The organism is Novosphingobium sp. 9, assembly GCF_025340265.1.
Taxonomy (GTDB): domain Bacteria; phylum Pseudomonadota; class Alphaproteobacteria; order Sphingomonadales; family Sphingomonadaceae; genus Novosphingobium.
In genome coordinates this window covers 171,611-396,919 of sequence record NZ_CP022707.1, presented here as the reverse complement: position 1 = coordinate 396,919, position 225,309 = coordinate 171,611, and the positions used below count along the sequence as shown (strand labels likewise).

The window sequence follows — 225,309 nt, the reverse complement described above, 5'->3', positions numbered from 1 at the left end:
GGGCAGAGGTCATCTACCTATCCAAGCGTGAAGCCTGACAAAGATAAGCTCGCGGCATTCTCTGCCGAAATCGACAGTTTTGTCGCAGAACTTCAGCGCCCGATTGTGCTGGAACCCGCGTCCGGTGACTGGGTGCCAGCGCGCGAAGCCAAGGCAATAGTCCAAAAAATTTGCGGGGTCGGCAGTGACGACGCCATAAGAGCAATTTGCCGCAGGGCTGTGATTATCATTCCTGTGCAGGCACTGACATGGGCGCGGTCCGAAGACCCGCACGATTATATCAATCGGTTTGACTATTTTCGTGATCGGGAGACTGACTTAAGTCACTTCCATAGGACTATCTTTCGCACCGCCTTCAGTGAGATTTCCGGTTTTTTTGAAGTCTTGGAGACAGCCAGCCAAGGAGGCGATTGTTCCGGGATCGAACACGCAAACTGGCAGACAGGCGATTTCAAGCTGACGGTCGAGCACGATTTTTCGGACGTAACGCTTACAATTGTGGGCCTACAATTTGACAAGGTTGCATTGGTGCAATCTTTCGCGGGAGTGGTGCAGACGCCTGCCCCGGAACCGCTCGAACGGGCAAGTGCAAGGAAGGGGCGTCCGCCTAGTCCTGCTTGGCCGGACTGGATTGCGGAATTGGTAGCATACATTCACGAGCATGGTTTTCCGGCGGGTGAAGGCTCGCAAGGCCAAGAGGCGCTGATAACGGCCATCGCTGATCGACTTGCTGAAAGGGGGCTGGAAAGCCCGTCGCGCGCCACTGTGCAGGCTGCTGCGCGTTCGGTTCTGGACCGCTTGCGATCCCTAGAAGGGTGATTTCCGGCATTTCTGGCACTAACCGGCAGCTTATCTTGAGCGAATGCCGATGATTGTCACCGCCCATTAACGGGCTGGAGACATCGAATGGAACGCCTTGTTTATTCTGTAAACGAAACCGCCCGACTGTTGAGTATGGGGCGAACTTCCATTTACGCCATGATCGCAGACGGGCGGCTGGAATCCTTCAAGCTGGGCCGCCGAACATTGATAAGGGGCGAATCAATTCGCCGTCTGGTGGACGGGCAGGCCTGATCGCCATGCCGTCGCAACGGTCTACTCCGCGCCGGGTCAAGCTTCACCGTATTTACAGCACGGAGGAGCTGGCGGTCTGTTGCGGTGTCCATAAGAACACCGTGCGGCACTGGCAGACCAAGGGGCTGGAGCCTGTCAGCAAGGGCCGCCCTACCTTGTTCGACGGGGCAACGGTTCGCGCCTTCCTCGCCAAGCGCAACGCCAGCCGTAAGCAGCCCTGTCCGCCGGGCACGCTCTATTGCTTCAAGTGCCGTCAGCCGCGCGCGCCTGCCATGGGCATGGTCGAAGCCACCCGCCAGAATGCCACCACGGGCAACCTGAGCGCCATTTGCGAAGTCTGCGGCACAATGATGCACCGCCGCACCCGCTTGGCCGCAATCGCCGCGATCATGCCCAATCTGGCCGTCCAAATCAGGGAGGCAGGTTCACGCATATGTGAGCGCACCGCCCCTTCCCTGAATTGTGACGATCGAAAGGACTGACAGACCATGGCAAAACACAATGCCGCAAACGCCCGGATCAAGCGGGAATACTTCACCTATCTGAAGGAAGCACAGCGCCGGGACGAAGCATCGATCGATGCCGTAGCGAAGGCGCTGGCGCGCTTCGAGGAGGCGAACGGGCACAAGGACTTCAAGACCTTCTACCGCGCGCAGGCCATGGCCTTCAAGCACAAGCTGGACAAGCAACCGGCAGTGCGCACCGGAAAACCACTCAGTCGGGCGACGGTCAATTCCACCCTGTCAGCCCTGCGCGCGTTCTTTGTCTGGCTGGCGGGCCAGCCCGGTTACAAGTCCCGCCTGTCCTACGCCGATGCCGACTATTTCAATTTGGCTGAAAAGGACGTGCGGATAGCCAAGGCGGCACGGCACAAGGCGTTCCCGTCGCTGGATCAAGTCCACTACGTCATCGCCACCATGCCCACCGGCACCGCGATAGAACTGCGCAACCGGGCGCTGGTGGCCTTCGCCCTGCTGACCGGCGCGCGGGACGGGGCGCTGGCGTCGTTCCGGCTCAAGCATATCGATCTGGTGTAAGGCCGCGTCGATCAGGACGCCCGCGACGTGAAGACCAAGGCCAGCAAGACCTTTGCGACGTGGTTTTTCCCAGTCGGCGGCGATGCGCACCAGATAGTGCAGGACTGGTGCGAGTATCTGCGCGCCACCCTGCTTTGGGGCGATGGCGACCCGCTGTTCCCGCCCACGCAAATCGGGCTTGGCAAAAATGGCGGCTTCGCGACCGTTGGCCTGCACCGAGGCGAATGCTGGCAAGGAGCCGGACCTATCCGTGACATTTTCCGCAAGGCATTCGAGGCGGCTGGCCTGCCCTATTTCAACCCGCATTCGCTGCGCGATACGCTGGTGCAGCTTGGCGAACAGGTCTGCACCACGCCGGAGCAATTCAAGGCATGGTCGCAAAATCTGGGGCACGAGCGCGTGATGACGACGCTGACCAGCTACGGGACCGTTGCTCCGCATCGGCAAGCGGAGTTGATTCGGGGCATGAGCGCGGCAAGCAAGCTGGCGGCAACGATCGATCCAGCGTTGGTGGCCCAAGTGGTCGCAGTGATGCAGAACTTGCCGGGCAACGGGCCGGGCGGCTCCTGACCCATCCGTTCAGAACAGGGCGGTTAGATGACCAGCCCAATCTGCAAGCGTTGATCCCGCTTCAGTTAGTACGTTCCAGAACGCTTGCGGGTCTTTCGTAATTTCTTCGCCGATATGCTTGCCCGCGCCGCCGATAATCCCGATCACAAGTGCGCCAGCCCCGGCTTTGATCCAGCCGAAAATCTTGTTGGCCAGCCGCTTGAATGCGCCTTCGGCCTTTTCGATCACTTCCGCATTGGCCGTGTTGGCCCGGTCTGGCTTCGCCAGTTCAACCCGGACTTGGGCAACGCTGGCTTCCGCCGCTGCTAGGTCTTCATCATCGGGTTCAAGGCGGAATTCGTCGGGCGGGCCGTTGTGCCCCAATTGGGGCGCACGGTTGCGCCAATAGGCAATGTGCTGTTCGATCCGGTCCAGTTGCCCGCCAAGGGCTTCAAGCCTTGCCTCTAGCGGCTGGCGGTAATCGTCATCGTCGGGTTCGTCGTCCGGCTGGATTCGCAAGTCCGATGGTGCCCAATCAAAGAGGCCGTCAGACTGAATTTCGTCAGCGGCGCGCGCTATCAATTCTTCCGGCGCATCCGGGAACGCATCCCAAAGTTCTTCATCGGCGTGATAGGGGCCACCCCATATATACTGATAGCCGCCTTCTGCGCTTTCGTATGGCGTATGTTGTGCCGGGTCTTCAAAGTTCATGTGAAACCATTCAACCATGGCTTCAACTGCCCCGTCTTCATCGGACCAATCGATTTCCGGCGGCTGAAATGTGGGCTTCAACCCAAGACCGGAACTCATGTTGAACAGCTAACCTTTGCTTTTCCCAGACACTGCCATGTTTGCACAAGGTTTGCCTTCAATGCAATCCGTGGCGCGCTGGCGCGGCGGCTGCTAGGGATGGTGAATTGAAGGGGAATAATGCGTGCCGGAACTGAATTTTAAGGGCAAGGAATTTGTCTATAATCACCATTTGACGGTGCCCTTTCGCCCGCTGGAGATGCAAGCGGACAAGTCCATTGGGGAGTTGGATGCGAAATTGCCCGCCGTGATTAGGGGTGGCGATCAGATTGCGGGAGCGGTGCAGGCATGACTTCACTTCGGCCAAATCTCGTAAAACGCATTGACCGCCTGCCCAAGCCCAAGAACCTGGCGGCGGCCATGCAACCGCTGTTTGAGGCGATCAGCAACGCGATTCATTCCGTGCAAGGCCGGTTTCAAGAAACCGTCAGCACAAACGGCAAAATTTACATCACCGTCAGCACAAATCGGAACAAGGACAATGTTTGGGCCACGGTTGAAGACAACGGCCTTGGATTGGATGAAACCAATTGGGAGGCCTTCACCGAAACGGATACGGGGAACAAGATTTCGATTGGCGGCAAAGGGGTTGGGAGGCTCCTTTGGCTGGATTGCTTTCAGAAGGTTAGCGTTGTCAGCACATACAAGTCGGACAGCGGCATGGAGCGGCGCTCCTTCGATTTCGTGTTGAAGCAGGACGATCAGATTCAGAACGAAAAGGTCGAAGCCGTCGCAGACAGTGAAGCGCCCTCATTCTTCGTTCGGTTCGATGGTTTGCGGGACAACGGATACCTTTCCAATTTTCCCGGCAGAGACAGCTTCGTTTTCCAGCACTTAACGTCGCACTTCCTGCCAACCTTCATCGGCAAAAAGTGCCCGCAAATCTCGGTCTATGTCGGGGATGAGACCCGGAATTATCCAGCCGAAATCGATAACATCGTTCATCGGAAGCAGGCCGATATTCGGCTTGAAACTGAAGATTACGGCCTGCTGCACCTGACATTGATGGAATGCGACAAGGTAGCCAGCGCCGATCTGAAGGGGCACCATTTTGTCCACTTCATCGCCCATGACCGAACAGTTCAATCTCAAAGCATCGACGGCAAACTTGGCCTGAAATACTTCGGCGATGATGGGGACAGGGTGTTCCACGCCATTCTGACAGGCGAGTTCTTGGACAAGAACGTGAATCAGGAACGCACCGCCTTCATGTTTGAGGATGTGGTCCTGGACCGCATCATCAACGATGTCTGCACCGCGCATATCGAAGAGTTCCTGAAGGCACCGCTGGAAAAGTTGGGCGGCGAACAGCGCGAGAAAATCGAACAAATCACCGAAAGCTATCCTTCAGTGGCGTTCGGCAACACCGATGAACTTCAGTCCAAGATTCCGTCCGGCGAATTGAAAGAGGATGCGATATACGGCCACTTGGCGCGGGAGCGGTTCCGGCGGGACCAACGGCAAGCGGAAAAGATTAGGTCGGTCCTAAGCCGGTTAAGGGGTGGAGAGGCGGACGCGGCGACATTCGCCGCCACCATTGTTGAAGCCGGGAAAGCGATTGAAGATGCTGAACAACGCAGCCTTGCCGAATACATTGTGCGCCGAAAAGTCGTTCTCGATTTCATCGAAATTCTGCTTGAAAAGGTCCGCGACGACACGCGGGATAGCTCCTATCAGCGGGAAGATATCCTCCATTCGTTCATCTGCCCATTGCGGGTAAGCACGATTGCCGATGGCTCCAAGAAGGTGGAATCGGCGGCGTCCCACGATCTATGGATCATAGACGAGCGGCTTACGTTCGCACAGTATTTCAGCTCCGATGTGGAATTTTCGGCGTTGTCGCAAGCAGTCGAAAGCGACGACCGACCCGACGTTCTGATATTCGATTACGTTCATGGTCTGCGCCAGACAGAGGAGCCATCCAAAGTCCTTTTGGTGGAGTTCAAGCGCCCTGGCCGCACAAACTACGCAGACAATGAAAATCCTCAAACGCAGGTCGAACGCTATGTCCGGCAATTGCAGGCAGGGGGATTGAATGATGTGAAGGGGCGGCCAATCAAGTTGGACAGCCATACCGTTTTCCATTGCTTTGTGGTCGCTGATATCGTCGGGAAGCTCGACGATTGGACCTACACTTGGCAGCGCACGGCGGATGGCCGGGGCGGCTCTACCAACCGCGAAACGGTTTCCAAGGTTCGATAGAGCTGATTGGATGGGATGCGCTGCTGGGCGATGCGCGGGCGCGAAATCAGGCATTTTTTGATCGTGCCGGGATTTCGGGCAAGAGCTATTTTACTCCTGAGTAAACCCCATGCGAGCGAGCAAAGCCTGGCGGCGGTGACAATTTTGACCCTGTCCAAACTCAAACTTCTAACTCCAACCAGTTCAAAATCATGGGGGGCGCATGAGATATGCGGTTCGCAAGCGCGTAGGGCTTCGAAACTACGTGGGTAGGACCCGCGTTTTTGATTTCACCGGTTGAAGCGGAGCAAGTCGTTTCCGGGTCAAGGGCAAGTAGGTAGACACTGCCTGACTGTGCAGCGTTTCCGGGCCTTTGCCAGCGTAGCGACTTAGAATTGATTGGCTAAAATTGTGTCAGTCAATTCTGACGGTGAAGCTGCCAAAGCCACAATCGAGGCGTATCTATCTATTAAATCGCCAATCTTTTCCGAATCTCCGAGCGATTTGTCGCGTACGGTGTGGGGGTCTAATCGGCAATTCTCCGGCCGGTAAACGCACCCGGATCGGATTGCCGGTTCTGCTCCGCAGGGGGCCTTGGGATTGGTGAGCCTGGCGGCCCTCCAGCCGCCCGGAAATGCGCCTAGCCAGCACATTTGGGGGTATGATTGGGGGTATCCCGTTAAATTCGCCGACCTTGAATGGCGTAAATCTGATCTTTTTAGGCAGATTTGCGGTTCCCGCTACCTTTACAGCATGGCTGCGTAGAGAAATTCATCGTCGCGATGACTGCCGACCATGAAGAAGATGTCGGCGATCTTTTCGCAGCCGTAGCGTTCGTAGAAACGGTGCGCGCCGGTATTTTCGCTGTAGACGGAAATCTGCATCTCGCGAGCCTCGCGTGAGCGGGCAAGGTCGAGAGCCCATTCCATGAGCCGCCCGCCAATGCCCCTGCCGACCGCCGCGGGATCGGTATAGAGCTGCTTGAGTTCCACCACACGGGACGGATCGACACGGGCATGTTCGGGCCATCCGCAGGCCAGTTTTACCTTGCAGTAGCCCATGAGCACGCCATCCTCGATGGCCAGGCTGGTCCTGATTGCCGGATCGACGATTTCCCCTGCAACCTTCGCCTCGTCATACATCTCGGCGAGAAAATTCGACAGGTTTTCAGGGCTGTAGAGGTGCCCGAACTTGGCCACGAAGCTGCGGCGGCCAAGGTCTGCCAGCGCGGTGGTATCTTCAGGGGTCGCGTCGCGATAGTCCATCACAGAATCCGGGTCATACAGAGAGAAAAGTCATCGGGAAGATAGTTCCCGAACGGCGGGCATTCGGCAAAACCATGCTTGCGGTAGAGCGCATGGGCGGCATGGAACGGGGCAGGGCGGCCGGTCTCCAGGCTTACCCGCTTGCAGCCGCGCGCGCGGGCTTCTTGCAATAGATGCAGGAGGATTGCTTCTCCCACCCCCTGCCGAAGGAAGCGCGGATCGACGCGCATGGATTTCAGCTCGGCGTGGTGCGGCGCGATCATGCGGATCGCCCCGCAGCCTGCCAGATCCTCGGCGGTCCAGGCTGAGAAGAAGTCCACATCCGCAGCCCGCAGCATTTCGGCGGGCATGGCGTGGATGCTTTCCGGTGGCGACCAGCGGTGCATCTGGTCGAGGTGGAATTGCAGGAGGGAGAGGATTTGCGCGCTGGTCAGATCGTCACGCTCGATACGCAGGGAAGGTAAGGTCATGAAATATCCGAATACTTGTCCGCCTTGCGTTGCCCCATACGCATCCCCGTTTCCAGACGTGCGCGAAGCTGAAGGTAATAATCCTCGAGAAACGCGCGTTCGTCGCCCCAGCCGTCCTGACGCTGAATCTTGCGGGCGATGGTCTGATAGACCGAATCGAGCGCCTTGTCCCCGGATTCGCGCAGAACACGTTCCAGCGTCTGCAATTCGAATTCGCCATAGACCGCCAGTTCGGCCCTTGTGAAATCGTAGCGGCGGCGTTCCGGCGCGGGCGTCTCCCCTGCTTCTGATGGCGCTGTCACGGCGGCCCCGAGCACTGGTTGCAGCCGGTGTCGTGGGCGTTCGAGCACCCAGGTTCCGGCTACCACGTCTCCTGCGCGCAGGGCATCGCGATTGAAGAAGGGGAACAGCATGAAGATCGCGAACCAGCCGGTTGCCGCCAGCCACGCGGCGCCGCTTTCCACGCCTGCAGACGCGACCAGCAGCACCGGCAGGAACAGTTCGATATCGCGCAGGAGATTGCGCGCGATGACCATCTCGGCGCTCAGCCGCCCACCGTCGCGCGCGGCGATGCGGATACCGGCGATGCGCTTGCCTGGCGTCGCCCCTCGAGCGCCCAGCTCGAAGAACAGGAAATAGGCGTTTCGCAACAGGAACATGAAGACTATCCAGACGATGAAGATCAGCATCATCGCTTTGCCCAGAAGCGAGCCGTCCTTCATCCGGTCCGCTGCGACGCCTGCCCCGCCCAGCAAGGACATCAAGGCAAAACTGACGCCCGCCATGATCAGGCCGATGAACAGCAGGTCGATGACAAGAGCCCCCATCCGTGCGCCACGGGTCGCCACTTTCACCGGCAGGGAAATGCCCTCCGGCGTCACCAGCACACGGTCACGCGTCTTCGGAGGTGCCGGCTGACGCGGCTTGCGTTTCAGGCGAAAGGGCGGGCGCAACGCCATCAGGAGTGCCTCCCGTAACCGCGCCGGAACAGGTAGAAATAGCTCGTCCACAGCGCCAGCATGAAGCCGCCGATCGCATAGCGCCCCGCCGTCTCATCCACCATCTGCCGAGCGAAACCTTCGAGCAGGGCCGCGCAGACCAGCATCAACACGACGCCCGCCATCACCACGGCGGCACGTCTTCCCGCTTCGGCGGCGGCCTGCAAAACGGGGCGCTCTCCGGGAACGCCATGGCCCGCCCGACGTGCAGCCCGGCGGCGCCTGCCAGCAGGATCGCGAAGATCTCGGTGGTCCCGTGGACCGCGATCCAGCCCATGAAATCGACCGTCAGACCGGCGCCGTGATAGAGCCACAGCAGGGCGCCCAGCAGCGCCATGTTCTGCACCAGCAGCAGCAGCGTCGGCACGCCAAAGGCAAAACCGAAGGCAAAGGCAAGAATCGACACTTGCGCATTGTTGCTGAACAGCTGTGCGGCGAACACGCTCAAGCCGTTTTCCTTCGACTGCCCGAACAGCGAGCCGTGCAGCGCCTCACGCGTGGCGCCGGGCACACGGACCTCTCCGTCACCACCGGGCATCAGCGCATAAAACCAGGACGGATCATGCGCGACGAGCAGCCAGCCGACCGCAACACCTGCCACCATCACCGCCAGCGCGATCAGGGTATCCTTCCAGATCGAGCGCACAGCCGCGCTCCAGCCGCCGCCGAGAAAGCCGGTCAGCCACTCCCATAGCGAGGTGCGCGGGCCGTAGACGACATACCAGGCGCGCTGCACCAGCGATTCGAGGTACGCCAGCGTGGCCGCATCAAGCGAGGTCTCGCGCGCGATCGAAAGGCTGGAGGCAACCGCGCGGTAGAGACCGGGAAGCGCCAGCAGGTCTTCATCGGGCAGCTTCTTCCAGCGCCCTTTTTCGACCCGCACGACGATCTTTTCCAGCCGCGCCCAGTCTCCCTCGCGTTCCAGCCGGAAACGGTCGGAGCGCAAGGCAGCGCGTTCGACCGCAGCGTCACGGACGAGGATATCTGTCATCCGATCACTCCCGAACGCTTGATGGCAAGATAGGCGTCGATCAGCCGCGTGTCGACCCGATCCCACGATGCCTCGATCACGTCGACGCCGATCTGCCGCAGGCGCCGGGTCACGGCCATGCGCTGGCGCAGCAGCGTGTCCGCCGAGACGGCCATCGCCAGCGTATCGAGATCTTCCGGCTCGGCCGCCGCCATCGTCTCCAGTTCCTCGTCCACCAGAGACACGAACAGCACGACATGGTGGTTGACCAGCCGTCCGACGCTTTCGATCATCAGTTCGGCGCCGGTGGGATCGGAGAAATCGGAGAACACCACGACCAGCGACCGGCGCTGAAGCCGCCCGGCGAGCGTGGCCAGCGCCAGCGTGAAGTTCGGCTCCTCGCTGCGATATTCCAGCCCGGCAGCGGCGCGTTGCAGGCGGTGGAATTCAGCAGAGGATGTGACGAAGGGGCTCGACACCTCTGGGCGCGAGGCAAAGCCGAACAGCGCCACCCGATCTCCGCCGCGCAGCGCGACGTAGGATGTCGCCAGCGCCGCCGAAATCGCCCGGTCGAGCCGGGGCATGCCATGGACCGGCTCGCACATCGCCTGCCCGCAATCGAAGGCGAAGACGATCTGGTTGTTGCGCTCGGTCTCGTATTCCTTGGCATAGAGATGGACGTGACGGGCCGAGGCCTTCCAATCGATCCGGCGCCGGTCCATGCCGGGCTCGTACTCGGCCAGTGCCTCGAACTGCGCGCCTTCGCCCCGGATGCGGCGGGCGATCACGCCATACTGGGCATCGCGCAGATAAGTCTGGAACGCGGGCGAGCGGATCGCAGCGACATTCGGCCAGACGCGCACCGCACGGGCGATCGCACCGCGCGTCTGGCGCGATGCGAGCCCCAGCGGCCCGGTCCAGCGCAGCCACAGGCCATCGATGCTGCCAGTGCCACGACGAAGCGCGGCGAAACGGGCTTCGCCGTGCCAAACGCCGCCTTCCTGTCGCAGGGGAAAGGTCATCCGCCCGCCCTCGGCCAGACGCGGGTCGCAGCCGAGCGCCGCCTCCATGCGCGAGATGCGAGGACCTGACAACTCTGCATCGACAGCGATCACGGCGGGCAGGCCGACCTCGACATCGTCGGGCACGGTCACCCGCAGATCGGTCAGGCGCCCTGCGACCAGCGCGTCGGCAAGGATCGCGCCCAGCACGAACAGTCCCAGCACCGGCGCAGCCAGCCATGCCCCGGCGCCAGCGCGCCGACCAGCACCGCCAGCGGCGCGGCGACGGCCAGCAACGTGACCGCGCGGGTGGTCGGCACGACCATTGCCGCAGAAGGCGGTGGCATCGCCGCAGAAGGGGGAGGCGTGGCAGGCACGGAAGCTTGGTTTCCCTGCCTCAGCGCGGCGCGGCGGTCTGTTCGACCAGCCGGGCGACGATCTCCTCGACCTGACGCCCCTCGATCTCGGCCGCCGGGCTCAGCGTCAGGCGGTGGCGCAGCACGGCCCCCGCCAGCGCCTTCACATCGTCGGGCACCACATAGTCACGCCCGTCGAGCGCAGCGCGGGCGCGGGCAGCAGCCGCCAGCAGTACCGCCGAACGCGGGCTGGCGCCCACCACCAGATCCGCGCTCTCACGGGTCGCACGCACCAGCCGCACCACGTAATCGGTCACGCTGTCGGCCAGCGTCACGGACGAAACCGCGCACGTGGCGGCATCGAGCAGCGCCGGAGTGACGACGCTCCGGATACCGAGTTCGGCAGGCGTGGGCGCCCCGCGATTCTCGCTGTAGCGTGCGACAATCCGCGCTTCTTCCTCCAGCGAGGGATAGGGCACGGCCAGCTTGAACAGGAAGCGGTCGAGCTGGGCCTCGGGCAGCGGATAGACGCCCTGGCTCTCGATCGGGTTCTGCGTGGCGACGACGAGGAAATGCTCGGGCAGCGCGTGGCGTTCGCCGTCCAGCGTCACGCGGCGTTCCTGCATGGCTTCGAGCAGCGCGGCCTGTGTCTTGGGCGGCGTGCGGTTGATCTCGTCGGCCAGCAGCAGGTCGCAGAAGATCGGCCCGCGCGTCAGCGTGAACTGGCTGGTCTGGAAGTTGAACAGGTTGGAGCCGAGAATGTCGCCCGGCATCAGGTCCGGGGTAAACTGGATGCGCCCGAAATCGAGGCCCAGCGTGGCTGCGAAGCACTGCGACAGGAAGGTCTTGGCCGTGCCCGGCGGCCCTTCGAGCAGGACGTGCCCGCGTGCCATCAGCGCGATCAGCAGGTGCTCGACGACATCCGCCTGCCCGATCACGCCCTTGGCGATTTCGGAGCGGATCGCATCGGCAAGGCGTGCCACGTCCGGCAGCGAAAAAGCATCGGGCAGCGGGAAGTGTCGGTCTTGGTCATCGCAGGATCGTCCTTTCGAGCGCGTGGATCGCGCGCGCGGCGCTGAGGATGGCATGATCGCCGCGCGCGCCTTCAAGGCGGGCTACGGCATCGGAAAAGGGCGTATCGGAGGCCTGCCCGCCGTCCGCAGCGCCTTTCGCGACCAGCGCGGCATCGATCATCGCATCGGTCGTGGCCGGATCGGCGAGGCGCAGGCCAAGGTCGTTGGCAAGGCGGCGGCGCATCCGCTCGGCATAAGGCCTGCCCAGCAGGTGCAGGCGGCGCGAGCGGCGGATCATCCCTGCCGTATTCACCACCAGCGCCCGCTTGCCGAATGCGAGCGGGCGCGCGGCGGTCAGCGGCGGGCCGAAGCGCAACAGCGCGCGCCATCCGATCAGCCCGGCCGCCATCAGCAGGCAGAGCGTGGCGGCGAGGAACGGCGGCTCGAACGCCAGCGTCAGCAGGTTCTGCGTGCGCCCATAGCCGTTGAGCGTCATGTCGAACGTGATCGTGCCGCCCGGCGCTACCCCGCTGGCCCGCACCAGAGCTTCGGCCAGTTGGGCGTTCTGGACATGCGCGAAACCGTAATTATCGAGCAGGTCCGGCTCGAACACGAGCACGACGGGTTGCAGGCCCTTCGCCTCGCCCGAATGCAGCACGCGGTCGAGGGCCATCGCTTCGAGGCCGGGCCACGAACCGCCATCGTCCATGAAGCCCGCCAGCGTGTACCGATCACCGGCTCCGGCGACCAGCCGGACGAGGCCCGTACCGGCGCCCGATTCCACCACGCGAGGGGCGGCAAGCGGCGCGGAAAGGTTCTTCGCGCTCCAGCGAGCGCCAGGCCTTGCCGGGTTCAGTTCGACGCCGATCTGGTCGAGGAAGCCATCCCACTGCGGCAGGCCGACACCGCCAAGGCGAACCCAGCCGCGCTTGATGCGCCAGCCGCCCTGCATCTTGCGCGCCTCCATCGCCTGCCATTTGGGCGCGATGATCAGCGTGGGGCCAATATGACGGCGCTGTGCGACGATCTTGTCGATGTCCTTGCCCTTGGCATCGGCGGGCGGGGTCAGCACCAGCAGGCCGGGCTTGGCGAGGTCGCCCTTGTTCTGGCTGCGCACCACGGTGTAGCCGCGCGCTTCCAGATATTGCGCCATCGCCGCATAGCCGTTGAGCCCGCGTCCTCCGACGTGCGCCTGCCCATCGTTGGTCGAGCCCGAGCCAAGCCCCGTCCCGACCAGCCAGAGCAGCAGCACGAACAGCGCGGTGCCGAGCCCCAGCAGCAGAAATACCGCGCGGCGCGAGAAGGGATCGGCGCCTACCGGAACCGGCGCGGCGTGCAGCGCAGCGCTTCTCATGATGCCTCCATCATGACGGCAGGCCTACACGCGCAAAATCGGCATAGGCGGCACGGGCCGCCTGCCAGTCATCATCGTTCAGATTGCGCAGGGCATAGCGGCTGCGCTCGACGCGGCGCGCGATTTCGCCGAAAGCGCGGCGACCGCCCTCGGGCAGCATCGGCAATGCGGCGATCTCGCGCGCGGTATTGGCAGGGGCGATCCATTGCGGGCGACTGCGCGCGATCTGCTGGACGCTGCGGCGCAGGAGAAGATGCACGGCCTCGGCAAAGCGCCCTTCGGCGGCGAGTTTCTCGGCATCGGAGAGCAGCGCCTCGGCTTCGGCCTGATCGGGTGTCCAGACATCGGCCTCAGGCGCGCCCCCCTTGCGGCGGCGCTCGAAGATGCCCCTGGCGATCTGCCACAGGATGAAGGCGGCAAGCAGCGCGGCAAGCCCGATCAGCAGCCACTTGAACGCAGGCCAGGACATGCCGAGAAGTCGGGCAAGGGGGGCGAATATCGCCTCGATCAGCCGACCGATCGGCGCGAACAGGCTCTCCAGCTGCCGCATCAGCCATTCCAGCCATGCGGGCGTGTTGTGCTGCGTCTTCGCGATCGGGGGGAGCGGAGTGAATTGCAGGTCGGTGTTGTCGCGCACGGATTGCCATGCGCGGGCGGCATCGCCTGCCGCCTGTTGTCCCGAAATCTGGCCCCCGCTTGTCGTCACACAAGGGTGATCGCACGGCCCGCGACAGGGCGCAAGCCGCTGCGATCATGACAATTCCGTCACCCTCCCCGCCGGCGGATCATCGCCAGGAAAAGGGCCAGCGATCAGCCCCGGACGCGTGCCTGCGGGTACGTGCCCAGAATGCGCAAATCCTTGCAGTGGAACGCCAGTTCCTCCAGCGCCAGATCGACGGCAGCCTCGCCCGGCGCGCCGACGATATCGGCATAGAACCGCGTCGCCGAGAAGCTGGCGCCCTTCTGGTAGCTTTCCAGCTTGGTCATGTTGATGCCGTTGGTCGCCATGCCGCCCAGCGCCTTGTAAAGCGCGGCGGGTACGTTGCGCACCTCGAAGACCAGCGTGGTCATCGCCGGAACACCCACCAGTTCGGCGGCATCGAGCGGCTTGTTCGCCAGGGCGACGAAGCGCGTGGTGTTGTCCGCCGCGTCCTCGATCCCCTCGTCGAGGATCTTGAGGCCATAGAGTTCGGCAGCGATGCGCGGCGAGATCGCGCAGGCCTTGGGATCGCCCATCTCCTTGACGTAGGCAGCGGCGCCTGCGGTATCGGCATAGGCCATCGGCACGATCCCGCGATTGCGCAGATAGTGCCGCGTCTGGCCCAGCGCCTGCGGGTGGCTATAGGCGGCCGAGAACGGCCCGTCCGACAGCGCCATCAGCGCATAGGAGATCGGGAGGAAGTATTCGCCAGTGATGTAGAGCCCGCTTTCGGGCAGCAGGAAGTGGATATCGGCCACGCGCCCGTGCTGCGAATTCTCGATCGGGATCAGCGCGCGCGCGGCGCGGCCTTCCTTCACCGCATCCAGCGCATCCTCGAAGCTGAAGCATGGCAGCGGCAGGCACTGCGGATCGTATTCGAGCGCAGCGCGATGGCCGTTGCAGCCGGGCGCGCCCTGCAGCGCCATGGCGCGGGCGGGATCGGTAGCGGCGGCGGCTTCCATGTCGGCGACAAGCGCCAGAGCGGGCTGAGGATAGGAATGCATGACGACTGCGCGCTTAATGCCCCGCCGTTCCCGGCGCAATCTCTCTTGCACGCCCGACCGCCCCCCCGTACACCCTTGCCAACGGAGAGGAATAACTGAACAGGCGGGGTTCTGATGGACGACCGTTTCAACACCATTGCGGGATGGACGCTGCTCGCCGGAATCGTCGGGCTGGGCCTCAACGCCGTGAGCGATCGCTATTTCCATGCCGACAAGCCCGAACGGCCCAAAGTAATGGGCTATGCGATCGCGGGCGTCGTCGAGGAAGGCGAAGGCGCGGCGGAAGTGCCGCTGGCAACGCTGCTCGCCGCTGCCGATCCCGCCAAGGGGCAGTCGACCTTTGCCAAATGCGCCTCGTGCCACACGATCACGCCCGGCGGCGGCAACAGCATCGGCCCCAACCTGCACGGCGTGGTGGGCGAGGCGATCGGTCAGGGCGTGGGCGGCTTTGCCTTCTCCGATGCGATCAAGAAGGTCGGCGGCACCTGGACGTTCGACAAGCTCAACGACTGGCTGAAAAGCCCCAAGGCCTTCGCGCCCGGCACCAAGATGACCTTCGCAGGGCTTTCCAGCGCCGAGGACCGCGCGAACGTGATAGTCTACCTCAATTCACAAGGCTCCAACCTGCCACTCCCCCCGCCACCCAAGGAAGGCGCGAAAGCGGATGCGGGAGCGACTGGCGCGAGTAGCGATGCGCCTTCGGACGGGGCCAGCGATGCGGCGGACGCAAAACCGGAGGCAAGCAGGCCGTGATGGGGCGGCGTTTCAGGGAATTGGCTTGCCTGTTACCACTTCGCTATCCGCCTGCGTGCCGACCAGCTTTGGCCAGACGAGGCGCAGTGCGCGATAAATCAGGATGGCCCCGGACGAAACGGCGGTCGTAGTTGCCACCACATCCAGCATTTCCCAGCCGACCAACAAGTACCAACTGGCACAAACGATCGGTGGTCCGGCAATAGTGAAGACCAGGACATGCGCGTCCAGCCATCGCCCTGCCCGCCAGATAACCAACAGCAGTAGGCCCAGCCATGGCAGGGACAGCATCGCGCCGATCAAAAAGGCAGCGCCCGCTGCGAGCAGGTCTATGCCACGCGAACCGATCATCCCGACAGCCAGCAATCCGAGACCATGCGCAAGCAATGACTGCTTCAGCAGCCTGTATCGGGACGGGGGGTATTGCGCCATCGCCCAATACTGAGGCTTTCCGGTTTTTCTGACAACTCGAATAGCGTGGAGTCCGACAAAAGGCCGGATTCCCACAAACAGCCCTTAGATCCCTACGACAAAACGCTCCAGCAAAGCCCGCCCTTGTGGCCAGTCGCCCAGCGCGCTGTCGGCATTGATGTGGCCGAGCGTACCCGCATCGACGAACTCGGCACCCCAGCGCGATGCCCGCTCGCGGGCATGGTCGAGCGAGGCGTAAGGATCGTCACGGCTGGCGAGCAGCATCGCCGGGAATCCCAGCGACAGATCGGGCGCATCCTTGAACTCGGCGGCCTCTACCGGGAAGCGCGGGGCTGACGTATCCGGCGGGGCAACCAGAAACGCACCCGCCACCGGTGCATGCGGGCGCTGGCTCCAGTGCGCGACGAGCGGACAGGCAAGGCTGTGCGCAATCAGCAGACAGGGGTGGTCAAACCCGGCAACCGCCTCGTTAAGCGCGGCAATCCACTCCTCCAGCTTCGGCGCGTCCCAACTGGGCGGCGCAAAGCGACGGATCGCCGGGTCGAGCGCCTGCCAGTGCGATTGCCAGTGGGCCGGACCGGACCCGCCATAGCCGGGCAACACCAGCAGCGGCAGGTCGGGAAAGTCCGGCAGAAGGCTCACGCTGCGCGGCCCTTGAAGCCCTTGGCGATCACGTACCATTCCGAGGAATCCTTGCGGCTCGCAGGCGGCTTGGCATGCTTCACGCTGGCGAAGTTGCGCTTCAGGATCGTGAGCAGTTCAGTATCGGTGCCACCGGCAAAGACCTTGGCAACGAACGTGCCGCCGGGCGCCAGATACTGGATCGCGAAATCCGCCGCCGTCTCGACCAGCCCCATCGTGCGCAAGTGGTCGGTCTGCTTGTGGCCCACCGTGTTCGCCGCCATGTCCGACAGCACAAGGTCGGGCGGACCATCCAGCGCGCCTTCTAGAGCCGCCGGGGCCTCGTCCGCCATGAAGTCCATCTCGAAGATGGTGACGCCCTCGATCGGGTCGGTCGGCAGCAAATCGATGCCCACGACTTTCGCCTTGGGGCTCTTCATGCGAACCACCTGACTCCAGCCCCCCGGCGCGATGCCGAGGTCGACCACGCGTTCGCAGCCTTTCAGCAGGCCGAACTTCTCGTCCAGTTCGACCAGCTTGTAGGCCGCGCGGCTGCGATAGCCATCGGCCTTGGCCTGCTTGACGTAAGGGTCGTTCAACTGGCGGGTGAGCCAGCGGGCCGAACTGGTGGTGCGCTTCTTGGCCGTGCGCAACCGCTCCTTGGGATCGCGGCCGGACCGGGTCATGACTTGCTCATCGGGGCCGATGCCTCCTGTGAAATGTTCGGGGCGCCTGCCGAAAGGGAAGCGCCGTAATCGGTGCCGGGACCATGCGCGGCCATCAGGCTGCGCAGGATGCCCTCGCGAATGCCGCGATCGGCCACGCCCAGCCTTGCGGCAGGCCAGAGGTCGAGGATGGTATCGAGAATCGCGCAGCCCGCCACCACCAGATCGGCGCGCTCGCGGCCGATGCAGTTCAACTCGCGCCGTTCCTCGATGGGCATGGTCGACAGGCGCGAGCAGATCGCCCGCATCGATTCGGCCGGAACCACCAGCCCATCGACCATGCGGCGATCGTACTGCGCCAGTTCCAGATGCAGGCTGGCGAGCGTCGTCACCGTGCCGCTGGTGCCGAGCAGGCGCAGCGGCCCGCCTTCGGCAGCGCCCTCCCGTGCCGGTGCAATGCGGCGATTGAAGCCCGAGAAACTCTCGGCCACGATTTCGCGCATGCGGGTATAGCGACGCAGGCGGTCTTCGGGGGTCTGCCCCTCGCCCTCGCAGCTTTCGGTCAGCGAAACGACGCCCCAGGGGACCGACTGCCAATCGAGGATGCGCGGCACGGTGTCGGTGCTCTCGATCAGCACCAGTTCGGTCGAACCGCCACCGATATCGAAGATCATCGCGGGCCCCATGCCCTCTTCCAGCAGGACATGGCAGCCCAGCACGGCAAGGCGTGCTTCCTCGCGCGCGCTGATGATGTCGAGCTGGATGCCGGTCTCGGCGCGCACGCGTTCGATGAAGGCGCGCCCGTTGCTCGCACGGCGACACGCCTCGGTCGCCACCGAGCGGGCGAGATAGACGTTGCGGCGCATCAGCTTGTCGGCACAGACCTTGAGGGCGGCCAGCGTGCGGTCCATTGCCGCTTCAGACAGTTCCCCGCTCTGCGCCAGCCCCTCGCCCAGTCTGACGACCCGGCTGAAAGCGTCGATCACCGTGAAGTTCTCGCCCGAAGGACGCGCGATCAGCAGGCGGCAGTTGTTGGTGCCAAGATCGATGGCGGCATAGGCCTGCCGACCGCCGCCGCCCGGTACGCGAGCGGGAGAGGATGCGGCAAGCGCCGAAGCGTCCTGTCTGCCGGTTTCCGACTTGTTGGCGTCCGACCTTCCGGTATCCGGCCTGCCACCGCGACGTGACGGAGAAGATCGGCCTTCGCCCACTCGCCCGCGCTTTGTACGCCCACCGGATTCACGGGCGTCCTCCCGGCCTGCGTCACGCGGAGGCCGTTTGCGATTTCCTGCCTTGTCTTCGCGCGGCTCGGCGTTGGTCTTGCGGGAGCGGCCTGCACGCGCGGTGTCTCCTTGCGGAGTTTCGCGGGCTTCCTGCGCTGAAATACCTTGCGGTTCCGCGTTGGAAGCTGGCTTGCCTGGGCCTGCGGTGCGCGTTGCGCCCCTGCGGCCTCTACCCTTGCGCGTCCGGCGACGCTTGGAACTGCGCCCGGACACATCGACTTTCGCTGCCGGCGGATCGTGCTCCGCCATCGTATCAATCTCGTCTGTAATCGTGACCGCCTCTTGGGCGGATAATGTGGGACGATGCTAGACGGCTGCGGGACATCGCGCAAGTTCATCGCCAGAATATGAAAAAGACGACTTGACCCGAATCACGAGCCCGCCTAGAGGGCGGCTCCTCCGATGCCCCGTCGTCTAATGGTAAGACTACGGATTCTGATTCCGTCTATCGAGGTTCGAATCCTCGCGGGGCATCCAATCTCTCCCACATCGCTGATAAAAAGCTACGGGGCCTAGCCTGAAGGCTGTTCGTCCGGCGTGGACATGCGCGCGGTTCCGCGCCAGCTGATCGCGCCGCGTCACGTTTGGTCCGGGGTATGCTGCGGGGGCGCAGCCTTATGGGATTATCTGGTCCCTGCGCTTGGTTCAGAACCACTTCAGCTTGCGCAGGATCGCCAGTTCCAGTCCGAGCAGCGCCACGCACAGCCCGCAGATCACCCAGAACCCGTGATCGCCTTCATGCGCCAGCGGAATGTCGCTGACGTTGATGCCGAGCAGGCCGGTCAGGAAACTCAGCGGCAGGAAGATGCCCGCCATGATCGCCAGCAGATACTGCGTCTTCTGCGAGTTGGCGGCGGCGCGGGCGCGGATGTCGTCTTGCAGGACGACCGCGCTTTCCTTGCTGATGTCCAGATCGTCGAGATAGCGGCGCAGGCGGGCGATGGTCTCGGCGATCTCGCGCCGGTCATGCTGCTCGAACCATGCAGGCGCGCCGTTGGCGATGGCCTGAAGCGCCTCGTGTTGGGGCGACATGTGGCGCTTGAGCGCAAGGCAGTTGCGCCGGATGCTGGCGATCTTGTCGAGCAGCCCGTCGGTGTCCTGATCGACCGGGGTATCTTCCATCTCATCGATCACCTCGTTCATGTCGATGATCGAGTGGCTCATGCGGTCCACCAGGTGTTCGGTCAACTGGGTGACGAGCGCGCCCGCATCGACTGCCCCACGCCCGGCATCGAGATCGTTGCAGGCCATGCGCGGGGTCTGGAGCGGCAGGCGGCGCAGCGTGACTACGCGCTTGCCGTCGCTCCACAGCTGCATCGAGAGCATGTCCTCGGGCTCGGCGCCGGAGTTGAAGTTGATGCCCCGCAGCGTCGCCACCAGCGCATCGCCTTCGCGAAAGGCGCGCGGGCGCGTCGAATCGCTGGTGAGCAGTTCGGCGGTCGGCTCCGAGACGCCCAGCGTGTGCTCCAGCCAGTGGGCGACGCCGGGATGCGTGCGCAGCAGGTGAATCCACAAGGTCTCGCCCTCCACGCCGGGGCGCCAGTGCTGGACCTCTTCCCAGTTCAGCGGGCGTCCGCCGCCTTCGCCATCGAGCACGCGCCCGAACAGCAGGGGCAGGGCGCCATGGTCGTCGTCAGCAAGAGTCATGTCGAACATGCGCCCGCCATGCCGCAAATTGCGCGCCTCCTCAATCAATCGTGCTTCAAACCGTCACGCCAAGGGCCTATAGGGGGCGCATGTCATCCGTACGTCCCTGGCGCGATATCGAGCGCCGCAAGAGCCGCCAGATCATGGTCGGCAGCGTTCCCGTCGGCGGCGACGCCCCGATCACGGTCCAGACCATGACCAACACGCCCACCACCGATGCGGTGGCGACGATCGACCAGATCCGTCGCTGCGAGGATGCGGGCGCGGACCTGATCCGTGTCTCGTGCCCAGACGTGGAGAGCACCACCGCCTTTCGCCAGATCGCCAAGGCGGCACGGGTCCCGCTGATCGCGGACATCCATTTCCACTACAAGCGTGCGCTCGAAGCGGCGGACGCGGGCGCGGCGTGCCTGCGCATCAATCCCGGCAACATCGGCTCGGCCGAGCGCGTGGCCGAAGTGGTGCGCGCCGCCAAAGCCAACGGCTGTGCGATCCGCATCGGCGTGAACGCGGGCAGCCTTGAGCGCGACCTGCTCGAAAAATACGGCGAGCCCTGCCCCGAGGCGCTGGTCGAATCCGCGCTCGATCATATCAAGCTGTTGCAGGACCACGATTTCCACGAGTTCAAGGTGGCGGTGAAGGCCTCCGACGTGTTCCTGGCGGTCGCCGCCTATCAGGGGCTGGCGGACGCGGTGGACTGCCCGCTGCATCTGGGCATCACCGAGGCGGGCGGGCTGATCGGCGGCACCGTGAAGTCCTCGATCGGCATGGGCATGCTGCTGTGGTCGGGAATCGGCGATACCTTGCGCGTCTCGCTTTCGGCAGAGCCGGAAGAGGAAGTGCGCGTCGGCTTCGAGATGCTCAAGACGCTGGGCCTGCGCACGCGCGGCGTTCGCGTTGTCTCGTGCCCCAGCTGCGCGCGACAGGGTTTCGACGTGATCCGAACGGTGGAAGCGCTCGAATCGCGCCTCCAGCACATCAAGACGCCGATTTCGCTCTCGGTGCTCGGCTGCGTGGTCAACGGCCCCGGCGAGGCGCGCGAGACCGATATCGGGCTGACCGGCGGCGGCAACGGCAAGCACATGGTGTACCTGTCGGGCGTGACCGACCACACCGTGAACGACGAAGCCATGCTGGAGCATATCGTCTCGCTGGTGGAGACCAAGGCCGCCGAGATGGAAGCCGCCGAAGAGGCAGCCGCGCTGGCGAGCGCGCAGGCGGCGGAGTAGGGGGCTGTCGCAGCCACGTCGCTGTTTTACGGCATCGGAGAAGGGCTGTGGGCTTCAGGATTTCGTGGATCGCGGCACAGGGAATGGTCAAGGTCGATTTCCTGAAGCTGTTCGATCTGGAAGATACCGGCGAAGCGGACGAGGCTAACAGGCGCCGTTTTCCTGCGCCGTACTGCCCACGGGATGGACAGTGCTTTGGTCGAACGATTTCGAGTTCGCTGGACCTGCGCGCCTTGCCGAATTTTCACGGGACAGGCCTCTGCTCGGCTGTCGTGTGCATGAAGGCATCATGGTCACGACAGCGATGTACTTCGATCGGGGTGAGATGCGCTGGGCGCTTACTCATATCGCAGAGGAGGGGCTCGACCACCTTTTGGTCGAGGGAGAGCCGCCGCAGGATTACGTGGCGCTGCGCGATGCGGCTCTGGTGGCGCAGGCGGACGACGATCAGGTAGATTACATGTCTGACGTTCCATCCCAGGTCGCCCAGCAGATTTGCGGCTTCAAGCATGACAAGTGGCGTTTCGAATGGGGCGAACCCGAATTTACCGTGGCGTCAAAGTGCGGGCGGTTTCCTCGATTCCTCCCCCCTTTGCGTTGGCGTGGCAGGTGAGGAAGGGCTTCCTTCCCCGGTTTACCGCCGCTTAAACCCTCGCGCGTAGCTTTGCGGGCATGCGCATTGCCCCCATCCTCGTACTGGTCGCCAGTCTTGGCGTGATCGTCTGGCTGGCGCCCGGCCTCAAGGGCGGCGCGAGCGCGCCTGAGGCCCTGTCGAGCGCTTCCCCAACATCAGACCTCGCGACTACGCAGCCACCCGCTCAGGCAGCCGCCGGGTGGGGCGGCGATGGCACCACGCTCACCCGTGCGCCCGATGGGCATTTCTACGCCGATGCGACGCTCAACGGGCAGCCGGTGCATATGCTGGTCGATACCGGCGCCAGCGTGGTGGCGCTGACCGGGGACGATGCGCGCGGGCTTGGATTGTCGTGGAGCGACAGTGACGTGCGCGCGATCGGGAAGGGCGCCAGCGGCACCGTCTATGGGGTGCCGGTCACGCTCGACCGGGTGGAGCTGGGCACCGCGTCCGCGCGGGGGATCGGAGCGGTGATCGTGCCCGAAGGTCTGCCGGTCTCGCTGCTCGGCCAGTCGGCGCTGGAGAAGCTGGGCAACGTGCATATCGATGGCGACCGGATGGAACTGGGCGGCAGCTGACCGGCATCCCGAAGCCTTCCAGATACGAAAAAGCCCCGCCGGATCGCTCCGGCGGGGCTTTTTGTTGGCTTCCCGTCAGGGGAGACGATGCAGCTTACTCGGCTGCGTCGTCGTCGCCTTTCAGCAGGTAGTCACCGGCATCGGCGTCGGTGCCGTGGGTGGGGCCTTCGACCGACGCAAGCGGGTCGTTGCCGAGAGCGGCTTCGGGGCCCTGCGCCAGTTCAGCGGCATGTTCTTCTTCCGCTGTGTTGGCGGCGATGAGCGCCTCCTGCATGCGGCGGGTAGCCGCGCGCAGCGCCGCGTCGCGGCTGGAGGCGGCCACGCGGACGCGGTTCATGCCCGCGCCGGTACCGGCGGGGATGAGGCGACCGACGATGACGTTCTCCTTGAGACCGATCAGCGAGTCCTTCTTGCCTTCCACGGCCGCCTGCGTGAGCACGCGGGTGGTCTCCTGGAACGAGGCTGCCGAGATGAACGAACGGGTCTGCAGCGAGGCCTTGGTGATGCCCAGCAGCACCGGCTTGCCTTCCGCGGGAACCTTGCCCTCGGGAAGCTTGCTGTTGATCTCGTTCATTTCCTCGTAGTCGACCTGCTCGCCCGGCAGCAGCGTGGTGTCGCCACCCGCCGTGATCTCGACCTTCTGCAGCATCTGACGAACGATCGTCTCAATGTGCTTGTCGTTGATCTTCACGCCCTGCAAGCGGTAGACTTCCTGGATTTCCGCGACGAGGTATTCCGCCAGGGCCTCGACGCCGAGAACCTCCAGAATGTCGTGCGGATCGGGCGAACCCGAGATCAGGTTGTCGCCCTTCTTGACGAAGTCGCCTTCCTGAACGTCGATCACGCGGCTCTTGGGGATCAGGTACTCGATCGGATCACCCTCTTCCGGAATGATCGCGATCTTGCGCTTGGCCTTGTAGTCGCGGACGAACTCGATGCGGCCCGAAACCTTGGCGATGATCGAGTTGTCCTTCGGCTTGCGGGCCTCGAACAGCTCGGCAACGCGCGGCAGACCACCGGTGATGTCGCGGGTCTTGGCAGCTTCGCGCGAAGCACGCGCGATGATGTCGCCCGCTTCGATCGTCTGGCCGTCCTCGACCGAGAGCGTGGTGCCCGGTGCCAGCATGTAGCGCGCCGATTCACCCGAGGCGTCGTCGAGAAGGGTGATGCGCGGACGCAGGTCCTCCTTCTTCTTCGAACGGTTCGAACGGTCCTCGGTGACGACACGGCTGGACATGCCGGTGGCATCGTCGACATGCTCGGTCAGCGTGCGCTGGTCGATCAGGTCCTGATACTTCACGACACCGGCGGTTTCGGTGATGATCGGCAGGGTGAACGGGTCCCACTCTGCCAGGCGTTCGCCTTCCTTCACCTTCGCGCCGCTGGTGTGGAGCAGCACCGTACCGTAAGGCACGCGGCTGATCGCACGTTCGCGACCTTCGGTGTCGAAGACCACGACTTCGCCGTTGCGGGCGAGCGACAGGCGACGACCGCGCTTGTCGACGATCGTCGGGATGTCGCGATACTCGACCGTACCGTCGCACAGCGATTCGAGGTGCGAGGTTTCGTTGAGCTGCGCCGCACCACCGATATGGAAGGTACGCATGGTCAGCTGGGTGCCCGGCTCACCGATCGACTGCGCGGCGATGACGCCGACAGCTTCACCGATGTTCACCGGCGTACCGCGGGCAAGGTCACGGCCGTAGCACTTGCCGCAGACGCCCTGGGTCGCTTCGCAGACCAGCGGCGAGCGGATGCGGGCGGCCTGAGCGCCGGTCGCCTCGATCGCGGCCACGGCGGCCTCGTCGAGGAGCTGGCCCTTGGCGGCAACGACGCTGCCGTCCTTGGCCAGCATGTCCTCGGCCAGGGTACGGCCCAGGATACGCTCGCCCAGCGAGGCGATCACCGAACCGCCCTGCACGATCGAGCGCATTTCCAGCGCGCGTTCGGTGCCGCAGTCCTCGATCACGACGACGCAGTCCTGCGATACGTCGACCAGACGGCGGGTCAGGTAACCCGAGTTCGCCGTCTTGAGCGCGGTATCGGCCAGACCCTTACGGGCGCCGTGGGTCGAGTTGAAGTATTCAAGAACGGTCAGACCTTCCTTGAAGTTCGAGATAATCGGCGTCTCGATGATCTCGCCCGAAGGCTTGGCCATCAGGCCGCGCATACCGCCCAGCTGCTTCATCTGCGCCGGAGAACCACGCGCACCCGAGTGGCTCATCATGTAGATCGAGTTGATCTGCGCCATGCGGCCCGTTTCCGGGTCGATCGGCTGCGCCTTCAGCTCTTCCATCATGGCGTTCGCCACCTGGTCGCCGCAGCGGCTCCAGGCATCGATCACCTTGTTGTACTTTTCCTGCTGGGTGATCAGACCGTCCTGGTACTGCTGCTCGTAGTCAGCCACCAGTTCCTTGGTCTCGCCGACCAGCGCTTCCTTGCTGTCCGGAATGATCATGTCGTCCTTGCCGAACGAGATGCCCGCACGGAACGCGTGGCGGAAGCCCAGCGACATGATGGCGTCCGCGAACAGCACCGTGTCCTTCTGGCCGGTGTGACGATAGACCTGGTCGATAACCTCGCCGATGTCCTTCTTCGTCAGCAGCTTGTTGACGACGTCGAACGGCACGGTGTGCGACTTGGGCAGGCATTCGCCCAGCAGCATGCGACCCGGCGTGGTCTCGAAGCGCTTCATGTACTGCTCGCCGTTCTCGTCGGTCTGCGGCACGCGGGCCTCGATCTTCGAGTGCAGCGTCACGGCGCCGACGTGCAGCGCCTGATGGACTTCGGCCATGTCGGCGAACTTCATGCCATCGCCCGGATCGCCGGTGCGGTCCATGGTCAGGTAGTAGAGACCCAGAACCATGTCCTGCGACGGCACGATGATCGGCTTGCCGTTGGCGGGCGAGAGGATGTTGTTGGTCGACATCATCAGCACGCGCGCTTCCAGCTGGGCTTCCAGCGAGAGCGGGACGTGGACGGCCATCTGGTCACCGTCGAAGTCGGCGTTGAAGGCCGAGCAGACGAGCGGGTGCAGCTGGATCGCCTTGCCTTCGATGAGGACCGGCTCGAACGCCTGGATGCCCAGACGGTGGAGCGTGGGCGCGCGGTTCAGCATGACCGGGTGCTCGCGGATCACCTCGTCGAGGATGTCCCAGACTTCCTTGCGCTCCTTCTCGACCCACTTCTTGGCCTGCTTCAGGGTCATCGAGAGACCCTTGGCGTCCAGACGGGCGTAGATGAACGGCTTGAACAGCTCGAGCGCCATCTTCTTGGGAAGACCGCACTGGTGCAGCTTGAGCTCAGGGCCGGTCACGATGACCGAACGGCCCGAATAGTCGACGCGCTTGCCCAGAAGGTTCTGGCGGAAGCGGCCCTGCTTGCCCTTGAGCATGTCGGACAGCGACTTGAGCGGACGCTTGTTGGCACCGGTGATCACGCGGCCACGGCGGCCGTTGTCGAACAGCGCGTCGACCGCTTCCTGCAGCATGCGCTTTTCGTTGCGTACGATGATGTCGGGCGCGCGCAGCTCCATCAGGCGCTTGAGGCGGTTGTTGCGGTTGATGACGCGGCGGTACAGGTCGTTGAGGTCCGAGGTCGCGAAGCGGCCACCGTCCAGCGGCACCAGCGGGCGCAGCTCTGGCGGGATGACCGGCACGACTTCGAGGATCATCCACTCCGGACGGTTGCCCGAATCGATGAACGATTCGACGACCTTCAGGCGCTTGATGATCTTCTTCGGCTTCAGTTCCGACTTGGTGGTCTCAAGCTCCTGCAAGAGGTCAGCGCGCTCCTGCTCGAGGTCGAGGTTCATCAGCATGTGCTTGACGGCCTCGGCGCCGATCCCGGCCGAGAACGCGTCTTCACCGTACTCGTCCTGCGCGTCGAGAAGCTCGTCCTCGGTCAGCAGCTGGTACTTTTCGAGCGGGGTCAGGCCCGGCTCGGTGACGATGTACGATTCAAAGTACAGCACGCGCTCGAGCAGCTTGAGCTGCATGTCGAGCAGCAGGCCGATGCGCGAAGGCAGCGACTTGAGGAACCAGATGTGCGCGACAGGCGCAGCCAGTTCGATGTGGCCCATGCGCTCGCGGCGCACCTTGGTCACGGTCACTTCGACGCCGCACTTCTCGCAGACGACGCCCTTGTACTTCATGCGCTTGTACTTGCCGCACAGGCACTCGTAGTCCTTCACGGGACCGAAGATGCGCGCGCAGAACAGGCCATCACGCTCGGGCTTGAACGTGCGGTAGTTGATGGTTTCCGGCTTCTTGATCTCGCCGAAGGACCAGGAGCGGATACGCTCGGGGCTCGCCAGACCGATCTGGATCTGGTCGAAGGTTTCCGGCTTCGCCATCTGGTTGGTGAACTTGGTCAGGTCGTTCATAGTTCAGTCCCTCTGGGGGTGAATTCTTTCATGCGGCGTGAAGGAGCGCTGTCTTCGGGAGACAGCGCCCCGAATTTCACTCCGCCGCCAGGGCGACGCCGTCGTCGTCCTCGTTGTCGTCGTGGCTGGTGAGCTCGACGTTGAGGCCCAGCGAGCGCATTTCCTTGACGAGAACGTTGAAGCTCTCGGGAATGCCGGCCTCGAAGGTGTCGTCGCCCTTGACGATCGCTTCGTAGACCTTGGTGCGGCCGACCACGTCGTCCGACTTCACCGTCAGCATTTCCTGCAGGGTATACGCCGCGCCGTAGGCCTGGAGTGCCCAGACCTCCATCTCACCGAAGCGCTGGCCACCGAACTGCGCCTTACCGCCCAGCGGCTGCTGGGTGACGAGCGAGTAGGGCCCGATCGAACGCGCGTGGATCTTGTCGTCGACAAGGTGGTGCAGCTTCAGGACGTACTTCATGCCCACCGTGACCTTGCGGTCGAAGCAGTCACCGGTGCGTCCGTCGTACAGGTTCACCTGACCCGATTCGTCCAGACCCGCCAGCTTGAGCATGTCGGAGACGTCCTTCTCGATCGCGCCGTCGAACACCGGCGAGCCCATCGGCACGCCCTTGCGGACGGACTCGGCGAACTCGACGATCTGCTGGTCATCGCGCGAGGCGATGTCGGCAGCGTAGTTCTCGCCGTAGATCTCGGTCAGCATCTCGCGCACCGCTTCCGGCGGCTGGCCGGCAACGGGGTTCGGGTTGGCTGCACGCCAGGCGTCCAGCGCGTCACCGATGCGCTTGCCCAGGCCGCGGGCAGCCCAGCCAAGGTGCGTCTCGAAGATCTGACCCACGTTCATGCGCGAAGGCACACCCAGCGGGTTCATCACGAAGTCGACAGGCGTACCGTCCTCGAGGAAGGGCATGTCTTCCAGCGGCAGGATGCGGCTGATGATACCCTTGTTGCCGTGACGGCCGGCCATCTTGTCGCCCGGCTGCAGCTTGCGCTTCACCGCGACGAAGACCTTGACCATCTTGAGCACGCCCGGAGCCAGCTCGTCGCCGCGCTCCAGCTTCTCCTTGCGATCCTCGAACTTCTCCTGGATCGCCTTGACGGTCGCGTCGTACTGGGTCTTCACCGCTTCGAGCTGCGACTGCATGTGGTCGTCGGCAACGCCGAACTTCCACCACTCGTGACGCTCGGCTTCGGCGAGCACCTCGTCGGTGATCTCCACGCCCTTCTTGACGCCCTTGGGAGCTGCCGTGGCGGTCTGGCCGAGCAGCATGTCGCGCAGACGGTTGTAGGTGGCGCGGTTGAGGATCGCACGCTCGTCCTCACGGTCCTTGGCGAGGCGTTCGATTTCCTCGTTCTGGATCGCGCGGGTACGGTCGTCGACCTCGATACCGTGACGGTTGAACACGCGAACATCGACGATCGTGCCCGAAACGCCCGGCGGCAGACGCAGCGAGGTATCGCGCACGTCCGAGGCCTTTTCACCGAAGATGGCGCGCAGGAGCTTTTCTTCCGGCGTCATCGGGCTTTCGCCCTTCGGGGTGATCTTGCCGACCAGGATGTCGCCCGGATGCACTTCGGCACCGACGTAGACGATGCCCGCCTCGTCGAGGTTGCGCAGGGCTTCCTCGCCAACGTTCGGGATGTCGCGGGTGATGTCCTCGGGCCCCAGCTTGGTGTCGCGGGCCATGACCTCGAACTCGTCGATGTGGATCGACGTGAACACGTCGTCCTTCACGATGCGCTCGGAGATCAGGATGGAGTCTTCGTAGTTGTAGCCGTTCCAGGGCATGAACGCGACGAGCACGTTACGGCCCAGCGCCAGTTCGCCGAACTCGGTCGACGGACCATCGGCGATGATGGTGCCGGCCTGAACCATTTCGCCCACCTTCACCAGCGGACGCTGGTTGATGCAGGTCGACTGGTTCGAGCGCTCGAACTTCTGCAGACGGTAGATGTCGACGCCCGACTTGCCGGCCTCGATGTCACCGCTGACGCGGATGACGATACGGGTGGCGTCGACCTGATCGACCACGCCTGCACGGCTGGCAGCAATCGCAGCGCCCGAATCGCGCGCCACGGTCTCTTCCATGCCGGTACCGACATAAGGCGCATCGGCCTTGACGAGCGGCACGGCCTGACGCTGCATGTTCGAGCCCATGAGGGCGCGGTTGGCGTCGTCGTTTTCCAGGAACGGAATGAGCGAGGCGGCGACCGAAACGAGCTGCTTGGGCGAAACGTCCATCAGCGTGACCTGATCGCGCGGGCTCATCACGAATTCGCCGTTCTGGCGAGCCGAGACGAGTTCCTCGACGAACGAGCCGTCGGCGCTGAGTTCGGCCGAAGCCTGCGCGACGGTGTGCTTCTGCTCTTCCATCGCCGACAGGTAAACGACGTCGCCGCTGACCTTGCCGTCGAGAACCTTGCGGTACGGCGTCTCGATGAAGCCGTACTTGTTGACGCGCGCGAAGGTCGAGAGCGAGTTGATCAGACCGATGTTCGGGCCTTCCGGCGTCTCAATCGGGCAGATACGACCGTAGTGGGTCGGGTGAACGTCGCGGACTTCGAAGCCGGCGCGCTCACGGGTGAGACCACCCGGCCCGAGCGCCGACACGCGGCGCTTGTGGGTGACTTCCGACAGCGGGTTGGTCTGGTCCATGAACTGCGAGAGCTGCGAGGAACCGAAGAACTCGCGCACGGCGGCCACGGCGGGCTTGGCGTTGATGAGGTCGTTCGGCATGACCGTCGACACGTCCACCGACGACATGCGCTCCTTCACGGCGCGCTCCATGCGCAGCAGGCCGACGCGGTACTGGTTTTCCAGCAGCTCGCCCACCGAACGCACGCGGCGGTTGCCGAGGTTGTCGATGTCGTCGATCTCGCCCTTGCCGTCCTTCAGGCCGACAAGCTCCTTCACCACGGCGAGGATGTCCTCGACGCGCAGCGTGGTCACGGTGTCCTCGGCATCGAGGCCGAGGCGCATGTTCATCTTGACGCGGCCCACGGCCGAGAGGTCGTAGCGGTCGGCGTCGAAGAACAGGCCGCCGAACAGCGCCTCTGCGGTTTCCTTCGTCGGCGGCTCGCCCGGACGCATGACCTTGTAGATCGCTTCCAGACCCATGTCGCGATTCTCGGCCTTGTCGGCCTTCATCGTGTTGCGGATCCAGGGACCGGTGTTGACGTCGTCGATGTCGAGCAGGGCGATCTGGTCGATGCCTGCCTGATCCAGCGCTTCGAGGTTCTCGGGCGACACTTCGTCACCGGCCTCGATGTAGATGCGGCCGGTCGACTCGTTGATGAGATCGACAGCCGAGTAGCGGCCGAAGATTTCCTCGGTCGGGATCAGCAGCTCTTCGAGGCCGTCCTTCTGCGCCTTGTTGGCAGCGCGCGGGGAGATCTTGGTACCGGCGGCGAACACGACTTCGCCCGACTTGGCATCGACGATGTCGAAGGTCGGCTTCGCACCGCGCCAGGCTTCGGGCGAGTAGGGCAGGCGCCAGCCGCCTTCACCGCGCTTCCAGGTGACGGTCTGGTAGAAGTGATCGAGGATCGCTTCGGAATCGAGGCCCAGCGAATAGAGCAGCGAGGTGACCGGCAGCTTGCGCTTGCGGTCGATACGCACGTTCACGATGTCCTTGGCGTCGAACTCGAAGTCCAGCCACGAACCACGGTACGGGATCACGCGGGCCGCGAAGAGGTACTTGCCCGAGGCGTGGGTCTTGCCGCGATCGTGGTCGAACAGGACGCCCGGCGAACGGTGCATCTGCGAGACGATCACGCGCTCGGTGCCGTTGATGAAGAAGGTGCCGTTCTCCGTCATCAGGGGCATGTCGCCCATGTAGACGTCCTGCTCCTTGATATCGAGGACCGAGCGGGTTTCCGTCTCGGCATCGACTTCGAACACGATCAGGCGCAGCGTGACCTTCATCGGGGCTGCATAGGTGATGCCGCGCTGGCGGCACTCGGTCACGTCGAACTTGGGCTCTTCCAGCTCGTAGTGGACGAAGTCCAGCTCGCTGGTGCCGGCGAAGTCACGGATCGGGAAGACCGAGCGCAGCGTCTTTTCGAGACCCGAGACGTAGCCCGTCTCAGGGTTCGAGCGCAGGAACTGCTCGTAGCTTTCGCGCTGAACCTCGATGAGGTTGGGCATCTGCACGACTTCGTGGATGTCCCCGAAGATCTTGCGGATGCGCTTCTTGGCGGAACGCACCGCAGTATCGATAGGCTTGGTGGCCATGAGAAGGTCTTGCCTCTTCGCTTTTGAGACGCGCGACAGGCTGATTCGCCGGGCACGCGCCATCGTGAATTTCGTCTTGCGAGGACGTCGCCCCACCCGAAGAATGGAACGTCACCGAAACGCCTAAAGGCCGCACGGCACGGCGGTTTTCACGGGTTTCCCCATGCCGCGGCCTGCAGCCTTTCGCGTCAGATGAATGCCGTAAGATCGCTTCCTTTCGGAGCAGGCCCCCGCGCATGGGCCTGCCTTGCTCGAAGCGTCGGGCTCCCGCGATATAGGAAAAGGTGCGGGGTCTGTCAAAGGGGTGGCGTACGGATTTCTGCGGTGCGGGACTCGTTTCGGTGGAGCGAAATTATCGAATTTCGATATTATCGATTGACGATATGGCGACTCGATATTATTGAAATTCGATATGAGCCATATCGGAGAACGGAACATGCGTGTTCGTATCCCTGCTTCTGACATCACCACGCTGCCCCTCTGGGCTGCGATGCTGCTGCTGACCGCCGCGTTCGGCGGGACGTTCGTCTCGGCCCACGCTTTCGGGTGCGCGTCGGTCGCGTCGCCCGGCATCGCGGTCCCGCTTTATTGAGTTCTTGCCAAGGAATTTGACGATGAGAGCTATTCCCCGTGACCCGCTGCTCGCCATTGCGCGGGGGCTGCTGTGGTTTCTGATGGGCGTGTTCGCGCTGGCGGGCGCGGCCTGTCTGGTTGCGGTGCTGCCGGTCCTGATCTTTCGCAGTGACATCGCGGCCGGTCTTGCCGTCGATGCGCCGGACGTATCGTCGGGGCACCTGATGATTGCCCTTGTCGGTCTGCTGCTTGTCACCGCGCTGATGATGGGCCTGCTGCTGCGGATGCTCTACCATCTCAAGCGGATCGTCGACACGGTGGGCGAGGGTGATCCCTTCGTGCCCGAGAATGCAACGCGGCTGACCGGCATGGCCTGGCTTTCGCTCGACGTGCAGATTCTCGGCATTCCGCTAGCGGGGCTGGGGCAGTGGCTTGCGCATATGGCTAAGGCCAGCGGGGCGATGCATCTCGATTTCAGCGACGGCAATGTGTCGGGTAACGGCCTGCTGCTGATGCTGGTCCTGTTCATCCTCGCGCGGGTGTTCCGCAAGGGCGCGGAAATGCGTGCCGAACTGGCGGAGACGGTGTGATGGCGAACGCAGCCTGGAGGCTTCTCACAACCGACCGCCCGTCGAAGGAAAATGCGCGCCGCATCTTCGAGGACCCGCTGCTGGCGACGGCGACGATCGTGCTGGTCGTGGCATTGGTCGGGGTCACGATATCGCAGGTGGTCGCGGTCTTCGGACTGATCTCCACCCTGATCGCCAGCCGACCCTTCGGGCACGGGCTGCTCGACCCGGTGTGGGCGCCCGTCGGTTCGCTGCTGCTAGCGATCGGCGCGCTGTCGGTGACGGGCAAGGCCATTGGCAAGGTTCTGGCGATCATTGCCACCGTAGCGGAAAAGTGTCCGTTTGCGCCCGCTAATGCAGGCCGTATCGAAGGTCTGGCCATGTGCGTGATCGAACTGGCGGCGATCCAGTTCTTCGCAGGTCTGGTCGGCTTGCCGATCGGCGGGACGGTGGCGGGTTTTGCCGTGTCGGTGGACTTCGGCGGCGGCAACACGCTGGCCTTCGCGCTGGTGCTGTTCGTCCTCGCCCGCGTCTTTCGCCATGGTCATGCGCTGGAGCAGGACGTAGAGGGCACCGTCTGATGCCCCCCTCACCGACCCTTCCGATACCGCTCCCTCCGATGCTGCCGCGACCGACGCGACCCGCATCGTCGTTCGCCTCGACGACTTGCTCTACGAGCGGCGCATGACGCTGACCCAGCTGGCCGAGCGGATCGGGATCACGCTGGCGAACCTGTCGATCCTCAAGACCGGCAAGGCCAAGGCGATCCGCTTCTCGACGCTGGAGGCGATCTGCCGCGAACTGGAATGCCAGCCGGGCGATCTGCTGGGCTATGCGCCGGAAGGCGGGGAGAGCGAGGGTAGGCCCGGCTGACGTCAGTGTCAGTTTAAGTTGACTCTGCCCCCGCTTTGCGCGAAAGGCGCCGCCGAACCGCATGGGTTTCGACTCATGGTTCATCCGTCCGAGACAGTTGGTGCTCCCGTTTGGGGGCTTAATTTCCAGCCTAGGCGGGGAACAGGATAAATTCCGGCCCTTCGCTCTTTACTGGAGTGTGGTGCCCGCCTCGTGATCCGCGTCCTCAGGGACAGGCACAGGCACTCCTTCCCCTTCGAAACGGACTCGCCCGGCTGGCCTTGCGTCTGCCGGACAATACGTAGCCGGCTGTCGGGGGCTCGCCCCTTGCAGCCATTGTGAAGGAGTAAGGCATGGATCGTTCGCAGAAAGCCGATTCGGTCGCCCAGCTCAACGCGGCGTTCAACGAAGTTGGTGTGGCAGTTGTCACGCGCAACCTCGGCATGTCGGTGGCGCAGTCCACCGATCTGCGCAACCGGATCCGCGCAGCTGGTGCAACCTATAAGGTCGCGAAGAACAGTCTTGCCAAGATCGCCATCGACGGCACCGACTATGTCGGTCTCGGCGACTTCCTGACCGGCCCGACGGCCATCGCCACTTCGGTGGACCCCGTCGCAGCCGCCAAGGCAGTGGTCGACTTCGCCAAGACGACCGACAAGATCGAGATCGTCGGCGGATCGATGGGGTCGCAGGTTCTGAACGCGGACGGCGTCAAGGCTCTCGCCTCGATGCCCTCGCTCGACGAACTGCGCGCCAAGCTCATCGGCCTCGTCCAGGCTCCCGCGACGAAGATCGCCCAGCTCTCGACCGCTCCGGCGGCCAAGCTGGCCCGCGTCTTCGGCGCCTACGCCGACAAGGCTGCCTGAGTTTCGCCTCGGCAATTCGAATCGAAGAAACGATTTATCCCGGCTGCGGCATGAGGCCCTGCCGGGACCACAGATCAGGAGTGTATTATCATGGCTGACATCGCCAAGCTTGTTGAAGAACTGTCGCAGCTGACCGTCCTCGAGGCCGCTGACCTCGCCAAGGCCCTTGAAGAAGCATGGGGCGTTTCGGCTGCCGCTGCTGTTGCCGTTGCCGCTCCGGCTGCCGGTGGCGACGCTGGCGCCGCTGCTGAAGAGAAGACCGAGTTCGACGTGATCCTCACCGGCGACGGTGGCAAGAAGATCAACGTCATCAAGGAAGTCCGCGCCATCACCGGTCTGGGCCTGGCTGAAGCCAAGGCTCTCGTCGAAGGCGCTCCGAAGGCCCTCAAGGAAGGCGCTTCGAAGGCTGAAGCCGAAGAGATCAAGAAGAAGATCGAAGAAGCCGGCGGCACTGTCGAGCTCAAGTAATCTTCTTTCCGGGATTTCCCGGACAGGATTTCAGGGAAAGGGCGGTGCCGCAAGGCGCCGCCCTTTTTCTTTGGGCTGCCCCGAGCCGGGATGCGATGGGCTGTTCGGCGCTGTCATCCGGGGTTCAGGTTGCGACAGGCAGCTTCCCTGCCATTGCACAGAATCTTGAAGGAGTGACATCCCCATGCGTCTGCCTGCCATGCGCCTGCCTGAGCGCAAATATCTGATCGGTGCCGCCGTATTGGCGCTACTCGCGGCTGGAGCTGCCGAGGCGGCGACCGCCAAGCTCCACACGATGAACGTCAAGGCGCCGGACGGGTCGGTGGTCGAAATTCACTATGCCGGAGACGTGGCGCCCCAGGTGCAGTTCGTCCCGGCCATGCAGATGGACCCGGCCGCTTACGAGCAGGCGGCGATGGACGATCCCTTCGTGCAAATGGATCGCGTTTCAGCGATGATGGACGCCCAGATGCACATGATGATGCAGCGCGCGGCGGTGATGCAGCAGCAGGCCGCGCAGATGCAGCAACACATGGTGGCAGCCTCGGCGAACGGGCAGGCCAGTGTTGGGAGCGGTGCTCCGGGCTTCACCGTTGTCGGTGACATGCCCAGGGGCAGCCACTTCAGCTATGTGTCGAGCACGACCGATGCCAATGGCTGCACGCGCACGGTCTCCTACAGTTCTGAAGGACAACAGCAGGGGCAGGGCGGCAAGCCGCAACTGACCAAGGTCTCGTCCGATTCCTGCGAGGCGGCAGGTTCGGGCGCCGCGGCAAAGGCTGTTCCCGTGAAGGCCGAAGCGCCTGTCCAGCAGGATGGACCGACGCCCGGCCAGAAGGTCTGAGGGCTACAGGTCTGAACCCGTCCCGCAAGGGTCGCGCATGGAAGGGCGGTCTGCGTGTCAGGCCGCCCTTTCGTCTATTTACTTCAGCGTCTTGAGATACGCGATCACGGCCTTGCGACGCGCCGGATCGGAGACGGAGATCACCATCTTGGTGCCCGGAACCATCTGCATCGGTCCTTGCAGCCAGGTATCGAGCGATTTCTCGTCCCAGACGATGCCCGAGTTCGCCAAGGCCGGGCTGAAGCTGTAGCCCGGCACCGCGCCCGCCTTGCTGCCGTAGATCCCGGCAAGCGACGGCCCGACGCTGTTCACGCCCGCCTGCACCGAATGGCAGGACTGGCACACGGCGAACCCTGCCGGCGCACCGGCTGCGGCGACGGGCGCAGGAGCCGTATCCTGTGCCGCATCGTCCTCGGAATCCTGCGAAGAGGAGGCGTTTCCGCCGCCGCAGCCTGCCAGCAGGGCAAGGGCGGCCAGCGGGGCCAGCGCAGGGCGCAAGAGCTTGAGAGTCATGGCAAAGTGTCCCGTTGACGGGCACTGGGCATGCCCCGGCGGGGGACTAGCGCAGCGAGGGGGCGATGAAAAGGCGGCATAAGGCCCTATCGCAAGGCTCTGTCGCGCCCTATCGCGACCTTTATGACTACGCTTGCAAGGACATCGACCTTCCGCGCCGAACTGGTGGCGACGGCCCGGCTGGCAGCGCCGCTGGCGATCGCGAACCTGTTGCAGATGGCGGTCTATGCCAGCGACGTGATGTTCATCTCGCGCCTCGGCGCCAAGCAACTGGCGGCGTCCAGTCTGGCCGTCGCGATCATTGCCCTGTTGATGATGGGGCTCAACGGTCTGACCGGCGCTGTTGCCCCGCTGATTGCCGCCGAACTGGGCCGCCGCCGCCATGCGGTGCGCGAGGTTCGCCGGTCGACCCGCATGGCGATGTGGCTGGCGGTTGGGCTGGGCGTGGTCTGCATGGGGGTATGCCTGATGGGCGGCTCGATCATGCGCGCGACCGGGCAGGACCCGCAGGTGGTCGCGCTGTCCTCGCGCTTTCTGGCGGTGCTGTCGATCTCGGTGATCCCGATGGCGATCGGCAATGTTCTGCGCACGTTTGTGTCGGCGCTGGGGCGACCGGTCTTCGCCACGGTCATCACCGGGCTGGAGATCCTGACCAACGTCATCGGCAACTATGCGCTCGTGTTCGGCCATTTCGGCCTGCCTGCACTGGGGCTGGACGGGGCTGCGGCCTCCAGCATCTCCACGGCCATTGTCACCGTGTTCGCCTATGCGCTGGCGATCCGCATGGACCGGCGCCTGCACCGCTACCGTATCTTCGGGCGCTGGTGGCGGCCCGAGTGGGTGCGCGCCCGCCAGATGCTCGCACTCGGCCTTCCGATCGCCGCGACGCTGATGGCCGAGGGCGGGTTGTTCAGCGCCGCTGCCTTCCTGATGGGCCGCATCGGCGAGATGCAACTCGCGGCCCACGCCATCGCGCTGCAGATCGCCTCGTTTGCCTTCATGGTGCCGTTTGGGGTCGGGCAGGCGGCGACGATTCGCGTCGGCTACAGCTATGGCGCGGGCGACCGCGCGGGTGTGGCGCGTGCGGGCTGGGCCTCGATCGCGATCGGTATGGCCTTCATGGTCGTCTCCGCCTCGCTGATGCTGCTGGCGCCGGGCGCCATCGTGTCGCTCTATCTCGATCCGCATCAGGCGAAGAATGCCGCGCTGGTGGGCTTTGCGCTCGAATTCCTGTTCGTCGCCGCGATCTTCCAGCTGACGGACGGGTTGCAGGCGGTGGTCGCGGGTGTGCTGCGCGGCATTCAGGATACGCGTGTGCCGTTCCTGATCGCCTTGCTGGGGTACTGGGTGGCGGGGTTCGGCACGTCGGCAGCGCTGGCATTCTGGACGCCGCTGGGCGGGTTGGGTGTGTGGATCGGCCTGGCGGTCGGCCTGACGGTGGCCGCGATCCTGCTGCTGGCGCGCTGGATGCGCCGCGATGCGATCATGGCGCGCCATCCGGACATGGCGGAGCCACCGATGCCGGTGCCCGCGCCGGAGTTCAGTCCTGTGTGACTTTCGGCCGCCTGAGCGTGGCCTGACGATCTCAGCCTGACCCCGACCCGTCGCAGCTGACACCACCCGGTCATTTTTTTCTGGCACCTCCCGCTTGACGACCCTTGGACCCGAGACCATATCCGGCGCCGTTGGCACTCTCGATGGGTGAGTGCCAAGTACAGTTTTACCTGTTTTCAGGATCAAGAGGGAGACACCCCAATGACTTTCCGTCCGCTGCACGACCGTGTTCTCGTGCGCCGCGTCGAGGCCGAGGAAAAGACGGCCGGTGGCATCATCATCCCCGACAGCGCCAAGGAAAAGCCGGCTGAGGGCGAAATCGTCGCTGCCGGCAACGGCGCCGTCGTCGACGGCAAGATCGTCGCGCTCGACGTCAAGGTTGGCGATCGCGTGCTGTTCGGCAAGTGGTCGGGCACCGAAGTCAAGGTTGGCGGCGAAGACCTGCTGATCATGAAGGAATCGGACATCCTGGGCGTGATCGGCTGAGCCGAACCACCAAGTCTGCTTTCAACTCTTCTGATTTCATAAAAGGAATTCAACATGGCTGCCAAGGACGTCAAGTTCGGCCGCGATGCGCGCGAGCGCATTCTCTCGGGCGTCGACACGCTCGCCAACGCCGTCAAGGTGACGCTCGGCCCCAAGGGCCGCAACGTCGTGATCGACAAGAGCTTCGGTGCGCCCCGCATCACCAAGGACGGTGTGTCGGTCGCCAAGGAAATCGAACTCAAGGACAAGTTCGAGAACATGGGCGCGCAGATGCTGCGCGAAGTGGCCTCGAAGGCCAACGACAAGGCCGGTGACGGCACCACCACCGCGACCGTTCTTGCTCAGGCGATCGTTCGCGAGGGCATGAAGTCGGTTGCTGCCGGCATGAACCCGATGGACCTCAAGCGCGGCATCGACCTCGCTGTCGGCAAGGTCGTCGAGAACCTCGCCGCGCGTTCGACCCCGGTTGCGGGTTCGTCGGAAATCGCCCAGGTCGGCATCATCTCGGCCAACGACGACAAGGAAGTCGGCCAGAAGATCGCCGAGGCGATGGAGAAGGTCGGCAAGGAAGGCGTGATCACCGTCGAGGAGGCCAAGGGTCTCGAATTCGAACTCGACGTCGTCGAGGGCATGCAGTTCGACCGTGGCTACCTCTCGCCCTACTTCGTCACCAACCCCGAGAAGATGACGGTCGAGCTTGAGAACCCGTACATCCTCATCCACGAGAAGAAGCTGTCGTCGCTCCAGGCGCTGCTGCCGATCCTCGAAGCCGTGGTGCAGTCGGGCCGTCCGCTCCTCATCATCGCCGAGGACATCGAGGGTGAGGCTCTGGCCACGCTCGTCGTCAACAAGCTGCGTGGCGGCCTGAAGATCGCAGCCGTCAAGGCTCCGGGCTTCGGCGATCGTCGCAAGGCGATGCTGGGCGATATCGCCACGCTGACCGCCGGCGAGATGATCTCGGAAGACCTCGGCATCAAGCTGGAGAGCGTCACGCTCGGCATGCTGGGCCAGGCCAAGAAGGTCACCATCGACAAGGACAACACCACGATCGTCGACGGTTCGGGTTCGGCCGACGACATCAAGGGCCGCGTCGAGCAGATCCGTGCGCAGATCGAAGTCACCACTTCGGACTACGACCGCGAGAAGCTGCAGGAGCGTCTGGCAAAGCTGGCTGGCGGCGTGGCCGTCATCAAGGTCGGCGGCGCTTCGGAAGTCGAAGTGAAGGAGCGCAAGGACCGCGTCGACGACGCTCTCCACGCGACCCGCGCAGCTGTTGAGGAAGGCATCGTTTCGGGCGGCGGCACGGCTCTGCTGTACGCCACCAAGGCTCTCGAAGGCCTGACCGGCGCGAACGACGACCAGACCCGCGGTATCGACATCGTCCGCAAGGCGATTGCCGCACCGATCAAGCAGATCGCCGAGAACGCAGGCATCGACGGCGCCGTTGTCGCCGGCAAGCTGCTCGACCAGTCGGACGAGACGCTGGGCTTCAACGCCGCGACCGAGACCTACGAGAACCTCAAGGCCGCCGGCGTCATCGACCCGACCAAGGTCGTTCGCAGCGCGCTGCAGAACGCCGCATCGGTTGCAGGCCTGCTGATCACCACCGAAGCGGCGATCAGCGAGAAGCCCGACGACAAGCCCGCCCCGGCCATGCCCGACATGGGCGGCATGGGCGGCATGGGCGGCTTCTGATCGGATAAAACCGACCAGAGCCGGTACCACCGGACAAAATGATGAGGCCGGGATGCAACCGCATCCCGGTCTTTTCGTTTATCAGGCTGTTGCGACGCATTCTCGGGCAAGTGGGGAAGGCGCCGCGCGACTGTCGGGGACGGAACGACAGGAGCCTGAAAAGGATATGAAGCACGAAGTCATTCGCGTGCCGAACGGCGCAAGTGAGCCTGTGATCCCGTCGGTTGGGGCGCAGGACGTTTCACCCTCTACGCCCTTGCATGTATCGACGCCGGTATCGACGTCTGGGCAGGTGCAGGAAGAGCGGTTTGAGCGGATTAAGGAAACCCGAGCGGTTAAACTGGGCAAGCGTATCCGCAAGCCACTTAACCGGTTTCTGGCCCGCTTCTCGACCATCGCCACCACCCCGATCATCGATCCGGCGCCAGTGCCTGGCATCGAACTGCTTCGTGCCAACTGGCAGGCGATCGCAGCCGAGGCCCGCGCCGTACTGGCCGAACGCGACGCCGTTCCCGCCTTTGCCAAGATCAGTCCCGACCATCGTCGCATCGCGCCCAGCGCGAAGTGGAAGAGCTTCTTCTTCAAGGGCTATGGCTACGATTCCCCGATGAACAGGGCGAAGTGCCCGCAGACGGCGGCACTGGTCGATCGCATTCCTAACGTCGTCGTCGCGTTCTATTCGGTGTTCGAGCCGGGAACCGATGTTCCTTCGCACCATGGCGTCACCAAGGCGATGCTCAATGTCCACCTTGGCCTCTCGGTGCCAGGCGGCAGCGAGGTCTGCGGGATCAAGGTTGATGGCGAGGATCATGGCTGGCGCGAAGGCGAACTTTTCGTATTCGACGAAACTTACGAGCATGAGGCCTGGAACCATACAGACAGGGCGCGGGTGATCCTGTTCCTGCAGGTGATGCGGCCGATGCGCTGGCCGGGACGCCTGTTGGGAAAGCTGTTCCTCGCAGGCGTGAAACGCACCAGTTATGTGCAGGACGTGCGCAAGGCGATCGGCGCATGATTCGCACAGAATAGCTGCCGATTCCGTCGTTCCGGCGACAGAAAGCATCGTCTTTCGGCAATGGCCGCAAGCCAAATGCAGTTCGTCGCGCGTCAGTGGCGGTCTGTCGATGAACTGTTAAGCATCCTGAAACTGGTTTTCACCCAGAATGGGATCGCAATGACATTGGCGGGCAAGACTTGGGTGCGCAGCGGACGGGCTGCAATGACGGCCGTACAGGCCCTGGATGTTGACGTTCTGCAGGAGCGTGGGCAGGGTCTGCTGAAACAGGCCTGGATCAAGCGCCGCACGCTGGGCGTCGCGGCGGCGGCGCTTGCCGCGCTGGTCCCCGTCGGCAGCGGCGTGCAGGCAGGCGAACTGGGTCAGGTCCAGGACGCTTTCGACACCATGTTCGGGACCGAGTTCCGCTCGACCCCGACCTATGACACCGCGTTCGAGAAGCAACTCGCCTCGGTCGCCAATTCGGCACAAGGCCGCATCGGCGTGGCGGCGATGGATCTCGTCACCGGGCAGACTGTCAGCGTGCTGGGCGACCAGCGCTTCCCGATGGCCAGCACCAGCAAGGTGGCGATTGCTGCAACCTTCCTGCAGGGCGTGGACGAGGGCAAGTGGAGCCTGGACACCATCTACCCGATGATGATGCCGGTGCGTTCGGCCCCGTTCTCCAGCGCGGTCGCCCCGGCGCGTCCCGGCCCGCGCATGACCGCGCGCGCGCTGCTCGAAGCCAGTCTCATCCACTCGAATAACATGGCGACCGACGGCATCCTCAAGGTCGTGGGCGGCCCCGCTGCGGTCAATGCCTTCATGCACCGCGCCGGTATCGAGGATTTCCGACTTGATCGCGATATCCTGACCCTGGTGCGGGACGATGGCGCGATCGACCCGGCCTCGGTGATCGACAAGCGTGACAGCGCCACCCCGCTCGCCATGGTCCGCTTCCTGAGCGGCCTCTACGAAGGCCGCTGGCTGAGCGATAACAGCCGCAAGACGCTGTTCTCGATCATGGATCGCTGCGTCACCGGTCGTCGTCGTATCACGGCGGGCCTGCCCGCTGGGGTCGATCTGGCGCACAAGACAGGGACGCTGCACAACGTGTCGAGCGACATCGGCGTGATCTCCTCGCCGGAAGGGCATCCGATTGCGGTGGCGATCTATGTGACCGGGCACGGCTCGCACCTCGGACGCGACAACCGCATCGCCGAGATCGCCCGTACGATCTATCAAGGCTACCAGAATCAGGCCCGCAACGGCTATCAGACTGCCTCGCGCTGATCTGATATTTGCTACCAAGCCAACGAAAAAGGGGCGCGCCGGACTGACCGGCGCGCCCCTTTTTCGTTTCCTGCAGGGACGATCAGTTGCTGCCGTCGGCCTTGCTGGTGTCGTCCTTGTGCATGTCGGCGTTGAGCGCCGCTTCGGCGTCCTTGGCAGCCTGCGCGGCGTCCGAGGCAGTGTCGCTGGTGGCATCGGCAGCGTCGGACGCGGCATCCTTGGTCGCATCGACGGTCTGGTCTGCGGCCTGCGAAACCTTCTGGCCCGCGTCGCTGATGGCATCGCCTGCGGCTGAGGCGTTGTCCGAAATGTCGTCAGCAGCCGAAGAGGCGGCTTCCGAGGCCGTGTCCTGCGTCTTTTGCGAGCAGGCGGCCAGCGAGAGCGCGCCCAGGGCGAGCGTGGCGGCAATGACAGTCTTGCGCATCTTCCAGTTATCCCTCTTTCATACCGATAGGATGGCTCTTCGGGGGCGTTATGCGAACCCATGAAGCCGTATTCCGGCCCCTCAGGTACGCTTCCCCACCCCGAGGTTCAAGCATCGGCGATAAACGCCCGTCGCATCGCAACGTTCCCTGACGGGGGACAGTGGGGAAGGGAGCGGCATTGGATGGCTGACGGCGCCCGCATGCGCTGCTAGGGCTGTGCCCATGGATTCCAAGCAGCACCTCTACCTCGTCGATGGCTCGGCCTATATCTTCCGCGCCTATCACCGTCTGCCGCCGCTGACGAACCCGGAGGGCGCGCCGGTGGGCGCGGTCTACGGCTATACGACGATGCTGTGGAAGCTGGCCGAGGACCTGAACAAGGCCGACGGGCCGACGCATCTGGCGGTCATCCTCGATGCCAGCAGCAAGTCGTTCCGCAACGATATCTACGCCGATTACAAGGCCAACCGCCCCCCGCCGCCGGAGGATCTGGTGCCCCAGTTCCCGCTGATCCGCGAGGCGACGCGCGCCTTCTCGCTGCCCTGCATCGAGGAGATCGGCTATGAGGCGGACGATCTGATCGCCTCATATGCCCGCGCCGCCACCGCGCAGGGCTGGGATGTGACGATCGTTTCTTCCGACAAGGATCTGATGCAGCTTGTGGGGCAGTGCGGGACCGGTGGCGGCTGTGTCGACATGCTCGATACGATGAAGAACCAGCGCATCGACATTCCCGAGGTGGTCGAAAAGTTCGGCGTGCCGCCCGAGAAGGTCGGGGACGTGCTCGCGCTGATGGGCGATGCGGTGGACAACGTGCCGGGCGTCTACGGCGTCGGCCCCAAGACCGCGACCAAGCTGATTCAGGACTACGGCGATCTCGAAGCCGCGCTCGCCGCCGCGCCGTCGATGAAGAAGTCCAAGTTGCAGGAACGCCTGATCGAGCAGGCCGATCAGGCGCGGCTGTCCAAGGTGCTGGTGACGCTGAAGGAAGACTGCGCGCTGCCGCTGGCGCTCGACGCGCTGAAGCTCGATGCGATCCCGCCCGATCCGCTGGCCGCGTTCCTGAGCTTCCACGGCTTCACCAGTCTGTTGAAGCGTCTCGGCACCGGGGCGGGCAGCCCGGAACGCGCGACGCAGCTGCACCCGGCCAAGCCGGTAACGGCAGGCGCGGCGCCTGAGAAGGCCGGGCTCGTCCGCCAGTCGCTGCCCGCATGGCCTGCGGTGGACTATGCCGCCTACGAATGCGTCCAGACCGTTGAGGCGCTGGAGCGCTGGGTGGCCGATGCTTTCGCGGCGCGTCTGGTGGCGGTCGATACCGAAACCTCGGCGCTCGATGCGCTGCGTGCCGACCTTGCGGGCGTAAGCCTTGCCATCGGCCCGAACAAGGCCTGCTACATGCCGCTGGGCCATGGCGGCTCCGACATGTTTGCCGAGAAGCCCGCACAGGTGCCGCTGGCCGACGCGCTGCGTATCCTCAAGCCGCTGCTCGAAAGCGATGCGGTGCTGAAAGTCGGCCAGAACATCAAGTATGACCTCAACGTGCTGGCGCGCCACGATATTCACGTCTCGCCCATCGACGATACGATGATCGAGAGCTTCTGCCTCGATGCCGGGCGCCAGATCGAAGGGATCGGCGGCGGCCACGGCATGGACGAGCTGGCCGAGCGGCATCTCTCGCACAAGACCATGGCCTTCAAGGACGTGTGCGGCACCGGCAAGAAGGCGATCCCGTTCAGCGAAGTCCCGCTCGACCGCGCCACGCCCTATGCGGCGGAGGATGCCGACGTTACCTGGCGCCTCCACCAGATGCTGCGCCCGCGTCTCTCGTTCGAGGGCGGCACGCGCATCTACGAGCGGGTCGACCGTCCGCTGATCCCGGTCGTCGCGCAGATGGAGCGCCACGGCATCAAGGTCGATCGCGACCGTCTTGCCGGCCTCTCCAGCCAGTTCGCCGAGGCGATCGGCACGCTGGAGAAGGACATTTTTGCCGACGTCGGGCAGGAGTTTACCATCGGCAGTCCCAAGCAGCTGGGCGATATCCTGTTCGACAAGCTGGGCTACAAGGGTGGCAAGAAGGGCAAGAGCGGCCAGTACTCCACCGACCAGTCGGTGCTCGAAGGCCTCGCCGCGCAAGGTGCGTCGGTCGCGACCAAGGTGCTGGAGTGGCGCCAGCTCTCCAAGCTGCGCTCGACTTATACCGAGGCCTTGCAGGCGGCGATCAACCCGGCGACGGGGCGCGTCCACACCAGCTACAGCCTTGTCGGGGCGCAGACCGGGCGGCTTTCGTCCACCGATCCCAACCTCCAGAACATCCCGGTTCGCACCGAGATCGGTCGCCAGATCCGCGACTGCTTCGTGCCCGAGGCGGGCAACGTCCTGCTCTCCGCCGACTATTCGCAGATCGAACTGCGCCTTGCTGCGCACATGGCCGAGGTGCCGAGCCTGAAGGAAGCCTTCGCGAACGGCGAGGACATTCACGCGCGCACGGCGATGGAGATGTTCGGCACCGTCGACCGCGACACGCGCGGGCGCGCCAAGACGATCAACTTCGCGATCCTCTACGGCATCTCTCGCTGGGGCCTTGCGGGCCGTCTGGGCGTCGAGGCGGACGAGGCGCAGGCGATGATCGACCGCTATTTCGAGCGCTTCCCCGGCATCCAGCGCTATATCCACGAGACGCTGGAGCAGGTGCGCGAGCGCGGCTATTCCGAAACGCTGTTCGGTCGCAAGACGTGGTTCCCGCGGATCACCTCGAAGAACGGCACCGAGCGGCAGGGCAGCGAGCGCGCCGCGATCAACGCGCCGATCCAGGGCACCAGCGCCGATATCATCAAGCGCGCCATGGCCCGCATGAACCCCGCGCTGGCAGCAGCGGGACTGGGGCATGTTCGGATGCTGCTGCAGGTCCACGACGAACTGGTGTTCGAACTGCCCGAGGGCGATGTGGAGGCGGCCTCTCCGGTCATCCGGCAGGTCATGGCCGAAGCCGCGCAACCTGCGGTGACGCTGGACGTGCCCTTGGGCGTCGAGATCGGGCATGGTTCCAGCTGGGGCGCAGCACACTAGGGTCTAAAGGCCTCCGCCCAAGTTCGCCCCTGCTGCGGACCGGGCCTGAAGCGCGGCAGGCTGTCCGGTCCGGATCGGAGCAAGCCTTGCAACTGTTGCGCTGCAACATAGTTTGCAAGGCATGACCCGCCTTATCGAACGCCAGATCCACGGCGTCCCCGACTGGGCCGCACAGGTTCTGGTCGCGCTGATCGCCGCCGCGCTCGGAGCGCTGCTCGCCATGGTGCTCCATGCGGTACTGTTCCGCATCCTGACGCGCATCTCCAAGGCCAGCCGCAGCGAGACGGACGACATTCTCGTCCACCGCCTTGCCCGGCCCACGCGTTGGGCTTTCGTGGCGATGGGCATGGTGCTGGCCGCGCGCCAGACCCCGGCGCTCAGCGACTTCTGGGATCATGTCTCGGGCTTCGTGATGCCGCTGCTGATCGGCTGGATCGCGCTTGCGATCCTCCATTCTTTCGTCGAGGCGATGTCGCTGCGGGCCGACATCACCGTGGAGGACAACCGCAATGCGCGGCGGCGGCGCACGCGCCTCGCCATCCTCAGCCGCATCGCAAGCTTCCTGATCATCTTCCTCACCGTTTCGCTGATGTTGTTTTCGATCCCCGGCGTGATGAAGATCGGTGCGACGCTGATGGCCTCGGCAGGGCTTGCCGCACTGGCGGTGGGCGCGGCGGCGCAGCCTGCGCTCAAGGCGCTGATCGCGGGCTTCCAGATGGCGCTGACGGAGCCGATCTCGATCGACGATGTGGTCGTGCTCGATGGCGAATGGGGCCGGATCGAGGATATCCGCACGACCTACGTGGTGGTGCGCGTGTGGGATGACCGGCGGCTGGTGGTGCCGACCACGCGGTTCCTTGAGGACACTTTCGCGAACTGGACCAAGTCCACCTCGCAACTTCTGGGCTTCGTGATGATTTACCTTGATCCGGCGACGGATATCGCCCCGATCCGCGAGGAGTATACCCGCGTCATCACCGGGCATCGCCTGTGGGACAAGCGCGCGCAGATCCTGCAGGTGACCGATCACAGCGCGCAGGCAATGGAAGTGCGCCTGCTGCTGTCGGCCAAGGATGGCGGCACGCTGTTCGACCTGCGCTGCGAAATCCGCGAGCACATGCTGGACTGGATCGCGCGCAACCAGCCGCAGGCTCTCGTGCGCCAGCGCCAGTTGCCGGTGGGGGCGCTGGAACTTGCTGCCGCGTCGGAGACAGTGCGGGTACTGGGCGACCTCGCTGGACCTTCGCCGAAGCCCGACGCGGCGAGCTGAGCGCGCATCCCGCACGATGGGGCTTGCAGGCGGGCCGCGCTTGCGTCACCCCGTCAGCCATGATCCCATCGTTCTTGTCGGCGCGCCGCGCCGTGGCCTCTGTTCTGGCGCTTGGTTCTGCTCTGGTGAGCCTTTCGGCCTGCGCCGCGCCGGTAAAAGAGGCTGTCGTAGCCCCGGTCTGCACCTACCGCGTGGTCAAGACCTTCCCGCACGACCCGACCGCCTTCACCGAAGGGCTGTTCTATCAGGACGGTGCGCTGTTCGAGAGCACCGGGCAGCCGGGCGATTCGTGGATCACCAAGCGCAGCCTCGACAGCTCGACGCCGACCCAGCAGACCCGCATCGATCCCACCTATTTCGGCGAGGGCATCGTTGCCTGGGGCGACCAGATCATCAGCCTGACGTGGCGCGATGGCGTGGGCTATCGCTGGGACAAGCGCACATTCCAGCCGCTCGGCTTCTTCCATTATGCGGGCGAGGGCTGGGGCATGACCATCCACGACGGCGTGGTCTACCAGAGCGACGGTTCGGCCAGTCTGCGCCTGCGTGATCCCAAGACGATGGAGCAGACCGGTTCTCTGCAAGTTACCGATCAGGGCCGCCCGATCCGCAATCTCAACGAGCTGGAATGGATCGACGGCGAAATCTGGGCAAACGTGTGGATGACCGACCGCATCGCCCGGATCGACCCTGCGACCGGCCATGTGAAGGAGTGGATGGACATGTCCGGCCTGCGCGCCAAGGCGGGCACCGACGATCCCGACGCCGTGCTCAACGGCATCGCCTACGACGCGGCGGGCAAGCGGATTTTCGTGACCGGCAAGTACTGGAGCACGCTGTTCCAGATCGAGCCGGAGTGCCGGTGAAGGGGCGCTAAATTATTCACCGATTGCGACTGCTGATCTTCCGTCGTAGATAGATGCTGTGACACGTAATGACGTAAATTTGAGCGGGATTTGGAAGGGAATATTTCATTACCCTCGTCAATTGCCGCCATGCCAGTTTGATGCTGAGTTGCTTGAAAATTTTGGAATGATTTCGGGCGAAACAACCGAAATCTGTGCTGTAGGGTCTCAAAAAGGTTGTATATTGTATGCGCTAATAGAGGGGCAGCGGCATGGTCGGGAGATCAATTTCATCAAAAGATATGATGATTTCAATCGTTCGAAGAGCCCTGTTCAATACTTTGGAGCGATCGACGAGCACGGGACGGAAATCTCTGGTACATGGGCCATAGCTGGCTCATGGTCAGGATCGTTCTTGATGATCCGCAGCCGACCACAGGAGGTCCAGATTTCAAGGGTGATTGCAGAGGTCTTGCGTTAGCGGACCTCCTGCTCTTTGCGATAGGGTATCCCAGGGACAGGCGTTTCCACACCCATCCCCGGCAGCGTGGTCAGTGCTTGCTCTCGCGGGTGGAGGAGACCATTCCTGGGGAGAGGAAGCCGATGGGGTTCACGTCCATCGCGCGCTTCTTCAACTCGCCCTTCATCGCCTCGTATTCGGCCTCCATTTCCTCGGTGACGGTGGCGCGGCTGTCAGCCAGTGCGTCGTCGAAGTCGGCCATGGTGACGGCTTCCACGGCTGCGCCGCGCTTGCGGATCGCGGTGAGGCCGGCGCGGCGCACCACGTCTTCCAGATCGGCGCCGGTGAAGCGCGCGGTGCGGTCGGCGATCTCGCCCAGCAGCACGTCCTCGGCCAGCGGCATCTTTGCCGTGTGGATGCCCAGGATATGCTCGCGCCCGGCCCGGTCGGGGGTGCCGACATAGACCAGTTCGTCGAAGCGACCGGGGCGCAGCAGCGCGGGGTCGACCAGCGCTGGACGGTTGGTGGCGCCGATCAGCACGACCGACTGGAGTTCCTCCATCCCGTCCATTTCGGCGAGGATCGTGTTGACCACGCGCCCCGTCACCTGCGGCTCGCCGCCGCCACCGCCCATCCCACGCGCGGGGACAAGGCTGTCGATCTCGTCGATGAAGATCACGCAAGGTGCGACCTGCCGGGCGCGGGCGAACAGGCGAGCAATCTGCTGTTCGCTCTCGCCGTACCACTTGGAGAGCAGGTCGGACGACTTGATCGAGATGAAGTTCGCCTCGGCCTCCTTGGCGACGGCCTTGGCCAGCAGCGTCTTGCCGGTGCCGGGCGGGCCGTAGAGCAGGAAGCCCTTGGCCGAGCGGATGCCCAGCTTGCGGAAGGCCTCCGGGTTCTTCAGCGGCAGCTCGACGCCTTCCTTCAGCTTCATCTGCGCCTCGCCAAGGCCGCCGATATCGGACCAGCCGATGTTCGGCACCTGCACCATGACCTCGCGCATGGCCGAGGGCTGGACGCGCTTGAGCGCCGCGATGAAATCGTCGCGCTCGACCGACAGCGATTCGAGGACTTCGGGAGGGATCGTGCGCGCTTCCAGATCGAGCCGGGGCATGATCCGGCGCACCGCCTCGATCGCTGCCTCGCGGGTGAGCGCGGCAAGGTCGGCACCGACGAAGCCGTGGGTGGTGCGCGCCAGTTCCTTCAGGTCCACGCCGTCGCCCAGCGGCATGCCGCGGGTGTGGATGCCCAGGATCTCGCGGCGACCGGCCTCGTCCGGTACGCCGATCACGATCTCGCGGTCGAACCGACCGGGGCGGCGCAGCGCCTCGTCGATGGCATCGGGGCGATTGGTCGCGGCGATCACGACGACGTGGGCGCGGCTGTTGAGCCCGTCCATCAGCGTGAGCAGCTGCGCGACAAGGCGCTTCTCCGCCTCACCATGCACCTGATCGCGCTTGGGGGCGATCGAATCGATCTCGTCGATGAAGACGATCGCGGGCGCGGCCTTGGTCGCTTCCTCGAACACCTCGCGAAGGTGCTTTTCGCTCTCGCCATAGCCCGATCCCATGATCTCGGGGCCGTTGATCGAGAAGAAGCTGGCCTCGCTCTCGTTCGCGACGGCCTGCGCAAGGCGCGTCTTGCCGGTTCCCGGCGGGCCGTGGAGCAGCACGCCCTTGGGTGGGGCGACGCCGAGGCGGGTAAACAGTTCGGGATAGCGCAGCGGCAGTTCCACCATCTCGCGCAACTGGCGGATGGTATCGCCCATGCCCCCGACATCGTCATAATTGACGTCGCCGCGACCGTCGTGCGCTTCTTCGAAGGTCTCGCGCAGTTCGACTTCGGTATCCTCGTCGATATGGACGATGCCGCGCGGCGTGGTCGAGACGACATTGAGACGAATCTGCGTCAGCGCATAGGCGGGCGCGTTGAACATCCGGCGCAACTCCGGCGGAATGTCGGCGACCTGCTGCTGCCCGGCGGTGGCGACCAGATCGCCCTGCACCAGCGGGCGCTGGAAGAAGTTGCGCTTGAGCGCGGCGGACGGCCCTTGCAGGCGCATGTCCTTCTGCGCAGGGGCAAAGACAACGCGCTGCGCCGGGCGCGATTCAGCCTTGCGCACGCTCACCTGATCGCCCGAACCGACTTCAGCATTGCCGCGCTGGAGGCCGTCGAGGCGGATGACGCTGAGACCTTCGTCCTCCTCGTAGGCGAGCACCGCGCGAGCGACAGTTACGGCCTTGCCGGTGATTTCCAGCACATCGCCTTCCAGCGCGCCCAGCGCCGAAAGCGAGGCGCGCGAAAGGCGGGCGATACCCTGACCGCTCTCTTCCTGGCGAGCCGCCGCCACCTGCAGCTTGACCACCCGGTCGTCCACCGGCGCCTGAACCTCTGCCATCTGCTTCCTTTCCATGCCGGGTGCTGACGTTTGCTCCTGAGAGCATGCGCAGACCCATCCGTTGCGGTCGAACTAGGTATCGGCCGGGGCGATTTCAAACCGGGGAAAGAAGGAACGTGCGCATCGCGTTTCAGGTTGCGCGCAAAGGGCCACCGCCGTGCGTGTCGCGAAGACGAAAAAAAGGCCCGGTCGTTTCCGACCAGGCCATGGAAGTTTTGGGAGAGGATGCCTGAAAGGCCCGTCCTGTATGACCCTGAGGCGGCATTTCTGCAAGAGCGAATTGCATGAAAGTTGATTGCAAAACATGCAATTAACCTTGCGGTACATGGAATTGCGATGCAAAAAGGCAATTAAATCCATATAAATCAATATATTGAATGTAATAACGGTTGAGCTGAATAGTATACGGACTGCACGTTGAAATCGACGAGCCGATGCAAACGTTATCATCGGCAACGCGATTTGAAACGCTCAGACGCCCTGTGCAGGTGCAAAAATGCAGCCTTCAGTGGGCCAGAAGCAGGGCCGGTGCCTGCGAATCGGACAGGAAGTGCGCCGTCACGCCACCGAACAGCAACTCGCGCATCCAGCTTTTGCCGTAGGCGCCCATGACCAGAAGATCGGCGCCTGCCTGCGTGACGGCGATGCCCAGTGTCTCCTCGATCGAGCCGCGACGGACATGTTCCTCCAGTTCGGCATGGATGCCGTTGCGCGACAGGTACGAAAGCGCATCGGTCGCGGGATAGCCGCCTGCCTTTTCGGCCACGGTGATGACCGTGACGGTCTCGGCGCTCGCCAGCAGCGGCAGGGCGGCCTTGAGCGCGGCCGTCGCCTGCTCGCCGCCGTCCCAGGCCACGCAGGCTTTCGCAAGGGGCAGGGCGGGGACGCGATTTTCGGGCAGCACCAGAACCGGGGTTCGGCTGGCAAGCGCGAGATCGCCCGCCAGTGCGCCACCTTCCTTGCGCGAAACGATGGTCAGGTCCGCCAGCAGGGCAGCTTGGGCGAGCGCGCTGACCGGGTCGGCTTCGGCGCGCAGGATGTCGAAGGGCACATCGTCACGCGCCAGCCGGGCCTCGATGCGATCGGCAGCCTCGTCATCCTCCAGCCGCGCCTTGGCGAGGGCGTCCGACATTACGTGGCTGCCGCCGAGCGGGTCCATCGCGATATAGCGCGTGACCGGGGTGTCGAGCAGCACCGTGAGGTGGCCATCGCGAATCCGCGCAAGGTCGAGTGCGAACTCGAGTCGGGCACCGGTGCTGGGCGAACGGTCGGCGTTGACAAGAATGGCACGCATGTCGGGATTCCTCTTCCTGGGTTCTCCTGAACGCTTTTTACCACGCGCCGGTTCGCGGGACATGATCGAAGTCAAAAGGCCGGATCAAAGAATATGCCGAAGAGTGGTGAGCGCGTCGAAACCGGCTTGTCCTCGCTGCATTGCAGCACCAGATTACCCCTCAAGCGAAAGACATAAGGGAAGGATTCGGTTCGGCATGAAGAAGCTCTATCCCAGCGCGGAGGCCGCGCTCGACGGGGTTCTGCGCGATGGCCTGCTGATCGCCTCGGGCGGCTTTGGGCTCAGCGGTTTGCCCGAACGTCTGCTGGACGCGGTGCGTGCCTCGGGCGTGAAGGATCTCACGTTTGCGAGCAACAACGCCGGTATCGACAACGAAGGCATCGGCAAGCTGCTGCGCACCCATCAGGTGAAGAAGATGATCTCGTCCTACGTGGGTGAGAACAAGGAGTTCGAGCGCCAGTTCCTCTCGGGTGAACTGGAAGTCGAGTTCTGTCCGCAGGGCACGCTGGCCGAGCGTATGCGCGCGGGCGGTGCCGGGATTCCGGGCTTCTACACCAAGACCGGCGTCGGCACGCAAGTGGCCGAGGGCAAGGAAGTGAAGAACTTCGGCGGTCAGGACTATATTCTGGAGCAGGGCATCTTCGCCGATCTCGCGCTGGTGAAGGCGTGGAAGGCGGATGAGAGCGGCAATACGATTTTCCGGAAGACAGCGCGCAATTTCAATGTGCCTGCCGCGATGTGCGGCAAGGTCTGCGTGGTCGAAGTGGAGGAGATCGTGCCCGTCGGCAGCCTCGATCCCGATCACATCCACCTGCCAGGCGTGTTCGTCCAGCGCCTCGTCATGGGCGCGCCTTACGACAAGAAGATCGAATTCACGACGACTCGCGAAAGGGAGGCCGCCTGATGTCCGAAGCAACCACAACCAAGGGCTGGAGCCGCGACCAGATGGCCGCCCGCGCGGCGCAGGAACTGGAGGACGGGTTCTACGTGAACCTCGGCATCGGTATCCCGACGCTGGTGGCGAACCACGTTCCCGATGGCGTCGAAGTGACGTTGCAGAGCGAGAACGGCATGCTCGGCATCGGTCCGTTCCCCTATCCGGACGAAGTCGATGCGGACCTGATCAATGCCGGCAAGCAGACCGTCAGCGAACTTCCGCAGTCGGCCTATTTCGACAGCGCCACCAGCTTCGCGATGATCCGCGGCGGCCACATCGACCTTGCCGTGCTGGGCGCGATGGAAGTGGACGAGCAGGGCGATATCGCCAACTGGATGATCCCCGGCAAGATGATCAAGGGCATGGGCGGTGCGATGGATCTCGTCGCGGGCGTCAAGAAGATTATCGTGGTGATGGAGCACACCTCCAAATCCGGCGATCCCAAGTTCATCCCCGCATGCACCCTCCCGCTGACCGGCAAGAACGTGGTGGACATGATCGTCACCGACCTGTGCGTGTTCCAGCGCCCCGATCACGACAGCCCGTTCAAGCTGGTCGAACTGGCCCCCGGCGTCACTGCCGAGGAAGTCGCCGCCAAGACCACCGCGAAATACGTCAGCTGAGGAGTAGTACCATGACCGACCTGTCCACGATCCCGCTGACCCGCATCGATGGCGCTGCCGACACGCTGGCCCGGCACGCCAGCAAAGTGCTGCTGATCGTCAACGTAGCGTCCAAGTGCGGGCTGACTCCGCAGTACGAAGGGCTCGAAGTGCTCTACAAGGCCCACAAGGACGAGGGGTTCGAGATCCTCGGCTTCCCCGCCAACGACTTCGGTGCGCAGGAGCCGGGCTCGAACGAGGAGATCGTCGAATTCTGCCAGCTGAATTTCGGCGTCTCGTTCCCGCTTTTCGCCAAGGCCGACGTTACCGGGGCGGACAAGCAGCCGCTCTATGCCGCGCTGACCGAAGCCTATCCGACCAAGACCGGGCCGGTCGAGGAATTCCGCGAGAAGCTGCGCGGCTACGGCATGACGCCGACCGAAGACCCCGAAGTGCTGTGGAACTTCGAGAAGTTCCTGATCGGGCGCGATGGCAGCGTGGTGGCCCGCTTCGCGCCGGGCGTGGCGCCGGACGATGCCGGGTTGATCGCTGCTGTCGAGGCAGAGCTGGCGAAGTGAAGGGTTGAAGAGGGAAGGTTGAACAGCAGGGGGTTATGACCCCCTGCACCCCCGGAACGTCTCCCGGCGCTGGTGTTTCGGGTTGGGCAGGGCGTCTCGCGTATCCGAGGCGCAGCGTTGATTTTCGCTCAGAGCGTTCTTCAGGCGCAAGGCCGAAGCCGGAAGACGTAACGGGTCTGGGGCCTATGGCCCCAGTGTCACCCTTGCTCCCCCCTCAAACTTCCCCCGTCGCAACAGGCCGCGAAGGATCGGCGATCCACTCGCTCCATGACCCCGGATAGAGTCTGGCACCGGGTAGCCCCGCGATCTCCATGGCGAGGGCATTGTGACAGGCGGTTACGCCCGAACCGCATTGGAGGATGGCGTGCGCCTCTCCCAAAAGGGCTGTAAACTCCGAGCGCAACGCATTGGCAGGGCGAAAACGGCCCGACGCATCCAGATTGTCGCGAAAGAAGCGGTTCTTCGCACCGGGAATATGTCCGGCAACCGGGTCGATCGGGTTGGGATCGCCCCGGAAGCGTGAGGGATCGCGGGCATCGAGCACTTGTGCGGCGCGGCTTTCGATATTGGCGAGCACTTCGTCTGCCTCCATGGTTCCGCCGACCAGCGGCGCGCGGGGCGCGAAATCGCCGACGATCGTCGGCCCGGCCTCGCCTGCCTCCAGCGCGCCGCCCGCCTCGACCCACGCGGGCAGTCCGCCGTCGAGCACGGCGACCGCCTCATGCCCCAACCAGCGCAGCAACCACCAGGCGCGCGCCGCCCAGGCTCCGCCGCTGGCATCGTAGGCTATGACCTGCTGGCCTTGCGAGAGGCCGAGCACGCGCAGGCGTTGCGCAAGGGCTTCGGCATCGGGCAGCGGATGGCGGCCATTGGTGCCGGATGGTGCCGCAGCAAGATCGTCGTCGAGATGGACGTAGCGCGCGCCGGGGATGTGGCCCGCCAGATAGGCCTCGCGGCCCTTGCCCGGCTGGGTCAGTTCGAAGCTGCAGTCGAGCAGCAGGGGCGGGGTAGCGGAGGCGAGCAAGCCCTTGAGATCGTCGGCGGAAAGGATCGTCGTGAAGGCCATGGGCGCTGCTCCGGTAGTGTCATTGTGGAGGTAGGCGGATCGCGCAGACATGAAAAGGCCGGGCGCTTCCTGTGCGGAAGGCCCGGCCTTTTCACTTGGCGATGATCGCCTGAATTATGCCAGCGCAGCCTTCAGGTCGTCGGCCAGATCGGTGCGCTCCCAGGGGAACAGGTCGCCCTCGGGCTGGCGGCCGAAGTGGCCATAGGCTGCCGTCGTGCCGTAGATCGGCTTGTTGAGGCCGAGGCCCGTGCGGATGCCGCGCGGGGTCAGCTTGCCGAGGCGGTCTGCGGCGACCTTGGTCAGCGCGGCTTCCAGAGCTTCTTCCGTCACGGTGCCGGTGCCGTGCAGGTCGACATAGAGCGAGAGCGGCTGCGACACGCCGATCGCGTAGGACACCTGGATGGTGCAGCGCGTGGCGAGGCCCGCAGCGACCACGTTCTTGGCGAGGTAGCGGGTGACGTAGGCAGCCGAACGGTCGACCTTCGTGGGGTCCTTGCCCGAGAACGCGCCGCCACCGTGGGGCGATGCGCCGCCGTAGGTGTCGACGATGATCTTGCGGCCGGTCAGGCCTGCGTCGCCATCGGGGCCGCCGATCTCGAAGCTGCCGGTGGGGTTGATGTGGTAGACGGTCTCGCCCGAGAGCAGTTCTGCGGGGAGAACCTCTGCCACGACCGACTTCACGTAGGCGTGCAGTTCGGCTTCCTTCTCGCCCTCGTCATAGCCCGGCGCGTGCTGGGTCGAGACGACGATGGCGGTGGCGGCGGCAGGCTTGCCGTCCTTGTAGCGCAGCGTGACCTGGCTCTTGGCGTCTGGCTCCAGGAACGGTGCCGCGCCCGAGTGGCGGTCGGTCGCCATCTTGTGCAGGATCTTGTGGCTGTAATCGAGCGTCGCGGGCATCAGGTCGGCGGTCTCGTCGCAGGCGAAACCGAACATGATGCCCTGATCGCCCGCGCCTTCGTCCTTGTTGCTCGACGAATCGACGCCCTGCGCGATGTGGGCCGACTGGCCGTGCAGGTTGTTCTCGAAGCGGAAGGTCTGCCAGTGGAAGCCGCTCTGCTCGTAGCCGATCTTCTTGACGACGCCGCGCACGGTCGCCTCGATCTCTTCCAGCGCACCATCTGCCCAGGTGCCGTTCTCGTAGACGCCCTTGCAGCGGATTTCACCCGCGAGCACGACCAGCTGCGTGGTGGTCAGCGTCTCGCAGGCGACGCGTGCCTCGGGGTCCTTCGAGAGGAACAGATCGACGATGGCGTCGGAAATCTGGTCCGCAACCTTGTCGGGATGGCCTTCGGAAACGCTCTCGGAAGTGAAGACGAAGTCTTTGCGCATGGAGTGACACCAACCAATATAAAGCTATCTTTATGTCGGCTCTACGCCCTCCGGCGACGCGGTGCAACCACGCAGGCGGCCAAAATTGCGAGCATTGCGGCGAGCGCCAGCGGCAGCGCGTTTCCAAAGCGGGCAAAAAGCGTCGGCGCATGGGCGCGCGGGATGAACCCGTCGAGGCGCTTTGCCGTGCGCCACGGTGCGAAGTTTCGCACCACGCCGTCGGCATCGACCACGGCGCTGATCCCGGTGGTGGTGGAGCGCAGGACGGGCAGGCCTTCCTCGATCGCCCGCAGGCGCGCCTGAGCCAGATGCTGCGGCGGCCCCCAGTAGCCGAACCAGCCGTCGTTGGAGGGGTTGAAGATGTAGTCGGGTCGGTCGCGCGGATCGACGACGTGGCCGGAGAAGACGATCTCGTAGCAGATCTGGATACCGGCCTTCCCGTAATCGCCGAAGTCGAACGTGCGGGGACCGGGGCCGGGCAGGAAGTCGATATCGCCCTCGACAAGGCGGGAAAGGCCCAGCGGTTCGAGAATGCTGCGCATCGGCAGGTATTCGCCATAAGGCACCAGATGCGCCTTGGAGTACCCGGCCAGGATATCGCCATCGCCATCAAGCGCGGTCACGGAATTGCGTGCGGCGACCGGCATGTCGTTCTTGGCGACCAGATCGACCGCGCCGGTCAGCAGCAGCGATTGTGGGCCGATCACTCGCCCGATGCGCCAGCGGGCGACGGCGGGATCGTCGGCATACGTGAAGCCGACGTAGAAATAGGGGGGATAGCCGTCGCGCAGATAGTCTGACACGCCCGATTCGGGCCAGAGCACCAGCCGCTTGCTATCGACACCACTGTTATTGACCCCATTGGGCATCGTTAGCTTCGCAAGCTTGACGAAGCTGGCCTCGAACTGCTGCGGATCGTCGAGCACTTCCTGTCGCAGATCCGGCTGGACCAGCGTGTAGCGGACCTTGCCGGGGGCGGCCGGTGCCCATGCGGCAGGCAGCACCATCAGCGCGGTGAGGGCGGCAAGGCCGATCAGCGGCGGCGCGAGGCGTGCCGCGCGGGCAGTGCCGGTATGGGCGGCGGCGAGGCGCATGAACAGGGCGGGCAGTCCGGCGAGCAGCACCAGCACGCCCGAAAGGCCGTAAGTCCCCACCCAGCGGGTCAGGATCGCGAGGCCGGGCGTCGAGAAGGGCCCTAGCAGCGCGACGCCGAGCGGATTCCAGGGAAAGCCGGTGAACAGCCAGCTACGGACCCATTCGGTGAAGATCCACGCGGCGGCAAAGGCGAGCGTGAGCGCCAGCGCCCGGCGCGGCGGGGTGAGCGGCGCGGCGCGACGGCTCAGGACGCGCAGGAAAGCCCATGCGATCAATGTGGCGAAGGCAGGGAACAGTGCGAGGTAGAGGGCCAGCAGGAAAACCGCGATGCCGCCCAGCCAGGTGGGCATCGCCGCCTGATAGGTGAAGGCCGTCGCGATCCAGTTGTTGCCGAGCGTGAAATGGCCGAGCCCGAACAGCCAGCCGATGAGGAAAGCGCGGCGGCCCCGCTCCGCGCGCGCGATCAGCTCGATCAGCAGCGCGATGGCAAGCAGCGTCAGCGGCCAGAGTTGCAGCGGCTGGAACCCGCAGGCGGCGAGCGCGCCCAACACCACCGCAGACACGCGCGGACGGTCAAGGCAGGCCGTCAGGACGCGGCGGAAAAATGTCGAAAGGGCGGGGCGGGGCGCGGGCATGGTCGCCGCTATGTAAGCCACCGGGACCGTGACGCAAGCGCGCGTGGGCGAGCGTCACGGTCTGGAAGGGTTCGGGCCGGAAGGATCTGGCCCGGAATGTCAGCTGGAGCCGATCAATCGACCGTTTCGAGCGGGTTGCCGGCCTCGTCGGTCGGGGTCGCCTTGCGGGTCCGGCGACGGCGGGGCTTTTCCTCGACATCCGCCTCGGCGACCGGGGCGGCAGGGGCTTCACCGGCGGCATCGGCCTTGGGCGTGCGCGGACGGCGCGTCTTGGGCTTCGGCTTGGCGCCTTCCTCGGCATCGCTGGTCGCGATCGAGGGGGGCAGGGTTGCCGGATCGAAGCTGGGTGCGGCCTCTTCTTGTGCCGAAGCAGAGGTTTCGTCATCACCACGTTCGGCGCGACGCGGCGCGCGCTGTGGCTTGCCGGTGCGGGTCTGCGCCCCGCGCGGCTGGCGATTGTCGCGCACGAAGGGGTTTTCCGCAGGCTCGTAGATCGAGCGCGAACCATCGGCGCCTTCGGCGGCCTCTGCGTTTTCCGGCTGGCTGTCACGCGGCTGGCGATCCTGGCGCTCGGTCCGATCCTGACGCTGTTCGTAGCGCGGCTCGTGACGCTGTTCGTTACGGGGCGCATCGTTGCGCGGTTCATGGCGCGATACCGACGTGACCGGGTGCGGATAGTAGTCGTCCGCCGCGTCCTCGACCTCGTCGTTCTGGACGCGCTCGTCGCGACGCGGCTGGCGCATTTCTTCCTGGCGCTGCTTCTGGTCGGCGATGACGCGGAAGTAGTGATCGGCGAACTGGAGGTAGTATTCCTCCGTCACGCGATCGCCATTGAGCATCGCGTCGTGTGCCAGCTTGCGGTACTTCTCCAGAAGCTGCGGCGCATTGCCACGAGCCCGGCTGTCGATACGGTTGGTCTGCTGGCCGCCTTGCTGGCGATTGTTACCGTTGTTGTTACCGCGGCCGCGCCGACGGTTGTTACCACGATTGTTATTCAAGGGTAGTTTTCCTCAAAACCCGGGAATTCGCCGCATTCTTGCGCGAAAGCCGTATGTCGCGTCATCACGAATCGCCTTGTGCGGTCGTGATCCTGACATCTGCCTCATCGAGGTGGCCGTGACCTGCGACTCCGCGCAAATGCTGGGAACGAACCGGCATGGGAAGTTTCATCCATGGCCCGGCTCATGAAATGTGTAGGCATTCCCAAGCCGGATTCCAAGCAAAAACTTATCTTTTTACCCTGAAAACGCGACTACGCGCGGGCGCCCGGCAAGGTCGTGATAAAGCGCGGGAACAAGGCCGGCCGCCATGCCGATCGCGCTCACCGCATCGGCCTGCGTGTGCCCGATCTCGACCAGTGCAAGCCCGCCGGGCGTAAGAAGATCAACGAGTTGCGGCACCAGAACGCGATAGTCGTCGAGCCCGTCCGCCCCGGCGAACAGCGCGCTGGCGGGTTCGTAATCGCGCACCGAGGCATCGAGCACGGCCTCGCTTTCGACATAGGGCGGATTGGCAAGGATCAGGTCGAAGCGGCCAAGCGCGTCGCGCCAGCCCGGCGTCAACCAGCTGATCTCGCGCATTTCGGTGCGGGTCGCGAGGCCGAGCGCCCCAGCATTGGCCTGCGCGACGGCCAGTGCAGTGGGCGAGGCGTCGATGCCGATGCCCGTCGCTTCGGGCAGGTTCGCCAATACGGCCAGCAGCAGCGCGCCCGAGCCGGTGCCGCAGTCGAGCACGCGGCGCGCTTCGGGGCGGGCGGCAAGCGCCGTTTCGACGAGAACCTCGCTGTCACCGCGCGGGATCAGCACCGCCGGGGAGACCTGGAAGGGCAGGCCGAAGAACTCCTGCGTGCCGGTGATATAGGCGACCGGCTCATGCGCGGCGCGGCACGCGATCAGCGCCGCGAAGGCCTCGGGAGCGGGATCGAAGCTTCGGCGCAGCAGCAGGTCGGAGCGCGAGCAGTCCAGTGCATGGGCCATCAGCACTTCGGCATCGAGCCGGGCGGTGTCGCTGGTTTCGCTCAGGCGCAGCGTGGCGGACCGCATGGCCTGTGCGACGGTTTCTGCTGTTTGGGGGCTCACTGGTCCATCGCCGCGAGACGCTTGGCCTCGTCTTCGGCTATCAGCGCATCGACCAGTTCGCCAAGGCCGGTGCCTTCGAGAACTTCGGGCAGGCGGTGGAGCGTCAAGTTGATGCGGTGATCGGTCACACGCCCTTGCGGAAAATTGTAGGTGCGGATGCGCTCCGAGCGATCACCCGAGCCGACCATCGCGCGGCGCGCCTCGGCTTCGGCACCCTGAGCCTCGTCGCGCATCTTCTCGTAGATACGCGCACGCAGCACCTGCATGGCCTTGGCCTTGTTCTTGTGCTGGCTGCGCTCGTCCTGACAGGTGACGACAATGCCGGTGGGCAGGTGGGTGATGCGCACCGCCGAATCGGTGGTGTTGACGTGCTGGCCACCGGCCCCGCTGGCCCGGTAGATGTCGATCTTGAGGTCCTTGTCCTCGATCTGGACATCGACCTCGCTTGGTTCGGGCAGCACCGCCACGGTCGCGGCGGACGTATGGATGCGCCCGCCGCTTTCTGTCACGGGTACGCGCTGTACGCGGTGGACGCCGCTCTCGAACTTGAGGCGCGCGAACACGCCGGAGCCCGTCACGTTGGCGACCACTTCCTTGAAGCCGCCGACATCGCTGGCATTGGCCGAGACCATCTCCACCCGCCAGCCCTGTTCGGCAGCGTAGCGCTCGTACATGCGATAGAGATCGGCGGCGAACAGTGCGGCCTCGTCGCCGCCGGTTCCGGCGCGGATTTCGAGCATCGCCGGGCGCACGTCTGCTGCATCGCGCGGCAGCATGGCAAGCGCCAGTTGGCGTTCGACCTCGGGCAGTTCGCCCTTCAGGCGCAGTACTTCCTCTTCGGCGAGCGCGCGCATTTCCGGGTCCGGGTCGGCCAGCGACTGGAGATCGGCCAGTTCGCCGCGCATTGCGCGGATATCGGCGGCAAGATGCGCGACGCGCTCCAGCTCGGCATAGTCGCGACTGGCCGCGACGAACGCCTCGCCTTCGAGCGTGCCCGAGGCAAGGCGGGCTTCCAGTTCGGCAAAGCGAGCGCCGATCTGGCCCAGCCGCTCGTCGGAAATGCTCACGGCTGGTCCATTCACGGCTGAATCGACTGGAGCACCTGCTCGACCGCGAGCGAGGCCGTGGTCGTCTCGGTGGTGCGCAGGTTCGCCACGGGCGCGCCTTCGGTCATGCCGAACGAGACGAGCACGCGCGCGCCGAGCTTCACCGCCTTGTCGTAGCGCTTGCGGGCGCTGCCGCTGGCGACGATCTCGACGTCGAGCCCCTGATAGCGCAGGCCCGACATGACCTTGAGCGCGTAGGACAGCGCCGCATCGTCCTCGACCGCCAGCGCGACGGTAAGCTGTGCCGTCGGCACGGCGCCTGCATCGGCGACCAGCATCGAAAGCCGCTCGATTCCCGCCGCCCAGCCGACCGCCGGGGTGACGGGGCCGCCAAGGCTTTCCATCAGCCCGTCATAGCGACCGCCGCCGAGCACGGTGCCCTGCGCGCCAAGGCGCGAGGTGACGAATTCGAACGCGGTGTGGCGGTAGTAGTCCAGCCCGCGCACCAGCGTCGGCGCGCGTTCGTAGGCGACGCCTGCGGCATCGAGTCCGGCGGTGACGGTGCCGAAGAAGTCCTGCGCCTCGCCCGAAAGGAAGGTGTCGATCTTGGGTGCATCGGCGACGAAGGCCTTGTCGCGCGCGTCCTTGGAATCGAGGATACGCAACGGGTTGCGTTCCAGCCGGTCCTGCGAATCTTCGGAAAGGTCCGCCTTGTGGGCACGGAAGTACTCGACCAGCGCCGCGCGCCAGGCCTCACGGCTGGCGACATCGCCCAGCGTATTCAGCTGCAGCGTCACGCCGTCCGAAATGCCCAGTTCCTTGAGCAGGTGATCGGCCATCACCAGCAGTTCGACATCGGCGAGCGGCTCTGCGGCGCCCAGCACTTCGGCGTCGATCTGGTGGAACTGGCGATAGCGGCCCTTCTGCGGGCGCTCGTAGCGGAACAGCGGGCCATGGGTGGCGACCTTGAGCGGGGCGTACTGCTTCCAGCCGTCGGTCAGCCAGGCGCGGGCGATCCCGGCGGTGAATTCCGGGCGCAGGGTCAGCGATTCGCCGCCGCGATCCTCGAACGAATACATCTCCTTGGAGACGACATCGGTGGTCTCGCCGATCGAGCGCGAGAACACTTCGGTCTTCTCGAAGACCGGCATCTCCACGCGGCGGAAGCGGTAGAGCTTGCGGACGCGCTCGAAGGTCTCGACGACATGCGCGAAGCTGTCCGCATCGGCGCCGAAGATGTCCTGGGTTCCGCGAATGGCCTGGGGCGTGGTGTTCATGGTTCGCGCGCTTAGCGGGAATGTGGGTTGAGGGAAAGTGGCGGCCGCAAGTGACAATGGTGAGCTTCCGCAGCTTTTCCAAGTGTCGCAGATGGCTGTGGGCCTGCCGCGGAAGGCTTGCGTGGCCCTGCGCATCAAAGCGAAATTGGAGGGTTGCTCCTGTTTCGATGCTCGGCAATAACCTGCGCCCATGCTGAAACATATTGCGCTTGCAACCTCGCTCTCGGTCCTTGCCCTTTCCACCGCTGCGGTGGCGCAGGACGATCCCACCCGTTCGAAGCCGATGGCCCCCGCGCTGCCTGCGCCGGTTCCCGTCGCCAAGGACGTGCCCTATGCCGGTACGATCGGCCTGAACATCGATGCGACCGACCTCGATCGCGGCCTCTATCATGTGACGGAGACGATCCCGGTCGCCGCAGGCACCGGCGAGATCGTGCTGCTGGAGCCGAGCTGGTTGCCGGGCCATCACTCGCCCTCGAACCCGGTCGCGCTGTTCTCCGACATTCACTTCCAGGTCGATGGCAAGGATGTGCCGTGGGTGCGCGATACCGTTTCGGTGAATGCCTTCCACATCAAGCTGCCTGCCGGTGCCACTGCCGTCACCGCCAAGTTCGTCCACACCTCGCCGCTGACCAGCCGTGAGGGCCGCATCACCATGACGCAGGAAATGCTCAACCTGCAGTGGGACAAGATGAGCATGTACCCGGCGGGCTATTACACCCGCGGGATCACCTTCAAGCCGACTGTCAAGTTCCCCACCGGCTGGACCGTCTACACCGCGCTCGACGGTTTCGCGCGTACCGGCGACACCGTGACCTGGAGCCCGATCGACTACGAGCGTCTGGTTGATTCGCCGATCTTCGCGGGCAAGTACGCCAAGAGCTTCGATTTGGGGCACGGCGTGAAGATGAACGCCGTCGCCGACGAGGCGAAGGATCTCGAAATCTCGCCCGAGAACATGCAGAAGTATCGCAACCTGTCGAACGAGGCGGTCAGCCTGTTCGGCGCGCGCCACTTCGATCACTACGACTTCCTGCTCGGCCTGACCGACGAGATGGGCGGCATCGGGCTGGAGCATCACCGCTCCAGCGAGAACCAGATGGAGCCCAAGGCGTGGGTCGACTGGGACAAGATGGACTGGGATCACAACGTGATCGCGCACGAGTTCACCCATAGCTGGGACGGCAAGTTCCGCCGCGGTTTCGACCTGTGGACGCCGGACTACCAGCAGCCGATGCAGGACAGCCTGCTGTGGGTCTACGAAGGCCAGACTCAGTTCTGGGGCTATATCCTGGCGGCGCGTTCGGGCGTGCAGAGCAAGCAGACCGTGCTCGACATGTGGGCCTCGGCCGCTGCCCTCTATTCCGAGGGTGAGCCGGGTCGCGAATGGCGTTCGGTCGTCGATACTACCAACGATCCGATCATCGCCCAGCGCGCGCCGCATCCGTATCGCTCGCTGGAGCGCTCGGAAGACTACTACGTTGAAGGCGCGCTCACCTGGCTGGAGGCGGACCAGATCATCCGCGCCGGCACCAAGGGCAAGAAGGGCCTCGACGACTTCGCCAAGGCCTTCTTCGGTGTGCGCGATGGCGACTGGGGCGAGCTGACCTACAACTTCGACGACGTGGTCAAGACCCTGAACGGCGTTTACGCCTATGACTGGGCGACGTTCCTGCACAACCACATCTACGAGCCGAACCAGCCCGCGCCGATCAAGGGCATCGAGATGGCCGGGTACAAGCTGGTGTGGAAGGACAAGCCCAATTCCTACCAGAAGGGCGCGAACGACTATCGCCACTCGACCGACCTGACCTATTCGCTGGGCATGGCCGTGGGCAAGGACGGCACCATCAGTTCGGCGCTGTGGAACGGTCCGGCGTTCAAGGCGGGCCTCGTCAACGGCGTGCAGATCATCGCGGTGAACGGCAAGGCCTATAGCGGTGACGTGCTGGAAGACGCGGTGACGGCGGCCAAGAGCGGCTCCACGCCGATCCAGCTGCTGATCAAGCGCGAGGATGCCTATACCACGGTGCCGGTCGCCTATTACGGCGGTCTGCGCTATCCCTGGCTGGAAAGCACCACGCCGGGCAAGGAAAACGGTTTCGACCGTCTGCTGGCCGCGCGAACGAAATAATAACCACTTGTGTTGCACTGCGGTCCGAAGCCGGATCGTGGACGGCATGAGACGTTTCGGGGTGGGACGGTCTTCGTTCCGCCCCCGAATACTATGTTGCGATGCAGGTGCAGCGCGGCTAAGCCCGGCCAGTTCAAATTCTTTCACGCTTTTACGTAAATCAACTTACGTGATGCGGCGCATCAAATGAGGTTTCACATGCGTATCGACATGATCCCCGTCGGCAAGAACCCGCCGGAGAGCCTGAACGTCATCATCGAGGTTCCCGCCGGTGGCGAACCCGTCAAGTACGAGTTCGACAAGGCTTCGGGCGCGCTGTTCGTCGACCGCATCCTGCACACGCCGATGCGTTACCCCGCGAACTACGGTTTCGTGCCGCACACGCTCTCGCCCGATGGCGACCCGCTTGACGCGCTGGTCGTGGCCCGCTCGCCCTTCGTTCCGGGCAGCGTCGTGCGCGTGCGCCCGATTGCGGTGCTGAACCTGGAAGACGAGCACGGCGGCGACGAGAAGCTGGTCTGCGTGCCCGACACGTCGACGTTTCCGTACTACAGCGACGTCCAGGAAAAGCACGATCTGCCCGAGATCGTCTTCGCCCAGATCGAGCACTTCTTCACCCACTACAAGGATCTGGAGAAGGAAAAGTGGGTCCGCGTCGGCACCTGGGGCGATGCCGCAGAAGCCCGCAAGATCGTCGTCGAAGCGATCGAGCGCTACGAAGCGGACGCCAAGACGGAAGCCTGATCGCTTCTGCCAGCGCTGAAATACAAAAGGCCCGGTGGAGCGATCCGCCGGGCCTTTTGCTTTGGGGGAAGGGAGGAGTATCGCTCCTTAGCGGACGTTGGGTGCTGCTTTAAACAGGCGGGCCAACTGTGACATAGCATCCCAACATGCCGGTTTTGGAATGCCCGGCACTCTCCAGGTTGGATTAGCGCTCCATTCTGCGCGATAAGCTTGCAGTGACGCGAGGACAGTTTGCTTCGCGTGATCGGAGGCAGCGGGATTATCGTCAAATCCCGGCTCCCAAAGGCAACACGGGCAGATGCCCAAAGGTATGCCGCCAGCTTCATCGTAAGCGTCTGTAACAACGTATTCTGGAAAGCCACAGGCGGGACACAGCAATGTGCCCTGATCGTCGCGGATATTGAACTGTCGAGCGTCGACCATTCGCCGCTTCTAAGGAAAGATAAGTCCGTCCACCACCCCTCTTCGTCATTCCCGCGAAGGCGGGAATCCAGCAGCAACTTTGCGATGTAGGGCTTTTGGGACCGCCGTCTTCATCCTCACATCGACGCGAAACCGTTCACTTTATTCCGGCATCATCTCGGATATGATTCTGCGAGAACGGGGCGAGAGATGGAACCGCTGTCGCCCACTCAGGCTGATCGACGTTTGAAATCCCGCGTGGCGCGGACTGGATTCCCGCCTTCGCGGGAATGACGAATAGGGGGCGAGGGGCGGGGACTAGGGCGACAGCGGGGCTGGGCAGCCTTCTGGCCGTAATGCCCCTCCTCCCGCTCGCGCAGGGGGCGGCATCCCTCGTCCCTCACCCCGCGCTGATGCCCATGCACAGGTACTTGATCTCCATATAGTCCTCCAGTCCGTGGCGGGAGCCTTCGCGGCCGAGGCCCGATTGCTTGACGCCGCCAAACGGGGCGACTTCGGTGGAGATGAGGCCGGTATTGATGCCGACCATGCCTGCCTCCAGCGCCTCGGCCACGCGCCACACGCGGCTGAGGTCGCGCGCGTAGAAATAGCTGGCGAGGCCGAACTCGGTATCGTTCGCCAGCCGGACGCCCTCGGCCTCCTCGGTGAAGCGGATCAGGCCTGCCAGCGGCCCGAAAGTCTCCTCGCGCGCGAGCTTCATCTGCGGGGTTACGTCGCTGACCACCGTGGGCGTGAAGTAGGTGCCGCCGAGCGGGCTGCGTTCGCCGCCCGCCAGCACCTTCGCGCCGCCGGATGTCGCATCGGCAAGGTGCTCCTCCACCTTCTCGACCGCTTTGGCATCGATCAGCGGGCCGATCTCGCTGCCCTGTTCCAGCGCATAGCCGACCTTGAGCGCCTTCACCCGCGCCGCCAGTTTCTGCGCGAACTCGTCGTAGACGCCGTCCTGCACGTAGAACCTGTTGGTACACACGCAGGTCTGCCCGGCATTGCGGAACTTCGAGATCATCGCACCTTCGACGGCGGCATCCACGTCGGCATCGTCGAACACCAGGAACGGCGCATTGCCGCCCAGTTCCATCGAGCATTTCTTGATCGTCTGGGCGGACTGAGCCAGCAGCTCGCGGCCGATCTCGGTCGATCCGGTGAAGGTGATCTTGGCGACCTTGGGATTGCCGGTCAGTTCCCCGCCGATGGCGCCTGCGCTGCCGGTCACGACATTGACGACGCCCGCCGGAATTCCGGCCTCCTCGCACAAGGCCGCGATGGCCAGCGCGGAGAAGGGCGTTGCCGAGGCGGGCTTGATGACGATGGTGCAGCCTGCCGCCAGCGCCGGACCGAGCTTGCGGGCGATCATCGCATTAGGGAAATTCCACGGCGTGATCGCGCCGACCACGCCCACGCCCTGTCGCAGGGTGACGATGCGGCGGTCTGCGGCATGGCCGGGGATCACCTCGCCATAGGCGCGCTTGCCCTCTTCGGCGAACCATTCGATGAAACTGGCGCCATAGGCGATCTCACCCTTGCCTTCGGCCAGCGGCTTGCCCTGTTCGCGGCTGAGCAACTCGCCCAGATCGTCCTGCGCGGCGATCATCAGGTCGAACAGGCGGCGCATCAGCTTCGCGCGCTCACCTGCGGTCTTCGCGCGCCAGCCGGGGAGCGCGGCCTGCGCGGCATCTATTGCGCGGCGGGTTTCCCCGGCGCCCATCTTCGGGACGGTGCCGATCACTGCGCCGCTGCCCGGATCGGTGACGTCGAGCGTGGCGCCGCCATCCGCGTCGCACCACACACCATTGATGTAGGCTTGCTGGCGCAAGTAGCGGGTATAGGCCATCTCGGTCATCCTTCTCGTTTCTTTTCGCGGCTGTCAGGCCCTATCCGGGGCCGGTCTGCACAGGGGCAAGTTCCTGGCTGACCGGCACGCGGAGAACCGCAGTCTTTGGCGGAACTTCAGCGAGGTAACGCGCGGGCCTTGGCAAGTGCCCTGCAAAGTGCTTACTTTGTCGGATAACAAGCCATCACGGCAAAGACATGAATGGGAAGAGGGTCTTGCTGAAAGTTACCCTTCACGCGGAGGGGGCAGCGTGAGCGCGCCGGTCCTTCCCACGCGCCACGATCCCGCCTCGCCCGAGGCGCTGGCCCGCGCGGCGCATAACCGCGCGCTGGCGCAGGACTTGCGCGAGCGGGTCGCCAAGGTCGCGCTCGGCGGCGGCGAGGGCGCGCGCCAGCGCCATGTCGCGCGCGGCAAGCTGCTGCCGCGCCAGCGGGTGGAGCGCCTGCTTGATGCCGGGGCGCCGTTTCTGGAGATCGCGCAACTCGCTGCAGGCGGCCTCTATGACGACGAGGTGCCCGGCGCCGGGGTGATCGGCGGGATCGGACGCGTTTCGGGCCGAACCTGCATGATCCTTGCCAACGATGCGACGGTGAAGGGGGGCACCTATTTCCCGATGACGGTGAAGAAGCACCTGCGCGCGCAGGCGATCGCGCAGGAGAACCGTCTGCCGTGCCTCTACCTCGTCGATTCGGGCGGGGCGAACCTGCCGCATCAGGCCGAGGTGTTTCCCGACCGCGACCACTTCGGGCGGATATTCTTCAACCAGGCGCAGATGAGTGCGCAGGGCATTCCCCAGATCGCCTGCGTGATGGGCAGTTGCACGGCGGGCGGGGCTTATGTGCCGGCGATGAGCGACGAGACGGTGATCGTGCGCGAGCAAGGCACGATCTTCCTCGCAGGGCCTCCCCTGGTGAAAGCCGCGACCGGCGAGGAGATCAGCGCCGAGGATCTGGGCGGCGGCGATCTGCACGCCCGCAAGTCCGGCGTCGCCGATCACCTTGCCGAGAACGACGCCCATGCGATCAGCATCTTGCGCGATATCGTCAGCCATCTGCCGCCCGATCCTGCGCCTGCGGTGGAGAGCATCCCGGCGCACGATCCGCTCTATCCGGCACACGATCTCTATGGCCTGATTCCCGAGGACGTGCGTGCGCCCTACGATGTGCGCGAGGTGATCGCCCGGCTGGTCGATGGCTCGGAATTCCACGAGTTCAAGGCCCTGTACGGCGCGACGCTGGTCTGCGGCTTTGCGCATATCCATGGGCGCCCGGTGGCGATTCTGGCGAACAACGGCGTGCTGTTCTCCGAAAGCGCTACCAAGGGCGCGCATTTCATCGAGCTGGCCTGCCAGCGCCGGGTGCCGCTGCTGTTCCTCCAGAACGTCTCGGGCTTCATGGTCGGCGGGAAGTACGAGGCGGAAGGGATCGCCCGGCATGGCGCCAAGCTGGTGACAGCGGTGGCGACCGCGAGCGTGCCCAAGATCACGCTGGTGATCGGCGGCAGCTTCGGCGCGGGCAATTACGGCATGTGCGGGCGGGCCTACGATCCGCGCTTCCTGTTCACCTGGCCCAATGCCCGCATCTCGGTGATGGGCGGCGAGCAGGCGGCCTCGGTCCTCGCCACCGTCCACCGCGATGCCGAGAACTGGACGCCTGCCGAGGCCGAGGCTTTCAAGGCGCCGATCCGCACCAAGTACGAAACCGAGGGAAGCCCGTATTACGCGACGGCGCGGCTTTGGGATGACGGCGTGATCGATCCGGTGCAGAGCCGCGATGTGCTCGGCCTCGCGCTTGCCACCTGCCTGCGCGCGCCCGTGCCCGAACACCCCCGCTTCGGCCTGTTCAGGATGTGACTTCGATGACTGCTGCTCCTCACGATACCCTCTTCGTCCTCGATACCGACTGGGCCGACCCGGAGCATGGTGGTGATCGTCGTTTCTACTGCAAGGATTGCGTGACGGTGGAGGGCCTGCTGGCGCTGTTCCCCGAGCGGGCGGGGAATATCGAGGTGGTGCGCGTCGGCTGGCCGCGTCCGCGCACGGCGGTGGTCGAGCGCTTGGGCGAGGCGAACCAGAACCTGCCCGCGCTGGCCTTTGCCGAGGGCGGCTTTGCCAATGACATCGAGGCGGTGTTGAAGGCGCTGCATACCCGGCACCATTTTCCGGAACGCCATCCATGATCGCAAGTATGTTACCGGCACTGCTGATCGCCAATCGCGGCGAGATCGCCTGCCGGGTGATCCGCACCGCGCGCCGCCTCGGCATCCGCACGGTGGCGGTTTATTCCGACGCCGATGCGCAGAGCCTGCATGTACGCGAGGCGGATATGGCAGTTCGCATCGGCCCGGCCCCGGCGCGCGAATCGTACCTGAACGTCGCGGCGATTCTGGCAGCGGCGAAGGAGAGCGGGGCCACGGCGATCCACCCCGGCTACGGGTTCCTCTCCGAGAATGCCGATTTCGCCCGCGCGGTCACGGCGACAGGGCTGGTCTGGGTCGGCGCGCCGCCCCACGCGATCGAGGCGATGGGCCTCAAGGACGCCGCCAAGCGCTGCATGGCCGAGGCCGGGGTGCCGGTGACGCCGGGCTATGCCGGAGAGGACCAGAGCGAGGCACGACTGGCTGAAGCGGCGGCCCAAGTCGGCTACCCAGTGCTGATCAAGGCGGTGGCGGGCGGCGGCGGCAAGGGCATGCGCCGCGTCGATACGGCGGCGGACTTTGCCCAAGCGCTGGTCTCGTGCCGCCGCGAGGCGAGTGCCGCCTTCGGCAACGACAAGGTGCTGATCGAGAAATACGTCGCCAACCCGCGCCATATCGAGGTGCAGGTCTTCGGCGATACGCACGGCAACGTCGTCCACCTGTTCGAGCGCGACTGCTCGCTCCAGCGTCGCCATCAGAAAGTGATCGAGGAAGCCCCGGCTCCTGGCATGGATGCGGCCACGCGTGAGGCGCTCTGCGCGGCAGCGGTGCGCGCGGCCAGGGCGGTCGACTATGTCGGCGCGGGCACGATCGAGTTCATCGCCGATGGCTCCGAAGGCCTGCGCGCCGACCGCATCTGGTTCATGGAGATGAACACCCGGCTTCAGGTCGAGCACCCGGTGACAGAGGCGATCACCGGCGTCGATCTGGTCGAATGGCAATTGCGCGTCGCGGCGGGAGAAGCGCTTCCCAAGACGCAGGACCAGCTCTCTATCGACGGCTGGGCAATGGAAGCGCGGCTCTATGCCGAAGACCCGGCGCGCGGCTTCCTGCCCGTCACCGGGCGGCTGGAGCGCTTTGCCCTGCCGCGCGCAATTCGCCCTAGCCGCTATCTCGACCCGCAGACCGGCGCGCCGGTCGAACTCGATTTCCCCGGCACGGTGCGGATCGAGACCGGAGTGGAGCAGGGCGATGCGATCTCGCCGCACTACGATCCGATGATCGCCAAGCTGGTCTGCCATGCGCCAGATCGACGCGCGGCGGCGCTGGGGCTTTCCAAGGTCTGCTGGGACAGCGTGATCTGGCCGCTGCGGACCAATGCAACGCTGCTGGGATCGCTGCTCGTTCTGCCCGAGTTCATGGCGGGCGATGTCGATACCGGCTTTATCGCTCGCCACATCGACTATGCCGCTGCCGACGTGACGCCGCCGCAGTGGTTGCTCGATACGGTGGCGCAGCGGTTGGTGGGGGGCGGGGCAGGTCATATCGCCCCCGGTTTCCGGCTGAACGCGCACGCGGTCTCGACCGTGCGTTTCAGCGCGGGGGCTGAGGTGTTCGAAGGGGATAGGCAGGCACGGGTGAGCTACGATCAGGCGCACTATCCCCAGCTGGCACGGGACGGGGATTACCTGTGGGCCACGCTTCAGGGCACGACCTGGCGCTTCGGGCCGGAGCGTCACGATGCCAGCGGCGGCGCCTCGACGGGGTCGGGTGCGGTGCTGGCGCCGATGCCGGGCAAGGTCGTTGCCGTCGCGGTCGAAGCGGGGCAGAGCGTCGTGGCGGGGCAGGCCCTGCTGACGCTGGAGGCGATGAAGATGGAACATGTCCTGACGGCCCCGTTCGACGGAACGGTCGAGGAACTGACGGTCACGGTGGGTGCGCAGGTGCAGGTCGAGGCACTGCTGGCGCGGGTGGTCGCAGCATGAGCGCGCTTGTCATGCGGGAAGCGCGCGAGGCGGATCTTCCAGGCATTGTCCAGATGCTCTCCGAAGACCAGATGGCCAGCCATCGCGAGGCGCCGGAACTGCCGCTCGACCCGGCCTATCTTGAAGCCTTCCGCGTGCTCGATGCCGCGCCGGATCAGATGCTGGCGGTGGCCGAGATTGATGGGCGGCTGGTCGGCACGATGCAGATCAGCTTCCTTCCCGGCCTTGCCATGCGCGGCGCCTGGCGGGGCCAGATCGAGGCGGTGCGAATCGATTCGAGCGTGCGCGGGCAGGGGCTCGGTTCGCGCATGATCGAATGGGCGGTGGAGCGCTGCCGCGAGCGCGGGTGCCTGCTGGTGCAACTGACCTCGAACCTTGCGCGCACCGATGCCCACCGCTTCTACGAGAAGCTGGGCTGGAAGAAGAGCCATGCCGGTTTCAAACTGATGCTGGCCTGATCGGGGAAAGGAGCGAGGCGATGGCAGGCCGGTATTTCGACGAATGGCAGGTGGGCGACCGCGTTGTCCATGCGCCCTCGCGCACTGTCACCGAGACGGACAACCTGCTGATCTCCTCGCTCACCCACAATCTCCAGCCGCTCCACCTTGATGCCGAGGCGGCGGGGGGCAGCGAGTTCGGGCGCATCCTCGTCAATTCGTGCTTCACCTTCAGTCTGGCTGTGGGTTTGTCGGTGGCCGACACGACGCTGGGGACGCTGGTGGCGAATCTGGGTTTCGACGAAGTGCGCACGCCCGCGCCGGTGTTCGTTGGCGATACGCTCACTTGCTCCAGCGAGGTGGTGAGCCTGCGCCCCTCGAAATCGCGGCCCGGACAGGGAATCGTCGTATTCCGGCACGAGATGACGAACCAGAACGGTGTCTGTGTCCTTCTCTGCCTGCGCTCTGTCCTCCTCAAGGTGCGCGGTTGAGCGATGAAATTATCGTAATGAACGATTTGTTGACGATGATTCCCTAAGGGTCGGCCCAGGATCAGGGACGGGGCCAGCCCAAATGCATGTCGATGCCAAAACCATGATGTTGCTGACGGACGCGATTGCGTTCGTTGCGGCCGTGTTCCTGATGCTCGAATGGCGCGTCCTGCGTGAACGCTTTCTCCTTGATTTCGCTCTGGGTTTTTCCTGCATCGCGGTCGGCTGCACGATCGCGCCGATGCGTGAAGGTGTCTCGTTCCTGGTCGGCATCTGGTTCGCCAACACCATGGTCCCGCTGGCACACTATTTCTTCCTGCGCGGCGCGGCTTCGTTCGTTTCGCGACCGATCTCGCGCCTGTGGCTGACAATGCTGTGGCTCTGCGCGGCCGGACTTCTGCTCGTTCCGGCGGCGGATTATCGCGATCAGGTCTATTCGCTCGTCAATGCCGGGCTGGTGGCGATCTTCTGCCTGACTGCGGCCCGCCTGCTCCTGACTCCGGCTGCGAATCGCGAGCGCCGCATGCTGGGCGCTACTTTGGCGGCGCACGGCGGTTTTTACGCGATCAAGGCCGTGTGCGCCTTCGTGCCGGGCGCTTTTGTCGATCTGGCGCGCTATCAGGGCGTTATGGTGACGCTTTCGCTGTTCGAAGGGGTGTTCGTCGCGGTCGCGCTGGCGATGTCGATTGCCGGAGTGCTGCGCCAGCGCCGCGAATCGCAGGCGATGGAACTGGCGGAGATCGATTCGCTGACCGGCCTGTTCAATCGCCGCGGCTTTCGCCTTCGGGCGGGTCTGGCCTTGCGCCGGGAAGATGGTTGCGGTGCGCTTCTGATCCTCGATGTCGACCATTTCAAATCGATCAACGACCGTTTCGGACACCTCGCCGGCGACCAGCATCTCGCTCGCCTTGGCGGCTTCCTGCGCCGACGCGCCCCGTCCGGCGCCATTGTCGCAAGACTTGGCGGCGATGAGTTTGCGATGCTCGTGCCGGGTATGGACGAGATCGAGGCGGCGCGTTTCGCCCGCGAGCTGTGCGAAGGCTTTGTCGCCCACGCCGAATCCGGCAACAGCGGTACGCTGAGCATCGGTTGTGCGGCGTATGATGACGGCGATGCGGAGATCGACCGCTTGCTGCGTGAGGCCGATATCAGCCTCTATCAGGCCAAGCGTAACGGTCGTAATCAATCATGGTCGAACGGCGAGAACGATCTGCCGTCCGAAACCGTGGTGTCTTTCGCGGCTATCGCCTGAGACGGCGCCGGACACGCGTTTCGTCGACCGGAATCGCACCTGCGTCGATCCAGACTGGGTATTTTCGGCGCTGTGCGGGAAGCGGCTGTACCACTTGGAAAATGGTGGGCGATGACGGGCTCGAACCGCCGACCCTCTCGGTGTAAACGAGATGCTCTACCAACTGAGCTAATCGCCCGGCGTATGCCGTACCGCGCATTTAGGCGATTTTCCGATGCCGTCAACATCTCGTTTCGCGGAACAGAGCGGAACCAAGCGGAACGGAACGGCACCTAGAGTCCCGACATAGTCCCGACCAAATTTCAGGCACTCCTCAAACCGACTGTAGCGCACAGAAGCGCACAGCAGTCCTACACCTCACATCATCAACCATGCTGAGCATCCTACGCGGACGCATCCGCGCATTAGCGTCGTTTGATTTTGATGCCCCGCATATGCTCCGCAACCGGGTTACATTAGTGTTTATGTCTATTTATCAGATACCTAATAAGGTTACATTTAAGTGACCTCGTAGTTACCAGATAACCGTCATTGGTGGTGGTGATGACCTTAGAAATTGTCGTATGAAATCAGTATATTGTGATTTCAGGGTTACATTTGTAACCTCAGGTCACCTTGCTTTTAGGCCGCAGGAATGGCTGATTTCCGCGCGTTTCCTGATCAGGTCACCGATGTAACCCACTTGCGGAAAATGGGGGTGGACCAAGCCTGCGCAGGAACCCCGCCCAAATGCACAATTTTCGACGAAGAAGGGGAAGCGAAGCGTGGGGGAGAGCGCGGCGCGAGGGGTGGCCGGGCCTAGGCCACCGGGCCGCGTTGCGTTGCGTCGGGGCGCAATGATGTTGCGCGCTCGCTGCGGCGCTGGGAGGCGGGCTGCGGCGCGAGGGCACGAAAAAGGGGCCGAGGATCGCTCCCCGGCCCCTGACAGGCTCCAGCGCGGCTGCGCGCGGCTAGTTCGTGATGATCACTTCGCCGACCGCCTTCGACTTGGCGCCCCCGCCGACACTGTAGCTCAGCCGCTCACTGCGGAAGTCGAACCCTGCGAAGATCCGGCGCACCTCGGGGTGATCGTTGAGCGACAGGATGAACCGCCCCCGTATCCCTCGCAGCTGCTGGGCCATCGTTTCGAATTGGCTGCGATCGAACAGATCCCGGCCATAGTCCCCTTCGCTGCCGAAGTAGGGCGGATCGAGATAGAACAGCGTCCCCTCCCGGTCATACCGCGCAATGAAGTCCGACCAGGGCAAGCGCTCGATCACCACACCCGCGAGCCGCTCATGCACCGCCTCGATCATCGGCGCGAGCTTGGTCACGTCGAACCGCGCCGGGCCATCGGCCACCACGCCGAAGGTCTTCCCCCGCACCTTGCCACCGAAGGCAAGCCGTTGGAGATAGAGGAACCGCGCCGCCCGATGCATATCGGTGAGTGAGCAGGGCTCCTGCGCCAGCAGCTTTTCGAAGCCTGCCCGGCTCGTGATCTGCCACCGCAACATGTCCAGAAACGCCACGTAGTGGTGCTGGACGACGCGGAAGAACGTCGCCACGTCCTCTGACCAGTCGTTGATGATTTCGGCCTTCGGCTTGCGGTCGCGCCGCAGAAACACCCCGCCCATGCCGACGAAAGGCTCGGCATAAGTGCGGTGCTCGATCGAGTTGATCAGCGTGACCAAGCGCTTGGCGAGCTGGCGCTTGCCGCCGATGTAGGGCGCCAGCGGGCGCACGGGATCCACCGCCAAAAGCGGCGAACGGAGCATAGACTCCATGGCATTTGTTCCTTATTTGTTCCCACGCCGAGTCGGCAGGCGGGATGGTCTCCGAGGCGGGACCGATCGGGATCATGGCGAGGAGCGTCGTCGGACTTGGGGCGTTGCCGCGCCCCGGTCCCCCGCCTTTCGGCGGAAGGGATGTCTCAGCGAGTGCCTGAAGGCAGCTTTACGAAAGCGTCACCTACCTGCCGGATGATCGCGCCGTCGGCGCACACGTAATCCGCAAAGGCCAGCACCGCCTGACCGAACCATGCGTTCATCCGCAGCATGCGACGCGCGATGGGTACGATCTCGCTCTCGTAATAGCCGTCACGAGCCTCGGCCACGCTGCCGAAGCCCGCATTGTTGAGCGGCACGATCCCGATCAGCTGGGGCGGCGTGCGGTGCGCGGCCAGCATATCGTCGCGGCTGATCGTCTTCACCGCGTTAAATTCGTCCTTCGCAGTCACGTCCGCGATCGGCATGATCTGGATGCCGTCCTTCTTGCCGCCGGGGATGTGGACGAACATGTTCTTGAAGTTGCCGACGCCGCGCGCCTGGCCGAGCCGCTCGGCAATGGCGTCGGACGTCTCCATGTCGGCCAGCGCCTCGCTCAGATAGAACACGAAGCCCGCATGCGCGCCGTTGAGGTAGTAGCGGCGGCGGAACAGCGTGGCGTTTTCGTTGAGGAGCCCGGACTGGAGCGCAGACAGCCACTCCGGCATGCCATAGATCTCCTGCGCCACGTCCGGCTGCTGCAGCTGGAACACGCGCCCGGCATCGAACTGGTGAATGTCACCGCCGACGCCGTTGACGAACCAGAACACGCCGGGATCGACGCCAGCGCGCAGGTGCAGCGCCGGGGCGTGGTCCACAAGCGCAAGCCGCCCCGCCATATTCGGAATCCACTCCAGATAGCCGTTACCCATCTGCACGAAATCCAGCGCGAATCGCTCGAAGGCGTCGGCAGACAGCCAGCGCGAAGGCGTCTGCTGAGCAACCAGCAGGTTGACCTTCAGAGCAACAGCGCTGCGGTGAAACGGGCTCATGTTGAAGGTCTGCGCCAGTTTGCCCATTGGCATCGGCGGCTCGTACCACCTGCCGTTGTGCCAGATCTCGAAATAGGCGCTCAGCTCGCGCCGGTCGATCACGCTTTCGGGATCGCCGAACGCAAACATGCTCGCCTTGCCAACGGGCTGGCTCCCTGTCGTCACTTCAGGAACAGCCGGGCCGCTGACCGAAACGCTGAGGGCCTGATCGGCGGGGACGATGTCTGTGTCGCTCATGGGGGATCCAGTCAGTTGGAAAAGACCACGCGCCCGCCGCCGCCTTCACTGGTCGTGCCTGCGTCGAGGGGTTCGTTGGAAAGTGCGTGAAGCAGCGCCCAGGCGATATCGGCGTGGCCGATTTCCCCGTTGCGCCGGGCGATATAGGTGACGCCCTTCTTGCTGCCGGTCAGCGCCGGGCGAATCGCCATCAGCGCCTGCATCAGATCGGTCCAGCCCGCGTCGAATTCGATGCGTCCGGCGCGGAACAGGCTCTGCCCCTTGACCACCAGCGCCGTCTTGCTGGCAACCGAGTATTCAATGCGCCGCACGGTGGGGAACCAGTTCTTGACCAGCTCCCATACCGCCAGACCATGCCCGGTGGTGTCGATGGCGATATCGGTAACGCGATAGCGCGCTGCCACTTCCCTGATCGCCTGCGCCTGCCCGGCGAAGTCCAGCCCGTTGAGCCGATGCTTTTCCAGAATGCGGAACTTGCCTCGGCCTGATTGCTCGGGCGGGGCCACCACGATCAGCGCGGCATCGTCACGGCCTTGCTTGTTGGGATCGTACCCGATCCACACCGGCCGGTCGCCGAAGGGCCGCGCGCCGGGAATGTCCACCAAAGCCGGGCGGAAATCTCGCCACTTCAGGAAGCTGTCGACGCGCGCCGAGGCGATCCGCGAATAAGGGAAGCTGCTCTCGGAATCATCAACGAACTCGCAATCGTAGAGGTTGCGGAACTCCTCATCGCTCGATTCGGCGGCCAGCTCCTCGCGGTTGACCAGCTTGCCCATGCCACCGGCAATCGCATCGTCCAGCGTGACGATCTGTTGCCAGCTGCCATCGGGCATGTGGGCACCGGCCCGAAGGGTCCGCTTCGAGATATCGAACGGCACCTGCAGGCCGCGCGGGCGGGACCGGTTCCAGTCCTCGCCTGCCCAGAACTCGTAAGCCTCGTGGGTCTTGGTCGATGGCGTCGAGAAATAGGTGCGCTTGTAGATGGTGTGCGTGGCCATCGCCGCCGCCACCTTGCGCAGCTGGGCGAAGCCGTGGACCCAGAAGAACTCGTCGAAATAGAAGTCGCCGCTTTCGCCCTGCGCGGTATTGGAATTGGTGGATAGTGGATAGAGCCCCACCGGATCGAGCGCGATGCCGGGCGAGGCTTCGCTGTCGCGCTCCTCCTCGCCGGTGTCATGCAGACCACTGAAATCCAGCATGATGGGGTTGCCCTGCAACTCCACCCCGGTGACGCGCCGCACCCAGCCCACGATCTCGCGCCGGAACTTATTCGCCTGACGCTGGCTGGCTGACAGGAAAATCTGGTTGCGCGGCTGCTCGCCTTCCAGCACGCCTTCGGCGATTTTGGCCAGCGCCTCGCGAGCGAAGTACCAGGTCGCGCCGATCTGGCGGCTCTTCAGGATCTTGCGGGTGCGCTCGTTGCGATGCTCCCACCATGTGGCCTGGTGCGCGAAATTCTTGTCGTGGAAGTCGTCGAGCAGCGCCTGCCACTGTTCCAGCGTCAGGAAATTCTTGCGCTTCTCCGCCCGCTTCGCCTTGGCCTGGTCGTCGTTGCGCTTGCCGATCTTCGGGTTCAGGTCGGCTTCGCGACCCGTCTCGTTGTACTTGTTGATGCGCGCCGCTCGCTCCAGCTGGCGCATCAGGAAGTCCACCTGCTTCATGTGCCCTTCGGTGAAGGGCTCGCGGTCCAGCAGGTTGGCGATTTTCACCTCGACGCGATCGACGATCACGCGGACTGGCGGGGCATCGTCCCAGTTGTCGCGCCGCGCCCAGCTGGCGACGGTGTTGTATTTCTCGCCGATCTCGGTCGCAATCTCCGCCAGTTGCCAGCCCCGCCAGTACAGGCTTCGCGCCTCCCTGCGCTGGGCGCGCGCGACCTGTCGGCTGATCGCCGCCGGACTGGCGCTGTCGTCTTGGAAAGGGGCGGTTTGCGGCATGGCAAGTGCCATGCACCCGGTTTGAAGGCCGCTGGCGATGGCTTGCCGGGGTAGAGCCGCCCGTTACCGCGCCCGCGCGTTGAACAATTGTCCGGGCTCGGGCCTGAAGGGGCGGTGAGACGAGGGGGCGCCGCAACCGGCCCCGTCAACGATCAGCGGAGCCAAGCCCCATGAAGACCAAGTCCTTCCTTCTCGCCACCTCCGGCAGCACGGTCGATGGCCGCACCATCGACGACAAGATGCTGACCGAGATGGCCAACAGCTACGATCCCAAGACCTACGGCGCTCGCCTGAATATCGAGCATATTCGCGGCAGCACCGGACAGGCGCCGTTCCGCGCTTTCGGCGACGTCGAAAGTGTAGAAACGCGCGAGGTGGACGTCAATTTCAACGGCAAGACCGAAAAGCGCCTCGGCCTGTTCGGCACGTTCGATGTGAACGACGATGCCAAGGCGCTCAACCAGGCGGGCCAGAAGGTCTATCCCTCGATCGAGATCGAACCGAACTTCGCAGGCAAGGGCTATGCCTACCTCATGGGCGTGGCGCTGACCGACAGCCCGGCCTCGATCGCGACCGACCGCCTCGAATTCAACCGCCACCTGCCGGGCACCATCGCCCTGTCGCGCGACGAAGCCGCCCTGCTCGAATTCGCGGACGACACCGCAGAAACCGAGGGCGGCAAGGCGCTGCTGTCGTCCATGCGCACCATGTTCGATAATTTCTCGGCCAAGTTCGCCAAGACCAATTCCGCGCCGGAAACGAAGCAGGAAATCAAGGTCGACGCGCCGGTTGGGTTCGACTTTGCCAAGCTGGAGCACCTGCTCGAAGAGATGGCCAAGGGCTTCGCCGCCGCGATCGACACCATGCGGCAGGAATTCCACACCGAGGTCGATGCCTTGGGTGTGAAGTTCGCGAAGCTGGAGCGCGAGCAGGAGGACACCCCTGATCGCAACTTCACCCGTCGCCCCCAGAGCAACGGCAACGCTGGCAACTACGCCGGTATCTTCTGATCCATCCCGCCAGCCCGCCCCGCTTCCCTCATCAGGACTGACCGAAAATGCGCTATACCCTCTCCGATCGCGGCCGCCGCTCGCTGGATGGCCTATTCGCCGCCATCACCCAGCTCAACGGCGCAGCCCGTGGCATCGAAAACCAGTTTGCTCTCGATCCCACCGCCGAACAGCGGCTTGAGGATCTCCAGCGCGAGCAGGTTGCTTTCCTTGACCGTATCAACGTGTTCGGCGTGCGCGATCTCATCGGTCAGGTCATTGGCCTGGGCACCGAAGACATGATCGCTTCGCGAACTGGTGACGACGATCTGCCGCGCAAGACGCGCTACGTCGGCAAGATGGCCGACCGCAAGTTCCAGCTCGAAGACACCGAGTTCAACACCAAGCTGCCCTGGCAGATCATCGATAACTGGTCGAAGTTCCCGGATTTCGCCCAGCGCTACGCCAAGCACGTGGCAATTTCGGTGGCGCTTAGCCGTATCTCGGTGGGTTGGAATGGTACGAGCGTGGCAACGACCACGGATCCGACTGCCAACCCCAATGGCGAAGACGTCAACATCGGTTGGCTCCAGAAGCTGCGCATCGAAGCTCCCGAGCACGTCATGGGGCGTGAGCTTGCCACCGATGGAACCGCGACGGGTGCGCCTAAGCCGATCTACATCGGCCCGAATTCGGACTTGGACAGCGGCGATTACAAGAACATCGACGCGTTGGCCTACGATATGATTTCGCAGCTGCCCAGCTGGGCGCGCAGCTCGACCGAACTCGTCGTTATCGTCAGCCAGGATCTGGTGGACGAAAAGTACTTCCCGATGGTCAACCGTCCGCTGTCCGACACGATCGATGGGGGCCGTTCGACCAGCGATGTTGCGACCTATGATATCATCCAGTCGGCCAAGCAGATCGGTGGACGCCCGGCCGTGATCGTGCCGAAGTTCCCCGAAAAGACGATGCTCATCACGCCACTCAAGAACCTGTCCATCTATTACCAGGACGGTTCGCGGCGCCGCTACATCAAGGATGAGCCGGAGAACAAGGCCAGCCTGGTCGACTACAACTCGGTGAACGAGGGCTACGTCTTCGAGGATACCGATTTTGCGATCATGGCCGAGACCATCACTTTCGGCGTCCGCGATGCGGGCACGACCGAGGGCACCACGGAAACCGGCGACGGAACCGGCGGCGCCTGATCCCATACCCGAGGGCGTTGACGGGACCGCTGCCGTGGCCGGTGGCGTCCCAGAGCCAGTGCACCGGCGGGGTGGCCACGCGCCCCGCCGGACCAACTCACACAAGGATGCCCCGCATGGTAAGCCCCTTTCGACGCCACAAGGAAATGGTCAAAGGCCTCAAGAGCGCAGGCCCCAACCATGTGGCGCACCGCCGTCGCCCCACCGCTCCCGCCCAGCAGCTAGATACGCCCGTCGGGCAGGAATACGCCGCCCTGCGCGCCGTCCTGCACGACAACCTGCGAACGCTGGCGGACATCGCCTCGATCGAGGCCCGCAACCCGAAGAAGGCCGAGATGGCCGGCACCTTCGCCCCGTGGATCGAGGGCGTGCTCGCCGCCGGTGAAAACGGCAAGGCCGCGCAGGACGAGATCCTCGTCACCAACATGATCTGGGCGCTGGACTATCGCGATTTCGATTACGCGCTGCGCCTTGCCGCGCATGTCCTGCGCCACAACCTGATCCTGCCCGAACGCTACAAGCGCACGCCTGCATGTTTCCTTGCCGAGCAGGTCGCCGAATTGGCACTCGCCCAGCAGGAAGCCGTGGATCTGCGCTATCTGGTCGGCGTGCTCGGCATGGTCGCCGGATCGGATATGCCCGATCCCGTTATGGCCAAGCTGCACAAGGCCATCGGTCGCGGCTTCATGCGCAAGGCAGCGGACTTCGATCCGAGCGCGGACAACGCCCCGGCAGGCGGAAAGGCCGCCTACGCCGAGCAGGCGCTCATGCACTACCGCCGCGCCTTCGAACTCGACACCAACGTCGGGGTCAAGAAGGACATCGACGCGGCATCCCGCATGCTCAAGGGCCAGATCGACGCCGCACCCACTGACGAATCCGCCCAGACCTGACTAGCTCCGCCACGGCGCTCGGGGGGCGGACGGCTCGGACCGAAGGCCGCATGCGGTCACTCGGCACGCACCGTCCCCACCCCCCGTAAACCGCAAACCCCGTGAGGCACCATGACCGGCCTGATCTCCATGTCGATGCCCGCCACCTCTGCCGAGGATCCCGAAGCGCAGGTCGTGGCCGATGGCTGGTTCCCGCCGGTAAAGCTGTCGGCTGTGCGCGATGCGCTACGACTGGGCGATGGCGTGGTGACCACGCCTCGCCTGACCGCTGCAATCGAGGGGGCATGGTGCACGCCCTGCGAGAACTGGCCACGTGGCGCACCGCGCGCGTACTGGCGGGTGCAACCCAGCTTTCAGACGTCACCGATCAGCAGCTCAACCTGCGAAACTACGCCGAGCTGCTGTGGGAGCGCGCCGTGCGCTTCTTCGCTGGGGCCGACCTGTTCGCGCAATACGCGGACCTTTCCGCCACCGAGGCCGGTCTCGACCGCGCCGCCGAGAAAGCCCCCACCGCCGACGATCATCGCCGCATGGCGCTGGCGGCAATAGCCGACCTGCGCAGCGTCGCCGGTGCCCCTGTCGCCCGCAACCGAGTGGAACTGATATGACCTCCTGTCCCGCAACCTTCTTCGATTTCAACACCGGCTATTTTCGCCTCAATGAAGTGCTGTCGTTCGAGCGCGAAGAGATATTCGGAGATCCGCACCTTGTGGTCACATTGCGCACAGGAAAACGCTTCGAACACCGTGACTACAACGGGAGCGCGAGAGCGATTGAAAACCGGCTCTTGGCCGCGCTGAAAGCAATGGAGGGATGACCACGGCAACCGCCATGGACGGCGAGACCGTGGACGAGATCTGCTGGCGCGAGCTGGGCCGCACTGCTGGCGTGACCGAGCAGGTGCTCGCACTGAACACCGGGCTTGCCGCGCTGGGAACCCGCCTGCCTGCCGGAACGCAGGTCACGCTGCCCGAAGTCTCCGCCGCTGCGCCCGCGATGCGCGAAACCGTCCAGCTCTGGAGCTGATCCTTGCGCAAGATCGACACCCTCCGCACCGCGATCCTCGCCGCCCTGCCGGAACTGAACCGCGACCCCGATCGCATAAAGGTCTGGATCGAACGCGGCACCGGCAAATCCACCCAGACGGACGGGCGTTCACTGGTTTTCGCGTTCCAGCTCAACGTGCTGATCCTGAAAATGACCACGGACATTTCTGTGCTCGCCTTGGCAGTCTTCAACTGGCTGCGCAGCAACCAACCAGAGCTGATGGTGCCGGGCGTCGATGGCTTTACCTTCGATGCTGACTTCCTCGACAATGGCACTGCCGAGGTGTTGATCCAGCTAACGATCGACCAGGGCGTGACGGTTACGCCGAAAACTAACGGCGGCTATGATCTGGTCTGGGCGGACGAACCCGATCCGCTGTTCGCCGATCTCTTCGGCGACAGCACCGATAACACCCCGCCGTCCGGTACGATTGACGGAGACGTGCTGCCACCCTGGGAATCCTGATGGCTGACGATTTCGACGCATTCGGCGCATGGTTCGGGCGCATCCTGCAGGGCCTCGACCCCGCCCACCGCCGCCGCGCCGCGCTCAAGCTGGGGCAGGCCCTGCGCCGCTCCAACCTCAAGCGCGTGGCCGACAACGTGCAGCCGGACGGCTCTCCCATGGAGCCGCGCAAGCCCCGGCTCGATCGGCGTGGGCGCCTCGCCCGCCGCCACACCGGCAAGATGTTCAAGGGCCTGCGCCGGTTGAAAAACTGGAAGATCGATGCCGACGAAACCGGTGTCGAGATCCGCCCCGCCAACGGAAGCGTCGATCGCGTCGCAGCGGTCAGCCAGTACGGCGAGATGGCGCTGGTCGGGAGGCTGCGCAACGGATCGCCCATCCGATACCGCTACCCCGTGCGCGAGATCCTCGGCTTCTCGACCGAGGACGAACGGCTCGCGATGGAAATCGCCGAAGCAATGATCAACCCGGACGCGTGAACCGCGCCCATTGAGGTAGCGCTCGCCTCTACCCCGACGCCGCCTTCGCGCGCGCGATAGCATCGACCATGCCATGGGGCATGGTTACTTCCACCGCCTCATCCGCTGCCGTCGATCTTTCGACCCTGCCTGCGCCGGTGCTGGTCGCGCAGCCGGACTTCGCCACGCGGTTCGCGGGCAAGCTGGCGACGTTCCTGGCACAGGACGAAACCTTCACCGCGCTGCTCGAAAGCGATCCGGCCTACGCGCTGCTGGAGGCTGACAGCTACGACGAGGTCGTGCTTGCGCAGGCCTGCAACGACGCTGCAAAGGGCATGCTGCTGGCCTTTGCCACCGGCCCGAACCTCGATCATCTCGGCGCGCTGATGGACGTGCCGCGCCTGACGATTACGGCGGCCACCGATACTGCCGATGCCGTGATGGAAGGCGATACCGCTTACAAGCGCCGCATCCAGCTGGCCCCGCATTCCTTCTCTGTCGCCGGGCCGGAACTGGCCTACGTGTTCCACGCGCTGTCTGCGCATGCCGATGTGCTCGATGCGACGGCGGTTTCGCCCAGCCCCGGCGAAGTCGTTGTGACGGTGATGTCCCGCAGCGGCAACGGAGTTCCCTCTGCCGACGTGATCGCCGCCGTCGATGCCAAGCTGCAAGGCGCGGTGCGACCACTGACCGACTTCGTGACTGTGCAGGCCGCCGAGCCGGTGGACTATACCATTGAGGCCCAGCTGTACGTTTTCGCCGGTCCAGATCAGTCGCTGATCCTCGAAACCGCGCAGGCGGCACTGACTGCCCATGTCGCCGACGTGCGCAAGCTAGATCGCGATATTGCGCGGTCGGCAGAGGTCGCCGCGCTGCACGTCGGTAACGTCCAGCGCGTGGTGCTGCTGGACAATACCGACATCCCGATTTCTGCGGGCCAGTTCGGCAATGCCACCTCGATCAGCGTCACCATCGCGGGGACCGAACTGTGAGCCTGCTGCCGCCCAACTCCACGAAGGTCGAGCGTGCGCTAGAAACCGCGATGCTGTCCGGTATCGACCTCTCGGACGTCGGTACATCGTGGAACCCCGCGACCTGCGCTGCGGCGGATTTGCCGTTTCTCGCCTGGGCCGTGGCCATCAGCCATTGGGACACGGACTGGACTGAGGCGCAGAAGCGCGAGGCGATTGCGCAGGCGATCCTGTTTCACCGGATCAAGGGCACCCGTGCCGCCGTCCAGCAGGTGCTTGACCGGTTCAATCCGCTGCTGACGATCCTCGAATGGCATGAGCAGTCGCCCAAGGGCACGCCGCATACCTTTCAGGTGCGGGCCGACATGCTGGAGATCCCGGCCGAGTTTTTGAGCGCGTCCACCGCTGAGGCGATCGTGCGCGATGTGGCCGCCGCCAAGCCGCTGCGCGCGCATTTCGACTTTGTGCAGACGCTGGAAGCGCAGGCGACGCTCTACCTCTCATCCGGCGGCCTCGCGGGAGCCATGTTCCGCGCCGACCTTGCCGCCACCCACGACACGAGCCGCGACTGGAGCCTCGTGCTCCAGACCGAGGACGGGGAACCGATCCTTACCGAAGACGGTACCGATTATCTGGAGACTGCCTGATATGGCCGCCCTTGTCCTCCAACTGACGGATGCTGGCACCGCCGCCGTGCAGGCCGCATCCGGCACCGACCAGACCGTAATCAGCGATCTGGGCCTGACCGCCACCGCATTCGACTTCGCCCCGACGCTGACCGCGCTGCCGGGCGAGTTCAAGCGTCTGCCGATCACCTCGGGCGTGGCGGCAGCGGCCAATATCTCGCACCTGACGGTTTACGACACCAGTTCGGACGCGTGGACGGCCACGGGCATCGGCCTGTTCCTGGACGACGGCACGCTGTTTGGCGTGTTTTCTTCGGCCGATGTCGTGCTCTCCAAGGCGGCGGTCGCTTTTGGTCTGCTGATGTTCGACGTGATCTTCGCCGCCGATCTCGCCAGCAATATCGCCTACGGCAACGCGACTTTCCTTTATCCCCCGGCGACCGTGACCACACGCGGCGTGGCCATGCTGGCAACGCAGGACGATGTCGATGCAGCTGAGGACGATCTCACGATCGTGACGCCGCTCAAGCTGGGCACGCGTCTGGCTGCCCTGTTCGAACCGGTCACCGCTGCAATCTCCGCACTGGTGGCACGCAAGGTGACGGGCACAGGCCTCATCTCTGGCGGCGGCGACCTTTCCGCCGACCGTGAACTGACCGTCAACGAGGCCAGCGCGGAAGACATCACCGAGGGCTCAAGCGCAGACACCGTCGTCACCCCGCGCCGCCTCGGCCCGATTACCATGCTGCTCGCGCAGAACGGCTTCATCCGGTTCTTCGGCTTTCAGATGGTCTGGGGGCGGGTCACGGCTGTGCAGAACGGCTCCACGGCTGTCGTCTTCGTGCAGCCGTTCCCAACCGCCTGCTTTGCCGCGGTCGCCAGCGGTGGCGGCGCAGGCGACACCGATGCCAAGGACAACCGCCCCAACGTCGTTGCCACCACCATCACGAAGACCGGCTTCTCGCTGTGGAACGCCGACGACAACGACGATTCAACCTGTTTCATTGCGGTGGGGTGCTGAGCCATGGCCAAGATCATGACCTTGTCGGTGCTGGATGCAGCATCGGTGGACGGCACCGAGACCGTGCCTGTCGTCAAGAATGGCGAGACCTATCGTTCGCCCACCGGCCCCCTTCTGGCGCCGCATATCGCCAAGGCCGCAAGCTACGCCGCGCTGGCGCAGTCCATTGCCACGTCGGTGCGCCGCGCGCTGGTGATCGACTATGGCGATACCGGCATTGTCGAGGCCCCGCGCTATCGCAGCACGGCGGGCCGGGCGTTCCGCAATGCGCAGGGCTACTGGGAGTTCTCGACGCTCGATGATCAGGAGATCGTCCACTACGATACCTCGGGTAATATCGTGGGCGTCGATTTCAGCCCGGCCGCCAGCTATGTCGGCGCGCCCTTCAACACCGGCACCGCGCCGGGCACCGCCGATCCGCTTTACCTCAGCAAGACGACGGCCACGACGGTCAGCTATTCAGGCGCACATACCTATCCCTCGATCTACGGCGCGACCGGGCTCGGGATGGCGATCAACTTCGGCACCTATGCCTATTCGAACCCCTGTTCGTTTCCCAACATCACCCAGGCCTTCGTTGCCGGTGATCTGATCCGCGTCGAGGCCATCGTCGCGGTCCAGTCCTTCACGACCGCACAGACCCTCTATTTCATCCCCTCTGCCGTCTCGGGCACGATCCCGACGCTGACGGTTGCGCTCTCGCTCAATGCAGACGGCACGGTTGCCTCGGCAACCTCATCTGCCCGGCGCTGGGGCTATAGCGTGTTCGGCACCTATGGCGGGGTGACGTTCTATCTCGTGTGGTCGGAAGGCAAGGCGACCGCTGCTGGCACCGTTCGCCCCGGCTTCCAGGCCGCTGCCTATGCCTCCGGCATGAGCGCAACCCGAACCTTGCTGGTCGAAGACGTGCGCCTGATCAAGAACGGCCCGACACTGCCGAACATGGCGCCCGTGTGCGGCACCAAGACCTTCGGCGACAGCTACTATCAGACCAACGGTAGCGGCAAGTCGATCAACATGAAGTTCGATCGCATGCGCCGGGGCCGCACTGCCGTATGGGACGGCACGATCCGGCCCGCTTCGGCAACTTATCGCAGCGGCCCGCGCGCCGATCCCTACCTGCATGCCGAAAGCCGCATCGAGCTGGAGCTGTCACGCGAGCAGACCAGCTATACGTTCCTGCGCCCCAACTACTACCAGATGCTCGATCTGACGCCCAATTCGTGGAGCGAGGCATACCTGGTCTATGTCAGCGACGAATTCTTCGACGCCGACATCGTCGCCCCATCGACCGCGACGTATCCGACCTATGAAATTCGCGGCGCTTTCTCCGCGCCCAAGCGCTGGGGCCAGATCCGGTCCGTCAACACCAACGTCACCCGCAATCCGGGTACGATGACGCTGCGGCATATCCACCTGTTCCCACGCGCAAGCACGCAAGGCGAGCAGATCGGCCAGACCTTCACGACTGCCCAGAACATCGGTTCGGTTGGGCAGTGCTCGATGACGGAAATGGCTATCTCAGGCCATACCCAGCACCACTCGCGTGGCTATCTCAAGACGTTCTTTGGCGAGACCTACAAGAGCGAGGATTGCCGCTGGCTGGGCGTCGCGAGCCACGTAGGGCAGAACTATTACATCCGCGACGTATGCTATAACCGCATGAGCCGGGGCTTCGGCCATCTGGGCAGCAGCACGACCACGCCTATCGTCCTCGACATCAAGGGCATACGCGGGGAAAAGCTGTGGTCGGATTTCATCTACTTCGGTCGCGGCATCTATAGCGGCACGATCGATACCGCGATCCGTCAGGGCAGCACCGTCTCGCTCTACGACGTCTACCATGCGCGCGACCAGATCTGTGTCGACATCGGCAACGGCATCCAGACGTTGGACGAGGCGGGCCTTGCCGTCACTGATCTGCCGACCGATCGTCAGGTCTACCTCTACAGCTACCGCCCGAACGCCGGAGAGGCGATCGTCACTGATGCTGACGATCTGTTCCTGTGGAAGACGCAGAGCCGAATCACCAAGCTCTACCCGCCCAGCACCGAAGGCGGAGCCTATCCCGGTTACATGGCGAACATGGGGGATCCCGTATTCCCCAATGGCGCCTATACCTATGCCGGGGAGCCCGGTCCCAAGTTCACCTCGTTCGCAGCGGCTGAGGCGGCGGGCCTGCCGGTTGATATGACGGCCTACGTCTATTGCGACGACACCGGATCGCACGCCGATCCCTATACCGGCGAACAGGTACTCAATCGCGGCGTCTACAAGATGCTGCGCGGCTATGGCCTGTGCCGCCTTGCCGACACCTGGCCACACAATTCGGGCAAGACCTACACGACGCTGGCCGATCTGCAGGCGGTAACGGACATGCTCGCCTATGCCCGCGCGATCGTGACCGAGGCGGGGGATGCCTATGGCGTCTACGAGTATTCAACGACGCTGGGCTGGGTGAAGCTGGCCATCAACGTGACGCTGCCGGTCTATGCCTCAACGCCGGGCGTTCCCAGTGCTGCAAACCCGCACATCTTCTGCACCATCGACAACATCAAGAAGACCGGGGCGAGCACCTTCACGTTCCTCACCAGTTCGTCGCCTGCAGAGACGGGCGCCTCGACGCACCCCGATTACATGCAGCTGAACCTGCAATACGCAACGCTCGATGGTCTGCTGATCCAGAACAACGTGCTGTGGGACGTTGGCCAGTTCTTTTTCCTGCAGGGCGGCGCCAGCAGCCCGGTCAAGAACATCACCATCCGCAACAATATCGGCGCTACCGATATGTACAACGCCTTCTACATCCGGCCCGAGACATGGTTGCCGGGCTATGAGCAGGTGATCGAGAACAACCTGGTCCTGAACTTCAAGCCGCGCGGCTTCGATGCCAACGGATCGACCTCCTATCCCTGGCTCGACAGCACCAACGTACCGGCAGGTCAGCTGCAGACCGACAACAACTGGTTTGCCGCACCCACGGGCGTGAACACGGACACCAACGCCGCTTCGCTGACCAACCCTCGCGGCACATCAACACGCCAACACCGCTCAAATGGGGCATGGGTTTTGCCGACAGCGTATCGAGCGCGGCAGTGCCCAGCACGGTCGATATTCTGCCAGCATCGCAGCTGGACGAGGGCTATCCGCGCCGGGACATTGCCTTCCTCGACCAGCGCTTCACCGACGACTTTCAGGCGACCAGTAGCCTCGACATCAGGACGACGCAGGAGGGCTTGCGCGATTCGATGATCATGTCGGCCGAGGTGGACGAGATGCTCGAATGGTTCGCCGAGATGTTCCAGCGCGAGCCCGATTACACCTTCGTGGTGCCTGCCAGCACGGCGGCCGGGACCGTGATCGCGACCGGCATCCCCGGCGCATGCTGGCACGCGAAGTACGGCGGCGCCGAACTGGGCCAGTTCACGCTTGTTGGCGGGCAACTGGCCGTCGGCGCCGGTGTCACGCTTACCGGCTCCAACTTCAAGAAAATGTTCATCGCTGACACCGGCCTGATCATCAACATCGACGTCCAGTAAGGAGCGCCTACCCGTGGAAGCATCCCAGACCATCGCCAATTACCAGGCGCTCACCATCCGCCGCGACGCTGCTGTCGGCATGTCCGTCATGGACGAGGCCGGGGCGCCATCATCTATCAGTCCGCTGACGTGTTCGCGGTCTCCAGCGGGGCGCTGGCGGTCTCCGCCGATCTCGCCGAGACCGCCTCACCGGTCCGCGTGATCCTCGACACCGGCATGGTTGTCGACGTGACGATCGAGGACGTGGTGGCGGAGGCAGCCGACGATCCTGACACCGGGGAGGACGCGTCGTGATGCACCTGATCGACCAACTCCCCGAGGACATCAAACAGGCCTTCGACGCGGTTTCCGCCGTCGCTTTGCTGGGAGCCCTTATCAATATGCTGCCTGCCATCTCCACGCTGCTCACGATCGTGTGGATGGCTATCCGCGTCTATGAGACCAAGACCGTGCAGGGCTGGCTTCGCGGCGAAAAGGAGGAAGGCCAGTGAAAGCCATTCGCTCCTTCCTCGCCGGAATCGAGGCGCGCTTGGTTGCGGACTGGCGAGACCAGTGGCGCTACTGGTCGGTGCGCCTGCCCAGCCTTGGCCTGCTGCTGGGACCGGGCGTGCAGGGCATCAGTGAAGCGTGGACCTCCATGCCGCCCGATCTGCGCCACATGATCCCCTACGCCCAGCAAATCGCCTGGGCGCTGTTCGCAGGTGGGGTGGCCGCCAAATTCTTTCCCCAGGCCAAAACCGCTGCCCTGATCCAGCAGAAGCGGGAGGAGCGTGACCGTGGCTGATGCACTGGAAACCCAACCCACATGGACGCCTGGCAAGAAGCTGACCGGCGCTGCGCTCACTGCTTTCACGGCAGCGACCGTCGCGCTAGTCGCCCCGGTGCTCACCGAGCCGAACGAGGGTTACAGCGGCAAGGTCTACAAGGATCCGGCCGGTTACCTGACGCAGTGCTACGGCGAGCGGCAGATCGATCCGAGCGTGATCTATTCCAAGAGCGCTTGTGCCACCAAGCTGCGCGCGCGGATGGCAAAAGACTATGGGCCCCTTATCGTGAAGTGCGTGCCTGAGTTCGCCGATCCGGCGCACCAGCTTGCCTATGGCGCGTCGATCGACGCCAGCTACAATGCAGGCCCCGCAGCCTTCTGCCGCTCGCCCATGGCGAAAGCCTTTAATGCTGGCCGGTGGGCCGCTGGCTGCAAAGCGTTCCCCGGTTGGTATGTCACGTCGCGCGGCGTCCGGTATCCCGGCCTCGTGCGCCGCCGAGGCGAAGAGCAGACGTTCTGCCTTACCGGGAAGCAGCGCTGATGGGTCTAATCGTGCCCACATGGGCCTACGCCGCCGGTGGCCTGGCGCTGACCGTTGTCGGCTTTGGCGCAGGCTGGACCGCACAGGGCTGGCACCGGGACAGCGGCGACCTGAAGGAAGTGAAGGGTACCGCCAAGGATCTGCAAAAGCAGGCCGACCGCATCGATGCCGCCGCCACCACCTATGAGCAGAGTCGGCAGGATGCTGGCGTGAGAAGTGAGACGCGAACCAATGAAATCCGCACCATTTACAAGGATCGCCCGGTCAGCGTCGATTGCGCTGCTCCTGACGCTGTGCGCAGCGTGCTCGACGATGCGGTCGCCGACGCCAACGCCCGAGCTTCAGGCCAACCTGCGCCAGCCTTGCCCACCAGTACAGACACCGCCAAGCCCGCTCCTTGATCCCGATCGCGGGGTTTGGGAGCAGAGCCTCATCGCACAGTACGGTGACTGCGCCGAACGGCATCGGATGACGGTGGAGGCTTGGCCGAGGGCGGATACTGCTGGGAAGAAGTGACCGGGCGGGATTTCCAGGGCAGGTTGGCCTGCCCGGTCACGTACTGGCCAACGAACGGGTGGTCAGCATGCCAGCTTTGGGAGAAAGCGCTGACAGGGATAAGGTTGCCGCAATGAAATGATCAGATGGCAAATCCTCCAAATGGGATTGTCCCGAATGGACCACCCCGCACCCTGCATCCGCGCCAGTCGTCCCACTTGTGATCGCCGATATGCCCTGCGGCCCGAAAACACATAAGATGGTGCTCGGGCCCCGGATGACGGCACATACTGTTGTTGATGATGAACCCCTCACGGGGGAATGCGACGATATTCTTACTCATAACGCGATCCAGTCCAGCTCTGCCTCGTCCACAGCCTCGAACATATCGCCATCGGCCATGTTCGCGCGCAGGTGGGCGCGGACCTTCTCCGGGTCGCCATCCAGCGGAAAGCGCGGATCGGCCTTCGCGGCCTTGATCAACTCGGCGCGTAATCCCGTCTCGTCCTGCCTTACCAGCCAGCGACCGAATGGCCCGCGCTCCTCTTGCGATTGCGTCCGTCCCGTGCCGTTAACCTGCAATCGCGCATCCGGCGGCGCTGGCGTAAACGCGCGATAGTCCGTGGGCTTCGTGCAATCGTGCCATAGCCCTTTGCCCGCCGCGATCCTGCCGACTTCCCGGCGCAGATCGTCCAGCGCCCGGTCCCTGTTCTCCATGGGTTTACCTCCTTACCGCACCCGCGCAACGGCGCGTTTCCATATTCGCTCTTCTGGCCAGGGCAGCTCGAATGCGCCCTGCTGAAACTCGATCGCTTCGACTTTGACGGGGCGCACCTTCCGCTTGGTGAGCGAAGCGCACCTGCGACACCAGAACCGCTGCGCCGCCCGATTGAGTCGGTCGTCCCAGTGGCGCCGCTCGAAATGCCACCACAGGCCATGCGCTTCGAAGCAGCCCCAGTGTCCGCAGCGGCATTGAACCAGAATGCACTGCTGCAAGGTGGCAGCCTCGAATATCCGGGTGGGCAGCATCACGCCGGACTGCGACCATTTCACCGCGCATGCCCCGCTTACTCAGGCTCAGGCAGTGCCAGCTCGGTCTGCGGATCGTCGGCGGGCAGCTCTACCCCGCAGAACCGCAGATCGAGCACCGGCTCGTCTGGGCGCTCATGCGCCGCATCCACCTTCTCGCCGAGGCGATGAAGCAGGGCAGGCATGAAGTCGCGAAGGGCGGTCTGATCGTCTGCGCTCGCCCCGTCGCGGTCGGCCAGTTGCAGGTATTGTCGCCCGAGGGACAGCATTTCGTGGTCTGATAAGGGGTTGGCCATTTCAGGGTCTCGCATGCGAATCGTCATGCCGATCCTCATAGCATGTTCCACATTTGTTCTCATATCCCCGGTGCGACGAGCCTCGTTGACTCCTCCCGCTGCGGGCGCATGATCCGGCCATGTGTAACCTCTATCGCATGGAGCAGAGCGTGGCGGAAGCGGCCGATCTGTTCGGCGTACAAGCCGACAGCGGCGCGAACGTCGCATCCGAGATCTACCCCGGCTATCCCGGCCTCGTCGCCACCTGCGAGGGCGTACGGGCGATGACATGGGGCTTCCCGCTGGTACTCAAGAGCAAGAAGACCGGCCAGCCTCTCAAGCCGAAACCGGTGAACAACGCTCGCGAGGACAAGCTATCAACTGCCTTCTGGCGCACCAGCTTTGCCGAGCGCCGCTGCCTGATCCCGGCGAGTGCCTGGGCGGAAGCCGAGGGAGCCAAGGGGCACATGACGCGCACCTGGTACTCGCTGCCGGATCAAGAGCTGTTCGCCGTAGGCGGCCTCTGGCGCCCGACGCATGAATGGGGCGAGGCCTATTCGATGGTCATGGTCGATGGCTGCGAACAGATGGCCGACGTGCATGACCGGATGCCGACGATCATAGCGAAGGCCGACTGGCAGCAGTGGATGGAGGGCAAGCCCGAGGAGGCGTTCGCGCTGTGCCGGACGTGGGAAGGGCGGCTCGACGTGGATCGCACGGATCAGCCTTGGGTGAAAAGGACGTGACGCGTGAGTCAAGAATTCGCCCTAGTCGGCCGTTCGAGGGCCAATCTCCCGCGCAGAACAGCGGTCAGTCCGGTTTCCCTTACCGGGCAGGTTCGTCAGCAGCCGGGAGGGGTAAGCTACTTTGGGATTTGATCACTAGTTGGTTCATCTTGTTGATGATAACGCCGTCGCGTCAATGTTGTCGCCAGCGATCACGCAAGCTAATGAGAGCCAATGGAGAAATCGGTTTGACTTTAGGAACGCTGGTTTGTGGTGCTTCAGCGGTTGCTGGCGCAGCGTCCACAACATTGGATCACTTGGGCGCGTCAATTGACAGGTTCTCGGGCAAAGCCTTGACTTACCTCAATAACGACTTCGATGAGGAGGCGCAGAGCTTTGGGGCGTTCTGCGCGCGGGTGACCCTAGAAAATGCGTGTGCAGCACTCGTCGGCAGGCTTGATTCCTTCCGAATGCTTTACCTGGCCGAATTCCAAGCCCAGGGCGCCTACGAATACGGAAAGCCGACCAAATCGGGTTTCAAGTGGACGGGGGACGTCTTTTCGGAAGATAAACCGCTCAACACGCTTTGGAACAGCGATCATGATTCCGCCAAAGTCAGCAGGGCGCTATTTTCACCGCATGTTGACGCAGTACACTGGCAGCCGGCCTTCAACGAGGCGCTCGATTATGTAGCCAATGAGAGCTTGTCCGGGTTCGAAGAATTGACGAGCACTGATGCGGGATCATTTATTTCTATTACTAAAGGTCAGTGCGCACCACTTTACTCGAAACTATCGAAGGGCGTCCACTGGGACTTCTTCGTTGCATCGGTAATGATGGACGAGGGTACATTGAAGGATGCCATTCGCGACTGCCTGACTGTCGTCAGCAATCTTGCGTTCGTTTCCCATTTTATCCCTACTTGTTACAGATCGCTAGATCGTGCCCAAGCGGCATCCGAGTATTTGGCTTTTCGGGAAACGTTTCAATGAACACGAATATTGCAGAAGACGTTGATGCGGGCCTCATCCTCGCTGCGGAGGAATGTCCGCCTGAAAAGTTCGAGATCTACCATTCTTTCTCCAGCCACGACAAGGTCATCATCCGCAAATTGATGGCGCATGGACCCGTTTTGATCCGGGGCGGGCGGGGAAGCGGAAAGTCTGCTCTTTTGATAGAAGCCCACCGGAGGATGCGACAGGCTGGAACGACCTTCTCAATCTACATGAGCCTTCGTTATCTGCCCCTGCTCCAGTCGGACGGGGCGGAGTACGTCGGCCATTTTTGTGGCTTGTTGTCAAAGGCGATCTCTCAGGAATTGAGCGAAACCGGTCGGCAAGTGGATTTCGAATATTCTGAAGATGTGGTCACTCTTCAGAAATCCCTGTTGACCCTAGCTCGACAACTCGATCAGCGGATTGTGATCCTGTTCGACGATGCGGCACACATCGGCCGAGAAAAGCCGCTTGAGGCCTTCTTCGACCTGTTTAGAACGCTGTCGAGCAGCCTCATCTCATGCAAGGCCTCGATATATCCCGGCGTTACAAAATTCGGTGTGCGCTTTGACGTGTTCAACGATTCGACTGTCGTCGAGATTAGTCGGTCTGACGTATCCAAGGATGACAGCTACTTCCTCGATGTGATCCTTGCCAGATACCCGAGACTCGCCGAACGATCTACTTTTTCCGATCGTCTGACTCCCGAGGTTTTCTCAAAGATATTGGGTCGCGCAGTTGTAGGGAACATGCGGGGTTTCATACTAGCCTGTAACCGCTTTGATAGCGTCGATAAGATCAGCATCCCGGATCTTAACAGCTGCCTACTCGCCATGGCTCAGGATTATTATTGGCCGCTGATGGAGGAAGTGGCGCCGAAGCTCGGCGTTTATGAACCGTTGATCGACCCTGCCACATCCGTCTTCGAAAAGATTATTGAGCACCTCACTCGGCCTTTGCAGCACGCTACTAAGCTGATCGCTCAAGACCGTGTCACGATCCACAAGGGCATCGTCAGCGAGTTTGCGAAGGTGTTCGAAATTCTGGAATATCTTGGCTTTCTGGCAAAGCGTGAGGCCTCGCGCGCGATGAAGTCGGGAGGCAGGGGGGCAGTGTATGCTGTCAACCTTTGCAGCATCCTTGAAAAAATCCCCACGAGTCGTTTGACGATAGAGATGATCGACGATTGGATCGCGGGCAGGTCCGAACTATCGGAGATTCATCTTTCTGGTGGAATGTTTTCGACGATCGAACTTCCGGAACTGTCGGCGGATCATGCCTTGGGTATCCTCGACAAAAACATCGAGATACTCGGCAAGAGCAGGGCTTATCCATATGGACTTACCGTCGACAAAATCTCGAGGCTGAAGCAGGCAGGAATCGCGACAATCCAGGATTTGTGGCACACGGATGATACCACGCTGCAGGAGATCGAGGGGGTCGGTCCTGCCGCAATAAAGCGTATGCGGGATGTCATGCAGCAGGCGATTTGGATGTGAATGCTAGTGGGTGAGTGGGCTGACAATCGCTCTTCTTGCGGCGATAATAATGCTACTCGACCAAAATGATGCCTATCTGCAGTGTTGATAAGGCTCCCCCGTCGCCCACTTGCCGGTTCCCGTCCGCTTCTGTTAACTACTGGACGTTCGCCCAATGTACAGTAGGCGACTGACGTTGGCCCGCAGCCGAAGCCGGGTGAATGTCAGCTACCTCTACGGCTCGTCTCCGAACCGGACATTCCGAAATCGGCCACCTATTGCCACCAGCGCGCCAGCCCCCGCCCGACCAGATAGGCCCCGGCATCGCGCCCGTTGACGCTCACCGTAGCGAGCGTGCGACCGTATTTGTCGTGCCCCGATCGCTGCACTCGCACCGGCCCGCGCGCTAGAAATACCTTGAGCGCATCACGGCTGCGGATACCGGCGGCATAGTCGCACCAGTGCGTGCGCTTCTTCCATCCCCGGCAGCTGGGCGAACCGCGCAACTCAGGCGCGTCGATGTTGGAGATACGAATGCGCTCGGCGCCGCAGCGGATGGTGTCGCCGTCATGGATTTTAAGGGCGGGACATGTCGTGAGCGCCGCAGCAGCGGCAAGGATCATTAAAGGCATGAGGCGCCCCTAGCGCCGAAAGAAACCGAGCGTCGATCCTAATTGTGGGCAATGCCTCAGGATGCTGGGGGATCGCTCAAAGCAGATCCACGGGTTATGCCCGGCGTCAGGTGATACTTGAGGCTGATCCCGTCCGCCACCACATCACCGCTCACCGCAACGTCACCCTCGATCGTCACGGCCCCTTTGATCGTCACGCCCCCCGGCGCCTCGATCGAGGCCGTCCCTCCGCCAGGCAGCACCGCAGTAAGCGCATGGCTCTCGGGATCGTACCCGATCTTTGCGCCGTCCTCGTACTCGACCAGCTCGGCGAGCGTGTCACCGGCAGGCGGGAAAGCATCGGTCGGCACGCCGCATAGCGCCACTGCCGCCGCGATCTGACCATCCGGGACGAGCAGGATCACCGCCTCGCCTTCGCTGGGGGGCGACCACTTCCGCGTCTTGCCGGATCGCCCGGTGAACCACCGGATCGGCGGCGTGGTCGCGCCCCCGTCCTCGTCATTGGGATCGCCATAGCGCACCACGCATCGTGCCGCTTTCAGATCGACCGAGACGATCGCGCCCTCGCGGATCAGTTCGGAAACGTCGGCGGGGATGTCTTCCTGATAGTGCATCTGGGGCATGTCGGGCGGTCCTCATGGCAGCTCTGCGGCCCGGCCTATCGTGTCCAGCAGCCCACCGCGCGGCGCGGCAGCGGTAGCGCCCGCCTCTACCCGCGCACCCGCTGGCGCCAGCGCGCGAGCGCGGCTTTGGTGGGGGCATGAAAGGGATCGACGCCACTTCCGGGAAAGCCATCGACGGCACCGCGCACCTCGCGCAGTCGATCGGCAAGATCCTGACCACGCCGCTGGGCTCTCGCGTCATGCTGCGCGATTTCGGCTCGATGCTTCCGCGCCTGATCGACCGGCCCGGCAACGCGGCGAACGTCATGCTCCTGCGCGCCGCTACGGCCCTCGCGCTCAAGACGTGGGAGCCTCGGATTGCGATCTCCAAGGTCACGCTTTCGGGCAACTTTGCGGACGGCACCTTCAAGATCGGCATCTCGGGCAAGCGGACAGACACCGCGACGAATGCCGAAACCACCCTCTCCATTCCCATCTCGAACTGAGGAAGCCCGATGACCCACGGCCTCACGCTCACGCAATCGTCCACCAGCGCCGTCATCGCGGCTGTCGCCAGCCTGTCGGTGATCGGCCTGATCGCGACGTCGTCCGTTACCGCGCCCGAATCGTCCGCCTCCCTGGACGCGGCCTTTCCGCTCAATACGGCGGTACTGGTGACCGACGTCAACGCCGCTGCTGGGCTGGCGGGCAGCGGTGGCACGCTGAAGAATGCGCTCCTCGCCATCGCCGACGTGGTCACCCCGGTTATCGTCGTGGTGCGCGTGGCGGAGGGCGAGGATGCCGACGCGACCAACGCCAATGTCATCGGCGCCACGGACGGCAACACCTACACCGGCCTGCAGGCGCTGCTCACTGCCGAAGCCTCGCTGGGCCAGCGCCCGCGCATCCTCGGTGCGCCCGGCCTCGACACGCAAGAGGTTGCCAACGCCCTGGCCATCGCGGCCAAGAAGCTGCGCGGGCGTGTGTTCGCCAAGGCCATCGGCGACGACATCGCCGCCGCCGTCACCTACCGGGGCGAATTCGGCGCGAAGGAGCTGTCGCTGATCTGGCCGGACTTCAACACCTGGTCCGGCGATGCCGTCGCCCGCGCCATGGGCCTGCGCGCCCAGATCAACGCCTCCACCGGCTATCACAAGACGATTTCGAACGTGGTGGTCGATGGCGTCACGTCCATCACCAAGGACGTCCATTACGATCTGCTCGATCCGACGACCGATGCGGGCGTGCTCAACGATGCCGACATCATCACGCTGATCCGTGACAACGGCTATCGCTTCTGGGGCAACCGCACCTGCGCGGGCGAGGACGATGCGGCGTACAGCTTCGAAAGCGCGGTGATGACCAATTACGCGCTGCAGGACATCATCACCGAGACCATCAAGGCCGACATCGACAAGCCGATGACCGTGCCCATGGTCAAGAACTACCTCGAGAAGGTGAGCACGGCCTTCGCGGCGGAAGTCACCGCCGGGCGCGTCGTCGGCGCCGAGGCGACCCTTCCGGCGGACAGCAACACCTCCACCGAACTTGCCGCCGGTCGCCCGCACTTCAAGATGCGCTTCACGCCCTGCGCACCGATGGAAAACCCGAACGTCGATCTGGAAATCACCGACGATTACTACTCGGATTTCGCTGACCAGATCGCCTGATCGCTCCCCCACATTTTCCGCCCGGCGCCGATACGGCCTGACCGGCAGCAAGAAGGATCCCGGCCATGGGTATGCCGTCCAAACACATCAACAGCACCGCCTATGTCGATGGAGGAAGCTATCTTGGCATTGTGGCCGAGTTCGAAGAGCCGAAGCTCGCTATCGCCACGGACGACTGGCGCGGCGGAGGCATGCTCGGCCCGGTCAAGCTGGACATGGGCCTTGAGGCCATGGATGCCACCCTCACGATGGGCGGTCACACCGCTGCGCTGATCCGCAAGTTCGGCACTACGGCGGTCGATGGCGTCTCACTGCGCCTGGTCAGTGCCTACCGTGCCGACGATGGCAGCGCGGCCACCTCGGTCAACATCTTCATCAACGGTCGCTTTTCCGAAATTGACCTGGGCAAATCGAAGGCAGGCGATGCGACCGAGCACAAGTACACCGTGCCGCTCTCGTACTACCGTCGCGAGGTGAACGGCGTCGTCGATATCCGCATCGACATGGTCAACGGCGTGTTCGAGGTCGATGGCGTGGACCGCTACGCCGAGATCATGGCCATCCTCACCAGCTGATCGAACCAGATCCGCCGGGCGGTCCTGTTGCGGGGCGCCGTCTGGCGGTGGGCCGGGGAGGACCGTGAGCCTTTCGCCCCTCCTCGGCCCCGATTGCCCCGCACTATCTGAAGGACGCCCCGCACATGGCCGAAGACAACGACACTGCCGGCAAGAGCCGCTTCACCACCGTCCCGCTCGAATACCCCGTCATTCGCGGCGAAACGAAGCTCGAGACGCTGGATATCCGCAAGCCCAAGGCGGGCGAGCTACGCGGCGGCCTGACGATGCAGGACATCCTCACCACCGATGCCACCGCGATGCTCAAGCTGATCCCGCGCGTTACGAACCCCCCGCTCACGCCGGACGAGGCCGCCGATCTTGAGCCGGAGGATTTCGCGCAGATCTGCGGAACGATCCGTGGTTTTTTTCTCACGAAGGCGGAGAGAACGATGATGGACGAGATGGTGGCGGAACATCAGCCGAAGACCTGATGGCTGACATCGCTGCCATCTTCCACTGGACGGCGGCGGATATGGACCATTTCTCGATCGACGAACTCTTCGACTGGCGTGAGCGCGCCGTCACGATCTGGAACCGCATGCAGGGCAACAAGGACGCCTGAACCGTGAGCAACAAGCTCTCCCTCGTGGTCAACTTCCTCGGCGTCGACAAGATGTCGGGCGCGCTGCGCAACATCATCGGCCTGGGCAACAAGGGCTCAGTCTCGATCAAGGGGCTGACGGGAGAGAGCCGAAAGCTCGAAAAGGAGCTGGCCAAGGTCCGGCGCGAGCTGTCGTCCAGCGCGGGCAACGTCACGGAGTTGATGGACCGGGAGCGCGATCTGGAGCGCCAGATCGAAGGCACAAACCGCCAGCTCGCCCGCCAGCGCGGCCTTGCCGCGATCAACGCCGATACCATGGCGATGATGCGCCGCGCGACGGAACTGAAGTCCAGGGGCACTGACAACATCGTCGCCGGTGCCACCATGGCCGCGCCGCTGATCCTCGCCACCAAATCCGCCGCGGACTTTTCCAGCGGCATGGTCGATATCCAGCAGAAGGCCGCGCTGTCGAACCGCGAGACCGATCGCATGGCGGACACCATCATCCGCGCGGCGGCTGCGGCCAAGCAGCTGCCGGAAGCCATGCGCGGCGGGGTGGACGTGCTGGCGGGGCTTGGCCTGGATCCGCGCACTGCCACGCTGATGATCGGCTCCATCGGCAGGCTGGGCACCGCCTTCAAGGTCGACATCTCGGACGGCGCCAACGCCGCCTATGCCAACCTCAACAACCTCAAGGTTGCCGTCGGCGATACCTCACGCGCGCTGGATATCATGGCTGCGGCGGACAACGCGGGCGGTTTCGCGGTCAAGGACATGGCGCAGTACTTCCCCGGCCTCACTGCCCAGATGCAGGCGCTGGGGCAGAAGGGGCTTCCTGCTGTGGCGGATCTGTCCGCCGCGCTGGAAATCGCGCGCCGCAGCTCGGGCGATGCGGACGAGGCCGCGAACAACGTCAAGAACCTGCTGGCCAAGATCAACGCGCAGGCCACCACGCAGGCCTTCAAGAAGAACTTCGGCGTGGATCTGCCCGCCGCGCTGAAACGGGCCTACGCGCAGGGCAAGACGCCGCTTCAGGCGATTGCCGAACTGACACAGAAGGCCACCGGCGGCGATCTCAGCAAGATCGGTCTGGCCTTCGATGACATGCAGGCGCAGTCGGCCGTGCGCGGCCTGATCCTAGGCATGCAGGATTACGTCAAGATGCGCGACGAAATCGGGCGCAGCTCCGGCACGATCGACAAGGCCTTCGATCAGCGCGTGGCGCGCGATGCCACCGTACAATGGACCGCCTTCATGGGCTCCGCCTCGCAGCTGGCGATCGTGCTGGGCACCACGCTCCTGCCGGTCATTACGCAGGTGCTGGGGCAGATGACGATGATGGCCTCAGGCGTTGCCAGTTGGGCGCGAGCGCACCCCCAGCTGGCCAGCGCGATCACGCAGGGCGTTGCCGCGCTGATCACCTTCCGAATAGGCCTCGGGGCCGCGCAATATGCGCTGGGCTCCCTGCTCGGGCCCTTCGCCAAGATTCTTCCCTACTTCCGCAAGGTTGAAGGGGTCTCGGCGTTCGGACGCCATCTGGCGCTGTTCGGGTCCATCGCCTCGCGCACGGCCGGATTCGCAGTCCGCAGCTTCGGCATGATCCGCATGGCGATGATGTTCCTGGCACACGGCGTACTGCGTGCCGGAGCGCTGATGCTGGCAAATCCCATCGTCGCAATCATCACTGCGATTGTCGTTGCGGTCGGCGTGGCGGGCTATCTGATCTACACCCATTGGGACAAGATCAAGGCCGCCTTCGGCACCGGCGTGGCGTGGGTGAAAGACAAGCTGCAGGCGCTACCGGCGTGGCTGAAATCCATCAGCAGGATGATGATGGATGGCCTGCTTCTCGCCATCAACCCGCTCGCGCTGGGCGCCAAACTGATCCAGATGGCCAAGTACGGCATCACGCAGTTCAAGAATTACCTCGGCATCAAGTCCCCCTCGCGCGTCTTCATGGCGCTGGGCGGCCATGTCGCGGGCGGTCTGGAACGCGGCATCGATCAGAACCGTCACGGCCCAGCGCGCGCCGTGCGCCGCATGGCGGCAGGTGCTGCAGCGGCAGGCGCCATGTCGCTCACTCCCATGGCCGCCGCTGCACGTCCGGCAATCGCTGGCTCCGCGGCGCACAGTGCGCCGATTCACATCCACGTCCACGCTGCGCCCGGCATGGACGTAAAGCAGCTCGCGGAGGAAGTCGGCCGGGTGATCGAGCGCAAGCAGGCCCAGCAGGGCCGCAGCCAGTTCAAGGACCGCTGATGGCGGACGCAACCACCTCGCTCACCGGCGCCAGCCCCGCCCAGCTGCTCACGCTGGGCCTGTTCGTCTTCGGCATGGACACCATCGCCTATTCGGACTTTCAGCGCCGCATGTCCTGGCGGCATGAGCGCAGCGACCGTTTCAAGGCCCGCGCCAGCAGCCAGTTCACCGGGCCGGGCGAGGACGCGGTCAGCATCGCCGGGCTGATCGTGCCCGAGGTCGCGGGCAACTACGGCGCGATCACCACCCTGATCGAAATGGCGGACACTGGCGGCAACTGGCCCCTGCTGGACGGCTTCGGCACCGTGCTGGGCCATTTCGAGATCGACCGGATCGACCAGACCCATCGCACCGTGCTGGCAGGCGGCATCCCGCGCGCGATCGACTTCGTGCTCGAACTTACGCGGATCGACTGATGGCAGAGGCAAACATCGCCGGAATCCTTCTGACGCTGGATGGCGTCGATCTGGCGGACAAGATCAATCCCCGATTCAAGGAACTGACCCTCACCGAAAAGCGCGGCGGCGAGGCCGATCAGCTCAGCCTCACGCTCAACAATGCCGATGGCGCCATGGCCCTGCCCGAACCCGGCAAGATCATCGGCCTATCGCTGGGCTGGATCGCGGGCACCGATGTGCCGCTCGGCCTGGTCGACAAGGGCCGCTTCACCGTGGACGAGGTGGAAGATACCGGCCTGCCGGACGAGATCTCGATCACCGCCCGTTCGGTCGATATGAACGGCACCTATCGCAAGCGCCGCACCCATGCCTGGAAGGACACCACGCTTGGCGCCGTCGTCGGCGAGATTGCAAGCCGCAACGCCATCACCGCACAGGTCCATCCCGATCTGGCAATCAAACCCATCACCGCGATCGAGCAGGCGGGCAAGAGCGACATGGCCTTCGTCCGCGATCTGGGGAGCCGCTACGATGCGGTGGCGACGTGGAAAGACCGCAAGATCATCCTGATGCCGGTGGGCAGCACCACGACAGCGTCCGGCACCACGATTCCGATGCTCACCATCACCCGCCGCGAAGGCTGGGAGCACCGCTTCACGCAGGCCCAGCGCGACCAGTACGACGGCGCCGAGGCCCAATACCATGATCCGGCAGCGGGCAGACGCCGCACCGTCTCCACCGGCGGAACCAACCGCAAGCGTCTCAAGCGGGTCTATGCCAGCGAGGCCGATGCCCATCAGGCCGCCACCGCCGAGGCCGCACGCGGCCAGCGCGGCGCCTACCAGTTCGAATACGACCTCGCGATCGGGGATCCCGCGATTGTGCCCAACCGACGCGTCACGCTGTCAGGCTGGAACACGAAGATCGACGGGCTGTCGTGGTTGGTGGACGGCGTGGATACCAGCATGGGCGCAGGCGGCCTGAAGCAGCGGTTGACGCTGGAAAGCGCCTAAACTCTACCCGGCATCAAGCGCTTTCCTGCAAAAGGCGCCCCCAGCATGACCAGCGCAATAATCGTCGATCACATCATCGTTCGTGGGCGTCCACCAGTTGATGTCGTGCGCATTCGACAGGATCGTGTCGGTGTCGCTGCCGAACTGAACGATTTGCTGCAATTCCTGACGGTCGAAGGTCAGCAAGATAATCTTGTCAGCAACCCCATTGGTAGCGGGGGCAATCCCCTTGGCGCGAACCCAGAAATTCAGGGTATCGAAGTCCCCTGACACAGGCGGCTTTCCGGCATTGAGCTGCTCGCCCACTTGCTTCACAGCCTCGCCCGCCGCCGCGATCAACCTTCCGTCGCGCTGCGTGGCATCGAGCATCACTTCCATGTTCACGACGTGATCCATGCCCTGCACGAATTTACCATCGGGCTTGATACTGATCTTCGGTGGCTCGCCCGAACCGCAAGCACTCAACATGCAGATGCTCATGATGAGCGGCACTACCCAAATTCGCGAATTCATCATTCCCCCTCAGTCGTCCGGCCAGATATCATCTGGATAGAAATCGTCGTGCTGCTCGTGCCGCCGCGCACTGTGGGCCTCCTCGATCGCGACCACTGGCGTCTCCCCGTCGAACGCAACGCGGATCCACGCGCCGAACTGTGCCTTGCCCTGAAACAGGCACTGCACCTCCCGCCCTGATCTGATGATGGCGCCCAGCCTCGGCGCGCGCTCGGCGGTGATGTAGCCAATCTGGGTCCGCCGCACGGAGAAGACCGCAATCGCATGAGGGTCGCGCGGGTTCGCAGGCTCCGGCCGCAACTCCACGGGCTCTCCCGGTACGCAAAGCAGGATCTCATATCGCCGGTCCGTCCCGTCCGGGTTCTCGTACTGGGCGCCCACGACGGCGAGGGACATGGCGGGCAGCTTGTCCGAAAGAATCATCAAACGCTTTTCACCACCGCAACGACCCTGCCCACGATGTAAAGTTCGCCATCGCCTGCGATTTCATCGCGCACCAAATGGTTGTCGGAACTGATCTTCATGGTGCCGTCCGGCAGAGCACGGAGTCGTTTGATCATTCCCAGGCCAGCAAACGACATAGCCCAGATCTTGTCGCCCATCTCCGGCACGGTCTGGGATCGGTCGATGATTACCACGTCCTGATCGTGGATCGTCGGCATCATAGAATCGCCCATGCCCCGCGTGCTGCAGAGCATATTAGGAGGCGAGTTGGTGAACTGACGAAGCCACTTTCGTGAGAATTTCACCTTCTCGACCTGAATGACTGCACCATCCAGAAACGTACCGCCCATTCCATAGGCCAGATCGATGCTGTCGATCTCCACGTCGTCCAGATTTGGCAACGGACCAGTGTCCTCGCCATCGGTGTCCAGCTCAGGATTTTCAACGTCGCCCTTCAGGTAGGAAGGGGTTGTTCTCAGCGTCGCGGCGATCAGGTCCAGAACACGCGTAGTCTTTGTTTCTCCACTTAAAAGCCGCGAAATGGACGGCTGTGAGACCCCAACGGCGGCAGCCAGTTGTGATCGATTGATCCCTACTCGCCGCATCGCGGCTTCGAGACGTGCTGGCACGATTTCCCACATCGTGCGCACATTATACGTCCGCGTATATGCATTCATTCAACTTTTCCGTTGCTAAATATACGTTCCCGTCTATACGGAACCGTATGACGACCATTAGCCGCTATGAAGCCCTGCGCGAAGTCCGGGCCTGCTTCGAAACGGAGCAGGCCATGGCCGACGCATTCAGCGTGACGCAGCCCACCGTCTGGCGGTGGCTGAACCAGTCGAAGCAGCTTCCGGCGGAAAAGGTTTTGCTTGCTGAGAAGCTGACTGGCGTATCCCGTCATGATCTTCGCCCCGATATCTATCCTGTAGATCTGCCCCCGGCGCCCGAGCGCTGGACCGGCGTCGATCAGTGCACCAGTGCACGCTTCGTAGGGACCGACCACCGCGCCGGATACGGCAATCGGCAGAACGGTTTGGACCGCGCTCCTCGCCGTCAGGGGGCTTCGCGATGACGAAGGAACGCCGCCCGCTCACCCCCTATCGCGCGCTGTCGCGTATTGCCGACCTGCTTGGGTGGGACGGTTGCGCCGAGGTGATCGGCAAGTCCGAATGGTCGGTGCGCAAATTCTCCGATCCCGATACCGGACGCGAAATCAGCTTTATCGACGCTGTCCGGCTCGACGATGCCTATGGCCGGGCCGGGGGCGAGGATCGCCCGTTTCACGAATGTTTCGGTGCGAGACTCGGCCTGCTGACCGCCGCCAACCACGATGCCGCTGCCCAGCTGCTCGAAACCTCGGGCAAGGCCGCGAAGGAATCGGGCGAGGCGATTGCCGCCGCCCTGATGGTCGCGGCGGACATGCGCGACGCAGGTGCGGTGACGCGCGCGATTATCGAAACCGAGGAGGGCATTCAGGCGCTGTTCGCGCAGCTCGCCCGCCTCAAGCTGATGGGGGGACAGGTATGAGCGGGGAAGGCCACATTCGCGGAAGACCGCTGATTTTCGCGCCGATGGCATTCCGCCTGCGCTCGGGCGGTTCGCAGTCCGGCCGCGATGCCGCCTTCGTGCTCTGCCCGAAGTGCGAGGCCCCGGCCTTCATCCGCCGCAGCGAGCGCATCACCCCCAAGGTGAAGCACCTGCACGCGCACTGCACCAACACCGGCTGCGGCCACACCTACATGGTCGAGGTGTCGTTCGTGCATTCGTTCAATCCGGGGCTGATCGACCGGCCCGATCTCGATCTGCCGGTCTGCCCGGTCGATCAGGTGCCGCACGTCCTGCCGCCCTCGCGCGGGGCCGAACCGGATGACGATCAGATGAGCATGTTCGTCACCTGACGCGCCGGCCACCCGGCCCGCCACTCACCACACGCTGATTTTTACGAACGGCCGCTTTGGCCGAGGGGGAAGTTTTGTCCAACGTACACGTGAGCAAGGGATGCCAAGGCTGCGGCCTGCCCTGGAAGACGCTCTTCGATGCTTTCACCAACGGGATCGGATGGCGCCGCCTCTGCGGTTTCTGCCTGCACGAAGCGGACCGGGCGGAGGACGCCGGGCAGTGAACCTCGAAGCCGAAGTCATCAAGGCGCTCACCGCACAGTTCCAGTTCCGCAAGACCAAGGGCAGCTGGATGCAGGAGGGCAAGTGCCCCAGCTGCGGCCAGCGCGAAGCCTACTGCTCTGCGAAGGAGCCCAAGATCGTCCGGTGCGGGCGGCAGGAAAAGTGCGGGTGGGAAGACAGCGTCCGCGCCCTCCTGCCCGATCTGTTCGAGGACTGGTCGAAGCGCTTCCCGGCCTCCGAGGAAAACCCCGCCGCTGCCGCCGACGCCTACCTCTCGCATGAACGCGGCCTCGATCTGCGCCTCCTGCGCGGCACCTATACGCAGGAACTCTATCGCGACAGCAAGACCGGCCACACCAGCGCCACCGTGCGCTTCCCGGTGGGCGATACCTATTGGGAACGCATCATCGACAAGCCGGGCCGGTTCAAGGCCAAGGCGCACTTCGCGTTCGGCGGCAAGCCCGGCGGCCATTGCTGGATCCCGCCCAGGATCACGCTGGAACAGCTCGCCACCGCCGAAGACATCTGGATCACCGAAGGCATCTTCAATGCGGTCGCGCTTAATCAGGGCGCCAAGCTGCTCGCCGTCTCGGCCATGTCCTGCAACTACTGGCCCGAGCACTTCCTGGCGGATCTCAGTGCAGAGCTGCTGCGCCTCAAGCGCACCCTTCGCCCACGCCTGGTCTTTGCCTTCGATCCCGGCGGCGCTGGGGTCAAATGGGCGCGCAAGTTCGTTCGCCGCGCACAGGCCGAAGGCTGGGCCGCTACCGCCGCGCAGGTCAGCCCCGATGGCGAGGGCACATCCAAGGACTGGAACGACCTCCTCCTCGATCACGTCGAATATCGCGGTGAGGGTGATACCGGGCCGCTTTCCGGTCCCGCGATCGAGGGATACCTCTGGAACGGCGCGGTCACGATCGCAGCGACGCCCCACGAAAAGGCCAAGCTGATCTACGACCGCAAGAAGCTGTCCAGCTTCGATTTCCGCCACGGCAACCGCCTGTGGTGGTGCAAGGTCACCTACAACGACGATGAAGAGCGCACGCTCATGGTGGACGAGATCTCCACCTGTGCCTTCCGCATGCTCTACCGCGAGCGTGACGACATCCTCGACGAAACCAACTACTTCCTTCAGGTCGATTTTCCCGACGCGCCCACCCAGAAAGCCCGCTTCTCCAACAACGCCTGCGCGAACAGCGCGGAGTTCAAGAAGCGCCTGCTCGCCTTCGCGGGCCAGTGGTCGGGCACGCAGGAACAGCTGGACCGGCTGATCCGTCACCAAATCCGGCACCTCAAAGTTGTCACCCCGGTGCTCGCCACCGGCTATTCCGAACCGCACCGCGCGTGGATCCTTGGCGATATCGCCGTGCGCGAAGGCCGCCTGATCCCCCTGAATGGCGAGCGCTACTTCGATTTCGGCAAGCAGGCGGTGAAGCTCTATTCCGAAGAGCGGCTGCTCGACATCACCTACGATGCCGACAAGCTCGATTTCGAGTGGCTGGGCGATTTCTGGACCGCCTTCGGCCCCAAGGGCTTCGTCGCGCTCGCCTTCTTCACGATGTCGCTCTTCGCCGTGCAGATCCGCGCACGCGATGGCTCGCTGGGCTTCCTCGAAGTCACCGGCATGCCCGGCTCGGGCAAGACCACCATGATGATCTTCCTGTGGAAGCTGCTCGGCCGCTTCAATCACGAAGGCTACGATCCGAACGCGGGGTCGCTCGCCTTCCTCGGACGCGTGATGATGAAGGTCGCCAACCTTCCGGTGGGCCTGATCGAGGGCAAGCGCGACGATGACAAGCCATCGGGCCGCCGCTCGTATGACTACAACGACCTGCTCACCATCTACAACGGCCGCAACCCACGCGGCACCGCGCGCAAGACCAACGGCTTCGAAACCTCGGAACCGCCGTTCCTCGGCTCGATCTACCTCATGCAGAATGAGCGGATCGATGCGCAGCCTGCCGTGCTCGAACGCCTCATGTCGATGGACGTCGACAAGTCGCGGTTCTCCGAACACGCCCGCGAGGCGGCGACCCGGCTCAAGCGCTGGCCGATGGAGCGGCTCTCCGGCACCATCGTCCACGCCACCCGGCTTGAGGGGAAGTACCTCCCCGCCTTCTTCGAGCACTTCGAACGCCACCAGCGCACCATGGGTGATCGCGTCGAAGGGCTGGTCAACGATCGCTGCATCCTCAACCACAGCCAGCTGGCCGCAGCCGTCGAATGCCTGCCCGGCCTGTTCCCGGACATACGGCCTGAATGGATCGCGGAAACGCTGCAGCTGGTCGATGCCATGGCGATCAACCGCCAGCAGTCCTGCGGCGGCGATCACCCTCTGGTTGCCAAGTTCTGGGACCAGGTCGAATACCTGATCGACCGCGAGCCGGGCACCGCCCACGCCGAAGGCAAGTCGCTCAACCAGCATCGCAAGCCCGATCAGAAGATCGCGATCCGCCTAGTGGAATTCGAGGCGCGCGCACGTCAGGCCGGGATCGTGCCGCCTGATGGCGATGCCCTGCGCAAGGTTCTGCGCAATTCGCACTCGCGCAAGTTCCTGAAGTACGAAAGCGTGAATTCGCCCTCGGGCAAGCACGTGAAGTGCTGGATCTTCCAGCAGCCTCTCGATGCTGGGCGGGTGATCTGATGGCCCGCGCGTCCGCATCCCCGGCGCCGCTGCGCCACGATCCCTATTACCCCACCGTGATCTGGCAGAGCCGCGATTACCGGCCTGACGGGACGCAGGATCTGCCGCCCCTTCGCCACGAATACGAAGCGATCCTGCAGCAGTGCCGCACCGCCGTCGCCCGGCGTGAAAAGGCCTATCCCCAGCTCGTGCGCGAAAAGCGCCTCGATCCCGAAACCGCCGGGCGCGATCTGGACGCCTGGCGCGTGCTCGCCACCGAATGGCAGTGGATCGTGACGGGCGAGGGGGAGGCTCCGCACCACGCCTCGCTGCCAGCCCGCATTGATGCCGTCGCTCTCGCCCTAGATCGCGTCGGCGCCGAGATCCAGCGCGCACCAACCGACAGCCTGCTTCTCCAGCGCGCGATCCTCGAAGGGCTCGCCTGGCACCTGGGCGACGGCCGCGCGGGTCCCGCCATCCACCACACCGCCCGCATCAACCATGCCTTGCGCGCCCGGCGGGCCGCACAGGCGCAACGGAGTGCTGCCTGATGTCCCGTGTTCATCCCAGCCACTGCCCCTGCCGTGCCTGCCGCCCGGTCGGCCCCGCGCTCCAGCGCACCTCGCGCCTGCGGGTCGCCGCCGCGCTGATCCTGCTCGCCGCCGCCGTGATCGCGGCCCGCGCCTTCCTCTTCACCTGGTCCAGCATCTGACCTTCGGGAGATCGTCCCCATGCGTATCCATGCCAGAAAGACCCACCCTGCGAATCACGCGCCGCGCCAGATTCCGCATGTCTTCGAATGCGCCCGCTGCGATGCGATCGAGCTGCGCCAGTCCCCGCGCCTGCCCGAGGGCTGGGATGTCGAATACATCGACGATGAAGCCATCGCCCACTGCCCCGATTGCACGCTCGATCTGATGGCGGGAGCCGTCCAGTGAGCGCGCCGATCACCCCCGAAGAGCGCGAGGACATGCGCTTCCGTCTCGAAAACGAGGCGCTCGGCAGGATGGGCGACCGCTGGGAACGGATACTCGTCCGTCTCTACCTCGGCCTCGCTGCCAGCGGTGGCGGCGTCGTGCTCATGGCCTACGCCGCGCGGGAGCTGCTGCGATGATCGCTATCCGCAAGGCACAGGCCGCCGCGCGCGAAGCCGTCATCGCCGCCCGCTTCCATGGTGAGCCGCTGCCTGCCAACCCCTATTGCCCCGGCTCCGCCTCGCACCGCTGGTGGACTATCGGGATCGAGCGCGCCCAGACTGCCGCCGACAATCTCCTGCGGATCGGACGCTGACCGTGCCGCCGCTGGTTATCACCCCCCGCGCGATCGAGCGCTTCATGGAGCGCGTCGGCGGCACGCAGGCACAGGCCGAGGCGGCGCTGGCCAGCCCGGCGGTGCAGATCGCCGCCCGATTCGGCGCACGCTGCGCGCGCACGGCAAAGGCGCGGATCCTCCTGCGCTTCTGCGATGGCCTCGCCGTCGTCATCACCGTGGTTCCGCTGGATTACACACCCGCCCAGCTGATCCCCTTCTCGCACGGCGGCGTGCCGTGGCTCCGCCGCAATTTCACGAACACCGGCCAATGACCGCCCCGAAACTGTCCCCCCATCAGCTGCTCATGCTGCGCACGTCGCATTTCGATCCCAAGGACGGATGCGGCTTCGGCGTCGGTCTGCGGAGCGCCGCCACTTGGCGCACGGCCCGCAGTCTAGAAAAGCGCGGGCTGGGCTGGATTCAAGGCGGCCACCCCAACGGCTCGGAAATCGAAGGCCTGTTCTTCGCCAACCGCAACGGCACCGAAATCACATTCCCGGCCGAGCTGGAAGCTTTCCGCCGCCGCACAAAGAGGTTCGAACCATGAACATTCCGCCCCGCAAGCGCTTCGATCACACCTGCACCGTCATCATCCGCTGGTCGGAAGAAGACCAGGTCTGGCTGGCCGAATGCCCGGAACTCTGGCCCTGCATAACGCACGGATCCACGATCATCGAGGCGGTCAAGATGCTCGACGAGATGATCGACGGGCTTGAAGACCTGTGAACGCGCCTATCTGGATAGGCTACGATCCGGGCGCGCCGGAAGGCGACATGACTATGGTCCGCATCGGCCCGCACACGCTCTATTGCGCCGACGCCTACCGGCTGCGCCCGCAGCTTGGCTTCTTCGATGCCGAGGTGATGGACCCGCCCTACGTCATCAGGACGGCGGGCGGCGGATCGTTTCGCAAGCACCGGCCTTATCTCGACCAGATCCAGCAGGAGGGCCTCGATCGCGGTTTCGATCACAAGATCATCAATCCGCTGCTATGCGGCAGCGTCGTCGTGTTCTGCCACAACGACCAGTTGCCAGGCGTCTCGGCTTATCTCAACGGCCTGTTTCACCGATTCGCACTATGCGTCTGGCGCAAACTCACGCCCATGCCCGTCGCCAACAAGCACTACGTGCCCGAATTGGAGCTGTATTTCCACGCATGGAACCGGGGCTATCACCCTGAGGGCAGCCTCGCTGACCTCAAGCGCGTGGTGGAATGCCGGTCCCGTGCCCTGAAGGACTACGCGCATCCCGCGGTCAAGCCCGACGAAGTGATGAACAAGATCCTTCGGAACGTCTCCGGGCGCACCGTCATCGATCCTTTCATGGGCACCGGCAGCACCGGCGTTGCTGCGATCCGCGCGGGCAAGATCTTCACCGGCATCGAGCACAACCCGAAGCACTTCCAAACCGCCATCGCCCGCATCTCCGCCGCCTGGGAACAGGCGAACCGGTGACACAGCAGCTACTATTGACTGAAGCGGAAGCCGCAGATCGGCTGCGCCTCTCGATCCGGACCTTGCGAAAGGCCCGGAACGAGGGGCGTTTGCACTACGTGTTGATCGGGCGAGCGATCCGCTACACGATTGCGGACCTCGAATCGTACATCGAAACTCTCCGCCAGGTGCAGCCACCATTTTCACCGAACGATCCCACCCGCAACGTCACCAGCACCGGCAAGCGCCGGTCGGGCGAAGTGATTTCGTTTACGGAGCGCAATCGCGCCCGGTGATCACGTGAGCGTCTACAAGCCCAAGGGCAAACCGCACTTCCATTATGACTTCCAGTTTAGGGGCCGTCGCTATCACGGCTCCACAGGCTGTGACACCAAGCGCGCTGCCGAAGCATTCGAGCGGCGCGAACGGCGTTTGGCCGCGCTACCGGATGAACGCCGCCCGCCGATCACTGTGGATCAGGCCGCAGGCCTCTACCAGGACCACGCCGAGCTGCTGCCCAGCTGGCCCACCATGAAGTACATGCTGGCCGAGCTGGTCCATGGCCTTAACCCGAATCGCCTGCTTTCCGAGATTTCTCAGCGCGATTTGCAGATCTACTTCGCACGCCGTCGCGATTCGCGATCGAGCGCATCGGTGAACCGCGAGATTGAAAACGCCCGCGCCGTCTGGCGCCGGGCCATGCGCACGAAGTACGATATTGGTGAGATGCCCGATTGGGCGCAGCTGATGTTGAAGGTGCCGCGCAAGCCGCCGCGTGAGCTGGAGATTACCGAGGAGAAGAAGCTCTTCCTCGCCATGCGTAATGACGTGGCCGATGCCGTCGATTTCCTGCTCAAGTCGGGATGGCGCCGCAGCGAGGTCTTGGGCCTGCGCTGGGAAGACGTCAGCATTCCCCGCAAGGTCGCCGTCACCCGCATCAAGGGCGGCGATATCGTGACCCGTCCTCTCACAACTGCCCTGGTCGAGATCATTGTACGCCAGCCTCCTTGCGATGATGAGGAAGGGCAGCCCTTCGTGTTTACCTATGTCTGCCAGAAGAGCAGGGGAGCACGCCGCAAGGGCAAGCGCTATCCGCTGACGCCCACGGCCCTGCGAAAGCCGTTCGACCAGGCGCGGACGGATGCCGGAGTAAGCAATTTCCGCATCCATGATCTGCGCCACACGCGCGGCACGCGAATCGTGCGCGCGACGGGATCTCTGGCGGCCGCGAAGGAAGCTCTCAAGCACCGCCGCATCGAAACGACGCTCCGCTACGCGCACGTCCTGGACGAAGACGTCCGCAACGCCCTCGAAGCGAGCGAGTCCCGACATAGTCCCGACCAGGATAAAAAGGGGAGGCGGAAAGCCTAGCTTTCCTGCGGCACACAGGCAGATTGACAACTGCCGTGTAAACGAGATGCTCTACCAACTGAGCTAATCGCCCGGAGCCTGTGAAGGCGAACCGTGAGGACGCGCTATTGGTGGAATTCTTCGCTGTCGTCAATGCCTCCCGGCGCATCATTCTTCATTGCGGTTCCACACAGGTTCGGTGCGCAAGCCGAGTTATCAAGGCTGAGGGAATCGGCTACAAGCGCTCGGGACGATGAAAAGCCTGTTTCCTTTCCGCTCCCGACGATCTCCGGCCGAGGCTCCGGCCCAGAGCGAGGCTCAGCCGCCACTGCCGCCCGGTGGTGTACCTCCTGTTGCGACCGCAGCGATGCAGCCGAACGGCGGCGTCGGGGCGACGCCTGCGCCGCGCCCTTCGCGCTGGCGCCGGGTATGGCGCTGGACGCCGCGGATTCTGGCAGGGCTGCTGGCGGTGTTCATCGTGCTGGTCGGCTGGCTGGCGATCACCGCGCCGCTGTCGAAATCGCTGCAACCGATCACCCCGCCGCGCATCACCCTGCTGGCGGCAGACGGCACGCCGATCGCGCGCAACGGCGCCGATGTGGCCGCGCCGGTCGAGATCGCCAAGCTGCCCAAGATCGTGCCCGAGGCTTTCGTGGCGATCGAGGACCGGCGCTTCTATTCGCACTGGGGATCGATCCGCGCGGCATCGCGCGCGCTTCGTTCAACAACCTGATCGGCCGCTCGACGCAGGGCGGCAGCACGATCACCCAGCAGCTAGCCAAGTTCACGTTCCTCTCGCCGCGCCGCAGTCTGGTGCGCAAGGGGCAGGAAGTGCTGATCGCATTTTGGCTGGAGGCCTGGCTGACCAAGGACCAGATCCTCGAACGCTACATGTCGAATGCCTACTTCGGCGACAACACCTATGGCTTGCGCGCGGCGGCGATGCACTATTTCCACCGCCGTCCGGAGAACCTGACGCTGGGACAGGCGGCGATGCTGGCAGGCTTGATGAAGGCGCCGTCGTCACTCGCACCGTCGAGCCACTACGATCTGGCCGAAAAGCGCATGCGGCTGGTGCTGCAGGCGATGGCAGACAACGGCTATATCACGCAAAGCGCGGCCCATGCGGTGCGCGATCCCAAGCTCGACGTGCGTGTGGCCAGCAATCTGCCCACCGGCACCTACTTCGCCGACTGGGCCCTGCCTCAGGCGCGCAAGCTCGATCCGGGCACCTATGCCGAGCAGAACTATACGACCACGCTCGATGCCCGTCTGCAGATCGCCGCGCGCGATGCGATCGCCAGTGCCGGGCTCGGCAAGGCGCAGGTCGCACTGGTGGCGATGCATCCCAATGGCGAGGTCGTGGCGATGGTGGGCGGCAAGGATTATGCCGACAGCCCGTTCAATCGCGCCACGCAGGCGCGCCGCCAGCCGGGATCGACCTTCAAGCTGTTCGTCTACCTTGCCGCGCTGCGCAAGGGCTGGACGCCCGAGGACACGATCGACAACACCGCCTTCACTACCGGCAGCTACCGCCCGCAGAACGCGAGCGGCCACTATTCCAAGACGATCACGCTGGCCGATGCCTTCGCGCGCTCAAGTAATGTCGCGGCGGTGCGCCTGTTCCAGAATGTCGGCGATGATGCGGTGATCGGCATGGCCCGCGAACTGGGTGTGACCTCGCCCTTGCCCAGCGGCGATCCCAGCATTGCGCTGGGCACCGCTTCGATGACGCTGCTGGAACTGACATCGGCCTATGCGGGCGTGGCGGGCAATCATTTCCCGGTGACGCCCACCGCGTTCCCGGTGCCGCCGTCGCACTGGTACGACTGGTTCCTCGACCGGCGGCACAGCCTGTCGGACAAGGTCCATGCCAATATGGAGCAGCTGCTGCGCGGGGCGATCAATCACGGGACCGGGCGCGCGGCAATGCTGCACGCGGCCAACTTCGGCAAGACCGGCACCAGTCAGGATAACCGCGATGCCCTGTTCGTGGGCTATTCGGGCAATCTGGTGGTGGGCGTGTGGGTCGGCAACGACGACAATTCCTCGCTCAAGGGTATCCATGGCGGCAGTGCGCCTGCGCAGATCTGGGGCCACTTCATGCGTCAGGCGCTGGGCGAGCAGGCCGCGCCAAGGCCACGTCCGAACCCCGGTGGCCCGGTCCAGCCGCTCGACGTGCCCGATCTGGGCGACGTGCCGGTGGAGGTGGGCAACCTCCACATCGACAATGGCAGCGCTTCGATGTCAGGCTCGATCAACGGCGTGCCGCTGGATGTGCGGATCGACAGGAACGGGGTGAACCTGAACGGCCAGCCCTTGGTCAATCCCAGCGGTCTGCCGAGCCCGGCGCCGACATCCGGCAAGCCGCCCGCCACGCCTCCGCCTGCGCAGGATGCGCAGGCGCAAGGGGACTGACGGAACTCTTACCAGTCCCACCAGCGGCGACGGCGCGTTATCGGCGCTGCGTCGTACGTAACGTGCGTGACCGGCTGGACGTGGGGTTGGACCGCCTCGGCCCGCGCGGCGCGCAGCTCCGCTTCGTGAGCGCGCAACTCGGCATCGTGCGCCGCCAGGTCCTCGCGGCGGGCTTCGCGCAGGGCATAATAGTGGTGCCACATGTGGCTGTGCGCAAAGGCCAGCATCAAGCCGCCGATCAGCGCAAGATCACGCAGCGCCGCGCTGACCTGCACCGGGTCGTCGATGCGATGGTGGAAGAACAGGATCGTCGCCGCGCAGAACAGGCCGAGCAGCACCGACACCGCGCGCACGGCAAAGCCGAAGGCAAGACATAGTCCGAAGATCAGCTGGAACAGCCCGGCGACCAGCGTGAAGCTGACAGGCAACCCCGCCCCCAGCAACGCCAGCTTCGCCTCGCCGGGGGTAAGCAGCATCCGGGCACCGGCGACCGCGAAGATCAGCGCCAGCAGAATGCGCCCGAGAATGGCAATGGGTTTCGACATCGACTCTCTCCCATGGGCTTAAACCCTTGTGGAGAGAGAAGCGTCCGGAGTGTCGTCAGGTTCCGGACGCTGGAAAGTCGGCGTTGTCGCTCAGAGACGCGGCAGCGTCACGCCGCGCTGGCCCATGTACTTGCCCGCGCGGTCGGCATAGCTGACCTCGCACGGCTCGTTGCCCTTGAGGAACAGGAACTGGCAGGCGCCCTCGTTGGCATAGATCTTGGCGGGCAACGGCGTGGTGTTCGAGAACTCCAGCGTGACGTGGCCTTCCCAGCCCGGCTCCAGCGGGGTGACGTTCACGATGATCCCGCAGCGCGCATAGGTGCTCTTGCCAAGGCAGATCACCAGAACATCGCGCGGCACGCGGAAGTATTCCACAGTGCGGGCGAGGGCGAAGGAGTTGGGCGGGATCACGCAGACGTCGGTCTTGCGATCGACGAACGAGTTGCTGGCGAAGTCCTTGGGATCGACCACCGCCGAATCGACATTGGTGAAGATCTTGAACTCGTCCGCCACGCGCGCGTCGTAGCCATAGGACGAAAGGCCGTAGGAGATGCAGCCGTCACGGCGCTGGCCTTCCACGAACGGCTCGATCATGCCGGTTTCGAGGGCCTGCGTGCGGATCCACTTGTCGCTGAGGATAGACATATTCGCTGCTTTGCCGATGCGCGGGAGTTTGTCCACTCCCCCACCAGCGTCCACGGGCTTTATTCCAAGCTTAACACAAGGATGGTACGCCTTGCCGCCATGACCAGCCCTGCCCGCATTCTCGTCGTCTTCGGCACCCGCCCGGAAGCCATCAAGATGTTCCCGCTGATCCATGCCCTGAAGGCGGACGAACGCTTCGAATGCGTCGTCTGCGTTTCGGCGCAGCATCGTCAGATGCTCGATCAGGTGATGGAGATCGCCGGGATCGTGCCCGACCATGACCTTGACGTGATGCAGCCGGGCCAGACGCTCGACGGGCTGACCGCCACGCTGCTCACCGGCCTCGGGCAGGTGATGGATACGGTTTCGCCCGACCGGGTGGTGGTGCAGGGCGATACGGCAACGGCGATGGCAGGCGCGCTTGCGGCCTATTATCGCAAGATCCCGGTCGATCATGTCGAGGCGGGCTTGCGCAGCCACAATATCTATCACCCCTGGCCCGAGGAGGTGAACCGCAAGATCATCGGCACGATGGCCAGCCTGCATTTCGCGCCGACCGCCACTGCCGCCGCTGCGCTTATCAACGAGAACATCGATCCCGCCCGCGTCCATGTGACCGGCAACACGGTGATCGACGCGCTCCACTGGGTCAGCGGCGAGATCGGCAAGCGCCCCGAACTGGCGGGGGACCTTGCCGCGCTGGAACAGCGCTTCGCGGGCAGGCGAATCATCGGCGTCACCAGCCACCGGCGCGAGAATTTTGGCGAGGGGATGGAACAGATCGCGCAGGCGATTCGCCGGATTGCCGAGCGGCCCGATGTGGCGGTGATCTTCCCGGTGCATCTCAATCCCAACGTCCGCCATGTGATGAACGAGCGTCTGGCCGGGCTGGACAACGTCGCGCTGATCGAGCCGCTCGACTATCCGCACTTCGCCAGGCTATTGAATATCGCGGACATCATGCTGACCGACTCGGGCGGCGTGCAGGAAGAGGCCCCGGCGCTCGGTCGCCCGGTTCTGGTCATGCGCGAGACGACCGAGCGGCCGGAAGGCGTCGAGGCAGGCACCGCGAAACTGGTCGGGACCGATGCAGCGCGCATCGTTTCCGAAATTTCAACCCTGCTCGACGATAAGGATGCCTACGAGGCCATGGCCCGCGCTCACAATCCGTTCGGTGACGGAGACAGCGCGCGCCGTATCGTGGAGCTGCTGGCGAATGAAATCGGATAACAAGCCTGACGTCTGTGTCGTGGGCCTGGGCTATATCGGCCTCCCCACGGCGGCGGTGATCGCCCGCGCAGGCTGCAAGGTACTGGGGCTGGACGTGTCGCAGCGGGTGGTCGACACGATCAATCGCGGCGAGATCCATATCGAGGAAGTCGATCTCGATGGGCTGGTGCAGGGCGTCGTCTCGCGCGGGCTGCTCTCGGCCTCGATCGAGGTCGCACCTGCGGACATCTTCGTGATCGCGGTGCCGACGCCCTTCGACGAGAACCACGCGCCGGACATTTCCTATGTGCTCTCGGCGGCGCGCACGATCGCGCCGGTGCTCAAGGCTGGCGACGTGGTGATCCTCGAATCGACCTCGCCGGTCGGCACGACCGAGCAGATGCGCGACATGATTGCCGAGATGCGCCCCGATCTTAAAGTACCGGGCCTGACGCGCGAGATTCCCGATATCTCGATCGCCTATTGCCCCGAACGCGTGCTGCCGGGCCGCATTCTGGAAGAACTGACCAACAACGACCGCTCGATCGGCGGCATCACGCCGCGCTGCGCGCGCAAGGCGCTGTCGTTCTACAAGCGCTTTGTGCGCGGCGAATGCGTGACCACCGATGCGCGCTCGGCGGAAATGACCAAGCTGGTCGAGAACGCCTATCGCGACGTCAACATCGCCTTCGCCAACGAGTTGTCGATGGTGGCGGACCGCATGGGGCTGGATGTGTGGGAGGTGATCCGCCTCGCCAACCGCCACCCGCGCGTCAACATCCTGTCGCCGGGACCGGGCGTGGGCGGACACTGCATCGCGGTCGATCCGTGGTTCATCGTCCACAGCGCGCCCGAGGAGACGCCGCTGATCCGCACCGCGCGCGGCGTGAACGACGGCAAGATGCACCATGTCATTGCCCGCGCCGAAGCACTGCTGGAAACTCATCCCGAGGCACGCGTGGCCTGCCTTGGCCTCGCGTTCAAGGCCAATATCGACGATTTCCGCGAGAGCCCCGCGCGTTTCGTCGCCAGCCGCCTGGTACGCCGTTTCGGCAGCCGGATCAGCGTGGTGGAGCCTTATGCCGCCGAACTGCCGCTGGAATTCAAGGATACCGGCGTCGCGCAGATCGATATCGACGATGCGCTGGAGATCTGCGATATCCTGATCGTGCTGGTCGATCACGACGTGTTCCGCGTGGTGCCGCTGGCCGAGCGTGCGGACAAGCTGGTCTACGATACGCGCGGCATCTGGCCCGATCAGCCGCGTGTCGTGCGCGAGGAAGAGGCGAAGCTGCGGCTCGCCGTCTGAAACGCCGCTACGCATCAGCCACCTACAGAAAGGGCCGGTCCTGATGGACCGGCCCTTCGTGCATCAGGCGTCGCCTGCGCGATCAGCGATGGCAGACGCGCACGCGGTGATGATGGCGCCACTCGGTGTGGCACACCACGCGGTGATGATGACGTGCCCAGGCGCCGTCGTGCGGACGGGCCGAAGCCGTGGCCGGAGCCAGGGCGAGAAGCGCGGCAGCAGCGGCAAGCGTGCCGCCGGCGGCGGCGAGAATGGTCTTGGTCATGGTGTCCGTTATCCCTTCCTAATGGACGATCCCGATTGTAACGCCGGGATTGCTCTTAGGTTGCAGACGGGACCAATCCCCTACTTGCAGACCTTCACCTTCTTGTGGTTCTTCACCACGTAACGGCACGAAACCTTCTTGGCCGGGGTCTTCTTGACGACGACCTTCTTGGTCTCGACCTTGTGCGCAGGGGCAGCGATCGCGGCAACCGGCAGCGCGGCGCCCAGCGAAAGCGCGGAAATCAGGGCGATATGGATGTTCTTCACGTGACGATACCTTTTCCGAGACGGTCGCACCCGTCGCAAGGCTCTCAAGCACGGAACGTCCGTTCAGGGGAGCCGGGGCATCGCAGATACCGGTCGGTCTGTCGCAGCGCGGGGTAAAGCCCCGGCAAGCAGGCTCAGTCCTGGCCGAATGCGTTGGGTATCGGGCCGGGATTGCGCTTTTCCTGCCGGGCCAGTTCGCGGCAGGACCGGATCGTCTGGACCACGAAAAGGATCAGCAGTACCACGCCGACAGTGCCGACGAACCAGTCGAACGTGGTCATCGTCGTCATGTCGCGCTGGCGGTCGCCGAAGATCAGCATCGACAGCGTGAGACCGATCAGCACGAAGCGCAGTTCGGTCGGCCCGGCGGACAGGTAGGACAGGCGCATCTCGCCCAGCACGCGCACGGCCAGGAAGGCGTGGACCGAGAGCAGCAGATAGCCGACCAGCGCGATCAGCGCGATGTCGAGGCGGACGTAAGGGCTGAAGCCGATCCCGGCGAGGATCAGGAACGTCGCGAGGCCATCGCAGCTGTGATCGAGGAAATAGCCGTAGCGCGGACGCTCGATCCGGCGGAAGCGGGCGAGGCTGCCGTCCATCGAATCGCCGAACCACTGGATCACGTAGCCGGGCAGACACAGCAGCAGCCAGTCCTCGTTCAGCAGGCTGGTGGTGTAACCGGCGAAGATCAGCAGCGCGCCGAACATGCCGATCCCGGTCAGCAGGTCGGGAAATACCCATTTCGGCATGCGTGGACAGAGCCAGTTGAGCAGCCGTCGCTCACCCTTGGCGAGGAAGTTCTGCTGGATACGGTCGATCGCTTGCGGGGCCGGGCTATGCATTGCGCCTTATCGTGACAGAACGAAGACTTGGCAAGCCCGGCCTGCCGTGGGCGCAGGCCGGTTTGGGACAGTGCGAGAACCGCGAACAATTGTCCTTTATTTTCAGCAGGCCACCACGTTTATCGCAAGGCCGCCCTGGCTGGTTTCCTTGTACTTGCTGGACATGTCGAGCCCCGTCTGGCGCATCGTCTCGATTACCTGATCGAGTGAGACGCGCGGCGTTTCGCCATCGTGCAGCGCCAGTTTGGCAGCGTTCACAGCCTTCACCGAGGCGATGGCATTGCGCTCGATACAGGGGATCTGCACCAGTCCGCCCACCGGATCGCAGGTCAGACCAAGGTTATGCTCCATGCCGATTTCGGCAGCGGCGCAGACCTGTTCGGGCGTACCGCCCCAGACGGCAGCGAGCCCACCTGCCGCCATCGAACAGGCCACGCCGACTTCGCCCTGACAGCCCATTTCCGCGCCCGAGATAGAGGCGCGCTGCTTGTAGAGCATGCCGATCCCGGCTGCCGTCAGCAGGTAACGTCGCGCCTTGGCGGGCACCGCCAGATTGCCGTCGCTGCAATACTGGCGCAGCAGCGAGGGGATGATCCCCGCCGCGCCGTTGGTGGGCGCGGTGACGACGCGGCCGCCGCTGGCGTTCTCCTCGTTCACCGCCATGGCATAGAGATTGAGCCAGTCCATCAGGGTTTCGGCCTGATTGTCCTGTGGGCGCGAGATCAGCTTCTGGTGGATCGAGCGTGCCCGGCGGCGCACGCCAAGGCGCCCCGGCAGCAGGCCATCGCGCTGGAGCCCGCGATCGATGCAGGTGTTCATCGCCTCGGCAATGGCATCGAGGCCCTCCAGCGTTTCGGCTTCGGGGCGGCGCACGGTCTCGTTCGCGAGCATGACCGAGGCGATGTCGAGACCGCTGGCCTTGCAGACGGCCAGCAGCTCCTCGCCCGAGCCGAAGGGGTGCGGGACGGGCGGGCCACCCGGCACCTGATCGTCGGGCACCGGACGTTCCAGTTGCTGGCGCGTCGAATAGAAGCCGCCGCCGGTCGAGAAATAGTCCTGCCGGGCCAGTTCGCTGCCCGCTGCATCGAAGGCGGCGAGCACCATGCCGTTGGGATGAAGATCTGGAATGCAGTCGAAATCGAGCACGAGATCGGTGGCGGGATCGAAGGCGATGCCCCGAGCGCCCAGCAGTGCGACGCGCTTTTCGGCGCGGATGCGCGCGGCGGCGGCGTGAGCCTCGTCAGGCTCGGCGGTCTCGGGGCGGAAGCCCGCAAGGCCCATCAGGCAGGCGTCGGGCGTGCCGTGGCCATCGCCGGTCAGCGCCAGCGAGCCCTGAAGCTCGATCCGGATACGCGCTACGGTATCGAGCACGCCATCGTCGGTCAGCGTTTCGAGAAACCGCGTGGCGATGCGCATCGGTCCGACGGTATGCGAACTGGACGGGCCGAGCCCGATGCGGAACAGGTCGAGCGCGGAAATCATCGGGCCGCGCGCCCGCTATCGATGGTCATGTCTGTTGTTCGCCATGGTGCCGCGAGTCCATTTCGCGTGCCTTCAGGCGGGAAGGGATTAGGGCAAGGCGGCGAAGTTGCAATGGGCCAGTCCTGACCGATGCACAGGGGACCAGCCCTAGATCCCGGCGTACCAGGCATAGGCGCCGTTATCTTCCCAGTAGCCGCCCCGGCCGCCATAGATCCCGGCCAGCGAGGCGACGGCCTCGATCCGGGTGACGAACTTGGCGTGCTTGTAGCCCAGCTGCCGTTCCACCCGCAGGCGCAGGGGCGCGCCGTGCGCCTGTTCGAGCGGGCGCCCGTTCATCGCCCAGGCGAGGATCGTCTGCGGGTGAAAGGCATCGGCCAGATCGATCGATTCGTAATAGGGCCGCCCGTGGTAGAGGTCGGCGCAGTGGAACACGATGTAGCGCGCCTGCGGTTGCAGCTTGGCCATCGTCAGCACGGCGCCCAGTTGCGGCCCGGTCCACTGGCCGATCGCGCTCCAGCCCTCGACACAGTCATGCCGGGTGATCTGGGTGCGTTGGGGCAGGGTTTTCAGGGCTTCGAGCGAGATCGACAGCGGTTGCTCGACGAGGCCCCCGACTGCAAGATGCCACTGCGCAAAGCCGCGTGCCAGTTGCGCCTGATAGGCCGGATCGGCAACTTCGCGGCTGCCATTCGCGCGGAAGTTGGGCGACATCTGCGAGGCCGTAAATTCTTGTGCCAGCGCATCGCGCCCGAACAGGCGCTGCGTCGCCTCATGCAGGTCCTGCGCGGATTCGAGCGAGGCGCGGAAGGTGCGGTTGTCGAACAGCTTGTCGCAGCCGGACAGCAGCAGCGATCCGCCGCCCAGCGCCGCGCCGCCCGCCAGCCTGCCGACGAGGCCGCGACGGGTGAGCAGCAGCCGGCTCACGCTTCGGGGCCTTTGCTTTCAGGGGTGCCGGGCAGGCGATACCAGCCCGTCACCATCCCGCGCAGTTCGTTGATCGGCCCTGCCAGCAGGACCATCGCCAGATGGACGATGACAAAGGCGACCAGCGCGAAGGCACACAGGAAATGGACCGAGCGTGCCGACTGGCGCCCGCCGAACACCTCCGCCGCCAGCGGAAACCATGCATCGGTGCCCGGCGACATCGCCAGTCCGGTCAGGATCATCAGTGGCAGCAGGCCGAACAGCACTCCGGCATAGGATATCTTCTGGAGCGCATTATAGCGCAGCGCGGCAGCCCCTTGGGGAAAGCGCAGCCGGGCATGGTCGGCGATCTCGCGGGCGAGGTGGCGCGGATGCCATTCGCTTCGCCGGATATGGATATCGCGTTGTAGGTGGCGGTTCGCCAGCGAGACCAGCAGATAGAGCAGCAGCCCCACCGCCAGCACCCAGGCAAAGGCGAGGTGCCAGATCCGCGCGATTGACAGGCTGTAGCGGCTCGGGATCGTCGTCCATCCGGGGAAGGCATGGCGCTGGATCTGCCCCTGCGGATCGCGCCACAGGCCGAGCGTACCGGTGGTTTCGACCCGGACTTGCCCGATCTGGAGATAGCCGAATTCGTGCGTTCCGGTGCGCGCCGAGCTGATCTTCAGCCATGGATGGTCATAGTTCGCGCCATACTGGCCCCAATAGAGCATCGGGTGCGCGTTGAAGATCATCAGCCCGCTCATCAGCATGACGAGCAGCGTCACGGCATTGATCCAATGCCACAGCCGCGTCGACAGGCGGTGGCGACGGACCAGTGAGCCCGCTTGCGGCAGGCTGTCAGGGGCAGGCTCTCCGGTCGCGTCCATGCTGGGGAAGGTGGAGAGCGGGGCGGGCCCGGTCAAGTCGCGCAATCATGCGCCGATCAGATGGACGGCGATTTCGCGCCGGTGCGGGCGGCGGCGATGTTCGGCCAGATAGATGCCCTGCCATGTACCGAGCGCGAGTCGACCGTCGATCACCGGGATCTGCAGCGAGACGCCGGTCAGGATGGCGCGCAGGTGTGCGGGCATGTCGTCCGGCCCTTCGTCGTCATGGGCATAACCGGGGCCTTCCGGGGCCAGTCGCTCGAACCATGCGGCAATGTCGAGATGGACTTCGGGTGCGGCGTTTTCCTGGATCAGCAGCGAGGCCGACGTGTGGCGGCACAGCAGGGTCAGCAGCCCCTCGCGAATGCCCGTATCCCGCTGCCAGACTGCGATCTCGCGCGTTATGTCGTGCAGCGCGCGCCCACGGGTTTCGAAGGGAAGGATTGCGCTCGATTGTTGCATTGCCGCATCTGCCGGAAAAATTGATCGGCCTGCGCAAACTCGGGACTTTCGCAATCCGGCGTTAGGCGACAGGCACAATATTCAAGACAATTTAACCAAGATCGCGCAAAAGTCTTCCCTGAGATGGCACCTGCTTCGTCCCGCCTGCTACATCTGATCGTGCTCCCCGTCATCGTGAGCACCGCGTACTGCGTTGCGGCCATCGCATCGCTGTCGCTGACGCGCGGGGTCGATGGATTGGCTGCGATCTGGCCGTCGAGCGGGATCGCGGTGGCTGGGATGATCCTTGCCCGAAAGGGGCAGCGCCGCTGGATAGCACTGGCCGTCGCCATCGCCAGCATGACCGCCAACACGATAATGGGCTCGCCCCTTTTGACGTCGCTGGGGCTGACATGCGCCAATGTGACCGAGCCGATCATCGCCTGGCTGCTGATGCGGCGGATCGGCAGCCATCAGGACTCGCTCTATAACCTGACGTCGGTGGCGCGCTTCTGCTTTGCGGCAGTCACGGCAGGCGTCGCCAGCGGTCTGGTGTCGAGTCTGGCGACGGGACAGTATTCGGACGAATTCGCGCTTTCGTGGATATCCACTGTCAGTCTTGGCATCATGATCGTGACGCCGGCGATACTCAGCTTTGTGCGCAGTCCGGCAGCAGCCCACGGGGCCTCGGGCGAGGGGCGCGGCAAGACCGTGCTGACGGCGCTGGCGGTGCTGATCGTGACGCTGCTGGTCTTCGGGCAGTCCAGCTATCCGGTGCTGTACCTGCCGCTGGCGGCAGTGATCTTCGCGACATACCTGCAAGGTGCGCGCGGAGCGACCTACAGCGTGCTGCTGATCGCCGTAGTCGGCTCGGTTTCCACATGGCTGAACATCGGGCCGATCCCGCTGCTGAAGGCGCCCAATCAGGCTTCGGCGATCCTGTTCTTCCAGTTCTATCTGCTGACGCTGCTGCTTTCGGCCATGCCGCTGGCGGCGCTGCTGAATACCCGCCAGCGCCATTATGAGCAGATTGCCCGCACGATGCGCTGGCTGGAGCTTTCCGAGCGGTTCTCCAAGGTCGGCCACTGGCGGCTGGAGCTTCAGAGCGGCCAGCTTTACTGGTCGGACGAGGTGTTCCGCATCCATGGCCTGTCCGAGCACGGGCCGCTGCCGCTGGTCGAGGATGCGATCAACTTCTACCATCCCGATGACCGCGCCATGGTGCAGGATTTCGTGACCGCGCTGATTGCCGATCATGTTCCTTTCGAGTTCGACGCGCGTATCCTGCGGGTGGATGGCGGCCTGCGCCACGTTCATTCGCGCGGTGAGATCGAATGCGACGAGGGCGGTCGTCCGATCGCGATATTCGGCATTTTCCAGGACGTGACCGACCGCGTGCTGGCGACGATGCAGATCGCCGAGGCACAGCGTGTCGCGGAATCCGAGGCCCAGCGTGCCAACGAACTGGCGCAGACCGATCCGCTGACCGGCATTGCCAATCGTCGTCGCTCGATCACCGTGCTCGAAGAGGAGTTCGAGCGCGCGCGGGACAGCGCCACCCCGCTGGCTGTGGGCATTCTCGATATCGACCACTTCAAGTCGGTGAACGATACCTTCGGGCACGCGGTGGGGGATATCGTCATCCGCACGGTCGCGCAGACCTGCCGCCAGATCCTTCGGGGAACCGATCTGGTCGGGCGCATCGGTGGTGAGGAATTCGTGCTGGTGCTGCCCGGCGCATTGCTGCCGGTCGCCTCCATGTCGGTCGAGCGGCTGCGTCTGGCCATCGCCGCGATAGACTGGGCGCCGTTGCAGGTCGGGCCGGTAACGGTCAGCATCGGGCTGGCTGCGCTGAATGCGCAGGGCGATTGCTACGAACTGCTGCAGGAAGCCGATCGTGCCTTGTACGAGGCCAAGCAGGCGGGCCGAAACCGGATGTGTCTGGCCGCGTGATTTCCGCGCATTCGCGGCATCTCGTTTGCGCTGGGCCGCGCACGCGCTATCAACACCGGCAGGACAAAGGCGAGCGACACCACCCTTATGCAGACACCCACTATCGTACTGGTCGAAGATGACGGCCCGCTGCGTACCCTGACGGCGCGGGCCTTGCGCCAGAGCGGTTACAACGTGCTGCCTGCGGCGACCGGCGCGGAAATGGCGACGCTTCTGCGCGAGGTGACGCCGGACCTCATCATTCTGGACATCATGTTGCCGGGCACCAGCGGGCTCGACCTGTTCCGCCGCCTGCGCCGCGAAAGCGATGTGCCGATCATCTTCGCCAGCGCGCGGGGCAGCGAGGAAGACCGCGTGCTGGGGCTCGAACTCGGCGCCGACGATTATCTGGCCAAGCCGTTCAGCACGCGCGAACTCGCGGCGCGCGTTGCCGCCGTGCTGCGCCGGGGCAATGGCGAGGCGAATGGCCTGTCCGAACAGGTGCCCGCAGGCACGATCCGTTTCGAGGGCTGGACGCTGTCGCTGGCCCGGCGCGAACTGCATTCGCCCAGCGGCGCGATGGTCGACCTGACCGGGGCCGAGTTCGACCTGCTCGCGACGTTCGTCGCCCATCCGCAGCGGGTGCTGGGGCGCGAGCGGCTGATCGAACTGTCGCGCACCCGGCTGGGGGACAGCTCCGACCGCAGCATCGACGTGCTCGTCAGCCGGTTGCGCCGCAAGCTGGCCGATGGTGACGATCAGGGCCTGATCGCGACGATCCGTGGCGTGGGCTACATGTTCCGCGCCGATATCGAGAAGTTCTGAGCATCCGACGCATGGGCTTCTTCCACCGGCTCACCCTGTCGCAGCGCCTGCTGGCGATCCTTGTACTGGCGACGGTGCTCGACATTGCCGCCAACGTGGTGCTGCTCGATCGCGCCAATGCCGTGCAACTCCACCGCGACGATGCGGCGCGGATTGCGGAAAGCGCGGTTCTGGCCGGGCATCTGCTGGAATTGCTGCCGCAGAGCGAGCGTCCGGCGGTGGCGCAGAGCCTTTCGAGCACACGTTTCCACACCCAGTGGGCGACGAAGCCTCCCGCTTCGGGGTCGAGTGTCGGGCTCACCTCGATGCGCCAGCAGATCGTCGCGCAGGCGCCTGCGCTCGCCAAGCGCAGCCTAAAACTGCATGTCGGCAATGCGCTTCTGGGCGATGAGGTGGGCGGATCGCTGAAGCTGGCGGATGGCACCTATCTGGTCTTCGAGACCGACGTGCGCAGCGCCTGGACGCTCGATGCCGCGCGCCTGCTGGGCATTGCCTTTCCCAATCTGGTGCTGGTGCTGACGGTCTGGCTGCTCGCCCGTGCGATCCTCGAACCGTTGCGCGCGCTCGTTTCCGCGACCCGCCAGGTGGGCACCGCGCCGCCCACGCCGATCGTCGAGCGCGGCCCTGCCGAAGTGCGCCAGCTGATCGGGGCGATCAACCAGATGCAGCACCGCATCGACCAGTCGCTGCGCGATCGCACGCAGACGATGCTGGCGATCGGGCACGACCTGCGCACGCCGCTCTCGCGCCTGCGCCTGCGGCTCGATGGCACGCCAGAGGCGGCGAGCGAGGAGGAAGCGGCGCTCGATCCCGAGAGTCGGCAGGGCTTCGAGACCGACATTACCGAGATGCTCCACCTGCTCGATTCGTTGCAGGCCTATGTCGATGGCAACGGGCGCGAACTGCCGCCCGAGGGCCTCGATGTCGCCGTGATGGTGGCGACGCTGGTCGACAGCGCTGCCGACATCGGCGCCGATGCGACTTACTTCGGGCCGGACAATCTCGAAATCATGGCGCATCCGGTCTCGCTGCGCCGCGCGGTGTCGAACCTCATCGAGAACGCGCTGCATTACGGCGGCTGTGCCAAGGTGGTGCTCACGGCCTCGGTCGCCGAAGTGGTGATCGCCGTCGAGGACAACGGGCCGGGTATCCCGAGGATCGCATCGCCGATGCGTTGCAGCCGTTCGTGCGGCTCGACAGCGCGCGGGCGCGCGATACTGCCGGAATGGGCCTGGGCCTTGCCATCGTCGCGCGGGCGGTCGGGGTCGAGAACGGCAAGTTCGAGCTGGCCAACCGCGCAGGCGGCGGCCTTCGTGCGACGATCCGGCTGCCGCGAAAGCCGGACGGCGAATTGCCGCGTCGCAGCAATACTTCGTAACGCAAAGGCACCAACCGGGAAAAACGCGCCCCCTATTCTCCTCAGCAACAGCCCGCCGTGATCGGACGGGCACCGGCTTCACCGCCGGTTTTGCCAAGGAGAAACTTCGTGAACGAGCTGATTGGTCGCGTTTTCCAGTTCGAGAAGACCATCTACCCCGCCAGCAGCGATCTCTTCGCCAAGCTGTCGACCCACGGTCAGGAGCCCAAGGCGCTGATCGTATCGTGCGCCGATTCGCGCATCGTACCCGAGCAGATCATGCAGGCCGATCCCGGCGATCTGTTCGTCTGCCGTAACGCGGGCAACATCGTGCCGCCCTATGCGGCGCAGACCGGCGGTGTCTCGGCGACTGTCGAATATGCCGTCGCGGTGCTGGGCGTGCGCGACATCATCGTGTGTGGTCACTCGGACTGCGGCGCGATGAAGGCGCTGGCCGCGCCCGCGCTGCCTGAGGGCATGCCCGCCGTCGCCAACTGGCTGCACCACGGCTCGGCCGCCAAGCATATCGTCGACAGCTGCCACGGCCATCTCGAAGGCGGTGAGCGCGTGCGTCGCCTCAGCCTTGAGAACGTGATCGCGCAGATCGCCCACCTTCGCACCCATCCCTCGGTCGCTGCGGCGATGGCCAAGGGCGAGATGGCGCTGCACGGTTGGTTCGTCGACATCGGCGCCGGGCAGGTGCTGGGTCTCGATGGCGAGACCGGCCAGTTCGTGCCGCTGCGCGAAGGCCAGCCGCTGCCCGTCGCTGTACCGGCGATGGTCCGCACGGCGAGCGAGGCGCTCTTCGCCGAGGCCGCCGAGTAATGGCCGCCGGCGCCTCCCCCCGGACGCGTCGGCCTCGACCGCGCCGGAGGCTTCGGCTTCCGGCAGCGGCCCGCTGCGCTTCTTCGGCCGTGATTTCACCGCCTCGATCGTAGTGTTTCTGGTGGCGATGCCCCTGTGCATGGGGATCGCCATCGCCTCGGGCGTACCGCCCGAGCGCGGTCTGGTGACCGGGATCATCGGCGGTATCGTCGTCGGCCTGTTCGCCGGATCGCCCCTTCAGGTCAGCGGCCCTGCCGCAGGGCTGGCCGTGATCGTCTTCGAGTTCGTGCGTGAGCATGGCCTTGAAGCGCTTGGCCCGGTGCTGCTGCTCGCAGGACTGTTTCAACTTGTCGCAGGCGCGCTGCGGATGGGCGGCGTGTTCCGCGCCATTTCTCCCGCCGTCGTCCACGGCATGCTTGCCGGGATCGGCGCGCTGATCGTGATCGGCCAGTTCCATATCCTGTTCGACGCCAAGCCGATGCCGAACGGGTTGCAGAACCTTTCGATGATGCCCGAGCGCGTGCTGGGCATCTCGCCCATGAACTGGGCCTCGGCCGAGTTCGCGCTGATGATCGGCCTTGTCACCGTGGGCGTGATGCTGGGCTGGGAAAAGCTGCGCCCGGCCTCGATGAAGCTGGTGCCCGGCGCGCTGCTGGGCGTGCTGGCGGCGACGCTGATCGCCTGGTTGGGCGGCCTCGACGTTGCGCGGATCGCGGTGCCGGACAATCTTTCGAGCGCGATTTCGCTGCCCGGCGAAGGCTTCCTGGCAACGCTTGCCAACCCCACACTGGTCATCTCGGCGCTTGCCATCGCCTTTATCGCCAGCGCCGAAACGCTGCTTTCGGCGGCGGCTGTCGATCGCATGCACGATGGCGTGCGCACGCTCTACAACAAGGAGCTGCGCGCGCAGGGTATCGGCAACATGCTGTGCGGCCTGCTCGGCGCGCTGCCGATGACCGGCGTGATCGTGCGCAGTTCTGCCAATGTGCAGGCAGGCGCAAAGACGCGCCTGTCGACGATCCTGCACGGCGCCTGGATACTCGGCTTCGTGGCGCTGCTGCCTTGGCTGCTGCGCGAAGTGCCGATGGCGGCGCTTGGCGGTGTGCTGGTCGTCACCGGCTGGCGCCTTATCAGCCTGAAGCACGTGCGCCATCTGTTCAGCGTTCACGGCCCGCTGCCGGCGGCGATCTGGGCGGTGACATTCGTGTTGGTCGTCACCACCGACCTGTTGACGGGCGTGCTCGTTGGTCTTGGACTGTCGGCGCTCGAACTGCTGCCGAACCTGCGCCACCTGAAGCTCCATGCCGATCATCATGACGACGGCGAAGAGGCGCGGGTGAAGCTGGGCGGAGGCGCGACCTTCCTGGGGCTGACCAAGCTCAATGCCCTGCTGGAGCGCGTGCCCGGCGGGCGCAGCGTCCATCTCGACCTGCACGGCGTGAAGGCGATGGATCACACCACCGCCGAGACGCTCAGCGAGTGGCTGGGACGCCATCGCCAGAGCGGGGCCGAAGTGGTGGTCTCCGGCCCGCCGACCATATTGCGACCTTTGGGGCACGCGGCCTGAGCGCCGCCATAGGCTGACAACGAACACCGGAGGACCCGGACCCTCACACCGGGCCTTCTACCTCAAGCCGGATGGACCTCCCACGGGTTCATCCGGCTTTCTTTATGCCTTGCGCAGACTCTCCGAAGGATCGCGGAGCGAGCGCAGGAACTTGCGACAATCATGCTAATGATTCGCATTCTGTAACGCAAAAAGCACACTTCTTGGCGTTCGAGGTGCTTTAAATTCTCAGTGGTATGTAAAAATATCAATAAAAATCATAACATTACAGTCAATTTCTACATTCTTTCGCGTATGCGAAATCTTCCTTGCAGTTATTGCGACGTAGTTTCATTAGCGACACATATTTCGTAATGTAACAGGGGGAATGAATGTCGCTTGCCCGTCTACGTGAATCTCTGGCCTCGGGTGCACCCGCCTATCTCGCGCTCTCGTGCTTCGGCATGGCCGCCACGCCTGCGCTGGCACAACAGGCCGATGAACCGAGCGAGACCAACGCCACGCGCCTTCAGGGCGTGACCGTCTCGGACTCGGCCGTCGATGACAGCATCAAGGTGGATCATGTCGCTTCGCCCAAGTTCACCCAGCCGCTGCAGGACACCCCGCAGACGATCCAGGTGATCAACAAGACGCTGTTCAACCAGCAGGGCGCGACCACGTTGGCCGAAGCGCTGCGCAACACGCCGGGCGTTGGCACCTTCTACGCCGGTGAGAACGGCACGACTTCCAGCGGCGATGCCATCCGCATGCGCGGCTTCGATACCTCGAACAGTATCTACGTCGATGGCGTCCGCGATATCGGTTCGGTTTCGCGCGATATCTTCAACACCGAGCAGGTCGAAGTGACCAAGGGCCCCGCAGGCACCGACAACGGTCGCAGCGCGCCCACCGGCGCCATCAACATGGTGACGAAGCGCGCCAATCTCGACCAGTCGATCTCGGGCATCGCCTCGGTTGGCGTCGACAACCAGAAGCGCGCCAACGTCGATGTCAACATGCCGCTCACCGCGCTGCCCAACACGGCGCTGCGCGTGAATGCGGTGTGGCAGGACAGCGACGTTCCGGGTCGCGACCACGTCAACAACAGCCACACCGGCCTTGCCGCCTCGCTCGGCACCGGGCTTGGCACCGCGACCCGCGTGTACCTGAACGTCCTGCATGTCGATCAGAACAACGTGCCAGACGGTTTCGTGCCGACCATCGGCCTGCCGGGCTTTTCGTCGCCGGGCGGCGCGATCGACGCGATTGCCAATCGCCCTGTCGATTCCTCGAACTTCTACGGCACGCGTCAGGATCATGACGACGTGAAGGCCAACATGGCCACGCTGATCGCCGAGCACGATTTCTCGGACAGCGTGAAGCTGACGAACACCGCGCGCTGGGGCAAGACCTCGCAGGACTACCTGCTGACCTCGTTCATGAGCACGGCGGCCAACGTCACCTACAATGCGGCAACCGACACCTACTATCTCGCGCGCAGCAACCCGACGATCAAGGACATCAGCAACCGCATCCTGACCGATCAGCTGAACCTGCGCGCCGATTTCGCGACGGGCCCGGTCCAGCACAACCTCAGCGCAGGGCTTGAAATCACCAGCGAGAAGCAGCTCAGCTACGCGTATTCGACGTCGGGCGCAGCGCCGCTGGCCAACCTCTACGATCCCGACTGGGACGATACCGGCAGCACCTACCTCTATTCGCGCAACGGCGGTATTTCGCGCGGCCAGACCGATACCTATTCGGCCTACCTGTTCGATACCGCGAAGTTCCTCAATGACATGGTGCTCGTCACCGGTGGCGTGCGTGTCGATCACTACAAGACCGACTACTTCAGCAGCGCGGCCTGCGGTGGCACCGGGCGTGGTGCGGTGACTTGCCCGACCGGCTCGGTCGCGGGTGACATCGTGACGACGGCGGACCTGTCGAAGAAGGGCACGCTGTTCAACTGGAAGCTGGGCGTGGTGGTCAAGCCGGTCGAACCGGTCAGCGTCTATGTGAACTACGCGATCTCGCAGCAGCCTCCGGGCGGCGATGCCTTCACGCTCAGCGCGTCGAGCACCGCAGCCAACGGAATCGACGGGATCAAGCCGCAGAAGGCCAAGACCATCGAGGGCGGCGTGAAGTGGAGCGCGCTGGACGGTCGACTGGCCGTGAACGCGGCGGTGTTCCAGACCAAGGTCGATAACGAAATCGACTCGACCGACCTCGACGATATCCAGAGCGGCTCCAAGCGCGTGCGTGGTTTCGAACTGTCGGCCATCGGCAACGTGACCGATGCCTGGTCGATCATGCTGGGCTACAGCCACCAGAAGACCAAGGTGACGAGCGGCCCGGTCGTCAACGCCGACGGGTCGAGCAGCCTGGCCTATCAGCCGGACGATTCGTTCACCTCGTGGACGACCTATCGCCTGCCGTTCGGCCTCGAACTGGGTGGCGGCGTTCGCTACATGAGTGGCATGAAGCGCGGCACCGACGGTGCGGTGGGCACGCCTGCCTACACCAAGGGCTACACCGTGGTTGATGCGATCGTGTCCTATGCGCTGACCGACAACATCAAGCTGCGCGTCAACGCCTACAACCTGTTCGACAAGGACTACGTCGCGGCGATCAACAAGAGCGGTTATCGCTACACGCCGGGGACGCCGCAGACGTTCCTGTTCAGCGCCGACTTCAACTTCTGATCGCCAACCGGCATCGGATCGGCAAAATACGAAAGCGGCAGGCGAGCGATCGCCTGCCGCTTTCGCGCTTCCATCGAAGGCCATACCTGCCATGCTGTTGCACATTCCCAACGTACTGACCGCCGACGAAGTGGCCGAGTTCCGGCGTCGGCTCGATGCCGCTGACTGGGCGGACGGGCGCGAGACGGTGGGCGCGCAAGGGGCGCAGGTGAAGCGCAACCAGCAGTTGCCCGATGCCTCGCCGCTCAAGGAGGAACTGGGCAAGGCGATGCTGGCGGCACTGCGCCGCAGTCCGCTGTTCTTTGCCGGCACGCTGCCGCGCAAGATCCTGCCGCCGCGCTTCAATCGCTATACCGGCGGTGGCGAGTACGGCTTCCATATCGACGGCGCGGTCATGAACCTGGGCGATGGCGAGCACTTGCGCTCGGACGTGTCGTGCACCGTGTTCCTCAACGATCCCGACGAATACGAGGGTGGCCGTCTGGTGATCAGCGATACCTACGGCGAACACCGCGTGGCCCACCGCGCAGGCGACGCGGTGATCTATCCGTCGTCCAGCCTGCACCGCGTGGAGCCGGTGACGAAAGGCGCGCGCCTTGCCTCGTTCTTCTGGGTCCAGAGCCTCGTGCGCGACGATGCCCAGCGCCGCATGCTGTTCGAGCAGGACACTTCGATCCAGAAGCTGACGATGGACGGCGCCGATGCGGATGCGATCCTGCAACTCACCTGCGTCTACCACAACCTGCTACGGCTATGGTCTGATACCTGAGGTCAGCGCTTCGAAATTTCGCTTCGACAAGACGAAATTCGCCTCGACGAGGCAGGGGCAATCGGCTAATCGCCGTCTCCTTCCGATGGCTGGCCTGCATCAGCGGCCCAGCCGGACCGGCCGAAACCGGCCCGGATGCGGGTGTAGCTCAATGGTAGAGCAGCAGCTTCCCAAGCTGAATACGAGGGTTCGATTCCCTTCACCCGCTCCATTTTCCTGATATTTCAATAGATTGACTGACGTTGGGCGCTTGTTGGTCGCTTGTGTCGTGGCTATCGCCCGTTCGCGCCTTGCGAGCAGGAACAGGCAAGAAATCGCCTGCTTCCGACATTCATCTTCGCGCGTCTGCGGCGCAAGGATAGCAGGGTTCCCGAGAGATCGGGCCTTCCTGCTCTGCAAGATGAAAGAGGTTCATTCCATGTCCGAACGCAAGATCGCCATCGTTACTGGCGGTAGCCGGGGTATCGGCCGCAACACCGTGCAATGCCTCGCCGCGCGCGGCGTCGCGACGATCCTGACCTACAATGCCAACCGGGAAGCCGCCGAGGAGGCCGTGGCGCTGGCCGAGGCGGCTGGGGCGCTCGCACTGGCGCTGCCGCTCGATGTAGGCGATGCCGCCTCGTTCGCGGACTTCGCGGGCAAGGTCGGTAAGGCTCTGGCCGCATGGGGCGCCGAGCGGTTCGACTATCTGGCGAATATCGCGGGCACATCGTCCGCCGCGAAGCTGGAGAGCATCACCGAAGCCGAGATGGACGCACTCTACCGGGTCCACCTGAAAGGCCCGATGTTCCTGACGCAGGCGCTGCTGCCGCTGCTGAACGACGGCGGGCGGATCGTGAACATTTCCTCGGGGCTGGCGCGGGTGCCGTTTGTCGGACGTATCGGATATGGCCCAATCAAGGCGGCGGTCGAGGCGCTGACCCGCAATATGGCGGCGGAACTGGGCGATCGCGGCATCGTCGTGAACACCGTGGCGCCCGGCGCTATCGCCACTGATTTCAGCGGCGGCGTGGTGCGCGACAATCCCGAGGTCAACAAGATGGTCGCCGCGCACACCATGCTGGGCCGCGCCGGGACGCCGGAAGACGTGGGGCCGGTGATCGCCGCGCTGCTCTGCGATCCGCTGGGCTGGATCAATGCCGAGCGGATCGAAGTGGCGGGCGGCATGAAGGGGTAAGAGATCGTTTGAAAAATGCCTGCGGGGCATTTTTAGGCGGCACCGGCCCGCGCCCCCACCCTACCACCCGCAGGATACTACCGTTGGGTGGTAGGGTGGGGGCGTGGGCCGGTGCCGCAAAATTCGCGTTCTGCGAATTTTCAAGCGAACTCTGAGAGATCGTTTCAAGAGATTGCGCATCGGGCGGGCCGAAGCGGATTGGCATTCGCGTCGGCCTCGTCTATCCGGGCGTTCGGAGAGCGGGCTCGCCCGCGCTCCGAACAGATCGCGCCGGTGCCCCGACAAGGGGCTTAATCGGGAATGCGGTGCGGAAGTTCGCTTCCAAATCCGCGGCTGTCCCTGCAACTGTAAGCGGATAGCGCGATGCACAGGCTCTCCTTGAGGGGGCGGCCACTGGACCCGCGCGGAACATCTCCGCGCATCCGGGAAGGCGTGCATCAAGCTGTGACCCGCGAGCCAGGAGACCTGCCGGCGCCCCGGTCGCTCTTGCCCAGGTCCAGGGGATGGCCTTGGCACGGTGAAGTTTTCCGTCTGAGCGACGAAACGGTGCGGCTGGGGCTGCACGGTTGCGTGGTCACGGGTGCCTGTCGCGCCCGCCCGTCGTCGCGCGCCGGTCGGAAGCAAGGCTCCCGGCAAGTCCCGCTGCGTGTCTCGCTCAAGGCGCGCGGGAAACTGTTGCCATGTCCGCTTTCGGATCGCCTGCCGCCGCATCTGCCTCTACCGATCTTGCCAAGGTGCCGGTCACCATCGTCACCGGGTTCCTCGGCGCGGGCAAGACCACGCTCATCAGCCACCTGATCCGCAATGCAGGCGGGCGTCGTCTGGCCGTGGTGGTCAACGAGTTCGGCACGATGGGCGTCGACGGCGACATCATCCAGTCCTGCGCGATCCCCGATTGCCCGGTGGAGAACATCGTCGAGCTCGCCAACGGCTGCATCTGCTGCACCGTGGCGGACGATTTCATCCCGACCATCGAGACGCTGCTGGCGCTGGAGCCGCGCCCTGATCATATCCTGATCGAGACGTCCGGCCTCGCGCTGCCCAAGCCGCTGCTCAAGGCGTTCGACTGGCCGGCGATCCGCAGCCGCATCACCGTAGACGGCGTGCTGGCGCTGGCCGATGCCGAGGCGGTCGCCGCCGGGCGGTTCGCGCCCGATCTCGAAGCGCTGGACGCTCAGCGCGCTGCCGATCCGGGGATCGATCACGAGACGCCGCTGTCCGAAGTGTTCGAAGACCAGCTCGCCTGCGCCGATATCGTGCTGCTGACGAAGGTCGATCTGGCGGGGCCAGAGGGCGTGGCCGCCGCGCGCACGGTGATTGCGGCCGAAATGCCGCGCGAGGTGCCGGTGATCGAACTGGCCGAAGGGGCGATCGACCCGCGCGTGATCCTCGGCCTCGAAGCGGCTGCCGAGGATGACCTCGCCGCGCGCCCCTCGCACCACGATGGCGAGGACGAGCACGAGCATGACGATTTCGACAGCGTGGTCATCACAGGGGGCGAGATCGCCGATCCCGAAGACCTCACCCGCCGCATCGAGGCGCTGGCGCGCGATCGCAATATCCTGCGCGTGAAGGGCCATGTCGCGGTGGCGGGCAAGCCGATGCGGCTGCTGGTGCAGGCGGTCGGCGCGCGGGTGCGCCAGCAGTACGACCGTCGCTGGGAGGCAGGCGAGCCGCGCGTCACCCGGCTGGTCGCGATTGCCGAGCGTGCCGATATCGATGCCGAAGCGATCCGCGCCGCGCTGATCGACTGAGCGGGGGTCCGGCAAGGCGAGCAGGCCGATGCACGTCATCTTCCGCGAAACGCACGGGATGGAGGAAACCGCCATCCCGCAGGATCTGGGGCAGGCGCCTGCGGATCTCGTGGTGCTGTCGTTCTCCGACAGCGACCTCGGCGCCTTCGCGGGCGGCTGGCACGCGGCGCGCGATGCCGACCCGGATTTCCCGACGCTGCGGCTGGCGAACCTTGCCGCGCTGCTGCATCCCTTGTCGGTCGATACCTATGTCGAGCGCACGCTGGAGGGCGCGAAGGCGATCCTCGTCCGGCTGATCGGTGGGGCGCCGTACTGGCGCTACGGCCTGCAACAGCTGGAACTGCTCGCCCGCCGTCGCGGGATCGCGCTGGCGGTGCTGCCGGGGGATGGGCAGCATGATGCGCGACTGGAAAGCGCCTCCACTCTGCCGCCCGAGGTGCTGGCGGACCTGTCCCGCCGTTGCGAGGCAGGCGGCGCGGATGCGGCGCGCGGGGCGCTGACGCTGCTGGCGCGCATCGGCGCCGGGTATCGCGGCGAGGTGCCGGAGTGTGTGCCGCTGCCGCTGGCCGGTGGCTGGCATCCGCAGTCCGGGCCGTGCGATCCCGACGATGTGGTGCCTGACGATGTGGCGTCTGACGGGCGTCCGCTCGCGTTGATCCTGTTCTACCGCGCCTATCTGGCCGCGCACGATGTCGATCCTTTCGCGACGCTGCACGCGGCGTTCGAGGCGCGGGGCTTCCGTACGCTCTCGCTTTATGTGCCCTCGCTGAAGGAGCCCACGGCGCGCGCGCAGGTCGAGCGCTGGATCGCGCGCCTGAAGCCCGCCGCCATCGTCAACGCCACCGCCTTTTCCGCGCGCGACGAGACCGGGCATTCGCCGCTCGACGCTGCGGGCGTGCCGGTGTTCCAGATCGCGCTGGCGACCGCCCCGCGCGAAGGCTGGGCAGGCAGCACACGCGGGCTTTCCGCCGCCGATCTTGCCATGCATGTCGTCCTGCCCGAGATCGACGGACGCCTGTTCGCAGGCGTCGCCAGCTTCAAGCAGGCGGGCGAGCATGACGCCGACCTCGGCCTCGCGCGCAGCATCCACCGTGCCGAGCCGGAGCGGATCGCCGCCATCGTCGCGCGCGTTGCCGCTGCCGTCGATCTCGCGCGCACGCCGCCATCGGCGCGCAAGCTGGCGCTGGTGCTCTCGACCTATCCCGGCAAGGCGCAGCAGATGGCACATGCCGTCGGCCTCGATGCGCTGGCCTCCGCCGAGGCGGTGCTGCACGATCTGGCCGAGGTCGGATACGACACGCATCCGGCGGGCGATCTCGCCACGGCACTTCAGACCCAGACCATAACCTGGCCGCTCGCCGCTTACCGTGCTGCGCTGGAAGGCCTCGATCCCGTGCTGAGGGACGAACTCTTCGCCGTCTGGGGCCAACCGGAGACCGATCCGGCGGTGCAGGGTGAGCGTATTCACTTTGCCGCCATTGCCTGCGGCAGCGTCACCCTCGCGCTCCAGCCTGAGCGGGGCGATGTGGCCGCGCGCGACGAGGATTATCACGACACCACCCGCTGCCCGCGCCACGGCTATGTCGCGTTCTACCTGTGGTTGCGTGCGCAGGGGCTTCAGGCGCTGATCCACATGGGCGCGCACGGCACGCTCGAATGGCTGCCGGGCAAGGCGGTGGCGCTGTCGGGCGCCTGCTGGCCCGAGGCGCTGATCGGGTCGCTGCCGGTGGTCTATCCCTTCATCGTCAACGATCCGGGCGAGGCCGCGCAGGCCAAGCGCCGGATCGCCGCCGTCACCATCGGCCATGCCCCGCCGCCGATGGTCGAGAGCGGCATCGGCGCAGGCCTTGCCCGGATCGAGGCGCTGCTCGACGAGTTCTCCAACGCCGGAGGCCTTGACCCCGCGCGGCGCGACCGCCTCCAGCTTGCCATCCGCGACGAGGCGGCGGCTCTCGGGCTGGCCGAGGAACTCGGGCTCGACAGCGCGATGTCGCTGGTCGAGGCGATCACCCGGATCGACCGCTTCGTGTGCGATGTGAAGGACAGCCAGTTCGGCGATGGCCTGCACATCTTCGGGCGGGGCGAGCAGGGCACTGCCGAGCGCGCCGGTCTGCTCGCCGCGCTGGACGGCGCGCGGGTGGCGCCGGGGCCTTCGGGTTCGCCCTATCGCGGGCGCAGCGATGTGCTGCCGACCGGACGCAACCTCTACACCATCGATCCGCGCGCCGTGCCATCGCGCACCGCCTATGAGCAGGGCGTGGTGCTGGCCGAGGAACTGCTGCGCCGCCATCTGCAGGACCATGGCGACTATCCGCGCGGGCTGGTGATCGACCTGTGGGGCTCGGCGACGATGCGCACGGCGGGCGAGGAGTTCGCGATGGCGCTGCACCTGCTGGGCGCGAAGCCGGTGTGGGACAATGCATCGGGCCGCGTGACCGGCGTGGAAATCCTGCCGCTGGCGATGCTCGACCGCCCGCGCATCGATGCCACCTTGCGCGTCTCGGGGCTGTTTCGCGATGCCTTCCCCACGCTGCCGGTGCTGTTCGGGCAGGCGGTGCGCGCGCTGTGCGAGCGCGACGAGCCCGAGGACTGGAACCCCTTCACCTCCGAAAGCGCCGGTCCGCGCGTCTACGGGCCGCAGCCGGGGCGCTATGGTCTGGGCATCGGCGGGGCGGCGGAAGACTATCGCGAGGCAGCGCGCATCGCTGCGGGTGAGGCGTGGCTGGCGGCCTCCGACCATGCGCTCGACACGTCCGACGGGCAGGCGGACCCCGAAGGCCTGCGTCGCCGGGTCGCCGGGGCGGATGCTTTCGTGCATTTGCAGGATCTGGCCGAAACCGATCTGCTGCTGGCGGCGGACTATGCCGCGCACGAGGCGGGCTTTGCCGCCGCGCAGGATGTGGCCGGGGGAAGCTCGGCGCTCTACCACCTCGACAGCCGCGATCCGACGCGCCCGGTCGCGCGCACGCTGATCGAAGAGATCGCCCGCGTGGTGCGGGCTCGTGCTGCGCATCCCGGCTGGATCGCCGGAATGATGCGCCACGGCTTTCGCGGCGGGGCGGAACTTTCCGCGACGCTCGACCACCTTGGCGCCTTCGCGCATCTGGGGCAGGGCCATGCGACAGGGGCCGTGCCCTCGCACCTGTTCGATCTCTATTACGACGCGACGCTGGGCGAAGCGGTAGTGCGCGCCTTTCTGGAACAGGCGAACCCGCAGGCGCTGGCGGCGATGGAAGCGCGCTTTGCCGCGCTCCACGCGGCGGGGCTGTGGACGACGCGGCGCAACTCAATCCTGACCGATCTGGCCGAACGGGAGGCGCGGTCATGAGCGCGTCGCAAGGCACTTTCGCCATCCGGGGCTGGTGCCCCGACGCATGGCGACCGATGGCGGCAGGCGATGGCCTGCTGATGCGCGTCAAGCCCCGCCTCGCGCGCCTCTCGCGCGAGCAGGGACTGGCGCTCGCAGGACTTGCGCGCCGCTTCGGCAATGGCCTGATCGACGTGACCAGTCGCGCCAATCTGCAACTGCGCGGGGTGCAGGAAGCGGGCTGGCCGGAGTTGCTCGACAAGCTGGTCGCGCTCGCTCTGGTCGATGCCGAACCGCTGCGTGAGGCGCGCCGCAATGTGCTGGTCGCGCCGGACTGGCAGGTGGGCGATGATACGCATCGTATCGCCTTGGCCTTGCTCGACAAGCTGCCGGAATTTCCCGAACTGCCCGGCAAGATGGGCTTCGTGATCGATGCCGGTGCTGCGCCGATGTTGCGCGAAGAGCCGGGCGATTTCCGCATCGAGCGGGGGCTGGATGGTGCCCTGATCCTGCGCGCCGATGGCCGCGAGGCGGGCGCGCCGCTGGCACCGGGATCGGAAGTCGAGGCGCTGCCGGGGCTGGCGCAGTGGTTCGTCGCGAGCGGCGGCGCGGCCTCGGGCCGGATGGCCCGGCACCATGCGGCTTTGCCGGATTGGGCGGCGGAGGCGGTCGCGCCAGCAGCCGGTGCAGCGCTTCCCGATTCCGGCGTGCATCCGCTGGGAACGCTCGTCGTCCTCCCGTTCGGACAGGCCGATGCGGCGCGTTTCGAAGCCCTGCTGGACCATCCGCAAGCGACGGGCTTGCGTTTTCTGCCGGGGCGCCGGGTGCTCGTCGAGGGTGTCTTCGACGATGCGCTGGCCGATCCTGCCGATGCCGCGCTGCTCCATGTCGATGCCTGCCCCGGCGCGCCGCAATGCCCGCAGGCGAGCGTCTCCACGCGCGATCTGGCCCGTGCGCTGGCGCCGCTGGTGCTCGGGCGGCTGCATGTCTCGGGCTGTGCCAAGGGCTGCGCCCGCTCGGCCCCTGCCGACCTCGTGCTGACCGGGCGCGAGGGTCTTTTCGATCTTGCCTTCCATGCCCGTGCCGGGGCGCCGCCGGAGCAATCCGGCCTGACGCCCGCCGACCTGCTTGCCCGATTTGGAGCCGCCTGATGCCGCATCTTTATGAAACCGATGGCGCGGCGATCTACCGCCAGTCCTTCGCCACGATCCGCGCCGAGGCCGACCTGTCGCGTTTTTCGGCAGAGGAGGAGCCGGTCGCCGTGCGCATGATCCACGCGGCGGGCATGGTCGATCTGGCGCCGCATATCCGCTTCTCGCCGGGCTTTGCCGAGGTCGCGCGCGCGGCGCTGGCGGCGGGCGCGCCGGTCCTGTGCGATGCGCGCATGGTCTCCGAAGGGATCACCCGCGCGCGCCTGCCGGCGGACAACGCGGTGCTCTGTACGCTCCACGATCCGCAAGTGCCCGCGCTGGCGCAGGCGATGGGCAATACCCGCTCCGCCGCCGCGCTCGAACTGTGGCGCCCGCATCTGGCAGGCGCGGTTGTCGCGATCGGCAATGCCCCGACGGCGCTGTTCCACCTGCTCAACATGCTGGAGGACCCGGCCTGCCCGCGCCCCGCCGCGATCATCGGCTGCCCGGTCGGCTTCGTGGGCGCGGTCGAATCGAAGGCGGCGCTGTGGCAGGCGATGCCGGTGCCGTGCTGTGTGGTCGAGGGGCGGCTGGGCGGAAGCGCGATCACCGTCGCGGCACTCAACGCACTGGCGAGCCGGGCGGAATGAGCGGGGCGGTGACATCGGGCAAGGTCTATGGCGTGGGCCTCGGCCCCGGCGCGGCGGACCTGATGAGCGTGCGCGCAGACCGGCTGGTGCGCGGCGCGCGCCACGTCGCCTATTTCCGCAAGGCGGGGCGTTCGGGCCACGCGCGCCGCATCGTCGAGGGGATGTTGCGCGAGGATGTGATCGAGATCGCGCTGGAATATCCCGTTACTACCGAGATCGCGCTGACCGATCCTGCGTACAACGTGGCCCTGTCCCGCTTCTATGCCGGTTGTACCCGTTCTCTGCGCGATGTGCTGGAGAAGGGGGAGGATGTGGTCGTCCTGTGCGAGGGCGATCCGTTTTTCTACGGCTCTTTCATGCACTTGCACTCGCGCCTGAAAGACCATGCGCCGGTAGAGGTGGTGCCCGGCATCACCGGGATGGCGGGGGCATGGCATGCCAGTGGCGTGCCGATCACCTGGGGCGACGATGTGCTGACGGTGGCCATGGCAACGCTTCCCGAGGCGGAACTGGCGCGTCGGATCGCCGATACCGATGCGCTGGTGGTGATGAAGATCGGGCGTAATCTCGGCAAGTTGCGCCGCGCGGTCATCGCCGCCGGTCGCGAGCACGAGGCGTGGCTGGTGGAGCATGCGGCGATGCCCGCAGAGCGCGTCACCCCGCTGGCGCAGGCCGAGGCGGTCGCGCCGTACTTCTCGATCCTGCTGATCCACGGACAGGGGAGAAGACCATGATGTCAGCAGGATGGCTGTCCATCGTCGGCCTCGGGCCGGGCGATGCGGCACTGGTGACGCCCGAAGTCACCGCCGCACTGGCCGAGGCGAGCGACGTTATCGGCTATTTCCCCTACGTCGCCCGTGTCGCGCCTCGCGAAGGCCTGACGCTGCACGGCTCCGACAACCGGGTGGAACTCGATCGCGCGCGACTGGCGCTCGAACTGGCCGCCAAGGGCGCGCGCGTCGTCGTCGTTTCCTCGGGCGATCCGGGCGTCTTCGCAATGGCTTCGGCGGTGTTCGAGGCGCTGGAGGCAGCACCGAAGGAATGGCGCGATCTCGACATTCGCGTGCTGCCCGGCATCACCGCGATGCTGGCGGCCAGCGCGCGCGCCGGGGCGCCGCTGGGGCACGATTTCTGCGCGATCAATCTCTCGGACAATCTCAAGCCCTGGGCCTTGATCGAGAAGCGCCTGCGCCTTGCGGTGGAGGCGGACTTCGCCATGGCGTTCTACAACCCGCGTTCGAAGGCGCGCCCAGAAGGTTTCGCGCGCGTTCTGAACACCTTGCGCGACGTCTGCGAGCCGGAGCGGCTGATCCTGTTCGCCCGTGCCGTCAGCACGCCAGAGGAAGAGCTGCGCGTCGTCCCGCTCGCCGAGGCAACACCTGAAATGGCCGACATGCGCACGATGGTGATCGTCGGATCGAGCCGGACCCGGCTGATCGCGCGCAAGGGAAATCCGTTGCTCTACACCCCGCGCTCGGTGCCGGAGGGCACGGCGTGACCCAGCCAGCGCAGCACCGCGTCGATATCGTGCGTCTCGTGCCGTTCGGGCACGGCCGGGCGGTCGATCATCACCACGCGCAGGCTGAGAGCGCGCGCTGCGGCCAGTTTCGCGGCAGCGCCGGTGCCGCCCGCGTTCTTGCAGACCACGACCGCGATGCCGTGCGCGGCCATCAGTGCGCGGTCGCCCTCGACGGTGAACGGCCCGCGATCGACGACGAGGCTGTGGCGGGGAAGCACGGGGGGCGTATCGGGCGTATCGACGAAGCGCAGCAGATAGTGGTGCTGCGGCTGCGCGGCAAACGCCTCGACATGCATCCGCCCGAGCGCCAGCATTACCGACCGCGCCGGTCCTTCGAGCGCGGCGACAGCCTCGGGAATATCGGCAACCCGCGTCCAGCGGTCGCCTGCGACCGGCTCCCACGCGGGACGGGTGAGCGCGATCAGGGGAATGCCTGCCTCATGGGCGGCGGCCACGGCATGGCGACTCATCGTCGCCGCGAAGGGATGGGTGGCATCGACCAGATGGGTCACACCGTGCTCGCGCAGGTACGTGGCGAGGCCCTCGACGCCGCCGAAGCCACCGATCCGCACCGGCACCGGCTGCGCGCGAGGCGCGTGCGTGCGCCCGGCATAGCTCAGCGTCGCGGCGATGCCTGCTGCCGCCAGCCGCTGCGTCAGCGCGCTCGCCTCGGTGGTGCCGCCCAGCAGCAGGACATTCGGCATGGCTGACATGGCACCTTCCGCATGGTTGACGATCGTCGGCCTTGGCGAGGACGGGTTCGATGGCCTTTCGACAGCCGCCCGCCGCGCGCTGGCCGAGGCCGAACTGGTTGCCGGATCGGCGCGCCATCTGGCCCTGTCGCCCGGCCTTACGGGCGAGACGCTCGAATGGCCAGTGCCGTTCGCGGATGGCGTTGCGCGGTTGCTTGCCCATCGCGGTCGGCGCGTGGTCATGCTGGCGTCGGGCGATCCGTTCTGGTTCGGCGCGGGGACAAGCCTTGCGCGGCATCTCGGTCGTGAAGAGTGGGTCTCGTATCCGGCGCCGTCGACTTTCTCGCTGGCGGCTTCCCGGTTGGGCTGGGCCTTGCAGGACACCGCCTGCCTTGGCCTGCACGCCGCGCCGCTGGAGCGCCTGCGCCCGCATCTGGCGCCGGGCCGCCGGGTGCTGGCGCTGCTGCGCGACGGCGATGCGGTGGCGGATCTGGCGGGCTATCTCGACGTGCTCGGTTTCGGGGCTTCGACGCTGCATGTTCTGGAGGCGCTGGGCGGCTCGCGTGAGCGTCTGCGCTCGGTCCGGGCGGGTGATTATGCGCTGGAGGACGTGGCACACCCGGTTGCCGTGGGCATCGATCCGGCAGGCGATGGTATCGTGCTGCCCCTCTGTTCGGGCCTGCCCGACGATCTGTTCGAGCACGACGGCCAACTGACCAAGCGCCCGGTGCGCGCACTGGCCCTCTCCGCGCTGGCGCCGAGGCCCGGCGAGATACTGTGGGACATCGGTGCGGGCTCGGGTTCGATTTCGATCGAGTGGCTGCTGGCGCATCCCGCCAACCGGGCGCTGGCGATCGAGAGCGATGCTGCGCGCGCCATGCGGGCGAAAGCGAACGCCGCGCGGCTCGGTGTGGACCGGATCGAGGTCCTGACGGCGCGCGTGCCACAAGGTTTGCCGGATGGGCCGCTGCCGGACGCGGTGTTCGTCGGCGGCGGCGTGTCCGAGGCGCTGCTGGAGGCGCTCTGGGCGATGCTGCGGGACGGCACGCGGCTGGTGGCCCATGCGGTGACGCTGGAATCCGAGGCGCTGCTGGCGCGCTGGCATGGCCTGAAAGGGGGCAGCCTGCTGCGGATCGAGCTGGCCGATGCCGTGCCGCTGGGGCAGCGCAACGGCTGGCGCGCGCGCTATCCGGTAGTGCAGTGGAGCGTGACGCTGTGATCGTCGCGGGCTTCGGATTTCGCGCAGGCGCCGGAGTCGCGTCGTTGCAGGCCGCGCTGGCACTCGCTGCCGAGGGCACACCGGCCGTCACCCATCTGGCGACGCTGGAAGACAAGGCTGACGCGCTCGCCCCACTGGCCGAATGGCTCGGCCTGCCGGTGATCGCGGTATCGCCGGAGGCGTGCGCCACGGTTTCGACCCTGACCCGATCCATGGCCAGCATGGCCGCGCGCGGGCTGGGCAGCGTGGCCGAGGCGAGCGCCCTGGCCGCTGCCGGTTCCGGTGCGCGACTGGCGGCCCCACGCGCCCTTTCTCCCGATGGCATGGCGACCTGCGCCATCGCCTCCACCATTGATGCTTCTTCGCAAGGATCTTTTGCAGCATGACCGTCCACTTCATCGGCGCCGGACCCGGCGCGCCCGACCTGCTGACCCTGCGCGGACGCGATCTGATCGCGGCGAGCCCGGTATGCCTCTATGCTGGATCGCTGATACCGGAAGCGGTGCTGGGGCACTGTCCTGCGGGCGCGCGGATCGTCAATACCGCGCCGCTGGATCTCGATGCGATCATGGCGGAGATCGCGGCGGCGCACGCGGCCGGGCAGGACGTGGCGCGGCTCCATTCCGGCGATCTTTCGGTCTGGTCGGCAATGGGCGAGCAGGTGCGGCGCCTGCGCGCGATGGGCATTCCCTTCACGGTGACGCCGGGTGTCCCGGCCTTCGCGGCGGCGGCGGCAACGCTGGAAATGGAACTCACTGTGCCCGAACTCGGCCAGTCGCTGGTGCTGACCCGCACGCCGGGCCGCGCCAGCACGATGCCCGAGCGCGAGAGCCTCACCAATTTCGCGGCGACCGGCGCGACGCTGGCGATCCACCTCTCGATCCATAACCTTGCGCGGGTGGTGGCCGATCTGGTGCCTGCCTATGGAGAAGACTGCCCCGTCGCGGTGGTCTGGCGCGCGAGCTGGCCCGACGAGCGGGTGGTGCAGGCGACGCTGGGCACGATCGAGGCGGCAGTCGCGGGCAGCATGGAACGCACTGCGATCATTCTCGTCGGCCCGGTGCTGGGCGTGGAAGAGGCCGCGGAAAGCAGCCTCTATGCGCGCGGCTACGACCGCCGGTTCCGTCCGCAGAGCGCGGCCTCACCGTTCGCCGAGCGCTCCGAATGAGCATGCTGTCCTTGCCACCGGGCCTGCTGATCGCGGCGCCTGCATCGGGCACGGGCAAGACCACGGTCATGCTCGGCCTGCTGCGTGCGTTGACCGATGCCGGGCTGGCGGTGCAACCGTTCAAGAGCGGCCCGGATTATATCGACCCGGCGTTCCACGGCGCGGCCTGCGGGCGGCCTTCGTTCAATCTCGATAGCTGGGCGATGGACGCCGGGCTGCTCGATGCGCTTGCGGGGCGGGCGAGCGGCGCCGATCTGGTGCTCGCCGAAGGTTCGATGGGGCTGTTCGATGGCGTCGCGAAACCCGGCGCGACGGGCAACGGGGCGAGCGCGGACATTGCCAAGCGCATGGGCTGGCCGGTGCTGCTGGTGCTCGATGTGTCGGGGCAGGCGCAGTCTGCTGCTGCGACCGCGCTGGGCTTTGCCAGGCTCGATCCCGATCTGCCGTTTGCGGGCGTGATCCTCAACCGCGTCGCCAGTCCGCGCCACGAGCGACTGATCCGCAAGGGCTTCGAGGCGCTGGGCATCCCGGTGTTCGGGGCGCTGCCGAGGCGCGGCGACCTGACGCTGCCGGAGCGGCATCTCGGGCTGGTGCAGGCCATCGAGCATCCCGCACTCGATCAGGCGATTGCCGATTATGCGGCGTTCCTGCGTGCGCATGTCGATCTGGATGCCGTGCGCGCGGCAGCGCGGTCGCTGCCTCTCGGCGCGGGAGATTTTGCGGTAAGCCTGCCGCTTCCCCCTGCGCAGCGCATCGCCATGGCGCGCGATGCGGCGTTCTCGTTCACCTATCCGCACCTGCTGGAGCACTGGCGGCAAGCCGGGGCCGAGATCGTGCCGTTCTCGCCGCTGGCCGATGAGGCGCCGGATGCGGATGCCGACATGGTCTGGCTTCCGGGCGGCTATCCCGAGCTTCACGCAGGGACCATCGCGGCGGCCACGACTTTCCTCGACGGCCTGCGCCGTCACGCCGGGACGCGGCCCGTCCATGGTGAGTGCGGTGGCTACATGGTGCTGGGCGAGGCGCTGGTCGACAAGGCGGGGGAGGCGCACCGGATGGCCGGGCTGCTCGGCCTCGTCACCAGCCATGCGCAGCGCAAGATGCACCTTGGCTATCGTCATGCCCGGCTGCTGGCCCCGCTCTCGGGGCTGGCGAGCGGCACGGCGCTGCGCGGGCACGAGTTTCACTACACCACGATCCTCGAACAGCGCGACGCACCGCTGGCGCATGTCACCGACGCGGAAGGGGCAGAGGTTGCCGAGACCGGATCGCATCGCGGGCGCGTGACGGGCACGTTCTTCCACATGATCGCGGCGGCGGGGTGAGCGGCATGTCAGGCTCTTCCTCCCGGCTCGATCTGCACCTGATCGGCATCGGCACCGGCAATCCCGATCACCTGACCGCGCAGGCGGCCAAGGCGATGAACGCTGCCGACCTGATCCTGCTGCCGCGCAAGGGCGAGGCCAAGGCGGACCTTGTCGATTTGCGCCGCACGATCTGCGCCGGGGTACTCACCCAGCCGGTGCGGATCGCCGAGTTCGATATGCCCGAGCGCGCGCGGGAAGGCGATTACCGGCAGGCCGTGGAAGACTGGCACGATGCCATCGCGCGGGTCTGGCAGGGCGAGATCGACCGGCATTTGCCCAAGGGCGGCACGGTCGCGCTGCTCGTCTGGGGCGATCCCTCGCTCTACGACAGCACCTTGCGGATCGCCGAGCGGCTGACGCGGGCGGGGCGCGAGATCGCCGTGCGCGTGGCGCCGGGGATCACCAGCATCCACGCGCTTACCGCCGCGCATGCGATCACGCTCAACCCGCTGGCCGGATCGGTGACGATCACCACCGGGCGTCTGTTGCGCGATCATGGCTGGCCGCAGGCTGTGGATACCGTGGTGGTGATGCTCGACGGCGGCTGCGCTTTCGAGGGGCTCGACCCGGCCGGAATCACGATCTGGTGGGGCGCCTACCTCGGCATGGCGCACGAAGCGCTGGAGGCCGGACCGCTGGCCGCTGCCGCTCCCAGGATTGCTGCGCGCCGCGCCGAACTGCGCGCGCGTCACGGCTGGATCATGGACGTCTATCTCATGCGAAAGGAACAGGGCTGATGTCGCTCGATGAAACGCCCGCAGTCACTGCGGATACCGAGGCGCGCCATGCCGAGAAGATGCGCAAGAAGCAGGCCGCGCGCGGCAGGATCATGGAAGGCAAGACCCGCGAAAAGGGCCTGCTGATCGTCCATACCGGGAACGGCAAGGGCAAGACCAGCGCGGCGCTCGGCATGGTGGTGCGCGCCATCGGGCACGACATGAAAGTGGGCGTCGTCCAGTTCGTGAAAGGCGCGATGACGACCGGCGAGAAAGCCGTCTTCGATGCCTTCCCGAACAACGTCTCGTTCCAGCCGATGGGTGAGGGCTTCACCTGGGACACGCAGGACCGCGCGCGCGACATCGCCAAGGCCCGCACCGCCTGGGACGAGGTGAAGCGGCTGATCGCCGATCCCGACTGCCACATGGTGGTGGCGGACGAGCTGAACATCGTCCTGCGCTATGGCTACCTGCCGGTCGAGGAAGTGGTGGAGGTCTTCGCCGCACGGTCGGAAATGAAGCACATTATCGTCACCGGTCGCAACGCGCCCGACGCGCTGATCGAGGCGGCGGATCTCGTCACCGAGATGACCATGGTCAAGCACCCGTTCCGCTCCGGCGTGAAGGCGCAGGCGGGGATCGAGTTCTGAGCCTCGTCCTGTCCTCCTTCGACGCCGCGTTTGCGGGCGAGTTCGAGCGGCTGCTGCGCTGGCGCCGCGACGTGCGCCACTTTTCCCCGCGCGCCGTCGACGAGGCCGACATGCAGGCGCTGCTGGGCAGCGTGGCGCTGGCGCCTTCGGTTGGCAATGCACAGCCCTGGCGGCTGGTGCGCCTGCGCTCGGCACAGGTGCGCGCGGCGCTGGTTGCGCATGTCGATGCGGAGAATACGCGCGCGGCGCAGCGTTATGCCGGGGAGGCGCGACATGAGGATTACCTCGCGCTCAAGCTGCATGGCCTGCGCGAGGCGCCTGAACTGCTCGCGGTGTTCTGTGACGAGGCGCCCGAGGCGGGGCACGGCCTTGGCATCGCGACGATGCCCGAGGCGCTGCGCTATTCCTGCGTCACTGCCGTTCACACCATGTGGCTGACCGCGCGGGTGCGCGGCATCGGCATGGGCTGGGTCTCGATCCTGCGGCCCGAGGCGGTGGGGGAGATACTGGATGTACCGCATGACTGGTCGCTGATCGCGCTGCTCTGCGTGGGCTACCCGCTGGAAGACCATGACATTCCCGAACTCGAACGCCGGGGCTGGCAGGCGCGCGAAGCGCTGGCCGCGCGGGTGTTCGAGCGATGACAGATAACAGGAGAGACCGATCATGCTGACGCCTGTCGAGGATGGACCGGCCATCGTGGCCTGCAACACCTGCCGCCACAGTGCCGACGCGCGCGAGGACGCCACGGGCCTTCGCGGCGGCGCGCAACTGGTCGCGGTGCTGCGCGAAGTGCAGGCCGAAGACGCGCGCTATGCCGGGATCGCGGTGCAGGAAATGCCCTGCCTGTTCGCCTGTACCGAGCACTGCACCGTCCACCTGCGCGCACCGGGCAAGGTCGGGTATGTGCTCGGTCGTTTCACGCCCGATCGCGAGGCGGCGACCGCGCTGCTCGACTATGCCGCGCACTATGCCGAGAGCGAGCACGGGCGTGTGCCGTTCAAGCAGTGGCCGCAGGCGATCAAGGGCCACTTCATCACCCGTACGCCTCCGCAAGGATTTGTCGTCGAATGACCGCGTTCCCCTCCGTCGCCGCTTTCGAAGCCGCGCTGGCCGATCTTCCCGTTGCCGATCCGGGGGCCATCGCCGCCGCCCACGCGCGGCAGGCGCAACTGACCAAGCCTGCGGGATCGCTCGGGCGGCTGGAGGACATCGCGGTCTTCCTCGCCGGTTGGCAGCGTCGCGAGCGCCCGGTGCTCGAACGCGGACGGGCAGCGATCTTCGCAGGCAACCACGGCTTTGTCGTCCATGGCGTGAGCCCCTATCCGGCGAGCGTGACTGCCGCGATGGTCGAGAACTTCCGCAGCGGGGGCGCAGCGATCAACGCGCTGGCGGGCGCGGCAGGGCTGGAACTGACCGTGGTTCCGCTCGATCTCGATCGCCCGACGGCGGACTTCACGGTTGATGCGGCCATGACCGAGGAGGAATGTCTGGCCGCGCTTTGCGCAGGCGCCGCAGTGGTCACGCCCGATCTCGACCTGCTGGTGATCGGCGAGATGGGTATCGGCAACACCACTGCCGCCGCCGCGCTATGCGCGCGCAGCTTCGGCGGCGATCCGGCGCAATGGGTTGGGCCGGGCACCGGCCTCGATCCCGAGGGAATCGCGCGCAAGTGCCGCGTGGTGGAGCGCGCGCTGGCCTTCCATGCCGATGCGCCGATGACGCCGTTCGAGGTCCTGCGCCGCCTTGGCGGACGCGAGATCGCAGCGATGGCAGGCGCGGTGCTGGCCGCGCGACGGCTGCGCATTCCGGTGATGCTGGACGGGTTCATCACCTGCGCGGCGCTCGCCCCGCTGGCGCTTGCCGTTCCTGCCATCACCGACCACTGCCTGGCGGGGCACTGTTCTGCGGAGCCCGGACATGCACTGCTGCTGGAGCGTCTGGGCCTTGCGCCGCTGCTCCGGCTCGACCTGCGGCTAGGCGAAGGCAGCGGCGCGGCGGTGGCGGTGCAGATCGTGCGCTCGGCGCTGGCGATGCATGCGGGCATGGCGACCTTCGCCGAAGCGGGCGTGGCGAACCGGGCGTGAGCGGGTTTCTCGTCCATCTGCTGCGCCATGGCGCGCCGCCGATGCCGGGCCTGCTGCTCGGCCATCGCGATCCGCCGGTGACGCCGGAGGGCATGGCCGCCTGCCTTGCGCGGGTGCCGGACCTTTCGTTCGCGGCGGTCGCCAGCTCCAACCTGCAACGGTGCGCGGCAACGGCACAGCAGGTGGCGCAGGCACGCGGCCTGTCCTGCAAGACCGATCCGCGCTGGCGCGAACTCGATTTCGGGGACTGGGACGGACAGGCTCCCGATCAGGTGGACCCGACCGCGCTGGCCGCGTTCCACGCCGATCCCGATGGCAGTCCGCCGCCGCAGGGAGAGCGCTGGTCGGCGCTGGTCGCGCGTGTCGGCGAGGCGCTGGCGGCCTTGCCTGCGCGCGATACGCTGGTCGTGACGCATGCGGGGGCGATCCGCGCGGCGCTGGCGGCGCAGTTTGGTTTCGCGCAAGGCCAGCTCTGGGCCTTCGATCTGCCTTATGCTTCGGTGTTGACGCTGCGGGTGTGGGAGGGAGCCCCTCGCATGGCGCAGATCGTGGGGCTTATCGCATGAAAGGCCTTATCGTCGCGATCCAGTTCCTGACGCGCCTGCCGACGCCGCGCCTGCCGACGCCGCGCCTGACCGTGACGTCACAGGATTTCGCGGCCTCGATGCGCTGGTTTCCGGCGGCGGGCTTGCTGGTGGGCGCGCTGGTCGCGGTGGCGGCCTGGGCGGGGGCTTGCCTCGATACCTGGACCGGGGCGCTGGCCGGGCTGGTCGTCTGGGTGCTTGTCACCGGGGCGCTGCATCTCGACGGGCTTGGCGACATGGCCGATGCCAGCGGTGCGGCACACAAGGACGCCGAACGACTGCGCGCGGTGCTGGCCGATCCGCATGTCGGCAGCTTCGGGGTAACGGCGATCGCCCTGCAACTGATCGCCAAGCTGGTGCTGCTGCACGGTGTGCTCGACTGCGGGCTGGGGTGGGCGCTGGTGCTCGTCCCGTTCGCCGCGCGGATCGCCCCGCTGGCGTGGACGCGCATGCTGGCGCCGTTGCACGAAGGGCTCGCCTCGCGCTTTCGCGATGCTGTGCGCCCGCACGATCTGGTGCTGTGGAGCGCCGCGCTGCTGGTCGCGGCGTGGTTCGTGCCTGCTCTGCTGGTGGGCGTGCCGTTGGCGTGGCTCTGGGCGCGCTGGCTGTCGCGCCGCATTGGAGGCATATCGGGTGACGGCCACGGCGCGGGCATCGAACTGATCGAGACGGCCATCCTGCTGGGGCTCGTCGTGCAGGGAGCGCTGATCGCATGAGCACGCGCTGGACCTGGCATGGCGGTGGCCTCGGCGCCGCGCGTGCGCACTTCGGGGAGGGTGCGCTGCCGTGGCTCGACCTTTCGACCGGGATCAATCCGCAGCCCTGGCCGCATGCGGAAAGTCTCGCCATCGACTGGCAGAGCCTGCCCGACGAGGGTGCCTTGCGCGATCTGGAACGCGCGGCGGCGGAGCACTTCGGCTGCGATCCGGCGCATGTCTGCGCCGTGCCGGGCACCGAAGTCGGCCTGCGGCTGACGGGCGATCTGCTGGGACAGGCCTCTGCCTTTCACCTTACGCCCACCTATCGCACCCATGGCGAGATCGTGGCGGGCAGCCGTGAGATCGCGCTGTCCGAAGTCGAAAAGGCGGACGGCGAGACTTTGATCCTCGCCAATCCAAACAACCCCGACGGACGCCTGCTGGAACCTGCGACCCTGATGGCGTGGCTCGCCCGGCGCGGCGCGAAAGGCTGGCTGATCGTCGACGAGGCCTTTGCCGATTGCCACGAGGGTATGAGCCTTGCTGGAGAGGTGTCCGATCACCGCCGCCTGCTGGTGTTCCGTTCGTTCGGCAAGTTTTTCGGGCTGGCCGGAGTGCGCCTGGGCTTCGTGATCGGGCCGCGCGATGTGCTGGTGGCCATGCGCGCGCGACTGGGAGCCTGGCCGGTGTCCTCCGCCGCCATTGCCATCGGCACGGCGGCCTATCGCGACACGGCATGGATCGCCGCGACGCGCACGCGTCTGGTCGAGGATGCGGCAGCGCTGGATCGTGATCTGGCGAAGCTGGGCTATGAAGCGCGCGGCAGTTGCCCGCTGTTCCGCCTGATCGACTGCGGCGATGCGCAGGCGCTGTTCGACCATCTTGCGCGCCACGCGATCCTGACGCGCCCGTTCGATGCTGAACCACGCTGGTTGCGGCTTGGCCTCCCGCCGGGCGCAGAGGCGCGCGAACGCTTGCTGTCCGTGCTGGCGCTCCATGGCTGAGCCGGTCGCGCTGGTGGCGCTGGTGCTCGATGCGGCATTCGGGTGGCCGGGGAATATCTATCGCCGGATCGGGCACCCGGTGGGTCTGTTCGCATGCGTGATAGAGGCGGGCGAGCGGCGCTGGAACGATCCCGAACGTCGCGAGGCAGCGCGGCGGATGCTGGGCGTGGTGCTGGTCGTTCTCCTGCTCGGCGGCGTGATCGGTGTTACGCTGGCGATCGAGTGCCTGCTGCGCGCGATATGGGGAGCGCATGCGTGGATCTTCATCGGGGCGCTGGCGTGGCCCGCGCTGGCGCAGCGTAGCCTCTATGACCATGTGCGGCCCATTGCGATCTCGCTGTCGCGAGGCGAGGGGATCGGCGCACGGCGAGGCGTGGCGATGATCGTCGGGCGCGATGTCGAGGCGCTGGACGCCGCCGGGATCGCCCGCGCCGCGATCGAGAGTCTGGCCGAAAGTTTCTGCGACGGAATCGCCGCGCCGCTGTTCTGGCTGCTGGTCGGCGGTCTTCCCGGCGTCTGGGCCTACAAGGCGATCAACACTGCCGACAGCCTGATCGGCCACCGCGAGCCGCGCTGGCGGGCGTTCGGCTGGGCGGCGGCGCGGCTGGACGACGTGCTCAACCTCATCCCGGCGCGGCTGGGCGGGGTGATCCTGTGCCTTGCAGGGGGCGGGGGCTGGCGCGTGCTGTGGCGCGACCACGCGCGTCATGCCTCCCCCAATGCCGGCTGGACCGAGGCGGCGATGGCAGGCGTACTGGGGCTGAGGCTGGCCGGGCCGGTGTCATACGATGGGGCGTTGCACGACAAGCCATGGATCGGCGATGGGCGGATAGAGGCTTGTGCCGACGATGTATTCCGCGCGCTGCGGGTCTATGTGCGGGCCTGCGTGCTGCTCGCGCTGATCGCGGCGGGGATTGTTTGGGGGATGGGGTAAGATGGGCGCCTTGATGTTGCAGGGCACGGGCTCGGACGTGGGCAAGTCGGTGCTGGTGGCGGGGCTGTGCCGGGCCTTTGCCAATCGCGGTCTGGCGGTGCGCCCGTTCAAGCCGCAGAACATGTCGAACAATGCCGCCGTCACCATCGACGGTGGCGAGATCGGCCGGGCGCAGGCGCTTCAGGCGCTGGCCTGCCGCGTCGAGCCGCATACCGACATGAACCCGGTGCTGCTGAAGCCGCAGGCCGATCACACCTCGCAACTGGTGGTGCAGGGTCAGGTGCGCGGGACCATCGGCGGCGGCAATTTCCGCGAGGCGCGCGCGGCGCTGCTGCCGCAAGTGCTGGAAAGCTGGGAGCGGCTGCGCGCGCAGTCGGACGTGGTCGTCGTCGAAGGTGCGGGCGCAGCGGCGGAAATCAACCTGCGCGCGGGAGACATTGCGAACATGGGCTTTGCGCGCGCTGCGAAAGTGCCCGTCGTGCTGGTCGGCGATATCGACCGGGGCGGGGTGATCGCCTCGCTGGTGGGGACGCGCACGGTGCTTGACCCGGACGACGCGGCGATGATCCAGGGCTTTCTCATCAACAAGTTCCGCGGCACACCCAGCCTGTTCGCGGACGGCTATGCGCAGATCGAGGCGCTGTCGGGCTGGCGCGGCTATGGCGTGATCCCATGGCTTGCCGCTGCCGTGCGGTTGCCCAGCGAGGATGCGGTGGTGCTGGAGAAGCCCGATAGCTCGCGCCGCGCCGCGCTGCGCATCGCCTGTCCGATCCTGCCGCGCATCGCCAATTTCGACGATCTCGATCCGCTCAAGGCCGAGAGCGGCGTCGAACTGGTGATGGTGCCGCCGGGCCGGCCGATCCCGCTCGACTGCGATCTGGTGATCCTGCCGGGCTCGAAGGCGACGCTGGCCGACATGGCGGCAGTGCGCGAGCAGGGCTGGCATATCGACATTCTTGCCCACCATCGGCGCGGGGGCCGGGTGCTGGGCATCTGCGGCGGCTACCAGATGCTGGGGCGCGTCATTCGTGACCCGCGTGGGATCGAAGGGCCGCCGGGCGAAATCGCAGGGCTGGGGCTGCTCGATGTCGAGACCGAACTCACCTCCGGCAAGACCCTGCTGCGCGTGACCGGCAGCGCGATGGGGCAGACGTTCGAGGGCTTCGAGATGCATATGGGCGAGACCTCCGGGCAGGATTGCACCCGGCCTTTCGCCACGCTGGACGGTACGCGCGCGGACGGCGCGATGAGCGCGGACGGGCTTGTGATCGGCACCTATGTCCACGGGGCTTTTGCGAGCACAGGATTGCGGACGGCCCTTCTGAAGAGCTTCGGCGTCGCCTCCGACAGGCGCAGCCATGCTTCCACCGTGGATGCCGCGCTTGACGAGATCGCCGTCGAGCTGGAGCGTCATGTCGACGTTGGCGGGCTGATGCGCATGGCGCTGGGGCGCGAGCGATGAGCAGCCTGCTGGTGATCGGCGGCGCGCGCTCGGGCAAGAGCCGCTATGCGCAAGGGCGGGCCGAGGCGCTCGGGCAAGAGGCGGTCTATATCGCCACCGCACAGGCCTTCGACGAGGAGATGCACGCGCGGATCGCCAGCCATAAAGCGGATCGCGGCGAGGGGTGGCGAACGGTGGAAGCTCCGCTCGACCTGCCGCAGGCCCTGGCGGCGAACGATGCCGAGGTGCTGCTGGTCGATTGTCTGACGCTGTGGACCAGCAACCTGATGCTGGCCGACCGCGATATTCCCGAGGCGCTCGACCGACTGATCGAGGCGATAAATGCCGCGCGCGGCACGGTGATCCTCGTCACCAACGAGGTCGGGCTGGGGATCGTGCCCGACAATGCGCTGGCCCGCCGCTTTCGCGATGCGGCGGGGATCGTCAACCAGCGCGTCGCCGCGTGCGTGGAAGAGGTCCAGTTCCTGTGCGCCGGGCTGAACCTCAGGATGAAATGAAAACCTACTTCGCCTCGGCGATCAGCTTCTGGGCGGCGGGGCTGGTCCAGTCGTTGCCGCCCGACCAGCGCCAGACTTCGCGGCCCCGACTGTCGAACAGGATCGTCTCGGGCAGGTTGCCGCCGTACTTGAAGCCGAGATCGCCCTCGTTGTCGGTCCACGGCGCGATGTGCTTGAGCTTGCGGCGCTGGAGGATCTCGGCCGCCTTGTCGGGCTGGCCCATGTTCTGCGAGATCGGCAGGATCTTCACCGGATAGTCCGCCTTCGCCGCCAGCGTATCGAGCGTTGGCAGTTCCGCGACGCAGGGCGCGCACCATGTCGCCCACAGGTTCACCAGCACCGGCTTGCCCTTCAGCGAGGGCAGGTCGAGCTTGTGGCCGGAGACGTCGACCAGCGTGATCTGCGGCAGCGGTTCGCCCTTGTGGGAGCGGTCGAGCGTGCCGGTCACGGCAGGCGCCGGTGCGGCAGTGGCGCTGGCGGCGGGCGTATCGCTGGTTTCCTGCGACGGTGCAGGTTGCGCGGCGTCCTTGCTTTGCCTATCGCAGCCCCCGGCGAGGAGCGTGGCTGTCCCCGCCAGCGATGCGAGGATTAGCGACTTGAGCGATTTCGAAGAGAGCAAGGCAGGCGGCTCCAACCAGATGTGGGGCGGACGGTTCGCGGAAGGACCGTCGGCGATCATGCGCGAGATAAATGCCTCGATCCCCTTCGACAAGGCGCTGTGGCGTCAGGACATCGCCGCCAGCAAGGCACATGTCGCGATGCTGGGCGCCTGCGGGATCGTTTCGGCGGCAGACGCCGTGACGATCCGCGACGGTCTGGACGCGGTCGCAGCGGAGTACGAAGTCAGCGGAGTCCCGGAAAACTGGGACCTCGAAGACATTCACATGACCACCGAGAGCCGCCTCGCAGAACTGATCGGCCCGGCGGCAGGCCGTCTGCATACCGCACGCAGCCGCAACGATCAGGTCGCCACCGATTTCCGCCTCTGGGTCCGCGATGCGATGGATCAGGCGATCTCTGGCCTCGATGCCCTGCAGGTCGCGCTCGTTTCGCGTGCGGGTGAGCATGCCGATTCGATCATGCCCGGCTTCACCCACCTCCAGACCGCGCAGCCGGTCACGCTGGGCCACCACCTGATGGCCTATTACGAGATGATCGGGCGCGACCGCTCGCGTTTCGCCGATGCCCGCAAGCGCATGAATCGCAGCCCGCTGGGCGCAGCGGCGCTGGCCGGCACCGGGTTCCCCATCGACCGCACGATGACCGCGCAGGCGCTGGGCTTCGATGCGCCGACCGACAACAGCCTCGATTCGGTGTCCGACCGCGACTTCGCGCTCGATTACCTGATGGCCGCCAGCCAGTGCGCGCTGCACCTCTCGCGTCTGGCCGAGGAGTTCATCATCTGGGCAAGCCAGCCCTTCGGCTTCGTCGCGCTGCCCGACAGTCTTTCGACCGGCAGCTCGATCATGCCGCAGAAGAAGAACCCGGACGCTGCCGAACTGGTGCGCGGCCACTCGGGGCGGATCACCGGCTGCCTGATGGCGCTGATGATGACGATGAAGGGCCTGCCGCTCGCCTATTCGAAGGACATGCAGGACGACAAGCCGCCGGTATTCGAGGCCGCCGGGCTGCTGGCGCTGTCGATCGCGGCGATGACCGGCATGGTCGCCGAGACCCGCTTCAAGACCGACCGCATGCGCAGCGCCGCCGAACTCGGCTTTGCGACCGCGACCGACCTTGCCGACTGGCTGGTGCGCGAGGGGGACATTCCCTTCCGCGAGGCGCATCACATCACCGGTGCGGCGGTCAAGCTCGCCGAGACGCGGGGGCTTGCGCTCGATCAGTTGCCGCTGGACGATTTGAAAGCCATCGACAGCCGCATCGACGAGCGCGTATTCAAGGCGCTCTCGGTCGAGGCCTCGGTCGCCGCGCGCAAGTCGCACGGCGGCACGGCGCCCGATCAGGTTCGTCTGCGCGTGGCCGAGGCGCGCGTGGCGCTCGGTCTGGAGTGAGGGAATTGATGCGTTTTTCCGGCAAGGTCGCTGTCGTTTCCGTTCTCGCACTGCCGCTTGCGCTGGCCGCTTGCGGGCAGCGTGCAGAGCTGAAACCGCCCAAGGGCGCGATGCTGCCGCCCGCGCCCTATGGCGTGAGCGAGCGTCCGAATTCGACCGCGCTGCTCAAGACGCCGACGATCGCGATCCCGGAGCGCAATCTCGAACTGCGCACCAAGTCGGAAACGCGCGAGGACGATCCGTTCAACCTGCCGCCGCCGGAAAAACCCGATCCGACAGCGACTTCGACGCCGACCGATGCGCCGACCCCGACAGAAACGCCCTCAACCGGGGCACAGGGCAACTGAGCCCGCCACAGGACCGTCCATGAACCATTTCGACATTACAGACGGCGTGCTTCACGCCGAACAGGTCTCGCTGGCCGAAATCGCCCGTGAGGTCGGCACCCCGGTCTATGTCTATTCGCGCGGCACCATCGCCCGCCACGCGCGCGTGTTCCGCGAGGCGCTGGCTGGCGTGGGCCGTGTCCACATCGCCTTCGCGGTAAAGGCGAACCCGAACCTTGCGGTGCTGCGCCTGCTGGCCAAGGAAGGCTACGGCGCCGATGTGGTCTCCGAAGGCGAGATGCGCCGCGCGCTGGCGGCGGGTATCCCGGCGCAGGAAGTGGTGTTCTCGGGCGTCGGCAAGACCACGCGCGAACTGGTTGCCGCGCTCGAAGCCGGCATCGGCCAGTTCAACCTCGAAAGCGAGGAAGAGGGCCACGAACTGGCGGACATCGCCGAGGCCCGCGGGCTGGTCGCCTCGTGCGCGCTCCGCGTGAACCCCGATGTCGACGCCAAGACCCACGCCAAGATCTCGACCGGCAAGGCCGAGAACAAGTTCGGCGTCGCTTATGATCGCGCTGCCGGGATCTATGCCCGGCTTGCCGCGCGTCCCGGCCTGATGATGCGCGGGCTGGCCGTGCATATCGGCAGCCAGATCACCGACCTCGAACCCTCGCGCCAGGCCTTTGCCAAGATGGGCGACCTGATGCGCGCGATCCGCGCGGACGGCTTCGCGGTTACGCACATGGATCTCGGCGGCGGTCTGGGCGTGCCGTACAAGACCACCGACGTGCTGCCTGGCCCCGCCGAATACGGCGCGATGGTGGCCGACGTGACCAAGGACTGGGACGTCACCGTGATGTTCGAGCCGGGCCGCGTGATCGTCGGCAATGCAGGACTTCTCGTGACCGAAGTGGTTCGCGTGAAGCAGGGCACGGGCGCGCCGTTCGTGGTCGTCGATGCGGCGATGAACGACCTTGCCCGCCCGGCGATGTACGATGCCTGGCACGATTTCGACGCCGTTGCCCCTTCGGGCGAGACCATGGTGGCCAACATCGTCGGCCCGATCTGCGAAAGCTCGGATACCTTCGCGATGGGCCGCACCATCGACGTGGTGAAGGCGGGCGATCTGGCGGTGTTCCGCACGGCGGGTGCCTATGGCGCGACGATGGCGAACACCTACAACAGCCGCGCGCTGGTGCCCGAAGTCATGGTCGATGGCGACAAGTGGGCGCTCGTCGCCGCGCGTATCGAGCCTTCGACGATCCTTGCCGCCGAGCAGGTGCCTGACTGGCTTGCGTAAAGTCTGGCTGGCCTGAGGTTGCTCAGGGTAGCCCGGCGGAGGAAGAACTCCTCCCGCCGGGCTGCCCCGAAATCTTGCCTCAGTGAATGACTGCGCAGGCGATCCGGTCGCCCGAGCCGCCGATCGGCTGGGTGGTATAGTCGTCGGGCTTGGCGTGGATCACCAGCGCGGAGGCATCGGCATCGAGCAGCGCCGGGCGTCCGCCTTCGCCGTGGAGCGAGGCCAGCGTCGAATGCAGTTCGACCATCGCCTTGCCCTTGGCATCGACGTAGAGGTTCGGCAGGTCGCCCGCGTCGTTCTCGCCCTGCATCATGAAGCCGTGAACCACGGGCGTCTGCATGTGGACATGCGCGCCCGCGTCCTTGAACGCGGCGTCGCTGCAATCGCCCTTTTCATGGAAATGCATGCCGTGCCAGCCTGCGGGCAGGCCATGGGCATCGACGCGCAGCAGCACGCCCGAAGCGGTTTCGGTCAGGCTGATGGTGCCGATCGCCTTGTGCGCGGCATTGTAGATCGTGCCGGTCGCGGTGTTGGTCGCAGTGTCAGGCGCAGGGGCCTGGGCGCTGGCGGCAGTACACAGGCCTGCCATGAGCAGGAGCGCGGAGAGCTTTCCGATGTGGGGGGGCATTCGCAGTTCCTTCGCTGAGATGGACATTTGGTGCGCTGGTGCTGGGTATGCGTCGCAATAGCGGTGCGGTCCAGACAAAAGGCGCCGCGATTTCAGCGCGCAAGTGTGAAGCCGGACCCAGGGTTCTGACCCTTGTCTGGTATAACCGGCGTGTAACCGCTAGGCTCCCGGTCATGATCGAAAGCCTGCCGCTGTTTCACCGCATCGCCGACGCGCCCGTGATCGTCTTGGGTAATGGCGATGCCGCCGAGGCGAAGCGGCGACTGGTGGCGCGGGCTGGCGGGCGGATTTGCACGGAGCTGGCCGAAGGCATCGCGGCTGGCGCTCGGCTGGCCTTCCTCGCTTTCGAGGCGGACGGGGGTGAAGTGGCCGAACGCCTCGCTGCCGAGGCCCGCGCGGCCGGATTGCTGGTGAACGTCACCGACCGTCCGGCCTTGTGCGACTTTACGGTCCCCTCGATCCTCGACCGCGCGCCGCTGCTGCTGGCCATCGGCACGGGCGGTGCTTCTGCGGGGCTTGCCAAGGCGGTTCGGCTGCGGCTGGAAACGCTGTTGCCGCAAGGGCTGGGTCGCCTTGCGCGCGCGCTGGGAGAAGCGCGGCCACTGCTGCGCCAGCGCTTTCCCGATGCAGGCGAACGCCGCCGCGCGCTCGATATGGCGCTGGGCGAGGGCGGTGCGCTCGACCTCCTGCGCGAGCATCCCGAAGGCGCGGTGCCCCGCTGGCTGGAGGGTGCGAGCGGCGGGGCCTCGGGCGTGGTCGAGATCGCGTTGCGCAGTGCCGATCCCGAAGATCTCACCTTGCGCGAGGCGCGCCTCCTCGGCTCGGTCGACCTGCTGCTCCACGAACCCGGCGTGCCCCCGCGATCCTCGACCGGTCCCGCGCCGACGCGGTGCGCGAGGTGCTGCCCGATGGCGCGACGGTGCCGGAGATGCGGACGGGCGAGGGCTTTGTGGTGGTACTGCGGGCGCCTTGATCTGAGGGGCGGGACGGCGTTTGGAGCTGGGCCGCGCGGTGCTCGTAGCTGGCCGCGCGGTGCTCGGCAGGCCTTCCGCCTTATCCTTGCCATGCCCGCACCCCACCTGCTTCGTCATTCCCGCGCAGGCGGGAATCCAGTTCTGCCCTCACGTCCACAGCCTACCCTACCGTGTCACGCCGACTGGATCCCCGCCTGTGCGGGGATGACGAGGGTTCGATTTCTCAGGCTTGGCGAGATGATTTGATCGCTATAGATAACTCGGGCTCCATGATAAGGGCGAGATCATGGAGAGCTTGTGATATCCATGGGTAGAAATTACCGACATTCTCGTGCCTGCGTTCGTCGAAAATCACATCAGGGCATGATTGAAGTTGCTTGTCTCGCAAATATTCCCATGATCGATCTGACATTTGCTTGAGCTTTTGCGTTACTTCAGGCTCATTGAAGAGGAAGCGGCTTTCCCGCGTTCGCTGCCCGAATTTCGAAAAACGTTGGTTGCTTTCGGGGGAACCCAATCGATCATTGCCGGTCTCATTTAGAAATTCCACTGCTGCCTCATAAACAGCCATCCTGCGTTCAAAGAGGTCGGCACGCAGCTTCGCGTGCTCGAGATTGAGTTGACCTGCAAGGATTTCAGATTGATTTTTCGTGATCTCTATTTGTTTGCGGCCAACCAATATTGCAGCAATGACTGCGAGCAGCCCTGTCACGAAGGTAGCAATGGCCTGCCAGTCCAAGTGGCGTAGGATGTTGAGGCAATCCGTCAGAAATTTCATGAGATGTCTGACCTTTCATTCAAGGGACATGCGCGGAAAATCCCGAGGACCGCTACCCTTGTAATGTCATTATATGGCGGTGCCTTCAGTCAGGGCCATTTCCATCCCTCAGAACATCCCCCTGCCAGCGCGTCGATGGCGCCTTGCAGAATCACGGCGGCGGCGGCGGAATCGATACGTTCGGAGCGTTTGGCGCGGCTCATATCCTGTGCGATCAGGCTGCGTTCGGCGCCGGAGGTGGACCAGCGCTCGTCCCACAAGAGGATCGGCAGGCCGAGCACGGCCAGATTGCGGGCATAGGCGCGGCTCGACTGCGCGCGCGGCCCGGAGGAGCCGTCCATGTTGAGCGGCAGGCCGATGACGATGCCCTTGATCGAGCGCTCGCGGATCAGGGCTTCCATCGTGGCCTTGTCGGCGCCGAACTTGCCGCGTTTGATCGTCTTGCCGGGCGAGGCGAAACGCCAGCCGGCATCGCAGAACGCCGTGCCGATGGTCTGGGTGCCAAGGTCCAGGCCCAAGAGCGCGCCGCCACCGGGCAAGGCGTCGCGATAATCCAGTGCGCCGGTGAGGATCGGCGCTAGCGGTGCCTTCGGTGCTGCGCCGCCTTCTGGAGCTGCGCCTGATGTGTCGTCCATATCTCTACCCGGTGCTCGAAATCCGCCCTGAGATTGGCCCAGAACAGCATCACGTCGTAGAGGTGATAGTTGTTTCCGGGAAGCACGTAAGGGCCAAGATCGAGTTCGGGTGGCGATCCGATGTGGAGAATGTCGTCCGGGCCGCAGCGCGCGGGTACCATGCCGGGGGCGAGCGTGCCGGTCCATGTCTTGAAGTCGGGCACCAATGTGCCGAGGTTCATCTTGGCATCCGCCTCGACCGACGGCGGGGCGTCGGTGGCGTCGTCTTCGGGCTCGACAGAGGCCGTGCTGTGCTGTGATGCAGGCGTACCGCTTGCCGAAGGATCGGGTGACGGCTCCATCGAGGCGCCGGTCAGCGGGTTGGTGCACAGGAACGGGCTGTCGCCCACGCGCTGGAAGTCCAGTCCCATGCGGCGGCCATAGGCGCGGCGCAGCATCTGCGTCTCGTCCGGGTCGGCGAAGCTTATCCAGCTGGCGACGCAGCCGGTGGAATCGGCATCGTGGCAGGCGGGCAGGCCCATGCGCGGCAGGTCGTGCTCCAGCGAGACTGGCCAGCCCACCGCATAGACCGCGACGATCCGACGGGCGAGCGGTTGCCCCGCCACCCGGTCGCGCATCAGGCGGCGCAGCATGAAGGCGCCCTGGCTGTGCCCGGCGAGCACGATCGGCTCGTCCTTCGGCGCGTTCTTCAGGAACACGTCGAAGGCGGCGAGCACGTCGCCATAGGCCAGTTGCAGCGCCTGACTGGCTTGCGGATCGTCGGTCAGGAAGGCGCCGACGGCGGCCTGCCGGTAGCGCGGCGCCCACAGGTCAGGCGTGGCGTTGAACGGCGTGGCGTTGGCCTTCACGAACAGGCGCGCGCGGCCATTGGCCTCGGGATCGCTCAGGCTGGCGTTCCACGCCGAACGGGCGACAAAGCTGGTCGGGTGGACGAAGAACACGGCAACGTGCAGCGGCTTTTCCGGCGACTGGACGCCGGGCGGCAGCCAGCGCGCGGGATCGTCCTGCGGGTTGCCGCCTGCCGAGGCGGGGCGCGAGATCCACAGGCGCGGATCGTTGTAGGCTCCGGGGCTGACGGGAGGTTGCTGCACGAACTTCGCGGTCGGCACGAAGGCCATCTCGGTCAGCTCGTCGGCATAGATCCGCAGGAGAATGACCGCAGCGAGAGCGAGGACCACGAGGCCGGCGACGGCGTAGAGGAACTTGCGGGCCATCGGCGGGCTGTCGTCAGTCGCCGGAAGCAGCGCTGGCAGCTGCGACTTCGGCGGCGACCTCGGCAGCGTGGTCGAAATCCTCGCGGTTGTGCGTCGCCTGCTGCTCCAGCCAGATCTTGATCATCGCCACCAGCGGATCGGCAAGGATCAGGCCGATCACGCCGAACAGCACGCCCATGATCAGCTGGGCGGCCAGCACCAGCGCCGGGGGCAGGTCCACCGTCTTGCGGGCGATCACAGGGACGATCACGTAGCCGTCGATCAGGTGGATCATGACGTAGACGCCGATGGTGTAGAAGCCCATCTGCATCCCGCCCGAAAAGCCGACGAGGATCATCAGCATGCCTGAAATCGGTGCGCCGATGTTGGGCATGAAGGCCAGCAACCCGGTGATGAGGCCCAGCAGCGCGGCCATCGGCACGCCGTAGCCCTGCAGCATCGCCCAGGTGAACACACCCTCGATCACCATGCCGATCACCCGTCCGAACAGCAGGCGGCGCAGCGCGTGGCCCATCATCCGGGTGGTCTTCTCGAAGTGGCGGCGGCGGTCCTGCGGCAGCACCCACGCCACGCCGCGACGGTACAGACGCGGCTCCAGCGCGAAATAGATGCCCAGCACCACGATCAGGAACACCGTCGTCACCGCGCCGATCAGGCCGCCGAGCGCTGCGGTGACCTGTCCGATGCCGGAAAGCCCCTCGTGCAGCAGGTTGCGCCAGTCACCGATGCGCAGGTCGATGCCGTGATGGTCCAGCCAGAGCAGCAGTTCGCGGCCCTGCTTTTCGATGGTGGCGGGAAGCTGCGTTGCCTGCGTGGTGATCTGGTTGCCCGCGAAATGCGTCATCCACACGAAGAACAGCGCCGCGGCCAGCAGCACGATCCCCACGCACCAGGTGCGCGGGATCGGGATCACGCGGGCGACGAGGCGCGCGCCGCCGTCGATCAGGCTGCCGAAGACGATGCCGCCGAAGATCACCATCAGCGATTGCGAGAGGAACGCCACCAGCGCGAAGGCAGCGACCATGCCGACCCACACCAGCGCCTTGCGCACTTCGGTGCGGACCAGCGGGTCGGCGATGTCGGTCGGCCCGGTATAGGCGACCATGGGCGTGGTATCCGCCCGAGGGTCTGCCGGGGTTTCCGTGTGATGCGTGCCCCCGCTCGCCATCAGTGCGCCCGTGCCATCAGTGGGGCGTCGTTTCCGCCAGCGAGACGCCGGGCTGGGTCACGGTGCCGTAGGCGGTCCTGGCGGCGGCCTCGTCGATCTTCGGGCGCAGGCTGGTGAAGGCGCGGCCGCTGCGCAGCGCGTGGAACCAGCTGATCGGGTTCCAGCTTTCGGTGCCGTTGAGCGAGAAGGTCAGGAACTCTGCCCGGCCACCGATGTCGGAGAGCGGGACGGGACCGCCAAGGCCATTGCCCCACAGCGGCTCGCGGCTGTCGGCCGAATGGTCGCGGTCATCGCCCATCACGAAGACCTGACCCTTGGGAACCGTGATTTCGGGATAGTGGTCCAAGGGCTGATCCATATGGTCGATAATGTCGTAACTCGCGCCGTTGGGCAGGGTTTCACGATAAAGCGGCAGTTCGCACACTTCCTTGCCCGAAGGCAGCTTGCCCTTGAGGCCGGGGAAGGTCTCTTCCTCGCACGGCTGATCGGGATCGACCGCCAGTTCGAGGGCTGGCTGTGCGCGCTGCGGCACCGGCTTGCCGTTGAGCACGATCTGGCCATTGACCACGGCGATGCGGTCTCCGGGCAGGCCGACGACGCGCTTGATCAGGTCTTCCTTGCGGTTGCGCGGCACGACGATCACGATATCGCCGTATTGCGGGGTCTTGCCCGCGATCCGCCAGGTGCCGCGCGGCATCAGGTGGAAGCTGAGCGAGGACCAGTCCCAGCCGTAGGGATACTTCGAGACGACCAGCCGATCGCCCACCAGCAGGTTGGGCATCATCGAGATCGAGGGGATGTAGAACGGCTTGGCCACGAACGAGTGGAACGCCAGCACCGCCAGCAGCATCACCGCAAGGCCGCGCAACTCGCGCCACCAGTTGACCTTCTCGCCGTCCTTGCTGCCGGTGCTGTCGCTGGGGGGCGTCTTGGTCATGGTTGGGGAAGCGGTCTCGGAAGTGTTGTTGGTCATGCGGTGGGGGCACCCGGATGCGGCGCGAGCGGGCGCGCCTCGATAACGACGAAGGCCTGTGCCCATGGATGGTCATCGGTGAGCGTGAGGTGAACCACTGCCTCGTGACCTTCCGGTGTCATGCTGTCGAGCCGCGCCTTCGCGCCGCCGGTCAGCGCTAGCGTGGGCGCGCCGGAAGGGGCGTTGACGACGCCGATGTCCTTCATGAACACGCCCGCCTTGAACCCGGTGCCGACCGCCTTGGAGAACGCTTCCTTGGCGGCAAAGCGCTTGGCGAGCGTTCCCGCCACGGTATGCGGGCGCCGCGCGGCCTTGGCCTGCTCTAGATCGGTGAAGACGCGCTGGAGGAAGCGGTCGCCATAGCGCTCGAGCGAATTCGCGATCCGCTCTATATTGCACAAGTCCGAGCCGAGGCCGAGGATCATCGGTTGATCCACCATACGAAGGCGATATCGGCGAGCGCGATAACGACGGGGATCGCCAGCAGCGCCCGCTTGCGGCGCGGCAGCTTGGCCACGGCGGCGGCGCAGACGCAGGCGATCGAGATGACGAAGCTGGCAAGGTAGAACAGGCGGTAGGCGAGGAACACCCCGGTCCAGCTGCCCGGCATCAGCACGCTTCCCGCCGCCACGTAAGACGTGACCAGCAGGGCCAGCATGGCCAGAATCCACAGCAGGGGACGCACGATCTTCATGGGGTTCAACGGACCTCGTCCATCAGCGCGCGCATCTTGGCGACGCTGGCTTCGAGGCCGATGAAGATCGCCTCGCCGATCAGGTAGTGGCCGATGTTGAGTTCGGCGATCTGGGGAATGGCGGCGATCGGCTGGACGTTCTCGTAGGTCAGGCCATGCCCGGCGTGCGGCTCGATGCCGTTCTTGGCGGCGAGCGCGGCCATGTCGGCGATGCGCTTCAGCTCGATCTCGACCTGCTCGTCGGTGGCGTGGGCATATTCGCCGGTGTGGAATTCGACCACCGGCGCGCCCAGCTTCATCGCCGCTTCGATCTGTATCGGCTCGGGGGCGATGAACAGGCTGACGCGCACGCCCGCATCGGCAAGGCGGGCGCAGATCGGCGCGAGGCGGTTGTGCTGCCCGGCAGCGTCCAGCCCGCCCTCGGTGGTGCGCTCCTCGCGCCGTTCGGGCACGATGCAGGCGGCGTGCGGGCGATGGCGCAGCGCGATCTCCAGCATCTCGTCGGTTGCCGCCATTTCCAGATTGAGCGGCAGGCCGGTGGCGGCCTGAACGCGCGAGATGTCGTCGTCCTTGATGTGGCGGCGGTCCTCGCGCAAGTGGACGGTGATGCCGTCTCCGCCCGCGCGTGCCACGATTTCCGCCGCGCGCACCGGATCGGGATGAACGCCTCCGCGCGCGTTACGGATCGTCGCCACATGATCGATGTTGACGCCGAGGCGCAGCTTCGCGGGGAAAGGACGTTCATGCCGGGTTCCTGGGCTGGAGAAGGTTTAAGCGATAGAGAAGATCAAGGCTGTGCGCGGCTGCCCGGCTTGATCGCGGGGGTCTTGGCGAGTTCGGCGGGAACTTCATCGGGCGCGTAGGTCGGGAAGTTCAGCGCGACGAGCGGGAAGAACGGCACGCCAAGGTCCACGGCGCCTGCGGTGCGGTCCACCAGCGAGGCGGCGGCGATCACGCGCGCGCCGGTTTCCTCGATGGCCTTGATCGCCTCGCGGCTGGACAGGCCGGTCGTCACCACGTCCTCGACCATCAGCACGCGGTCGGAAGGCTCCAGCGAGAAGCCGCGGCGCAGCTCGAAGGTGCCGGTGGGGCGCTCGACGAACATGGCATCGACCTGCAACGCGCGGCCCATCTCCTGACCGATGATCACGCCGCCCATCGCGGGCGAGACGACCTTGGTGATCTGGCGGCGCAGGTCATGCGGCAGCTTGGCGGCGATGGCGACGGCGAGGCGCGCGGCGCGGTCGGGGTTCATCAGCACGCGGGCGCATTGCAGGTAGTGCGCGCTGTGGCGACCCGAGGAGAGGAGGAAGTGTCCTTCGAGCAGGGCCTTGCTCTGGCGGAACTCGGCGAGGACGTCTTCTTCGAGCATTGCGAAATGGCTCCCTTCGCGTGTCATGGCGGCGCGGGAGAAGACTTTCGCTCCGATCCCGAGCCCGAAATTTCCTAGAGTCGCTTGAGACGACCGGCAAGCGCGCGTATAGCCATGTGAGAGACGGGGGCAAGAAGCTCCCGCTTATACAAGAGAGGATGCGCGCGCCCGGACGTACGGGAAAGGCCTGGACACTCGAAATCCGTCCTCCCCCAACCGTTCTGCCGTGCCGATGCAGCCCGATCTCGATGCGCACCATGACGCGCGGCTTGATGCGGTGGGAGTGACGATGACAGGCAGGGCGGCGAGAACCATCGTTGGCAGAACATTCGTGCGGGGGGCGGTCGCTTTGACCGGGGGCGTGATCTGGCCTGGGCTGGGGATCGGGTCTGCCCTTGCGCAGGCGGCGGCAAAGACCCCGGCTGCTGCGCCTGCAGCGGCCGCCACGACACCTGCCCCAACACCTGCCTATATCCCGATGACGCCGACGCGGGGGATCGGCATGCCGGTGGACGGCGGGATCGGCATGCAGCGCCAGTTCTCGCCGACCGGGCAATATGCCGAATGGATCCATGACGCGGTGCTGCTGCCGGTGCTGGTGGTCATCTGCCTGTTCGTGCTGATCCTGCTGGGCATCGTCGCGGCGCGCTTCAACAACCGGCGCAATCCCACGCCTTCGCGCACCAGCCACAACACCGCGCTCGAAGTGATCTGGACGCTGGCGCCGGTGTTCATCCTGCTGGGCATCGCGGTGCCCTCGTTCGACCTGATCGCCAAGCAGTACAAGCCCGCCCCCGCCAACGCGCTGACCATCAAGGTCACGGGCAACCAGTGGTTCTGGAGCTACAGCTATCCCGACAACGGCGATTTCGAGGTGATCTCGAACATGCTGAACGTGCCCGGCCAGCCGGTGATCAACGCGGGCGTGCGCTATGTCGGCTCGAAACCGTGGGACGGGCCTTCGCATCTGGAGGTCGACAACCGCATGGTCGTGCCCGCCGGAGAGCCGATCCGCCTGCTCATCACCGCAACGGACGTGATCCACTCCTTCGCGGTACCGTCCTTGTGGTTCAAGCTGGACGCGGTGCCGGGGCGGATCAACGAGCGCGTGCTCTATGTCGAGAAGCCGGGGGTCTATTACGGCCAGTGCTCGGAATTGTGCGGGGCCAAGCACGGCTTCATGCCGATCGCGGTCGAGGCGCTGCCGCGCGACAGGTACAATGCCTGGGTGATGACCCATGCGGGCGCGAAAGTGGACGCGCACCGGTCCGGGCTCGCTCTGGTGACGCCCGCCGCACCCCAGACCCAAGCTGACTGACCGGGAGGAAGAGACCATGGCCACTACCATCGACCACTTCCACGGCAACGTCGAAGACCACGGCGCCCATCACACAGGGCACTCGCACGATCACAAGCCCGCGTTCTTCGTGCGCTGGTTCATGTCGACCAACCACAAGGACATCGGCACGATGTACCTGATCTTCGCGATTATCGCGGGGATCGTGGGCGGCGCGGTCTCGGGCCTGATGCGTCTGGAACTGGCAGAGCCGGGCATCCAGTACCTGGGCACTATCGCCAGTTGGTTCGGCGAGAAGAACCCCGATTTCACCACCACCCTGCACACCTGGAACGTGCTGATCACCGCGCATGGCCTGATTATGGTGTTCTTCATGGTGATGCCCGCGATGATCGGCGGCTTCGGCAACTGGTTCGTGCCGCTGATGATCGGCGCGCCGGACATGGCCTTTCCGCGCATGAACAACATCTCGTTCTGGCTGACGGTGGCGGGTTTCTGCTCGCTGATGGCCTCGGCCTTCGTGCCGGGTGGGACGGGCCTTGGCGCCGGGACCGGCTGGACGGTCTATGCCCCGCTCTCGACCTCGGGCTCGCAGGGGCCGGCGGTGGACTTCGGCATCTTCGCGCTGCATCTGGCGGGCGCAGGCTCGATCATGGGCGCGATCAACTTCATCACCACCATCTTCAACATGCGCGCGCCGGGGATGACGCTGCATCGCATGCCGCTGTTCGTGTGGTCGATGCTGGTCACGGCGTTCCTGCTGCTGCTCTCGCTGCCGGTGCTGGCCGCCGCGATCACCATGCTGCTGACCGACCGCAATTTCGGCACGACCTTCTTCGAGGCGTCGGGCGGCGGCGATCCGGTGCTCTACCAGCACCTGTTCTGGTTCTTCGGGCACCCGGAAGTCTACATCATGATCCTGCCCGGCTTCGGGATCATCAGCCAGGTGGTCTCCACCTTCAGCCACAAGCCGGTGTTCGGCTATCTGGGCATGGTCTACGCGATGGTGGCGATCGGCGCGGTGGGCTTCATCGTCTGGGCGCACCACATGTATGCCACCGGCCTGTCGGTGGACGTGAAGATGTACTTCACCGGTGCCACGATGCTGATCGCAGTGCCCACCGGCATCAAGATCTTCTCGTGGATCGCGACGATGTGGGGCGGCTCGGTGGAGTTCAAGAGCCCGATGGTCTGGGCTTTCGGCTTCATCTTCCTGTTCACCGTGGGCGGCGTGACCGGCGTGGCGCTGGCCAACGGCGGTTTCGACGACGGGGTGCACGATACCTACTACGTCGTCGCGCACTTCCACTACGTGCTCTCGCTGGGCGCGGTGACGGCGCTGTTCGCCGGGTTCTATTACTGGTTCCCGAAGATGAGCGGGCGGATGCACTCCGAACTGCTCGCCCATATCCATTTCTGGATCTTCTTCGTGGGAGTGAACACGATCTTCTTCCCGATGCATTTCCTGGGATTGCAGGGCATGCCGCGCCGCTATCCGGACTATGCGGAAGCCTATACCTACTGGAACCACATCGCCAGCATCGGCTACCTGATCATGGCCGCCAGCCTTGTCGTGTGGCTGGCGAACATCGCCTATGCCTATATCGCGGGCAAACGCGCTGCCGACAATTACTGGGGCGATGGCGCGACGACGCTGGAATGGACGCTGACCAGCCCGCCGCCCTATCACCAGTTCGAGACGCTGCCGGTGATCGAGTCTCCCGGTCACGGGCCAGCCCATCCGGCCGGAGCGTGAGCGCGAAACGTGGCGGAAAATTACTCCAACATATTGATAAGGCGTAATTTACGGGGTGGACATATTGCCACCTCGAAATTCGCGGCAAACGGTTTTATAGGCGCCGCCATGATGCCCCCCCGTACGTCTGTTTCCGAAGCCTCCCCGCAGCCTGCCGCTCCGGTGGCCCTGTGGCGCGACCTGCTGGCGCTGACCAAGCCCAAGGTCATCAGCCTGGTGGTCTTCACCGCGATCTGCGGCCTGATCGCGGCGCCGGTGCGGATCGATCCGGTGCTGGGCTTCACCGCGATCCTGTGCATCGCGCTGGGCGCAGGCGGCGCCGCCGCACTCAACCAGTGGTGGGAGGCGGACCTCGACGCCGGGATGCGCCGCACTGCCAACCGACCGCTGCCGCAGGGGCGCCTCCAGCGTTCGACCGCGCGCGATTTCGGGATCGGCATCTGCGCTGCCTCGGTGCTGCTGATGGGCCTGGCGATCGGCTGGCTGGCCGCCGCGATCCTGCTCGTCTCGATCTTCTATTACTCGGTGATCTACACCATCTGGCTCAAGCCCCGCACCCCGCAGAACATCGTCATCGGTGGCGGCGCGGGCGCGTTCCCGCCGCTGATCGGCTGGATCGCGGCGACCGGACACATCACCCCGATGCCGCTGGTGCTGTTCGCGATCATCTTCTTCTGGACGCCGCCGCACTTCTGGGCGCTCGCGCTGTTCGTGAAGAGCGATTACGCCAAGGTCGGCATTCCGATGATGCCGGTGGTCGCCGGAGAGAAGGCGACGCGCCGCCACATCATGGGCTATGCGGTGCTGCTGCTGCCGCTTTCGATGGTGCCGTGGTTCCTGCCCCACGAGGCGACGGGGCCGGTCTATGGCCTCAGCGCCATGGTGCTCTCGCTGGTGTTCCTCGCGCTTTCGCTGCGCGTCGGCCTGCGTACCCGTCAGGGCGAGGGGGATCGCATGGTCCCCGAAAAGCAGCTCTTCGCCTATTCGGTGATCTATCTGTTCCTGATCTTCGCGGCGCTGGTGCTCGACCGCTTCGTGGCGTTCTGACGCGATGACCGGCGCGCCCGATCTCGATCCTGTTACTGACACCGTCAGTCCGGATGAGACCCGGCGCCGCACCATTCGCCGCAACAGCCGCGTGACCGCGCTGGTGCTGGCGGCTTTCGTCATTCTGGTGTTCTTCATCTCCATCGCCAAGATGGCGCACGGGGCCTACGGGGGATGACCGGGGCGCCCGCCCGGCCTCGCAGCAACCTGCGGGTCGGCGCGATGGCGCTGGGCGTCGCCTGCGCGATGCTGGGCATGGGCTTTGCCGCCGTGCCGCTCTACCGCATCTTCTGCGAGGCGACCGGCTATGACGGCACCACCCGCCGCGTGGACGAGGCGCAGGCCGCGCAGATTGTCGATTCCGGCCGGACGATCTCGGTGCGCTTCGATGCCAATGTGGAACGCGGGATGCCGTGGCAGTTCAAGCCTTTGCAGGCGACCGATACCGTCTCCATCGGCGCGCGCGACATGGCGCTGTTCTGGGCGAAGAACACCTCTGACAAGCCGATAACCGGCACTGCCAGCTTCAATGTCGAGCCCGAGCAGGCCGCGCGCTTCTTCAACAAGATCCAGTGCTTCTGCTTCACCGCGCAGACGCTCGGCCCCGGTGAGGAAGTGCGCATGCCGGTGGTCTATTACATCGACCCCGCGATCCTGAACGATCCTGACAACAAGGACGTCCAGCAGATCACGCTGAGCTATACCTTCCATGAGACGCGTTAGAGTTCGTTTGAAAATTCGCGAAAAGCGAATTTGCGGCACCGGCCTTCTCCCCCACCCTGCCACCCAACGGTAGTATCCTGCGGGTGGCAGGGTGGGGGAGAGGGCTGGTGCCGCGCCATAAATGCCCTGCTGGGCATTTATCGAACAGGTGCCTTCCACGCCCGATCCGAAGGCGCTGGACCGCAAGGGCGCGTGAGGCTAACCTGCAATAACTGGGAGACCCGGCCGCAAAGCGCCGGGCCGTAAGAACATAGCAACAGGCCCGTGTGCCGGGCCGTCGATAACGGGGATGAAGAGGCCATGTCAGGCGTCAAGAATCACGATTATCACATCCTCCCGCCGGACATCGCGCCGCTGGCGACGACGATCGGCGCGCTGATGACCACCACCGGTCTGGTGCTGTTCATGCACGACATGCCGGGCGGCACGTTCGTGCCCTGGCTGGGTCTTGCGATCCTGCTCGCCTCGATGTGGATGTGGTTCGCCAAGATCGTCGACGAGGCGAAGGCGGGCGATCACACCCCGGTCGTCCAGTTGCACCAGCGCTATGGCATGATCCTGTTCATCGCCTCCGAAGTCATGTTCTTCGTCGGCTGGTTCTGGGCGTTCTTCGATTTCTCGCTGTTCCCCTCGAAACTGGCCGAGGCCGTCGCCGGGCAATGGCCGCCCAAGGCAGTGGAGGCGGTGATCGACGCCTTCGACCTGCCGCTGCTCAACACGCTGATCCTGCTGTGTTCGGGCACCACCGTCACCTGGGCCCACCACGCGCTGATCCACGGCGACCGCGAGGGGCTGAAGAAGGGTCTGACCGCGACGATCGTGCTGGGTCTGCTGTTCACCTCGATACAGGCCTACGAATACCTGCACGCGCCGTTCCCCTTCGGCGTGAACACCTATGGCTCGGCGTTCTACATGGCGACCGGGTTCCACGGCTTCCATGTGATCGTCGGCACGATCATGCTGATCGTGTGCCTGATCCGCGCTCACAAGGGCGACTTCACCCCGCGCCAGCACTTCGGGTTCGAGGCGGCGGCGTGGTACTGGCACTTCGTCGACGTGGTGTGGCTGTTCCTGTTCGTGGCGGTCTATGTCTGGGGCAACTGGGGCGCAGTGGTTGAGTAGCGCGCTCGGTTTAGGCGGGGGAGAGGCCGCGCCGGACATGCCGGACCCAGCCCCCCGAACGCGCCATCGCCTGCCGGTACTGGCGACCGCGGTGGTGCTCGCCGCCGTGGCGATGATGGTCTGGCTGGGCTTCTGGCAGATCCGCCGCCTGCACGAGAAGGAGGCGCTGCTCGCCCGCTTTGCCGAGGCCCGCGCCCAGATCGCCGAGGTCGACTGGCCCGCGCAGTGGCCCACCGATCCCGACAAGGGCTACGAACTCACCTATCGCCGTGCGCAATTGATGTGCAGCGCCGTGACCGAGCGGTCCTCGATGGCGGGGCACAATGCGGCGGGCGAATCGGGCATGGCACAGACCGCGCGCTGCGCGCTGCCCGGCGGCGGCTTCGCGCTGGTGGTGATGGGCTGGTCGCAGAGCCCGATGGCGGGCACGGCGTGGCAGGGCGGCGAAGTCCACGGCATGATCGCGCCCGGCCAGCGCCTCGTCGCCGATCCGCCGCTGGCCGGGCTGCAGCCCAACGCGCTGCCCGATCCGGCGGACCTGCCCAACAACCACCTGTCCTACGCCATCCAGTGGTTCGCCTTCGCCGCGATGGCACTGGCGATCTACGCCCTCGCCCTGCGCAAGCGGTGGGAGAAGGGGTGAGGGTAGGCCTCACCCCCATTCCTCGTCATTCCCGCGCAGGCGGGAATCCAGTCTGGCGGAACGCATCGAGCTTCGATCCAAGGCGAGAGGGTGGAACTGGATTCCCGCCTTCGCGGGAATGACGACGTTGAGATGGGCGCTGCGGCGCACGCCTCGCGGGCATGACGCAGGGTGTGGCGCCTATGTCTGCCTCGAACATTCTTGCGCCACTGCCCCCGTTCCGGGGCTTTTCATTTCGCGCCCTTGCGGCTAACCGCGCCCCGAAGGCCGAGATTTACAGGCGCCGAAGGAAATGAAGGGCTCCATGGACTACATCAGCACTCGCGGCAGCGCACCGGCGCTCGATTTCGAAGGCGCGACGCTTGCCGGCCTCGCGTCGGACGGCGGCCTCTACGTGCCGCGCGAGTGGCCGCGCTTCTCTGCCGATGAGATCGCGGCGATGGCGGGTTTGCCCTATGCCGAGCTGGCCGCGAAGATCATGCTGCCTTTCGTCGGTGACAGCCTGACCTACGAACGCCTGCTGGAACTGACCACGCAAGCCTATGGCCGCTTTGCGCACAAGGCAGTGACGCCGCTGGTCCAGCTGGACGAACAGCACTGGGTGCTCGAACTGTTCCACGGCCCCACGCTGGCGTTCAAGGACGTCGCGCTCCAGCTGCTCGGCCTGTTCTTCGAGGAGTTCCTTGGCCGTTCGGACCGCAACCTGACCATCGTCGGCGCGACCTCGGGCGATACCGGCTCGGCCGCGATCGACGCCGTGGCGGGCCGCGCCAAGGTGGACGTGTTCATGATCCATCCCGAAGGCCGCGTCTCGGACGTGCAGCGCCGCCAGATGACCACGGTGCTCGCCCCCAACGTCCATAACATCGCCATCGACGGATCGTTCGACGATGCGCAGGCGATGGTGAAGCGCATGTTCAACGACGCGGCGATGACCGACCGCTTCGCCATCGGCGCGGTGAACTCGATCAACTGGGCGCGCCTGATGGCGCAGGTGGTGTACTACTTCGCCGCCGCGCTGCAGCTGGGCGCGCCGCACCGCAAGGTGGCGTTCTCGGTGCCGACCGGCAACTTCGGCGACGTGTTCGCCGGGTATGTCGCGGCGCAGATGGGCCTGCCGGTCGAGACGCTGGTGGTCGCCACCAACGTCAACGACATTCTGCACCGCGCGCTGTCGAACGGTGACTATTCGCAAGGGACCGTCACGCCCACCGCCGCGCCTTCGATGGACATTCAGGTGTCCTCAAACTTCGAGCGCCTGCTGTTCGATCTGGGCGGTCGCGACGGCGCGGCGCTTGCAGAGCAGATGGCGGGCTTCGAAGCCACCAAGGCGATGCAGCTGACCAATGCGCAGCGCGAAGGGGCGGCGAAGCTGTTCCGCTCGGCCCGCACCGATGGCACCGAGATGGCGCAGGCGATCCGCTGGGCCTGGGAGAACTGCGGCGAGCTGATCGATCCGCACACCGCCTGCGGCCTTGCTGCCGCGCGCGCTGCGGGCATCGACGCGAGCGTTCCGGTGGTCACGCTGGCGACCGCGCACCCGGCCAAGTTCCCCGAAGCGGTCGAGCGCTCGACCGGCCAGCGCCCCGGCCTGCCCGCCCGCATCGGCGATCTGTTCGAGCGCGAGGAGCGCTTCGTCTCGCTGCCCGGCACCTACGAGGCGATTGCCGAGTTCGTCGCCGGCCACGCCGCGCCCAAGGTCTGACGGGCAGGTTCCGATGGCACAGCTGAACACCCAGCCGCTGGTCCTTTCCGGTGAGGGCTGGGCCGATTACGGGCTCGTCGATTCGGGCCATGGCCGCAAGCTGGAGCGCTATGGCGACTATCGCTTCGTGCGCCCCGAGCCGCAGGCGATGTGGACGCCACGTTCCGATGAGTGGGATGCCCACGGCGAATTCGTCCCCGGCTCCGACGAGGACGGCGGCGGCAGGTGGCAGTTTGATAAAGCCGTGCCGCGCGACGGCTGGCCGCTGGCGTGGAACGAGGTCTCGTTCACCGCGCAGTGCACCCCGTTCCGCCATCTCGGCTTCTTCCCGGACATGGCGCCGGTGTGGGACTGGATGCGCGAGCAACTGGCCGGGCGCAGCGATGCCGAGACGATGAACCTGTTCGGCTATACCGGCGTCGGCACCATGGCGCTGTCCGCGCATGGCCGCGTCACGCACGTCGATGCCTCGAAGAAATCGGTGGCGCAGGCGCGCGAGAATGCCGCGCTGGCAGGGCTCGACGACCGTCCGGTGCGCTGGATGATCGACGATGCCGCCAAGTTCGCCGCGCGCGAAGTGCGTCGCGGTCGTCGCTATGACGGCATCATTCTCGATCCGCCCAAGTTCGGTCGCGGGCCGGAAGGCGAAGTCTGGCGTCTGGAAGAGCATCTTCCCGCGCTGCTCGCCGATTGCCGCCGTCTGCTGGACGGAGACAGCCGCTTCCTGTTCCTGACGGTCTATGCCGTGCGCATGTCCTCGCTGGCGCTGGCCGGGCTGATGAACGAGCTGTTCGCCGATCTTCCGGGCACCATCGAGCATGGCGATCTGGCTGTGCGCGAGGATATGCCGACGGATGGCGTCGATGGGGATATGGGGCCCCGAATGCTGCCCACCGCGATCTTTGCGCGCTGGTCCAATCCGGCCTGATTCGGGCTCTCGCCGATCTGAACCGTGCTGCGGGCGTTCACCTGCGGCGAAAATGCTTTAGAGAGCCTTCCCATCATGGCCGATTCGCTCATTCTTGAAGTCGCCGATTTCGAAGTCGATGTCCTCACCGGCATCCTCTCCGAAGAAACCGGCAAGCCCCAGCCCCTGCGCATCACCATCGCGGTGCGCCTCACGCCGGAGCGTCACTACACGCCCGATACGCCGCTGACCGCCAGCAAGAACTACATGGACCTCAAGTTCGCGGCGCGTGAAGCGCTGCCCGAGGGCGTGCATTTCAAGCTGATCGAGGCCGTCGCCGATCATATCTGCGATACGCTGTTCCTGCAGGACGAGCGGGTCGAGGCCGTCACGGTCAAGATCGTCAAGCTCGCGATTGCCGAGAGCAGCGAGAAGATCGGCATCACGCTCACCCGCGACCGTCGCTGATCGGCGCAGCGGCTTGGCATCGGCGACCTTTACCGCCCGGATTTCCGGTCTGCCCGAAGCCCCGCTCGATGCGGCGGCTGACTTCCATGCGCGCGTATTGCCGGAAGTGCTGACCGAGGCGGCGCAGGCTTCGGCTGCGCAACCGGATGGACTGCTGTGCCTGCTGTTCGCTGCCGCCAGCTACGAACACCGCGAATGGCGCCTTGCCGCCGTGCAGTCGCTGGCCCGCGCGCAGGCCCCCTTGCGCGTCAACGCGCTGGAGGGTGGCGACGAGGCGCAGGTCGCTGCCGCGCTCGACTGGCTCGAGAGCGTGCCCGGCGTGACGGGCCAATTGTTGCGCCTTGATGGAAATGCCGCAGGCTGAATGCTATATGGCAGGACAATGATCGCGCCTGCCCCCTGCAAGCCCCTCTGGTTGACCAGTTCCGGCGCCGGATCAGCTATCTGCGCCTCTCGGTGACGGACCGCTGCGACTTGCGCTGCACCTATTGCATGCCCGAGCGGATGACCTTTCTGCCGCGCAAGGACGTGCTCAGCCTCGATGAACTGCACCGCATGGCGTTGGGCTTTATCGCGCGCGGAATCACGAAACTGCGCCTGACCGGGGGCGAGCCGCTGGTGCGCCGCGATGTGATCGACCTGATCCGCGCGCTCGGCCGCCGGGTGGGGGCGGATGACGGGCAGGGGGCGCTTGAGGAACTCACCCTCACCACCAACGGCACGCGACTGGCCGAATTTGCCGACGATCTGTTCGATGCCGGGGTGCGCCGCATCAATGTCTCCCTCGACACGCTCGACCGCGCGCGGTTCGAGGCGCTTACCCGCCGCGATTCGCTGGGGCAGGTGATGGAAGGGCTGGCGGCGGCGAAGGCGGCGGGGCTCAAGGTCAAGATTAATACCGTGGCGCTCAAGGGCGTGAACGAGGCGGACATCGGCGAAATCATGGCCTGGGCGCACGGGCAGGGCTTTGCGATGAGCCTGATCGAGGTGATGCCGCTGGGCGAGGTCGAGGGGGATCGCTTCGATCATTATCTGCCGCTGACACAGGTTCGGGACAGTCTGGAACGCCGCTGGACCCTGACGCCCAGCAGCCACCGCACCGGCGGCCCCGCGCGCTATGTCGATGTGGCCGAAACCGGCGGGCGGCTGGGCTTCATCACCCCGCTCACCAACAACTTCTGCGATGGCTGCAACCGCGTGCGCGTCACCGCGACGGGCCAGCTCTATGCCTGTCTTGGCGGCAGCGAGCAGGTGGACCTGCGCGCCGCGATGCGGAGCGACGATCCCGAGGCGGCGCTCAGCGCGGCGCTCGACGTGGCGATGGCGATCAAGCCCGCCCGCCACGCCTTCGCGATTGACCGCGCCGGGGCCGAGCCTGCCCTTGCCCGGCACATGTCGATGACGGGCGGCTGAGGGTATGGCGCTGAAACTGGTGTTCCTCGGCCGTCTGGAGGACGTGGCCGGCGCGGGTGAGCGCGAAGCCGCCTTCGTGCCCGATCTTGCCGCCTTGCGCGCCGCGCTGCCGTCCGCACTGGCTGAAGCCCTCGCAGGCCCTCGCGTGCGGGTGGCGGTCAACGGCGTGCTGCTGGCGGACGATGCCACGGTGGCGCTGAACGACGGCGACGAGATCGCCTTCCTGCCGCCGGTCTCGGGCGGATGACCATAGACGTTCGCCTGCTGTCCGCGCCCTTCGATGCGACGGCGGAACTCGCAGGCTTCACCCGCCGCCATGGCGAGGCGGGCGGCGTGGTCAGCTTTCTGGGGCAGGTGCGCGCAGAATCGGCGGAGGCGGCCAATGCCGTCGAGGCGCTGGAACTGCGGCATTACGGGCCGCTCACGCTTCCGGCGATGGAGCAACTGGCGGCAGAGGTCACCGCGCGCTGGACGCTGGAAGGGCTGCTGGTCCTCCACCGTATCGGCGAGATGGCGCCCGGCGATCCGATCGTGCTGGTCGCCGCTGCGGCACGCCACCGCCGCGATGCCTTCGCTGCTGCGGACTTCGCGATGGACCACCTCAAGAGCGAATCGTGGTTCTGGAAGCGCGAGCGTCGTGGCGGCATCTGGCAATGGATCGAACCGCGCGCGCAGGACCACGACGATCTCGCCCGCTGGAAATGATGCGACTGCTACTCTGATTTGACCGGCATCAATGCCGCCCACCGTGCAGGTGGGCACAAGCGCTCTTGTCGGCAGGTAAGGCGTCCCGTTCGGTCAGGACGGATACGGCGAACCTTCAGGCGGCATTTCGTTCAGCCGGTCACGGCGGCGCACTTCCGGGCGATGGCATGTGCAGGGAAGGCAAGCGTTTTCGGGATGTCGAAAGTCCACCGGCATCGGGCTGTTGCTCATGGAGACGACAGGCGCGCGACGAGGACCATCGGTGTTCTGCTGCCACCTCGGCAGAGCATTGCCTCGCGTTTGTCCGTCAACTCCGGCGGCGCGGTCCGAAGGACCCATTCGTTCAGGCGGCGGGCCGGGGGGCCTCGGTCGTCCGTGCGGATGGGTCCCTTTTTTTATCCCTTCAGGCGCCGGCTCAGCGAATCGACGGCGGCGTTTTCGGCCGTGACGATACCGAGCACGGTCTCGCGCGCGGCGATGATTGCCTGAAGCGAGGGCGTGTCGCCCACCGGCGTATGGTCCCTGGCATCGCTGTAGAGCGCATCGAGGTCCGCCATTGCGGAAGAGGCCCCGCCGCGTGCCGAATCGAGCTGCGCCATCGCGACTTGCGCATTGCCCCACGAATCGGAGCCCAGCGAGGTGCCCGAGGCTGCCGAAATCTTGCGATCGGCATCGGCGCGCAGCGTCTGGAACTGCGAATCGGAATCCTTGGCGTACTTCACCAGTCCGGCAAGGCGCGTGGTGAGATCGCTCGACGCCGGAGGCGGTGCGGGCGGCGTCGGCGCGGTATCGGGCGCAGGCGTCAGGCTGTTGTCGATTCGCTCGATCGGGCGCTGCGCCAGCGAGGGATAGCTCGAATTCGCGACGCAACCGGCCAGCAACAGCGAGGAAGCCGCCATCGAAAGGATGGGCAGCGAGCGGGCCGCAGCGAAACGGCGGAGGCGAAGACTTGCGCGGATCATGCGTTCGCCATAGCACGATGCGCACGCAAGGCGAGGGGGCATCGGTGCCCCCGTGAAGGGCGCACGATCCGCAGAAATGCGAGTCTTCTTCATGACAGTTCGCCTACTCTCCCGTTGACAGAGGGCCGGGGTTGCCCTAACGGCACCCACTCTTCCGGCCCCCGCATTTCATGTGCGGGAAGCCGGTGCGTCGCCCGCAAGGCTTCCCACGGTTCTTCGTAGGACCATAGCGGCCGGGGCAAAGAAACTGTTTCGGCCCGTTTCGGGCACACACAAAGATTAGGTAAGGGCACCATGTTCGCAGTAGTGCGCACGGGCGGCAAGCAGTACCGGGTTGCCGCCGGAGACAAGATCGCGGTTGAAAAGCTGGCTGGTGAAGCCGGTGAGACCATCACCCTGGGCGACGTCCTGCTCGCGGGCAAGGACGGCGAAGTTCTCGACGCCGCCAAGGTTTCGGTTTCGGCCGAGATCATCGCGCAGGCGAAGAGCGAGAAGGTCGTGGTGTTCAAGAAGCGCCGCCGCCATAACTATCGTCGCAAGAACGGCCACCGCCAGCAGCTTACGCTGCTGCGCATCGTGTCGGTCGCCTGAGCCAAAGATCGGAAGGACTGAACAATGGCACATAAGAAAGCAGGCGGTTCGTCGCGCAACGGTCGCGACTCTGCGGGCCGCCGCCTTGGCGTCAAGAAGTTCGGCGGTCAGGAAGTGATCGGCGGCAACATTATCATCCGTCAGCGCGGCACCCGCGTGTACCCCGGCGTGAACGTTGGCATGGGCAAGGATCACACCCTGTTCGCCACCGCCGAAGGTCGCGTGCGCTTCCATGACGGCAAGCTCGGCCGCAAATACGTCTCGGTAGACGTAATGGCAGAAGCAGCCGAATAATCGGATGGTTCCTGGGGCCATCCTGACGGGATGGCCCTGCCGACTCTCCTGCGGGAGATGATCGGTAAGACGAGGGAGAGGGCCACGGCCTGTCTCCCTTTTGTCGTTTCTCCCTCGGCAAACCGGCACGGGCGCCCTTGCGGCCCCCGCGCCTCGTAGCGAACGCGGACCAAAGGATTTTCACGTCCGTAACGCGAACGTCACGCGCCTGTCCTAAGGGGCCTCCCAAGGGGGCCTCCTGAGGGGCTGGCGGGGTGAGAGAGTGGAGACAAACGCGATGTTCGTTCGTACCGAACGTCTGTTCCTGCGGCCCGCCTGGCCTGAAGACCGGGATGAACTGCTGCCCCTGATCGCCGACCATGCGGTTGCGCGCAACCTCTCGCGCGTGCCCTGGCCCTATACCGCCAGGGACGCGGAGACCTTTATCGGCCTGCCGCATGTCGCCGGGCTGCCCCGCTTCCTTATTACGGTTCCGGATGGCGCGGGCTCGCGGATCGTCGGCTGTATCGGCCTGTCCGAAGTCGAAGGCGCGATCAACCTTGGCTACTGGATCGCGCGCGATCACTGGGGCAGGGCTATGCCACCGAGGCCGCGCGCGCCGTGCTTTCGCTGGCGGCAACGCTGGGCCATCGCCGCATCGAGGCGCGGCATCTGGTGGACAATGCCGGCTCGGGCCGGGTTCTCGCCAAGCTGGGCTTCCGTCGCATCGGCCGCATGGTCGCGATCTTCAGTCCGGCGCGCGGTGAGGCCGCCCCCGCCCTCGTCCATACGCTCGACCTGTCGGGCGAGGGCGAGAGCGGGGACGACGGTAATGGCAAGGGCAGCGGCTCCGACATTCGCCGCAAGGCGGCTTGAGGCCAAAGCTCGGTGAGCTTGTCTCATCGCAGCTTTGGTCAAGCCCGTGTGGCGCTTGAACATCGCCAAGGCGTGATGCGTCAGCATCTCGGCGCCTGGCTATGCGACGTCGCGAATCGGGAGGCCGATTCGCGACAGATCGCCTGACCGGAACGGTGATCGCGCAACGGCCTAATTGTCTGTCAAAAGGCGGTGCAAAGGATTGAATGCAGGGGGAAATGCGGTGGGCCGTTACGGCTTACGGAAACTTTTCCCTGCGATATTCGTCCTGTGGCGGAGAAGTGCGCGTCAAGAGGCCTCCCGCCGCAAAACGCGTGCATGTGTCCCGAAACTGGTGCATAAGTTTTCTGCGGCAGTCATAAGAAAACGGAGAACCGTCCCATGTTCATCCGCACGGAGAGGTTGTTCCTTCGGCCCGGCTGGCCTGAGGATTTTGAAGAGCTGATCGAGATGCTCGGTGACGATCCAATTCTCGGGGAGGAGCTTCCCGACGAAACGATCGCGTCGATCCGCGATTATCTGGGCCGGCAGCGCGACCCGCGGCTGCCTCTTCTGTTCATCTATTTCCGCAGTGCCGTGGGCGCCGTGCTGGTCGGCGGCATCGGCCTTGCCATGCGCGGAGACGACGTCGAACTCGACTTCTTCATCGCCCCGCGCTTTCGCGGCAAGGGCTTTGCGGCCGAAGCGGTGCGCGGGCTGCTCGAACATGCCCACGCGCTGGGCCATCGCCGCCTGACCGCGACCAATGTGCTCGCGACCGACAGCTGCGCCGGACAAGTGCTGGAGCGGGCGGGCTTCCGGCCTACCGGCAAGACCCGCCGCCGCATGGTCAGCGGCTTCGAGGGCGAAGTCGAGGCGCCGATCTACGCGGCGGAAGTCGCGGCGCTGGCTCCGGTCACAGGTTCTGGGGCCACAGGTTCTCAGGCAGGCAAGGCCCGTCCGGAAGGGCTCGCCTGCCACTGAGTTTGGCGAAATTCTAGAATCCCCTGGGCGCCTCGTCGGACACTTGTCCGGCGGGGCGCTTTGCCTATTCGGCTTCGGTTTCGCCTTCGGGGTTTGGCGCGGGCATCCAGTGGGGCCGCACATCGTCGGCGATCGCATCGACGCGCAAGTGGTCGACCGCCAGCCCCAGTTCGGGATAGGCCGCGCGGCGGCGCTTCTCTTCCGAGCGGTCCAGCGGCACTACCACCAGCCTGCGGTTGACCTTCTGGCGCCAGTTCATCCGCGCGGTGTTTTCCTGCCCGACATAGCAGCCCTTGGTGAAGCTGACGCCGTTCAGTTCGACCGCGTTGCACTCCAGCCAGAGCGTCTCGCCATCGCCCAGTTCCCCGCGCCCTTCCACGACGCCCAGCGCCAGCCGGTGCGCGCGCCATGCCGCATCGGCACTCCCTTGCGAATCGGGATCAAGCGGATCGACCGGGGCCAGCCAGCGCTCGCCCAGCGCGTGCAGGCGCGGATCGGGGGCGGCACCGTCGCCTTCATGCGGGCGCCAGTGGACGCCGAGTTTCTCCTCGCGAACGATGTCGATCGCGCGGCGCAGGCGATACATCGACAGACGCTTCACCAGCGCGTCGGCCACCTCGGCCTCGCAGTCGATCAGCAGCGAGGGACCGTTCGCATTGGGGCCACCGGGCCAGACGAGGAAATCGAACAGCGCCTTGCCCTGCGCAGTCAGCAGCGCAGTCCAGACCGGAAGCGTCTTCTGCACGTCGGACGTCACCAGCCCCTGCAGAAAGGCGGCAACATCCTCGCCGGGCTCGCGAGGGGAAAGCCGGATCACGGCGCGGTCGGTGAGGCGTGTCGCTGTCATGGCGCAGGACTTGGGATCGGCGGGGGCGATTGGCAAGCGGGAAGGGTGGGGGAAGTTGAGGAAGTTGGAAGAGTGATCCTGGGGCCAAAGGCCCCAGACCCCGTTACGTCTTCCGGCGCTGACCTCATTCACAAGGCCAAGGCACTGCGTGTCCATACTTCGGGACACGCGGGACAATTTCCCCAAGCATGAGGCTAACGTCGGGAGACGTTCAGGGGTCTGGGGCCTCTGGCCCCGGAATCACACCTTCCTGCACCTTCTCTCAAACACCCCCGCCGAGCCGCTCGCGAAACGCATCGAGCACCCACACGGCGGCGGGGCCCGGCGGGGTATCCTTGCGCCACAGCGCGACCAGCGAATAGCGCAGCGCCGGGCGTTCGGGCAGATGCAGTTCGACGAGGGCACCGCTGGCGAGATCGTCGGCGACGGCGTGGCGCGGCATCGAGCCCCAGCCGATCCCCTCGCGCAGCAGGGCGTGCTTGGCGCCGAGGTCGGCAAGGCGCCACGAGCGGGTGCCGAGCACCGAGAAGTCGCGCCCTTCGGTCAGCGGTGAGCGGTCGGTGAGGACAAGCTGGACGTGCTTGCGCGCCTCGCCCGATGCGATCTTTCCGGCGCGGGCAAGCGGGTGGCCCGGCGCGGCGACGGGAACGAGTTCGACCGCGCCCACCGTCTCGCGTTCGAGGTCGGGCAGGTCGAGCAGGTCCGGCCCGGCGATGGCTAGCGTGGCGCGGCCTTCGAGCACGAGCGCGGCCACTGCGCCGAGCGCTTCGACATGGAGGCGCAGCGGAACGGTGGGGTACATGAACTGGAAATCGCGCAGCAGCGCGGCGAGGATATGCCCCGGCACCATCACGTCCACCGCCAGCGAGAGTTCGGGCTCCAGCCCTTGGCGCAGGCTGCGGACCTTGGCGAGCAGCGCGTCGATATCGTCGGAGACGGCGCGCGCCTCGCCCAGCAGCGCCTCGCCATCGGGGGTGAGCGTGGGGCGGCGCGAGCCTTCGCGGTCGAACAGGCGGACATCGAGCTGGGCTTCCAGCTGGCTGATTGCGTAGCTGACCACCGAGATCGCGCGGCCAAGCCGCTTGGCGGCGGCGTTGAAGCTGCCTTCCTCGACCACGGCCAGAAAGGCGCGCAAGTGATCGAGGCTGGGGGGTATGAGTTCAGGCATATTCCACTTCCTCGAACATCTCGCTCGATTTTATCCCAATTTCCCGATTGTCCCGCAAGGCCTAGATAGACCTCCAAGACGCGAAGAGCCGCGCTGCCGTCATCGGGACGGAATAGTGCAAGCCTTCGCCGGAGTTGCCACGATGATCGAATTGCGACCTTTCGAAACGCTGGGCGGCGCCAACCACGGTTGGCTCGATGCCCACCACCACTTCTCGTTTGCCGGGTATCACGATCCGGCGCGCACCAACTGGGGCCGCCTGCGCGTGTGGAACGACGATCTGATCGCCCCCAAGTCCGGCTTCCCGCCGCATCCGCATCAGGACATGGAGATCATCACCTATGTCCGCACCGGGGCGATCACGCACCGCGATTCGATGGGCAACCTTGGCCGCACCGGCGCGGGCGACGTGCAGGTGATGAGCGCGGGCACCGGCGTCCAGCACGCGGAATACAATCTGGAGGACGAGGACACCACGCTGTTCCAGATCTGGATCCTGCCCGACCAGCGCGGCGGCGAGCCAAGCTGGGGCATGCGCCCGTTCCCCAGGGATGCCCGCGAAGGGCAATTCGTCACGCTGGCGAGCGGGATCGCGGGTGACGGTGCGGGCGAGCCCGAAGGGGCGTTGCCGATCCGCGCCAATGCCCGTCTGCTCGGCGCGACGGTGAAGGCAGGAGAAAGCGTGACCTACGAGACGACGGCGGACCGCCATCTCTATCTGGTGCCTGCCACCGGCCGTATCCGCATCGCGGAGGTTGAGGCCAAGGCGCGAGACGGCGTGGCCGTGACCGGGCTTGACGCGATCACGGTGACTGCGCTCGAAGATGCCGAACTGGTTCTGGTGGATGCCGCCTGAACCGATCTGAATCCCCCGTGTGGGCAACTCTGTGCTGGCCTCTCGCCGAAACCGGAGTTGCTCATAACGCAATTGCTTCTCTAGGCTTATCTCGCGAAAGGATTTCTCATGACTGGACGTACCGCCCACCCCAAGATCGAAAAGCTGATCGTCGATCGCTGGTCGCCGCGCGCTTTCGACGGCTCGGAAATTCCGCAGGACGATCTGGACGTCATCCTTGAGGCGGCAGGCTGGGCGCCCTCGGCGTTCAACGCGCAGCCCTGGACCTTCCTCTATGCGAAGAAGGGCGATGCGAACTGGGATCTGTTCCTCTCGCAGCTGATCGACTTCAATCAGGGCTGGGCGAAGAACGCCTCGGCACTGGTGTTCGTGGTGACGGACAAGCACACCCATTCGGACAAGGGCGATCAGCCCAACTACAGTCACAGCTTCGATGCAGGCGCTGCCTGGGGCTATGCCGCCCTTCAGGCGCAGGCGCTGGGCTATCACACCCACGGCATGACCGGTCTGAAGTTCGGCGAGGCAGAAGCCGCGCTGGGCGTGCCGGAAGATCACCGCCTGGAAGCGGCCTTCGCGATCGGCAAGCAGGGCGACAAGGCGATCCTGCCCGACTTCCTGCAGGACAAGGAAGCCGCGAGCGCCCGCAAGCCGCTGGCCGAGATCGCCAAGGCCGGCAAGTTCGCCTGACAAGGCGCGCTGAGTAAGGCCCTGAAAATAAGGGCCTGACACCATCCTGACGGGAAAGCGCGGTTCAATCCCGCCTTTCCCGTCCCAACAGCCCCCGTGGCGCCCGACCCCCACCCCTCATGGGCGCCTCGATGGCCCGATCCGTCTTTCTGACGGGTCGGGCTTTTGGCTTTTCGGCCTTCTGGCTTCTCGGGGGGAGCGGCGTTTTCGTTGGAGCGATCAGAACGGCAGTTTTACGCCAACCATCACCCGGTTGCTCATCTGGCCATTGGCCATTCCGGCGCTCTCCATATGAAGATCGAGCGTAGCGCTGCCGAGCTTCGTTTCGGTCTTCGGCAGGATCGGATCGATGGTGGGACCGGTGGCGCCACGCAGGCGGTTCTCTTCCGGATTGCGCGCGCAGACCACGATTTCTCCTGCTTGCCCCGCTGGGCAGCGTGACCCACCGATACCAAGGTCGATCTTGCCGGTCGTGAGGGAGGACGAGGGTGTGGTCTGCGGTGGCGGCGATGCGCCGACATCGAACGTATCGACGTGACGAACCTGCGCAGGCGGAGAGAGGGGCGGGGCATCGGCAATCGGCATGGCGGCACCTCGTCGGGGGAAACGGAAGCGGGCGGGCGTCGATCGAAGGAAAAGGGAATGTTGTCGCTGCCGGGCAGAAGGCCATGGAATTGCGGCAGTTTCGGGGCGAAGGCAGCGGGACAGTAAGATGTTCGATGCCGAGCGGGTGTCAGTGGCACAAGTGAAATTCGTGTCAGCAGGCCCTGTTCGCATCGCACGGGGAGCCTTCATGCCTGCCTCGCGGCTGAACGCGGGAGCGACCTTTGGTTCAGGAACGCCTCGCTAAACCTGAATGCAGCGGCGGGAGCGATCCCGGCGTCAGGGTTCGGGCGGACGGCGCCGCCCGGACCCGCCTTCCGAACCCACCTGTCGGATGGCGCACCGGGGCTTCCCGTAATGGGACAGGCCGGATTCGCCCCGCCGGGGAGCTTGCCAGCGGCCCGGCTGTTCATCACTAGGTGATGATACAGGACGCCAAGGATCGCCGCGCATGACCCAGACTTTCTTCCGTCGCTCCCCTTCCGCCAAACTCGCTCTGATGGCGATGGCGGGCACGGTGCTGCTCGCCGGGTGCCAGAAGCAGGGCGGCGATGTCGATCCGGCGGATCGCAGCAGCGACGATCCGGCGCTGTCAGGCGCTCTGGCAGACAAGATCGCGGTCGATCCGGCCAAGACCGGCGATCAGGGCGCGGCGCTTGCCGCCAATGGCGATGACGGCTCGGTGCCACAGGTGCAACGCTCGCCCGATGCGATCGCGGCTGCTCTGGGCGAGGCGCGCGCGCAAGTCGGCGGCACGTTGCAGCCTGCTCCCGCTCCGCAGGCGGGAAGCGCGGCCGCGCTGGCCGGACAGGCGGCGACGGCGGCGCAAGTCGCCGGGAATGCCAAGCTCGGCAAGGTCGATTGCTCGAAGGCGGTGAAGTATTCCGCCACCTGGGCTGCCAAGCTGCCGCCCGAACTGCCGGTGTTCCCGCGCGGCGCGGTGCAGGAAGCGGCGGGACCGACGATGACGGCTGCGCGCTGCGCGTGGTCAATTTCGTCACGCCCGTCAGCGTCAGCGACGTGCTCGGCTACTACAACACGCGGGCGGCGCGGGCGGGCTATGGCGTGCAGGCGCGCACCGATGGCACCGACCACGTGCTCGGCGGCAGCAAGGGCGGCCGGGCCTACGTGGTCTATGTCCGCAAGCAGGACAACGGCCTGACCGGCGTCGACCTCGTCACCAGCGGGAAATAAAGCGTGGCGTCCGTTTGAAAATTCGCGGAATGCGAATTTTGCGGCACCGGCCCACGCCCCCACCCTGCCACCCATTGGTAGTATCCTGCGGGTGGCAGGGTGGGGGCGTGGGCCGGTGCCGCCTCGAAATGCCCGGAAGGGCATTTTCAAAAAATCCCTAAGCCAGCCCCACGCCGATCATCGCGCGGGGCTGGTCCATCTCGCCCGAGGCGACCGGATAGGCGACGCTGTCGGCCAGATAGGCACCGCCGGGGTGATGGTTGCCGGAAAGCCCAGCGCCGCCCAGCGGGGTCGAATCGTTGGGGCCGGTGGTCGGCCGGTTCCAGTTGACGATCCCGGCGCGCACGTTCGCCCAGAAGCGGTTGTAATCCTGCGGACTGCCGCCGATCAGCGAGGCGGTAAGGCCAAAGCGCGTGGCGTTCGCCTCGGCGATGGCGGCGTCGAGGTCGGGCACGCGCACCACTTGCAGGATCGGTCCGAACAGCTCGACATCGGGACGCTGCTCCATCGCCGTCACGTCGATGATCGCGGGCGAGAGGAAGGGCAGGCTGTCGTTGAGGCGCACGAGATGCTTGATCGCCCGTCCGCCGTGGCTGAGCAGATAGAGGAAGCTTTCGGTCAGTCCGTCTGCGGCGTGATTGTCGGTGACAGGCCCCATGAACGGCACCGTCTCGTCGAAAGGCGCGCCGACGACCAGCCGGTCTGCCAGCGCCTTCACCTCGGCGATCAGCGGATCGTACATCCGCTCGGTCACGATCAGGCGGCGCGCGGCGGTGCAGCGCTGGCCGCTGGACAGGAATGCGGACTGGATCACCAGCGCGGCGGCGTCGGTGATCTTGGGCGTGTCGGTGACGACGATCGGGTTGTTGCCGCCCATCTCCAGCACCGCCAGCCGGTCCGGCCGGGCGGCAAGGCGGCGGTTGATGCCGATACCCACGCGCGCAGAGCCGGTGAACAGCACGCCGTCGATCCCGTCATGCCCGACCAGCGCCTGTCCCTGCTCGGGACCGCCCTGCACCACTTGCGCGACGGCGGCGGGAATCCCTGCGCGGTGCAGGCAGCGGACCAGCGCCTCGGCGGTGCCGGGGGCCTTCTCGCTGGGCTTGAGCACCACGGCATTGCCCGCGATCAGCGCAGGCACGATGTGCGAGGCGGGGACATGCGCAGGGTTGTTGAACGGGGTGATGACCGCCAGCACGCCATGCGGCTTGTGGCGAACGGCGGTGCGGCCTGCGAGCGCCGAATCGAAGCGGCGTTGCCCGCTGCGTTCGGCATAGGCGCGGATCGCATGCTCGACCCCGGCGATCACCCGGTCGACCTCCTCGCGCGCATCCCATGCGGGCTTGCCGGTCTCGCGCGCGACCAGCGTGGCCAGCGCATCGGCATCCTTGCGCGCTTCGTTGGCGAAACGGCGCAGCAGTTCGATGCGGTTGGCCAGCGGCAGTGCCGCCCAGTTCGGCCAGGTGCGCTGTGCCCGTGCGACCGCGCCATCGATATCGCCGATCCGCCCGCGCCAGACTTCGGCGCCGGTCGCCGGTTCGACCGAGACGAACAGGCCCGCAGCGCCAGAAGGCGGCGGCATCGCGTCGGCGGTCGGAGCAGCGGGAGGGCGAGTCATCTCGTTCATCGTTCCTTGCCTATGCCACGCACATCCTACCGGTCTGCTAACGCGAAGGCGATGGACGTGAATTGACGCGGATCACTTGGTAACGTTTCGTATCAGGTCGGCCCGTTTCAGAAGACCCGGCGGGGGCAGGTGGTTCCCCAGAGCATCGCCGAGCGTCCGAATCCGGGCGAGGGCCTCTTCCAGCTGCGACCAGTCGTCATCCTCGGCAATGGCGGCCCAGATGCGTTCCACCTCGTCGATCTGCAACGCAGGGGGCGCTGTTTCGCTGCGGAAGAACGCGTCGAGTTCGGCAGCAGGGGCGCGAGCGCGCAGCGCCGCCTCGAAATCATCGTCGCCCGGATCGCGGCCTGCGCGGTGGGCGAAGAAGAACGCATCGGGCGTTTCTCCGGTGGCCAGCATGCGCTTTTCGGCGGCCTGCACCAGCGCGGTGTCGGCCTCCATGCCCAGCGAGGTCACGCCCAGCCGCCAGCAGAACCGGCGCGCCATCGCCGCCTGATAGAGCGGCCCGAAGCGGTCAAGCGCGGCCACCAGCGGCGCGGTATCGGCCAGCATGCGCAGCGCCACCGCCAGTTGTCCGCAGTTCCACAACAGCGCTTCCGGCTGGCGACCGAAGGCATAGAGCCCGGCATGGTCGAAATAGGCGGCGGTGAAGCTCGGGTCCCACTTGGGCAGCCAGCGCCAGGGGCCATAGTCGAAGCTCTCGCCCGAGATGTTCATGTTATCGGTGTTGAGCACGCCGTGGACGAAACCGGCGACCATCCACGATGCGGCAAGGTCGGCCAGTCGCTCGACCACCTGATGCAGCAGGATCACGGCTGGCTCGTCGCGGCCCGGCGCGTTTTCGGGCGGGGGCGGTCCGGGGAACTCTTCGAGGCAATAGGCGACCAGTGCTTCCATATGATCGCGCTCGTCCAGCATCAGCAGGCGCTGGAAGCTGCCGATGCGGATGTGCCCGTGGCTGAGCCGCACCATCACGGCGGAGCGCGTGGGCGAAGGCTCGTCGCCGCGCCACAAGTTCTCGCCGGTCTCGATCACCGAGAAGGTCTTGCTGGTGTTCACGCCCAGCGCTTCGAGCATTTCCGTTGCGAGGATTTCGCGCACCGCGCCTTTCAGCGTGAGGCGACCGTCGCCCTGTCGGCTCCACGGCGTTTGTCCCGAACCCTTGGTGCCAAGGTCGAGCAGGCGACCTTTCGCGTCGCGCATCTGCGCGAACAGGAAGCCGCGCCCGTCGCCAAGATCGGGGTTGTAGATGCGGAACTGGTGGCCGTGATAGCGCAGCGCCAGCGGTTGCGGCAGGTTGTCCGCCAGCGGCTCGAACCGCCCGAAATGGCGCAGCCATGCCGCCTCGTCGAGATCGCCCAGCCCTACGCCTTGCGCCCAGCGCTGGTTGCGGAAGCGCAGGGTGGTTTCGGGGAAGTCTGCGGGCGGGACCGGATCGGCCAGCCAGGGGCTGAGAGTTTCGATCGCGGGATCGGGGCGATAGGCACTTGCTTGCGGTTGTAAACGCATGTGGCATTAGTGAGCGTCAAAGGTGCTGCGCGCAAGCGGTGGCGCGAAAAGGGTGAGGGCGGCGGACCGCAACGGCTGCTCCCCTCGCACACGAGATGGAGGCCCCTTCGGGCATGACGACGCAATTCGAAAGCCGGTTCTGGACCAGTCGCGACGGGCTGAAGCTGCACTATCGCGACTATGCCGGACCGGAGGGTTCCACCGCGCTGCCGGTGGTGTGCCTGCATGGCCTGACCCGCAATGCCCGCGATTTCGAGCGGCTCGCGCCGGTGCTGGCCGAGGGACGCCGGGTGCTGTGCCCGGATATGCGCGGGCGCGGCGAAAGCGAATATGCGCGCGATTCGGCAAGCTATGTGCCGCTGCAATATATCGACGATCTGCGCCTGCTGCTGGAAGAGCAGGGCATCAACCGCTTCATTGCCATCGGCACCTCGATGGGTGGGTTGATGACGATGGTCATGGCGATGATCGCGCTGGGTGACGAGACCGCGCCGAAGATCGCCGGCGCCGTGCTCAACGATATCGGTCCGGCGATGGAGCTTTCCGGGCTGGAGCGCATCCGCGAATACGTGGGGCAGGGGCGCAGCTTTCCCACCTGGGTCCACGCCGCGCGCGGGATGGAGGAAGTGCAGAGCGATGCGCATCCGGGCCAGCCGCTCGATTTCTGGATCGGCCTTGCCAAGCAACGCATGACCGTCTCGACCGGCGGGCGCATCGTGTTCGATTACGACATGAAGATCGCCGAGCCTTTCGCCAGCTTCGATGCCGATACCCAGCCCGACCTGTGGCCCGCGTTCGAAGCGCTGGCGGGGGCGCCGCTGCTGCTGCTCCACGGCGAGAAGTCGGACCTGCTGTCGGCAGCGACGCTCGCCAAGATGCAGGCGCGTATTCCCGCGGCGCAGGCGATGACGGTGCCCAGGGTCGGCCACGCGCCGACGCTGGACGAGCCCGAGGTGGTCGCCGCGATCACCCGGCTGGTCGAGCAGGTCGGCTGAACACGATGGCAACGAGCGGCGCGCCCTTGCGCATCCTTCACATGCATTCCAGCTTCGCGGCGGGCGGCAAGGAACTGCGCGCGGCGCGGCTGATGAATGCCTTTGCCGCCGATGCGCTGGGGCGCCCTGTCCATCACGCGGTGGTCTCGGCAGAGGAAGGCGCGTTCGGGGCGAAAGTGGCGCTCGATTCGGGGCTGGACGTGGCCTTTCCGGAAGACTTCCCCTCGTTGCAGGGCCAGCCGCTGCCGCCGCGCCTGTGGCGCTTTGCCAGGGCGATGCAGGCCTACGACCTCGTGCTCACCTACAACTGGGGGGCGATGGACGGGGTGATGGCGCGTGCGCTCTATGGCAGCGTCCTGAAGATGCCGCCGCTGGTCCATCACGAGGACGGCTTCAACGAGGACGAGGCGGCAGGCCTCAAGCCCAAGCGCAACCTGTTCCGCCGCTTTGCGCTGCGCGGGGCCGCCTCGCTGGTGGTGCCCTCGCAGCGGCTGGCAGGGATCGCGCGCGAGGTCTGGCATTGCCCGGACAGCAAGCTGCGGCTGATCGGCAACGGCATCGCGCTCTCGGCCTATGGCACGCCGCCTGCGCCCGATGCGGTGCCGGGGCTGGTCAAGGCGCCCGGCGCGAAGTGGGTCGGCACGCTGGCGGGCCTGCGCGCGGTGAAGAACCTGCCCCGGCTGGTGCGGGCGTTCGCCGCGCTCCCGCCCGAATGGCATCTGGTGATCGTGGGCGAAGGGCCGGAGCGCACGGCGATCGAGGCCGAAGCGCGATCGCTGGGGCTGGCGGACCGCGTCCACCTGCCCGGTTTCGTGGCGCGGCCTGCCGATGTCGTCGGCCTGTTCGATATCTTCGCGCTCTCGTCCGATTCGGAGCAGTTTCCGATCTCGGTGGTCGAGGCGATGGCGGCGGGCGTGCCGGTGGCCTCGCCCGCGGTCGGCGACGTGGCCGCGATGGTCTCGGCGCCGAACGCGCCCTTCATCACCGCCCCCGGAGACGGGCAGGCGCTCGGGACCGCGCTGGCGCTTCTGGCAGGGGATGCGCCCTTGCGAGAGCAGGTCGGCATGGCCAACCGGCGCGAGGCGCTGGCCCGCTTCGACGAGCGGATCATGATCGAGGGCTACAGGGCGACGTATGCCGCCGCGCTGGGGCGCGACATCTTCCCCTGAGGGTGCCTTTGCCCACCTCTAGCCCCCCTCTACCCCCTTTCTAGCCTCCTTTGTCCTGTTCAGACCCGCTTCAGTCGGGGACAGGCAGCGATCAAGCCCGTTGAAAACCCCTGTCCATCCGCTAAACAGCCCGGCAACCTTACCAGAATACCCAGAAAGCGCGCGCACCTTGGCTCTCATTCCCACTACCCCGAACGACAAGGCGGCTGCCGCAAAGGCGCAAGGCCAGATCTTCCAGCGCGAGGTCGATGACGCGATGCGTCAGGACCGGATGGAGGATTTCTTCAAGCGTTATGGCGTGGCCGTGGCGGTGCTGGTGGTCGCGATTCTGGCGGCAATCGGCGGTTTCTTCTTCTGGAAGCACGAACAGACCAAGGCTCGCGATGCCAATGCCGAAGTCTTCGTGCAGGCGCTCGACAGCCTTCAGGCGGGCAATTTCGACGATGTGAAGAAGAAGCTCGGGCCGGTCGTCGACAAGGCGGACGGTGCCTCGGGCGCCTCTGCAAAGCTGCTGCTCGCCGATGTGGCGCTCAAGCAGAATCGCCTCGCCGATGCCGTGAAGATGTACGATGCGGTCGCCGCCGATACCGGTGTGCCGCAGCCGCTGCGCGATCTGGCAACGGTGCGTTCGGTCGCAGCGAATTACGATACGCTCAAGCCGCAGGCGGTCGTCGATCGCCTCAAGCCATTGGCGCAGCCCGGAAATCCGTGGTTCGGTGCCGCCGGTGAAATGATCGGCGCAGCCTATGTCGCGCAAGGCAAGAAGGATCTGGCGGGGCCGATCTTCGCGGAAATCGCCAAGGACGAGACCCAGCCCGATTCGTTGCGCAACCGCGCGCGCCAGCTGGCCTCGGTGCTCGGCGTCGATGCCGTTGACCCTGTTGTCGATGCGGATGGCAAGCCGCTTCCCAATACCCCCACGGTTTCGGCCATGCCGGCCCCCGCCGCTGTTTCCAGCGCGGCTGCAGCCCAGTAACGGCTCGAGAGGACACGCGAATGACCGCCTTTTTCAAGACGCGCCGCCTTGCTGCGGCCAGCCTTCTCGCTGTTACGCTGGCCGGCGGCCTTGCCGGTTGCGCGGGACATCACAAGAAGGTTCGCACGACGCCGACCGTGGGCAATCGCGTGCCGATTCTCTCGCGCATCGAAAGCGGCGCGCAGGTTGATGCGACCCTGGCTGGCGTGTCGGTGATCCTGCCGCCGCCCACAACCAATGCCGACTGGCCGCAGGCGGGCAACACGTCGAACAAGAGCTATGGCCAGCTTACGCTCGCACCGCAGCCGCAGAAGCTGTGGACGGCCGATATCGCCGGTTCGACCACCCGCCAGCGCCTTGCCGCTGCGCCGGTGATCGGTGACAAGCGTCTCTATGTCATGGACACCAATGGCGTCGTCCACGCCTACGATGCAGATACCGGTGCTCAGGTGTGGTTGCACAGTTTCTCGGTCTCGGGCGACAACGAAAAGTCGGTATTCGGCGGCGGTGTCAGCTTCGATCAGGGCAAGGTCTACGTGACCACCGGTCTGGGTGAAGTCGCTGCGCTTGACGCGGCGACCGGCAAGCAGGCGTGGAGCGTCAAGCCGGCCGGGCCGCTGCGCGGCTCGCCCACGATTGGCTTCGGCGCGGTTTACGTGATGACGCAGGACAACCAGATCTTCGCGGTCAACGCGGCAGACGGCAAGGTGCTGTGGAACGAATCGGCCTCGCTCACGCAGGCAGGTGTCTTCGGCGTTGGCGCTCCGGCTGCCGGACAAGGTACGATCGTGGCGGGCTACGCCTCGGGCGAGCTGGTGGCCTATCGCTACGAAAACGGTCGTCAGCTGTGGTCAGACGCGCTTGCTCGTACGTCGATCTCGACGTCGGTGGGCAGCCTGACTGACGTCGATGCCGATCCGATCGTCGACAATGGCCGTGTTTATGCGCTGGGTCAGGGTGGACGCATGGCCGCTTATGAGCTGGTCACCGGACAGCGTATCTGGGAACTCAATCTTGCGGGCATCTCGACCCCGGCGGTTGCGGGGGACTGGATCTTCACACTGGACGATCACGCCGAACTGCTGGCGATCCAGCGCAACACCGGCAAGGTGCGCTGGCTGACCCAGCTCCAGCGCTACCATAACGAGAAGAAGCACAAGGGCCCGATCTTCTGGAAGGGGCCGGTTCTGGCGGGCAACAAGCTGTGGGTCGCCAATTCCGAGGGTGAACTGGGCTGGGTCGATCCGCTGAGCGGCACGTGGAACGAATATCGCAAGTTCGACGCGCCGATTTCGCTCGCACCGGTCGTCGCCAACGGTACGCTCTATGTGCTGGACGATTCAGGCACGATCACCGCGCTGCGCTGAGGCGCCAAACCGCACGAGGGGGCTCGCACACGTCATGATCACAAGCGTCCAACGGGGTTTTAACCGTTTGACGCTAGGCCCTTGGCCATGACCGAGCCCTCTTTCGCCTCTCCTGCTCCCACGAGTCGCCCTGTCAGCGACGTATCTCCCGGCGTCGGCCTGTCCGGTGTCGTGGCGCTGATCGTCTGGGTGCTGGTCTGCCGTAACTGGCCGACGATCGGGGAGGCGCTGCATCTTCCCGGCCCGCGTGCCGTTCTGAGCGGACCCTATGCGGCGCTCGCGTCCGTCTTCTTCACGACGACCACGATGGCGCTGTGGTCGGTGCTGGTGGACAAGGTTCATTACCGCCCTTCCACGGGGCTGGACTGGACGAACCCGCGCCCGCTCTCGCAGGCCATGGAAACCGCCGTGACCAAGCTTGCCGGGCTGTGGGCGACCTGGGCGGTGATCGGGTTCTACTACTGTATCGGCCGCTGGTACTGGGACGGGCAGTACGTCTTCGCGATGGACGTGCTGGGCGCCGTGGCGGTCCCGCTCTTCGTGCTGTCTATCCCTTACGTGCTCTGGCTCGAACGCTACATGATCGAGCCGCGCGATCACGCCTGGCACTTCGGCGCGATGCTGATCGGGCGCGAGGCGTGGGAAGCCGACGAGGTGAAGAAGCACGCCCGCGCCTGGGCGATCAAGGCGTTTTTCGGCGCCTTCATGATCTCGATCCTGCCCGGCGGGTTCGCAGGCGTTGTCGAGGCGGATTTCGGGCAGATTACCCGCGATCCGGTGATGATCGGCACGGCGCTGATCAACCTGCTGTTCACGGTCGACGTCCAGATCGGCACGGTGGGCTATCTGTGTACCTTCCGGCCGCTCGATGCGCATATCCGCTCGGGCAATCCACTGCTGGCGGGCTGGGTTGCGGCGCTGATGTGCTATCCGCCCTTCGTGATGGCGACGATGGGCAATGCGCAGGTGCTGGCCTACGAGGTCAATACCGGCGGCTGGGTCTGGGCCTTGCAGGGGCATACCGCGCTGTTGTGGCTGTGGGCGGGCGTTATGGTGGTGCTGACGGCGATCTACGCCTGGGCGACCTTCGCGTTCGGCATCCGCTTTTCCAACCTCACCTATCGCGGGGTGCTGACGAACGGGCCGTACCGGTTCACCCGGCACCCGGCGTATCTATCGAAAAACCTGTTCTGGTGGCTCTCGGCGCTGCCCTTCGCGGTCAACAATCATTCGCTGACAGACATGGTGCGCAACACCGTGCTGCTGGGCGTGGTGAGCGGGATCTATTACTGGCGCGCCCGCACCGAAGAGGCGCATCTGCTGGCCGAAGATCCCAAGTACCGCGCCTATCACGCGTGGATGAGCGAGAACGCGCTGATCACCCGCACGCTGGGGCGCATCGCCGGACTGATCCGCCCGCGCAGTGGCGAGGCGCAGGCGGCGGAGTAGGAACGGTCTTTTAGAGCGTTTCGCTGCTTTCCACGCTGTGCGCGGTGATCTCGCGGTCGCTGAAGCCGAGCGCGGCGCGGGTCTCGCCCCAGACCTTCATATGCGGCTGGGCGAAGTGCGCGGTCAGCGCCTCGCGGCTTTCCCAGATTTCCGAGACGCGGAACAGACCCGGCTCCAGCACATCCTCGGCATAGGCATAGTGCAGGCACCCGGCCTCGGCCCGCGTCGCGGCAACGACGGCGGCCATCGCCACGACCGCCTGATCGCGGACGGCTACGGGCATGCGGAACTGGCCGGTGATCACGATCATCATCAGAAGCTCTTCACCTTGTAGACCTGTGAAATGTCGCCGCCCCATTCGCCGTTGTAGAGGTCGAGCAGGCGCTGTGCAGGCACCTTGCCTGAGCGCACGATCTCGGCCAGCGGTTCGAGGTAGCCGGTCTCGTTGTCGCCGCTCGAATTGAGACGCGCGCGGGCGGCAAGGCCCGACCGGGCAATGTCGATCACTTCTCCTGCGATGTCGCGTAGTGTTCCGCCACCGGGCAGAGGTGCATCGAGGCCAAGCTTGGGCACCGAGGCACGCAGCGTCTCGCGGCCTTCCATGTCCCAGCCCTTGACCAGATCCCACGCCGCATCGAGCGCGGTCTGGTCGTAGAGCAGGCCCACCCACAGCGCGGGAAGCGCGCAGATCCGGCTCCACGGACCGCCATCGGCGCCCCGCATTTCGAGGAAGGACTTCAGGCGTACTTCGGGGAAGGCGGTGGAGAGGTGATCCTGCCAGTCGGACAGACGCGGCTTTTCGCCGGGGAGAACCGAAAGCTCGCCCTTCAGGAAGTCACGGAATGAAAGACCGGCAGCGTCGATATACTTGCCGTCGCGGAACACGAAATACATCGGCACGTCGAGCATGTAGTCGACATAGCGCTCGTAGCCGAAGCCGTCTTCGAAGACGAACGGCAGCATGCCGGTGCGCGCGGGATCGGTGTCCGACCAGATGTGGCTGCGGTACGAGAGGTAGCCGTTTGGCTTGCCCTCGGTGAACGGCGAATTGGCGAACAGTGCGGTCGCCAGCGGTTGCAGGGCCAGCGAGGTGCGGAACTTCTGCGCCATGTCGGCCTCGCTCGAATAGTCGAGGTTGACCTGGATGGTGCAGGTGCGCAGCATCATGTCGAGGCCCATGGTCCCCACGCGCGGCATGTGCCGCAGCATGATCGCATAGCGGCCCTTGGGCATGATCGGCAGCGCCTCGCGGGTCTTGTCCGGCCACATGCCAAGACCGAGATAGCCCTTGCCGATCTCGTCGCCGATGGTCTTCACCTGGGCAAGGTGACGCCCGGTTTCCGCGCAGGTCTCGTGCAGGTTCTCCAGCGGGGCGCCCGAGAGTTCGAGTTGCCCTGCCGGTTCCAGACTGACGTTGCCGTCAGCGCCCTTCAGCGCGATGACATGATCGCCCTCGATGATCGGGCTCCATCCGAAGGGCTGGAGCTGGTCCAGCAGGTCGCGGATGCCGCCGGGCTCGTCATAGGACGGGGCGTGGAAATCCGCCTTGTCGTAGACGAACTTCTCATGCTCGGTCCCGATCCGCCACGCCTCGCGCGGCTTCTCGCCCGCCGCCATGGGGCGGCCAGCTGGTCCATGCTTTCGATCAGCGGATCGTCGCGATCCGATACCTCACGGGTGCTCATGGCGCGGAGGTAGAATGCCCCGCGCCGCTTCGCCACTGTTTTTTATACCGATCAGTTTATTGTTCGCCTGACGCCTGTTCCGACACGGATTTCCGCCAAGAACCGGTTCAGTCTCCAGTCCAGTCGCCACTGACGCCCATCCACAGTCCCAGCGCGGCGATCGTGGCCGTCTCGCCGCGCAGGATACGCGGCCCCAGCGTGATCGCACGGGCCTGTGGCAGGGCACGGATCGCAGCACGCTCGGCCTCGTCAAACCCGCCTTCGGGGCCAACCAGCAGCGCGGCGGGGCCGGTGTGGGCGCGGAACACCTCTGCGGCCGGGGCGCCGCCGGTCTCGTCGGCGAAGAACAGCGCACGGTCCTGCGGCCAGTCGCGCAGCAGGGCGTCGAGCTTCACCGGCTCTTCCAGATCGGGCAGCGCGGTGCGGGCGCATTGCTCCGCCGCTTCGGTGACGATGGTGAGCGCACGCTCGGGGTTGAGCTTGTCCGCCACGCAGCGGCGGGTGACAACCGGCTGGATCGTCCGCACGCCCAGTTCGGTCGCTTTTTCCAGCACGAGGTCGAAGTTGGGCTTCTTGAGGAGCGCGGCGCACAGCGTGAAGTCGGGCACCTGCTCGCGTCCGCGCAGATGGTCGCGCACCTCCAGCACGACATCGCGCTTGCCGGCAGAGGCGACCATGCAGGCCCATTCGCCGGTCGCGTTGTCGCAGGCGATCACCGCGTCGCCGCTCCCCACGCGCATCACCTTGGCAAGGTAATGCGCCTGCTGCCCCTCGATAACGAGGGTCTGTCCGGCGAGAAGCGGACCGGAAACGAAAAGGCGAGGGGCCGAGCGCGGCGGCCAGGCGGGGGTAGCGGCCATAGGCCTCGGGCTCTAGCGTAAGGGCAGGCCGCCGTCACGATCTTCGTTGCAACGTGTATTGCGGGAGATGGAGCGCAGTCTTGCCATGACAGCGCCGCGCGGATGGACTAGGCCGTGCGGTGTGAGCGACACACTGAATAATACGCCAGACCCTATCAATTCGGCCTTCGTCCCGGACTCGCAGCATCGCGGCCTGGTGGGGCGCCTGCCGGCCCCTTGGCGGGACTATGCCATGCTCGCCCGGTTCGACCGGCCGATCGGCTGGTGGCTGCTGTTCTGGCCCTGCGCCTGGGGTGTGCTGCTGGCAGGCGGCGAGGCGCGGATCGGCCTGATCGCGCTGCTGCTGCTGGGCTCGATCGCGATGCGCGGCGCAGGCTGCGTGCTGAACGATATCGTCGATGCCGACCTCGACCGCCGCGTGGCGCGCACCGCGCAGCGCCCGGTGGCGAGCGGCCGTGTCAGCCGCAAGGCTGCTGCGCTGTGGCTGGGTCTGCTGTGCCTCGTCGGGCTGGTGGTGCTGGTGCAGTTGCGCTGGCAGGCCGAGGTCATGGCGCTGGCAAGCCTCGGCCTTGTTGCCGCCTATCCCTACATGAAGCGGATCACCTGGTGGCCGCAGGCATGGTTGGGCATGGTCTTCACATGGGGCGCGCTGGTTGGCTGGATCGAGATCCGGGGCGACAACATCGGCGCGCTGCTGGCGCTCTATGCCGGGGCGATCACCTGGTGCATCGGCTACGATACGATCTACGCCCTGCAGGATCGCGAGGATGACGCGATGATCGGCATCCGCTCGTCCGCGCTGCGCATGGGGCAGTGGGTCAGGCCCGGTGTGGGGCTGTTCTATGCTGCCTCTGTCGCGTTCTGGGCGCTGTCGTTCTGGCTGATCCGGGGCGACTGGGTGGCCTTCCTCGGCCTCGCGCCGGTGGCGCTGCATCTGGGCGCGCAAGTGGTGACGCTCAAGCCCGACGACGGCGGCAACGCACTGGCGCGCTTCCGCTCGAACCGCGACCTTGGTTTGCTGATGGCGCTGGCCTGCTGGGTCGTCGGCAACGCTGGAATGCATTGAGACATAAAGAAAGGCCGGGAAGCGGACTTCCCGGCCTTTCTTGTACCGCTTACTTGCCGGTCCCGATCTGAGTGACACGCGTCTCGGTTGGCACTGCGCGCATCGGCACGGCGGCGAGCCATGCTTCCAGCGCGTCGAGATCGTTCATGCCGATCGTCCCGCCGGAAATCTTTGCCAGTTCACCGAAGCTGTCACCGCCGTTCGACAGGAAGGTGTTGGTGGTGACGCGATAGGTCTTCGCGGGATCGAGCGGCTTGCCGTCCAGCGTGATCTTCACCACGCGCGCGCCGATCGGCTTCGACAGGTCGAAGCTATAGGCGAAACCATGGCTGGGCACGAGCGACTGGTGCGGCTGGTCGTCGTCGTAGCCTTCCTCCAGCAGGGTCTTGATCTCGGCCCCGGTCAGCGACTTGGTGACGAGCACGTTGCCGAAGGGCTGGACCGCGTAGATCTGCTGATAGGTGAGCGAGCCATCCTTGGCGGGTGCCAGCATATGCGGGGCGCGAATGCCGAAGGCGTTGGTGAAGGCGATCTGCGCGCCTGCGCTCCGGGTGGCGTCAAGCTGGGCATCGGCGATCAGGCTGCCGAGCGTGCCGCCTCCGGCGATGCCGCTGTCGGGCGAAGAGACCATGCCCGCCAGATGGCCGACCGGACGCTGCGCCTGTGTGCGGGCGGCGGCGGCGTAGCGTTCGACATAGGCCGCCACCTGCTGGTCGGGGGCGAGCTGCGGGTAATGGTCGGTATTGGCGACAAGACCGTCCTTGCCCTGATAGGCCGGGCTCTGGACGATCACGTTGTGCGCGCTCTTGCCGACGACCTTGTGCGTCACCGGGTCGATCTTGAGCGTGATGTCAGTCACTTCCTTGCCGTAGAGCCCGGCGCTGGTCAGCAGCACCGGATGCTGCGGATCGATCGCACCCGAGTTGCATACATAGTCCTGATGGGTATGTCCCGAGACCACCAGATCGACGCGCGGGTCCAGTTTCGCAAGGATCGGCTCGATAGCGCCGTCGAAGCCTGCGCAGGCGCTGGGATCGTGCTCCTTGCCGCTTTGCGCACCGCCCTGATGGATCAGCACCACGACGGCATCGGCACCTTGCGCCTTCAGCTTGGGCACCAGCGCGTTGATCGTGCTGGCTTCGTCGACGAAGCGCAGGCCCTGCAGGCCTTGCGAGGAAACGAGATCGGCAGTGTCCTTCAGCGTCAGGCCGATGAAGCCGATCGTCACCTTGCGCGCGCCTTCGCCGAAGCTGCGGATGGCGGTGGCGGGGAACAGCGTGCTGCCGTCCGGCATCACCGCATTGGCGGCAAGGTACTCGAACTTGGCGCCGCCGAACTGCTCAAGTTGGCAGGGCTGGCGCAGCGTGTTCTTCTCGCAGCCGCCGAACTGGTCGCGGTGCAGTTCCTTGATGCCGCGGTCGAATTCGTGGTTGCCGATCGAGGTGATGTCGAGGCCGATGCGGTTCATCACGCCGATGGTCGGCTCGTCCACGAACAGCGCGGAGCTGAGCGGCGAGGCGCTGATGATGTCGCCCGCCGCCACGGTCAGGCTATAGGTATAGTCCTTGCGCAGGTGTTCGAGCGTGGCGCCAAGCCAGGCTGCGCCGCCCGCCGGGACCGCCATCGTCCCGCCCTTGCCATCGGGCGCCATCACCGCCTGATGCGGCGCCTCGATGTTGCCGTGGAAGTCGTTGAAGGCGAGGATGCCGACAGTGACGGGGCTGCTGTCCGCTTTCGCTTCAGCGGGGGCAGGCGCGGCGCTTCTGGGCGGTGTGGCGCAGCCCGCCAGCAGGGCGACGAGTGCGGTGGAGAGCAGGGCAGGCGCAAGGGCGGTAAAGGTAGGCGCAGATGCAGAAACTGGGCGCAGGCGGGATTTCATCTCAGGCATTCCCCGAATGGTCGGCATCCCGCGACGGGTTCACGGGAAAATGGGATGGATGCCTTGCTCCTGCACGCAAATGCAGGGCGGATCAACGCGTGTTGCGTGACATTTCAGCGGCGTTCAGTCGCCTGATGCCGCCTCCAGCGCATGCATCTGTTCGTCGCTAAGGCCGAAGTGATGGCCGACCTCGTGGATCACCACATGCGTTACGAGCGCATCGAGCGTCACGCCGCTTTCGCACCATTCGGCAAGCAGGGGCTGGCGGTAAAGCGTGATGTGCGGCCGCTCCTCCCCCGCGTTCCAGATGGTTTCGTCCTCCATGGGGCGCCCATGATAAAGGCCGGTGAGTTCCCAGCCATCCTCGATGCCAAGGGCATTCAGCGTCTCGTCGTCGGCGAATTCTTCGACGCTGACGGTTATGCCGCCGAGGTGTTTGGCGAAAGGGGCGGGAATCCGGTGGAAGGCCGTTTGAGCGAGGAACTCAAAATCCTCGATGCTCGGGGCTGCGCCGAAGCTGCGGGCCATGGGCATTCCTTTCGCGACAGGTGGGGGCCAGCTGGACTATCAGGTGCTCGCAGGTTGGTCCAGAACCACGCCAAACGGTCTGTCGGGCAGGTGGATCGTTGCGCTGCAAACCTTTGAGCGGAACCTTGACGCCGGGCGCTGCATTGTCTTTCGGGACACGGCGGGCGCCTGAAACTGCCGTCCGTTTTCGCGATACCGTTCTGAAATGCACCCGAAAGGCCGACGATGACAGCCACCGCCGCCACCGCCCCAGCCCCCACGAGCACGGCTACTGCCGCCGCTGCACCGGCACCCGCCGGGCCGCACTATACGCCCGAGCAGATGTTCCATCATTTCTCCAAGTCGGTGATGGACTGGATCGGCGATTACTGGCTCCAGATCCTGATCGCGGGTATCGTCGCCGTCGCCATCGCCTTTGCGCTGACGGCGGCGCGGCGGTTCGGCCATCGCCTGATCCGTGAAGAGGATGCCCGGCGCAACTGGCTGGCCATCGTCGGCAAGGCGATTACCAAAACCACCAATTATTTCATCGTGATGGTGGCGATCCGCGTGGTCGACAACTACGCGGGAACGCCCGGCTGGCTCGACAAGCTGGTGGCGTTCCTGTTCACGATCGCCGCGGTGATCCAGTGCGCGATCTGGGCGCGCGAGATCATCCTGGGCGCCATCGAGCACCGCACTTCGTCCGAGAACTTCAAGGGCGAGGCGGTGATGAATGCGATGGGGCTGATCCGCCTCCTTGTCAGCTTCGCGGTGTTCGCCATTGCGGGCGTGGTGCTGCTCGACAATCTGGGCGTCAATGTCACCGGGCTGGTCGCCGGCCTTGGCGTCGGCGGTATCGCCATCGGCCTTGCCGCGCAGGGCATCTTCGCAGACCTGTTCGCGGCGCTGGCCATTATCTTCGACCGGCCGTTCGGGCGCGGCGATGCGGTGACGTTCGATACCTTCTCGGGTACGGTCGAGACCATCGGCATGAAGTCCACCCGCATCCGCGCCTATACCGGCGAACTGATGGTGATCGCGAACAAGAACCTCTTGGAAAAGACAATTTTCAACGTTGCCGGGCGCGATCACATCCGCCTGCCGTTCGCCATCGGTGTCGCCTACGAGACCCCGCCCGAGACGCTGGCGCGCATTCCCGACATGCTCAAGGAACTGGTCGTGGCCGAGGGGGGAACGCCTTCGCGCGCCGGGTTCGAGAACTTCGGTGCCAGCTCGCTCGATTACACGCTGCTGGTGGACGTGCCGGGGCGGGACTGGTCCATCGCCCACCCCTTGCGCGATCGCCTTGTCGTGTCGATCGTGAAGCGTTTTGCAGAGGAAGGCATCGTCTTCGCCTATCCGACGCAAACCACCTATTTCAACGCCCCGAACGGGCAGCCGGTCACGCCCTGGCCGCAGAAATCCGCCGCTCTCGCTGCCGCCGCGTCTGCCGCGCAGACACCCGAAGCCAAGGCGGACTGAAGGCAGGCTAAGACGGGGCTAGAGGTAGGCTAAAGATAGGCTAGAGGCAGGCTAAGACCGCTCTGGCCTCATGAAAAAGGGCCTGCCGGGATATCCTCCCGGCAGGCCCTTTTCGTTTTTGCGGAAACCTGAAGAACTCAGACGTCGAGGTTGGCGACGTTGAGTGCGTTCTCCTGAATGAAGTCGCGGCGCGGTTCGACCACGTCGCCCATCAGGCGCGTGAAGATCTCGTCCGTCACGTCGGCGTCCTCCACCTTGACCTGCAGCAGGATGCGGTTGTCCGGATCGAGCGTGGTCTCCCACAGCTGCTCCGGGTTCATTTCGCCCAGACCCTTGTAGCGCGAGATTGACAGGCCCTTGCGGCCGCTGGCGAGCACCACTTCGAGAAGCTGCGTCGGGCGGGTGATCGCATCGTCCGCCGTGACCTTGCGGGCAGGCGCTGCGGATTCGACGATCTCTTCCTCGGTCTCGCCTTCGGTGGCGGGCGCTTCGGGCTCGCTGGTCTCTGCCGCCGTACCGGCGCGCACGAGGCGGGCGGTCCCGGCGTAGACCTCTGCCTGCTCGGCGGCGAGGCGGGCGAGCTTGCGCGCTTCGGCGCTGACGAGGAAGGCGGCCTCGATCTTGTGGTGATCGGTGACGCCGCGCCACAGGCGCTCGACCTCGACGGTGCCGTCTTCCGAGAGGCGGGCCGACCAGCGGGCTTCGCCGTCACCGCGCTCCAGCCAGGCGGCGGCGCGGGCGAGGGCGCCGCTGCGGGCCTCTGCCGAAAGGTCGGTGGCGAAGGCACCGGCCAGCGCCAGCGATTCGATGATCACCGGATCGTAGCGGCGCGGCACGAAGGCCATCAGGTTGCGCAGGCGCACGGCGTGTTCGACCAGCACCTGAAGATCGGCGCCCGAACGCGCGCCGCCGGTGGTTTCCAGCACCCGTCCGGCAAGCCCCGCCTCGACCAGATAGCGGTCGAGCGCGGCATTGTCCTTGAGGTAGACTTCCGAGCGCCCCTTGGCGACCTTGTAGAGCGGCGGCTGGGCGATGAAGAGGTGCCCGGCGCGGATGATCTCGGGCATCTGGCGATGGAAGAACGTCAGCAGCAGTGTGCGGATGTGTGCGCCGTCGACGTCTGCGTCGGTCATGATGACGATCTTGTGGTAGCGCAGCTTCTCGATGTTGAAATCGTCGCGGATACCGGTGCCCATGGCCTGGATCAGCGTGCCGACCTCCTTCGAGGAGATGATGCGATCGAACCGCGCGCGCTCCACGTTCAGGATCTTACCCTTGAGCGGCAGGATCGCCTGATAGTGGCTGTCGCGCCCCTGCTTGGCCGAGCCGCCTGCCGAGTCACCCTCGACGAGGAAGACTTCGGACTTGGCCGGATCGCGCTCGGCGCAGTCGTGCAGCTTGCCGGGCAGGCTGGCGATGTCCATCGCGCCCTTGCGGCGGGTCAGTTCGCGGGCGCGCTTGGCGGCTTCGCGGGCGGCGGCGGCGTCGATCACCTTGAGGATGATCGCCTTGGCGGTGGCGGGGTTTTCTTCCAGCCATTCGCTCATCTTCTCGCCCATCAGCGCTTCCAGCGGCTGGCGCACTTCGGAGGAGACCAGCTTGTCCTTGGTCTGCGAGGAGAACTTGGGATCGGGCAGCTTGACCGAGACGATCGCGGTCAGGCCTTCGCGCATGTCGTCGCCCGACAGCGTGACCTTCTCCTTCTTGAGCAGGCCCGAACGCTCGGCATAGCCGTTGAGCGTGCGCGTCAGCGCGGCGCGGAAGGCCGCAAGATGGGTGCCGCCGTCACGCTGCGGGATGTTGTTGGTGAAGCACAGCACGTTCTCGTAGTAGGAATCGTTCCACTCGAGCGCGACTTCCATGCCGATCCCGTCCTTCTCGGCGGTGATCGCGATGGGGCTTTCCATCAGCGCCGCCTTGTTGCGGTCGAGATACTGCACGAAGGCACCGATGCCGCCGTCGTAGTAGAGGTCATGCTCGCGCACTTCCTCGCCGCGCTTGTCGCGCAGGAGAATGCGCACGCCCGAGTTCAGGAACGCCAGTTCGCGGTAGCGGTGCTCCAGCTTGTCGAAATCGTAGACGGTGACGTTCTTGAACGTCTCGTCCGAGGCGAGGAAGGTGACGCGCGTGCCCTTCTTGAAGCCGTCGGCGTCGGGGTTGCGGTCGCTCTTGGGAGCCGGACCCTTGACCTCCAGCGGGGCGACGGCATCGCCGTTGGCGAACTTCATCCAGTGTTCCTGACCCTCGCGCCAGATCGTCAGCTCCAGCCATTCGGACAGCGCGTTGACCACCGAGACGCCCACGCCGTGCAGACCGCCCGAGACCTTGTAGGCGTTGTCATCCGAGGTGTTCTCGAACTTGCCGCCCGCGTGGAGCTGGGTCATGATCACTTCGGCGGCGGAAACGCCCTCTTCGGGGTGCAGGCCGGTGGGAATGCCGCGGCCGTTATCCTCGACCGAGACGGAGCCATCGGGATTCAACTCGATCAGCACCAGGTCGCAATGCCCTGCCAGCGCTTCGTCGATGGCATTGTCCGAAACCTCGAACACCATGTGGTGGAGGCCCGAGCCGTCGTCGGTATCGCCGATATACATGCCGGGGCGCTTGCGGACCGCGTCGAGGCCCTTGAGGACCTTGATCGATTCCGCACCGTAGGCATTGGCGTTGGGGGCGTTGGGCTTGGGGTTTTCCGGATCAGTTGCCATATCGATTATATAGGCACGCGCGCGCGGAATCTAAAGCGAAACCGGCGCTGAGGCGTGCCTTTTCCACAAGCGATGCGGGCGGCCTGTCCGTCCTGCAGAGCGCATCGTCGCCTGTGACCGTCGCGGTTTGCCTGCACGCATGCTTTGGGGCATCAGCGAGCCCGGTAATTCGATGGTGTGGACGTTGGGCATGAACAGGCAGCAGGGCGGCAGGGAAGGCCGGGGCGGGGATGGCGACAGGGCAGAGGCGCTCGCGGACGATCTGCGCCGTGTCGTCGGTACGCTGGTGCGCGCGGTCCGGGCGATGCCGGGGGGTGAGAAGACCGCCCAGTCCGACACGCTCGGCCTGCTGGAGCGCGAGGGTGCGATGAACGTTGCCGCCATGGCCGAGCGGCGCGGCGTGCGCCACCAGACGATGCGGCTGGTCGTCGCGCAGATGGAGGCGGCGGGCTGGGTCGAGGGCATGCCCGATCCGGCGGACGGGCGCAGCCGGCTCTATGCGCTGTCGGCGGCGGGTCAGGCTGAAGTCGAGCGCGCACGGGCGATCCGCATCGCGCGCATCGGTGGCCGGATTCGCGAGGCGCTCAGCGAGGCGGAACAGGCGCAGCTCCACGCCGCGATACCCCTGCTGGAGCGTATCGCGGCGGGAAGTGCCGGAAGTTAGGCCGCCGCGCCTTCGCGCAGTGCCGCGAGCGCCTGCGGCAGCGTGGTGACGCCCCAATGCTCGGCATAGCGACCATCGGCCACGCGCACGATATCGATGATGTCGACCGAGAGCGCGCCGCCCTTGGGCTCGATATCCATCAGCTTGCCGGTGTGGGTGCCGGTGATCGTCTTGCGGGTCGTGACCACGTTTCCTTCGGCGAACATGTCATGGATGTGCACGGTCAGGTCGCTGAACGCCGAATGCAGGCCCATGAAGGTCTGCCAGATGCTTTCCAGATCGTTCGGCGAGCCCGGCGGCGCGGTGCGGTTGACGTAATCGGGCGCCATGATCGCCTCGAACGCGGCGCGGTCGGCCTTCTGGATGACATCGGTGTTGAAGCGACGGACGATGTCCTTGGGTGTAGGCTGGGTCATGCGGGTCTCTCGTCTCCGGGGAATGGGACGAGGTTCAATATATACAGTAATGCTGTATAGTTCAAGGCGGCGCGGTCATGAGGTGCGGCGCTTGCATGGCGTGCATGAGACGGTGATGGCAGGGCGGCGCGCTCGGAAAGCGCGCAAAGAAAAAGGGCGCTTCCCTCGCGGGAACGCCCTTACTTCTTCTTGAGACCCGGTAACGCCAATCCGGGGCGACGTCTCGCTCAGACGAGTGCGATGGCGAATGCCAGCGCGCTGACGCCGAGCGCCGCGGCGATGCCGACGGTCTTTTCGACGAGAGTCATTTTGGTTGCTCCTGCAAACATATTTATCGTTTTATCGTGGACACGAAACGCTTGGTCCCGCTGTCTGGGGTGTCAAATAAGCGTAACAGAAATTTTCGCAAATTCGAAAGTAACAATCTTGCTTGCAAAAAACGCAATCAAGGCTACGATTCATTGAAGCGCAATCGGCAGGGTCGAGGGTATCGTGCACGCCGGGCGCAAACTCTCGTCCTTGGCACCATCGCCGCACTGGACACCCGCGCAAACCCGCTATAGTGGCCGGCCATGACTATCCAGAGCGCAGACCAGACGTCGATTCCGGCCACGGGCCAGAGCACCGATTCGATCCTGATCGTCGATTTCGGCAGCCAGGTGACGCAGCTGATCGCACGCCGCGTGCGTGAGGCGGGCGTCTATTCGGAAATCGCCCCCTTCACCACCGCTGCCGAGGCCTTTGCGCGGATGAACCCGATCGGCGTGATCCTTTCGGGATCGCCTGCCTCGGTGCTCGACGAGAACGGTCCGCGCATTCCGGACGTGATCCTCGAAAGCGGACTGCCGATGCTCGGCATCTGTTATGGCCAGCAGTCGCTGATGCACCAGCTGGGCGGGCAGGTCACGGGCGGCGAGGGCGGCGAGTTCGGTCGCGCCTTCATCGAGATCGCCGACGACTGTGCGCTGTTCGACGGCCTGTGGAAGGTCGGCGAGACGCACCAGGTGTGGATGAGCCACGGCGACAAGGTGACGGCGCTGGCCCCCGGCTTCCGCCCGGTTGCCTCCAGCCCCGGTGCGCCCTTCGCGGTGATCGCCAACGACGAGAAGCGCATCTACGCGATGCAGTTCCACCCCGAGGTCGTCCACACGCCCGACGGCGGTAAGCTGCTCAAGAACTTCGTGCGCCACGTCTGCGGCATGGCCGGTGACTGGACCATGGCGGAGTTCCGCAAGACCAAGATCGAGGAAATCCGCGCCCAGGTAGGTGACGGCAAGGTGATCTGCGGTCTTTCGGGCGGCGTCGATTCGGCGGTAGCGGCGGTGCTGATCCACGAAGCCATCGGCGATCAGCTGACCTGCGTCTTCGTCGATCACGGCCTGATGCGCACCGGTGAGGCCGAGCAGGTCGTCAGCCTGTTTCGCGGCCACTACAATATCCCGCTGGTCCACGTCGATGCCTCGACGCTGTTCCTCAAGGGGCTTGAGGGTGAGACCGACCCCGAGAAGAAGCGCAAGTTCATCGGCAAGACCTTCATCGACGTGTTCGAGGACGAGGCCCGCAAGATCGGCGGCGCCGACTTCCTCGCACAGGGCACGCTGTACCCCGACGTGATCGAATCGGTCAGCTTCACCGGTGGCCCGTCGGTGACGATCAAGAGCCACCACAACGTCGGCGGCCTGCCCGAGCGCATGAACATGAAGCTGGTCGAGCCGCTGCGCGAGCTGTTCAAGGACGAAGTGCGCGAACTGGGCCGCGAGCTGGGTCTGCCCGATGTGTTCGTCGGCCGCCACCCGTTCCCGGGGCCAGGCCTCGCGATCCGCATCCCCGGCGAAGTCAGCCGCGACAAGGCGGATATCCTGCGCAAGGCCGATGCGATCTACCTCGAAGAGATCCGCAACGCCGGTCTCTACGATGCGATCTGGCAGGCCTTCGCGGTGCTGCTGCCGGTCAAGACCGTGGGCGTGATGGGCGATGGCCGCACTTACGACAGCGTGTGCGCACTACGCGCCGTCACCTCGACCGACGGCATGACGGCGGACATCTATCCCTTCGATGCGGGCTTCCTCAGCCGCGTCGCGACCCGCATCATCAACGAGGTCAAGGGCATCAACCGCGTGGTCTACGACTACACCAGCAAGCCGCCGGGCACGATCGAGTGGGAATGATTGCCATTCTTCGTTGATCCGGATCACGGCGCAACGCTTTCACAAAGGGCATTCACCGGCGGCGGTGAGTGCCCTTTGTGCTTTTGCGCGTTGTGACATCCGGCGTGGCGAATGCGTCAGGAATGGGCAGATCGGGCCTTGCACATTGACGCTCATTTATGGTAATGAGAAGTAATAGCAATAACAGCATCGACGCTTATGAGGGATAGCCCGGAAAAGGATCGACAATGACACGCCACTTCACGCCGCCCGTTCATCAGACTGCCGCACCGTCCACCATGCTGGTCGAGGCGATCCGATGCTGGAGCGAGGCGCGCGAGGCGGGGATGTCGGCGCAGCCGCGTCTGTGGCGCGTGCTCGACAGTCACGACTGCACGATGCTGACCCCGGTGCTGGACAGCCTGATGCGCCTGTATGAGATCGGCCTTGGCAGGCCGGTGCGCGCGGGCGAGGGGCTGGTCATTTCCGAGGACGAGCATCTCCTGCTCGACCTTATCGACGGGCGCTTTTCCCGCAAGGTGTGCCTGGCCTGCACCGGAGAGATCGGCTCGGCGCTGGACTGCGCCATCTGCTCCACGCGGATCATGATGGCGCTGACCGTGCCGCTGCATACGCTGGCGGTCGTCTCCACCTACCGGCTGCAATGAAGGAGCACCGGCAGGTGGACTGGCGCCCTGCCGCTTATTTCTTGGGCGGCAGGCGGTAGGGGACGAAATCGTTCAGCGAGACGAAGCCACGCCACATCGAGGGCGTTGCCCGGTCATGCAGCTGCACGGTGTCGAGGCGGCAGAGCTGGCTGGAGAAGGTCTTGGTGACGAGAATATCGTCTTCGCGCAGCGTGTCCGCGTTATGCGGCCGGTTCACGTAGTAGGTCGACCCATCCTTGTAGACGATCGCGGTCTTGTCGACGATCTGGGTGCTGTCGATCTGCGGCAGGTTGATGCAGTTCACCGGCTTGCCGGGCACGCGCTTGCCGACGATCTTGGCGATCTGCTCATCCGGCGACAGCTTGGGCTTGGCCGCGAAAGCTGCGGTCGAAAGGGTGATCCCGGCCGCGGCGGCAATCAGGGCCGTGGCGGAAAGAGCGGTGATCGCAATACGTCTCATCAGCGATTCTCCTTGTTCTGAAGGCACCCTATCCGCCGCCCGGTGAACACATGCTGAGCGCCAGCGGTTCCACATGCGCGGTGAAACGAGCCGCATCAGGCCCCGGTCAGGCTGTCCCGCCCACGGTGATGCCCTCGATCAGCAGGGTGGGCTGGCCGACACCGGCGGGCACGCTCTGCCCGGCTTTGCCGCACACGCCGACGCCGCGATCGAGTTCGAGGTCGTTGCCGATCCCCTTCACGCGGGTCAGCACGCTGGGGCCGTCGCCGATCAGCGTCGCCCCCTTGATCGGCGCGCCGATGCGCCCGTTCTCGACCTTGTAGGCCTCGTTGCACGAGAACACGAACTTGCCCGAGACGATATCGACCTGACCGCCGCCCATCGACTTCACATAGATGCCGTTGTTCAGGCGCGAGAGCAGCTCTGCCGGATCGTCGTTCCCGGCGCGCATGAAGGTGTTGGTCATGCGCGGCATCGGGGCATGCGCATAGCTTTCGCGGCGGCCGTTGCCGGTGGCCTTGGTCCCCATCAGGCGCGCGTTGAGGCGGTCCTGCATGTAGCCCTTGAGGATGCCGTCCTCGATCAGCACGGTTTCCTGCGTGGGCGTGCCTTCATCGTCGATGGAGAGCGAGCCGCGACGGTTCTCGATGCTGCCATCGTCGACCACGGTGACGCCGGGGGCAGCGACACGCTCGCCGATGCGGCCGGAGAAGGCCGACGTGCCCTTGCGGTTGAAATCGCCCTCAAGCCCGTGGCCGACCGCTTCGTGCAGGATCACGCCGGGCCAGCCGGGGCCGAGCAGCACGGTCATCTCGCCCGCCGGGGCATCGACGCTTTCAAGATTGGTCAGCGCCTGTCCCAGCGCTACGTCGATGGCGTGGTTCCAGCTCTCGGGCTCGAACAGGGTGTCGTAGAGGTAACGTCCGCCCATGCCGTAGCTGCCGGTTTCGCGGCGCCCGTTGCTTTCGGCGACGATGTTGACGTTCAGGCGCACCAGCGGGCGCACGTCGGTGCCGATGAAGCCATCGGGCCGAACGATCTCCACTACCGACCACGAGCCGACAAGGCTGGCGCTGACCTGCGCCACGCGCGGATCGCGGGCGCGGGCGGCGGCATCGATGCTTTCCAGCAGCGCGACCTTCTTCGCGAAAGGCACCAGATCGAGCGGTGAGGCATCGGTGTAGAGGTGGCGGTTGTTGCCCGGCGGCGGCGCGGCGCGCAGCGCGGTAGCGGGATCGAGCAGCCGCAGGGTCTCGCCCGCGCGGCGGATGGCGGCAGGCGAAATCTCGTTGGCGTGGGCAAACCCGGTCATCTCGCCCGATACGCCGCGCAGGCCGAACCCTGCATCGCGCGAATAGTCGGCGGTCTTCAGGCGACCGTCATCGAAGCCGAAAGCCTCGGTGGCGACGAACTGGAGGTACAGCTCGCCATCCTCGCAGGCCGAGAGCGTCTGCGCCGCCAGCGCCGATGCCTCTTCGGGCGAGAGGTGGCGATAGAGCAGCGAGCGGGGATCGGAATAGGTCATGTCGGCAGGATATAGGCCCGCCTGCCGCCAAGGGGAAGATCGGGAAAGCGGCTCAATTGAGGCCGGACCGCAGCAGGGCTTAGAGTCCGTTTGAGAAATCGCGAAAGAGCGATTTCAGAGGCGGCACCGGCCCACGCCCCCACCCTGCCACCCAACGGTAGTATCCTGCGGGTGGCAGGGTGGGGGCGTGGGCCGGTGCCGCGATGCGCCGTCAGGCGCATTTTCAAACGGGCTCTTACGCGGCCTGTTGGTCTGCCGGGCCGCCCTTCAGCACGAAGCGGCGATCGCAGTAGCCGCATTCGACATAGCCCTTTTCGTCGATCTCCAGCCACACGCGCGGGTGGCCGAGGGCGGCGGGCTTGTACTGGCCGTTGCTGCGGATGTCGCTGGCGCCGTCGCAGCTGACGCGGTGCGACTCGACGTATACGGTTTCGGGCTGCGTGCTCATGGCTCCGGCGATTACCAAGGCTGCGGCGTGAAGGCCAGTGTGGTTTTTCGCAGGTCGCAATGCGTGTCCCGCACGCCGGTCATCCCCAAGGGGTGAGCCGACGTGCAGGAGCGCATGGATGCCGATCAGGCGGCGACGGTCAGGGCCTTGGCCTCTTCCAGGGCCTTGGCGACGGCAGCCTCGCGGGTCGCCTGGTCGATGGCGATGCCTTCGGCCAGAACGAAGGTCGGGTTGGTAATGCCGATGAAGCCGAGCGCGGCGCGCAGGTAGGTCTCGCCATGCTCGAAAGCGGCGGCGGGCTGGCCTTCGCCGTAGAAGCCGCCGCGAGCGAGCGCGACGAACACCTTCTTGTCACCGGCTAGGCCGACCGGGCCTTCGGCGGTGTACTGGAAGGTCTTGCCGGCCACCAGAATGCGGTCGATCCAGGCCTTGAGCTGGCTGGGGATCGTGAAGTTGTAGAGGCCCGCGCCGATCACGATCACGTCGCTGGCGAGGAACTGGTTGAGCTCGTCCGAACCGTCCGGGTTGCCCAGCACGTCGAGCGTCAGGTGCGGCAGCGGGTTGGCGGCAAGGTCGAGCGTCGAGACTTCGACCGAGGCGTCGCCTGCGGTCAGAGCCTCGACGATGGCCTTTGATACCGTGCGGCTGACGGAATGTTCGCCGGTGATGCTGGAATCGATGTGGAGCAGTTTCATCTGGGAGGGTATCCTCGGTCTGGATTTGTGACCGGGTCTAGGTATGCTGTTCGCATCGGTTGGCCAAGAACGCATATTTTAAGGACCAGGTCACATGAATATGACCACCCACGATTTCGACGATGCCGTTGCCGCGCTCGACCATGCCAAGGCCAGCGCGGATCATCGCTATTGCCCGGCGATCGGCGACATCCTCGCTCGCGTGGGTGACAAATGGTCGATGATGGTGGTGATGCGCCTGCTGGACGGGGCCTTGCGCTTCAACGCGCTGAAGCGCGAGATCGGCGGCATTTCGCAGCAGATGCTCTCGCGCACGCTGCGCGCGCTGGAGCGTGACGGGCTGGTGGAGCGTACCGTGCATGCCACGGTCCCGGTGCAGGTCGACTATGCGCTGAGCCCGCTGGGGCATTCGCTGGCTGAGCCGGTGCGGTTGCTCGGCGCCTGGGCCTTCGCGCATCGCCCGGTGATCGAACAGGCGCGCGCCCGCTATGATGCGCAGGAGTAGAGGCGGGGCCGCGTAGACTAATCTGGATGGTTCACTGGTGCCCCATTGCGGACGCTCCTGATTTTTGAAATGTCAGGTCAATGAGAACATCCAGCGCAAAATTTTCTCTATGCTTAACAGTTGGAACGGCCTTAGCGATTTGTACTGCTTGCACATCTGCCAAATCAGAAAGCGAACCTCAGCCGATGCAAAAGCAATTCAAGCTAGCTGCCGAACAAATCCGCCCGTTGGCATTGGGACGTGGCGGCGCAATTGCAAGCGACAGAATTACTGTAGATGGTCGGGCGGTAGGTTATATGTACCGTCTCAAGTCTCACGATCAGCAGGATAGTGGGTGGGCGTTTCTAGCCGGTGACGAATCCGACGAATACATGGCTAATCCGGGTAAGCACGCGATTTATGATGTAAATACAATCGCAAACTACGATCCAGAGATTATCCCGCTTCTAGACGCTCCGGTCGGCTCTGCATTTATTCGCGAAAAGAATGGACTGGTGCGTGACCCCCTCGGGGCGCCCTCTGATTAAGGCGCTTGAACAACCGCTACCCACCCCAGACAGCCATTCGGCGGACGGCAAATTTGTCCGTACCGCCCGGGCATATTGCCTTTACGCGCCCGCAACGGAGCCGCTAAAGGCAGCGCATGACCAGCTCCCCCGCGATCGCCATCCGTGACCTCGTCAAGCGCTATGCCCCTGCCGGAACCGGCGAGGGCAAGCTGGCGCTGAAGGGGGTCTCGTTCGATGTGCCCGAAGGCGGCATCTTCGGCCTGCTGGGGCCGAACGGCGCGGGCAAGTCCACGCTGATCAACATCATGGCCGGGCTGGTCCGCAAGACTTCGGGCAGCATCGATATCTGGGGTTTCGATATCGATCGCGACCAGCGCAACGCCAAGCGCTCGATCGGCATCGTCCCGCAGGAGATCGTGTTCGACCCGTTTTTCACCCCGTTCGAGGTGCTGGAGAACCAGGCCGGGTTCTACGGCATCGCCAAGGCGCTGCGCCGCTCCGAAGACCTGCTGCGCGCGGTGCATCTGGCCGACAAGCGCGATGCCTATGCGCGCACGCTGTCGGGCGGCATGAAGCGTCGCCTGCTGATCGCCAAGGCGCTGGTCCATCAGCCGCCGGTGCTGGTGCTCGACGAGCCGACCGCCGGTGTCGATGTGGAGCTGCGTCGCCAGCTGTGGGAGCTTGTGTCCGAGCTGAACCGCGAAGGCGCGACGATCGTGCTGACCACGCACTATCTCGAAGAGGCCGAGGAGCTGTGCGATCGCATCGCCATCATCAACCACGGTGAACTGATCGCCAACAAGCCGACGCGCGAGCTGGTGGGCATGGCGCGCGAGAAGATCCTCGTCCTGACGCTCGACCGCGATGTGACGCAACTGCCCAGCCATCCCGGTTTCCTCAAGTGCGAGGCGGAAGGGGAGCGGGGTCTGCGGATTACCTACGATAAGGATCGCAGCAATGCGGGCGAAATCCTTTCGGCGGTGCAGGCGCAGGGCTTCACGGTCGTCGACGTGACGACGCGCGAGGCGGATCTGGAAGACGTGTTCGTCTCGCTTACCAGCGAGGTGGCCGCCGCCTGATCGGCAGGACAATTATTGGTGCATGAGGGGCGTGGTGTTTCTCCGCGCCCTTTATGCAGGTTGAGCGCGGCAGTTCAGAGCATTTTCCCATCAGGCAGAATCGCCTGTTGGCTCAGAAAATGTGACAAACCAGAAGCTTAGAGCGATCGATCCGGTGCAGCCGGATCGAAAATCACTCTAATGCTATCGCCAGTCGCGCAGCCACATCTGGTGGCGCACGCGCCTGATCGCGCTGCCGCATCGTTGGCATTCGCCGACATAGTGCGTGCCGTCCCAGACGACGTCCTTGCTGCGCGGTTTGTGGCGGTTGAAAAGGCACATGCGCGGTAGTGGCAGCAGCCCCTTCGGGTCATCTTCGGTGCCGAGGCTGGCGAGTATCTGAGTGGCCGACGGCGGCCCCGGCATGTCGCTCTGGTTCGAGAGCGTCAGGTCGGAGTGACGGAAATCGGTCGCAGACCGTATAGCTGTCATAATCGTATCCTCATCTCGAAGCGCAAAAGCGTTTCAAATCAATACTTGCGGCATTAGATGGTGCGCTCAGGCCGAAGTTCGCGCAATGACGCCTTGGTCAAGCACGCCCAATACCACCGTATCCCGCTGGGATCGTGGCATTTTCATCCTTCACAATTCAAATCCAACCTAGATAGTCCGCCCCGGTACGGTAAGAAAACGAATCGACAGGCCCCCCAGCCTTGCGAACCTCTGTTCGCGTGCGATTCGTTTCGTTGGGTTCATTTTGAACATAAATTACATACTTGTACAAGTGCTTGTTCGCAGGTGCGGCATTACTTCCTAAAAAGATAGGATAATTGCGACATTTTTGGTGTTTCTACCAATTGCGCAGACGCGAAAAGAAAAACAAAAATTTTCCGCCAGTCCCGCTCTGGGGCATTTTTGGCCATATCGGATGTTATTTTGGGGCTTGCGCAATTGGCGGTTCCGCACTTGCACGAAATCGACTTGTTGCCGGGGCTGCACCTACCTACGGAGTAACGCCCTGACGGGGGGCGCACGGCGACCTGTCCGGCGGATCGTAAATATCGCGGGAAAGGTTCGAAGAAATGCACCTCGAAGACCAGGTCGGTCCCATGGCTGTCGGGCAGGGCGATGTGGCGCCATCGCAGGCGTGGGATGTGATCGTGATCGGCTCCGGTGCGGCCGGCCTCACCGCCGCGCTGGCGCTGGCGCAGACCTGTCGGGTGTTGGTGCTGGCCAAGGGCAGCCTCACCGGAGGGTCAACAGCCTGGGCGCAGGGTGGGATCGCAGCGGTCCTCGATGCCGGGGACACGTTCGAGGACCATATCGAGGACACGATGGTCGCCGGTGCCGGACTTAACCGGCGTGAGACGGTGGAATTCGTGATCGAACGGGCCCCGCGCGCGATCGAGCGCCTTGTCGAACTGGGCGTGCCTTTCAATGCGGATGGCAATTCGCTGCATCTTACGCGCGAGGGCGGCCATTCCCATCGCCGGATCGTCCATGTCGCGGATGCGACCGGCTGGGCCGTGCAGCAGGCACTGCTGCGCGCGGCCGAGGCGCACCCCAATATCACGCTGCTGCCCGGTCGTTCGTGCATCGATCTCATCACCGGGCGCCATGAACAACGCTATTCGGGCTCGGGCCGGGTCTGGGGTGTCTACGCCCTCGATGAGGAAAGCGGCCGGGTCGAGGCCCATGTCGCGCGTGCCACGGTGCTCGCCACCGGCGGGGCGGGCCGCGTCTATCAGTTTTCCACGGCGCCGCGCGGCGCCACCGGTGACGGCATCGCCATGGCCTGGCGGGCGGGTGCGCGGGTCTCCAACATGGAGATGATGCAGTTTCACCCGACCTGCCTTTACAGCCTTGAGGTCAAGAATTTCCTTATAACCGAAGCTGTTCGCGGCGAGGGCGGGCACCTGAAGCACCCCATCACGGGCCACCGCTTCATGCCCGACTATGACGAGCGCGCCGAGCTGGCGCCACGCGACGTGGTTGCGCGCGCCATCGACGACCAGATCAAGCGCTACGGCCTCGATTACGTTCACCTCGACATCAGCCATCAGCCGCCGGAATTTGTGAAAGAGCATTTCCCGAACATCCATGAGAAGTTGCTGGGGCTGGGCATCGATATGACGAAGGAGCCGATCCCCGTCGTTCCCGCGCAGCACTACACCTGCGGTGGCGTGCTGGTCGATCTCGACGGGCGTACCGACCTGCCGGGGCTCTATGCGGCGGGCGAGTGCACGGAAAGCGGCCTTCATGGCGCGAACCGCCTCGCTTCGAACTCGCTGCTCGAATGCTTTGTGTTCGGCGATGCGGTGGCAACCCATATTCTCGATAACTGGGCGAGGTTCGAGGCGCCGCCGGCGGTTCGTCCATGGGATGAAAGCCGCGTGACGGACTCGGACGAGGAAGTCGTGATCAAGCAGAACTGGGGCGAAATCCGCCGCTTCATGTGGAATTACGTCGGCATCGTGCGCACGACGAAACGCCTGGAACGCGCCATGCATCGTATCCAGATGCTGAACGGCGAGGTCGAGGAATATTATCGGCACTTCCGCGTCTCGACTGACCTGATCGAACTGCGCAATCTCTTGCAGAGTGCTGACCTGATCGTGGCTTCGGCTTTGAAGCGCCATGAAAGTCGTGGCCTGCACTATACGCTGGATTATCCGGGGATGACGGCCCCTCCGCTCGATACCGTACTGGTGCCGTAGAATGGGCGGCAACGTGAGCGTGCAGCGGTTATGAGGACTTGTGCAAGGTGCGCCCGGTTGCCGGCTCTCACCGAGATTTTCACGCTGCAGGTGCGGTCGAAGCAGGGAGCCTTGAAGTGACGGCTGTGGCCCGCCGGCGGCCGATAACAGGTGTCGCGTAAGGTTGGCAGGAAGAGGCAGGTGACAAATTTGAGCAACCTGCGTCGCACTCAAATTCGTTTCGACATGATGTGACTAAGTGGGCGCTAACCAGCCTTGGAAACCCGCCCAACCTTGACCCAAGCGCCGTCCAAGGAGAAAGCCGCTTTGGCTGGGAAACCGCCGATGTCCTTGTGGAAGTGTTTTAAGGCAGGTGGTGCGCTTACGTGAGGCTCACCCGGATTTTCGTGGGTATCCTCATCCTGCATAGCGATTTCTCCTTTGATTTCAGTGGCGGCAGTTCGAGTCGCTTACGGGACTCGAAATTAATTTCTATCTCTTTGATATTAAAGATGTTTTTGATCTAATTTATTCTCGAGGCCCCATTCAGGTCTCCAAAAAAATTTAACCTTAGTCGTTAAAGGCCAGTCATGTCGTGAATGTTGAATTATATCCTTAAATATCAAATGCTTTAACTGAATAAGACGTTGTGTGAGGGTTTTACCAAACTTCGGACTCATTCGCGCATTTTTTGAACTTCCGAGGTAGGAAAAATGCCGATTCTTTCCGCAACGGCCTCTACGTCAGTCTGCGCAGGAATTAGGAGCCACCTGTCAGGCGCTTTCGCATCGACGACCGCAACGGCACCTTTCGGACAAACCTTCAGGCAGCGTGTTTCAACAACGAGCAAGTTCGATTTGCGCCCGTTTTTGGTGCCAGCCAGCTTGCGCAGTTCCTTCGCCAGCGGCTTGTCACCTTTCTTGCCAAAGCCTCCACCAAGCTTCTTCGAGCATTTGCTGCAGACGAGTACCACGTCTCGGGTGTTAGCGGATATGGAGCGGACCATTTCCTCAATGTAGGAAGGTGCTTCTTTGACGCTAGGCTACATGGACGAATTCAACTGGTCTGCAGGCGCCGCTTTTCGGTTATAACGCTGCCGCATCTTGGGGCGACGTCGAAGCTGCAAGCTTTCTCACGACGACCTGATGTTGCCAGCCCATATGCTCGTCGATAAGCGTAACGGTCGTTATGCTTAAGAACTCTTGGTTTGTCGTCGCAGCATCCGGTGACGTGTCTGCCGCGCCTCGTCCTGTACGCATGCTAGGACAGGATTTTGTTGCGTTCCGGGACAGGTCCGGAGCAGCACGGTTGCTGTCCGACACCTGCGTGCATCGCGGCGGTGCTCTGTCGGGCGGGCGTATCGTTGATGACTCCGTGGAATGCCCCTATCACGGCTTGCGCTTTGGCGTTGATGGGCGGTGTGTCGCCATTCCCGCCCAACCTCAATTGCGCATACCGGCCAAGGCGCGTGTCGACTCTTACCCGATCATCGAGCGCTATGGCTGGATCTGGGCATTTCTCGGCGACCTGCCTGACGCGGAGCGACCACCGATACCAAAGCTGCCGTGGGTTGACGATCCATCGATACGTTTGGTGCGCGGCCGGTTCGACTGGGACGTGAGCTGGGATCGGGTCATGGAAAATGGCCTTGATTTCGCGCATGCGCCGTTCGTCCATGGAACAAGCTTCGGAGACCCGGACAATCCCGACATTGACGCCTTCGATGTGAAAGTTGATGATTGGGAGGGAAGCGCGCGGATGGTCATGCATCGACCGATCCGGTCGTGGCTATCGTCGAAGAAAGGGGCAAACCGCACGGCTGTCGTTGTGCGTCCTTCGTTTCATTTGTCCGGACCGTGTACATTCCTGGAACTTGAGCCGCGCAAGGGATGGAGAGTGTTCATCGCATCGGCTCATGTCCCAGTAGATCGCAACCGAACCCGGACGATCTGGATGATGGGACGCAGCTTCTTTCGGCATTGGCTGTTCGATAGAGACAGCATCAAGCGGAACATGCGGATATTCACCGAAGATCATGCTGTGCTGACGAATGTGAAGCCTGAGAGTGTGCCAGATGATTGGCAGGATGAAGTGTCGGTCAAATCTGACGCCCTCCAGATCGCTTTTCGAAAGCGGCTCCGCATGTGGGAAGCCGTCGGCAACAAGATTGATGAGAGCCGTCTTGACCGGGAGTTTCGTGGCCGTAGGGCGACGGCGATTGCGTGCCCGGCACGGCGCCTGACCGACTTCAACTGGCCGATTGAAGAGGTGCCAACTCTTCCTTTCGCTGCCCGAAACGATACAGTTAAGCTTTAGGATCACGCCATGAACTGACTTCAAGTCGAGAAGACGGGTGTCTGCTCCGGTTCATCCGCTTCCAAAACCGGCCTTTCCGCAAAGGCGTCGGTCCGGTGATGCTGAAGCGCCATTCCGCCAACTGACCTGTAAGTGTCGCGTTCATACCAGCGCGACTGCGGTGACTGCTAGTGTGAACGACGTGTGGGTCGGCTGGTGATCCCAGCCGAGGTGAAGTGAGGGCTAGACCTGCTACTTCAGGAATGCGAGAGGCTACGCCAGCAAACGTCGAGTTCTGGGAAAACCTGACGTTCGAGTCGCCCAGCTGGATCGGCCACTTTGTCCCCAACTGCCGCCTACAAGTTCGCCGCATTCTAACCGCTCAGTCGCCAATTTTACGCTCTCAGGTGCGGACCGGCAGCTTACCGATTCTGGATATCCAAGGCTCGCCGGGACCTGCCGAACGTCAGCCAGCCTATTTCCTGACCGGTAATTTCGGCGCCTGCGACGAAGATGCCGACAACGCCGGTCTGCTGCCCTGCGATTTCTGAATCTGGTGGGTGCGAATTGTGCGCGTCCGGAACGTCGCCGTGATCATCCATCCAACGGCAATGAGGATGAATATCGTGATCACCGTCACATACGCAATCTTGAACACCCGAAACCAAATTTCCCCATTCTTCACGACGGTCCAGTTATTCTTAAGCGGCAGTCGTCCATGCAGTAAGACGGCATCACGATGCTGCGCGATCTTGGCGTCGTCGAGCGTGCCCTCGAGTAAATCGCTCCTGAGCTGGGCTAGAGCTGCTCTAACCTCTGTCCATTCCTCTTTATTCGGATTCTCACGCAACTCGACGCGCACCTGTGCTGCGTCGAACGCAAGCAGCTGCTCCACCCGCCTGTCATCCTTGGACCCGCGATAGGCCTGTGCAGCGGCCAACGCCGCGGCGAGGTCCTTGCGCTGTTCGTTGATCCAGTCCTGCCTGAATTCGCTGACCTTGTTCTCCTTGCCAACTACCAGGTTGATACCGGTGAGCAGGGCGGTGACCGTCCCGATCGTCAATGCGACGAGAGGCGCCAACCAAGTCGCGGCGTTTCCAAGATCCATTCCGCTATATCCAATCGTAAACCAAGTCGACGATGTGTCGACGACCTTTCGCTCGCACGTGCGTTGCAGGGCCTCAACTAGCCTCGCCTTTGCTGATCTTTTTGCGCGGGGTCGCCTCATATACGTGACAAACCAAATGCCATCGACAGATCAGGACCAGCTCCTCAAGGCACACGCGGGCCTGGGAGCATTTACGCCGGCCTGCACGCAGCCTTCGCCCCGATGACATGTGCGACCTGCGATCGCCACGTGTGAACCGCCAACGATGCTGGTGCACCAGCCTCAGTTCTCGATAGCATTTCGCGTCGCAGTCATCGCCTCTATCGCCGACTTTACCTCGGCATACAGGTCGGTTTC

General features: G+C 65.1%; 231 protein-coding genes, 3 tRNA genes, 6 pseudogenes and 1 riboswitch (2 of these 241 only partly in view). Of the genes and pseudogenes, 157 read left to right on the top strand and 83 right to left on the bottom strand.

Features of this window, described 5'->3' with window-relative positions; genetic code table 11:
• The 6 genes from CI805_RS01995 to CI805_RS01970 form a co-directional block, all read left to right on the top strand.
• A protein-coding gene (locus CI805_RS01995; RefSeq protein WP_260925622.1) for a tyrosine-type recombinase/integrase crosses the window boundary here: on the top strand, positions 1–38 show its 3' end. Its footprint begins 1,192 nt before the window's first position; only the last 38 of its 1,230 coding nucleotides appear in the window; the start codon falls outside the window, past its left edge; it ends in the stop codon at positions 36–38.
• The gene (locus CI805_RS01990; RefSeq protein WP_260925620.1) at positions 28–819 is read left to right on the top strand and encodes a hypothetical protein; all 792 of its coding nucleotides are present in this window, start codon (positions 28–30) and stop codon (positions 817–819) included. Before CI805_RS01995 ends, CI805_RS01990 begins: the two co-directional genes overlap by 11 nt.
• Positions 820–906: 87 nt before the next feature.
• Entirely contained in the window at positions 907–1,074 is a 168-nt protein-coding gene (locus CI805_RS01985; RefSeq protein WP_260925611.1) for a helix-turn-helix domain-containing protein, read from the top strand.
• Positions 1,075–1,079: 5 nt separating this feature from the next.
• Positions 1,080–1,556: a helix-turn-helix domain-containing protein gene (locus CI805_RS01980; protein WP_260925609.1), complete on the top strand. Its 477-nt coding sequence runs from the start codon at positions 1,080–1,082 to the stop codon at positions 1,554–1,556.
• A 6-nt stretch (positions 1,557–1,562) separates the two neighbouring features.
• Entirely contained in the window at positions 1,563–2,111 is a 549-nt protein-coding gene (locus tag CI805_RS01975; protein ID WP_260925607.1) for a site-specific integrase, read from the top strand.
• 27 nt (positions 2,112–2,138) lie between these two features.
• Positions 2,139–2,681 (top strand): hypothetical protein, encoded by a 543-nt coding sequence (locus tag CI805_RS01970; RefSeq protein WP_260925605.1) that lies wholly within the window; start codon positions 2,139–2,141, stop codon positions 2,679–2,681.
• Positions 2,682–2,690: 9 nt separating this feature from the next.
• On the opposite strand, the gene CI805_RS01965 is transcribed toward CI805_RS01970, so the two are convergent.
• Entirely contained in the window at positions 2,691–3,470 is a 780-nt protein-coding gene (locus CI805_RS01965) for a hypothetical protein (RefSeq protein WP_260925603.1), read from the bottom strand.
• 124 nt (positions 3,471–3,594) lie between these two features.
• Between CI805_RS01965 and CI805_RS01960 the strand changes: the two genes are divergently transcribed.
• Together CI805_RS01960 and CI805_RS01955 are read left to right on the top strand one after the other, a co-directional pair.
• Complete coding sequence (locus CI805_RS01960) at positions 3,595–3,762, top strand: hypothetical protein (RefSeq protein WP_260925601.1); 168 nt, start codon at positions 3,595–3,597, stop codon at positions 3,760–3,762.
• The gene (locus CI805_RS01955) at positions 3,759–5,672 is read left to right on the top strand and encodes an ATP-binding protein (RefSeq protein ID WP_260925599.1); all 1,914 of its coding nucleotides are present in this window, start codon (positions 3,759–3,761) and stop codon (positions 5,670–5,672) included. Before CI805_RS01960 ends, CI805_RS01955 begins: the two co-directional genes overlap by 4 nt.
• A gap of 725 nt (positions 5,673–6,397) precedes the next feature.
• Here CI805_RS01955 and CI805_RS01950 read toward each other — a convergent pair.
• The 9 genes and pseudogenes from CI805_RS01950 to CI805_RS01910 form a co-directional block, all read right to left on the bottom strand.
• Positions 6,398–6,916 (bottom strand): GNAT family N-acetyltransferase, encoded by a 519-nt coding sequence (locus CI805_RS01950; protein WP_260925597.1) that lies wholly within the window; start codon positions 6,914–6,916, stop codon positions 6,398–6,400.
• The gene (locus CI805_RS01945; protein ID WP_260925595.1) at positions 6,916–7,386 is read right to left on the bottom strand and encodes a GNAT family N-acetyltransferase; all 471 of its coding nucleotides are present in this window, start codon (positions 7,384–7,386) and stop codon (positions 6,916–6,918) included. Before CI805_RS01945 ends, CI805_RS01950 begins: the two co-directional genes overlap by 1 nt.
• Positions 7,383–8,345, bottom strand: a complete 963-nt coding sequence (locus CI805_RS01940; protein ID WP_260925593.1) for an RDD family protein — start codon at positions 8,343–8,345, stop codon at positions 7,383–7,385. Before CI805_RS01940 ends, CI805_RS01945 begins: the two co-directional genes overlap by 4 nt.
• Positions 8,345–9,375, bottom strand: a pseudogene (locus tag CI805_RS01935) (stage II sporulation protein M). The gene CI805_RS01940 and the pseudogene CI805_RS01935 overlap by 1 nt, the downstream one beginning before the upstream one ends.
• A pseudogene (locus CI805_RS01930) lies at positions 9,372–10,702 on the bottom strand (DUF58 domain-containing protein). Before CI805_RS01930 ends, CI805_RS01935 begins: the two co-directional pseudogenes overlap by 4 nt.
• Positions 10,703–10,752: 50 nt before the next feature.
• Positions 10,753–11,694 (bottom strand): AAA family ATPase, encoded by a 942-nt coding sequence (locus CI805_RS01925; RefSeq protein ID WP_260925591.1) that lies wholly within the window; start codon positions 11,692–11,694, stop codon positions 10,753–10,755.
• A 46-nt stretch (positions 11,695–11,740) separates the two neighbouring features.
• Positions 11,741–13,078 (bottom strand): DUF4350 domain-containing protein, encoded by a 1,338-nt coding sequence (locus tag CI805_RS01920; protein ID WP_260925589.1) that lies wholly within the window; start codon positions 13,076–13,078, stop codon positions 11,741–11,743.
• A gap of 10 nt (positions 13,079–13,088) precedes the next feature.
• Positions 13,089–13,784, bottom strand: a complete 696-nt coding sequence (locus CI805_RS01915; protein WP_260925587.1) for a hypothetical protein — start codon at positions 13,782–13,784, stop codon at positions 13,089–13,091.
• Positions 13,785–13,888: 104 nt separating this feature from the next.
• Positions 13,889–14,782 (bottom strand): prephenate dehydratase, encoded by an 894-nt coding sequence (locus CI805_RS01910; RefSeq protein WP_260925585.1) that lies wholly within the window; start codon positions 14,780–14,782, stop codon positions 13,889–13,891.
• 114 nt (positions 14,783–14,896) lie between these two features.
• Here CI805_RS01910 and CI805_RS01905 point away from each other — a divergent pair, with 114 nt between their 5' ends.
• The gene (locus tag CI805_RS01905) at positions 14,897–15,535 is read left to right on the top strand and encodes a c-type cytochrome (protein WP_260925583.1); all 639 of its coding nucleotides are present in this window, start codon (positions 14,897–14,899) and stop codon (positions 15,533–15,535) included.
• A gap of 12 nt (positions 15,536–15,547) precedes the next feature.
• Here the strand turns inward: CI805_RS01905 and CI805_RS01900 are convergent, their stop codons facing one another.
• The 4 genes from CI805_RS01900 to CI805_RS01885 all read right to left on the bottom strand — a co-directional run bounded on the left by CI805_RS01900 (position 15,548) and on the right by CI805_RS01885 (position 18,464).
• Positions 15,548–15,886 carry a hypothetical protein gene (locus CI805_RS01900; RefSeq protein ID WP_260925581.1) on the bottom strand — a complete coding sequence of 113 codons (339 nt, stop codon included), beginning with the start codon at positions 15,884–15,886 and terminating at the stop codon, positions 15,548–15,550.
• A 165-nt stretch (positions 15,887–16,051) separates the two neighbouring features.
• Positions 16,052–16,609 (bottom strand): RBBP9/YdeN family alpha/beta hydrolase, encoded by a 558-nt coding sequence (locus CI805_RS01895; protein ID WP_260925579.1) that lies wholly within the window; start codon positions 16,607–16,609, stop codon positions 16,052–16,054.
• Entirely contained in the window at positions 16,606–17,274 is a 669-nt protein-coding gene (locus CI805_RS01890; RefSeq protein ID WP_260925577.1) for an RlmE family RNA methyltransferase, read from the bottom strand. The genes CI805_RS01895 and CI805_RS01890 overlap by 4 nt, the downstream gene beginning before the upstream one ends.
• Complete coding sequence (locus CI805_RS01885) at positions 17,271–18,464, bottom strand: Ppx/GppA phosphatase family protein (RefSeq protein WP_409934917.1); 1,194 nt, start codon at positions 18,462–18,464, stop codon at positions 17,271–17,273. The genes CI805_RS01890 and CI805_RS01885 overlap by 4 nt, the downstream gene beginning before the upstream one ends.
• A gap of 475 nt (positions 18,465–18,939) precedes the next feature.
• On the opposite strand from CI805_RS01885, the gene CI805_RS01880 reads away from it, so the two are divergent.
• Positions 18,940–19,013, top strand: a tRNA-Gln gene (locus CI805_RS01880).
• Positions 19,014–19,181: 168 nt separating this feature from the next.
• Here CI805_RS01880 and CI805_RS01875 read toward each other — a convergent pair.
• Positions 19,182–20,192, bottom strand: coding sequence for a zinc transporter ZntB (locus tag CI805_RS01875; protein ID WP_260925575.1), 1,011 nt, complete (start codon positions 20,190–20,192; stop codon positions 19,182–19,184).
• Between the two features lie 80 nt (positions 20,193–20,272).
• On the opposite strand from CI805_RS01875, the gene ispG reads away from it, so the two are divergent.
• From ispG to CI805_RS01860, 3 genes are all read left to right on the top strand, one after another.
• On the top strand, positions 20,273–21,412 hold the full coding sequence (gene ispG, locus CI805_RS01870) for a flavodoxin-dependent (E)-4-hydroxy-3-methylbut-2-enyl-diphosphate synthase (protein ID WP_260925573.1): 1,140 nt from the start codon (positions 20,273–20,275) through the stop codon (positions 21,410–21,412).
• A 190-nt stretch (positions 21,413–21,602) separates the two neighbouring features.
• Positions 21,603–22,025 carry a hypothetical protein gene (locus tag CI805_RS01865; RefSeq protein WP_260925566.1) on the top strand — a complete coding sequence of 141 codons (423 nt, stop codon included), beginning with the start codon at positions 21,603–21,605 and terminating at the stop codon, positions 22,023–22,025.
• Between the two features lie 59 nt (positions 22,026–22,084).
• The gene (locus CI805_RS01860; protein WP_260925564.1) at positions 22,085–22,624 is read left to right on the top strand and encodes a TIGR02281 family clan AA aspartic protease; all 540 of its coding nucleotides are present in this window, start codon (positions 22,085–22,087) and stop codon (positions 22,622–22,624) included.
• 94 nt (positions 22,625–22,718) lie between these two features.
• On the opposite strand, the gene rpoC is transcribed toward CI805_RS01860, so the two are convergent.
• Both rpoC and rpoB read right to left on the bottom strand, forming a co-directional pair.
• Complete coding sequence (rpoC, locus tag CI805_RS01855) at positions 22,719–27,008, bottom strand: DNA-directed RNA polymerase subunit beta' (protein WP_260925562.1); 4,290 nt, start codon at positions 27,006–27,008, stop codon at positions 22,719–22,721.
• Positions 27,009–27,084: 76 nt separating this feature from the next.
• Complete coding sequence (rpoB, locus tag CI805_RS01850; protein WP_260925561.1) at positions 27,085–31,245, bottom strand: DNA-directed RNA polymerase subunit beta; 4,161 nt, start codon at positions 31,243–31,245, stop codon at positions 27,085–27,087.
• A gap of 412 nt (positions 31,246–31,657) precedes the next feature.
• Between rpoB and CI805_RS01845 the strand changes: the two genes are divergently transcribed.
• The 7 genes from CI805_RS01845 to CI805_RS01815 all read left to right on the top strand — a co-directional run bounded on the left by CI805_RS01845 (position 31,658) and on the right by CI805_RS01815 (position 35,417).
• Positions 31,658–31,837, top strand: a complete 180-nt coding sequence (locus tag CI805_RS01845; RefSeq protein WP_260925559.1) for a hypothetical protein — start codon at positions 31,658–31,660, stop codon at positions 31,835–31,837.
• 22 nt (positions 31,838–31,859) lie between these two features.
• Entirely contained in the window at positions 31,860–32,408 is a 549-nt protein-coding gene (locus tag CI805_RS01840; RefSeq protein ID WP_260925557.1) for a DUF2975 domain-containing protein, read from the top strand.
• Positions 32,408–32,968, top strand: a complete 561-nt coding sequence (locus CI805_RS01835) for a hypothetical protein (protein WP_260925555.1) — start codon at positions 32,408–32,410, stop codon at positions 32,966–32,968. The genes CI805_RS01840 and CI805_RS01835 overlap by 1 nt, the downstream gene beginning before the upstream one ends.
• Positions 32,969–33,071: 103 nt before the next feature.
• On the top strand, positions 33,072–33,260 hold the full coding sequence (locus CI805_RS01830; RefSeq protein ID WP_260925553.1) for a helix-turn-helix domain-containing protein: 189 nt from the start codon (positions 33,072–33,074) through the stop codon (positions 33,258–33,260).
• Between the two features lie 332 nt (positions 33,261–33,592).
• Positions 33,593–34,105, top strand: coding sequence for a 50S ribosomal protein L10 (rplJ, locus tag CI805_RS01825; protein WP_260925551.1), 513 nt, complete (start codon positions 33,593–33,595; stop codon positions 34,103–34,105).
• 90 nt (positions 34,106–34,195) lie between these two features.
• Entirely contained in the window at positions 34,196–34,573 is a 378-nt protein-coding gene (gene rplL / locus CI805_RS01820) for a 50S ribosomal protein L7/L12 (protein WP_260925550.1), read from the top strand.
• A gap of 184 nt (positions 34,574–34,757) precedes the next feature.
• Positions 34,758–35,417 carry a hypothetical protein gene (locus tag CI805_RS01815; RefSeq protein ID WP_260925548.1) on the top strand — a complete coding sequence of 220 codons (660 nt, stop codon included), beginning with the start codon at positions 34,758–34,760 and terminating at the stop codon, positions 35,415–35,417.
• A 78-nt stretch (positions 35,418–35,495) separates the two neighbouring features.
• Here CI805_RS01815 and CI805_RS01810 read toward each other — a convergent pair whose 3' ends face one another.
• Positions 35,496–35,930 (bottom strand): c-type cytochrome, encoded by a 435-nt coding sequence (locus tag CI805_RS01810; protein WP_260925546.1) that lies wholly within the window; start codon positions 35,928–35,930, stop codon positions 35,496–35,498.
• A gap of 123 nt (positions 35,931–36,053) precedes the next feature.
• Here CI805_RS01810 and CI805_RS01805 point away from each other — a divergent pair, with 123 nt between their 5' ends.
• The 5 genes from CI805_RS01805 to bla all read left to right on the top strand — a co-directional run bounded on the left by CI805_RS01805 (position 36,054) and on the right by bla (position 41,952).
• Positions 36,054–37,484, top strand: a complete 1,431-nt coding sequence (locus CI805_RS01805; protein WP_260925544.1) for an MATE family efflux transporter — start codon at positions 36,054–36,056, stop codon at positions 37,482–37,484.
• Between the two features lie 201 nt (positions 37,485–37,685).
• Entirely contained in the window at positions 37,686–37,970 is a 285-nt protein-coding gene (locus CI805_RS01800; protein ID WP_260925543.1) for a co-chaperone GroES, read from the top strand.
• 54 nt (positions 37,971–38,024) lie between these two features.
• Positions 38,025–39,665 (top strand): chaperonin GroEL, encoded by a 1,641-nt coding sequence (groL, locus tag CI805_RS01795; protein ID WP_260925541.1) that lies wholly within the window; start codon positions 38,025–38,027, stop codon positions 39,663–39,665.
• Between the two features lie 166 nt (positions 39,666–39,831).
• Positions 39,832–40,680: an aspartyl/asparaginyl beta-hydroxylase domain-containing protein gene (locus tag CI805_RS01790; protein ID WP_260925539.1), complete on the top strand. Its 849-nt coding sequence runs from the start codon at positions 39,832–39,834 to the stop codon at positions 40,678–40,680.
• 204 nt (positions 40,681–40,884) lie between these two features.
• Positions 40,885–41,952, top strand: coding sequence for a class A beta-lactamase (bla, locus tag CI805_RS01785; protein ID WP_260925536.1), 1,068 nt, complete (start codon positions 40,885–40,887; stop codon positions 41,950–41,952).
• A gap of 82 nt (positions 41,953–42,034) precedes the next feature.
• Here bla and CI805_RS01780 read toward each other — a convergent pair whose 3' ends face one another.
• The gene (locus CI805_RS01780) at positions 42,035–42,376 is read right to left on the bottom strand and encodes a hypothetical protein (protein WP_260925535.1); all 342 of its coding nucleotides are present in this window, start codon (positions 42,374–42,376) and stop codon (positions 42,035–42,037) included.
• A gap of 223 nt (positions 42,377–42,599) precedes the next feature.
• Here CI805_RS01780 and polA point away from each other — a divergent pair, with 223 nt between their 5' ends.
• From polA to CI805_RS01760, 4 genes are all read left to right on the top strand, one after another.
• A complete protein-coding gene (gene polA / locus CI805_RS01775) occupies positions 42,600–45,443 on the top strand; it encodes a DNA polymerase I (protein WP_260925533.1) in 2,844 nt (947 codons plus the stop codon).
• A gap of 121 nt (positions 45,444–45,564) precedes the next feature.
• A complete protein-coding gene (locus tag CI805_RS01770) occupies positions 45,565–46,713 on the top strand; it encodes a mechanosensitive ion channel family protein (RefSeq protein ID WP_260925532.1) in 1,149 nt (382 codons plus the stop codon).
• Positions 46,714–46,772: 59 nt separating this feature from the next.
• Positions 46,773–47,579: a glutaminyl-peptide cyclotransferase gene (locus CI805_RS01765; protein WP_260925530.1), complete on the top strand. Its 807-nt coding sequence runs from the start codon at positions 46,773–46,775 to the stop codon at positions 47,577–47,579.
• A 58-nt stretch (positions 47,580–47,637) separates the two neighbouring features.
• On the top strand, positions 47,638–48,039 hold the full coding sequence (locus CI805_RS01760; protein ID WP_260925528.1) for a hypothetical protein: 402 nt from the start codon (positions 47,638–47,640) through the stop codon (positions 48,037–48,039).
• Between the two features lie 70 nt (positions 48,040–48,109).
• Here CI805_RS01760 and CI805_RS01755 read toward each other — a convergent pair whose 3' ends face one another.
• Both CI805_RS01755 and CI805_RS01750 read right to left on the bottom strand, forming a co-directional pair.
• Positions 48,110–50,419, bottom strand: a complete 2,310-nt coding sequence (locus tag CI805_RS01755; RefSeq protein ID WP_260925526.1) for a CDC48 family AAA ATPase — start codon at positions 50,417–50,419, stop codon at positions 48,110–48,112.
• A 505-nt stretch (positions 50,420–50,924) separates the two neighbouring features.
• On the bottom strand, positions 50,925–51,713 hold the full coding sequence (locus tag CI805_RS01750) for a universal stress protein (RefSeq protein WP_260925524.1): 789 nt from the start codon (positions 51,711–51,713) through the stop codon (positions 50,925–50,927).
• Positions 51,714–51,909: 196 nt separating this feature from the next.
• Between CI805_RS01750 and CI805_RS01745 the strand changes: the two genes are divergently transcribed.
• Genes CI805_RS01745 through CI805_RS01735 form a run of 3 tightly spaced genes read left to right on the top strand, consistent with a single transcriptional unit; the run spans position 51,910 to position 53,830 of the window.
• Positions 51,910–52,617: a CoA transferase subunit A gene (locus CI805_RS01745; RefSeq protein WP_260925522.1), complete on the top strand. Its 708-nt coding sequence runs from the start codon at positions 51,910–51,912 to the stop codon at positions 52,615–52,617.
• Positions 52,617–53,273 carry a CoA transferase subunit B gene (locus CI805_RS01740; RefSeq protein WP_260925520.1) on the top strand — a complete coding sequence of 219 codons (657 nt, stop codon included), beginning with the start codon at positions 52,617–52,619 and terminating at the stop codon, positions 53,271–53,273. The genes CI805_RS01745 and CI805_RS01740 overlap by 1 nt, the downstream gene beginning before the upstream one ends.
• 11 nt (positions 53,274–53,284) lie before the next feature.
• The gene (locus CI805_RS01735; RefSeq protein ID WP_260925518.1) at positions 53,285–53,830 is read left to right on the top strand and encodes a glutathione peroxidase; all 546 of its coding nucleotides are present in this window, start codon (positions 53,285–53,287) and stop codon (positions 53,828–53,830) included.
• 214 nt (positions 53,831–54,044) lie between these two features.
• On the opposite strand, the gene CI805_RS01730 is transcribed toward CI805_RS01735, so the two are convergent.
• From CI805_RS01730 to hisS, 7 genes are all read right to left on the bottom strand, one after another.
• On the bottom strand, positions 54,045–54,947 hold the full coding sequence (locus CI805_RS01730; RefSeq protein ID WP_260925516.1) for a sulfurtransferase: 903 nt from the start codon (positions 54,945–54,947) through the stop codon (positions 54,045–54,047).
• A gap of 63 nt (positions 54,948–55,010) precedes the next feature.
• On the bottom strand, positions 55,011–56,225 hold the full coding sequence (gene metK, locus CI805_RS01725) for a methionine adenosyltransferase (protein ID WP_260925514.1): 1,215 nt from the start codon (positions 56,223–56,225) through the stop codon (positions 55,011–55,013).
• A 41-nt stretch (positions 56,226–56,266) separates the two neighbouring features.
• Positions 56,267–57,955: an apolipoprotein N-acyltransferase gene (lnt, locus tag CI805_RS01720; protein WP_260925499.1), complete on the bottom strand. Its 1,689-nt coding sequence runs from the start codon at positions 57,953–57,955 to the stop codon at positions 56,267–56,269.
• A gap of 113 nt (positions 57,956–58,068) precedes the next feature.
• Positions 58,069–58,953: a DUF4167 domain-containing protein gene (locus CI805_RS01715; RefSeq protein ID WP_260925497.1), complete on the bottom strand. Its 885-nt coding sequence runs from the start codon at positions 58,951–58,953 to the stop codon at positions 58,069–58,071.
• Between the two features lie 237 nt (positions 58,954–59,190).
• Positions 59,191–59,997: a peptide chain release factor N(5)-glutamine methyltransferase gene (gene prmC / locus CI805_RS01710; protein WP_260927703.1), complete on the bottom strand. Its 807-nt coding sequence runs from the start codon at positions 59,995–59,997 to the stop codon at positions 59,191–59,193.
• A gap of 32 nt (positions 59,998–60,029) precedes the next feature.
• On the bottom strand, positions 60,030–61,100 hold the full coding sequence (gene prfA, locus CI805_RS01705) for a peptide chain release factor 1 (RefSeq protein ID WP_260925495.1): 1,071 nt from the start codon (positions 61,098–61,100) through the stop codon (positions 60,030–60,032).
• Positions 61,101–61,111: 11 nt separating this feature from the next.
• Positions 61,112–62,356: a histidine--tRNA ligase gene (gene hisS, locus CI805_RS01700; RefSeq protein WP_260925493.1), complete on the bottom strand. Its 1,245-nt coding sequence runs from the start codon at positions 62,354–62,356 to the stop codon at positions 61,112–61,114.
• Between the two features lie 190 nt (positions 62,357–62,546).
• Here hisS and CI805_RS01695 point away from each other — a divergent pair, with 190 nt between their 5' ends.
• Positions 62,547–64,490 carry a M61 family metallopeptidase gene (locus CI805_RS01695; RefSeq protein ID WP_260925476.1) on the top strand — a complete coding sequence of 648 codons (1,944 nt, stop codon included), beginning with the start codon at positions 62,547–62,549 and terminating at the stop codon, positions 64,488–64,490.
• A 198-nt stretch (positions 64,491–64,688) separates the two neighbouring features.
• Positions 64,689–65,234, top strand: coding sequence for an inorganic diphosphatase (gene ppa / locus CI805_RS01690; RefSeq protein WP_260925475.1), 546 nt, complete (start codon positions 64,689–64,691; stop codon positions 65,232–65,234).
• An 802-nt stretch (positions 65,235–66,036) separates the two neighbouring features.
• Here the strand turns inward: ppa and CI805_RS01685 are convergent.
• Positions 66,037–67,488: an NAD-dependent succinate-semialdehyde dehydrogenase gene (locus tag CI805_RS01685; protein WP_260927701.1), complete on the bottom strand. Its 1,452-nt coding sequence runs from the start codon at positions 67,486–67,488 to the stop codon at positions 66,037–66,039.
• Positions 67,489–67,738: 250 nt separating this feature from the next.
• Between CI805_RS01685 and CI805_RS01680 the strand changes: the two genes are divergently transcribed.
• The 6 genes from CI805_RS01680 to CI805_RS01655 all read left to right on the top strand — a co-directional run bounded on the left by CI805_RS01680 (position 67,739) and on the right by CI805_RS01655 (position 73,789).
• Positions 67,739–69,340, top strand: coding sequence for a carboxyl transferase domain-containing protein (locus tag CI805_RS01680; RefSeq protein ID WP_260925474.1), 1,602 nt, complete (start codon positions 67,739–67,741; stop codon positions 69,338–69,340).
• Positions 69,341–69,345: 5 nt separating this feature from the next.
• Entirely contained in the window at positions 69,346–69,666 is a 321-nt protein-coding gene (locus tag CI805_RS01675; RefSeq protein WP_260925472.1) for a DUF3088 domain-containing protein, read from the top strand.
• Positions 69,667–69,674: 8 nt separating this feature from the next.
• Complete coding sequence (locus CI805_RS01670) at positions 69,675–71,609, top strand: acetyl/propionyl/methylcrotonyl-CoA carboxylase subunit alpha (protein WP_260927700.1); 1,935 nt, start codon at positions 69,675–69,677, stop codon at positions 71,607–71,609.
• On the top strand, positions 71,606–72,067 hold the full coding sequence (locus CI805_RS01665; protein ID WP_260925470.1) for a GNAT family N-acetyltransferase: 462 nt from the start codon (positions 71,606–71,608) through the stop codon (positions 72,065–72,067). Before CI805_RS01670 ends, CI805_RS01665 begins: the two co-directional genes overlap by 4 nt.
• A gap of 20 nt (positions 72,068–72,087) precedes the next feature.
• Positions 72,088–72,537: a MaoC family dehydratase gene (locus CI805_RS01660; RefSeq protein WP_260925468.1), complete on the top strand. Its 450-nt coding sequence runs from the start codon at positions 72,088–72,090 to the stop codon at positions 72,535–72,537.
• Between the two features lie 103 nt (positions 72,538–72,640).
• Complete coding sequence (locus CI805_RS01655) at positions 72,641–73,789, top strand: sensor domain-containing diguanylate cyclase (protein WP_260925466.1); 1,149 nt, start codon at positions 72,641–72,643, stop codon at positions 73,787–73,789.
• Positions 73,790–73,891: 102 nt separating this feature from the next.
• On the opposite strand, the gene CI805_RS01650 is transcribed toward CI805_RS01655, so the two are convergent.
• The 4 genes from CI805_RS01650 to CI805_RS01635 all read right to left on the bottom strand — a co-directional run bounded on the left by CI805_RS01650 (position 73,892) and on the right by CI805_RS01635 (position 78,757).
• Positions 73,892–73,967, bottom strand: a tRNA-Val gene (locus tag CI805_RS01650).
• 772 nt (positions 73,968–74,739) lie between these two features.
• Positions 74,740–75,543, bottom strand: a complete 804-nt coding sequence (locus tag CI805_RS01645; RefSeq protein WP_409934943.1) for a DNA adenine methylase — start codon at positions 75,541–75,543, stop codon at positions 74,740–74,742.
• 155 nt (positions 75,544–75,698) lie between these two features.
• Positions 75,699–76,820 carry a phage portal protein gene (locus CI805_RS01640; RefSeq protein ID WP_260925462.1) on the bottom strand — a complete coding sequence of 374 codons (1,122 nt, stop codon included), beginning with the start codon at positions 76,818–76,820 and terminating at the stop codon, positions 75,699–75,701.
• Between the two features lie 11 nt (positions 76,821–76,831).
• Positions 76,832–78,757 carry a terminase large subunit domain-containing protein gene (locus tag CI805_RS01635; RefSeq protein WP_260925460.1) on the bottom strand — a complete coding sequence of 642 codons (1,926 nt, stop codon included), beginning with the start codon at positions 78,755–78,757 and terminating at the stop codon, positions 76,832–76,834.
• A gap of 170 nt (positions 78,758–78,927) precedes the next feature.
• Between CI805_RS01635 and CI805_RS01630 the strand changes: the two genes are divergently transcribed.
• The 18 genes from CI805_RS01630 (at position 78,928) to CI805_RS01545 (ending at position 91,685) form a co-directional block, all read left to right on the top strand.
• Positions 78,928–79,767 (top strand): GPO family capsid scaffolding protein, encoded by an 840-nt coding sequence (locus CI805_RS01630; RefSeq protein ID WP_260925458.1) that lies wholly within the window; start codon positions 78,928–78,930, stop codon positions 79,765–79,767.
• A gap of 47 nt (positions 79,768–79,814) precedes the next feature.
• Positions 79,815–80,957 (top strand): phage major capsid protein, P2 family, encoded by a 1,143-nt coding sequence (locus CI805_RS01625; protein ID WP_260925457.1) that lies wholly within the window; start codon positions 79,815–79,817, stop codon positions 80,955–80,957.
• A gap of 116 nt (positions 80,958–81,073) precedes the next feature.
• Positions 81,074–81,850 (top strand): phage terminase small subunit, encoded by a 777-nt coding sequence (gpM, locus tag CI805_RS01620; RefSeq protein WP_260925455.1) that lies wholly within the window; start codon positions 81,074–81,076, stop codon positions 81,848–81,850.
• A gap of 284 nt (positions 81,851–82,134) precedes the next feature.
• Positions 82,135–82,458, top strand: coding sequence for a head completion/stabilization protein (locus CI805_RS01615; RefSeq protein WP_260925453.1), 324 nt, complete (start codon positions 82,135–82,137; stop codon positions 82,456–82,458).
• Positions 82,455–82,667 carry a hypothetical protein gene (locus tag CI805_RS01610; protein WP_260925451.1) on the top strand — a complete coding sequence of 71 codons (213 nt, stop codon included), beginning with the start codon at positions 82,455–82,457 and terminating at the stop codon, positions 82,665–82,667. The genes CI805_RS01615 and CI805_RS01610 overlap by 4 nt, the downstream gene beginning before the upstream one ends.
• Entirely contained in the window at positions 82,664–82,876 is a 213-nt protein-coding gene (locus tag CI805_RS01605; RefSeq protein ID WP_260925449.1) for a tail protein X, read from the top strand. The genes CI805_RS01610 and CI805_RS01605 overlap by 4 nt, the downstream gene beginning before the upstream one ends.
• Positions 82,877–82,879: 3 nt before the next feature.
• On the top strand, positions 82,880–83,362 hold the full coding sequence (locus tag CI805_RS01600) for a phage tail protein (protein WP_260925447.1): 483 nt from the start codon (positions 82,880–82,882) through the stop codon (positions 83,360–83,362).
• Positions 83,362–83,841 (top strand): phage virion morphogenesis protein, encoded by a 480-nt coding sequence (locus tag CI805_RS01595; RefSeq protein WP_260925445.1) that lies wholly within the window; start codon positions 83,362–83,364, stop codon positions 83,839–83,841. The genes CI805_RS01600 and CI805_RS01595 overlap by 1 nt, the downstream gene beginning before the upstream one ends.
• Positions 83,842–83,921: 80 nt before the next feature.
• A complete protein-coding gene (locus CI805_RS01590) occupies positions 83,922–84,812 on the top strand; it encodes a baseplate J/gp47 family protein (protein ID WP_260925443.1) in 891 nt (296 codons plus the stop codon).
• On the top strand, positions 84,809–85,438 hold the full coding sequence (locus CI805_RS01585; RefSeq protein ID WP_260925441.1) for a phage tail protein I: 630 nt from the start codon (positions 84,809–84,811) through the stop codon (positions 85,436–85,438). The genes CI805_RS01590 and CI805_RS01585 overlap by 4 nt, the downstream gene beginning before the upstream one ends.
• Before the next feature lies 1 nt (position 85,439).
• The gene (locus CI805_RS01580) at positions 85,440–86,438 is read left to right on the top strand and encodes a hypothetical protein (protein WP_260925439.1); all 999 of its coding nucleotides are present in this window, start codon (positions 85,440–85,442) and stop codon (positions 86,436–86,438) included.
• Between the two features lie 3 nt (positions 86,439–86,441).
• The gene (locus CI805_RS01575; protein ID WP_260925436.1) at positions 86,442–89,690 is read left to right on the top strand and encodes a hypothetical protein; all 3,249 of its coding nucleotides are present in this window, start codon (positions 86,442–86,444) and stop codon (positions 89,688–89,690) included.
• Positions 89,675–89,977: a hypothetical protein gene (locus tag CI805_RS01570; RefSeq protein WP_260925435.1), complete on the top strand. Its 303-nt coding sequence runs from the start codon at positions 89,675–89,677 to the stop codon at positions 89,975–89,977. The genes CI805_RS01575 and CI805_RS01570 overlap by 16 nt, the downstream gene beginning before the upstream one ends.
• Positions 89,978–90,106: 129 nt before the next feature.
• Positions 90,107–90,271, top strand: a complete 165-nt coding sequence (locus tag CI805_RS01565; protein ID WP_260925433.1) for a hypothetical protein — start codon at positions 90,107–90,109, stop codon at positions 90,269–90,271.
• Positions 90,271–90,468, top strand: coding sequence for a hypothetical protein (locus CI805_RS01560; RefSeq protein ID WP_260925431.1), 198 nt, complete (start codon positions 90,271–90,273; stop codon positions 90,466–90,468). The genes CI805_RS01565 and CI805_RS01560 overlap by 1 nt, the downstream gene beginning before the upstream one ends.
• The gene (locus CI805_RS01555) at positions 90,465–90,761 is read left to right on the top strand and encodes a hypothetical protein (RefSeq protein WP_260925429.1); all 297 of its coding nucleotides are present in this window, start codon (positions 90,465–90,467) and stop codon (positions 90,759–90,761) included. The genes CI805_RS01560 and CI805_RS01555 overlap by 4 nt, the downstream gene beginning before the upstream one ends.
• Complete coding sequence (locus CI805_RS01550; RefSeq protein ID WP_260925427.1) at positions 90,754–91,284, top strand: glycoside hydrolase family protein; 531 nt, start codon at positions 90,754–90,756, stop codon at positions 91,282–91,284. Before CI805_RS01555 ends, CI805_RS01550 begins: the two co-directional genes overlap by 8 nt.
• Before the next feature lie 11 nt (positions 91,285–91,295).
• Positions 91,296–91,685 (top strand): hypothetical protein, encoded by a 390-nt coding sequence (locus tag CI805_RS01545; protein ID WP_260925425.1) that lies wholly within the window; start codon positions 91,296–91,298, stop codon positions 91,683–91,685.
• Between the two features lie 433 nt (positions 91,686–92,118).
• Here CI805_RS01545 and CI805_RS01540 read toward each other — a convergent pair whose 3' ends face one another.
• Genes CI805_RS01540 through CI805_RS01530 form a run of 3 tightly spaced genes read right to left on the bottom strand, consistent with a single transcriptional unit; the run spans position 92,119 to position 93,131 of the window.
• Positions 92,119–92,496 (bottom strand): hypothetical protein, encoded by a 378-nt coding sequence (locus CI805_RS01540; protein ID WP_260925423.1) that lies wholly within the window; start codon positions 92,494–92,496, stop codon positions 92,119–92,121.
• Between the two features lie 12 nt (positions 92,497–92,508).
• Positions 92,509–92,832, bottom strand: coding sequence for a hypothetical protein (locus CI805_RS01535; protein ID WP_260925421.1), 324 nt, complete (start codon positions 92,830–92,832; stop codon positions 92,509–92,511).
• Between the two features lie 14 nt (positions 92,833–92,846).
• Complete coding sequence (locus tag CI805_RS01530; RefSeq protein ID WP_260925419.1) at positions 92,847–93,131, bottom strand: hypothetical protein; 285 nt, start codon at positions 93,129–93,131, stop codon at positions 92,847–92,849.
• 92 nt (positions 93,132–93,223) lie between these two features.
• On the opposite strand from CI805_RS01530, the gene CI805_RS01525 reads away from it, so the two are divergent.
• The 3 genes from CI805_RS01525 (at position 93,224) to CI805_RS01515 (ending at position 96,302) form a co-directional block, all read left to right on the top strand.
• Positions 93,224–93,829 (top strand): SOS response-associated peptidase, encoded by a 606-nt coding sequence (locus tag CI805_RS01525; protein WP_260925417.1) that lies wholly within the window; start codon positions 93,224–93,226, stop codon positions 93,827–93,829.
• Positions 93,830–94,056: 227 nt separating this feature from the next.
• The gene (locus tag CI805_RS01520; RefSeq protein ID WP_260925415.1) at positions 94,057–94,800 is read left to right on the top strand and encodes a hypothetical protein; all 744 of its coding nucleotides are present in this window, start codon (positions 94,057–94,059) and stop codon (positions 94,798–94,800) included.
• A complete protein-coding gene (locus CI805_RS01515) occupies positions 94,797–96,302 on the top strand; it encodes an ATP-binding protein (RefSeq protein WP_260925413.1) in 1,506 nt (501 codons plus the stop codon). The genes CI805_RS01520 and CI805_RS01515 overlap by 4 nt, the downstream gene beginning before the upstream one ends.
• 254 nt (positions 96,303–96,556) lie before the next feature.
• Here CI805_RS01515 and CI805_RS01510 read toward each other — a convergent pair whose 3' ends face one another.
• Together CI805_RS01510 and CI805_RS01505 are read right to left on the bottom strand one after the other, a co-directional pair.
• A complete protein-coding gene (locus CI805_RS01510) occupies positions 96,557–96,913 on the bottom strand; it encodes a thermonuclease family protein (protein WP_260925411.1) in 357 nt (118 codons plus the stop codon).
• A 56-nt stretch (positions 96,914–96,969) separates the two neighbouring features.
• Positions 96,970–97,536 carry a phage baseplate assembly protein V gene (locus tag CI805_RS01505; RefSeq protein ID WP_260925409.1) on the bottom strand — a complete coding sequence of 189 codons (567 nt, stop codon included), beginning with the start codon at positions 97,534–97,536 and terminating at the stop codon, positions 96,970–96,972.
• Positions 97,537–97,673: 137 nt separating this feature from the next.
• Here CI805_RS01505 and CI805_RS01500 point away from each other — a divergent pair, with 137 nt between their 5' ends.
• The 8 genes from CI805_RS01500 to CI805_RS01465 all read left to right on the top strand — a co-directional run bounded on the left by CI805_RS01500 (position 97,674) and on the right by CI805_RS01465 (position 104,013).
• A complete protein-coding gene (locus CI805_RS01500) occupies positions 97,674–98,021 on the top strand; it encodes a GPW/gp25 family protein (RefSeq protein WP_260925407.1) in 348 nt (115 codons plus the stop codon).
• Positions 98,022–98,030: 9 nt separating this feature from the next.
• On the top strand, positions 98,031–99,185 hold the full coding sequence (locus CI805_RS01495) for a phage tail sheath subtilisin-like domain-containing protein (protein ID WP_260925405.1): 1,155 nt from the start codon (positions 98,031–98,033) through the stop codon (positions 99,183–99,185).
• Positions 99,186–99,250: 65 nt separating this feature from the next.
• Positions 99,251–99,760, top strand: coding sequence for a phage major tail tube protein (locus CI805_RS01490; protein WP_260925403.1), 510 nt, complete (start codon positions 99,251–99,253; stop codon positions 99,758–99,760).
• Between the two features lie 125 nt (positions 99,761–99,885).
• Positions 99,886–100,233: a phage tail assembly protein gene (locus tag CI805_RS01485; RefSeq protein ID WP_260925401.1), complete on the top strand. Its 348-nt coding sequence runs from the start codon at positions 99,886–99,888 to the stop codon at positions 100,231–100,233.
• On the top strand, positions 100,233–100,364 hold the full coding sequence (locus CI805_RS01480; RefSeq protein ID WP_260925399.1) for a GpE family phage tail protein: 132 nt from the start codon (positions 100,233–100,235) through the stop codon (positions 100,362–100,364). Before CI805_RS01485 ends, CI805_RS01480 begins: the two co-directional genes overlap by 1 nt.
• A gap of 3 nt (positions 100,365–100,367) precedes the next feature.
• On the top strand, positions 100,368–102,602 hold the full coding sequence (locus CI805_RS01475; RefSeq protein ID WP_260925398.1) for a phage tail tape measure protein: 2,235 nt from the start codon (positions 100,368–100,370) through the stop codon (positions 102,600–102,602).
• Complete coding sequence (locus CI805_RS01470) at positions 102,602–103,018, top strand: phage tail protein (RefSeq protein WP_260925396.1); 417 nt, start codon at positions 102,602–102,604, stop codon at positions 103,016–103,018. Before CI805_RS01475 ends, CI805_RS01470 begins: the two co-directional genes overlap by 1 nt.
• Positions 103,018–104,013: a contractile injection system protein, VgrG/Pvc8 family gene (locus CI805_RS01465; protein WP_260925394.1), complete on the top strand. Its 996-nt coding sequence runs from the start codon at positions 103,018–103,020 to the stop codon at positions 104,011–104,013. The genes CI805_RS01470 and CI805_RS01465 overlap by 1 nt, the downstream gene beginning before the upstream one ends.
• 3 nt (positions 104,014–104,016) lie before the next feature.
• Here CI805_RS01465 and CI805_RS01460 read toward each other — a convergent pair whose 3' ends face one another.
• The 3 genes from CI805_RS01460 to CI805_RS01450 are packed head-to-tail and all read right to left on the bottom strand — an operon-like array spanning position 104,017 to position 105,611.
• The gene (locus tag CI805_RS01460; RefSeq protein WP_260925385.1) at positions 104,017–104,493 is read right to left on the bottom strand and encodes a hypothetical protein; all 477 of its coding nucleotides are present in this window, start codon (positions 104,491–104,493) and stop codon (positions 104,017–104,019) included.
• Between the two features lie 42 nt (positions 104,494–104,535).
• Positions 104,536–104,922, bottom strand: a complete 387-nt coding sequence (locus CI805_RS01455; RefSeq protein WP_260925383.1) for an HIRAN domain-containing protein — start codon at positions 104,920–104,922, stop codon at positions 104,536–104,538.
• Positions 104,923–104,948: 26 nt separating this feature from the next.
• A complete protein-coding gene (locus CI805_RS01450) occupies positions 104,949–105,611 on the bottom strand; it encodes an XRE family transcriptional regulator (protein WP_260925382.1) in 663 nt (220 codons plus the stop codon).
• An 83-nt stretch (positions 105,612–105,694) separates the two neighbouring features.
• Here CI805_RS01450 and CI805_RS01445 point away from each other — a divergent pair, with 83 nt between their 5' ends.
• The 16 genes and pseudogenes from CI805_RS01445 to CI805_RS01370 all read left to right on the top strand — a co-directional run bounded on the left by CI805_RS01445 (position 105,695) and on the right by CI805_RS01370 (position 116,231).
• Positions 105,695–106,048 (top strand): transcriptional regulator, encoded by a 354-nt coding sequence (locus CI805_RS01445; RefSeq protein ID WP_260925380.1) that lies wholly within the window; start codon positions 105,695–105,697, stop codon positions 106,046–106,048.
• Positions 106,045–106,503, top strand: coding sequence for a hypothetical protein (locus tag CI805_RS01440; protein WP_260925379.1), 459 nt, complete (start codon positions 106,045–106,047; stop codon positions 106,501–106,503). The genes CI805_RS01445 and CI805_RS01440 overlap by 4 nt, the downstream gene beginning before the upstream one ends.
• A gap of 44 nt (positions 106,504–106,547) precedes the next feature.
• Complete coding sequence (locus CI805_RS01435) at positions 106,548–106,874, top strand: ogr/Delta-like zinc finger family protein (protein ID WP_260925377.1); 327 nt, start codon at positions 106,548–106,550, stop codon at positions 106,872–106,874.
• A gap of 220 nt (positions 106,875–107,094) precedes the next feature.
• A complete protein-coding gene (locus CI805_RS01430; RefSeq protein ID WP_260925375.1) occupies positions 107,095–109,740 on the top strand; it encodes a toprim domain-containing protein in 2,646 nt (881 codons plus the stop codon).
• A complete protein-coding gene (locus tag CI805_RS01425) occupies positions 109,740–110,270 on the top strand; it encodes a hypothetical protein (RefSeq protein WP_260925373.1) in 531 nt (176 codons plus the stop codon). The genes CI805_RS01430 and CI805_RS01425 overlap by 1 nt, the downstream gene beginning before the upstream one ends.
• Positions 110,270–110,431 (top strand): hypothetical protein, encoded by a 162-nt coding sequence (locus CI805_RS01420; RefSeq protein WP_260925371.1) that lies wholly within the window; start codon positions 110,270–110,272, stop codon positions 110,429–110,431. Before CI805_RS01425 ends, CI805_RS01420 begins: the two co-directional genes overlap by 1 nt.
• A 19-nt stretch (positions 110,432–110,450) precedes the next feature.
• Entirely contained in the window at positions 110,451–110,657 is a 207-nt protein-coding gene (locus CI805_RS01415; RefSeq protein WP_260925369.1) for a hypothetical protein, read from the top strand.
• Positions 110,654–110,833, top strand: coding sequence for a hypothetical protein (locus CI805_RS01410; RefSeq protein ID WP_260925367.1), 180 nt, complete (start codon positions 110,654–110,656; stop codon positions 110,831–110,833). Before CI805_RS01415 ends, CI805_RS01410 begins: the two co-directional genes overlap by 4 nt.
• Complete coding sequence (locus tag CI805_RS01405) at positions 110,830–111,009, top strand: hypothetical protein (RefSeq protein ID WP_260925365.1); 180 nt, start codon at positions 110,830–110,832, stop codon at positions 111,007–111,009. Before CI805_RS01410 ends, CI805_RS01405 begins: the two co-directional genes overlap by 4 nt.
• 2 nt (positions 111,010–111,011) lie before the next feature.
• On the top strand, positions 111,012–111,302 hold the full coding sequence (locus CI805_RS01400) for a hypothetical protein (protein WP_260925363.1): 291 nt from the start codon (positions 111,012–111,014) through the stop codon (positions 111,300–111,302).
• Positions 111,299–111,577 (top strand): hypothetical protein, encoded by a 279-nt coding sequence (locus CI805_RS01395; protein WP_260925361.1) that lies wholly within the window; start codon positions 111,299–111,301, stop codon positions 111,575–111,577. The genes CI805_RS01400 and CI805_RS01395 overlap by 4 nt, the downstream gene beginning before the upstream one ends.
• A complete protein-coding gene (locus tag CI805_RS01390) occupies positions 111,574–111,756 on the top strand; it encodes a type II toxin-antitoxin system HicB family antitoxin (RefSeq protein WP_260925359.1) in 183 nt (60 codons plus the stop codon). Before CI805_RS01395 ends, CI805_RS01390 begins: the two co-directional genes overlap by 4 nt.
• Before the next feature lie 53 nt (positions 111,757–111,809).
• Positions 111,810–112,484: a site-specific DNA-methyltransferase gene (locus CI805_RS01385; RefSeq protein ID WP_260925355.1), complete on the top strand. Its 675-nt coding sequence runs from the start codon at positions 111,810–111,812 to the stop codon at positions 112,482–112,484.
• Positions 112,481–112,759, top strand: a complete 279-nt coding sequence (locus CI805_RS01380; RefSeq protein WP_260925353.1) for a helix-turn-helix domain-containing protein — start codon at positions 112,481–112,483, stop codon at positions 112,757–112,759. The genes CI805_RS01385 and CI805_RS01380 overlap by 4 nt, the downstream gene beginning before the upstream one ends.
• 4 nt (positions 112,760–112,763) lie before the next feature.
• A complete protein-coding gene (locus CI805_RS01375) occupies positions 112,764–113,834 on the top strand; it encodes a tyrosine-type recombinase/integrase (protein ID WP_260925351.1) in 1,071 nt (356 codons plus the stop codon).
• A 346-nt stretch (positions 113,835–114,180) separates the two neighbouring features.
• Positions 114,181–116,231 (top strand): annotated as a pseudogene (locus CI805_RS01370) (transglycosylase domain-containing protein).
• An 8-nt stretch (positions 116,232–116,239) separates the two neighbouring features.
• On the opposite strand, the gene CI805_RS01365 reads toward CI805_RS01370, so the two are convergent.
• Entirely contained in the window at positions 116,240–116,776 is a 537-nt protein-coding gene (locus CI805_RS01365; protein WP_260925349.1) for a DoxX family protein, read from the bottom strand.
• 90 nt (positions 116,777–116,866) lie between these two features.
• Positions 116,867–117,421 carry a dCTP deaminase gene (dcd, locus tag CI805_RS01360; RefSeq protein ID WP_260925346.1) on the bottom strand — a complete coding sequence of 185 codons (555 nt, stop codon included), beginning with the start codon at positions 117,419–117,421 and terminating at the stop codon, positions 116,867–116,869.
• A 99-nt stretch (positions 117,422–117,520) separates the two neighbouring features.
• On the opposite strand from dcd, the gene wecB reads away from it, so the two are divergent.
• Together wecB and wecC are read left to right on the top strand one after the other, a co-directional pair.
• A complete protein-coding gene (gene wecB, locus CI805_RS01355; protein WP_260925344.1) occupies positions 117,521–118,651 on the top strand; it encodes a non-hydrolyzing UDP-N-acetylglucosamine 2-epimerase in 1,131 nt (376 codons plus the stop codon).
• Positions 118,638–119,939, top strand: coding sequence for a UDP-N-acetyl-D-mannosamine dehydrogenase (wecC, locus tag CI805_RS01350; RefSeq protein WP_260925342.1), 1,302 nt, complete (start codon positions 118,638–118,640; stop codon positions 119,937–119,939). Before wecB ends, wecC begins: the two co-directional genes overlap by 14 nt.
• A gap of 82 nt (positions 119,940–120,021) precedes the next feature.
• Here the strand turns inward: wecC and CI805_RS01345 are convergent, their stop codons facing one another.
• From CI805_RS01345 to CI805_RS01315, 7 genes are all read right to left on the bottom strand, one after another.
• A complete protein-coding gene (locus CI805_RS01345; RefSeq protein WP_260925340.1) occupies positions 120,022–120,204 on the bottom strand; it encodes a hypothetical protein in 183 nt (60 codons plus the stop codon).
• Between the two features lie 80 nt (positions 120,205–120,284).
• Positions 120,285–120,470: a hypothetical protein gene (locus CI805_RS01340; RefSeq protein ID WP_260925332.1), complete on the bottom strand. Its 186-nt coding sequence runs from the start codon at positions 120,468–120,470 to the stop codon at positions 120,285–120,287.
• A gap of 134 nt (positions 120,471–120,604) precedes the next feature.
• On the bottom strand, positions 120,605–121,312 hold the full coding sequence (locus CI805_RS01335) for a CDP-alcohol phosphatidyltransferase family protein (RefSeq protein WP_260925330.1): 708 nt from the start codon (positions 121,310–121,312) through the stop codon (positions 120,605–120,607).
• Between the two features lie 102 nt (positions 121,313–121,414).
• A complete protein-coding gene (locus CI805_RS01330) occupies positions 121,415–122,794 on the bottom strand; it encodes an L-serine ammonia-lyase (protein ID WP_260925328.1) in 1,380 nt (459 codons plus the stop codon).
• Between the two features lie 147 nt (positions 122,795–122,941).
• Positions 122,942–123,718, bottom strand: a complete 777-nt coding sequence (locus CI805_RS01325; protein ID WP_260925326.1) for a molybdopterin-dependent oxidoreductase — start codon at positions 123,716–123,718, stop codon at positions 122,942–122,944.
• Entirely contained in the window at positions 123,715–124,587 is an 873-nt protein-coding gene (locus tag CI805_RS01320) for a cytochrome b/b6 domain-containing protein (protein ID WP_260927698.1), read from the bottom strand. Before CI805_RS01320 ends, CI805_RS01325 begins: the two co-directional genes overlap by 4 nt.
• Before the next feature lie 45 nt (positions 124,588–124,632).
• Entirely contained in the window at positions 124,633–125,049 is a 417-nt protein-coding gene (locus CI805_RS01315; protein WP_260925324.1) for a secondary thiamine-phosphate synthase enzyme YjbQ, read from the bottom strand.
• A gap of 159 nt (positions 125,050–125,208) precedes the next feature.
• Between CI805_RS01315 and CI805_RS01310 the strand changes: the two genes are divergently transcribed.
• The 15 genes and pseudogenes from CI805_RS01310 (at position 125,209) to cobJ (ending at position 144,500) form a co-directional block, all read left to right on the top strand.
• Positions 125,209–126,981 carry a sensor domain-containing diguanylate cyclase gene (locus CI805_RS01310; protein ID WP_260925322.1) on the top strand — a complete coding sequence of 591 codons (1,773 nt, stop codon included), beginning with the start codon at positions 125,209–125,211 and terminating at the stop codon, positions 126,979–126,981.
• A gap of 87 nt (positions 126,982–127,068) precedes the next feature.
• A complete protein-coding gene (locus CI805_RS01305) occupies positions 127,069–127,785 on the top strand; it encodes a response regulator transcription factor (RefSeq protein ID WP_260925320.1) in 717 nt (238 codons plus the stop codon).
• Between the two features lie 11 nt (positions 127,786–127,796).
• Positions 127,797–129,163, top strand: a pseudogene (locus tag CI805_RS01300) (ATP-binding protein).
• 108 nt (positions 129,164–129,271) lie between these two features.
• A complete protein-coding gene (locus CI805_RS01295; RefSeq protein WP_260925316.1) occupies positions 129,272–129,967 on the top strand; it encodes a carbonic anhydrase in 696 nt (231 codons plus the stop codon).
• A 127-nt stretch (positions 129,968–130,094) separates the two neighbouring features.
• Complete coding sequence (locus tag CI805_RS01290) at positions 130,095–131,534, top strand: SulP family inorganic anion transporter (protein ID WP_260927695.1); 1,440 nt, start codon at positions 130,095–130,097, stop codon at positions 131,532–131,534.
• Between the two features lie 371 nt (positions 131,535–131,905).
• Positions 131,906–134,215 carry a catecholate siderophore receptor Fiu gene (locus CI805_RS01285; RefSeq protein ID WP_260925314.1) on the top strand — a complete coding sequence of 770 codons (2,310 nt, stop codon included), beginning with the start codon at positions 131,906–131,908 and terminating at the stop codon, positions 134,213–134,215.
• A gap of 91 nt (positions 134,216–134,306) precedes the next feature.
• On the top strand, positions 134,307–134,984 hold the full coding sequence (locus CI805_RS01280) for a Fe2+-dependent dioxygenase (protein ID WP_260925307.1): 678 nt from the start codon (positions 134,307–134,309) through the stop codon (positions 134,982–134,984).
• 137 nt (positions 134,985–135,121) lie between these two features.
• Positions 135,122–135,195 (top strand) — tRNA-Gly (locus CI805_RS01275).
• Between the two features lie 207 nt (positions 135,196–135,402).
• Positions 135,403–136,161, top strand: coding sequence for an SDR family oxidoreductase (locus CI805_RS01270; RefSeq protein ID WP_260925306.1), 759 nt, complete (start codon positions 135,403–135,405; stop codon positions 136,159–136,161).
• Between the two features lie 254 nt (positions 136,162–136,415).
• Positions 136,416–136,649, top strand: a riboswitch (cobalamin riboswitch).
• A 192-nt stretch (positions 136,650–136,841) separates the two neighbouring features.
• A complete protein-coding gene (gene cobW, locus CI805_RS01265) occupies positions 136,842–137,915 on the top strand; it encodes a cobalamin biosynthesis protein CobW (RefSeq protein ID WP_260925303.1) in 1,074 nt (357 codons plus the stop codon).
• A gap of 28 nt (positions 137,916–137,943) precedes the next feature.
• Complete coding sequence (gene cobN / locus CI805_RS01260; protein ID WP_260925302.1) at positions 137,944–141,243, top strand: cobaltochelatase subunit CobN; 3,300 nt, start codon at positions 137,944–137,946, stop codon at positions 141,241–141,243.
• Positions 141,240–142,373 (top strand): cobalamin biosynthesis protein CobG, encoded by a 1,134-nt coding sequence (locus CI805_RS01255; protein ID WP_260925293.1) that lies wholly within the window; start codon positions 141,240–141,242, stop codon positions 142,371–142,373. The genes cobN and CI805_RS01255 overlap by 4 nt, the downstream gene beginning before the upstream one ends.
• Positions 142,373–143,002, top strand: a complete 630-nt coding sequence (locus CI805_RS01250; protein WP_260925291.1) for a precorrin-8X methylmutase — start codon at positions 142,373–142,375, stop codon at positions 143,000–143,002. Before CI805_RS01255 ends, CI805_RS01250 begins: the two co-directional genes overlap by 1 nt.
• Positions 142,999–143,736, top strand: a complete 738-nt coding sequence (gene cobI / locus CI805_RS01245) for a precorrin-2 C(20)-methyltransferase (protein ID WP_260925289.1) — start codon at positions 142,999–143,001, stop codon at positions 143,734–143,736. Before CI805_RS01250 ends, cobI begins: the two co-directional genes overlap by 4 nt.
• Entirely contained in the window at positions 143,736–144,500 is a 765-nt protein-coding gene (gene cobJ / locus CI805_RS01240) for a precorrin-3B C(17)-methyltransferase (protein ID WP_260928028.1), read from the top strand. Before cobI ends, cobJ begins: the two co-directional genes overlap by 1 nt.
• Here the strand turns inward: cobJ and CI805_RS01235 are convergent.
• Positions 144,464–145,225, bottom strand: a complete 762-nt coding sequence (locus tag CI805_RS01235) for a cobalt-precorrin-6A reductase (protein ID WP_260928027.1) — start codon at positions 145,223–145,225, stop codon at positions 144,464–144,466. The genes cobJ and CI805_RS01235 overlap by 37 nt on opposite strands.
• On the opposite strand from CI805_RS01235, the gene cbiE reads away from it, so the two are divergent.
• From cbiE to cobU, 15 genes are all read left to right on the top strand, one after another.
• Positions 145,224–146,432, top strand: coding sequence for a precorrin-6y C5,15-methyltransferase (decarboxylating) subunit CbiE (gene cbiE, locus CI805_RS01230; RefSeq protein WP_260925287.1), 1,209 nt, complete (start codon positions 145,224–145,226; stop codon positions 146,430–146,432). The genes CI805_RS01235 and cbiE overlap by 2 nt on opposite strands.
• The gene (locus CI805_RS01225) at positions 146,429–146,818 is read left to right on the top strand and encodes a cobalamin biosynthesis protein (RefSeq protein WP_260928025.1); all 390 of its coding nucleotides are present in this window, start codon (positions 146,429–146,431) and stop codon (positions 146,816–146,818) included. The genes cbiE and CI805_RS01225 overlap by 4 nt, the downstream gene beginning before the upstream one ends.
• The gene (gene cobM, locus CI805_RS01220; RefSeq protein ID WP_260925285.1) at positions 146,815–147,600 is read left to right on the top strand and encodes a precorrin-4 C(11)-methyltransferase; all 786 of its coding nucleotides are present in this window, start codon (positions 146,815–146,817) and stop codon (positions 147,598–147,600) included. The genes CI805_RS01225 and cobM overlap by 4 nt, the downstream gene beginning before the upstream one ends.
• Entirely contained in the window at positions 147,597–148,925 is a 1,329-nt protein-coding gene (locus CI805_RS01215; RefSeq protein WP_260925283.1) for a cobyrinate a,c-diamide synthase, read from the top strand. The genes cobM and CI805_RS01215 overlap by 4 nt, the downstream gene beginning before the upstream one ends.
• A gap of 5 nt (positions 148,926–148,930) precedes the next feature.
• Positions 148,931–149,704, top strand: coding sequence for a precorrin-6A synthase (deacetylating) (gene cobF / locus CI805_RS01210; RefSeq protein ID WP_260925281.1), 774 nt, complete (start codon positions 148,931–148,933; stop codon positions 149,702–149,704).
• A complete protein-coding gene (gene cobO / locus CI805_RS01205; RefSeq protein ID WP_260925279.1) occupies positions 149,704–150,333 on the top strand; it encodes a cob(I)yrinic acid a,c-diamide adenosyltransferase in 630 nt (209 codons plus the stop codon). The genes cobF and cobO overlap by 1 nt, the downstream gene beginning before the upstream one ends.
• 71 nt (positions 150,334–150,404) lie before the next feature.
• Positions 150,405–150,977, top strand: coding sequence for a 5,6-dimethylbenzimidazole synthase (bluB, locus tag CI805_RS01200; RefSeq protein ID WP_260925270.1), 573 nt, complete (start codon positions 150,405–150,407; stop codon positions 150,975–150,977).
• Positions 150,978–150,999: 22 nt separating this feature from the next.
• A complete protein-coding gene (locus CI805_RS01195; RefSeq protein WP_260925268.1) occupies positions 151,000–151,407 on the top strand; it encodes a DUF1636 domain-containing protein in 408 nt (135 codons plus the stop codon).
• Positions 151,404–152,420, top strand: a complete 1,017-nt coding sequence (gene cobT, locus CI805_RS01190; RefSeq protein ID WP_260925266.1) for a nicotinate-nucleotide--dimethylbenzimidazole phosphoribosyltransferase — start codon at positions 151,404–151,406, stop codon at positions 152,418–152,420. The genes CI805_RS01195 and cobT overlap by 4 nt, the downstream gene beginning before the upstream one ends.
• Complete coding sequence (locus CI805_RS01185) at positions 152,417–152,986, top strand: histidine phosphatase family protein (protein ID WP_260925265.1); 570 nt, start codon at positions 152,417–152,419, stop codon at positions 152,984–152,986. Before cobT ends, CI805_RS01185 begins: the two co-directional genes overlap by 4 nt.
• Positions 152,983–153,720, top strand: coding sequence for an adenosylcobinamide-GDP ribazoletransferase (gene cobS / locus CI805_RS01180; RefSeq protein ID WP_260925263.1), 738 nt, complete (start codon positions 152,983–152,985; stop codon positions 153,718–153,720). Before CI805_RS01185 ends, cobS begins: the two co-directional genes overlap by 4 nt.
• Entirely contained in the window at positions 153,717–154,706 is a 990-nt protein-coding gene (cobD, locus tag CI805_RS01175; protein WP_260925260.1) for a threonine-phosphate decarboxylase CobD, read from the top strand. The genes cobS and cobD overlap by 4 nt, the downstream gene beginning before the upstream one ends.
• Positions 154,699–155,640, top strand: coding sequence for an adenosylcobinamide-phosphate synthase CbiB (cbiB, locus tag CI805_RS01170; protein WP_260925258.1), 942 nt, complete (start codon positions 154,699–154,701; stop codon positions 155,638–155,640). Before cobD ends, cbiB begins: the two co-directional genes overlap by 8 nt.
• 1 nt (position 155,641) lies before the next feature.
• A complete protein-coding gene (locus CI805_RS01165; RefSeq protein WP_260925256.1) occupies positions 155,642–157,102 on the top strand; it encodes a cobyric acid synthase in 1,461 nt (486 codons plus the stop codon).
• Complete coding sequence (gene cobU / locus CI805_RS01160; protein WP_260925254.1) at positions 157,099–157,599, top strand: bifunctional adenosylcobinamide kinase/adenosylcobinamide-phosphate guanylyltransferase; 501 nt, start codon at positions 157,099–157,101, stop codon at positions 157,597–157,599. Before CI805_RS01165 ends, cobU begins: the two co-directional genes overlap by 4 nt.
• Positions 157,600–157,603: 4 nt before the next feature.
• On the opposite strand, the gene CI805_RS01155 is transcribed toward cobU, so the two are convergent.
• Positions 157,604–158,218 carry a TlpA family protein disulfide reductase gene (locus CI805_RS01155; RefSeq protein WP_260925252.1) on the bottom strand — a complete coding sequence of 205 codons (615 nt, stop codon included), beginning with the start codon at positions 158,216–158,218 and terminating at the stop codon, positions 157,604–157,606.
• Between the two features lie 19 nt (positions 158,219–158,237).
• Here CI805_RS01155 and argH point away from each other — a divergent pair, with 19 nt between their 5' ends.
• The 3 genes from argH to lysA are packed head-to-tail and all read left to right on the top strand — an operon-like array spanning position 158,238 to position 161,237.
• Positions 158,238–159,611 (top strand): argininosuccinate lyase, encoded by a 1,374-nt coding sequence (gene argH / locus CI805_RS01150; protein WP_260928024.1) that lies wholly within the window; start codon positions 158,238–158,240, stop codon positions 159,609–159,611.
• A gap of 8 nt (positions 159,612–159,619) precedes the next feature.
• Positions 159,620–159,958, top strand: coding sequence for a hypothetical protein (locus CI805_RS01145; RefSeq protein ID WP_260928022.1), 339 nt, complete (start codon positions 159,620–159,622; stop codon positions 159,956–159,958).
• 19 nt (positions 159,959–159,977) lie between these two features.
• A complete protein-coding gene (gene lysA / locus CI805_RS01140; protein ID WP_260925250.1) occupies positions 159,978–161,237 on the top strand; it encodes a diaminopimelate decarboxylase in 1,260 nt (419 codons plus the stop codon).
• Between the two features lie 79 nt (positions 161,238–161,316).
• On the opposite strand, the gene CI805_RS01135 is transcribed toward lysA, so the two are convergent.
• On the bottom strand, positions 161,317–161,865 hold the full coding sequence (locus CI805_RS01135; RefSeq protein WP_260925248.1) for a superoxide dismutase family protein: 549 nt from the start codon (positions 161,863–161,865) through the stop codon (positions 161,317–161,319).
• A gap of 173 nt (positions 161,866–162,038) precedes the next feature.
• On the opposite strand from CI805_RS01135, the gene CI805_RS01130 reads away from it, so the two are divergent.
• Positions 162,039–163,085 carry a bifunctional precorrin-2 dehydrogenase/sirohydrochlorin ferrochelatase gene (locus CI805_RS01130; protein ID WP_313958510.1) on the top strand — a complete coding sequence of 349 codons (1,047 nt, stop codon included), beginning with the start codon at positions 162,039–162,041 and terminating at the stop codon, positions 163,083–163,085.
• Here CI805_RS01130 and CI805_RS01125 read toward each other — a convergent pair.
• The 9 genes from CI805_RS01125 to pyrE form a co-directional block, all read right to left on the bottom strand.
• A complete protein-coding gene (locus CI805_RS01125; RefSeq protein ID WP_260925246.1) occupies positions 163,063–163,617 on the bottom strand; it encodes a hypothetical protein in 555 nt (184 codons plus the stop codon). The genes CI805_RS01130 and CI805_RS01125 overlap by 23 nt on opposite strands.
• 89 nt (positions 163,618–163,706) lie before the next feature.
• Positions 163,707–164,252, bottom strand: coding sequence for a Holliday junction resolvase RuvX (ruvX, locus tag CI805_RS01120; RefSeq protein WP_260925245.1), 546 nt, complete (start codon positions 164,250–164,252; stop codon positions 163,707–163,709).
• Positions 164,195–165,466, bottom strand: a complete 1,272-nt coding sequence (locus CI805_RS01115; RefSeq protein ID WP_260925243.1) for a DUF3089 domain-containing protein — start codon at positions 165,464–165,466, stop codon at positions 164,195–164,197. Before CI805_RS01115 ends, ruvX begins: the two co-directional genes overlap by 58 nt.
• A 13-nt stretch (positions 165,467–165,479) precedes the next feature.
• Positions 165,480–166,634, bottom strand: a complete 1,155-nt coding sequence (locus tag CI805_RS01110) for an AI-2E family transporter (protein ID WP_260925241.1) — start codon at positions 166,632–166,634, stop codon at positions 165,480–165,482.
• A gap of 16 nt (positions 166,635–166,650) precedes the next feature.
• A complete protein-coding gene (gene lepB / locus CI805_RS01105; RefSeq protein WP_260925239.1) occupies positions 166,651–167,571 on the bottom strand; it encodes a signal peptidase I in 921 nt (306 codons plus the stop codon).
• 32 nt (positions 167,572–167,603) lie between these two features.
• Positions 167,604–168,032 carry a holo-ACP synthase gene (acpS, locus tag CI805_RS01100; RefSeq protein WP_260928021.1) on the bottom strand — a complete coding sequence of 143 codons (429 nt, stop codon included), beginning with the start codon at positions 168,030–168,032 and terminating at the stop codon, positions 167,604–167,606.
• Positions 168,029–168,301 (bottom strand): hypothetical protein, encoded by a 273-nt coding sequence (locus CI805_RS01095; protein ID WP_260925237.1) that lies wholly within the window; start codon positions 168,299–168,301, stop codon positions 168,029–168,031. Before CI805_RS01095 ends, acpS begins: the two co-directional genes overlap by 4 nt.
• A gap of 5 nt (positions 168,302–168,306) precedes the next feature.
• The gene (locus CI805_RS01090; protein ID WP_260925235.1) at positions 168,307–168,996 is read right to left on the bottom strand and encodes a pyridoxine 5'-phosphate synthase; all 690 of its coding nucleotides are present in this window, start codon (positions 168,994–168,996) and stop codon (positions 168,307–168,309) included.
• Between the two features lie 92 nt (positions 168,997–169,088).
• Positions 169,089–169,673 (bottom strand): orotate phosphoribosyltransferase, encoded by a 585-nt coding sequence (pyrE, locus tag CI805_RS01085; RefSeq protein ID WP_260925233.1) that lies wholly within the window; start codon positions 169,671–169,673, stop codon positions 169,089–169,091.
• Positions 169,674–170,034: 361 nt separating this feature from the next.
• On the opposite strand from pyrE, the gene coxB reads away from it, so the two are divergent.
• The 14 genes from coxB to CI805_RS01015 all read left to right on the top strand — a co-directional run bounded on the left by coxB (position 170,035) and on the right by CI805_RS01015 (position 181,459).
• Entirely contained in the window at positions 170,035–170,991 is a 957-nt protein-coding gene (gene coxB / locus CI805_RS01080) for a cytochrome c oxidase subunit II (RefSeq protein ID WP_409934916.1), read from the top strand.
• A 16-nt stretch (positions 170,992–171,007) separates the two neighbouring features.
• Positions 171,008–172,726 (top strand): cytochrome c oxidase subunit I, encoded by a 1,719-nt coding sequence (gene ctaD, locus CI805_RS01075; RefSeq protein WP_260925231.1) that lies wholly within the window; start codon positions 171,008–171,010, stop codon positions 172,724–172,726.
• A 111-nt stretch (positions 172,727–172,837) separates the two neighbouring features.
• Complete coding sequence (locus CI805_RS01070) at positions 172,838–173,773, top strand: heme o synthase (protein ID WP_260928019.1); 936 nt, start codon at positions 172,838–172,840, stop codon at positions 173,771–173,773.
• 4 nt (positions 173,774–173,777) lie between these two features.
• The gene (locus tag CI805_RS01065) at positions 173,778–173,951 is read left to right on the top strand and encodes a hypothetical protein (RefSeq protein WP_260925229.1); all 174 of its coding nucleotides are present in this window, start codon (positions 173,778–173,780) and stop codon (positions 173,949–173,951) included.
• Positions 173,948–174,496, top strand: coding sequence for a cytochrome c oxidase assembly protein (locus CI805_RS01060; protein ID WP_260925227.1), 549 nt, complete (start codon positions 173,948–173,950; stop codon positions 174,494–174,496). Before CI805_RS01065 ends, CI805_RS01060 begins: the two co-directional genes overlap by 4 nt.
• 300 nt (positions 174,497–174,796) lie before the next feature.
• The gene (locus tag CI805_RS01055) at positions 174,797–175,618 is read left to right on the top strand and encodes a cytochrome c oxidase subunit 3 (RefSeq protein WP_260925225.1); all 822 of its coding nucleotides are present in this window, start codon (positions 174,797–174,799) and stop codon (positions 175,616–175,618) included.
• A 37-nt stretch (positions 175,619–175,655) separates the two neighbouring features.
• Complete coding sequence (locus tag CI805_RS01050; RefSeq protein WP_260925223.1) at positions 175,656–176,261, top strand: SURF1 family cytochrome oxidase biogenesis protein; 606 nt, start codon at positions 175,656–175,658, stop codon at positions 176,259–176,261.
• Between the two features lie 304 nt (positions 176,262–176,565).
• Entirely contained in the window at positions 176,566–177,966 is a 1,401-nt protein-coding gene (thrC, locus tag CI805_RS01045) for a threonine synthase (RefSeq protein ID WP_260925222.1), read from the top strand.
• A 13-nt stretch (positions 177,967–177,979) separates the two neighbouring features.
• Positions 177,980–178,894 carry a class I SAM-dependent methyltransferase gene (locus tag CI805_RS01040; RefSeq protein WP_260925220.1) on the top strand — a complete coding sequence of 305 codons (915 nt, stop codon included), beginning with the start codon at positions 177,980–177,982 and terminating at the stop codon, positions 178,892–178,894.
• A 75-nt stretch (positions 178,895–178,969) separates the two neighbouring features.
• The gene (locus tag CI805_RS01035; RefSeq protein ID WP_260925218.1) at positions 178,970–179,341 is read left to right on the top strand and encodes a dihydroneopterin aldolase; all 372 of its coding nucleotides are present in this window, start codon (positions 178,970–178,972) and stop codon (positions 179,339–179,341) included.
• Between the two features lie 13 nt (positions 179,342–179,354).
• Positions 179,355–179,705 carry a Rossmann fold domain-containing protein gene (locus tag CI805_RS01030; RefSeq protein ID WP_260925216.1) on the top strand — a complete coding sequence of 117 codons (351 nt, stop codon included), beginning with the start codon at positions 179,355–179,357 and terminating at the stop codon, positions 179,703–179,705.
• Between the two features lie 35 nt (positions 179,706–179,740).
• The gene (moaA, locus tag CI805_RS01025) at positions 179,741–180,754 is read left to right on the top strand and encodes a GTP 3',8-cyclase MoaA (protein WP_260928018.1); all 1,014 of its coding nucleotides are present in this window, start codon (positions 179,741–179,743) and stop codon (positions 180,752–180,754) included.
• A gap of 4 nt (positions 180,755–180,758) precedes the next feature.
• On the top strand, positions 180,759–181,001 hold the full coding sequence (locus CI805_RS01020) for a MoaD/ThiS family protein (protein ID WP_260925214.1): 243 nt from the start codon (positions 180,759–180,761) through the stop codon (positions 180,999–181,001).
• The gene (locus tag CI805_RS01015) at positions 180,998–181,459 is read left to right on the top strand and encodes a molybdenum cofactor biosynthesis protein MoaE (RefSeq protein WP_260925212.1); all 462 of its coding nucleotides are present in this window, start codon (positions 180,998–181,000) and stop codon (positions 181,457–181,459) included. The genes CI805_RS01020 and CI805_RS01015 overlap by 4 nt, the downstream gene beginning before the upstream one ends.
• A 395-nt stretch (positions 181,460–181,854) precedes the next feature.
• Here CI805_RS01015 and CI805_RS01010 read toward each other — a convergent pair whose 3' ends face one another.
• Positions 181,855–182,421: a hypothetical protein gene (locus tag CI805_RS01010; protein WP_260925211.1), complete on the bottom strand. Its 567-nt coding sequence runs from the start codon at positions 182,419–182,421 to the stop codon at positions 181,855–181,857.
• Between the two features lie 294 nt (positions 182,422–182,715).
• Between CI805_RS01010 and rplU the strand changes: the two genes are divergently transcribed.
• The 4 genes and pseudogenes from rplU (at position 182,716) to CI805_RS00985 (ending at position 185,124) form a co-directional block, all read left to right on the top strand.
• Positions 182,716–183,012, top strand: a complete 297-nt coding sequence (gene rplU / locus CI805_RS01005; RefSeq protein WP_260925209.1) for a 50S ribosomal protein L21 — start codon at positions 182,716–182,718, stop codon at positions 183,010–183,012.
• Positions 183,013–183,036: 24 nt separating this feature from the next.
• On the top strand, positions 183,037–183,306 hold the full coding sequence (gene rpmA, locus CI805_RS01000) for a 50S ribosomal protein L27 (protein WP_086493003.1): 270 nt from the start codon (positions 183,037–183,039) through the stop codon (positions 183,304–183,306).
• Positions 183,307–183,583: 277 nt separating this feature from the next.
• Positions 183,584–184,161, top strand: a pseudogene (locus CI805_RS21045) (GNAT family N-acetyltransferase).
• 381 nt (positions 184,162–184,542) lie between these two features.
• Positions 184,543–185,124, top strand: coding sequence for a GNAT family N-acetyltransferase (locus CI805_RS00985; protein ID WP_260925202.1), 582 nt, complete (start codon positions 184,543–184,545; stop codon positions 185,122–185,124).
• Between the two features lie 64 nt (positions 185,125–185,188).
• On the opposite strand, the gene CI805_RS00980 is transcribed toward CI805_RS00985, so the two are convergent.
• On the bottom strand, positions 185,189–185,971 hold the full coding sequence (locus CI805_RS00980) for a YgfZ/GcvT domain-containing protein (RefSeq protein WP_260925200.1): 783 nt from the start codon (positions 185,969–185,971) through the stop codon (positions 185,189–185,191).
• A 262-nt stretch (positions 185,972–186,233) separates the two neighbouring features.
• The gene (locus CI805_RS00975) at positions 186,234–187,139 is read right to left on the bottom strand and encodes a LysR family transcriptional regulator (RefSeq protein WP_260925198.1); all 906 of its coding nucleotides are present in this window, start codon (positions 187,137–187,139) and stop codon (positions 186,234–186,236) included.
• A 142-nt stretch (positions 187,140–187,281) separates the two neighbouring features.
• On the opposite strand from CI805_RS00975, the gene CI805_RS00970 reads away from it, so the two are divergent.
• Both CI805_RS00970 and CI805_RS00965 read left to right on the top strand, forming a co-directional pair.
• The gene (locus CI805_RS00970) at positions 187,282–187,995 is read left to right on the top strand and encodes a pirin family protein (protein WP_260925196.1); all 714 of its coding nucleotides are present in this window, start codon (positions 187,282–187,284) and stop codon (positions 187,993–187,995) included.
• A gap of 108 nt (positions 187,996–188,103) precedes the next feature.
• Entirely contained in the window at positions 188,104–188,682 is a 579-nt protein-coding gene (locus tag CI805_RS00965; protein ID WP_260925194.1) for a nitroreductase family protein, read from the top strand.
• A gap of 219 nt (positions 188,683–188,901) precedes the next feature.
• Here the strand turns inward: CI805_RS00965 and CI805_RS00960 are convergent, their stop codons facing one another.
• The gene (locus CI805_RS00960; protein WP_260925193.1) at positions 188,902–189,267 is read right to left on the bottom strand and encodes a hypothetical protein; all 366 of its coding nucleotides are present in this window, start codon (positions 189,265–189,267) and stop codon (positions 188,902–188,904) included.
• Positions 189,268–189,736: 469 nt separating this feature from the next.
• Here CI805_RS00960 and CI805_RS00955 point away from each other — a divergent pair, with 469 nt between their 5' ends.
• On the top strand, positions 189,737–190,447 hold the full coding sequence (locus CI805_RS00955) for a hypothetical protein (protein WP_260925178.1): 711 nt from the start codon (positions 189,737–189,739) through the stop codon (positions 190,445–190,447).
• A gap of 189 nt (positions 190,448–190,636) precedes the next feature.
• Here the strand turns inward: CI805_RS00955 and CI805_RS00950 are convergent, their stop codons facing one another.
• Positions 190,637–192,061, bottom strand: coding sequence for a succinylglutamate-semialdehyde dehydrogenase (locus tag CI805_RS00950; RefSeq protein WP_260928017.1), 1,425 nt, complete (start codon positions 192,059–192,061; stop codon positions 190,637–190,639).
• A 117-nt stretch (positions 192,062–192,178) separates the two neighbouring features.
• Positions 192,179–193,615, bottom strand: a complete 1,437-nt coding sequence (locus CI805_RS00945) for a protein adenylyltransferase SelO family protein (RefSeq protein ID WP_409934915.1) — start codon at positions 193,613–193,615, stop codon at positions 192,179–192,181.
• Between the two features lie 113 nt (positions 193,616–193,728).
• Between CI805_RS00945 and CI805_RS00940 the strand changes: the two genes are divergently transcribed.
• The 5 genes from CI805_RS00940 to CI805_RS00920 all read left to right on the top strand — a co-directional run bounded on the left by CI805_RS00940 (position 193,729) and on the right by CI805_RS00920 (position 199,571).
• Positions 193,729–194,610: an alpha/beta fold hydrolase gene (locus CI805_RS00940; protein WP_260925176.1), complete on the top strand. Its 882-nt coding sequence runs from the start codon at positions 193,729–193,731 to the stop codon at positions 194,608–194,610.
• 41 nt (positions 194,611–194,651) lie between these two features.
• Entirely contained in the window at positions 194,652–195,779 is a 1,128-nt protein-coding gene (locus CI805_RS00935) for a glycosyltransferase (protein ID WP_260925174.1), read from the top strand.
• Between the two features lie 169 nt (positions 195,780–195,948).
• Positions 195,949–196,755 carry a tetratricopeptide repeat protein gene (locus CI805_RS00930; RefSeq protein WP_260925172.1) on the top strand — a complete coding sequence of 269 codons (807 nt, stop codon included), beginning with the start codon at positions 195,949–195,951 and terminating at the stop codon, positions 196,753–196,755.
• Positions 196,756–196,775: 20 nt separating this feature from the next.
• On the top strand, positions 196,776–198,122 hold the full coding sequence (locus CI805_RS00925; protein ID WP_260925170.1) for a PQQ-binding-like beta-propeller repeat protein: 1,347 nt from the start codon (positions 196,776–196,778) through the stop codon (positions 198,120–198,122).
• Positions 198,123–198,209: 87 nt separating this feature from the next.
• A complete protein-coding gene (locus CI805_RS00920; protein WP_260925168.1) occupies positions 198,210–199,571 on the top strand; it encodes a methyltransferase family protein in 1,362 nt (453 codons plus the stop codon).
• A gap of 10 nt (positions 199,572–199,581) precedes the next feature.
• On the opposite strand, the gene CI805_RS00915 is transcribed toward CI805_RS00920, so the two are convergent.
• The 3 genes and pseudogenes from CI805_RS00915 to CI805_RS00905 form a co-directional block, all read right to left on the bottom strand.
• Positions 199,582–199,884, bottom strand: a complete 303-nt coding sequence (locus CI805_RS00915) for a putative quinol monooxygenase (RefSeq protein ID WP_260925166.1) — start codon at positions 199,882–199,884, stop codon at positions 199,582–199,584.
• A pseudogene (locus CI805_RS00910) lies at positions 199,884–201,256 on the bottom strand (glutamate--cysteine ligase). Before CI805_RS00910 ends, CI805_RS00915 begins: the two are co-directional and overlap by 1 nt.
• A 107-nt stretch (positions 201,257–201,363) precedes the next feature.
• Positions 201,364–202,116 carry a 16S rRNA (uracil(1498)-N(3))-methyltransferase gene (locus CI805_RS00905; protein ID WP_260925164.1) on the bottom strand — a complete coding sequence of 251 codons (753 nt, stop codon included), beginning with the start codon at positions 202,114–202,116 and terminating at the stop codon, positions 201,364–201,366.
• A gap of 121 nt (positions 202,117–202,237) precedes the next feature.
• Here CI805_RS00905 and ubiA point away from each other — a divergent pair, with 121 nt between their 5' ends.
• Entirely contained in the window at positions 202,238–203,182 is a 945-nt protein-coding gene (ubiA, locus tag CI805_RS00900) for a 4-hydroxybenzoate octaprenyltransferase (protein ID WP_260925162.1), read from the top strand.
• A gap of 49 nt (positions 203,183–203,231) precedes the next feature.
• Here ubiA and CI805_RS00895 read toward each other — a convergent pair whose 3' ends face one another.
• Both CI805_RS00895 and CI805_RS00890 read right to left on the bottom strand, forming a co-directional pair.
• Positions 203,232–205,061 (bottom strand): bifunctional metallophosphatase/5'-nucleotidase, encoded by a 1,830-nt coding sequence (locus CI805_RS00895; protein ID WP_260925160.1) that lies wholly within the window; start codon positions 205,059–205,061, stop codon positions 203,232–203,234.
• Positions 205,062–205,184: 123 nt separating this feature from the next.
• Positions 205,185–205,589, bottom strand: coding sequence for a metallopeptidase family protein (locus CI805_RS00890; protein WP_260925158.1), 405 nt, complete (start codon positions 205,587–205,589; stop codon positions 205,185–205,187).
• 225 nt (positions 205,590–205,814) lie between these two features.
• On the opposite strand from CI805_RS00890, the gene CI805_RS00885 reads away from it, so the two are divergent.
• Positions 205,815–207,053: a mechanosensitive ion channel family protein gene (locus CI805_RS00885; protein WP_260925156.1), complete on the top strand. Its 1,239-nt coding sequence runs from the start codon at positions 205,815–205,817 to the stop codon at positions 207,051–207,053.
• A gap of 137 nt (positions 207,054–207,190) precedes the next feature.
• Here the strand turns inward: CI805_RS00885 and gyrB are convergent, their stop codons facing one another.
• Positions 207,191–209,758: a DNA topoisomerase (ATP-hydrolyzing) subunit B gene (gene gyrB, locus CI805_RS00880; RefSeq protein WP_260925153.1), complete on the bottom strand. Its 2,568-nt coding sequence runs from the start codon at positions 209,756–209,758 to the stop codon at positions 207,191–207,193.
• Between the two features lie 190 nt (positions 209,759–209,948).
• Here gyrB and CI805_RS00875 point away from each other — a divergent pair, with 190 nt between their 5' ends.
• Complete coding sequence (locus CI805_RS00875) at positions 209,949–210,422, top strand: MarR family winged helix-turn-helix transcriptional regulator (RefSeq protein ID WP_260925151.1); 474 nt, start codon at positions 209,949–209,951, stop codon at positions 210,420–210,422.
• Here the strand turns inward: CI805_RS00875 and CI805_RS00870 are convergent.
• Positions 210,419–210,838 (bottom strand): ester cyclase, encoded by a 420-nt coding sequence (locus CI805_RS00870; protein ID WP_260925149.1) that lies wholly within the window; start codon positions 210,836–210,838, stop codon positions 210,419–210,421. The two genes, CI805_RS00875 and CI805_RS00870, sit on opposite strands and share 4 nt — an antisense overlap.
• Positions 210,839–211,410: 572 nt before the next feature.
• Between CI805_RS00870 and guaA the strand changes: the two genes are divergently transcribed.
• Together guaA and CI805_RS00860 are read left to right on the top strand one after the other, a co-directional pair.
• Positions 211,411–213,006 carry a glutamine-hydrolyzing GMP synthase gene (gene guaA / locus CI805_RS00865; RefSeq protein WP_260925147.1) on the top strand — a complete coding sequence of 532 codons (1,596 nt, stop codon included), beginning with the start codon at positions 211,411–211,413 and terminating at the stop codon, positions 213,004–213,006.
• A gap of 227 nt (positions 213,007–213,233) precedes the next feature.
• The gene (locus tag CI805_RS00860) at positions 213,234–213,653 is read left to right on the top strand and encodes a hypothetical protein (RefSeq protein WP_260925146.1); all 420 of its coding nucleotides are present in this window, start codon (positions 213,234–213,236) and stop codon (positions 213,651–213,653) included.
• A 34-nt stretch (positions 213,654–213,687) separates the two neighbouring features.
• Here CI805_RS00860 and CI805_RS00855 read toward each other — a convergent pair whose 3' ends face one another.
• The 4 genes from CI805_RS00855 to CI805_RS00840 form a co-directional block, all read right to left on the bottom strand.
• Positions 213,688–214,113: a hypothetical protein gene (locus CI805_RS00855; protein ID WP_260925144.1), complete on the bottom strand. Its 426-nt coding sequence runs from the start codon at positions 214,111–214,113 to the stop codon at positions 213,688–213,690.
• A gap of 106 nt (positions 214,114–214,219) precedes the next feature.
• Positions 214,220–215,638 (bottom strand): metalloprotease TldD, encoded by a 1,419-nt coding sequence (gene tldD / locus CI805_RS00850; protein ID WP_260925143.1) that lies wholly within the window; start codon positions 215,636–215,638, stop codon positions 214,220–214,222.
• A 235-nt stretch (positions 215,639–215,873) separates the two neighbouring features.
• On the bottom strand, positions 215,874–216,086 hold the full coding sequence (locus CI805_RS00845) for a zinc-finger domain-containing protein (RefSeq protein ID WP_260925135.1): 213 nt from the start codon (positions 216,084–216,086) through the stop codon (positions 215,874–215,876).
• Positions 216,087–216,211: 125 nt separating this feature from the next.
• Positions 216,212–216,781 carry an FMN-dependent NADH-azoreductase gene (locus tag CI805_RS00840; RefSeq protein ID WP_260925133.1) on the bottom strand — a complete coding sequence of 190 codons (570 nt, stop codon included), beginning with the start codon at positions 216,779–216,781 and terminating at the stop codon, positions 216,212–216,214.
• A 94-nt stretch (positions 216,782–216,875) separates the two neighbouring features.
• Here CI805_RS00840 and CI805_RS00835 point away from each other — a divergent pair, with 94 nt between their 5' ends.
• From CI805_RS00835 to CI805_RS00825, 3 genes are all read left to right on the top strand, one after another.
• On the top strand, positions 216,876–217,286 hold the full coding sequence (locus CI805_RS00835) for a winged helix-turn-helix transcriptional regulator (RefSeq protein WP_409934914.1): 411 nt from the start codon (positions 216,876–216,878) through the stop codon (positions 217,284–217,286).
• An 80-nt stretch (positions 217,287–217,366) separates the two neighbouring features.
• The gene (locus tag CI805_RS00830) at positions 217,367–217,813 is read left to right on the top strand and encodes a DUF2185 domain-containing protein (RefSeq protein WP_260925131.1); all 447 of its coding nucleotides are present in this window, start codon (positions 217,367–217,369) and stop codon (positions 217,811–217,813) included.
• 116 nt (positions 217,814–217,929) lie between these two features.
• The gene (locus tag CI805_RS00825; RefSeq protein ID WP_260925129.1) at positions 217,930–218,874 is read left to right on the top strand and encodes an ABC transporter ATP-binding protein; all 945 of its coding nucleotides are present in this window, start codon (positions 217,930–217,932) and stop codon (positions 218,872–218,874) included.
• 183 nt (positions 218,875–219,057) lie between these two features.
• Here the strand turns inward: CI805_RS00825 and CI805_RS00820 are convergent, their stop codons facing one another.
• Positions 219,058–219,345 carry a hypothetical protein gene (locus CI805_RS00820; RefSeq protein WP_260925127.1) on the bottom strand — a complete coding sequence of 96 codons (288 nt, stop codon included), beginning with the start codon at positions 219,343–219,345 and terminating at the stop codon, positions 219,058–219,060.
• A gap of 617 nt (positions 219,346–219,962) precedes the next feature.
• Between CI805_RS00820 and nadB the strand changes: the two genes are divergently transcribed.
• Complete coding sequence (gene nadB / locus CI805_RS00815) at positions 219,963–221,570, top strand: L-aspartate oxidase (protein ID WP_260928015.1); 1,608 nt, start codon at positions 219,963–219,965, stop codon at positions 221,568–221,570.
• Between the two features lie 655 nt (positions 221,571–222,225).
• Here nadB and CI805_RS00810 read toward each other — a convergent pair.
• Positions 222,226–222,522 carry a (2Fe-2S) ferredoxin domain-containing protein gene (locus tag CI805_RS00810; protein WP_260925125.1) on the bottom strand — a complete coding sequence of 99 codons (297 nt, stop codon included), beginning with the start codon at positions 222,520–222,522 and terminating at the stop codon, positions 222,226–222,228.
• Positions 222,523–222,737: 215 nt separating this feature from the next.
• Between CI805_RS00810 and CI805_RS00805 the strand changes: the two genes are divergently transcribed.
• A complete protein-coding gene (locus CI805_RS00805; RefSeq protein ID WP_313958509.1) occupies positions 222,738–223,865 on the top strand; it encodes an aromatic ring-hydroxylating dioxygenase subunit alpha in 1,128 nt (375 codons plus the stop codon).
• A gap of 454 nt (positions 223,866–224,319) precedes the next feature.
• Here CI805_RS00805 and CI805_RS00800 read toward each other — a convergent pair whose 3' ends face one another.
• Positions 224,320–224,925, bottom strand: a complete 606-nt coding sequence (locus CI805_RS00800) for a hypothetical protein (RefSeq protein ID WP_260925123.1) — start codon at positions 224,923–224,925, stop codon at positions 224,320–224,322.
• A gap of 309 nt (positions 224,926–225,234) precedes the next feature.
• On the bottom strand, positions 225,235–225,309 hold the 3' end of the coding sequence (locus CI805_RS00795) for a S8 family peptidase (protein ID WP_260925121.1). Its footprint extends 2,184 nt past the window's final position; only the last 75 of its 2,259 coding nucleotides appear in the window; its start codon lies off the right edge, out of view; the stop codon is at positions 225,235–225,237.

Coding starts and splice junctions, on each gene's coding strand:
- CI805_RS01985 (WP_260925611.1), top strand. CDS start 907: ATGGAACGCCTTGTTTATTCTGTAAACGAAACCGCCCGACTGTTGAGT.
- CI805_RS01980 (WP_260925609.1), top strand. CDS start 1,080: ATGCCGTCGCAACGGTCTACTCCGCGCCGGGTCAAGCTTCACCGTATT.
- CI805_RS01975 (WP_260925607.1), top strand. CDS start 1,563: ATGGCAAAACACAATGCCGCAAACGCCCGGATCAAGCGGGAATACTTC.
- CI805_RS01965 (WP_260925603.1), bottom strand. CDS start 3,470: ATGAGTTCCGGTCTTGGGTTGAAGCCCACATTTCAGCCGCCGGAAATC.
- CI805_RS01955 (WP_260925599.1), top strand. CDS start 3,759: ATGACTTCACTTCGGCCAAATCTCGTAAAACGCATTGACCGCCTGCCC.
- CI805_RS01950 (WP_260925597.1), bottom strand. CDS start 6,916: ATGGACTATCGCGACGCGACCCCTGAAGATACCACCGCGCTGGCAGAC.
- CI805_RS01945 (WP_260925595.1), bottom strand. CDS start 7,386: ATGACCTTACCTTCCCTGCGTATCGAGCGTGACGATCTGACCAGCGCG.
- CI805_RS01940 (WP_260925593.1), bottom strand. CDS start 8,345: ATGGCGTTGCGCCCGCCCTTTCGCCTGAAACGCAAGCCGCGTCAGCCG.
- CI805_RS01920 (WP_260925589.1), bottom strand. CDS start 13,078: ATGAGAAGCGCTGCGCTGCACGCCGCGCCGGTTCCGGTAGGCGCCGAT.
- CI805_RS01910 (WP_260925585.1), bottom strand. CDS start 14,782: ATGCATTCCTATCCTCAGCCCGCTCTGGCGCTTGTCGCCGACATGGAA.
- CI805_RS01905 (WP_260925583.1), top strand. CDS start 14,897: ATGGACGACCGTTTCAACACCATTGCGGGATGGACGCTGCTCGCCGGA.
- CI805_RS01900 (WP_260925581.1), bottom strand. CDS start 15,886: ATGATCGGTTCGCGTGGCATAGACCTGCTCGCAGCGGGCGCTGCCTTT.
- CI805_RS01890 (WP_260925577.1), bottom strand. CDS start 17,274: ATGACCCGGTCCGGCCGCGATCCCAAGGAGCGGTTGCGCACGGCCAAG.
- CI805_RS01875 (WP_260925575.1), bottom strand. CDS start 20,192: ATGTTCGACATGACTCTTGCTGACGACGACCATGGCGCCCTGCCCCTG.
- ispG (WP_260925573.1), top strand. CDS start 20,273: ATGTCATCCGTACGTCCCTGGCGCGATATCGAGCGCCGCAAGAGCCGC.
- CI805_RS01860 (WP_260925564.1), top strand. CDS start 22,085: ATGCGCATTGCCCCCATCCTCGTACTGGTCGCCAGTCTTGGCGTGATC.
- rpoC (WP_260925562.1), bottom strand. CDS start 27,008: ATGAACGACCTGACCAAGTTCACCAACCAGATGGCGAAGCCGGAAACC.
- rpoB (WP_260925561.1), bottom strand. CDS start 31,245: ATGGCCACCAAGCCTATCGATACTGCGGTGCGTTCCGCCAAGAAGCGC.
- CI805_RS01845 (WP_260925559.1), top strand. CDS start 31,658: ATGAGCCATATCGGAGAACGGAACATGCGTGTTCGTATCCCTGCTTCT.
- CI805_RS01840 (WP_260925557.1), top strand. CDS start 31,860: ATGAGAGCTATTCCCCGTGACCCGCTGCTCGCCATTGCGCGGGGGCTG.
- CI805_RS01835 (WP_260925555.1), top strand. CDS start 32,408: ATGGCGAACGCAGCCTGGAGGCTTCTCACAACCGACCGCCCGTCGAAG.
- CI805_RS01830 (WP_260925553.1), top strand. CDS start 33,072: ATGACGCTGACCCAGCTGGCCGAGCGGATCGGGATCACGCTGGCGAAC.
- rplJ (WP_260925551.1), top strand. CDS start 33,593: ATGGATCGTTCGCAGAAAGCCGATTCGGTCGCCCAGCTCAACGCGGCG.
- rplL (WP_260925550.1), top strand. CDS start 34,196: ATGGCTGACATCGCCAAGCTTGTTGAAGAACTGTCGCAGCTGACCGTC.
- CI805_RS01815 (WP_260925548.1), top strand. CDS start 34,758: ATGCGTCTGCCTGCCATGCGCCTGCCTGAGCGCAAATATCTGATCGGT.
- CI805_RS01810 (WP_260925546.1), bottom strand. CDS start 35,930: ATGACTCTCAAGCTCTTGCGCCCTGCGCTGGCCCCGCTGGCCGCCCTT.
- CI805_RS01805 (WP_260925544.1), top strand. CDS start 36,054: ATGACTACGCTTGCAAGGACATCGACCTTCCGCGCCGAACTGGTGGCG.
- CI805_RS01800 (WP_260925543.1), top strand. CDS start 37,686: ATGACTTTCCGTCCGCTGCACGACCGTGTTCTCGTGCGCCGCGTCGAG.
- groL (WP_260925541.1), top strand. CDS start 38,025: ATGGCTGCCAAGGACGTCAAGTTCGGCCGCGATGCGCGCGAGCGCATT.
- CI805_RS01790 (WP_260925539.1), top strand. CDS start 39,832: ATGAAGCACGAAGTCATTCGCGTGCCGAACGGCGCAAGTGAGCCTGTG.
- bla (WP_260925536.1), top strand. CDS start 40,885: ATGACGGCCGTACAGGCCCTGGATGTTGACGTTCTGCAGGAGCGTGGG.
- CI805_RS01780 (WP_260925535.1), bottom strand. CDS start 42,376: ATGCGCAAGACTGTCATTGCCGCCACGCTCGCCCTGGGCGCGCTCTCG.
- polA (WP_260925533.1), top strand. CDS start 42,600: ATGGATTCCAAGCAGCACCTCTACCTCGTCGATGGCTCGGCCTATATC.
- CI805_RS01770 (WP_260925532.1), top strand. CDS start 45,565: ATGACCCGCCTTATCGAACGCCAGATCCACGGCGTCCCCGACTGGGCC.
- CI805_RS01765 (WP_260925530.1), top strand. CDS start 46,773: ATGATCCCATCGTTCTTGTCGGCGCGCCGCGCCGTGGCCTCTGTTCTG.
- CI805_RS01755 (WP_260925526.1), bottom strand. CDS start 50,419: ATGGCAGAGGTTCAGGCGCCGGTGGACGACCGGGTGGTCAAGCTGCAG.
- CI805_RS01750 (WP_260925524.1), bottom strand. CDS start 51,713: ATGCGTGCCATTCTTGTCAACGCCGACCGTTCGCCCAGCACCGGTGCC.
- CI805_RS01745 (WP_260925522.1), top strand. CDS start 51,910: ATGAAGAAGCTCTATCCCAGCGCGGAGGCCGCGCTCGACGGGGTTCTG.
- CI805_RS01740 (WP_260925520.1), top strand. CDS start 52,617: ATGTCCGAAGCAACCACAACCAAGGGCTGGAGCCGCGACCAGATGGCC.
- CI805_RS01735 (WP_260925518.1), top strand. CDS start 53,285: ATGACCGACCTGTCCACGATCCCGCTGACCCGCATCGATGGCGCTGCC.
- CI805_RS01730 (WP_260925516.1), bottom strand. CDS start 54,947: ATGTCTGCGCGATCCGCCTACCTCCACAATGACACTACCGGAGCAGCG.
- metK (WP_260925514.1), bottom strand. CDS start 56,225: ATGCGCAAAGACTTCGTCTTCACTTCCGAGAGCGTTTCCGAAGGCCAT.
- lnt (WP_260925499.1), bottom strand. CDS start 57,955: ATGCCCGCGCCCCGCCCCGCCCTTTCGACATTTTTCCGCCGCGTCCTG.
- prmC (WP_260927703.1), bottom strand. CDS start 59,997: ATGCGGTCCGCCACGCTGCGCCTGAGCGAAACCAGCGACACCGCCCGG.
- hisS (WP_260925493.1), bottom strand. CDS start 62,356: ATGAACACCACGCCCCAGGCCATTCGCGGAACCCAGGACATCTTCGGC.
- CI805_RS01695 (WP_260925476.1), top strand. CDS start 62,547: ATGCTGAAACATATTGCGCTTGCAACCTCGCTCTCGGTCCTTGCCCTT.
- ppa (WP_260925475.1), top strand. CDS start 64,689: ATGCGTATCGACATGATCCCCGTCGGCAAGAACCCGCCGGAGAGCCTG.
- CI805_RS01685 (WP_260927701.1), bottom strand. CDS start 67,488: ATGGCCTATACCCGCTACTTGCGCCAGCAAGCCTACATCAATGGTGTG.
- CI805_RS01675 (WP_260925472.1), top strand. CDS start 69,346: ATGACTGCTGCTCCTCACGATACCCTCTTCGTCCTCGATACCGACTGG.
- CI805_RS01670 (WP_260927700.1), top strand. CDS start 69,675: ATGTTACCGGCACTGCTGATCGCCAATCGCGGCGAGATCGCCTGCCGG.
- CI805_RS01665 (WP_260925470.1), top strand. CDS start 71,606: ATGAGCGCGCTTGTCATGCGGGAAGCGCGCGAGGCGGATCTTCCAGGC.
- CI805_RS01660 (WP_260925468.1), top strand. CDS start 72,088: ATGGCAGGCCGGTATTTCGACGAATGGCAGGTGGGCGACCGCGTTGTC.
- CI805_RS01655 (WP_260925466.1), top strand. CDS start 72,641: ATGATGTTGCTGACGGACGCGATTGCGTTCGTTGCGGCCGTGTTCCTG.
- CI805_RS01645 (WP_409934943.1), bottom strand. CDS start 75,543: ATGCTCCGTTCGCCGCTTTTGGCGGTGGATCCCGTGCGCCCGCTGGCG.
- CI805_RS01640 (WP_260925462.1), bottom strand. CDS start 76,820: ATGAGCGACACAGACATCGTCCCCGCCGATCAGGCCCTCAGCGTTTCG.
- CI805_RS01635 (WP_260925460.1), bottom strand. CDS start 78,757: ATGCCGCAAACCGCCCCTTTCCAAGACGACAGCGCCAGTCCGGCGGCG.
- CI805_RS01630 (WP_260925458.1), top strand. CDS start 78,928: ATGAAGACCAAGTCCTTCCTTCTCGCCACCTCCGGCAGCACGGTCGAT.
- CI805_RS01625 (WP_260925457.1), top strand. CDS start 79,815: ATGCGCTATACCCTCTCCGATCGCGGCCGCCGCTCGCTGGATGGCCTA.
- gpM (WP_260925455.1), top strand. CDS start 81,074: ATGGTAAGCCCCTTTCGACGCCACAAGGAAATGGTCAAAGGCCTCAAG.
- CI805_RS01615 (WP_260925453.1), top strand. CDS start 82,135: ATGGTGCACGCCCTGCGAGAACTGGCCACGTGGCGCACCGCGCGCGTA.
- CI805_RS01610 (WP_260925451.1), top strand. CDS start 82,455: ATGACCTCCTGTCCCGCAACCTTCTTCGATTTCAACACCGGCTATTTT.
- CI805_RS01605 (WP_260925449.1), top strand. CDS start 82,664: ATGACCACGGCAACCGCCATGGACGGCGAGACCGTGGACGAGATCTGC.
- CI805_RS01595 (WP_260925445.1), top strand. CDS start 83,362: ATGGCTGACGATTTCGACGCATTCGGCGCATGGTTCGGGCGCATCCTG.
- CI805_RS01590 (WP_260925443.1), top strand. CDS start 83,922: ATGGTTACTTCCACCGCCTCATCCGCTGCCGTCGATCTTTCGACCCTG.
- CI805_RS01580 (WP_260925439.1), top strand. CDS start 85,440: ATGGCCGCCCTTGTCCTCCAACTGACGGATGCTGGCACCGCCGCCGTG.
- CI805_RS01575 (WP_260925436.1), top strand. CDS start 86,442: ATGGCCAAGATCATGACCTTGTCGGTGCTGGATGCAGCATCGGTGGAC.
- CI805_RS01560 (WP_260925431.1), top strand. CDS start 90,271: ATGCACCTGATCGACCAACTCCCCGAGGACATCAAACAGGCCTTCGAC.
- CI805_RS01540 (WP_260925423.1), bottom strand. CDS start 92,496: ATGGAGAACAGGGACCGGGCGCTGGACGATCTGCGCCGGGAAGTCGGC.
- CI805_RS01530 (WP_260925419.1), bottom strand. CDS start 93,131: ATGACGATTCGCATGCGAGACCCTGAAATGGCCAACCCCTTATCAGAC.
- CI805_RS01525 (WP_260925417.1), top strand. CDS start 93,224: ATGTGTAACCTCTATCGCATGGAGCAGAGCGTGGCGGAAGCGGCCGAT.
- CI805_RS01515 (WP_260925413.1), top strand. CDS start 94,797: ATGAACACGAATATTGCAGAAGACGTTGATGCGGGCCTCATCCTCGCT.
- CI805_RS01510 (WP_260925411.1), bottom strand. CDS start 96,913: ATGCCTTTAATGATCCTTGCCGCTGCTGCGGCGCTCACGACATGTCCC.
- CI805_RS01505 (WP_260925409.1), bottom strand. CDS start 97,536: ATGCCCCAGATGCACTATCAGGAAGACATCCCCGCCGACGTTTCCGAA.
- CI805_RS01500 (WP_260925407.1), top strand. CDS start 97,674: ATGAAAGGGATCGACGCCACTTCCGGGAAAGCCATCGACGGCACCGCG.
- CI805_RS01495 (WP_260925405.1), top strand. CDS start 98,031: ATGACCCACGGCCTCACGCTCACGCAATCGTCCACCAGCGCCGTCATC.
- CI805_RS01490 (WP_260925403.1), top strand. CDS start 99,251: ATGGGTATGCCGTCCAAACACATCAACAGCACCGCCTATGTCGATGGA.
- CI805_RS01485 (WP_260925401.1), top strand. CDS start 99,886: ATGGCCGAAGACAACGACACTGCCGGCAAGAGCCGCTTCACCACCGTC.
- CI805_RS01480 (WP_260925399.1), top strand. CDS start 100,233: ATGGCTGACATCGCTGCCATCTTCCACTGGACGGCGGCGGATATGGAC.
- CI805_RS01470 (WP_260925396.1), top strand. CDS start 102,602: ATGGCGGACGCAACCACCTCGCTCACCGGCGCCAGCCCCGCCCAGCTG.
- CI805_RS01465 (WP_260925394.1), top strand. CDS start 103,018: ATGGCAGAGGCAAACATCGCCGGAATCCTTCTGACGCTGGATGGCGTC.
- CI805_RS01460 (WP_260925385.1), bottom strand. CDS start 104,493: ATGAGCATCTGCATGTTGAGTGCTTGCGGTTCGGGCGAGCCACCGAAG.
- CI805_RS01455 (WP_260925383.1), bottom strand. CDS start 104,922: ATGTCCCTCGCCGTCGTGGGCGCCCAGTACGAGAACCCGGACGGGACG.
- CI805_RS01450 (WP_260925382.1), bottom strand. CDS start 105,611: ATGTGGGAAATCGTGCCAGCACGTCTCGAAGCCGCGATGCGGCGAGTA.
- CI805_RS01445 (WP_260925380.1), top strand. CDS start 105,695: ATGACGACCATTAGCCGCTATGAAGCCCTGCGCGAAGTCCGGGCCTGC.
- CI805_RS01440 (WP_260925379.1), top strand. CDS start 106,045: ATGACGAAGGAACGCCGCCCGCTCACCCCCTATCGCGCGCTGTCGCGT.
- CI805_RS01435 (WP_260925377.1), top strand. CDS start 106,548: ATGGCATTCCGCCTGCGCTCGGGCGGTTCGCAGTCCGGCCGCGATGCC.
- CI805_RS01425 (WP_260925373.1), top strand. CDS start 109,740: ATGGCCCGCGCGTCCGCATCCCCGGCGCCGCTGCGCCACGATCCCTAT.
- CI805_RS01420 (WP_260925371.1), top strand. CDS start 110,270: ATGTCCCGTGTTCATCCCAGCCACTGCCCCTGCCGTGCCTGCCGCCCG.
- CI805_RS01415 (WP_260925369.1), top strand. CDS start 110,451: ATGCGTATCCATGCCAGAAAGACCCACCCTGCGAATCACGCGCCGCGC.
- CI805_RS01405 (WP_260925365.1), top strand. CDS start 110,830: ATGATCGCTATCCGCAAGGCACAGGCCGCCGCGCGCGAAGCCGTCATC.
- CI805_RS01395 (WP_260925361.1), top strand. CDS start 111,299: ATGACCGCCCCGAAACTGTCCCCCCATCAGCTGCTCATGCTGCGCACG.
- CI805_RS01390 (WP_260925359.1), top strand. CDS start 111,574: ATGAACATTCCGCCCCGCAAGCGCTTCGATCACACCTGCACCGTCATC.
- CI805_RS01385 (WP_260925355.1), top strand. CDS start 111,810: ATGGTCCGCATCGGCCCGCACACGCTCTATTGCGCCGACGCCTACCGG.
- CI805_RS01365 (WP_260925349.1), bottom strand. CDS start 116,776: ATGTCGAAACCCATTGCCATTCTCGGGCGCATTCTGCTGGCGCTGATC.
- dcd (WP_260925346.1), bottom strand. CDS start 117,421: ATGTCTATCCTCAGCGACAAGTGGATCCGCACGCAGGCCCTCGAAACC.
- wecB (WP_260925344.1), top strand. CDS start 117,521: ATGACCAGCCCTGCCCGCATTCTCGTCGTCTTCGGCACCCGCCCGGAA.
- wecC (WP_260925342.1), top strand. CDS start 118,638: ATGAAATCGGATAACAAGCCTGACGTCTGTGTCGTGGGCCTGGGCTAT.
- CI805_RS01345 (WP_260925340.1), bottom strand. CDS start 120,204: ATGACCAAGACCATTCTCGCCGCCGCCGGCGGCACGCTTGCCGCTGCT.
- CI805_RS01335 (WP_260925330.1), bottom strand. CDS start 121,312: ATGCATAGCCCGGCCCCGCAAGCGATCGACCGTATCCAGCAGAACTTC.
- CI805_RS01330 (WP_260925328.1), bottom strand. CDS start 122,794: ATGATTTCCGCGCTCGACCTGTTCCGCATCGGGCTCGGCCCGTCCAGT.
- CI805_RS01320 (WP_260927698.1), bottom strand. CDS start 124,587: ATGGACGCGACCGGAGAGCCTGCCCCTGACAGCCTGCCGCAAGCGGGC.
- CI805_RS01315 (WP_260925324.1), bottom strand. CDS start 125,049: ATGCAACAATCGAGCGCAATCCTTCCCTTCGAAACCCGTGGGCGCGCG.
- CI805_RS01305 (WP_260925320.1), top strand. CDS start 127,069: ATGCAGACACCCACTATCGTACTGGTCGAAGATGACGGCCCGCTGCGT.
- CI805_RS01290 (WP_260927695.1), top strand. CDS start 130,095: ATGCCCCTGTGCATGGGGATCGCCATCGCCTCGGGCGTACCGCCCGAG.
- CI805_RS01285 (WP_260925314.1), top strand. CDS start 131,906: ATGTCGCTTGCCCGTCTACGTGAATCTCTGGCCTCGGGTGCACCCGCC.
- CI805_RS01280 (WP_260925307.1), top strand. CDS start 134,307: ATGCTGTTGCACATTCCCAACGTACTGACCGCCGACGAAGTGGCCGAG.
- CI805_RS01270 (WP_260925306.1), top strand. CDS start 135,403: ATGTCCGAACGCAAGATCGCCATCGTTACTGGCGGTAGCCGGGGTATC.
- cobW (WP_260925303.1), top strand. CDS start 136,842: ATGTCCGCTTTCGGATCGCCTGCCGCCGCATCTGCCTCTACCGATCTT.
- cobN (WP_260925302.1), top strand. CDS start 137,944: ATGCACGTCATCTTCCGCGAAACGCACGGGATGGAGGAAACCGCCATC.
- CI805_RS01255 (WP_260925293.1), top strand. CDS start 141,240: ATGAGCGCGTCGCAAGGCACTTTCGCCATCCGGGGCTGGTGCCCCGAC.
- CI805_RS01250 (WP_260925291.1), top strand. CDS start 142,373: ATGCCGCATCTTTATGAAACCGATGGCGCGGCGATCTACCGCCAGTCC.
- cobI (WP_260925289.1), top strand. CDS start 142,999: ATGAGCGGGGCGGTGACATCGGGCAAGGTCTATGGCGTGGGCCTCGGC.
- cobJ (WP_260928028.1), top strand. CDS start 143,736: ATGTCAGCAGGATGGCTGTCCATCGTCGGCCTCGGGCCGGGCGATGCG.
- cbiE (WP_260925287.1), top strand. CDS start 145,224: ATGGCTGACATGGCACCTTCCGCATGGTTGACGATCGTCGGCCTTGGC.
- CI805_RS01235 (WP_260928027.1), bottom strand. CDS start 145,225: ATGCCGAATGTCCTGCTGCTGGGCGGCACCACCGAGGCGAGCGCGCTG.
- cobM (WP_260925285.1), top strand. CDS start 146,815: ATGACCGTCCACTTCATCGGCGCCGGACCCGGCGCGCCCGACCTGCTG.
- CI805_RS01215 (WP_260925283.1), top strand. CDS start 147,597: ATGAGCATGCTGTCCTTGCCACCGGGCCTGCTGATCGCGGCGCCTGCA.
- cobF (WP_260925281.1), top strand. CDS start 148,931: ATGTCAGGCTCTTCCTCCCGGCTCGATCTGCACCTGATCGGCATCGGC.
- cobO (WP_260925279.1), top strand. CDS start 149,704: ATGTCGCTCGATGAAACGCCCGCAGTCACTGCGGATACCGAGGCGCGC.
- CI805_RS01195 (WP_260925268.1), top strand. CDS start 151,000: ATGCTGACGCCTGTCGAGGATGGACCGGCCATCGTGGCCTGCAACACC.
- cobT (WP_260925266.1), top strand. CDS start 151,404: ATGACCGCGTTCCCCTCCGTCGCCGCTTTCGAAGCCGCGCTGGCCGAT.
- cobS (WP_260925263.1), top strand. CDS start 152,983: ATGAAAGGCCTTATCGTCGCGATCCAGTTCCTGACGCGCCTGCCGACG.
- cobD (WP_260925260.1), top strand. CDS start 153,717: ATGAGCACGCGCTGGACCTGGCATGGCGGTGGCCTCGGCGCCGCGCGT.
- cbiB (WP_260925258.1), top strand. CDS start 154,699: ATGGCTGAGCCGGTCGCGCTGGTGGCGCTGGTGCTCGATGCGGCATTC.
- CI805_RS01165 (WP_260925256.1), top strand. CDS start 155,642: ATGGGCGCCTTGATGTTGCAGGGCACGGGCTCGGACGTGGGCAAGTCG.
- cobU (WP_260925254.1), top strand. CDS start 157,099: ATGAGCAGCCTGCTGGTGATCGGCGGCGCGCGCTCGGGCAAGAGCCGC.
- argH (WP_260928024.1), top strand. CDS start 158,238: ATGTGGGGCGGACGGTTCGCGGAAGGACCGTCGGCGATCATGCGCGAG.
- CI805_RS01145 (WP_260928022.1), top strand. CDS start 159,620: ATGCGTTTTTCCGGCAAGGTCGCTGTCGTTTCCGTTCTCGCACTGCCG.
- lysA (WP_260925250.1), top strand. CDS start 159,978: ATGAACCATTTCGACATTACAGACGGCGTGCTTCACGCCGAACAGGTC.
- CI805_RS01135 (WP_260925248.1), bottom strand. CDS start 161,865: ATGCCCCCCCACATCGGAAAGCTCTCCGCGCTCCTGCTCATGGCAGGC.
- CI805_RS01130 (WP_313958510.1), top strand. CDS start 162,039: ATGATCGAAAGCCTGCCGCTGTTTCACCGCATCGCCGACGCGCCCGTG.
- CI805_RS01125 (WP_260925246.1), bottom strand. CDS start 163,617: ATGAAATTTCTGACGGATTGCCTCAACATCCTACGCCACTTGGACTGG.
- ruvX (WP_260925245.1), bottom strand. CDS start 164,252: ATGGACGACACATCAGGCGCAGCTCCAGAAGGCGGCGCAGCACCGAAG.
- CI805_RS01115 (WP_260925243.1), bottom strand. CDS start 165,466: ATGGCCCGCAAGTTCCTCTACGCCGTCGCCGGCCTCGTGGTCCTCGCT.
- CI805_RS01110 (WP_260925241.1), bottom strand. CDS start 166,634: ATGGCGAGCGGGGGCACGCATCACACGGAAACCCCGGCAGACCCTCGG.
- lepB (WP_260925239.1), bottom strand. CDS start 167,571: ATGACCAAGACGCCCCCCAGCGACAGCACCGGCAGCAAGGACGGCGAG.
- acpS (WP_260928021.1), bottom strand. CDS start 168,032: ATGATCCTCGGCCTCGGCTCGGACTTGTGCAATATAGAGCGGATCGCG.
- CI805_RS01095 (WP_260925237.1), bottom strand. CDS start 168,301: ATGAAGATCGTGCGTCCCCTGCTGTGGATTCTGGCCATGCTGGCCCTG.
- pyrE (WP_260925233.1), bottom strand. CDS start 169,673: ATGCTCGAAGAAGACGTCCTCGCCGAGTTCCGCCAGAGCAAGGCCCTG.
- ctaD (WP_260925231.1), top strand. CDS start 171,008: ATGGCCACTACCATCGACCACTTCCACGGCAACGTCGAAGACCACGGC.
- CI805_RS01070 (WP_260928019.1), top strand. CDS start 172,838: ATGCCCCCCCGTACGTCTGTTTCCGAAGCCTCCCCGCAGCCTGCCGCT.
- CI805_RS01065 (WP_260925229.1), top strand. CDS start 173,778: ATGACCGGCGCGCCCGATCTCGATCCTGTTACTGACACCGTCAGTCCG.
- CI805_RS01060 (WP_260925227.1), top strand. CDS start 173,948: ATGACCGGGGCGCCCGCCCGGCCTCGCAGCAACCTGCGGGTCGGCGCG.
- CI805_RS01055 (WP_260925225.1), top strand. CDS start 174,797: ATGTCAGGCGTCAAGAATCACGATTATCACATCCTCCCGCCGGACATC.
- CI805_RS01050 (WP_260925223.1), top strand. CDS start 175,656: ATGCCGGACCCAGCCCCCCGAACGCGCCATCGCCTGCCGGTACTGGCG.
- thrC (WP_260925222.1), top strand. CDS start 176,566: ATGGACTACATCAGCACTCGCGGCAGCGCACCGGCGCTCGATTTCGAA.
- CI805_RS01040 (WP_260925220.1), top strand. CDS start 177,980: ATGGCACAGCTGAACACCCAGCCGCTGGTCCTTTCCGGTGAGGGCTGG.
- CI805_RS01035 (WP_260925218.1), top strand. CDS start 178,970: ATGGCCGATTCGCTCATTCTTGAAGTCGCCGATTTCGAAGTCGATGTC.
- CI805_RS01020 (WP_260925214.1), top strand. CDS start 180,759: ATGGCGCTGAAACTGGTGTTCCTCGGCCGTCTGGAGGACGTGGCCGGC.
- CI805_RS01015 (WP_260925212.1), top strand. CDS start 180,998: ATGACCATAGACGTTCGCCTGCTGTCCGCGCCCTTCGATGCGACGGCG.
- CI805_RS01010 (WP_260925211.1), bottom strand. CDS start 182,421: ATGATCCGCGCAAGTCTTCGCCTCCGCCGTTTCGCTGCGGCCCGCTCG.
- rplU (WP_260925209.1), top strand. CDS start 182,716: ATGTTCGCAGTAGTGCGCACGGGCGGCAAGCAGTACCGGGTTGCCGCC.
- rpmA (WP_086493003.1), top strand. CDS start 183,037: ATGGCACATAAGAAAGCAGGCGGTTCGTCGCGCAACGGTCGCGACTCT.
- CI805_RS00985 (WP_260925202.1), top strand. CDS start 184,543: ATGTTCATCCGCACGGAGAGGTTGTTCCTTCGGCCCGGCTGGCCTGAG.
- CI805_RS00980 (WP_260925200.1), bottom strand. CDS start 185,971: ATGACAGCGACACGCCTCACCGACCGCGCCGTGATCCGGCTTTCCCCT.
- CI805_RS00975 (WP_260925198.1), bottom strand. CDS start 187,139: ATGCCTGAACTCATACCCCCCAGCCTCGATCACTTGCGCGCCTTTCTG.
- CI805_RS00970 (WP_260925196.1), top strand. CDS start 187,282: ATGATCGAATTGCGACCTTTCGAAACGCTGGGCGGCGCCAACCACGGT.
- CI805_RS00965 (WP_260925194.1), top strand. CDS start 188,104: ATGACTGGACGTACCGCCCACCCCAAGATCGAAAAGCTGATCGTCGAT.
- CI805_RS00960 (WP_260925193.1), bottom strand. CDS start 189,267: ATGCCGATTGCCGATGCCCCGCCCCTCTCTCCGCCTGCGCAGGTTCGT.
- CI805_RS00955 (WP_260925178.1), top strand. CDS start 189,737: ATGACCCAGACTTTCTTCCGTCGCTCCCCTTCCGCCAAACTCGCTCTG.
- CI805_RS00950 (WP_260928017.1), bottom strand. CDS start 192,061: ATGCCGCCGCCTTCTGGCGCTGCGGGCCTGTTCGTCTCGGTCGAACCG.
- CI805_RS00945 (WP_409934915.1), bottom strand. CDS start 193,615: ATGCGTTTACAACCGCAAGCAAGTGCCTATCGCCCCGATCCCGCGATC.
- CI805_RS00940 (WP_260925176.1), top strand. CDS start 193,729: ATGACGACGCAATTCGAAAGCCGGTTCTGGACCAGTCGCGACGGGCTG.
- CI805_RS00935 (WP_260925174.1), top strand. CDS start 194,652: ATGCATTCCAGCTTCGCGGCGGGCGGCAAGGAACTGCGCGCGGCGCGG.
- CI805_RS00925 (WP_260925170.1), top strand. CDS start 196,776: ATGACCGCCTTTTTCAAGACGCGCCGCCTTGCTGCGGCCAGCCTTCTC.
- CI805_RS00920 (WP_260925168.1), top strand. CDS start 198,210: ATGACCGAGCCCTCTTTCGCCTCTCCTGCTCCCACGAGTCGCCCTGTC.
- CI805_RS00915 (WP_260925166.1), bottom strand. CDS start 199,884: ATGATGATCGTGATCACCGGCCAGTTCCGCATGCCCGTAGCCGTCCGC.
- CI805_RS00905 (WP_260925164.1), bottom strand. CDS start 202,116: ATGGCCGCTACCCCCGCCTGGCCGCCGCGCTCGGCCCCTCGCCTTTTC.
- CI805_RS00895 (WP_260925160.1), bottom strand. CDS start 205,061: ATGAAATCCCGCCTGCGCCCAGTTTCTGCATCTGCGCCTACCTTTACC.
- CI805_RS00890 (WP_260925158.1), bottom strand. CDS start 205,589: ATGGCCCGCAGCTTCGGCGCAGCCCCGAGCATCGAGGATTTTGAGTTC.
- CI805_RS00885 (WP_260925156.1), top strand. CDS start 205,815: ATGACAGCCACCGCCGCCACCGCCCCAGCCCCCACGAGCACGGCTACT.
- gyrB (WP_260925153.1), bottom strand. CDS start 209,758: ATGGCAACTGATCCGGAAAACCCCAAGCCCAACGCCCCCAACGCCAAT.
- CI805_RS00875 (WP_260925151.1), top strand. CDS start 209,949: ATGAACAGGCAGCAGGGCGGCAGGGAAGGCCGGGGCGGGGATGGCGAC.
- CI805_RS00870 (WP_260925149.1), bottom strand. CDS start 210,838: ATGACCCAGCCTACACCCAAGGACATCGTCCGTCGCTTCAACACCGAT.
- guaA (WP_260925147.1), top strand. CDS start 211,411: ATGACTATCCAGAGCGCAGACCAGACGTCGATTCCGGCCACGGGCCAG.
- CI805_RS00860 (WP_260925146.1), top strand. CDS start 213,234: ATGACACGCCACTTCACGCCGCCCGTTCATCAGACTGCCGCACCGTCC.
- CI805_RS00855 (WP_260925144.1), bottom strand. CDS start 214,113: ATGAGACGTATTGCGATCACCGCTCTTTCCGCCACGGCCCTGATTGCC.
- tldD (WP_260925143.1), bottom strand. CDS start 215,638: ATGACCTATTCCGATCCCCGCTCGCTGCTCTATCGCCACCTCTCGCCC.
- CI805_RS00845 (WP_260925135.1), bottom strand. CDS start 216,086: ATGAGCACGCAGCCCGAAACCGTATACGTCGAGTCGCACCGCGTCAGC.
- CI805_RS00840 (WP_260925133.1), bottom strand. CDS start 216,781: ATGAAACTGCTCCACATCGATTCCAGCATCACCGGCGAACATTCCGTC.
- CI805_RS00835 (WP_409934914.1), top strand. CDS start 216,876: ATGAATATGACCACCCACGATTTCGACGATGCCGTTGCCGCGCTCGAC.
- CI805_RS00830 (WP_260925131.1), top strand. CDS start 217,367: ATGAGAACATCCAGCGCAAAATTTTCTCTATGCTTAACAGTTGGAACG.
- CI805_RS00825 (WP_260925129.1), top strand. CDS start 217,930: ATGACCAGCTCCCCCGCGATCGCCATCCGTGACCTCGTCAAGCGCTAT.
- CI805_RS00820 (WP_260925127.1), bottom strand. CDS start 219,345: ATGACAGCTATACGGTCTGCGACCGATTTCCGTCACTCCGACCTGACG.
- nadB (WP_260928015.1), top strand. CDS start 219,963: ATGGCTGTCGGGCAGGGCGATGTGGCGCCATCGCAGGCGTGGGATGTG.
- CI805_RS00805 (WP_313958509.1), top strand. CDS start 222,738: ATGCTTAAGAACTCTTGGTTTGTCGTCGCAGCATCCGGTGACGTGTCT.